Here is a 230,196-nt window from a genome sequence, read left to right on the forward strand (position 1 = left end):
CACTGGTGGACAAGGCTGCTCCCGGCGGATCGGCCCGGACGGCCAGTCTACATCCGAGGCCGCCACGAACCCACAAGGGTACAGGGTGGGCAAAGCGTCCGCCGTCGCTCGAAGAGCGAGGGCGGAGGCGTGCCCACCAAATTCGCTTACGGAGACAGATCGTGGGCACGGCGCAAGGGCGCCTTTGCCCACCCTACGAGACTTTAAACGCCGGCTCCGCGATCCCTATTGGGAGCAGGCGGGCCGCAAAATCTGACAGTCCGTAGCCCGGATGAGCGAAGCGATATCCGGGACAGCGAGAGTTAAGGCCCCGGATGTCGCTTCGCTCATCCGGGCTACGTTGCCGTCTTAGCAGAGATAGATTTCGATCCTATATAGGCGGGATCATCGACCTCCGGATCATCCCATGACCCCCGTCTCCATCCTGCTCAACATCCTCTGGATCCTCATCGGCGGCGCCTGGATGGCGTTCGGCTGGCTGGTGGCCGCGGTCATCATGGCCGTCACCATCATCGGCCTGCCCTGGGCGCGGGCGGCGTTCAACATCGCCGTCTACACGCTGCTGCCGTTCGGCTCGCGAGCGGTCAGCCGCTACGAGGTTACCGGTGTCGAGGATATCGGCACCGGGCCGCTCGGGGTGATCGGCAACATCATCTGGTTCGTGCTGGCCGGCTGGTGGCTGGCGCTCGGCCACCTCGTGACTGCGCTGGTGCTCGCGATCACCATCATCGGCATTCCCTTTGCCTGGGCCCATCTGAAGCTCGCAGGCATCGCGCTCTGGCCGATCGGGAAGGTGATCGTGCCGGCTTGAGGCGTGTCCCCATCAACGTCGGCAGTTTGCAGGATGGGTTGAGCCCTTGCGAAACCCATCAATCCGTCCGCCGGTGACGAAGCATGATGGGTTTCGCAAAAGCTCTAGCCATCCTACGCGCTGGCCTTTAGGGACGTTCAGTGGCACTCGGCACGTCGTCAGCTTATGACCGAGGCAGACCTCACACGATTTTTGCGCTTGCGTTGTTCAAAGGCGCGGCGGATGCGGCGTTCCTCGCAGCGTAAAATTGGTCTTCCCGATTCACCAATGGGTCGTCGGTCAGCACTGCTGACGATATCGCAGCGCTTGCGGATCGACGGCTGACGTCCGCTACGCTTCATGTTACGGTACGGTTCGCTTTGGATCGCGCGGTCATGCATTCAGTGTTGACCGTTTATCAGCTTTGGCTGAGCCGGTTCTACCAAGAAGTTCATGAACCAACGATAGAAGCGACAATCTCTGCATACTTCGTCGGTTTGAGACGAAGCGTTGTTCAGGCGTGTCACGTTGGCGTTCAGCGCCGACGCACAACTCGACTTTAGCAAGGAAAAGCATGCGCAGGTGCAAAGCAGGTCATTTCCACTTGGCGGCAGCTCACGGCAGAGCCTTAAAGCCGCCCTTTGATTCCAAGGAGGGCCCCATGAAGTCTATTTACCTGAGCATAATCGATACACGCTCTGCAGTTCGGAGGCTTGCCAAAACAACGGCATTCGTAGCAGTGCTCGTGGCCATTGCCCCCGCGGCTGTTCAGAGCGAGCCGATTGAGAAGAAGGGTACGACCCCCTATGTGACGCATTTCATTTTCAGGCCGTTAATAGCGATTGATACCGCCGAACTTGGCAAAGCCACCATGCTGGAGGCGGTCGGAACAACGCAAAACATGAAGGGAGAGAAGATGCTGGACAAGATGTCCGCGCGTTGCGTAGCGCTCAACGTCTCATCCGGTGAAAAGAAGTACATTGACGGAGCCTGCGTGCTGGCCGACAGCGACGGCGACAAGATTTTCTCGACCTTCGATACTCGGGACCTCGACAAGTCCCAGCCAAAGATGGACTGTGGAACCCATATCATCACCGGAGGTACCGGCAAGTATAAGGGGATCACCGGGAGCGAGCCATTCGCGTGCATCACTATGCCTGCGCTGGCTGGCTCCGGGGATTATTTTGCGATGGACATCCCGCACAACACGTCGTGGGAGGTCAAATGATCCTGACCGAGTCGTCCCACTAAGCGCCGGTTATCGACAGCGGACGTCAATCACTAAACGAGAGCCCGGCCAACAGCCGGGTTCTTTCTTGCAGATGCTCATCAGCAGAGAGCAAGAGTTGTAAATGCAATAGGCCGCTGACACGCTTGAGTGACATCTTTCGCGTTGTCGACGTCGATTTCCCTGCAAACAGTTGGAAGCATCAATGTCGGGTGTTGGCCCAAAGACAAACAGAGAGGCGGCACCCGGGGCGTCGGCTGTCCGTGGTGGAGCGGACATCGGTCTGTCCTCGGCACGACAGTGCCGAGCCGCTGTTGGGCGCCCAATTCCTCGCGTTACCGTCGGGCAAAACACCCCACATGAAGGTCAAGAGATCCGGTGCGAATTATTCTGATTGACCGAAATCCATGTTTCGGGTAAACCGCAACGCATCCCGGCCCGTCAAAGGGACGTTTCGCGATCGTCACGATACGTAGGCCGGGATGCGATGGACGCGGCAGCGCCGGCGCGAGATGGTATGGCAGGGCGGGCTGAGGCCCGTGAGCCATCGCGATCCGCGGTACGACACGGCGCAGTCACAGCGTTTCTTTTCGGCATTGGGGGCGAGCACGCGCGAGCTTCCGACTGTCCGGGGAGGGACGTCCGCGGACGGCAAAAGCGTGTGGTCCTGACGCCCGGGGTCTGTGCGTCAAGGCTTGCGATGGTGAAGCGGCCCGACCGGGTGCGCGCATCAGTGATCCGCAAGGCGACGGGGGCAATAGTGCATCGCTCCCCGGGGAGAGCGCGCCATAAGCCGTAAAACCATTGCGCAGGGAAGGCCGGGATGCCCGGCATCACCTGTGGTCACCCCCGCGTGCGTTTCTCGCGTGCGGACCCTGGGTGCCAGCCGGCGCCCGGCCTTCCCAGCGCCCTCTCTTCTCGATGAGGGCGAAACGGACAGCAAAGCTCGGGCACCTGCGCCGCGAGACCGAGAACGTGTGTGCGTATCGCTCTGCGAGACCCTCCTGCCACGGCCAGCCATGTTACCGCGCCGCCACCAAGTTCATCTTGCACTGCGGCAGAAAAATATCGCACACTCGGCTGGACCGGGCCGCCAAGAGCGCGAGAAGGGGAGCGAGCCGATGTCCCTCCAGACCGTACCATCCGACGCCACTGAACATCGCCCAAACCGCCCCGAGGACGTTCAGGCCACGGAAGCGGAAGCGCGGCTGCGGGACGACATCCGCCTGCTCGGGCGCATCCTGGGCGATACCGTGCGTGACCAGGAGGGGGCCGACGTGTTCGACCTGGTCGAGCGCATCAGGCAGACCTCGATCCGGTTCCACCGCGACGAGGACCGGCTTGCCCGCCGCGAGCTCGAGCAGATCCTCGACAGCATGTCGACCTCCGAGACGGTTCGGATCGTCCGCGCCTTCAGCTATTTCTCGCACCTTGCCAACATTGCCGAGGACCAGAACAACATCCGCCAGATGCGCGCTCGCGCGGCGGCCAAGAATGGCGGCTCCGGCGTGCTGGCGGAGACACTGGCGCATGCCAGGGACGCGGGCATCGGCCCCGACCAGCTCCGCAACTTCTTCAAGACCGCGCTGGTTAGCCCGGTCCTGACCGCGCATCCGACCGAGGTCCGCCGCAAGAGCACCATGGACCGCGAGATGGAGATCGCTGGCCTGCTCGATCGCCGCGAGCGCGTCGCGCTGACCGCGGACGAGGCCGCTGCCAGCGACGAGCAGCTCCGCCGCGAGGTGCTGACGCTGTGGCAGACCAACCTCCTGCGCCGGACCAAGCTCACCGTGCTCGATGAGGTCGGCAACGGCCTGTCGTTCTATGACTACACCTTCCTGCGCGAGGTGCCGCGGCTGGTCAACGCGCTGGAAGACCGGCTGGATGAGGGCGAGCAGACGGCGGGCGAGCTCGCCTCGTTCCTGCGCATGGGCAGCTGGATCGGCGGCGACCGCGACGGCAATCCCTTCGTCACCGCCGACGTCATGCGCGGCACGCTGCGGCTGCAGTCGAGCCGGGTGATGCAGTTCTATCTGAACGAGTTGCACGTGCTCGGCTCGGAGCTGTCGATCGCAGCCCATCTCGCCGACGTCTCCGAGGAGCTGCGCAATTTGGCGGAGCGTTCGCCGGACACCTCGCCACACCGGAGCGGCGAGCCCTATCGTCTGGCGGTATCAGGCATCTATGCGCGCCTGACCGCGACGGCCGAAGCGCTCGAGGTCGAGATCACGCGCCGGCCGGTCGGCAAGGGCAGGCCTTACGAGAGTGTCAGGGAGTTGCAGGCCGATCTCGACGTGCTGCACCGTTCGCTGATCTCCAACAATGCCCGCGTCATCGCCCGCGGCCGGCTGCGGCTCTTGCGCCGTGCGGTGGACTGCTTCGGCTTCCACCTGGCGCGGCTCGACATCCGCCAGAACTCGGCGGTGCACGAGCGCACCATTGCCGAGCTGATGGACGCCGCCAACCCCGGCATGTCCTATCTCGCGCTCGGCGAGGATGCCCGCATCTCGCTGCTCACCAACGAGCTGCGCTCGACCCGCTCGCTGGTCTCGCAATTCGTCAAGTATAGCGACGAGACCATGGGCGAGCTCAACGTCTTCCATGCCGCCGCAGAAGCGCATGCGAGGTTCGGCTCGGACGCCATTCCCCAATGCATCATCTCGATGTGCAAGGGCATGTCGGACATGCTCGAGGTCGCGGTACTCTTGAAGGAGGTCGGCCTGGTCCATCCCTCCGGGCGCAGCGCCATCAACATCGTGCCGCTGTTCGAGACCATCGAGGATCTGCAGGCCTCAAGCGGCATCATGGACCGCATGCTGTCGCTGCACGATTACCGCCGCCTCGTCGACAGCCGCGGCAGCGTGCAGGAGGTCATGCTCGGCTACTCCGATTCGAACAAGGACGGCGGCTTCGTCACCTCGGGGTGGGAGCTGTACAAGGCCGAGATCGGCCTCGTCGAGGTGTTCGAGCGTCACCACGTGCGGCTGCGCCTGTTCCACGGCCGCGGCGGTTCGGTCGGCCGCGGCGGCGGGCCGAGCTATGATGCCATCATTGCGCAGCCCGGCGGCGCGGTGAACGGCCAGATCCGCATCACCGAGCAGGGCGAGATCATCTCGTCGAAATATTCCAACGCCGAGGTCGGCCGCAACAATCTGGAGATACTGGCGGCTGCGACGCTGGAGGCGAGCCTGCTGCATCCGCGCCAGAGTGCGCCGCGCCGCGAGTATCTGGTCGCGATGGACGAGCTTTCGAATCTCGCCTTCAAGGCCTATCGCGGTCTCGTCTACGAGACCGAAGGCTTCGTCGATTACTTCTGGGCGTCCACCGTCATCAACGAGATCGCGACCTTGAACATCGGCAGCCGCCCGGCCTCGCGCAAGAAGACCCGCGCGATCGAGGACCTTCGCGCCATCCCCTGGGTGTTCTCCTGGGCGCAATGCCGCCTGATGCTGCCGGGCTGGTACGGCTTCGGCAGTGCGGTCGAGCAGTGGATCGCGGAGCACCCCGACAAGGGCATGCCGTTCCTGAAGGAGCTCTACAAGGAATGGCCGTTCTTCCGCATGCTGCTGTCGAACATGGACATGGTGCTCGCCAAGAGCTCGATCGCGATCGCCTCGCGCTACGCCGAGCTCGTGCCGGATGAGGCGCTGCGGGAAAAGATTTTCGGCCGCATTCGCCGCGAATGGCATTCCTGCATCGAGACGCTGCTCGACATCATGGGCCAGGACCGGCTGCTGCAGGGCAATCCGCTGCTGGAGCGCTCGGTGCGTCACCGCTTCCCTTATCTCGATCCGCTCAACCACGTGCAGGTCGAGCTCTTGAAAGAGCATCGCGCGCAGAACCCGGACGAGCAGGTGCTGCGCGGGATTCAGCTGACGATCAACGGCATCTCGGCGGGGCTGAGGAATACGGGGTAGCAGCGAATGGCGAATAGAGAGTAGCGAATGGAGTCTACTCGCCATTCGCCACTCACTACTCGCCTCACTCAACAGAAATGCGCGCCTTGCGTCTCCACATAGACCGCATAGAGCGACTGGCTCGCGGTCATGAACAGGCGGTTGCGCTTCCTGCCGCCGAAGCAGACATTGGCGCAGGTCTCCGGCAGCAGGATCTGCCCGATACGCGCGCCGTCGTTGGGCGCGAATACCTGCACGCCGTCATAGCCGGGGCCGACCCAGCCCGCGCCGACCCAGATGTTGCCTTCGGTGTCGACGCGCAATCCATCGGGGAAGCCCGACTTGCCCTCGAGCTTCATGTCGATCAGCTTCTTCGGGTTCGATAGCTTCGCCCCGTCGATGTCGTAGGACCACACCACGTTCTCGGCCTGCGGATAATGCGTGGTACCGGTGTCGCAGACATAGAGCTTCTTGTAGTCGTGGGAGAAGGCAATGCCGTTCGGCTTGAACGGCTCGTCGGCGACCTTCGCGACCTGCCCGGTCTGGGTGTCCAGGCGATAGACCGCTTCCTTCTGGTGAGGCTGCAGCGAGCCGGTATTGGCGAGCTTGCCTTCGTAGATGCTGATCGCGCCGTAGCCGGGATCGGTGAACCAGATCGCCTTGTCGTTGGGGTGCACCACCATGTCGTTGGGGCCGTTGAGCGGCTTGCCGCCAGCCTGCTCGGCCAGCGTGGTCACCGCACCGTCATGCTCATAGCGGACGAGGCGCGTGCGCTCGGCGCTGATCTGGCGGCCCTCGGTGTCGAATGAATTGCCGTTGGCCTCATTGGACGGCTTGTGGAACTGCTCGGAGATGTGGCCGTCATCGTCGAGATAGCGCAGCTGGCGGTTGGCGGGGATGTCGCTCCAGACGAGATATTGTCCTTGCGCATTCCACGCCGGCCCTTCCGCCCACAGGCAGCCGGTATAGAGCCGCTTGATCGCGGTGTTGCCGACCTTGGCCTTGAAGCGCTTGGGGTCGATGACGACGATGTCGGGGTCGGGATAGCGCTGCGGCTCCGCATTGGCGCCGAAGTCGCGGGCATCAGCATTGGAGGCGAGCAGGGTTGATGCAGCGAGTGTCGCTGCGCCCTGGAGCAGGGCGCGGCGGCCGAGACTGCCGCTTGCAGTCGTGTGGTCGGAGTTGGTCAGTATTCTTGTCATGGTTTCCTCCCAAAATTTTGTTGGGAGGACACCATTCGCCTGCATTCAGGCGTAAACCGGGGCGATCTCCGATCGAGACGATCGGAGATCGCAGGGCAGGGATGCCGGAAATGCGGCTAGACGGGATCCTTACACGGGATCCCACGTGAAGATGTCGGCGGAGCGGTCGAGCTTGTAGAACGAGCCCTTCAGCGCCGGCATGCCGTGTTCCGCGATCGATTGCGGCGTCCAGCCTTCGCTCCGCTGCACCGAGCGGATCGGACGATTCTGGCTGAACAGGAAGATCTCGTTCATGCGCACGCCAAAGATCTGGCCGGTGACGTCCTTGGCGGAATCGCCGAGCAGGTAGCCGCACAGCGGCGCGATCTTCTCCGGTCCCATCTGCTTGATCTTCTCGACGCGCGCCTTCTCGGCTTCGGTCTCGGTCGGGATGGTGCCGATCATGCGGGTCCAGGCGAACGGCGAGACGCAGTTGGACCGCACGTTGAAGCGCCCCATGTCGAGCGCGATCGACTTCGACAGCCCGACGATGCCGAGCTTGGCCGCGGCGTAATTGGCTTGCCCGAAATTGCCGATCAGGCCCGAGGTGGAGGTGAAGTGCACGAAGGAGCCGCTCTCCTGCTCGCGGAAGATGCGCGCCGCGGCGTGGCTGACGTAGAACGAGCCCATCAGATGCACCTTGATGACGGCCTCGAAGGCTTCCACGCTCATCTTGTGGAAGATCATGTCGCGCAGGATGCCGGCATTGTTGACGACACCGTCGAGCCGGCCGAAATGATCGGTCGCGGTCTTCACGATCTTGCTGGCGGGGATCGCTTCCGCCACCGACTCGAAATTGGCAACCGCAGTGCCGCCGCGCTTCTTGATCTCCTCGACCACTTCTTCGGCTGGAGCTGCGTTCGAGCCGGCGCCGTCGGCGGCCCCGCCGGGATCATTGACGACGACCTTGGCGCCTTCGCCCGCGCACAACAGCGCGATCTCGCGCCCGATGCCACGGCCCGCGCCGGTGACGATGATGACCTTGTCTTGCAGTGATTTTGTCATGAGGGTTCTCCGCTAGCCGTTCCAATTTCCGCGTCATTCCGGGGCGGAGCGGAGCGACGAGCCCGGAATCCATCGCGCCACCGTCGTTGCGGGCCGATGGATTCCGGGTTCGCGCTGCGCGCGCCCCGGAATGACAGTCAATTACCTCTCGTTCGTAAACACGATCGTACCTGACGCCGCGAACATGCCGCCGACGCCGTGGCACACTGAAATCTTCGCGTTCGGCACCTGCGCCGGTGCGACGCCGCGCATCTGCCGCACGCTCTCCTGGAGCGCGTACATGCCGTACATGCCGGAATGCATGTAGCTCAATCCCCCGCCATTGGTGTTGAGCGGCAGTTTCCCGCCAGGCCGCGTGTTGCCGTCGGCGATGAACTGGCCGGTCTCCTCATAGGGCATGAAGCCGAGGTCGCCGAGACCGAACAGCGGCAGATGCGCAAACGCATCGTAAATCATGAGATGATCGACGTCCTTGTGGGCGATGCCTGCCTCCCTGAACGCCAGCGGCCCTGCGACCTTGAAGGCGCGCGAGGAGTTGAAGGTCTCCATCTGGCTGACCATCGGCGTCTCCACGCTCTCGCCGGTGCCCATGATGTAGACGGGCTTGCGCGGAAAATCCCTGGCGCGATCGGCCGAGGTCAGGATCAGCGCGCCGCCGCCGTCGGTGACGAGGCAGCACTGCAGAAGCCGGAACGGATAGGCGATCATGCGCGAGTTGAGGACGTCAGTGACCGTGATCGGGTCCTTCATCATCGCGCGCGGATTCTTCGCCGCCCATTCCCGCTGCACCACCGCGACCGAAGCCAGCTGCTCATGCGTGATGCCGTAGGTCTTCATGAAGCGCAGCACGGGAATCGGGAACATGCTGGGCGGGCCGTAGACACCGTAGGGCGCCTCGAACTGGCCGTTGAGGCTGTCCGCCGGAGTCGAGCGCGGCAGCTTGCCGATCATCGACTTGCCGCTCTCGGCATGGGTGATCAGCACCGTCTTGCACAGGCCGGCCTCGATCGCCGCCGCCGCGTGGCGGACATGCAGCATGAACGAGCAGCCGCCGACCGAGGTGCCGTCCACCCAGGTCGGCTTGATGCCGAGATAGTGGCAGACCTGCTGCGGCGTTTCGACCGCGGTGGCAAAGCCGTCGATGTCGGACAGCTTCAGCCCGGCGTCGGCAATGGCATTGAGCGCCGCATCCGCATGGAGCTGGAGCTGCGAGGCGTTGGGGATGACACCGAGCTCGGTGGTCTCGGCCGCGCCGACGACGGCAACCTGGTTCCTGCGCATGCTCTACCCCTTCGCCGGACGAAACACGGGGAGGGTGATCTTGTCATCGAGTGCCTCGAAGGCGACCTCGAGCTTCATGTCGAGCTCCAGCGCTTCCGGCGTCTGCGGGCAGTCGATGATGTTGCTCATCATCCGCGGCCCCTCGTCGAGCTCGACCACCGCGATCGCGTAAGGCGGCGTGAAGCCGGGTGCGGCAGGGCGATAGTTGATCACGTAGCTGTAGAGAAAACCCCTGCCGCTCGCCTTGAAGATGCTGACCTTGCGCGAGGCGCAGGACGGGCAGAACGGGCGCGGCGGAAAATAGACATGCGCGCAGGCATCGCAGCGCTGCAGGCGCAATTCGCCGGCTTTGGTGCCGTCCCAGAAATGCTGGGTTTCCGGCGTCGGTTTCGGTCGCGCCCGCTGCGGTTCGGCCATGTCGGAAACCTCCCAGAGCTTCTTCTGATAAGGAACGGGCTTTCCGCCCGCCTGTTTCGATTGTGATGCGACAATTGACCATGGCGCGTCAACGGTCCACCAATGCGCATGCATGCCATCATGCGCACAATGCTTGTGTCGAGCTGAGCCAGCGCTATAGATTGCGCGCGCCAATATTCCGTGAGACAGACATGCCCGATTTTCCGACACTGGCGAAGCTCGCCGACGACCTTGAAAGCGGCCGCACCACCTCCCGCAAGCTGGTCGAAGCGTGCATCGCCAGGATCGCCGACCCTGCCGGCGAGGGGCAGCGCACCTTCATCCATGTCGACAAGGATGCCGCGCTGACGACCGCCGACGCCATGGATGCCCTGCGCAAGGTCAAGGCGGCGCCGTCGCGCTATGCCGGTATCCCCATCTCGATCAAGGACCTCTTCGACATCCAGGGGCAGACGACGCGCGCCGGCTCCCGTGCGCTCGACGATTCCGATCCGGCCGAGCACGATGCGGCGGCGGTCGCGCGGCTGCGCAAGGCCGGCTTCGTGCTGATCGGGCGCACCAACATGACCGAGTTCGCCTATTCCGGCATCGGCATCAATCCGCATTACGGCACGCCGAAAGGCGCCTGGAACCGGGCCGAGGGCCATGTGCCCGGCGGCTCCTCCTCGGGCGCCGCGGTCTCCGTGCTCGACGGCATGGCGCATGGTGCGCTCGGCACCGACACCGGCGGCTCCTGCCGCATTCCGGCGGCCTATAACGGCATCGTCGGCTACAAGCCGACGCAGCACCGCGTGCCGCTGGACGGCTCGGTGCCGCTGTCCTTCTCGCTCGACAGCATCGGGCCGCTGGCGCGATCGGTCAGCTGCTGTGCCATACTCGATGCCGTACTCGCGGGCGAGCCCATCGTCGCGCTCAAGCCGCGGCCCGTGAAGGGCATGCGGCTCGCGGTGCCAACCACGATCGCGCTCGACGATCTCGACACGGCGGTCTCGGAAACCTTCGAACGCGCGCTGAAGACGCTGTCCGACCACGGCGCCGTCATCGAGCGCATCGAGATGTCCGAATTCCTCGACATCGGCCCGATGAACGCCAAGGGCGGCTTTGCGGCCTCCGAAAGCTACGCCTGGCACCGCTATCTCATCGAGGCCAAGGGCGACGTCTACGATCCCCGCGTGTCGGTGCGCATCATGCGCGGCGAGGCGCAGAGCGCGGCCGACTACATCGATCTCCTCAACGAGCGCCGCTCGCTGATCGCCCGCGTCAACGCGCGCATCGCGCCCTATGACGCTCTGGTGCTGCCGACCACCGCCAACACCCCGCCGAAGATCGCCGACCTTGCCGACGACAAGGCGTTCACCACCCAGAACCTGCGCGCGCTGCGCAATTGCACCCTCATCAACATGATCGACGGCTGCGCCATCTCGCTGCCCGCACATCGCGCGGGCGACGTTCCCGTCGGCCTGATGCTGGCGGGTAGCGGTGGCTCCGACCGTCGTATTTTTGAACTTGCTGCCGGCATGGAGGCCGTAATTCGTGTTTGACTTGACTTTCACCGTCGACGCCCAGGACACCACCACGCCGCTGACGCTGGCGATCGACCAGGCGGTCATCGCCGGCTGGACCGGCCGCGATCCCGTCGCGCGCGACAAGCACATCGCCGAGCTGCACGAGATGGGCATCGCCCCGCCGGCCTCGACCCCGATCTATTACCGCGCCTCGGCGCGGCGGCTGACCCAGGAAGACCGCATCGAATGCTGCGGCGGGGATTCCAGTGGCGAGGTCGAGTTCGTGCTGATCGGCTGGCAGGGCCGCATCTTCGTCGGCTGCGGCTCCGATCACACCGACCGCAAGGTCGAGGCCTACAATGTCACGGTGTCCAAGCAGATGTGCGACAAGCCGATTGCTTCGACGCTGTGGGAGCTCGAGGACGTCATCGGTCATTGGGACAGGATGATCCTGCGCTCCTACGCCACCATCAACGGCGAGCGCGTGCTCTACCAGGAGGGCACGCTGGATGCGATGCTGCCCGTCGCCGACCTGATCGCGCGCGGCTTTGAGGGTGGGAAGTTCCCCGACGGCTGCGCCATGTTCGGCGGCACGTTTGCAGCCAAAGGCGGCATCCGCCCGGCAGAGCGCTTCGACTTCGAGCTGGAAGACCCCGTGCTGAAACGCACGATCAGGCATGGCTATGACGTGACGACGTTGCCGGTGCGGGGCTGAGGCGCCTCCAGCGTCATTGAGAGCGCAGCGAAGCAATCCAGGCCGGTTCCGCGGAGGGATTCTGGATTGCTTCGTCGCAAGGGCTCCTCGCAATGACGGGATCGGAAATCGGGTGGCTGTCGCGGCCGCGATCTGCGACACACATTCCGTCATTCCGGGGCGCGCCCGCTTAGGCGCGAGCCCGGAATCCATCGTACGGCACGGTCGCTGGATGAATGGATTCCGGGCTCGCGACTGCGTCGCGCCCCGGAATGACGGATGTGGATAGGATATCGCTATGACAATTGCGAAACGTATTCCCGCTGTCGATGAGGCCCCCGACCTCGCCGCCCACGTCGACGCCCTCGACTGGCCTCACATCACGGCCGAGCTCGACTCCCAGGGCTGCGCCGTCCTGAAGGGCCTGCTCACGTCCGATCAATGCCGCGCCATCGCCGCGCTCTATCCCGACGATGCGCACTTCCGCAGCCGCATCGTCATGGACCGTCACGGCTTCGGCCGCGGCGAATACAAATACTTCTCCTATCCTCTGCCCGATCTGATCGCACAGCTCCGCCCGGCGCTCTATGCGCATCTGCAAGCCGTCGCCAATCGCTGGAACGAGGCGATGGGGATCGACATCCGCTATCCCACAGTGCATCCGGCATTCCTGAAGCGCTGTCACGAGGCCGGGCAGGCGCGGCCGACGCCGCTGCTGCTGCAATATGAGGCTGGCGACTACAATTGCCTGCACCAGGACCTCTATGGCGAGCACGTGTTCCCGCTCCAGGTCGCGATCCTGCTCTCAGAGCCCGGACGCGATTTCACCGGCGGCGAGTTTGTGCTGACCGAGCAGCGCCCGCGCATGCAGTCCCGCGCGGAGGTCGTGCCGCTCGCGCAGGGCGACGCCGTCGCCTTCGCTGTGCATCACCGCCCGGTGCAGGGGACACGCGGCACTTATCGCGTTAATCTCCGCCATGGCGTCAGCCGCATCAGGTCTGGCCAGCGCCACACGCTAGGCGTGATCTTTCATGATGCCAAATGAGTGCAACGATTGACGGCTGATTTGTTCGACAGCGTCGCCGAGGCGCAGCCGTCGCGCGAGGAGATCGCCGACGGTGCCGTGCTGCTGCGCGGCTTCGTCAAGCCGATCGAGAGCGAGCTGATTGAAGCGGTGCGCGCGATCGTGGCGCAGTCGCCGTTCCGGCGGATGACCACGCCCGGCGGCTACCAGATGTCGGTGGCCATGACCAATTGCGGCGAGCGCGGCTGGATCACCGATCACACCGGCTATCGCTACGATCCCATCGATCCGCGAACCGGCGTGCCTTGGCCGGCGATGCCACCGGTGTTTCGGGATCTCGCACGCCGCGCGGCGGAGCAGGGCGGTTTTGCCGGCTTTTCGCCCGATGCCTGCCTCGTCAATCGCTACGAGCCGGGCACGCGGCTGTCGCTGCACCAGGACAAGGACGAGCTGGATTTCGCGGCGCCGATCGTGTCGGTCTCGCTCGGCCTGCCCGCGATCTTCCTGTTCGGCGGTCTCGCGCGCAGCGACAAGCCGCGCCGCTTCCGGCTCGTCCATGGTGATGTCGTGGTCTGGGGCGGGGCTAGCAGGCTCGCCTATCACGGCGTCGCGCCGCTGGCCGAGGGCGAGCATCCGCTGCTGGGAAGGAAGCGGATCAATCTGACGTTTCGCAGGACGCGGTGACCTTCCTTCTCCCCTTGTGGGAGAAGGTGGATCGCTGACGCGAAGCGGCAGCGAGACGGATGAGGGGGGTGTCTCCGCGGATAGAGACCCCTCATCCGGCGCTTCGCGCCACCTTCTCCCACAAGGGGAGAAGGGAAGAAGTCCCGGAACGACGAAGCTTCGTCTACGGCTTCGGCGGGTGAATGAACGCCCACGGGCTCACTTCCGAATCCCGGGTCACCTCGACCGAGATCAGATACGGCCCGCCGTGGCTAAGCGCCTTCTCCATCGCCGCCTTGAACTGATCCGGCGCGGTGACGCGCGCTGCGGCAACGCCAAAGGACTCCGCGAGCTTGACGAAATCCGGATTGACGAGGTCCGACGCGACCACACGGCCGTCGAAGCGTTCGCGCTGGTCGCGGCGGACATTGCCATAGGCGTTGTTGTTGAACACCAGCGTCACCACGCCGATGTTGAACTGCACGGCGGTGGCGAGCTCCTGCACGCCGAACATGAAGCCGCCGTCGCCGGTGATCGCCACCACAGGCTTGTCCGGATTGGCAACCTTGGCGCCAAGCGCGGTCGGGAAACCCGAGCCGAGCGTGCCCTGATAGCCCGAGGTGATGAAGGTGCGCGGCTGGTAGATCGGAAAGCCGTACCAGGAGGCGAAGCCGACCTGTGACAATTCATCGGTGACGATCGCATTCGCCGGCAGCACCTCGCGCAGGATGCTCAGATACGCCATCTGCGGCTGGATGCGCTGGATCTCGGCCTGCGCGGTCGCGGTCGCTTCGCGGATCGCGCCGCGGCGGCCCGCGGTCTTGCCGTAACCGGCCTTGCGCACGGCAGCGGCGAGATCGGCGGTCGCGGCCTTGGCGTCGGCGACGATCGCGGTGTCGGAAGCGAACCGCCGCATCTCGACCGGATCAATGTCGATGCGGATGCTCTTCAGGCCGGCGGGCTGATACGGCCAGCGTGACATGGTCGGCAGCTCCAGCCGCGTGCCGATGCCGATCATGAGATCGGTGTTCGGCCACAGCTTGTAGGCGGCGGCCATGGTGAGACCGAGCTCGTGCGCATTGGAGACGATGCCGCGGCCGCTGCGGAAGGCGACCACGGGTGCATCGATCATCTCGGCGAGCTCGAGGATCTCCTCGCCTGCCTCGATCGCGCCGCTGCCGACGAAGATCATCGGCGCCTTGCTCGCCTTGATCAGTGCGGCCGCCTGCTTGATCATATCAGGATCGGGCAGCGGCGCAGGCAGCGGCTCCAGCACCCGCGCGGCGGCGGTATCCGCGCGCTGGGTGAAAATATCCCAGGGCATCTCGACCGAGGCCGGGCCGGGCCGGCCGGATGTCATCTCCTGGAAGGCGCGCGCCACCGTGGTCGGCGCATTGCCGGGCGTCTCGATCCGGTCGGCCCACTTTACATAGGTGCGCAAGGTCGCAAGCTGGTCCGGCATCTCGTGCAGATGGCCGCGGCCCTTGCCGAGGAATTGCGTCGGCACCTGGCCGGTGACGCACAGCACCGGCTCGTTGCAGCCATAGGCGGTGAGCAGCGCCGCGCTGGCGTTGAGCACGCCGGGGCCGGGCACCACGCTGAACACGCCGGGCCGGCCGCTGGCGCGCGCATAGCCGAAGGCCATATAGCCGCAGGCCTGCTCGTGCCGCGCGCCGATCACCTTGAGCCGGGCCTGATGAAACGCGTCGAACAGGCCGTAGATTTGCGCGCCCGGCAGGCCGAACACGGTGTCGACGCCGTGGGCGACAAGCCCGCTTACGATCGCTTCGCCGCCGGTGAGGGTGGTCATTGCACTATTCCACTTCGGTTGTTGGTCAGGCTTCGTCGACGACGCCGTTGCGCAAGGAGCCGATGCCTTCCGCTGCGACCTCGATGACATCGCCCGGCTTGAGATAGCGCGGCGGATCGAACCGCGCACCGGCGCCGGTCGGCGTGCCCGTCACGATGATGTCACCGGGGACGAGCGTCGCGAAAGTCGAGATATAGCTGATGAGATAGCGGAACGGAAACATCAGCCGGCTGGTCCGGTCGTCCTGCCTGAGCTCGCCGTTGACATGCGTGGTGAGCCTGATGTCGGCGATCTGCGATTCCTGCGTATAGGGCACGAGCCACGGCCCCAGGCTCCCGCTGGAATCAAAGTTCTTGCCCTGGGTGACGTTGAACTTGGCGTGGCGCAGCCAGTCGCGCACCGAACCTTCGTTGCACAGCGTGAGCGCGGCAATGTGATCGAGCGCGTCGCTCTCGGCGATGTGCCGGCCTTGCTTGCCGATCACCAGCACGATCTCGCCCTCATAGTCGAGCTGCGCGGACGCGCGCGGGCGCACCAGGGGCGTGTCGTGACCGACGAAGGAGCGGGGCGAGCGCATGAACATGCTCGGATATTTCGGCGCCTCCTGACCGTCCTTGTACTCGGCGTTACGATCAGGATAGTTGACGCCGATGCAGATGATCTTCTCCGGCGCGGGCACCGGCGGCAGCCAGGTGATCTCGCTGAGTGCGTGAACCGGCGTGCGGCCGGCGGCTTCCTCCGCAAGGCTCACGAGCTTTCCGGCCGCGATCACCTCGCGCAGCGTCGGATAGTCTCTTGCATGGCGCGGCGAGAGATCGACGATGCCGCCCTCGAGGACGGCGCCGTAGCGGATATCACCCTTGACGGAATAGGTGGCGAGGCGAGGGAGTTTCATCAATCCGCCACCAGCACATCAGCCACGAATTTAGGCTCGCGCACGGTCTGGCCCGTGAACGGCGAGCCCTGCTCGAACCAGGAGCGCGGCGCGGGCGCGCCCCACAGCGTCTGGCGGCGCGGATCGCGCAGCGACCAGCGCAGCGGCTCGTGGTCATGATCCCCGGTGAAATAGTCGCTGGTGTAGAGCTCGAGGCGGTGGCCATCAGGGTCGCGGACATAGAGGAAGAACGCGTTCGAGATGCCGTGACGCCCCGGGCCGCGCTCGATGTTCTTCACAAAACCTTGCGAGGCCATGACGTCGCAGAGATGGATGATGTTCATCGCCGTCGGCGTCCAGTAGGCGAAATGGTGCAGCCGCGGGCCCTTGCCGTTGGTGATGGCGAAATCATGCACGTTGCCCTTGCGATGCATCCAGGCGGCGGCGATGCGCCCGTTCGGCCCGTCCTCCTCGGCGTACTCAGTGAGGCGGAAGCCGAGCCGCGCATAGAAATCGACGGTGTCCTGCACCTCGGCGGCGAAGACGTTGAAATGGTCGAGCCGCTGCGGATGGCAGCCCCGGTAGAGGTCGTAGCGGCGGAGCAGATGCGGCCGCCGGTCCATCGACGCATAGAGCTCGATCTGGAAGCCGAAGGGATCGGTGAACTGAAGGGTGCGGCCCTGGAAGGCCTGGTCGACGAAGGCGTAGGCGAGGCCGTTCTCGGAGAGGAACGCGGCGGCCTTGTCGAGGTCTTTGTCGTTGCCGACCTTGAAGCCGAGACGGGCGCAGGCCGGCACGGCGGCCTTGCGCAGCACCAGCGAGTGATGCTGGTGCTCCTCGGCGGCGCGCAGGTAAACGATCTTGTCGTCGGCATCCTCGACATGCAGGCCGACGGTGGTCTCGTAGAACTCGCGGCTCAGCTTCAGATCGGTGACGTCGAGCACGACGTGGCTGGAGCGGATGATGTTGAACGGCGGCTCGAAGACGTGTTGCGGTACCGGCATGTGCGTTTTCCCTTTTCTCGGCTTCGTCATTCCGGGGCGTGCGAAGCACGAACCCGGAATCCATTCATCCACCAACTCTGCTGCTCGATGGATTCCGGGTTCGGCTCTTCGAGCCGCCCCGGAATGACACTGCCGTTAAATTCCCAGCTTCTGAATCTTGTGCGTGCCCCGCGCCAGCGAGACGTGCTTGGTTTCCATGTAGAAGTCGAACGAATAGTCGCCGCCATCGCGGCCGATGCCCGAGGCCTTCATGCCGCCGAACGGCGTCGGTAGATGGCGGACGTTCTCCGAGTTCAGCCAGATCATGCCGGCCTCCAGCGCGTCTGCAACGCGCAGGGCGCGGCCGACGTCGTTGGTCCAGACATATCCGGTGAGGCCATAGCGGATGTCGTTGGCGATCTCGATCGCGTCCTTCTCGTCCTTGAAGGGCAGTACGGTCAGGAACGGCCCGAACACCTCCTCCTGCGCCACGCGCATCTTGCCGTGAGCGCCAGTCACCAGCGTCGGCTCGACATAATGTCCGCCGCCCGGGCCGTCATAGGCCTTGCCGCCGACCGCGATGGTCGCGCCGTCCTGGCGCGCGACGTCGAAATAGGAGCAGACCTTTGCGAGGTGACGTTCGTGGATCAGCGGCCCGATCTCGGTGGCGGGATCGAGGGGATGGCCGACTTTTAGCGCCTTCACGCGCGCGGTCAGCTTCTCGACGAATTTTTCCGCGATGCTCTGCTGGATCAGCAGGCGGCTCGAGGAGGTGCAGCGCTCGCCGTTGAGCGAGTAGATCATGAACACGACGGCATCGAGCGCGCGGTCGAGATCGGCATCGTCGAACACGATCACCGGGTTCTTGCCGCCGAGCTCGAAATGCACGCGCTTCAAGGTCGGCGCACCCTGAACCATGATCGCCGATCCCGTTGCGCTCTCGCCGACGAAGCCGATCGCCTTGATGGCGGGATGCTCGGTCAACGCCTTGCCGGCCTCTTCGCCGAAGCCGTGTACGGTGTTGAGCACGCCGTCGGGCACGCCGGCTTCCTTGACGAGCCTTCCCAGAATAGAGGCCGTCACCGGCGACCACTCGGCCGGCTTGTGCACGACGGTGCAGCCGGCGGCGAGCGCCGGGGCGATCTTCCAGGTCGAGAGCATGAACGGCGTGTTCCACGGTGTAATCACGCCGACCGGGCCGATCGGCACGCGCGTCGAGATGTTCCAGTGCTCGTCGCTCGGCGTGTTGAGGCCGTCGCGCGCTTCGGCGCATTTGTCGGCGAAGAAGCGGAAATTCTCGGCGGCGCGGATCGCGGCCTTGGCCATGAAGCGATAGGCTTGTCCCGTGTCGATGCATTCGAGCACGGCGATGTCGTCGGCATTGTCCTCGATCGCATCAGCCACCCGATGCAGCAGCTTGCGCCGCATCGCGGGGCCCATGTCGCGCCAGGACTTGAACGCGAGCGAAGCGGCCGTTGCCGCCCGATCGATATCCTCGGCATTGCCGCGCGCGACACTGGCGAGCACGGCGCCATCGACCGGCGACTTGGTCTCGAAGGTCTCGCCGGAGATCGAGGCGACGGTCTTGCCGTCGATCATGTGGCCGATGCCGTCTGCGCGCAGCGTCTTCAGCAGCGGCGCAACGCGGTCGCGGTTGGCCTGGAAGATATCGGCTTTCGGGGTGGGCTCATCCATGGGCGGCCTCCACCTTCAGGGCGTCGTGGATGTTGTTGCGCTTCCAGCTGGTGTCCTTGTCGTTGATCTGCATGTCGAACGACAAGGCGAACTTGCTGGCGGCGAAGACGGGATCGAGATGTTTTGACAGCGCCTGAAAGACATGCTCGCCGGCCTTCTTGCGCGTGGGAAGATCGCGGCCTTCGCCGATGCGCAGCACCATGTCGAGGAAGCCGTAATCCTGCCGCGCGTCCGCGATCGCATAATGCTCGCACCTGACGGCGCGGACGCGGATGCCGCCGAGCGGGAAGATGCCGGTCTCCACTGCTGCCTTGCGCACGACTTCGCACACCGCGGCGATGTCGAGGCGGCCATCGAGATTGGCCGAATATTCGATCGTGAAATGCGGCATCGCGGTTTCACTCCCTGTGTAGTCTTGTCGCTTAAGCGAAGTAGCAGCTCACCGAGCCGTAGGCGCCATAATCAGCCTGGATTGTGTCGCCCTTGCGGGTCTCGATCGGACGGATGAAGGAGCCGGCGAGCACGGCCTGGCCCGGCTCCAGAGCAAGGCCCAGCGGCGCAATCTTGTTCGCAAGCCACGCAACGGCGGACGCAGGATGATTGAGCACGCCGGCGGCAAGGCCTGTCTCTTCGAGCTGACCATTCTTGAAACACAGCGCGCCGATCCAGCGCAAGTCCGCATCCAGCGGTCGGATCGGCCGTCCCCCGAGCACGATGCCGGCATTCGCCGCATTGTCGGCGATGGTGTCGAAAATCTTGCGCGTGGCCTTCGTTCTGGGATCGACGCGTTCGATCCGCGTGTCCAAAATCTCCAGCGCCGGCACCACGAAGTCGGTGGCATTGAGCACGTCGAACATCGTGCAGTCGGGGCCGGCGAGCCGCTTGCTCATGACGAAGGCGAGCTCGGCCTCGACGCGCGTCGCGATGAAGCGCTCGGTCGGAATGATCCCGCCATCGGCGAAGAACATGTCGTCGAGCAGTACGCCCGAATCCGGCTCGTCGATATTGAGCGCGCTCTGCATCGCCTTCGAGGTCAGGCCGATCTTGTGGCCCTTGACGATGCGCCCCTCTGCGATCTTGACGTCGACCCAGGCCTTCTGAATCGCGTAGGCATCGGCAATGGTGATGTCAGGGAATTCCTGCGAGAGCTGCCGGATCTGTGTGCGGGTCTTCTCCGCCTGGTGCAGACGCTTCGCGCAAGCCTGGATATCGTCGTTGGAAAGCGCCATGCGTCATCTTACAAATCGTGGTGCCCGGAGATACTTAACATGTTAAGTGAATGCGTCAAACAGAATCTGAGCTTGCTGCACTGCAAACGTCTTGTGGTTTGAAAGGGCGCCATGACCAAGAGACCGGCTGATCCCACGAATGGAAGCGCGCCAGCCGCGCGCCAGGTGCCGATGCGCGACTTCTCGCGCTCGCTGCCGATGTCGCTGCTGCGGGCGCGCGAGGCGGTGATGCGGCAGTTCCGCCCCTCGCTGCGCGAGCACGGCCTCACCGAGCAGCAATGGCGCATCCTGCGCGCGCTGGCGTCCATCGAGGCCGCCGAGGTCACGGAACTCGCGCGCACCGCGTTCCTGCTCGGGCCGAGCCTGTCGCGCATCCTGCGCGATCTCGAGGCGCGCAATCTGATCGAGCGCAAGACGGCGAAAGCGGACCAGCGCCGCAGCATGGTCTCGATCTCGAAGGAGGGCGTGAAGCTGATGGCCTCCGTGGCGCCGACGTCGGAGGCGATCTACGCCGAGATCACCAGCCGCTTCGGTGCCCGCAAGCTCGCCGAATTGCAGGAGATGCTCGGCGAGCTCGAACAGAGTCTCGCTGGCCTCGGCGCCGGCAATGAGGCAAGTGCCGAGGAGTGACAGCAGATATGCGCTCCCGCGCGGCAACTGTCATGGACATGACCGCGTTTTTTCGCTCAAAGTGCCGCTCAAGCCGATCGCTCGAAAGTCGGCGCCGGGACGGATGACCCCCTTGCCGGATGACATCTTGCGTCATTGCGAGCGTAGCGCGGCGATCGGCTTCGCGGTAATAACGGCATCGCCTTGTCGCGGCGCTCGTCATGGTGACGACGGTCCAAACAACAAAGAAGGAAGGCAACGTGGCGAATAAAGTCAAAGAGATCTGGAAGTCGGGCAAGGCCGTGGTCAACGCGTGGCTGGCAATTCCCTCCGGCTTCTCGGCCGAGATGGTCGCGCAATGCGGCTTCGACAGCGTCACGGTCGACATGCAGCACGGCGTGCAGGACTATCTCTCGATGGTGCAGTGCTTTCAGGCGATGGACAAGCATCCGGTGACCCCGATGGTCCGCGTGCCCTGGAACGAGCCCGGCATCATCGGCAAGGTGCTCGATGGCGGGGCCTATGGCGTGATCTGCCCGATGGTCAACACGCCGCAGGAAGCCCGGAACCTCGTCTCCTATTCCAAATATCCGCCGAAGGGCGTGCGCTCCAACGGCCCGATCCGCGCCGGCATGTACGGCACCGCCGGCTCCTACCAGAAGACGGCGAACGATGAGATCGTGCTGCTGCCGATGATGGAAACCCGGACTGCGGTCGAGAACATGGAAGCGATCCTCGACGTCGAAGGTATCGACGGCGTCTATATCGGGCCGTCCGATCTCGGCTTCTCCTACGGTCTCGAGCCCAAGCTCGACCGCAGCGAGCCCGAGATCCTCGCGATCTACGAGAAGATCATCAAGGAGTGCGGCAAGCGCGGCCTCAACCCCGGCATCCATTGCAGCGGCGCGGAAGGTGCCGCGCGCGCCATCAACATGGGCTTCAAGCTGGTGACGCTCTCGAACGAGGTCGGCCTGATGACGACCTACGCCAAGATGCAGGTCAACGCGACCCGCAAGGAATCGGGCGGGAAGGCCTAAGCTCTCTCCTTTCCCTCTCCCCGCTCTTGCGGGGAGAGGGTTAGGGTGAGGGGCCTCTCTCAACACGAACTGACCTAACATGTGGACGATGCTTCGCATCGCCGGGAGCGATCCGACCTCTCCCCGCAAGAACGGGGAGAGGTGAAGCAAGAGACCCAAGGAGATACCTATGACCATCAGCCCCGTCATCCGCCTGCATCCCGATGATGGCGTGGTGATCGCGCGCGCGAGCCTGCCGCCGGGAACATTGGTGGCCGACGGCGTGACCACGGTCGACCGCATCCCCTCCGGCCACAAGGTCGCGATCAGGCCGATCGCCGTCGGTGAGCCGGTGATCCGCTACGGCCAGATCATCGGCTTTGCGACCATTCCGATCGCGCCGGGCCAGCACGTGCACGTGCAGAACTGCGGCATGGGTGATTTCTCGAAGGATTATGCCTATTGCGTCGACGTCAAGCCGACGCCGAACTTCGACCTGCCCGCGACCTTCGAAGGCATCCGCCGCCCGGACGGACGCGTCGCCACGCGCAACTATATCGGCATCCTCACCTCGGTGAATTGCAGCGCGCATGTCGCAAGCCTCGTCGCCGACGTCTTCAAGAAGAATCCCTTCACCGGCGACAATCCGCTGGCCGATTTCCCCAACGTCGACGGCGTGGTCGCGCTGACCCACAAGACCGGCTGCGGCATGACGCAGAACGAGCCGCTGGCCTTGCTCCGCCGCACGCTCGGCGGCTATGCGCGCCACGCCAATTTCGCCCACGTCATCGTGCTCGGCCTCGGCTGCGAGGTGAACCAGATCGGCGGCCTGATGGAAGAGCAGAAGCTCGCCGGCCGCCTGCGCGCGATGGACATCCAGGAGGTCGGCGGCACCCGCAAGACCGTGGAAGCAGGCATCGCCTTCGTGCGCGAGGCGCTCGCTGATGCCAACAAGGTCAAGCGCGAGTCGGTGCCGGCGAGCGAGCTGACCGTCGCTCTGCAATGCGGGGGCTCGGACGGCTATTCCGGCGTCTCGGCCAATCCGGCGCTGGGCGCGGCCAGCGATCTCGTCGTCCGTCACGGCGGCACCGTGATCCTGTCGGAGACGCCGGAGACTTACGGCGCAGAGCATCTGCTGACGCGCCGCGCCGTCAGCCGCGAGGTCGGCGAGAAGCTGGTCGACCTCATGCGCTGGTGGGACGAATACACCGAGCGGGAAGGCGCCGAGATGAACGCCAATCCGAGCCCCGGCAACAAGGCCGGCGGCCTCACCACGATCCTGGAGAAGTCGCTCGGCGCGATGGCCAAGGCCGGCACCACCAACCTCGTCGAGGTGCTGCGCTACGCCGAGCCGGTGACCAAGCGCGGCTTCGTGTTCATGGACACGCCCGGCTACGATCCCGTGGCCGCCACCGGGCAGGTCGCCGGCGGCGCCAACCTCGTCTGCTTCACGACGGGCCGCGGCAGCGTGTTCGGCTGCAAGCCGGCGCCCTCGATCAAGCTCGCCACCAACACGCCCATGTACAAGCGCATGGAAGAGGACATGGACGTCAATTGCGGCACCATCCTCGAGGGCGAGGAGAGCGTCGAGCAATGCGGCCAGCGCATCTTCGATCTCATCCTCAAGACCGCATCGGGCCAGCCGACCAAGAGCGAGAGCTTCGATTTCGGCGGCGCCGAGTTCGCGCCCTGGGTGCTGGGCGCGACGATGTAGTCGCGTGCGTGCGTCGATCGCACAACGCAGTCAAAAGCAACCGGCAGCTGTCGCCCGCGACCAAACTGCGGCAGCCGCGTGTGGCTTGCACGAAATGCAACAATGGTTCGCTACGTAGTGATACGGAGGCGGGCATCTCTCGCAAGAGTTCCGCGGCTTACACCTGATTAACAATGTTGCCGTAGACAGAGCCGGATATGGCTCCGCACCGTCGCGTGGCCGGCTTTGAAGGGTCGAACCGATGCAAGCGATACGTCCCACTGGGGTGGAGAATCTCCTCGGCGACGAGGAGCTGATCGTATCGAAGACCGATCTCAAAGGCCGCATCACCTACGCCAACGACGTCTTTCTCCGGATGGCGAAGTACTCGTGGAAGGAGCTGATGGGTGCCCCCCACAGCCTGATCCGCCATCCCGACATGCCGCGCGCCGTCTTCAAGCTGCTGTGGGACACGCTGCAGTCCAAGCAGGAGATCTTCGCCTACGTCGTCAACCTGGCGAAGGACGGCAGTCATTACTGGGTGTTCGCCCACGTCACGCCGACCTTCGACGAGCGCGGCAATATCGTCGGCTATCACTCCAACCGTCGCAAGCCGGATCCCGCGCAGATCGAGCGCATCAAGCCGATCTACAAGACGCTGTGCGCGGAAGAGGCGCGGCATGCCAATGCCAAGGACGGCATGCATGCGAGCTTCGAGGCCATGGTCGGGCTGCTCAAGCAACAGGGTGTCGGTTACGATGAATTTGTGCTCTCTCTCTAAGGCGCAGGGAGCGACCGCGCTCGCGTGTGTTCTTGCCGTCGTTGCCTGCGTTCTCTCTCTTCTCGGCCTGACCGGGGTCACCGGTGCCGCTTTGCTTGGCGCGACGGTCGCGCTGCTCGGCTACGTCGTCTGGTGCCAGCACCGCACGGCGGTGGCCGTCGATGAGGTGGCCGACGTATGCCGCAAGGCGGCGCGCGGTGATCTCGAGGCCCGCATCCTCAGTGAGCGGCAGGCCGGGCGGATCGGAGCCATCCAGAAATCCGTCAACGACATGCTCGACATCACCGATGCCTTCCAGCGCGAAGCGTCGGCGTCGATGGAGTATGCCAGCCGCGGCAAGTATTTCCGCAAGATCCTGGCGCGCGGGCTGCCCGGCTCGTTCCGGCGATCGGCCGCCGTCATCAATTCCGGCACCGATAGCCTCGGCCGCCGTGTGGTCGAGGTCGCGGATATCGCCAAGCAGTTTGGCACGCATCTCGATCAGGTCGCGGGCACGCTGATGGGCGCTGCGACCGATCTCGAAACCGACGCAGGCCAGATGGCAGCGGCGGCCGAGAAGACCAGCCGGCAGACCTCCGGCGTGCTCAGTGCGTCCGACCAGGCGTCCCGCAACGTCGCTACCGTCGCCAGCGCGGCGGAGCAGCTCGCGTCCTCGATCGCCGAGATCAGCCGCCAGGTGGCCGGCTCGACGGCGAGCACGGGACGAGCGGTGAACGAGGCCAATCGCGCCGGCAGCGAGATCCGTACCCTTGCGGATGCCGCGATGCAGATCGGCGACGTCGTCAAGCTGATCAGCGAGATCGCCTCGCAGACCAACCTGCTCGCGCTCAACGCCACCATCGAGGCGGCCCGCGCAGGGGAGGCCGGCCGCGGCTTCGCGGTGGTGGCCTCCGAGGTCAAGAGCCTCGCCAACCAGACCGCGAAGGCGACCGAGGAGATCAGCGCCAAGGTCGGCGAGATGCAGCAATCGACCACCAATTCGGTCGCGGCCGTCGAGGCCATCGCGCAGACCATCGCCGAGATCAACGGCATCACCGCCAGCATTGCGGCCTCGATCGAGCAGCAGGGGGCCGCGACGCGCGAGATCGCCCGCAACGTTCACGAAGCCTCCGCCGGCACCTCTCAGGTCTCCTCCAACGTGACAGGCATCAGCGATGCCGCCGCCGACACCGGCCGCGTCGCCAGCCGCGTCAACAGCGCCGCCGAACGCGTCCACGGCGAAGTGGAGACGCTCCGCCGCGAAGTGACCCAGTTCCTGCAGCGGCTGACGTCGGCAGCGTAACGCTGCGCCACCCACCGCCGTCGTCCCGGACAAGCGCGCCCCGAGGCGCGCGCTGATCCGGGACCCATAAGCCACCGGCAGTGGTTGGGTGCGAGCTGACAATTGCCAACCTTCGTCAAACGACTTCCTGTGGTTATGGGTCTCGGATCAGCGCTCCGCTCCTGGCAACGCTGCGCGTTGCCACGAGCTCTGCTTGTCCGGGACGACGTGTGTGGGAAGAGCGCGGCGTAGCCACAATCTCCGTCATCGTCCCGACGAAGCCGGGACGACCGGGATACTTCCTAGGCACCCTCTGCCCGTTGTTAGTGCTTGATCGCATTGACGTCAGGTGTTCTGCTTAAAAAAGCTGCTGGAGCACCGCACCCCGTGTCGATCTACGTCGCATTACACCACGTCACGCATTACAAATACGACCGCCCGATCGATCTCGGCCCGCAGACCATCCGCCTGCGGCCGGCGCCGCACACGCGCACGCCGATCCTGAGCTATTCGCTCAAGGTCACGCCGGCGAACCACTTCGTGAACTGGCAGCAGGACCCGCAAGGCAACTGGCTCGCCCGCTACGTCTTCCCGGAGAAGACGACCGAGCTGAAATTCGAGGTCGACTTCACGGCGCAGATGACCGTGGTCAACCCGTTCGACTTCTTCGTCGAGCCCTACGCCGACAGCTTTCCGTTCGAATACCCCAAGGACCTCAAGACCGAGCTTGCGCCTTATCTCGAGACGATCAAGCCCGATCGCCTGTTCGCGAAATATCTCGATTCGATCCCGCACGAAGCGCCGAACACCGTCAACTTCCTGGTCGACCTGAACAGGGAGTTGCGGGATCGGGTCAGCTACATCATCCGCATGGAGCCCGGCGTGCAGACGCCGGAGGAGACGCTCTCCTCCGGCGCAGGATCGTGCCGCGATTCCGCGTGGCTTCTCATCCAGACGCTGCGGCATCTCGGCCTCGCGGCGCGTTTCGTCTCCGGCTATCTGATCCAGATTCGTCCGGACATCGATCCGATCGAGGGCCCGCCCGAAGTCGAGAACGATTTCACCGATCTGCATGCCTGGGCCGAGGTCTACCTGCCGGGCGCGGGCTGGATCGGGTTTGACGCCACCTCCGGCATGCTCGCCGGCGAGGGCCACATCCCGGTGGCCGCCACGCCGCATTATCGCTCGGCCGCGCCCATCTCCGGCGGTGCCGGTTTTGCCGAGGTCGAGTTCGCCTTCGACATGAGCGTGAAGCGCATCCGCGAGGCGCCCCGCATCACAAAACCGTTCTCCGACGAATCCTGGGCGCGGCTCAACGATCTCGGCGAGCAGGTCGACGGCGATCTCGCCGCGCAGGACGTGCGGCTCACCATGGGCGGCGAGCCGACCTTCGTCTCCGTCGACGATCTGGAGGCGGCGGAATGGAACACCGAGGCGGTCGGTCCGACCAAGCGCGCGCTCGCCGATGATCTGATCCGCCGCCTGCGCACGCGGTTCGGGCCGGGCGGCCTTTTGCATTACGGCCAGGGCAAATGGTATCCCGGCGAGAGCTTGCCGCGCTGGGCCTTCGGTCTGTACTGGCGCAAGGACGGCGTGCCGATCTGGAAGAATGCCGATCTCATCGCCAAGATCGAAAACCCCCGTCGCGCCGAGGCGAAGGACGCCGAGGCCTTCATGGAGGGCACGGCGGCGCGGCTCGGGCTCGATCCCGGCTACATCATGCCGGCCTATGAGGACACCGCCTATTGGCTCCAGAAGGAAGCCGAACTCCCCGTCAACGTCGATCCCTCCGACTCCAAATTGTCCGATCCGGAGGCGCGCGCGCGGATGGCGCGGGTGTTCGAGCAGGGCCTCAACGTCCCGCGCGGCTTCGTGCTGCCGGTGCAGCGCTGGAACGCACCGCCGCGCTGGCGCAGCGAGCGCTGGCAACTGCGGCGCAATCATCTGTTCCTGACGCCGGGCGATTCACCGCTCGGCCTGCGCCTGCCGATCGGTTCGCTCGGTTACGTCCCACCCAATCAATATCCTTACATCATCGAGCGGGACCCGATGGAGGCGCGGGGCAAGCTGCCGGTGTTCAGCCTCGCGGCGCGCCCGGAAGCTCCGCCGCGGGTCGCGCCCGAGCATCTCAACACGTCCATCCCGATCCGCACCGCGATGTCGGTCGAAGTGCGCGACGGCGTGCTCTGTGCCTTCATGCCGCCGGTCGAGCGCATCGAGGATTATCTCGAACTGGTCGCAGCCCTCGAAGCGACCGCCGAGGAGATGCAGTTCCAGGTCCATGTCGAGGGCTATCCGCCGCCGTTCGATCCGCGCATCGAGGTGATCAAGGTGACGCCCGACCCCGGCGTCATCGAGATCAACATCCAGCCGGCGAAGAGCTGGCGCGATGCGGTCGACATCACCTCCGGCCTCTATGAGGACGCCGGCAAGGTGCGGCTCGGCGCCAACCGTTTCCTGGTCGACGGCCGCCACACCGGCACCGGCGGCGGCAATCACGTCGTGATCGGCGGCTCGAGCCCACAGGACTCGCCGTTCCTGCGCCGGCCTGATCTGCTCAAGAGTCTGGTCTTGTACTGGCAGCGGCATCCGTCGCTGTCCTATTTCTTCTCCGGCCTGTTCATCGGCCCGACCAGCCAGGCGCCGCGCATCGACGAAGCCCGCCACGACAGCATCTACGAGCTCGAGATCGCGCTCTCGCACGTGCCGCCGCCGGGCTACCAGACGCCGCTGTGGCTGGTGGACCGGCTGTTCCGGCATCTGCTCGTCGACATCACCGGCAACACCCACCGCGCCGAGATCTGCATCGACAAGCTCTATTCGCCCGATGGCCCCACCGGCCGGCTCGGCCTCGTCGAATTCCGCGCGCTCGAGATGCCGCCCGATCCGCGCATGTCGCTGGCGCAGCAGCTCCTGATCCGCGCGCTGATCGCAAAGTTCTGGCGCGAGCCGCAATCCGGCAAGTTCGTGCGCTGGGGCACCGCGCTGCACGACCGTTACATGCTGCCGCATTTCATCTGGGAGGATTTTCTGGACGTGCTCTCCGAGCTCAAGGAGTTCGGTTATCCGTTCGAGCCGGAATGGTATCTGGCCCAGCTCGAATTCCGCTTCCCCGCTTTCGGCCGCGTTCATCATGGCGGGGTGACGCTGGAACTCCGGCAGGCGCTGGAGCCCTGGCATGTGCTCGGCGAGGAGGGCTCGGCCGGCGGCACCGTGCGCTATGTCGACTCCTCGGTCGAGCGGCTCCAGGTCAAGGCCGAGGGTTTTGTGGAGGGCCGCCACATCGTCACCTGCAACGGCCGCCGCCTGCCGATGACCTCGACCGGCCGCTCGGCGGAGGCCGTGGCCGGCGTCCGCTTCAAGGCCTGGCAGCCGGCCTCCGGCCTGCACCCGACCATTCCCGTCCACGCGCCGCTGACCTTCGATCTCATTGACACCTGGAACGGCCGCTCGCTCGGCGGCTGCGTCTATCACGTCGCCCATCCCGGCGGGCGCAACTACGACACCAAGCCGGTCAACACTTATGAGGCCGAGGCGCGGCGACTGGCGCGCTTCCAGGACCACGGCCACACCCCGGGTCCGATGCAACCGCCGCCCGAGGAACGCACAAATGAGTTTCCGCTGACCCTCGACTTGCGGACCCCGCTCCTGCAATGAGTATGATGGTGGGGCAGGGAGAGGCGCATGGGCGAGGGCGCAGCCGAAGACAACGACCAGGCGGGCAGGGCACAAGCCCAGCAGCGGATTGCGCAATGGGTCCGCGACTATAGCCGCCTACCCGGCATCCCCGACGAATTCCTGGGGCCCGACGGTGCGCCGCGCGCGGTCTGGAGCCGCTTCTTCGATGCCTTCGGCGCGCTCGCGCCCGACGAGATCGAGCGGCGCTTCGGCATGGCCGACCGCCATTTGCGCGAGGCCGGCGTCACCTACCGCGCCCCCGGCGACAGCGCCGACCGGCCCTGGTCGCTCAGCCATCTGCCGCTGCTGATCGACGAGGCCGACTGGCAGCAGCTCTGCGCCGGCATCACCCAGCGCGCCGAGCTGCTCGAGCTCGTGCTGCGCGACATCTACGGCGAGGGACGCCTCGTCGCCGAAGGCGCGCTGCCCGCGGCTGCGATCGCCGGCAGCCCCGAATATCTCCGTCCCGTCTGCGGCGTGCCGCCGCCGGGCGGGCGCTATCTCTCGCTCTATGCCGCCGATGTCGGCCGCGGTCCCGACGGCCGTTGGTGGGTGCTCGGCGACCGCACCCAGGCCCCGTCTGGCGCGGGCTACGCGCTCGAAAATCGCCTGGTGCTCTCGCGCGCCTTCTCCGATCTCTACAAGTCGATGAACGTGCCGCGCGTCGCGCCGTTTTTCGAGGCGTTCCGCGACTCGCTTCGCGCGCGCGCCGATCGCGACGAGCCGCGGATCGGCGTGCTGACACCCGGCAGCTTCAGCGAGACCTATTTCGAGCATGCGACGCTGGCGCGCTATCTCGGCTTCCTCTTGGTCGAGGGCGACGATCTCGCCGTCAGCGACAATCGCATCCACATCCGCACCGTCGCTGGCCTGAAGCGGCTCGATGTGCTCTTGCGCCGCGTCGATTCCAACTCGCTCGATCCGCTCGAGCTCGATGCCTCCTCGCGGCTGGGGGTGCCCGGCCTGATCGATGTGCTGCGCAAGGACGGCGTCGTCGTCGCCAACATGCCTGGCTCGGGCGTGCTGGAGGCGCGGGCGCTGCTCGGCTTCCTGCCGGCGCTCAGCCGCCGCCTGCTCGGCGAAGAGCTGAAGATGCCGCATATCGCGACCTGGTGGTGCGGCCAGCGCAACGCGCGCGACGAAGTGCTGTCGCGGCTCGACGAGGTCGCGATCGAGGGCGCCTACCGGCGCGGCGTGCCCGGCTTCGACTCTAGCGGCCCTGTGCTCGCAAGCGAGCTCGATGCATCCGGACGTCAGCGCCTGATCGATGCCATCAGTGCGCGCGGCATGGACTATGTCGGGCAGGAGGTGGTGCGGCTCTCGACCATGCCGGTGTGGGAGCAGGGCCAGATCACGCCGCGTCCTTTCGTGCTGCGCGTGTTTGCGGCTGCGACGCCCGACGGTTGGGCCATCATGCCCGGCGGCTTCTGCCGGATCGCAGAGCAGGCTGATGCGCGCGCGGTGTCGATGGGCGACGGCGCCCGTGCCGCCGACGTCTGGGTTGTCTCCGACAAGCAGGTCTCGACCGCGACGCTCTTGCCGGCGACCGACAAGGTCCGCATCCGCCGCATCGCCGGCGTGCTGCCGAGCCGCGCCGCCGACAATTTGTTCTGGCTCGGCCGCTATCTCGAGCGCGCCGAGGCGACGCTGCGGCTGGTGCGCGCGCTGGGCTCGCCGAGCGGGCCCAACAAGGGCACCGCGGCCTCGCTGCAATCGTCCGAACGCATCCAGCGCATGCTGGTGGCCTGGGGCGCGATCTCGCAGACCTCGCGCGCGGCGCCCGGACGCATCACCGCCGAGGCGCTGCAGAGCGCGGAGCGCTTTGGCTCGGCGTTGTCGCTGGTCCGCTCGGCCCAGCGCACCGCGACGTCCTTGCGCGAGCGGCTGTCGCCCGATGCCTGGCAGGTCATCACCGAGATGGCCGAGCGCCTCGCTGACGAGGTCGAGGACGACGACAGCGTGCTGAGCGCCGCCGAGCTGACCTTGCAGGAGCTGGCGAGCTTCGCCGGCCTGGCGCAGGAGAACATGAACCGCGCCGCCGGCTGGCGCTTCCTCGATATCGGCCGCCGCACCGAGCGCGCCATCAACACCACGCGCTTTGCACGTCAATTTGCATATGACGAGGCCGGCGACGAGGATCTCGATATCCTGCTGACGCTGGTGGATTCGCAGATCACCTACCGCTCGCGCTACCTGCTGGCACCGATCCTGGCGCCGGTGCGCGACCTCGCGGTGCTCGACAGCTACAATCCGCGTTCGGTGGCGTTCCAGGTCGCGACCTTGAACGAGCACATCGCGGCGCTGCCGAGCCTGAAGGAGCACGGCCTGATCGAGCAGCCGCAGCGGCTTGCGGTGGCGGTGCAGGCGATGCTGGCGACGGCCGAGGCCGAGAAGCTCGAGGTCAAGACGCTGTTCGCGCTGGAGCAGGATCTGCTCAGCCTCGCCGAGGCGATCGGGCTGCACTACTTCCCGCACGGCCCCAATGCCAGCCGGCCGGAAAAGCTGACGGGGCTGGCGTGATCTACGACATCCGTCACGTCACGACCTACGAATACGAAAGTCCAGTCAGCTTCGCCCGCTGCACGCTGCGGCTGGAGCCCAGAAGCGGCAACGGTCAGGAACTGATCTCGCACCAGGTCGAGATCCGTCCGCGCCCCTCCGAGCGCAACGTCCGCCGCGATTTCTTCGGCACGCTGACCGAGAGCGTGGTGATCGAGGCCGCGCATCGCAATTTGCGCATCGACTCGCGCTCGCGGGTTTCTATCTCGCGCCAGCCGCCGGCGCGCGATGCGGTCAGTCCGTCCTGGGAGAGCATTCGCGACATCGCCTTCGAAGCGACCAGCCTCGGGCCGTCTTCGCCGGTCGGCTATGTCTTTGCGAGCCCGCTGGTGCCGGTGCTGCGCCCGGTCAGCGCCTATGCGGCGGAAAGCTTTCCGCCCGGCGAGGGCATCCTCAAAGGCGCGGTCGATCTCATGCATCGCATTCGCAACCAGTTTCGCTACGATCCCAAGGCCACCGTGATCTCGACGCCGCTCAACGAGGTCTTCGACCAGCGCCACGGCGTCTGCCAGGACTTTGCCCATGTAATGATCGCAGGGCTGCGCGGGCTCGGTCTTCCGGCCGCCTATGTCAGCGGCTACTTGCGTACCATTCCGCCGCCGGGCCAGCCGCGCCTGCAGGGCGCCGACGCCACCCATGCCTGGGTCTCGCTGTGGTGCGGGGCGGAGCTGGGCTGGGTCGATCTCGACCCGACCAACGATCTTCTGGTCGCGAACGACCATATCGTGCTCGCGGTGGCTCGCGACTTCTCCGACGTCTCGCCGGTCGACGGCATCATCGTCGGCTCGCCCAAGCAGAAGCTCGGCGTCGCCGTCGACGTGCTGCTGGTGGAGTGACGGCGGCCTCCCGTCCCGGCGGCGAAGACGATGCAGGCGCATGCGCCAGGCTGCGGTCCATTGCGCCGGCCTTGCGCCGACGTCCGATAAAGCGAATTTGATTTCCGCGCCTGGCCGGAGCCCCCGACGGGTCGGCCCGGCTGCATCCGCGCCGCGACCGCAACCGCGATCTCGCAGGGCACAAGAGCAACATAATTTACGGATTTGGGGCGCGGGATTTGGTCACCCGGCCCAAGATGGGCTATGCTGGCCTCGCGTCGAGGACAATAAAGTCGGGAGCTGGCGTGGGACACCACCGACAAGCGGGGCTGCATCCATGATGACGTTGCCGAGACTGGCGGCTGAATCCCTGGAGAAGTTGCTGGGTACGTTCATGCGTCGGCGGTACGACGAGGACTCTGCAAGGATTGTAGAGGGGGCGACGCGTACGGCACTTGAGTGCATCGGCAACAGTGACGCGCTCTACCACAACATCGAGCATACCATGCTGGTGACGCTGGCGGGCCAGGCGATCCTCCAGGGCCGCCATCTGCATGCGCACCTCTCGGCAGAGGATTACACCCACATTCTGGTCGCCTGCCTCGCCCATGACATCGGCTATGTCCGTGGCCTGTTCGAGGAGGATGACGAGGACGGCTTCGTGATCGATGCGGCCGGGACCAAGGTCTCGTTGCCGCGCGGTGCATCGGATGCCAGTCTCATGATGTATCACGTTGATCGGTCGAAGCTTTACGTAGAGCAGCGGCTCCAGCCGGTCGCCGGTCTCGACAGCAAGCGCATTGCCCGCGCCATCGAGGGGACGCGTTTTCCGGCACGCGAGGGCCATGATTACGACGAGGACGCCTCGATCCTGCGCGCCGCCGATTTCATCGGTCAGCTCGGCGATCCCAACTATCTGCGCAAGGCCAACGCGCTCTACTACGAGTTCGAGGAAGTGGGCATGAATCGGCAGCTTGGCTACGACTCGCCCGCCGACATCGTGAACCGCTATCCCCAATTCTACTGGAACAGCGTCGCCCCGCACATCCAGACCGAGATCAGCTATCTCAACAAGACCGAGATCGGCCGGCAGTGGATCGCCAATCTCTATAGCAACGTGTTCCGCGCCGAACGCGACATCTCGCTTTCAGGACCGCAGAAGTAGCGGCACTCTTGTAGCCCGGATGAGCGAAGCGATATCCGGGATTCGAAGGTGCAGGCGTCCCCGGATGTCGCTTCGCTCATCCGGGCTACAAAGTTCCACCCCGTGAGAACACCATGCAACAAAAAACCATCACCACGGATGTCCTTGATATCGCCTATCTCGAATACGGCGCCCCCGACGGCTGGCCCTGCATCCTGGGTCACGGCTTCCCCTATGACGTGAACGCCTATGCCGAGACCGCGCCGATCATCGCGCGGGCGGGAGCACGCGTGCTGGTGCCCTGGCTGCGCGGTTACGGGCCGACGCGGTTTCGCTTCCCTGCAACGATGCGCTCCGGCGAGCAAGCCGCGCTCGGCGCGGATCTGCTCGCCTTCATGGATGCGCTTCACATCGCGCGCGCGGTCGTCGGCGGCTATGATTGGGGCGGACGCGCTGCCTGCGTGGTCTCTGCGTTGTATCCCGAGCGCGTCGTCGGACTGGTCTCCGGCAATTCCTACAACATCCAGAACATCGCCCGTTCCATGGAGCCGGCCTCACCGCCGGAGGAGGCGGCGTTCTGGTATATATATCTCTTCCACAACGAGCGCGGCCGCCGCGCGCTGGAGCGCAACCGGCGCGGCTTCGCCCGCCAGCTCTGGTCGATGTGGTCGCCGACATGGGCGTTTGATGATACGACGTTCGAGAACAGCGCAGTGTCCTTCGACAATCCTGATTTCGTCGATGTCGTGATCCACTCCTATCGTCATCGCTATGCGCTGGTCGAAGGCGATCCCGCTTATGCGGGAATCGAGGCAAAGCTCGCCGCGCAACCGCCGATCCGCATTCCGACCATCGCGATCGACGGCGACCGCGACGGCGTCAATCCCGGCACCGTGCACCATGCGCGCAAGTTCGAAGGCTTCTTCGAGCGGCGCGTGTTCGCGGGCGCCGGCCATAATCTGCCGCAGGAGCGGCCGGCCGAATGGGCGCAGGCCGTGCTCGACGTGCGCGCAGCCGGGTCCTGATTTTCGCGGTCGCAGGAACTTTTCACGCGTCCCGCCGTCCATTCCTGAGTTGCGCGTCAAGCTGTCAGGAGGTGACCATGAGCGAGGACAAGACGCCGAGCGGGCCGGATCTGACCAAGGGCGTATCGCTCGCCGACTTCAAGGACGGCAAGCTGCTCGGCCATGTCGGGAGCGAAGACGTCCTGCTGGTGCAGGCCGGCGGCGAGATTTTTGCAATCGAGCCCGCCTGCAGCCACTACCACGGCCCGCTTGCCGAGGGCCTCGTGGTCGGCGACACCATCCGCTGCCCCTGGCACCACGCCTGCTTCTCCCTGCGGTCGGGCGAGGCCACCCGTCCGCCGGCATTGAATGCGCTGGCGGTGTGGGAGATCACGCAGGACCAGGACAGGATTCGGGTTCAGCGCAAGCGTGAGGCGCCGAAGCCCTCGGCACGCAGTGTGCCGACACCCGAAAGATTCGTCATCGTCGGCGGCGGCGCCGCCGGCTTCGCCGCGGCCGAGACGCTCCGGCGCGAAGGCTTTGCCGGCGCCATCACCATGCTCAGCAATGACGGCGCGATGCCGGTCGACCGTCCTAATCTCTCCAAGGACTACCTCGCCGGCAACGCGCCGGAGGATTGGCTGCCGCTGCGGGGCGAGGACTACTATCAGAGCGCCGGCATCGATCTCAGGCTCAGCACGAACGTTGCGGCGATCGATCCAAAGACCCGCAGCGTGACCCTCGGCAATGGCGACAGCCTGCGGTTCGACCGGCTGCTGCTCGCGACCGGCGCCGAGCCGGTGAAGCTGCAGATCCCGGGTGCGGAGCAGCCGCACGTCCACACCTTGCGGTCCGTCGCCGACAGCCGCGCCATCATCAAGGCCGCCGGTAGCGCGAAGCGCGCGCTGGTGATCGGCGCCAGCTTCATCGGCCTGGAAGTTGCGGCGTCCTTGCGGACGCGCAAGCTCGACGTGCACGTGGTTGCGCCGGAGGAGCGACCGATGCAGAAGGTGCTCGGGTCCGAGATGGGCGACTTCATTCGCACGCTGCATGAAGAGAACGGCGTCAACTTCCACCTCGAGGACACGGTGGAGAGGCTCGACGGCACCCGCGCCACGCTGAAGAGCGGCGCCGTCATCGAGGCAGACCTGGTCGTGGTCGGCATCGGCGTCAGACCGCGCATTGCGCTGGCCGAGCAGGCGGGCCTTGCCGCCGATCGCGGCGTCAGCGTGACTGAATATCTCGAAACCAGCATCGCCGGCATCTTCGCCGCCGGCGACATCGCGCGCTGGCCTGATCCGCATTCGCGGCATACCATCCGCGTCGAGCATTGGGTGGTGGCGGAGCGCCAGGGCCAGACCGCGGCGCGCAACATGCTCGGCAGGCGCGAACGCTTCGACGCCGTGCCGTTCTTCTGGTCCCAGCATTACGACGTCCCGATCAACTATGTCGGTCACGCCGAGAGCTTCGACGCCGTCGCCATCGACGGCAGCATTTCCGGCAAGGACTGCCTGCTGAAGTACAGCAAGGGCGGACACGTGCTTGCGGTCGCTTCAATTTATCGCGATCTCGACAATCTCAAGGCCGAATTCGAGATGGAGCGCTCGCGCGGCTGATGCGCGGCATTCGACCTTGATTTGCGTCAATGTTGTTGCCGGGAACGGTGCTCTCCTGACTGTCGTCCCGGCACGGTGCGTGCTATTCTGGCGTGTGCCCCCGGGCTTCGCATGCAGGAGTGGCCGCCATGACCAGTGCTTCTGACACGTCTCATCACCCAAGTCTCGGCTCCGGCATCGCGGCGCTGCATGCCAAATGGGGCTGGATCGTCGCGCTCGGCGTCGTCTATCTCATCGCGGGCTTTGTCGCGCTCAGCAGCATGGTGATGGCGACGGTGGCGAGCGTGATTGTGGTCGGCGCGATGATGATCGTCGCCGGTGTGACGGAGATCATCGGTGCATTCCAGCTCAAAAGCTGGGGCAAGTTCCTGATCTGGGCCTTGCTCGGCGTGCTCTACGTTGTCGCGGGATTCCTGACCTTCGAGAATCCGCTGTTCGCGGCCGTCCTGCTGACGCTGTTTCTCGGCGCCTCGCTGATCGCCTCGGGCGCCGTCAGGCTGTTTCTCGCCTTCAGCATGAAGCGGGAGAGCCCCTGGGTGTGGGTGGCGCTGTCGGCCGTCATCACGCTGCTGCTCGGGCTCCTGATCGTGGCACGCTGGCCGGTGAACAGCGTCTACATCCTCGGCCTGTTCCTCGGCATCGACCTGATCATGGCCGGTGCCGGCTGGATCAGCCTCGGCTTCAGCCTCAAGCGGCGCGGCTGAAACCTCCGGCGTAGTGCGCGGCACTGAAGCGCGACCAGATTTGGATGAATCGTCATCGCGCTTCAGGTGATGTTTGCGCATGGCCTTGCCGGATGATGCTTTGGCAGATCAATCCAGCGGCATCTCGTCGAGCGGCCAGATCGGGCGGCGGACCCTGCGATAGGTGAGGGTCGTGTAGTCATTCGTGGCAAGGCCGCCGCTGTCGGCCAGGATCACCTCCTTGGCCATCGGCCCGAAAGCGGCGCGGAAGTGGTGGGCGGACTTGACTGCGACCACCCGAAACTGCGCCGGCTCCGCACCGAGAATTCGGAACATTTCCTGATCATAGGTTTGCAGCGTGTTGGTCGACAGGGCGATCGAGATGCCGTTCACCTCGAGCAGGGCGGAGGGGCCGAGCGTCATGGGCTGACCGGCATTCATCGGTCCCTCGCAGACGAAGGCACCATCCGACAGCGCGGCGACGCGTCCGGCCAGCGTGAGTGGCGGCCCGTAGCTTGCGGGATCGCGCTTGGCGCCGACAACGACGTCGAGGCTGGCCCCGAGACCCGCGGCATGACAGCGGGCGGCGGCTTCGGGATCGCCGAGGACGCCGAGGAGCACGCCTTTGACGCTGGCCTCCAGCAGCGCCTCCAACAGGCGGACGCCGTCGCCATAGGCGCCTGAACCCGGGTTGTCGCTGTAGTCGGAAATGACAAAAGGACGGGTATCGGCGACATCGGCTGCGGCCTCCGCGGCAAGCCTGGTCGCGGTCGGCAGGTCATACACCGCGACGGTGACCTCGGCGCGGCGACGGTAGATCTCGTCGTAGAGCGTGGCCGCAGCCTGCCGCGCCGCCGTCTCGGCGGCGTTGTGCGAGGCATCGTAGGTCACCTGCACGCTGGGGCCGACCTCGGCAATGTCCGAGCGGCTGAAGCCCGCGCAGACGTCGACCGACAACAGGCCGGGCGTTTGTGCCTCCATGTCCGCAGCGCGCGCCAAGAGATCGCTCATCACGCCGCCCTGGGTTCGTCCGTGATTGCATCCGTCGAGCAGCGGTCCTTGCAGGTGGACGACCTTCGGTCGGATCTTGCCGTCCATCGCCGATTGCAACAAATCGGCCGCGCGGAGTGCCGTCTCGTATTGGTCGATATGCGGATAGGTCCGGTAGGGCAGCATGATGTCGGCCAGCCGGCCCATGCGTTCGGTGACGTTGGCATGCAGGTCGAGCGTCACCGCGATCGGGATCGCCTCGCCGAGCCGCTTGCGCAATCCTTCCAGCAGCGCACCCTCGGCATCCTCGTCGGTCTCGGTCACCATCGCGCCGTGCAATGCGAGGATGACGCCGTCGAGCGGTCCCGTCTCGCAGGCCTCGTAGACCAGGCGTTGCAGTTCGGCCCAGCAGTCGGCCGTCACCTTGCCGGACGGCGTGGCCGAGGCTGCAATCGGCTGCACCAGGGTCCAGCCGTAGCGTTTGGCTGCAGCCAGATGTCCGGCGATCTCCATCTTGGTGGCGCCGAGCGCGGGGGCGATCTCGGCTCCCAGGAGAAACAGCCGCTTGCGATAATCATCGAGCGTGGTCGGAACGATCGAGAAAGTGTTGGTCTCGTGGGCGATCTGCGCGGAGAGCACACGTCGCGTCTGGCTCATGGAGGCTCCTTGTTGTTCATGGAAGCCGCGGGCCTGATCTCGCGTCCTCACAAGGCACTTCGCTAGCATCAAATCGGGCTGCGCCACCAGCAACTCGACGCAAGACCATCTTGCGGAACTCCGCTGATCTGGCGCGCTGACAAAAGCAGCGCGCAGCATGGCCGCTTCGCCGCGCGGCGATAATCATCGGGGAGACACCATGAGAGCCGCTTTGGCCCTGGCCGCAGCTTTGGCTGCCGCCTGCCTGTCCACGCCTGCACCTGCGCAAAAATCCTACGGTCCCGGCGTCAGCGACACCGAGATCAAGATCGGCAACACCATGCCGTATAGCGGGCCGGCCTCGCCGCTCAGCATCACCGGCCGGGTGATCTCCGCCTATTTCGACGAGGTCAATGACAAGGGCGGGATTGGTGGCCGCAAGCTCAATCTGATCTCGCTGGATGACGCCTTCTCGCCGCCTAAGACCATGGAGGCCGCGCGGCGCCTCGTCGAGGGCGACGGCGTCGCCTTCATCTTCGCCACCATGGGCACCGCGCCGAGCTCGGCGATCGCAAAGTATCTCAACAGCAACAAGGTGCCGCAGCTCTTTTTGATCAGCTCGGCGTCGAAGTGGAACGATCCCGCCAACATGCCCTGGTCGATGGCGCTGCCCTGGGCGCCGAACTACACCAGCGAGGCCGCGATCGACGTCGCCTATGCCCGCGCCAAGAATCCGAATGCGCGCTTTGCGGTGCTCTACCAGAACGACGATGCCGGCAAGGAATATCTTCGCGGTGTCAAGGAAGCGCTGGGTGCCGATGCGGACAAGGCGATCGCGATGGCCTCGAGCTTCGAGGTCGCCGATCCCACAGTCGATTCCCAGGTGCTGACCCTCGCCAACACCAAGGCCGACGTCTTCATGATCTACTCGGTGACGCCGCGCGCCTGCGCGCAGGCGATCCGCAAGGCGCACGAGGTCGGCTGGCAGCCGACGCGCTTCCTCGCCAGCGGCTGTGCCAACAAGGCGACCGTGATGGCGCCGGCCGGCCTTGAGGCCGGCAAGGGCGTGCTGTCGCTCGGCGCGCTCAAGCCGTTCGTCGAGGTGCCGAAGGACGATCCGGCGATGACGGCCTATATCGACTTCATGAAGAAGCGCCTGCCCAACGCCGACATCAACAACGTCGCCGGCCTCTACGGCTACACCGTTGCCGAGGCGCTAGTGGTGCTGCTGAGGCAGTGCAAGGACAATCTGACGCGCGAGAACATCATGGCGCAGGCGGCGAACCTGAAGAACGTGCCGCTGTCGCTGTTGATGCCCGGCATCACGCTGAACACCACGCCGCAGGATTTCCGCCCGATCAAGGACGGCTACATGCTCCAGTTCGACGGCAACGACTGGGTCGTGGCGAGCGAATTGCTGCGCGGGACGTGACGGGCAGGGCTCTCTCCGCGAACTCGGAATCGTAGGGTGGGCAAAGGCGCACTTGCGCCGTGCCCACCACCTGCTCACTATGGAAACAGGAGCGTGGGCACGCTTCGCTTTGCCCACCCTACGAGACTGACGCGAAGGTCGGCGAGCGGGAGGATTAAAATGGATTTTCAACACTCCGCGCGTTCGCTGGAGCTGCAGGGGCGCGTGCGCCAGTTCATGCGCACGCATGTCGAGCCGGTCGAGGAGCTCTATTACGAGCAGGTGAAGCCGGAGGCCACGCGTTACAGGACGCCTGCCGTCTTGCAGGACCTGAAGCGGCTCGCGCGCGAGCAGGGGCTCTGGAACCTGTTTCTCTCCGGTGGGCACGGCCAAGACCTTAGTAACACCGGCCTGACGAACCTCGAATACGCGCCCGTGAAGGAGATCATGGGCCGCATCCTCTGGGCACCCGAAATCTTCAACTGCTCGGCGCCCGATGTCGGCAACATGGAGGTGCTCGCGAACTACGGCACGAAGGCGCAGCAGGAGCGCTGGCTGACGCCGCTGCTGGAAGGGCGCATCCGCTCCGGCTTCTCGATGACGGAGCCGCAGGTCGCCTCCAGCGACGCCACCAACATCCAGTGCGAGATCAAGCGCGACGGCAGCGATTACGTCATCAACGGGCGAAAGTGGTTCACGTCAGGCGCGATGAACGAGGATTGCGAGATCCTGATCGTGATGGGCAAGACCGCGCCCGATCATCCCGACCGCCATCGCCAGCAATCCATGATCCTGGTGCCCAAGAATACGCCCGGCGTGCGCATCGTCCGCGACATGCTCACCTATGGTTACGATGATGCCCCGGTCGGCCATCCCGAGATCGTCTACGACAACGTCCGTGTGCCCGCAGAGAACATCCTGCTCGGCGAAGGCCGCGGCTTCGAGATCGCGCAGGGGAGGCTAGGGCCCGGCCGCATCCACCATTGCATGCGCCTGATCGGCTGCGCCCAGCGCGCGCTGGAATTGATGTGCCGGCGATCGGTCTCGCGCGTCGCCTTCGGCAAGCCGCTCGCCGAGCAGGGCTCGGTGCGTGAGGACATCGCAAACTCCTTCTGCGAGATCGCGCAGGCACGGCTCCTCACCCTGCAAGCGGCCGATAAGATGGACCGTGAAGGCAACAAGGACGCGCGCGACCTGATCGCGGCCGCCAAGATCGTGGTCCCCAGCATGGCCGCCCGCGTGATCGACCGCGCCATCCAGATCCACGGCGCCGCCGGCGTCTCGCAGGACACGTTCCTCGCGCGCGCCTATGTCTATGCCCGCTTCATCCGCATCGGCGACGGACCGGACCAGGTGCACCTGGCGGCCTTGGGCAAGGAGCTGATCCGGCGCGACGGAGTGATGGCTGGCTGAAAGTGGTAGCCGGCTGCCGCTGGTTCACCGCCTCGGCGGCGCGCACCCCGTCGCCGGGGTCTTGGCGAGCACTTCATCGCGGCGGCTGTTCCGAGTGTTTTGGCGACTTGCCACTTTTTGGAGGGCTTGCCGCGCCGGTTCCGTTCGGCAACACTGCCTGTATTTCAAGTAATTGTTTTAAAGGGGGCCTTATGCCCGAGACATTGGAAAGCGTGTTGTGGTGCGCCGCGCTGGCGACGTGGCTGATGCTTCTCTTCGGGATCATGGGCGAGCGCTTGAAGCCTCTCTCGAAACGCCTCGGCCATCTGCTCGAGGCTGCTTTCAGGCTGAGGGCGAAGTGATGCGGTAACGTCCTTCCTTCAAGGCTACATCGTGTTGCCTGACGCACTCGCAGCTCTGCGAGTGGCGAAGACATTTGCGCTGCGACTCCAGCAAGTTCAGGAAGAGCAAGTTCAGGGCGAGATTGAAACGAAAAACGCTGCTAGCGTGCCAGTCTCCGATCGAGGGAGAACCGGCCCGCTCCGGTGACGAAGATCAACAGAGCGCCGCCCATGATCGTGATGTTCTTCAGGAAATGATTGTACTGCCCGATCTGTTGCGCTCCGGCGGGATATTCCCAGTAGCGATGTCCGATTGCAGTCGCCGAGAGTACGAACAGGAACATCACGATTGCGCAGTAGCGCGTGCCAATGCCGAGGATCAGACAAGCCGACATCACTATTTCCAGCGCGACGGTGAAGGTTGTGAACAGCACGGGCGCGGGAACGTTCAGCGACCGGAAATAGCCGACTGAGCCGCTGAAGTTGGTAAGCGCGCCGTACGCGCTGCCGACGAAGACCCAGGCAAGCAGGATGCGTCCGACCAGGATCAGCAGGTCGGCATTTTTCGTGGCGAACTTGTCGATCCCGGATGCGGACCAGGGGAAGCGGAATGACATGGTTACTGCCTTATCGCCTTGTTGCCTGACGACGGCATTTCAATATTAGCGATCGTATCATGATCGGCGAGTCTGCCAATCCCGAGTTTACCCGCGGCGGACTCCACGAACTGAGTGTGCATCGTGCTGTTGAGCCGATGTGACCTCGGTGCTATCCTTTAACGTCATCATTCCCGTTAGGTCTGATGAGGCGGGTGATCAGCTTGAGAACTGCCGCCTGCCATTTGGAAATTGCAATATTTGAATACCTTGAGCCCGCCGTCGAACGCATTTCAGCGTGGCCGGGCAATGTTCATGGACGTCATTCCCCTCCGTGCTTTCCATCGACCTGGAGGCGGGCTTCTTTGCCAAGTGCTATCGAAAAAGCGATTTCGCCATGTCTATTCGGACAAGCCGAGCCAATTGCAGGGCAGGCAACGATCATTTGAATGCAAGACGATTGAGCCGCGGCCTCATGGTTTCCTTGTCATGTGCAGCTTGCCTCGTTCCATTTGCAAGCACCGCGTCGGCCCAATGTGCGCTCCGCAACGTTCTGCAGAACCAGCTGACGTTCAAGATACATTCTGCGCAAGCGTCCCGACAGCCCATCAAGTCGGCCAGCGATGTTGCGACATGGAAGACGATTGCAATCGGCGGCTTCGCTGACCCGATCAGGCTGCGCAACGAGCTGCATGGAATGGGCTGCAATGTCGGTGGGCAGGCCGCTGAAATCCTCGCTCGACCGGCATTCACCGTCAGCTCTCAAAAGACCGACGTGGAGCTTGTGGTCGTATCGCCGGCCCAGCTTGGGTTTACGTCCGACGCGACGACCTTGGCCGACGTTTACGCGCGCGCTCGGGAGTTCGGCTTTGAACTCGTTGCGGCAGAGGTCGGGCCGCAATTGCGCATCCAATATCTTGACCAGCCGGTGGGTGAGTTTCTCATCATCGCAATGGAGCCGATCAAGACGTGGAGTGGCGAGCCGATTATTCTGAATGTGGCAAATGGCGGAGCCGGATTGATCCTGATCGGGCAGGACGGCAGAGCCGAAGCGGAAATCCCGACGACATCCCGCTTCGTCTTCGCGCGGTCCCGTCGATCCCTGTCCAGTACCGAAATCGTCGAGCAGGCAGCAGCCCGGCTGCCGCCGTGAACGGGACCGGCGGGAAGTTCCGGCGATGCGTTGGCGGCGGCGTGTGACGCGGCCGTCATCCCGCCCTGGCGATACGACCGTCCGCCGCCCCCGAACGCAGGTTCTGGAAGAACGTCTCCACCTCCCGCGACAGCGTCTCCGCCGTCTTGGTCAGGCTGCTCGCCGCCGTCAGCACGGACGAAGCCGCCGTGTCGGTCTCGCCGATGGCGTCGCGCAGCGAGGTGATGTTGGCGACCAGGGTCTCGTTCCCCTGCGCGGCTGATTGCGCGTTGGACGAGATCTCGCGCGTGGCCTGGTCCTGTTGGCCGACGGCACCGGCAATGGCAGACGTGACCTCGTTGATCTCGCGCACCGCGCCGCCGATCTCGCGCACGGCATCGACCGCGTTGCGGGTGGAGGCCTGGATCATCGCGACATTCTCGCTGATGTCGGCGGTCGCTTTCGCGGTCTGCCCCGCCAGCGCCTTCACTTCATGCGCGACGACGGCAAAGCCGCGGCCGGCATCGCCGGCCCGCGCGGCCTCGATGGTGGCGTTGAGCGCGAGCAGGTTGGTCTGCTCGGCGATCGCCTGGATCAGGCTGAGCACGCCGTCGATGCGCTGGGTGGCGGCCGCAAGGCTCTCGATCTCCGCGATCGATTTCTCGGTGCGCTGGCCGGTCTGCTCGACCGCGCCGGCGCTCTGCCGCACCTGGCGGCCGATCTCCTCGACCGAGGCCGACAGCTCCTCGGCCGCGCCCGCGACCGCCGTGACGTTGTGCGAGGCCTGCTCGGTGGCGTTCGCCGCCGTGCCGGCGCGGCTGCTCGCATCCGCGGTGACGCGGGTGATGGTCTGCGCGGTCTCGCGCATGACGGCGGCGTTGTCGCTGAGGCCGCGCATGATCGCGCCGATCGCCTCGCGGAATGCCTCGACGGATTGCTCGATATGGCGGGCGCGCGCCTCGCGCGCGGCGGAGTCCTGCGAGACCTGCGAGGCGAGGTTGCGGTTGCGCCCCATCGCGTCCTGGAACACCTGGATCGCGCGGGCGAGCGCGCCGATCTCGTCGGCACGGTTGGAGTGCGGCACCACGACGTCGTCGGCGCCGTCGGCGACTTGCTTGATGGTCGCGGTGATCGCGACGAGCGGCCGGGCGATCGAGCGGGCGATGATGACGATGCCGATCACGACCAGCGCCAGCGCCACGCCGCCGAGGCAGGTCAGGACGAAGGACAGGGTGCGGTTGGTCTCGGTTTGCTGGGCGATCTGCCTGGCGCGCTCGGCATAGACCTTGGACAGCGCCTCGAGATCCTTGTTCAGCGCCGAGCGCACTGCGCGGTTGGCGTCGTTGTCGCCCCATTCGCGGCCCGCAGCCGCGTTGATCTCGACGCCGCGGCGCACCAGCTCCTTGCGGAACTCGACGAACTGCTCGATGCGCTTCTTGAAGGTCGCGAACTGCTCGGCATCGTCGGCCTTGACGATGGTCTCCCAGCGCTTCACGACGTCGAGGATCTGGGCGTTGAACTTGAGCAGGCCCTCGCCGTATTTCTTCACCACGGCCGGCTCAGTCGACATGTAGACGCCGCGCGATTCCATCACCACCGCATAGACCAGCGAGTTGACGCGCTCGACGTTCAGCGCGGCCGCATTCGCCGTCTCGATCGCGATGGTCAGGTCGGCGCCGCGGCGACTGTTGTAGTCGGACAGCATCGCGATCGCCGCCGTCAGCAGCGCAAACAGCGCGAAGATCGCGTAGAGCTTGGTGGCAAGCGTAAAGCGGCCTGCCGGGGCGGCGGCATTCCCAGATCGGTCGGATGTCATGGTGGTCAGGGGCCCGGAATGGCCTGAAGCGGCCGGTGAGCGCGGTCGTGCGAAATTGATGCAAAACTATGCGGAACGAAGATGGACGCGGCGTTAACGCGGCTGTTGGCTCCCTTCGTCCCTGGTCGAAAGAAAGTAAGATATTTCAGCGTCTTGATCCCAAGGTAGAGTTTCAGGATAGTCCTGGAGTCGGCCGTTGGCCGACGAACCCCGGAGAGGCCCTTGGTCTACCGCCATAGCATCGACGCCACGACCTACACCTTCCCTGATCTGCGCGACCTGCTCGCCAAGGCGACCCCGCCGCGCTCCGGAGACCGGCTGGCCGGAATTGCCGCTGCCAGCTCCGAGCAGATGATCGCGGCGCGGATGGCGCTGGCCGATGTCCCGCTCGGGCAGTTCCTGCAGGAAGCCGTCATTGCCTATGAGACCGACGAGGTCACCCGCCTCGTCATCGACAGCCATGACGCAAGAGCCTTTGCGCCGGTGGCATCGCTGACCGTGGGGGCCTTCCGCGACTGGCTGCTGTCCGATGCTGCAACGCCCGACATCCTGCGCAAGCTGGCACCCGGCGTCACCCCGGAGATGGCGGCCGCCGTGTCAAAACTGATGCGCAACCAGGACCTGATCCTTGCGGCGCGGAAATGCGAGGTCACCACAGCCTTCCGCAACACCATCGGCCTGAGGGGGCGGATGAGCACGCGGCTGCAGCCGAACCATCCGTTCGACGATGCCAGGGGCATCACCGCCTCGATCCTCGACGGCATCCTGCTGGGGGCCGGCGATGCCTGCATCGGCATCAACCCGGCCAGCGACGATCCCGCCGTCATCGCCCAGTTGCTGCGGCTGCTCGACGAGATCATCGCGCGCCTGAAGATTCCGACGCAAGCTTGCGTGCTGACCCATGTCACGACGACGCTGTCGCTGATCGGGCAGGGCGTGCCGGTCGATCTCGTCTTCCAGTCGGTCGCCGGCACCGAGGCCGCCAACCGCAGTTTTGGCATCGACCTCGCTTTGCTGAAAGAAGGGCAGGAGGCCGGCCTGTCGCAGAAGCGCGGCACGGTCGGCCAGAATGTGATGTATTTCGAGACGGGCCAGGGCTCCGCGCTGTCGGCGGGCGCCCATCACGGCGTCGACCAGCAGACCTGCGAGGCCCGTGCCTACGCGGTCGCGCGCGCCTTTGCGCCGCTCCTGGTCAACAGCGTCGTCGGCTTCATCGGCCCGGAATATCTCTACGACGGCAAGGAGATCATCCGGGCGGGCCTGGAGGATCATTTTTGCGGCAAGCTGCTCGGCCTGCCGCTCGGGATCGACATCTGCTACACCAACCATGCCGAGGCGGACCAGGACGACATGGACAATCTGCTGACGCTGCTTGCGGCTGCCGGCGTCACCTTCATCATGGGCGTGCCCGGCGCCGACGACGTCATGCTGAACTACCAGTCGACGTCTTTTCACGACGCGCTCTATGTCCGCGACGTCTTCGCCTTGCGCCGCGCGCCGGAATTCGACGCCTGGCTGGTGCAGTCGGGCATTGCGGGCGCCGATTTCCGCCTGGTCGGCGATGCAGCGCTGCTGCCCGATTTCGCCTCGCGGCTGATCGCGTGACGCGGCCGGAGGTCCCCGCGGCCTCCAGGAAACCATTGGCCCCCCTCGGAATTATGCTCATGCCACAATATTGAGAAATTCCGCCGGCGGCATTACGCTATGTGTCTGGCTGGCAATTTCCGCAACCAGGTCGAGCGTGGCGGGGGAGCTTAGATGCGAGCTGAAAGCAACGGTACGTCCCGGCGGATTCTCTGCGTATTTCCGCGCTACACGTCCTCGTTCGGTACGTTCGAGCATTCCTACCCCCTGACCGACGGTGTCCGCGCCTTCATGCCGCCGCAGGGGCTCTTGCTGCTCGCGGCCTATCTGCCTGAGGAGTGGCAGGTCAAATTCGTCGACGAGAACCTCCGCCGCACGACCAGGGAAGAGTTCGAATGGGCGGAAGTTGTCTTCGTCAGCGGCATGCACATCCAGCGCCAGCAGATGAACGACATCTGCCGCCGCGCCCATGAGTTCGATCTGCCGGTCGCGCTCGGCGGTCCCTCCGTCAGCGCCTGTCCTGACTACTACCCGTCGTTCGACTATCTCCATGTCGGCGAGCTCGGCGATGCCACCAACCAGCTGATCGAGATTTTGTCGCGCGATACCTCGCGTCCTGACGAACAGGTGGTCCTCACCACCAAGGACCGCGTGCCGATGACGGAGTTTCCGATCCCGGCCTACGAGCTTGCCGACGTGAAGAAATACTTCCTCGGCAGCATCCAGTATTCCAGCGGCTGTCCCTATCAGTGCGAGTTCTGCGACATCCCCGGCCTCTACGGCCGCAACCCGCGCATCAAGACGCCGGAGCAGATCATTGCCGAGCTCGACCGCTTGCGCGAATGCGGCATGACCGACACGGTCTATTTCGTCGACGACAATTTCATCGGCAACCGCAAGGCGGCGATGGATCTGCTGCCGCACCTGATCGAATGGCAGAAGAAGACCGGCTACATGGTGCGGCTCGCCTGCGAAGCGACGCTCAACATCGCCAAGCGGCCCGAGATCCTCGAGAAGATGCGCGAGGCCTTTTTCATCACCATCTTCTGCGGCATCGAGACGCCGGATCCGGATGCATTGCATGCGATGCACAAGGACCACAACATGATGGTCCCGATCCTGGAGGGCGTGCGCACCATCAACTCCTACGGCATGGAGGTCGTGTCGGGGATCATCATGGGGCTCGACACCGACAAGCCGAACACCTCGGAGGCGCTGCTCGCTTTCGTCGAGGAATCCCGGATCCCGCTGCTCACCATCAACCTGCTTCAGGCGCTGCCGAAGACGCCGCTATGGGACCGTCTGGAGCGCGAGGGGCGCCTGGTCGAGGACGACGCGCGTGATTCCAACGTCGACTTCCTGCTGCCCTATGATGAGGTCATCGCATCCTGGAAGCACGCCATGGCGGTCGCTTACGAGCCCGAGAAGGTCTACGCGCGCTATCAGCATCAATGCGACCACGTCTATGTGCACCGTCTCGATGTGCCGGTGCCGGATGAGATGAAGACCTGGCCCAACATCAGGCGCGGCCTCATCATGCTGCGCAACATCTTCTGGAAGGTCGGTGTGCTCGGTGACTACAAGCGCGTGTTCTGGAAGTTTGCGCTGGGACGCATCAAGCGCGGCGATCTCGAAGGCCTGATCGGCTGCGCCACGATCGCGCATCACCTCATCACCTTTGCGCGCGCGGCCTCCAGCGGCAAGCAGAACGCCTCGAACTATTCAATCCGGCTGCGCGAGGCCGCCGTTCCCGCCGAATGAGTGACAGATCCGTTCCGGCTCGTCCGACCCTCGACCTCAGGTCGTTCACGCCCGCGCGCGTCGCGCTGGGTCGCTGCGGCGCAAGCCTGCCGACCACGGCACTGCTCGATTTCACGCTGGACCATGCCCGCGCCCGCGATGCCGTGCATGCGGCCTTCGATGCGCCGCGTCTCGTCGCCGATCTCGGCGCGCTTGGTCTTGCCGTCAGCGAGGCGCGGAGCCAGGCCGTCGACCGCAGGGACTATCTGCGGCGGCCCGATCTCGGGCGACAGCTCGATCCAGCTTCCGCCGAAGCTCTCGCGCGAGGAGTCACCGGGCCATGCCAGATCGCGCTCGTGATAGGCGACGGCCTCTCGGCGGCGGCGGTCCACGCCCATGCGGTGGCGCTGGTGGCGCGCCTGCTGCCGCTGCTCGCAGGTGACGATGCTGTCGCACTCGGCCATGTCGTCGTCGCCTCAGGCGCGCGTGTCGCGCTTGGCGACGAGATCGGCGCGATTCTCGGCGCGCGCATGGTCGTGATGCTGATCGGCGAACGGCCCGGCCTGTCCGCGCCCGACAGTCTCGGCGCCTATCTGACCTTCGCGCCGAAGCCGGGTCGCACCGATGCCGAGCGCAATTGCGTGTCGAACATCCACAAGGCCGGGTTGAGCCATGATGAGGCCGCCTTCAAGATCGCCTGGATCATCCGCGAGGGCCTGGCTAGGGAGGTCACCGGCGTGGCCCTGAAGGACGAGAGCGCGGACCGAGCGCCGCGCCGAATTGGCACAGCTCTGCCCGAATGACGGGCATTCCGGCAAAATCGCCGCATCTTGATCGATTCGGCCGCCCTCCGTGCGCTTGCGAAAAGGCCTTTTGACCTGCTAAACCGCTGCCGGCGATTTTCCGCGCATTTTCAAGGGGCAAGCCTCCCATTGGTATGGCGTTTTCAAGCCGTTCGCGGGGCGCAATAAGCTCACAAGACCGAGCCGATTTAGGAACTGGACAAGGCATGCTCGAAAAGCACAGCGAGAGTAAGGTTCATGTCGACAAGGTCGAGCAGGGACCTGCGTCCTCCATCGCCTTCGGGCTGGAGCGCATCGGGCTGATCGCCGTCCGGGCCCCGATCGTCTCCTGCATCGTCCTGCTCGCCCTGATCGTCGGCGCCGTGTTCGGCATCTACCGAATCAAGATCGACGATTCGCTGTCGCAGCTGTTCCGTTCCGAAACCCGCGAATTCAAGCAGTATGAAGAGGTGACGAAGAAGTTCCCGGCCGAGGAATTCGACGTCCTGGTCGTGGTCGAGGGCAAGACCCTGCTGGCGCGGAACAACCTCGAGAAGCTGCGCGACTTCGTCACCGACATGCAGCTGGTCGAAGGCACGCGCGGCCTCGTCTCGCTGTTCTCGGCGCGCCAGGCGCCGGCGCCGGGCAAGCTGCCGGCGGCGTTGTTCCCGGCCGAACTGCCCGAGGGCGCGGCCTATGACAAGTTCATCGAGACCGTCAAGAACAACGAGATCATTCGCGGCAAGCTGTTGTCGGAGGACGGCACGCTGGCGTTGATCGTGCTTTCGCTCGATCCCGAAGTGGTCGCCTCCAGCAAGCTGACCAAGACCGTCGGCGACATCCGCGCGCTGATGAAGGAGGATCTCAGCGACACCGGGCTCAACGTGCAGCTCTCCGGCGTGCCGGTGATGCAGCTCGAAATCCGCAACGCGGTCGAGCGCGACGGGCTCACCTACAACATCCTCGGCATCCTCGCCGGCTGTATCATCGCCATCATCTTCTTCCGCAAGATCTCCTTCATGATCGCGGCGGCGTTCCCGCCGATGATCGCGATCCTGCTGGCGCTCGGCGCGCTCGGCTGGGCCAATTTCAACCTCAACATGTTCCTGAACGTGATGACGCCGCTCATCATGGTCATCAGCTTCTCGGACTCGATGCAGCTGACCTTCGCCGCGCGCGACCGGCTGATCGCCGGCCAGGACAAGTTCACCGCCTTCAAGAACGCCGTGCTGGTGGTGGGACCGGCCTGCGTGCTGACGCACGGCACCGCCGGCATTTCCTTCATCGCGCTGCAGTTCTCCAACTCCGACCTGATCCGCAAGTTCGGCGAGGCGGGCCTTGCCGCCACCATCATCGCGCTGGTCGCGGTGCTGTCGCTGGTGCCCGTGTTCGGCGTGCTGTTCGTGCGCAACGAGAAGGTCTTCGCGGTCAAGTTCCAGGGCGCCGATGCCGGCGTCCAGGCGCTGCGCAATTTCTGCTACTGGATCGCGGTGCGCATGGTCGGCCGGCCCGGCCTGTTCAGCCTGATCGCGGTGCTGTTCGTCGGCGGCCTCGGCGTCATCTACGCCAATCTGGAGCCGCGCTACCGGCTCGCCGACCAGGTGCCGGACAAGCGCCAGGCGGTCGCCGCCAGCGATCGGCTCGACGCCAAGCTGACCGGCGCCAACCCCGTCAACGTGCTGATCGCGTTCCCCAAGGGTGAATCGCTCTATTCGCCGGAGACGCTCCAGACCATTGCCGACGTGCACGCGACCGTGGAAAAGGCGGCCGGCGTCGGCAACGTCTGGTCGCTCGAGACCCTGCGCCGCTGGCTCGCGGAAAAGGCCGGCAGCGCCGACGTCGCGACGCTGAAGGAATATGTCAGCGTCATTCCCGAGCATCTGGTGCGGCGTTTCATCGACGCCGAGCAGGATGCCGTCGTGGTCGCGGGTCGCGTGCCGGACAAGGATTCCAGCCAGCTCCTGCCGATCGTCGACAAGCTCGATTCCGAGCTCGACGTCGTCCGCAAGAAGCATCCCGGCTACGAGGTCGCGGTGACCGGTCTTGCCGCCATTGCCGCGCGCAACTCGGCCAGCATGATCGAGAAGCTGAACCGCGGTCTCACCGTCGAATTCGCGCTGGTCGCGATCTTCATCGGCCTTGCCTTCCGCTCCTGGGTCGTGATGTTCGCCTGCATCCTGCCGGGCATCTTCCCGGTGGTGATGTCAGGAACGGTGCTGTGGGCGATGGGCGAGGGGCTGCAATTCGCCAGCGTCGTCGCGCTCACCGTCTCGTTCGGTCTGGGACTGAGCGCCACCATCCACTTCCTCAATCGCCTGAGGCTCGAGAGCAAGCCGGGCGTCGGCTCGGCGCTCGCGGTGGAGCGGGCGACCGTGCTGGTTGGACCGGCGCTGATCCTGACCACGGTGGTGCTGGCCTGCGGCCTCGTCGTCACCGTGTTCTCCGACCTGCCGTCGCTCAGGCTGTTCGGCTGGCTCAGCGCCTTCTCGATGGTCATGGCGCTCGTCGCCGACCTCTTCATCCTGCGGCCGACCGCGATGTGGCTGATCAACCTGCACGGCAAGCTGCAGGGTCCGGACAAGCCGGCGATCTGAGCGGCTTCATCCACCGGACATGGAATCGGCGCAGTCTGAACGACTGCGCCGGAGTTCCGGGGCGAGGATGCAGCCAATGCGGCACGACAGCTCCATCGTGGCGTTTCAACAGAAGCGCGGCGGCGATTCAGCCGCCTTTTTTGTCCCATTTCTGACGTCGGACATGATCCTGCTCGACGCCGGTTGCGGACCCGGGACCATCACCGCGGCGCTCGCAGGCATTGTCGGAACGGCCGTCGGCGTCGATATCGAGCCCAAGGCAATCGCAGCAGCCAATCAGCTTGCCGCGAGGACTGGTCTCACCAACGTCACCTTTGTCGAAGCCGACCTGACCGCCCTTCCATTCGAGGATGAGACGTTCGATGCCGTGTTCTTTCACGCGGTGCTGTACCATCAGAGCGAGGCGATGCTGACGCGAACGCTGGCGGAGGCCCGACGCGTGCTGAAGCCGGGCGGCCTCGTCGCAACCCGCGATGCCGATGTCGGCGGCAATGTGCTCCACCCTGAGCTCGACGGCGTATGCCTCGCGCTCGATCTCTGGCAGCGCTGGTACGAGCATGACGATGCGGAGGCGTTGCGCTTCGGCCGTCGGCAGGGCGCCATTCTCCGCACCAACAACTTTACGCCAGTCTGGGCCGGTGCAAGCTACGTCAACCACAGCGCCGATGCCGCGAGCCGCAGCGATGCCGTTGCCGATGCGCGGCGGAGCCTGCTCGGCCTCGGACCGCAACTCGTGGGCAAGGGGCTCGCGACGGACGATGAGATTCGGACTGCGCTTGCGGGATGGGAGGCCTGGGGACGCGATCCGGACGCGGTCTATTTCCGATGCCGGTGCGAATGCGTCGCGCGCAAGGACTGATCCGGCGCGCTTCGCGACATGGACCTCCCGGCAAGCCGACGAGGTGATGGCCGACGACTGGCGGCGAAGAGCTCGATGGCTTCGAGCAGGTGTCTGCGTATCAGGTTCATGTCAGCAAAAAGCCCCCGGCTCGCGAGACCCGGGGGCGTGTTCCTCATCGGCCCAGAAGGGCAATCAGCCCTTCGTCATCGTGATGTTGACGCCGCGGATCTCGCCCTTGGAGGAGATCTGCACCGTCTGCTTGGTGCCGTTGGTGCGCAGCGACAGATTGGCGGCGAAGCCGTTGGCCTCGACGAACACTTCGATCTGGCCGCCGCCGGCGGTACCCTGGAGATTGCCGAAGATGTTGCGGCTCGCCTCGCTCCAATTGCCGGAGATGCGGTCGCCCTGGCTCGTCACGTCGCTGGTGAGGTCGAACTTGTAGCTGTCGGATGCGCAGTGCAGGGCCTGCTTGAGGTTGAGACCGCTGCCGGCGACCTTGTAGTCGGCCTTGCAGCGGATGCGCTCGGTGGAGCCATCGGACAGCGAGACCGTGCCGGTGCCGGTCCACGCGCCGTCGAAGCCGGCAAACGGTCCGGACGACTGTGCATGGCTCGCCGAAACCGAGAAGAGCAGCGCAGCGCCAACGCCGGCCGCAGTGATTGCCAGTCCAGATCGCCCAAAGAAATTCATCGCAAATATCCCGTTTTGGAACGACGTCCGTCGAGGATTAAGGACGTCTCGCCACATCGAAGGTTTAGTGTTCCGAGCCTGTGTCAGGTTCAACGCGCCAGGACCAGAGATGGTGGTTCACCGGGCGCCGGCGAGGGGCTGGACCCAAGCGATTGGCCGTGTTTCGGCGCGTTTCCGGCCGAAAGGGCGGGGCGGAGAGATGCAGCACTGCAACAGCCGTGCAGTAAAATGCGCCCTGCCTGAATTATGACGTAGTATCAACCCCTTACATCTGCCAATGAAGGCGCAGGGAAGCCCTGATTTGGTGGGTGTGGCGCCAATTTGGCCGCATTTACCAGTGCTTGTGCCTTCTCTGAGGCCGCTACCCCGCGGCGACTTGCCATCAGAACAATCCGTTCCGGTCGTCCGCCCAGTGCTGTCCGGGATCGGTGCGATTCTGCCGTCAGAATGAAGGAATACAATGCGTAAGCTTCTCGTCGCTCTCACCCTGCTGTCGGCATCCCTTTCGACGGCGGCATTCGCTCAGGCAGGGCGCGGCACGGACGCCGAGCAGAAGGCCTGCACGCGCGATGTGCAGAAGTTCTGCCGTCCGGTCATCGACCAGGGCGATTTCACTATCCTGGCCTGCCTGAAGGAGAACCGGGCCAAGATCTCCCAGGGCTGCGACCAGGTCCTGAAGAACCACAACCAGTAAGCTCGGCCATTGGCCCACCCAAGGCGGCCCCGGGGCCGCCTTTTCGGGCCAGATCCGCAAAGGGCGGCCATCGACAGACAGGATTGGTTTTGCGGCCGTATTCCCCTATATGGGGGCCGCGGCGGCATGAGCCCGTGCGAGCGAAAAAGCCCTTCCTGTCCAAACGATTGTTAACCAGCCCTCGATGACCTCAGCGAGCGAATTGCGATCCGGCAAGGGTGACCGCGACGAGAATTTTCCCGTCGCGTCCTGGATCATTCATCCGCGTCATCGCGCCCTGATCCTGGCCTATTACAATTTCGTCCGCACCGCCGACGACATCGCCGACCACGCCACGCTGCCGCCCGACCGGAAGCTCGCTTATCTCGACCTGCTCGAGGCGGAACTGCTCGGCAAGGGCGACACCCAGGCCGAGGCCGTCACGCTGCGCCGTGCGCTGGCCGAGCGCGGCATGGCGCCGCGCCACGCGCTCGACGTGCTCATCGCGTTCCGCATGGACGTGACCAAGCTGCGCTACGAGACCTGGGACGAGGTGATCCACTATTGCCGCTATTCGGCGATGCCGGTCGGACGCTTCATGCTCGACGTCCATGGCGAGAGTACCTCAACCTGGACCGCATCGGATGCGCTCTGCGCAGGGCTGCAGATCAACAATCACCTGCAGGATTGCGGCAAGGATTTCCGCGAGCTCAACCGCGTCTACCTGCCGCGCGATGCGCTGGCAGCACACGGTGCCTCGGTCGAGCAGCTCGGGCTCGCGCAGTCGCCGCCGGCGATGCTGGCCTGCCTGCAGTCGCTCGCCGCGCGCAACGAAGCGCTGCTCGACCAGGGCAGGTCGTTGAGCGCAGAGATCCGGGATTTCCGCCTCGGCGTCGACGTCTCCGTCATCCAGGCCTATGCCGACCGCATCGTGCGCCTGCTCAAGGTGCGCGATCCCTTGCGCGAGCGCGTGCACCTGAACAAGTTCGAGCTTCTCACCTTCAGCCTCGCCGGAATCATCGGCGAAGTCGGCCGCCGCGCGATCGGACGCAAGGCCATATCCAGACCGGGGACTGCCCATGACGCTTGAGGCGACCACGCCCGGCGCCAGTTATGGCTCGACCGCATCCGGCAGCTCGTTCTATGCCGCGATGCGCATCCTGCCGCACGACCAGCGCGAAGCGATGTTCCAGATCTACAGCTTCTGCCGTCAGGTCGACGACATCGCCGATTCCGACGGCCCGCGCGACGAGCGGCTTGCCGCCCTCCAGCAATGGCGCAACGACATCGACGCGCTCTACCAGGGCAATCCGCCGCCGCGGCTGAAGGACTACGTCGCCTCGGTGAAGACCTTCGGGCTCAAGCGCGAGGATTTCCTGGCCATCGTCGACGGCATGGAGATGGACGTGCCGCAGGACATCCGCGCGCCCGACATGGCGACGCTCGATCTCTATTGCGATCGCGTCGCCAGCGCCGTGGGGCGGCTGTCGGTGCGGGTGTTCGGCATGCCTGAGGAAGACGGCATCCTGCTCGCCCACCATCTTGGCCGCGCGCTTCAGCTCACCAACATCCTGCGCGACATCGACGAGGATGCCGGCCTCGGCCGGCTCTATCTGCCGCGCGAGGCGCTGCTGCATGCCGGCATCACCTCCAATGATCCGAACCGCGTGATCGCCGAGCGCGCGCTGCCGAAGGTCTGCCTGCCGCTGGCGCAGCGCGCCAAGGTGCATTTCGAGAAGTCGGACGAGATCATGAACCGCAACAAGCGCCGCGCCGTGCGCGCACCGCGGATCATGTCGAAATACTATCATTCCATTCTGGACCTCCTGATCGCGCGCGGTTTCAACGCGCCGCGCGAGCCGGTGCGTGTGTCGAAGATCACACGTATCCTGATCCTGCTCCGTTACGCTCTCATCTGATGCAAAACACAGCTCACATCATCGGCGCTGGAATTTCCGGCCTCTCCGCCGCCGTGCGGCTCGCCAATGCCGGCTTCAAGGTCGCCGTGCACGAGGCGACGCACCAGGCCGGCGGCCGCTGCCGGTCCTATTTCGACGGTGCCACCAACCTCACCATCGACAACGGCAATCATCTGCTGCTGTCGGGCAACAGCCACGCGCGCGCCTATGCGCGATCGATCGGTACAGAGGCGGGCCTCGTCGGCCCTGACAGCGCGCAATTTCCGTTCGTCGACATCAAGACCGGGCAGCGCTGGCAGATCGATCTCGGCGATGGCCGATGGCCGACCTGGGTGCTCGACGAAGGCCGCCGCGTGCCCGACACCGGCCTCACTGACTATCTCAAGCTGGCGCCGCTGATCTGGGCGTCGGAGGAGACGCTGGTCGGCAAGTCCATTCCGACCGAAGGCATCCTCTATCAGCGCCTGGTGCAGCCGCTGCTGCTGGCGGCGCTCAACGTCGATCCGCCCGAGGGCTCGGCCGGGCTCGCCGGCGCGATCGTGCGCGAGACGCTGCTTGCGGGCGGGCAGGCCTGCCGTCCACTGATCGCGCGCGACGGCCTCAGCGCGGTTCTCATCGAGCCGGCGGTGAAGTTCTTGCAGGAGCGTGGCCACACCGTTCAGCTCGGTCATGAGCTGCGTTCGTTCGCAAGCGCCGACGGCAAGGTGACCGCGCTGAATTTCGGCGGCGAGGACGTCATCCAGCTCGGTGCGGGTGACATGATCGTGATGGCGGTGCCGCCGCGCGCGGCAGCTAACCTGCTGCCGGGCCTGAAGACACCGACCGAATTCCGCGCCATCGTGAACGCGCATTTCCGCTTTGAGCCGCCGCCGGGCTCGGCGCCGATTCTCGGCGTGATCGGCGGCGTCGTGGAATGGCTGTTCGCGTTCCCGAACCGGCTCTCGGTGACCATCAGCAACGGCGACCGTCTCGTCGACATGCCGCGCGAAGAGCTCGCGCAGGCGATCTGGAATGATGTCTGCAAGGCGGGCGGTGTCTCCGGAGAGCTGCCTCCTCCATTGCCTCCTTGGCAGATCGTGCGCGAGCGCCGTGCCACATTTGCGGCGACGCCTGCGCAGAACGCCCTGCGCCCGGGGCCGGTCACCGCGCTGAAAAACCTGTTCCTCGCCGGCGACTGGACTGCTACGGGATTGCCTGCAACCATTGAGGGATCGGTCCGGTCGGGCGATCGCGCCGCCGATCTGGTTCTGGCCGCCAAGGGATCTTGAAACAAGGGATCCTGACAAGCGGCCCTGACGGGCAAATGTCCCGGTCAATTTCAATCGACTATCGGAGCAATCGAGCGACATGGATTCCGTGAACGCGACCAGCCGCGAGACCCTGGAATCGAAAGTGCTGGAATCGAGCATTGCATCGGCGACGCAAGGCGTGCTCGGCTTCCAGCAAGCCGACGGCCATTGGGTCTTCGAGCTCGAGGCCGACTGCACGATTCCGGCCGAGTACATCCTGCTGCGCCACTATCTCGCCGAGCCGGTCGACACCGTGCTCGAGGCCAAGATCGCCAATTATCTTCGCCGCGTCCAGGGCGCCCATGGCGGCTGGCCGTTGGTGCATGAAGGCGAGTTCGACATGAGCGCCAGCGTGAAGGCCTACTTCGCGCTGAAGATGATCGGCGATTCCACAGACAGCCCGCACATGGTGCGGGCGCGCGAGGCGATCCATGCGCGCGGCGGCGCGATCAACAGCAACGTCTTCACCCGCTTCCTGCTCGCAACCTTCGGCGTCGTGACCTGGCGCGCGGTGCCGGTGCTGCCGATCGAGATCGTGCTGCTGCCGTTCTGGTCGCCGTTCCATCTCAACAAGATCTCCTACTGGGCGCGCACCACCATGGTGCCACTGATGGTGATCGCCGCGCTGAAGCCGCGCGCGAGGAATCCGAAGGGCGTCGGCATCGACGAATTGTTCCTGCAGGATCCGCGTTCGATCGGCATGACCGCGAAGGCACCGCATCAGAGCATGGCCTGGTTCATGCTGTTTCGTTCGCTCGATGCGATCCTGCGCGTGATCGAGCCGCTGTTTCCGAAGAGCCTGCGCAAGCGCGCGATCGACGCCGCGCTCGCCTTCACCGAGGAGCGGCTCAACGGCGAGGACGGCATGGGCGCGATCTATCCGCCGATGGCCAACATCGTCATGATGTACGACGCGCTCGGCAAGGACGAGAATTATCCGCCGCGCGCGATCACGCGCCGGGGCATCGACAAGCTGCTCGTGATCGGCGACGACGAAGCCTATTGCCAGCCCTGCGTCTCGCCGGTGTGGGATACGACGCTGACCGCGCACGCGCTGCTGGAAGCCGGTGGCGACAAGGCGGTGCCGGCGGCGAAGCAGGGGCTCGACTGGCTGATCCCGAGGCAGGAGCTCGAGGTGAAGGGCGACTGGGCGGCGAAGCGCCCCGACGTGCGCCCGGGCGGCTGGGCCTTCCAGTACAACAACGCCCATTACCCCGATCTCGACGATACCGCTGTGGTGGTGATGTCGATGGACCGCATGCGCCGGGAGCACGGCGCGACCGGCTATGATGCCGCGATCGCCCGCGGCCGGGAGTGGATCGAGGGCATGCAGAGCGACGACGGCGGCTGGGCCGCCTTCGACGTCAACAACCTCGAATATTACCTCAACAACATCCCGTTCTCGGACCATGGCGCGCTGCTCGATCCGCCGACCGAGGACGTCACCGCGCGCTGCATCTCGATGCTGGCCCAGCTCGGCGAGACCGAGAAGAGCAGCAAGCACGTCGCCGACGGCGTCGCCTACCTCAGGAAGACCCAGCACCCGGAGGGGTCCTGGTACGGCCGCTGGGGCATGAACTTCATCTATGGAACCTGGTCGGTGCTCTGCGCCCTCAACATGGCCGGCGTCCGCCACGACGACCCCATGATCCGGAAGGCCGCCGCCTGGCTGGCCTCGATCCAGAACGAGGACGGCGGCTGGGGCGAGGACGCCGTCAGCTACCGTCTGGACTACCGGGGCTGGGAGGCCGCCCCCTCGACCGCCTCGCAAACGGCATGGGCCTTGCTTGCCCTGATGGCGGCAGGCGAGGTTGATCACCCGGCCGTCGCCCGCGGGGTGGAGTACCTGATTGCAACACAGAACGAAAAAGGACTGTGGGACGAGCGGCGGTACACCGCCACGGGCTTCCCCCGCGTGTTCTATCTACGGTATCATGGTTACCCGAAGTTCTTTCCGTTGTGGGCGTTGGCGCGGTATCGGAACTTGCGGAACACCAACAGCAGGGTGGTAGGGGTCGGAATGTGACTTTGGGGATGGGGGACTATGTTACCGCGGGTAATGCCATCGACCCGCGGCCGATACTGATCGTGACCGGACTGGTGCAGGAGGCCCGCATTGCGGCCGGACCTGGCATGGCGGTCATCTGTTCATCCAGCAGCCCGACGCAGTTGCGGGCGCTGCTGACGGTGGTGGACCCCGAGACGATTCGCGGCGTGATCTCGTTCGGCGTGGCCGGCGGGCTCGACCCGACGTTGCGCTCCGGCGACGTCGTGCTGGCGACCGAGGTGCTCTCCGGCGACACCCGCTGGGCCGCCGGCCTGTCACTCGGTGACGATCTGATCGAGCGCCTGACCTCGGGCCGCCGCCGCGTGGTGCGCGGCAGCCTCGCCGGCGCCGAGGAGGTGGTCACCAAGCGGTCCTGCAAGGCGGCGCTCCACTCCGAGACGGGCGCTGCCGCCGTCGACATGGAAAGCCACATCGCCGCCGCCTACGCCGCCGAGGCCGGGCTGCCCTTCGCCGCGGTCCGTGTCATCAGCGATCCCGCCCATCGCGCGCTGCCCGCGCTCGCCCGCGCCGCGATCAAGCCGAACGGCCAGATCGATCTCGCCGCCGTGCTGCGCGGCATCGTGCGCAATCCGGCAACGCTGCATGCGCTGGTCTCGACCGGCATCGACTTCAACCGCGCCCTGCGGTCTTTGCGCGGCTGCCGCGACTATCTGATCGGGACGGAGCTGATCGAGAGCGAGGCGCTGGTTTCGAAGGCGGCCTGAGCGGTTCTTCGAACCGAGAATACGGAAAAGGCCCGGTCGCGCGACCGGGCCTTTTTGTTTGGTGTCCGTAGTCCGGATGGACCGCGCTGTCGCGAAGCGTGCGCGTTGCGTTCCGCTCACAGCGCCGACATCGCCGCTTCGAGGATATCGAGGGCCTGGTCGAGTTCGGCGCGCGAGATCGTCAGTGGTGGGCATAGCGTGACCACGTTGCCGCCGCCGAGCTTGAAGCTGAGGCCTGCTTCCAGGCAGCGATACAACAGGCGCTCCGCGCGCGCGTTGGCTTCGGCCGCGTCGCGGCGGCCGATCTCGACGCCGAGATAGAGGCCTGCGCCGCGCACCTCGGAGATCACGGGGTATCGCTCTGCCATCGATCGCAGCCGTTCGAGCGCGTGCGCGCCGAGGAGACGCGCTGCGGCAAGCAGCCCTTCTTCCGCGATCACGTCGAGCGTAGCGAGGGCGGCAGCGCAGCCGACCGGGCTCTTCTCGTGTGTGTAGTGGCCGAGCGCTCCCTCGGGCACCACGTCGAGATCGGCCCGCGCCACGATGGTCGCCATCGGCATGATGCCGCCGCCCAGTCCCTTGCCGAGCACGAGAATGTCGGGTGCCGTTTCGACCTGCTCGCAGACAAACATGGTCCCGGTCCGGCCGAGACAACTCGGCACCTCGTCGAAGATCAGCAGCGCCCCGTGCCGGTCGCAGCTTGCGCGCACGCGGGGCCAGAAGCCGGGCGGCGGCAGCTCGACCGTGGTCCAGCGCATCGGCTCGGCGATCACGGCCGCGACGTCGCCCTGCACCTCGAGGACATAATCGATGTAATCGGCGAGGCGCTCATGCGCGCGGCCGTCCTGTCCAAAGAAGCGCGCGGCCAGTCCCGGCGGCGGCACGTGCTCTGTGCCCGGCAGCAGCGGACCAGCGCCGCGCCGGAACAGGGCTTCGCCGCCGACCGACACGGCGTCGAGATTGGCGCCGTGGAAAGCATCCCACATCGACAGGGTCTTGTGTCGCCCCGTCGCATAGCGGGCGAGCTTTAGGGCCATGCCGATGGCAGCAGACCCGCTGGGTGCCAGCAGCACCTTCTCAAGTGAGCCTGGCGCCAGTTCGGCGAGGCGCCGGGCGAGGTCGATGGCGGACTTGTTGGTATAGCGGCGCGGGCAGAAGGGCAGAGTGTCGAGTTGCGACTTGATGGCCGCCACGACGCGAGGATGACCGTAGCCGACCTGATGCACGCTGTTGCCGTGGAAATCGAGGATGCGCCGTCCCTCGAGATCGACGATGTGGCTGCCTTCGGCGGCGGTGGCCACGTTCAGGCACGGCGTCGACAGCGACTGTCGCAGGAACCAGCGCTCATCCTCGTCGAGCCATTGCTGAGTCTGCGCGTCGAGATGGCGTTCCTGAAACGCCCGCCGCTCCTCAGACAGATTGACGTCGCCCTCGGCGGCACTCACGGCCGCTCTCCGCGGGCCAGCCTGCCCTCGATCGCGGCGATCACCGGGATGATGTCGGCGACGCCGTCGATCACGTAATGGGCGCCGGCGCCAGTCAGCCGCTCGATCGCGGCCGCGCGCCGCTCGGCGAAGGCTTTCGGCGGCAACGCTGCCGTGTTGGCGAGCGACAACCCGAACACGTTGCCGGTGACGGCAACGCCGACGGTCCAGCAGCCGCCGTTGAGGCCTTCCTTGATCCCGACCTCGGTGTCGTCGACCTTGACGCAGCTCCAGGCCGGCCAGACGGCGAGATCCAGGAAAGTCTTGTAGAGCATGAACGGCGTGGGCCGGCCGTCGGGCGTGTCGCCGGTGCAAACGATGCTGTCGGGCGCATAGCCTTGCGCGGCCGCGACCGGAATGACTTCGGCCATGATCTCGCGCGTGTAACCGGTACTGGAGCCGATCTTCAGGCCGCGGCGCCGCAAGCCGGCGACAGCCTCAGCCACGCCCGGGATCACGTCGGCGTAGCGGGCGGCGACCTCGACATTCATCGGGACGAACACCGCGTAGAGCGCATCAATGTCCGCTTCGGTCGGCTCATGCCCATGCTTGTCGCGCCATGCGGCGGCGATCCGCGGCAGGCGCAGGAGGGCGGCGATGTGCGGTCGCTTGGCCATGCCCATGGGGCCGCGCGCCTCGTCGACGGTGATCGTCACGCCGAAGCGCGCGAACGCCTCGACGAACACGCCCATCGGCGCCAGCGAGCCGTGGTCTACCGTCGTGCCGGCCCAGTCGAACACCACGGCCTGGACGTGCTCGAATCTATCGCTCATGTCGCTCGGCTCCCGGACGTCAATTCGTCAATCACTTCCTCGGCGATCGCAAACGAGGTGCTGGCGCCGGTGCCGCTGGTGATCATGACGAGGCGCACAGCGTCCGATGGGCGATCGATCAGCATCAGCCGGTCGGACGCCGATGCGTAGGTGCCGATCCAGCGCTCGCGGATGAGGGGCGTTGGCCAGGCCAGGACCTGCCGGAATTCGTCCATGATCAACTCGTCCACCGTATCCGGACCGAACGGGTCCGGCGTCGTGTCGTAGTGATGGGAATCGCCGACGACGAGCGAGCCATCCGCGCTCTGCACGGCGATCAGATGCACGCCGTTGGCCAGATGCTGGCCCTGCTCGGATTCGAGCCGCTGCTTCAGCGCGGCGGCCTCCGGCAGTTCGGCGTAGCCGAGATAGCGCACGAGGCCGAGGTCCGACATCACGGCCGCGTTGAAGCGCGGCATCGCGCTCGCCGGCGCGACCCGCAGCATGTGCAGCTTGCAGCGGACGAGGCCATAGCTCGCCAGGCGCTCCGGATAGAGGCTCAGGAAATCGTCACCGGGGCAGACCACGCAGAGCCGGGCCCGGACCGGCCCGCGCGTGGTGTCGATGACCGGCGGTGCGACCTCCTTGGCCAGCGTCTGATACATGAAGGTGACGCCGTGCACCTCGGCCAGCCAGCGCGCCAGTGCCGGCACCGCGATGCGCGACTCCACCCGCAAATCGTGCGGGCTCGCCAGCACGGCTTGCAGATTGTCGGTCCGCAGCATCGGGAAACGGCGGCCCGCCTCAGTCGGGCTCAGAAGCTCGCAACCCTCGCCCATCTCGGTGGTGCGGAACGCCTCGAGCACGGCCACGGCCTCCGGCCGCCGCACCGCGACCGCCAGTCCGGCATGCTCGATCCTGATGCCCGCGGCCGAGGCCACTTCGGCCCAGACCTGTCGCGACCGCATCGCTCGCTGCCAGCACTGGCCGCGCTGTTGCCCGGTGACGGTGACAAAGCCGAAATTGCGGATCGAGGCGCCGTTCGCCCTTGCGTCGCGCTCAATGACCACGACCCGCAGACCCCGGCGCACGCCCGCAAGCGCATGGGCGAGACCGCAGATGCCGCCCCCGATAACCGCCAGATCGAATTCGTCCCCGGACACGCTCACCGTTTTCTCCACATCTGCGCACGCGCAAGATAGCCCTGCGTGAGTAACATATAGATGGCGCGTGTGACGGCTGCTGTGGCGAACACCACCATGGCCATGGCCGCAGCCGGGGCCACGTCGCCCGCGTCATCCATATTGAGCACGGCGATCGCCGCAAGCGTCGTGTGCGGCGCGTAGATGAAGACCACCGCAGACACTGTCGTCATCGCGTTCACGAACAGATACATGGCGATGTCCAGCACGGCCGGCAGGCAGACCGGCAAGGTCACCCGCATGAAGGTACGCCAGAACGGCACCCTGAGCGATGCCGAAACGGTCTCGAACTCCTGGTCGATCTGCTTGAGCGCCGTCACCGCGGTCAGGTGCGAGACGGAGTAGAAATGCGAGATGGTGCAGATCACGAGGATGGCCATCGTGCCATAGATGAAGCTCAGCGGATTGGCCGGGTTGTTGAAGAAGAAGATGTAGCCGAGGCCGAGCACCAGCCCGGGAACGGCCAATGGGAGCAGCGCGAGAAACTGCACGAAGCCGCGAATGGCGCGAAAGCGCGGGGTCTTCTCGACGAGATAGGCGCCAGTAAAGATCACCGCGGTCCCGAACAACGCGGTGAGGCCGGCCATGACCAGCGAGTTGAAATAGCTGCGCCAGCCGCCGCCGTCCATCATGTCGAAGTCGAAGTTCTTGAAGCTTGGCGCCAGATTGTAGGGCCAGAACGTCGCGATCGAGGCGAAGAAGGACACGCCGAGAACGACCAGGATCGCGAACGCAATCAGCGAGCAGATCGCCAGCATCGCGCGATCGATCGTGGCGTCGGGCCTGGGCGCGTACGGTACGGCGCGCGCGGAGAGGAGCGCCAGCTGGCGCCGCTGCATGAGCTGATCGACGACGAAGGCCAGCGCCGCGGGCAACAGCAGGATCAAGCCGACCACCGCGCCCATCTGGAAGTTCTGCTGCCCGACCACCTGCTTGTAGATGTCGGTCGCGAGCACGTTGAACTTGCCGCCGATGACCTTCGGCACGCCGAAATCGGTGATCACCAGGGTGAAGACGACGAAGACCGCACTGATCAGGCCGTAACGTGCGCCAGGAATGGTCACCGTCCAGAAGGTGCGGTGCGGACTTGCCCGTAGCGCTTCCGCCGCCTCGTACAGACGCGCGTCCGAAATCGCCAGCGCCGTGGTGATGATGATGAGCGCGTGCGGGAAGGTCCAGAACACCTCGCCCATGACGATTCCGATCGGACCGTAGATCGACGCACCGAACAGCATCCATTTGACGAGGCCCTGATTGCCGAACAGGTAGACGAGACTTATCGCGGGCAGCAACGAGGGGGCGAGAATCGGGATCTGCGCGATGATGCGGAACAGTCCCCGCCCTGGCATGCAGGTGCGGGTGAGTCCGTAGGCGTAGACGAAGGCGAGCAGAACACAGATGACCGTGCTCAGCAGCGAGACCCAGATCGAGTGCCAGATCGAATTGGCCAGCGCCGGGCTGGCGAAATAGGCCTGGAAATTTGCGAGGCCGACGAAGCTGCCATCAGCCGCCTGGAAGCTCTTGGACAGCAGCGCCCAGAGCGGCAGCAACACCGTGACGATCAGCCAGAGACCGAGCGCCACGACTGCGCCGCGCATGATCCAGTCGTCGCGCCCCAGCTTCTGCCTCAGCGGCGCGATCGCGGCGGCACGGTCCGGCAGAATAAGCGTCTCGGTCGCCATTACTGGTTTTCCGTGTCAGGCCGTCGCAGAGCGCTGTTGGGCAAATACGCGCAGTCGCTTCGGCGGCAACGCGACCTCAATGGTCGCGCCCGAGGAAATGCCGAGGTCGCGCACGGCGTTGATGGAAAAGTCCGCCGAAAAATTCAGGCTCGTGCCGCTCGCATGCAGGGTCGTCGCGAAATGATTGCCGATGAATTCCATGACGCCGACCTGCACTGACAGGCGATTGTCCGAATGCTCGCCGATGTCGCGCACCACCACGTCCTCCGGCCGGAGGCAGACCGTTACCGCCGCGCCTTCGCCGAGCGGCACTTCCTCGCCGAAGTCGAGCACCGCCCCCCTGACATTCGCGCGCTTGCTCGTGACGAGGTGCCCCTCCAGAAAGTTCATCTTGCCGACGAAGTCGGCGACGAAGGCCGTCGCGGGCCTGCCGTAGATCTCGTCGGGCGTGCCCACCTGCTCGATCCTGCCATTGCTCATCACCACGATCCGGTCGGACATGGTGAGCGCTTCCTCCTGGTCGTGGGTCACCATGATCGTCGTCAGCTCGAGACGTTGCTGCAGGTCGCGGATCTCGCCGCGCAGACGCGCCCGGACGCGCGCGTCGAGGGCGGACAGCGGTTCGTCCAGCAGCAGAAGGCCGGGCGACAGCGCCAGCGCGCGGGCGAGCGCGACGCGCTGCTGCTGTCCGCCCGAGAGCTGGGCCGGATATTTGTCGGCCTGCTCGGGCAGGCCGACGAGTTCGAGAAGCTCCTTGACCCGTTTGTCGATCTCGATGCGAGGCGTGCCGGCCGAGACCAGGCCGTAGGCGACATTGTCCCTGATCGTCAGGTTCGGGAACAGCGCATAGGACTGGAACACGATGCCGAAGTCGCGCCTGGCCACCGGCAGCGTCGAGATGTCCCGTCCGCCCTGATGGATCGAGCCGGTGGTCTGCACGTCGAGGCCAGCGATGGCGCGGAGCAGCGTGGTCTTGCCGCAGCCGGATGGCCCGAGAAACGAAACGAACTCCCCGGGCATGACGTCGAGGTCGATCGTGTCCAGCGCTGTGAACGCGCCGAACTTTTTCGAGAGATTGCGGATGCGGAGATAGGGCACCGCCGTCAGCGTGCTGTCCATTGTACTGTCCCGCATTGACCGGCGGCGCCCATGCATCGCCAGCTTCGTCGCTCCCGGAATCCCCGGCAGGATCCCCAGTTCAGGTTCTTCAGTTCAGTTTTTCAGTTCTTGGGCTCGGACTTGCCGTCGTAACGCTTGCTCCACTCCGCCAGGATCTTGTCGCGGTTCTCCGCGGCCCAGGCGAAGTCGTTCTTGATCAGCATCTTGTCGATGTCACCCTGGATGAACTCCATGGAGCTGGCGATGCCGGGCAACGCGACGATGGCGAAGTTCTCGGCGTAGAGCTTGTTGGCGTCCGGCGTCGCGGCCCAGTCGGCAAGCTTCTTCGCCGCCTCCACCTCTTTGGTGGTTTTCATGATTCCGATGGCCTCCATGTCCCAGCCGAGGCCTTCCTTGGGCAGGACGATGCTGATCGGCGCGCCACCCTTCTTGGTCTTGTTGGCGCGATACTCGAACGAGAGGCCGATCGTGTATTCGCCGGCGGCGGCCTGCCGGCACGGCTTGGAGCCGGAATGCGTGTAGGCCGCGATGTTCTTGTGGAGCTCGTCCATGTATTTCCAGCCCCCGTCCCAGCCGAACATCTGGAGCCAGGCGGAGACCATCAGAAACCCGGTCCCCGAAGAGGCCGGGTTCGGCATGGCGATTTGTCCCTGATAGACCGGCTTGGTCAGATCGGCCCAGGAGGCGGGCTCCGGCAGGTTCTTCTTGCCGGACTCCACGGTGTTGACGCAGAAGGCCGATGCCCAGACGTCCATGCCCACCCATTGCGGCGAGGCCGCGGGATCGCGCATCTTGGCATCGACCTTGTCGAGACCCGCCGGCGCGTAGGGCATCAGCATGCCTTCCTTCTGCAGCAGCATCAGCGAGGTCGCGGCAAGGCCCATGACCACATCGGCCTTGGGGTTTGCCTTCTCCGCAAGGAGTTTTGCGGTGATGATGCCGGTGGAGTCGCGCACCCAGAGGATGTTGACGCCCGGATTGGCCTTCTCGAACGCGGCCTTGTAGGGCTTGATCTGGTCTGCCTCCAGCGCCGTGTAGACGGTGAGGTCCGCGGCGCGCGTTGCAGTGCTGAGGCCGAACATAGCGGCGGCGATCGACACGAGCGCGCGTCGCAGACGGCTTGTCGTGCACAGGTTCATGTCGGGCTCCATCGCTGTTGGCCGCGGGCTGGCAATTCCGGGCAAGGGGAACCGATATTGTTAGATGACATTCCCGTGACGTACATGTCGGATTTTGTGCACGGCGCGCCTCGATCGCGGCGTCTCTGCACATCTTGAGTGCAGACTTGCCGATGCAGGCATCTGCCCCGAGCCTTCTTCAGCGCTTCCGCTTGGCGTGAGCCATGATGCGGGTTTGCCGCTGATTGTCTTGCGGTCGTCGTGGCTTAGCGATTTTGCTGATCTTTGACGAAGCAAGCATTGATTGCTTGCACATTCGATTTCGGGAGAGCAGGAAGCTCGCCCGTGGCGACTAGCCGGTGGCGATTTCCGAACGGAGCCACCATGCCATATTGCCACTGTTTTGCCCGACGCGTCAAATCGTGTTCGTAAAATACGAAATTCGTGCAAGCCTTGCGCGCCTGGCTGACGGCGTGCCCGGTCGCAAAAACGCCTCCGCACCGCAGATGCCGCGATCCCTGCCGGTTTGCTGCTGATTTGCTCGACGCGGCAATGGCTTGCCCCCGCAGGCCCTGCGCCGGCCGGTAGCCGCGGCTCTACTGTGCATGGGGTTGTTTTTCATTTTTTGCAGAAGGGCTCCGAGCCGGCCAAGCGTGGAGGGGGAGGGAGTGTAGCCTGCGGATCGACTCTGGTCCCCTCGGGGCGCTTGCGCCGAACAAGCAAAAGGCCCGGTCGCGATGGCGACCGGGCCTTTTCTGTTTCGATGTTCGCAGCCCGCGCTTACGCGGCGGTCGAAGCCTTCTGCGCGGCCTTGGCCTGCGCGGCGGCGGCTTCGTCCTTGCGGATCTCGGAGAGCTTCTTCTGGACCTGCTCGGAGAAGATGTACTGGGCCGGGCGCTGCTTGGACATGTCGATCTCCGGCGCCATTGGGCCGGTGGTCTTGATGCCGCGCAGCGACACCCACATCGCCTTCAGCGGGTTGTTGAGCGCTGCGGTCGCAGCCGTCGGCTCGTAGCCGCAATGGGCCATACAGTCGGCGCACTTTTCGTACTTGCCGGTGCCGTAGGTCTCCCAGTCGGTGGTGTCCATCAGCTCCTTGAAGGTCTTGGCGTAGCCTTCACCGAGCAGGTAGCAGGGCTTCTGCCAGCCGAAAATGTTGCGCGCGGGCATGCCCCACGGCGTGCACTCGTATTCCTGGTTGCCGGCGAGGAAGTCGAGGAACAGGCCGGAATGCATGAAATTCCACTTCTTGCCCTTGCCCATCGCAAAGACGTCGCGGAACAGCTTCTTGGTCTTGGTGCGGTTGAGGAAGTGCTCCTGGTCCGGCGCGCGCTCATAGGCGTAGCCGGGCGACATCGAGACGCCGACGCCGAGCTCGACGGTGAGGTCCAGGAACTTCGCGATCTCCTCGGCCGGATGGCCGTCGAAGATGGTGGCGTTGACGTTGACCGTGAAGCCGCGCGCCTTGGCCGCCTTGATCGCGGACACCGCGCGGTCGAACACGCCCTTCTGCGACACCGCCTTGTCGTGGTGGTCGCGCAGGCCGTCGAGATGCACCGAGAAGAACAGGTAGGGCGAGGGCTCGAACAGATCGAGCTTCTTCTCGAGCAGCAGCGCGTTGGTGCAGAGCGAGACGAACTTCTTGCGCGCGACGAGGCCGCGGACGATCTCGCCGATCTCCTTGTGGATCAGCGGCTCGCCGCCGGGAATGGCGACCATCGGCGCGCCGCACTCGTCGGCCGCGTCCCAGCACTCCTGCGCCGTCATGCGGCGGTTCAGGATCGCGTCGGGATAGTCGATCTTGCCGCAGCCGACGCAGGCGAGGTTGCAGCGGAACAGCGGCTCCAGCATCAGCACGAGCGGGTAGCGCTTGCGGCCAAGCAGTTTCTGCTTGAGCAAATAGCCGCCGATACGCATTTCCTTGAAGAAGGGGATTGCCATTACACGTTTCTTTCTGGGCTTGAAATTCGGGTGGGTCAGCTCGCAGCCAGTTGGGCCGGAAGCCGGAATTCGATGTTTTCCTCGCGGCCCGGCAGCACCTGGACCTTGACCGGTCCGATCCGCCGCATCGCTTCGATCACGTCATCCACGAGTACCTCAGGCGCCGAGGCGCCGGCCGTGACGCCGACGGTTCTGGCATCTTTCAACCACGCCGGATTGAGCTCGCTGCCGTCGGCAATCAGATAACTCGCGACGCCGGCTTCGGTGCCGATTTCGCGGAGCCGGTTCGAGTTCGAGCTGTTGGCAGCGCCCACCACCAAGATCACGTCGACCAGCTTGCTCAAGTCCCTTACCGCAGATTGGCGGTTCTGTGTCGCATAGCAGATATCCCGGATATCCGGGCCTTGAATATCTGTAAAGCGGGCCTGGAGGGCCGCAATGATGTCCCTGGTGTCGTCGACCGACAGGGTGGTCTGGGTGATGTAGGCCACTGGGCTATCCGCCGGCAGGGTCAGGGCCTTAACCTCTTCAACGCTTTGGACAAGTAGCACCGGCCCCGGGACCTGGCCCATCGTGCCCTCGACCTCGGGGTGGCCGGCATGGCCGATCAGGATCAGGGTGCGGCCCTTGGAGATGTACCGCTTCCCCTGATTGTGAACTTTCGTGACCAGCGGGCAGGTGGCATTGAGCACCGGAAGGTCGCGCGCGGCGGCCTCTTCCTCGACGCTGCGGGCAACGCCATGGGCGCTGAACACCGTGACCGATTTCGGCGGAACCTCGGACAGTTCCTCGACGAAAATGGCGCCTTTGTTCTTCAGGCTCTCGACCACATATTTGTTATGCACGATCTCGTGGCGCACGTAGACGGGCGGGCCGTATTTCTCCAGGGCCCGTTCCACGATCTCGATCGCACGCACCACGCCCGCACAGAAGCCGCGCGGCTGCGCCAGATAAACTTCCATAGGACGCCCATCACGCAAGTTGCACCAATCCGCTTCGTTGTCCCCAGCGGCACCTCGATCCTGACCAATGAGTAGCAATAAACGCACCATTGGCCTCGCGCACGCGGTAACCGATCACCCCAAACTGGGCTCCGGCGCATGGAGGCACAGCACTTTGTGTCAAAAAATCGGCAGAAAGGAAAGCTCAGATGAAACTATAGTTCCCTGCCGGCTGAATTTCACGGTACCATAGTATAGGAATTGCCGTGAGCAAAATGGCGACATTTGTGCTCACCCCTTCGTCACTTTCCCGCCTCAACTCCACGGCTATACCGACCGCCCCGCATGATTTTGCCACGGTCTCCCGCCGTTTACATCGAACCTTCTTGCGGCGAGAACCACCCAAAACAGCAATAGGTTTCGCCCGGGAACTCCGATAAACAGCGGGCGTTTCCGGCAAGCTGTTAACCGCAGAAAGAAAAGAAGTGCTGCAAAGCGTAGTCGTTGCCATCGTCAGGGCCTGCACCCGGTTTGCCTCCCTCGTCGTCGTTCTCGGGCTCCTGCTGTCGGTGGCCGCGGGCTATTACGCTGCGCGCCATTTCGCCATCAACACCGACATCAATTCGCTGATTGCCCAAAATCTCGACTGGCGCCAGCGCGACCAGCAGTTCGACCGTGCCTTCGACCGTGATGCGACGATTCTCGCCGTCGTCGAGGCCAGGACGCCGGAGATGGCGACCGCGGCGGCCGACGCGCTCTATGCCAGGCTGAGGGACGACAAGACCAACTTCCAGTCGGTGCAGCAGCTCGGCACCGGCGAGTTCTTCGAGAAGAACGGCCTGTTGTTCCTGCCGACCGAGGAGGTCGGCAAGGTCACCGGCGAGTTCGAATCCGCAGCACCCCTGATCGAGATCATGGCGGGCGACCCCTCGATCCGCGGCCTGACCGGCGCGCTGGAAACCGGGCTTGCCGGCGTCAAGCGCGGCCAGGTCAAGCTCGACAACACCGCGCGGCCGTTCAACCAGATCGCGCAGACCGTCGAGACCGTGCTCAACAAGGGCAATGCGAGCTTCTCCTGGCGCGAGCTCGTCAGCGACGAGCCGCTGTCGGATTCCGACAAGCGCGCCTTCATCGAGTTCAAGCCGATCCTCGACTACAACGCGCTGGAGCCCGGCAAGGGGGCCACTAACGCGATCCGGAAAGCGGCGGCGGATCTGGATTTCCCGACCAAATTCCAGGCGCGGGTGCGCCTCACCGGCCCGGTTCCGATCGCGAACGAGGAATATGCGACCGTTCAGGAAGGCGCCGTCATCAACGGCATCGGCACCGTCCTCGTCGTGCTGCTCATCCTGTGGCTGGCGCTGCATTCGTCGAAGATCATCTTCGCCGTGTTCGTCAATCTCTTCGTCGGCCTCGCGATCACGACGGCAGCCGGCCTGATGATGGTCGGATCATTCAATTTGCTGTCGATCGCCTTCGCGGTGCTGTTCGTCGGCCTCGGCGTCGATTTCGGCATCCAGTACAGCGTCCGCTATCGCTCGGAGCGCTACAAGCACAACGACCTCTCCGGTGCGCTGGTGCTGGCTGCGAAGCGCTCGGCGGTGCCGCTGTCGCTGGCGGCGATGGCCACCGCGGCGGGATTCCTTTGCTTCATGCCGACCGACTACAAGGGCATCGCAGAGCTAGGCCAGATCGCCGGCGTCGGCATGCTGGTGGCCTTCCTCTCCTCGATCACCGTTCTGCCGGCTTTGCTGAAGCTTCTGAACCCGCCCGGTGAGATGGAGCCGGTCGGCTACGCTTTCCTGGCGCCGCTCGACCGCTTTCTGGAGAAGCACCGCGTGCTGGTCGTCGGGGGCACGCTGCTGCTCGCGCTCGCCGGCCTGCCGCTGCTCTACTTCATGAAGTTCGACTTCAACCCGATGAATCTGCGCAATCCGCACGCCGAGTCGATCGCGACCTTCCTCGACCTGCGCAAGGATCCCAACACCGGCGCCAATGCCATCAACGTGATGACCACGTCGGAGGAGCAGGCAAGGCAGGTCCAGGCGAGGCTGGAGAAGGTGCCCGAGGTGCTTCGGGTGATGTCGCTCGACAGCTTCGTGCCGCAGGACCAGCAGCCGAAGCTGAAGCTGATCGCGCAGGGCGCCAAGGTGCTGAACCCCGCGCTCAACCCTGATCAGATCGATGCGGCGCCGACGGATCAGGAGAACGTGGAATCGCTGAAATCGTCGGTCGACAATCTGCGCCGGACCGCCGGTGACGCGAAGGGCCCGGGCGCGGTCGCCTCGCGCCGGCTCGCGGATGCGCTCGATAAGCTCGCCAATGGCGACGAGGCCACGCGCAACAAGGCGCAGGACGTGTTCGTCACGCCGATGAAGATCGTGTTCGACCAGCTCAGGAACGCGATGCAGGCAGGTCCGGTCACCCTCAGCTCACTGCCGCCCGATCTCGTCAGCGCCTGGAAGAGCAAGGACGGCATCATCCGCGTCGAGGCGCTACCCAAGGGCGATCCCAACGACAACGACACGCTGCGCAAATTTGCGGCGGCGGTGCTCGCTGCCGAGCCGACCGCGATCGGCGGGCCGGTCTCGATCCTGAAGTCCGGCGACACCGTGGTGAAGGCGTTCATCCACGCCGGCATCTATGCGCTGCTCGTGATTGGCCTGTTGCTCTGGATCACGCTGCGTCGGTTCGTGGACGTGCTGATGACGCTGGTGCCGCTTCTGGTTGCCGGCGCTGTGACGCTCGAAATCTGCGTGTTGATCGGCCTGCCGCTCAACTTCGCCAACATCGTCGCGTTCCCGCTGCTGCTCGGCGTCGGCGTCGCGTTCAAGATCTATTATGTCGTGGCGTGGCGCTCCGGCAGAACAAACCTGCTTCAGACCAGCCTCACGCGAGCAATCTTCTTCAGCGCGCTGACGACGGCGACCGCGTTCGGCAGCCTGTGGCTGTCGAGCCATCCCGGCACGTCCAGCATGGGCAAGCTGCTGGCGCTCTCGCTGGTGACGACGCTCGCCGCCGTGCTGCTGTTCCAGCCGGCCCTAATGGGCAAGCCCCGCAATCTCAGGGAGTAGGCAGATGTCGCCGACGGGGTCGGCGGCGCCCTTCTGACCGGGCTTGGCCGCGGCGGTCTTCGCGGCCGGTGCGGGGGCTGTGGCGCCCGTCGTGGCCTGGGCTGCTTGTTGGGCTCCCGGAGCCTTGGGCGCAGCGCCAGGGGACTTCGGCGCGCCCTTGGCCATGGCATTGGCGGGGCTCAAGGGGATCGGCGGCCCGACCCGAGTCCAGGTCTCGCCACCACAGAGGAAGCCCATCACGCAGCCCTTGATCTCGAGCTGGTCGGTGCCAGCAGGTGTGATGGTCGCGCTGTAGGTCTGGCCGTCTTGCGCGTTATAGACCTGTCCTTCCCACTGATCGGCACCGGGCTTCTTCTTCATGTCGATCAGGGTCGGCATGCCCAGCGTCGGCCTGTTCTTTTTCGAGACATCGGGATTGTTCTCGTCGCGGCCGCCGGGCTGCTTTTCCCAGGAAACCGCGCCCCACATGCTGCCATTGCACTGGGCGACACGGATGTTGGCGACGCCGTCGGCGACCCGCCAGTCGCCGGTGGGATCGGCGGCGAGGGCCGGGGTCAGGCCTGCGTAACCGCCAGCCAGTATAATTCCGGTGTAAAGGGCCAAACGCATGAGTGTTCCTTGGCAGTGCAACATGATCTAAAAGCTGTGCTTGCGAAGATGGTCCGAAAAAGGGCAAAAGGCCGCACAGACCGTTTTCACTAGCGGTCCGTTTTCAGTTGACGAGACGGCCCTCAACCGAAGTATGTAGCGGATGCACAGTCCAAATCCAGACATGTCTCAGCTGTTCGCGGACCGGCAGGCCCAGCGCAGCGCCCTGCATAATCGGTATCTGAACGAGCAGTTCGTTCGGGTCCTGAAGACCATCGGCTACGATGTCGGCTTCCAGAAGGGGCAGGGGCAGTACCTCTACGACCGCGAGGGCGCGCGCTACCTCGACCTGTTGTCCGGCTTTGGCGTGTTTGCGATCGGGCGCAATCATCCGGTCATGCGCGAGGCGCTCAAGAGCGTGCTCGATGCCGACCTGCCCAACCTCGTCCAGTTCGACGTCTCGACGCTCGCCGGCGTGCTGGCCGAGCGCCTGCTGAAATACGTCCCCTATCTCGACAAGGCGTTCTTTGCCAATTCCGGCGCGGAATGCGTCGAGGCCGCGATCAAGTTTGCGCGTGGCGCGACGGGGCGTCCCGGCATCGTCTATTGCGCCCACGGCTACCACGGCCTGACCTATGGCGCGCTGTCACTGACGGGTGATTCGAACTTCCGCACCGGCTTCGAGCCGCTGCTGCCGGGCTGCACCCCGGTCCCGTTCAACGACCTGGCCGCGCTCGAAAAGGCACTGGCCTCGCGCGAGGTCGCCGCCTTCGTTGTCGAGCCGATCCAGGGCAAGGGCGTCAACATGCCCACCGACGAGTTCCTGCCGGGAGCTGCCGCGCTCTGCAAGAAATACGGCACGCTGTTCGTCGCCGACGAGATCCAGACCGGCATGGGCCGCACCGGCCGCTTCCTCGCGGTCGAGCACTGGAACGTCGAGCCCGACATGGTGCTGCTGTCGAAGTCGCTCTCGGGTGGCCACGTGCCGGTCGGCGCGGTGCTGACGCGCAAGAGCATCTTCGACAAGATCTTCAACCAGATGGACCGCGCCGTCGTGCACGGCTCGACCTTCTCCAAGAACGACCTCGCCATGGCCGCGGGCATCGCCACGCTCGACGTCATGGAGTCCGAGAAGCTGATCGAGTCCGCGGCCAAGCGCGGCGCCGAGCTGCGCCTCGCGCTGACGCGCATGGTGCCCGGTTACGAGCTGTTGAAGGAAGTCCGCGGCAAGGGCCTGATGATCGGTATCGAGTTCGGTCCGCCGAAATCGCTGCGCCTGCGCGCCTCCTGGAACGTGCTGGAGACCGCCAACAAGGGCCTGTTCTGCCAGCTCATCACCGTGCCGCTGTTCAAGGACCACAAGATCCTCACGCAAGTCGCCGGCCACGGCAGCCACACCATCAAGCTGCTGCCGCCGCTCACCATCACCGAGGAAGACTGCAGCTGGATCGAGAAGGCGTTCGACGACGTCATCGCCGGCAGCCACAAGGTCCCCGGCGCGATCTGGTCGCTCGGCAAGACGCTGGTGGACAACGCGGTGCGGCGGTCGGCGTAAGGCCGATCGCTCAGGCCGCCTTAGGCTTGTTCACGGTCTCGATGCGATCGAGCTCCTTACCGAGATCGCGTCTGGCGATCTGGATGTCGTAATCGTTCTGGAGATTGAGCCAAAGCTCGGCGGTCGTGCCGAGCGCCTTGGCAAGCCGCAGTGCGGTGTCGGCGGTGATCCCGGTCTGCTCACTCGCAATCCGCTCGATACGCGTGCGCGGCAGGCCGCATGCCTTGGCAAGCGCGCCGGCGGAGATGGCCAGCGGGATCAGAAATTCCTCCCGCAGGACCTCACCAGGATGCATGGGCTTGAGCTTTTTCGCCATGCAGGAACTATAATTGCGGAGCCCGGAGGACCAAAGCGGAATCCAGGACGTCTTCTAGGTTGTTGTCGCAGGACGCATCGATGGGACCCACAATCAAGCTTGTCGGTTTTCTCCTTTTTCTGGCGGGCGCAGGATCGATCGTCTACTTGCAGCATTGCATTAGCGAGTACAGGTCTTCGGTTCCTAAGCCGCGCGTGGTTGGGCCGTTCACCGCTATACGCGCTTCCTTTCGGTGGGTGCACGATCCAAATGATCTGCTCGTCTCGGAAGAGTGCCTAGCGAACCTCAGGCGGACGAAGACCGCGGCCCTCGTCACCGCGGCAATCTGGGTTATCCTTGGGATTTTCATAATAGCGGCGCGAGCGTTGGACGTTTAGCGTTTTCTTATTTGATGCCACACGAAGTAGCTCTGCCTTGGCGGTCAAAGTCTGGATTGCTTCGCTTCGCTCGCAATGACGGCGAAGACTGCTACCCCTCCACATTCGCCTTCATCGCCGCCTCGAACTTGTCGACGAATTCGGCGAGCTCGTCGGCGCCGAGATCGCTGACGGCCCAGAAGTTCAGGCCACGGTTGCCCCAGCGGCGGCAGTTGAAGCCCTGCATGGTCTGGGTCTTCGGCTGCCGGTGCTCGGTGCTCGCGGTTTGCGACACGAACAGATTGATCACGTGTTGCCGGCGCCGGTAGACCACGGCGCCGATGGCGCGGGCGTCGATATAGTCGAGCCGGCCGCCGACCAGCGTAAAACCCTGCGCGGTGAGGTCGATCACGGGCGGGGCGACGTCGAGCTTGCCGTTGAACCAGGGCTTGACGGTGTGCTGGTCGGTCGAGACCACGTCGGTGAGGTGTCCGGCCTGGAGCGAGCGCAGATGTGCAGAGACGACCTCCGACAGGATGCGCTGCTGATCGTCCTGGCGCAGCACCACTGCGACGATGCCTGTTGCGGCAAGTGCGGAGACTGCCGAGCCCATGGCAAAGCCGCGCAGCACAGAGCGGCGCGTCGGCTGCTGGCGCTGCGGCTGCGGCAGCGACGCCTCGATCCGACTGCGCAGGCTTGCCGGCGCAGCGTAGCGCAGATCGGCATCTGCGAGCATGCGTTGCATCTCGCGCTGTGCCGCAAGCTCCGCCGCGCAGGCCGGGCAGCTCGCGATATGAGCCTCGACCTCGCGTGCGTGGCCGGCGTCGAGTTCGTTGTCGAGCAGCGCGTGAAGCAGGATCCTCGCTTCGTCGCAGGTCATTTCGCTTGCTCCTCTTCCGCCCTCCAGGCTGCGCGCAGCATGGCGCGGGCGCGGGCGAGGCGAGACATCACGGTGCCGACGGGGGCGCCGACGGCTTCGGCGATTTCACGATAGGACAGGTTGTTGATCTCACGCAGCACGAATGTTTCCTTGAACGGCTCGGCGAGTGCGTCGATCAGCTTGCGGATCGCGCCGGCATCGCGGCTGCGCAGCACTTCGGTCTCGGGGCTCGCCTCGGTCTCCTGCCAGAGCGGTGTCTGCTCGTCGGCTCCGGGCGTGTCCTCGATCGCACTGGGCCGATGCGCGCGCCGCGCATATTCGGCGTTGCAGACGTTGCGCAGGATGGCGAACAGCCAGGGCTTCATCGCCGGACCGCGGTAGCTGTCAAAATGCTTCAGCGCGCGCAGATAGCACTCCTGCACCGCGTCCTCGGCGTCGGAGGCATCGCGCAGCAGGTAGCGTGCGAGCGTGTAGACGTCGTCGAGATAGGGCAGCGCCGCCTCGCGGAAGCGTTGCGCCTTCTGCCCATCGTCGGTGGCGGGCATCGCTCCTCGCTTTGCCTCTTGTTCTGCCTGCGGCTTCGTTTCGTCCCTGTTCGTCTTGCCCGGGTGCGTGACCCCGGGCACACGAGCCCGGCCGGAGTGGGACCACCGGCCGGGCAAGACGTTGATGCCTTGGTTGAAGACATTACTCAACCTTGATCATCCCCGTCATGTGCGGGTGCAGCGAACAAAAATATTTGTAGTCGCCCGCATTGGTGAAGGTGAAGGAGAACTTGTCGTCGGTGTCCAGGGTCTTGGACCTGAACTTGCCGGCCGACACGATGGTGTGCGGGATGTCGTCCCGGTTGGTCCAGGTCACGGTGGTGCCGACCTTGATCTTGAGCTCGGCTGGCTGGAACACGAAATTGTCGATGTGCACGTCCATGTCGTCGGCGCGGGCTTTTGTTACGGGCAACAGCACGGCCGCGGCCAGAGCGAGACCGAGGTCGACACCGAAGTCGCGGCGGTTGAGAGTTTTCATTGTCAGCTTCCGTTCAGCCTTAGCCCTGCAGCGGCGTGTCGATGATCGCGAGCCGCTGCTCGTTCTGCTTGAAGTTGATGCTGGCGACCCCAAGCATGGAGCGTAGCCTTGCGTCCTCGACCTTCATCGGACCGGGTGAGGGAGCGGCTCCCGGCGCCGGCTGCGGGAAGGCGGTCGAGCGCGCGGTGTGGAAGGTGACGTTGCCCTCGACCTTCTGCATCACTTGGTGGATGTGGCCGTTCAGCACGGTGACCGAGCCAAAGCCCTTGACGTGTTCCAGCGCGCGGCCGCCGTCCTCGGTGCCCCAGCCCCATTCGGGATAGACGGTCCAGAGCGGGATGTGGGCGAACAGCACGATCGGCGTCGATTTCGACTTGCCGCGCAGATCGTCCTCGAGCCAGGCGAGCTGCTCGGCGCCGAGATTGCCGAGCCCGCCGGCCTTGAGATCGACGACGTTGACGAGGCCGACGAAGTGCACGCCGCCGGCGTCGAACGAATACCAGCCGTGTCCCTTGGTGCCGCGGCCGTAGCGCTCGCGATAGAGTTTTACATCCTCGTCGATGAAGTCATGCTCGCCTGGAACGTAATGCACGTCGAGCTTGGTCTGCGAGATGATGCGCTCGGCGTCGTCGAACTCGACGGCCTTCGACAGGTGCGTGATGTCGCCGGTGTGGATCATGAAGGAGGGCTTTGCCGGCATTGCGTTGATCTTGTTCACGGCCTCCTCCAGCGTGCCGAGCGCGTTGGGGTTGGCCGGCTTGTCGAAGCCGACATGGCTGTCGCTGATCTGGAGGAAGCTCATGCCGGGCGTCGCCGCAGTTGCAGCTTGCGCGGAATCGATGATGCCGAGCGAGCGCGGCACGCCACCCGTGACGGTCCAGAGCACCCCGGTCCCGGCCCAGGTCATGCATTCCAGCACCTTGCGGCGGCTGACGCCGTCATCCCCGTGATCTTGTCCGCTCATCGCGCCTCTCCACGTCGCCCGGAATTGGGCTTCGCGGAGGTGATCGGGGGAGGGAGGGACTTATTCCCGGATGGGATGACGATTTCGTGAGGTGGTGGGGCACGAGACCTATTTCGCGAACTCCCGGATCGCTTCCACCACGGCTGCCGGCACTTCCTGCGCCACACAGTGCCCGGCACCCTCGAAGACCGCCGTACTGACGTGCGGAATCAGCGACACGGCGCGTCGTGCCATCTCCTTGTAGATCGGCCCGGACTTCACAGCAGTCATGACGCGGACAGGGCAGTCGATCTCGGCGAGCCCTCCAAACGGATTGCCGCGGGCATCGCCAGCGTAAACCTGCTCGATCGCCTCACAGATCGGACGCAGCATCGCCGACTCGGTCTCCGGCGTGCAGCGAAGCCGGACCCGGCCTTCGTCGAGCGGCACGAAGCCGTGTTGCACATAGGCCCGGAGCGCGGTCTCGGTCCAATCCGCAAACGTCGGCGCAGAGCGGTAGCGCTCGAACACGGCATCGGCACTGTCGAACTCGGCCCGGCGGCGCAGCGTGCCCTCCACGAGGGCCAGGGATTCCTCGCTCAATGTCCCGGAGCGCGCCGCGCGCGGGTCCATCACGGTCGGCTCCATCACGAACAGGCGTATGAAGCGTCCGGGCAAGCGTTTCGCCGCGACCAGAAGATCGGTCGCGCCCGCGCTGTGGCCGACGCCGTAGATCTCGTTCAGGTCGAGCGCGTCAACCACCCAGCAAAGGTCATCGGCAAAATCCAGGAAATGGTAGGACTCGGCTTTGTGGCTGGCGCCATGACCACGGCGGTCGAGCGCATAAACGGTGTAGGTCGACGCAAGCTCGCGCGCGACCTCGTCCCAGACATCGGCAATGAAGCCGGTGCCGTGCACGAGGAGCGCGGGCGGTTTTCCGCTCTCGCCCCATTGCAACATGGAGATCTGCGCGTCGGCGGGACCGATTGAAAAGCGGTGACTGATCATGGCGATGCGATGCTACTTCGCATCCTCCAGGATCATCGTCGCCCCCTTCTCCGCAATCATCGCTGTCGGCGTGTTGGTGTTGCCCGAGGTGATGGTCGGCATGATCGAGGCATCGACCACGCGCAATCCGCTGAGACTGTAGAAGCGCAGGCGTTCGTCGACCACGGCCATCGGGTCGTTCGCCGCACCCATCTTCGCCGTGCCGACGGGATGGAAAATGGTCGTGCCGATATCGCCGGCGGCCTTCGCGAGCGAGGCGTCGTCGTCGCCGACGGAGGGGCCGGGCAGATATTCGCTGGGGTGATATTTTGCCAGTGCCTTCTGCTGCATCAGGCGCCGCGTGGTGCGGATGGCGTCGGCGGCGACCTGGCGGTCGTCGTCGGTCGACAGGTAGTTCGGCGCGATGATCGGCTTCTCATCAGGCGTTGTCGCGCGCAGCCGCACGGTGCCGCGCGAGGTTGGCTGCAGATTGCAGGCGCTCACCGTGATCGCGGGGAAGCGGTGCAGGGGATCGCCGAACTTGTCGAGCGACAGCGGCTGCACGTGGAACTGGATGTTGGCGCGCGCACGCGTCGAATCGGAGCGCGTGAAGATGCCGAGCTGCGACGGCGCCATGGTCAGGGGCCCACGGCGGCGGAAAGCGTAGTCGAGCCCCATCAGGCCGCGGCGGAACAGATTGTAATAGGTTTCGTTCAGCGTGCGCACGCCCTCGACCTTGTAGATCGCCCGCTGCTGCAGATGATCCTGCAGATTGCGGCCGACGCCCGGCTTGTCCATGACGATGTCGATGCCGAGCGGCGACAGCCAGTCGGCAGGCCCGATACCGGAGCGATGCAGCACCTGCACCGAGCCGATCGCGCCGGCCGAGAGGACAACCTCGCGCTTTGCACGCGCTTCAATGATCTCGCCGTTCTGGATGAAGCGCACGCCGACGGCGCGGCCCTGCTCGATGATGAGACGGTCGACCAGCACGTGCTTCTCGAGTCGCAAATTGGGGCGGTTCAGCGCGGGCTTGAGGAAGCCGCGCGCCGAGGACCAGCGCCGTCCGCGCTTCTGATTGACGTGGAAATAGCTGGTGCCTTCGTTGTCGCCGGTGTTGAAATCCGGGATGCGCTTGATGCCCATTTCTTCCGCGGCATCGCCCACGGCATCAAGAACGTCCCAGGACAGCCGCGGTGCCTCGATGCGCCAGCCGCCGCCGGCGCCGTGATGTTCGCTTGCACCGAGGAAGTGGTCCTCCAGTCGTTTGAACAGCGGCAGCACGTCATCATAGCCCCAGCCGGCCATGCCGAGCTGACGCCAGTGATCGTAATCGGCGGCCTGTCCGCGCATCGAGATCATGGCGTTGATCGCCGAGCAGCCGCCGATCACCTTGCCGCGGGGATAGGCCAGCGCCCGGCCGTTCAGGCCTGGCTCGGCCTCGGTCTTGAACATCCAGTCCGAGCGCGGATTGCCGATCGCGAAGAGATAGCCGACGGGAATGTGGAACCAGATCCAGTTGTCGTCGCCGCCCGCTTCGAGAATGAGCACCCGATTGCGGGAATCTGCCGAGAGCCGGTTGGCGATGATGCAGCCCGCCGTGCCGGCGCCGACGACAATGTAGTCAAATTCACCTTCGAGCCGTCTCGGCATTCTGCTTCCACCCGGATGGTTACTTAACGTTCCGTCCTAATAGGCAGACCCGCCCGGCCGGGACAAGCCCGGCCATGCCCGTTCGTCAGGGCCAGGCCCCGATCCCGGGGAGTTGGGTGGACTGACGCTTGCATGGTAGACAGTCCTGTATTCCCAACAAAGCTCGAGACCCTCCATGCCCATCGTGAACCGTGTCGCCGACCTCCAACCCGATATTCAGGCCTGGCGCCGGGACATCCATGAGCATCCCGAACTGCTGTACGACGTCCATCGCACCGCAGCATTTGTCGCCGACCGGCTGCGCGAGTTCGGCTGCGATGAGGTCGTGACCGGCCTTGGCCAGACCGGCGTGGTCGGCGTGATCAAGGGCAGCAAGCCGGCCGGCGAGGGGCTCAAGGTGATCGGCCTGCGCGCCGACATGGACGCGCTCCCGGTCGAGGAGCAGACCAACCTGCCTTACGCCTCCAAGAACCCGGGCAAGATGCACGCCTGTGGCCATGATGGCCACACAGCGATGCTGCTTGGCGCTGCCCGCTATCTGGCCGAGACCCGCAACTTCGCCGGCGATGCGATCGTGATCTTCCAGCCCGCCGAGGAGGGCGGCGCCGGCGGCGCGGCCATGGTCAAGGACGGCCTGATGGAACGCTTCGGCATCGAGCAGGTCTACGGCATGCACAATGGCCCGGGCATTCCGGTCGGCTCGTTCGCGATCCGGCCGGGCCCGATCATGGCGGCGACCGACGAGGTCGACATCATGATCGAGGGCCTCGGCGGCCATGCCGCGCGTCCGCACAAATGCATCGATTCCGTGCTGGTCGGTGCACAGGTGATCACGGCGCTGCAGTCGATCGTCGCGCGCAGCGTCGATCCGCTGGAATCGGCCGTGATCTCGATCTGCGAATTCCACGCCGGCAATGCCCGCAACGTCATTCCGCAGACCGCGACGCTGAGGGGCACTATCCGCACGCTGTCGCCGGAGGTGCGCAAGCTGGTCGAGAAGCGCGTGCACGAGGTGGTGGCGGGCGTGGCGCAGATCACTGGCGCCAAGATCGACCTGCGCTACAAGCGCAATTATCCCGTCGTGAACAACCACGCCGCCGAGACCGAGGTGGCGCGGCGTATTGCGAAGCAGGTCGCAGGGGAAGCCAACGTGCACGAGATGCCGCCGCTGATGGGCGGCGAGGATTTCGCCTACATGCTGGAAGCGCGCCCCGGCGCCTTCATCTTCTGCGGCAACGGCGACAGCGCCGGCCTGCATCACCCCGCCTACAATTTCAACGACGAGGCGATCGTGTTCGGCACATCCTACTGGGTCAAGCTGGTCGAGGAATCGCTGGCGGCGTCTTAAGGCCGGCTCTTCACTTACCTCGCCCCGCTTGCGGGGAGAGGTCGGAATGCGCGCGTAGCGCGGATTCCGGGTGAGGGGGACTCTCCGCGAGTCCGTCTCTTACCGTGATCGCGGAAGCAGCCCTCACCCCAATCCTCTCCCCGTAAGAACGGGGAGAGGGAGAGCAGAGGTGCTCAGAAGATCCGCGAGAAGATCACGTAGAGCGTGGCCGACAGCATGATCGCGCAGGGCAGCGTCAGCACCCAGGCCATCAGCAGGTTGCGGATGGTGGACCATTGCAAGCCCGAACCGTTCGCCGCCATGGTGCCGGCGACGCCCGACGACAGCACATGCGTGGTCGAGACCGGCAGGCCGAACACGTCGGCGGCACCGATCGTGGCCGCGGCCACGAGCTCGGCGGAGGCGCCCTGCGCATAGGTGAGATGGGACTTGCCGATCTTCTCACCGACCGTGATCACGATGCGCTTCCAGCCGATCATGGTGCCGAGGCCGAGCGCGATGGCGACCGCGATCTTCACCCAGTTCGGGATGAACTTTGTGGCGGCATCGAGCGAGCCCTTGTAGGCGTTGAGGGTCGCGATCTCCTCCTTGTTGAGATCGTTCTCCTTGTCCTTCATCAGGAAGCGGATCGCTTCCGAGGTCAGGTACATGTCGTTGCGGGTGTTGCCGACGGCTTCCGCCGGCACCTTGTTCAGCGTGCCGTATTTGGCAACCTGGTCGCCGACGTCCTTCACCAGCACAGCGAGCGAGGGATAGGTGCCTTCATTGATGTGATGCAGTGCGATGTACTGGGTCACCGCCGGACGGGGATCGCCGGTGATGCTGTGGCCGGCGCCCTTGGCCGAGATCACCCTGGCGGCGGCGTCCGAGGTCTTCTGGAACTGGGCGACCTGGGATTCCGGTAGCGCGCGGTTGAGCGCGTAGGCGGTCGGCACGGTGCCGATCAGGATCAGCATGATCAGGCCCATGCCCTTCTGGCCGTCATTGGAGCCGTGCGCGAAGCTGACGCCGGTGCAGGTCAGGATCAAGAGGCCGCGGATCCAGAGCGGCGGCGCCTTGTTGCCTTCGGGCGCAGCATAGAGGGCCGGGTTGCGCACGATGAACTTGAGCACGAGCAGCAGCACGGCGGCGCAGGCGAAGCCGACCAGCGGCGACAGCAGCAGCGCGTAGCCGATCTCGGTGGCCTTGCTCCAGTCCACGCCCGAGGTGCCGTCGCGGCCGCGCATGACGGCGTTGGCGATGCCGACGCCGATGATCGAGCCGATCAGCGTGTGCGAGGAGGAGGCGGGCAGGCCGAAGAACCAGGTGCCGAGATTCCACAGGATCGCGGCGATCAGCAGCGCGAACACCATGGCGAAGCCGGCGCTGGAGCCGACCTGGAGGATCAGCTCGACCGGCAGCAGCGAGACGATGCCGAAGGCGACCGCGCCGGAGGACAGGAGCACGCCGAGGAAGTTGAAGAAGCCCGACCACATCACGGCGACTTCAGCCGGCAGCGAATGGGTGTAGATCACGGTCGCGACCGCATTGGCGGTGTCGTGAAAGCCGTTGACGAACTCGAAGCCGAGCGCGATCAGCAGCGCGACGAACAACAGGATGTAGGGCAGGAAGGTCGTGACCTTGGTGCCGGTGGCATTGACGTCGACATAGATGCTGTAGGCGACGAACAGCAGGCCCGCGGCGAGGATGCCGAAGAACAGGATCATCGTCAGCGGGTTGAAGCCCTTGTCGAGATTGGGCCGTGAGGCCGGCTGGATCGGCGCGGGATCGGCTACCGCGCGGTCGAATGCTACATCGGTCATGTGGACGCCCCTTAACTTTCAGGTAAGGGTATTGTCCGCGATGGATTTGAAGGCTGGATGACAAGCGCTGGTTGAAAAGCGTTTTCTCGCCAGTATTTAGGCGGCGCGCGCGGATTTCCTCTGCAGGCCGGCGGCGATCTTCAGGTCTTCGACAAAGCGCTGATATTCCAGCACCTTGGCCTCCGGGTCCGGCAGCCGCAGCAGATAGGACGGGTGCACCGTCACCAGCGCCTTGCGGCCGTCGGGGAGGTCGATCAGCCGGCCGCGGTTCTTGCCGATTGGGGTGATCTTGCCGAACACGCTCTGCGCTGCAGTTGCGCCCATCGCGACAATGAGATCGGGCTGGATTGCCGAAACTTCCCGCTCATACCATTGTCGGCACGCCCTGATCTCCGGCGTGTTCGGCTTCTGGTGCAGGCGGACCTTTCCGCGCGGCACAAATTTGAAGTGCTTCACCGCGTTGGTGACATAGACCTTCTTGCGGTCGACGCCGGCCTCCTCCAGCGCGCGGTCGAGCATCTGGCCGGCCGGGCCGACGAAGGGGTGGCCGGCGAGGTCTTCCTTGTCGCCGGGCTGCTCGCCGACCAGCATGATGTTGGCGTTCTTCGGACCCTCGCCGAACACGGTCTGGGTCGCGTCCTTGTAGAGATGGCAGGCGCGGCAATGGGCGGCTTCCTCGCGGAGCGCTTCGAGATCGTCGGCAGCAGTCTTGCGTGTCATCGGAGCCTCCGGCCGCTGGACGATGCGTCCGCCGGTCCAGCGTTCGGCGTCAGCGAGCAGAGGTCCAAGTATCGATGCGTCCTCGAGGTTCCTCTGGCGTTTCACCGGCGCTTCGGTCGTCGTCAGCCGGTCGGGTTGGAAATGGCGCCGCCAGGTTTCTTCCAGGCGGCCGGGGGGCGGCCGCTCCGTTCGGCTGATCCCCGGCGTGAATGAGATCGCGTGGCCGTCCCAATGGGCACAAACGTCAGGCGTGAGGATGGACCAGGGCATGTCGGCAAAACGACGCGCAAAGAACGGCGCGGCGAACGCGACGATATGATGCTCCGGCTCAAACCAGGCGGCGTAATGCGCCTTCTGCTCGCGCCCGATCTCGCGGAAGCGGACGAGATCGCGCATTCGCTGCGCATCGCGCTGCACCGCGCCTGCCATCGTGGTTGCCTGCGCTACGTCGGGATCACTCATCGTTGCGAGCAGGTCGTGATCGGCCTTCAATCGCCAGAGCAGGCGATAGAGCAGAGCAAAACGCTCGTCGTCGCGATGCAGGATCGCGATGCGGGCAAGCTCGATGAAATTGGCCGGCACGGTGAACGTGCTCTCGGTTTCGATCGGCGGAAGGCTCGGCGCTTCGGACAGGCCGGGTCCCGGGTCTTTCGTTTGGCCTTGCACGTGCCACACCACGTCCGCCGGGGCGACGTGGTGCAGCGCGAATGCGCGTGCGGCTTTGCGCCAGCCGTCGAAATCGGTCTCACTGTCCAGGGTGATGAGGTACATGGCACACGAATCCTATTGATTCCGCTCATGAATCCGACAGAGCGCCAATTCGATTGACTCTCTGGCCGTCGTTAGCTTTATATTAGAACATATCATGAACAAATGAGCCAGCCGCAGGTTCTTATTTTTGAGAACCTCGGCAATCATCTCTGAAGGAGCGGCGTATATGAGCGGCGCACGCATCAGCGCGCTTGCGACCTTGCGCGGCCAGATCGAGCGCATCGAGACCGCGGAGGTCGTGCATCAGCACGAGCGCATTGCGCTCGGCCATGGCGAGATCGACAGCGTCTTGAAGGGCGGGCTCGCGCGCGCGTCGGTCCACGAGATATTTTGCGAAGGGCGCCAGGGCGCGACCGCGACGGGGTTTGTCATGGGCCTTGCGGGACGCGTGAGCGCGCGTCGGCCGCTGCTGTGGGTGCGGCAGGATTTTTCGGAAATTGAAACCGGTGCACTGTCGATGAGCGGGCTCGCCGAGTTCGGCCTCGATCCGCGCCGCGTGGTGATGGTGCGCGCGGCTGATGTCGAGAGCGCGCTGCGCACCTCGGCCGATGCGCTCGCCTGCGATGCGCTCGGTGCCGTCGTGCTCGAGCTCTGGGGCGAGATCAGGCAGTTCGATCTCGTGGCGAGCCGCAAGCTGACGCTGGCCGCGCAAGGTTCGGGCGTCACCGGTCTGATGCTGCGCATGGCCGCGCAGCCGCTGCCTTCGACCGCGGAGACGCGATGGATGCTGCGCGCGGCGCATTCGCCGCCGGGCCCGTTGTGGAGTGCCTGGGGCGCGCCGCGCATCGATGCCGAGCTCTTGCGCAATCGTCATGGCCCGTGCGGCCGGTGGATCATGGAATGGAATTGTGATGAGTGCCAGTTCAGTGAACCCTCGACGTATTCTCAGCCTGTGGCTGCCGCGCCTGCCCATCGACCGGATCCAGCGGTTCCTTGGCAGCGCCGGACTGCATAAGGCCAAAGCGTTTTCAAGCGAAGTGGGTACCGGTTCGCGTGAAGAAAACGCGTCAAAACAAAAAGACGCGCCAAGCGTCGTCGTCATCAAGGACAACAACGCGCTGGTGATCCATGCGCTGGACGATGCGGCGTCTCGTTTGGGTTTGCATATCGGCCAGCCGCTCGCCAATGCACGGGCGATGTGTCCGGACTTGCGGGTGTTCGACGCCGATGTTGTGGCCGATGCCAAGACGCTCAGCGACATCGCCGATTGGTGCGACCGCTTCACGCCGCTGGTGGCGCTCGATCCGCCGCATGGGCTGTTCCTCGACATCACCGGTTGCGCGCATCTGTTCGGCGGCGAAGCGGCATTGTTGCAGACTCTGGTTCGTGCCCTCGCCCGTCAGGGCTTTGCCGTCAGCGCGGCAATCGCCGGCACGTCGGTCTGCGCGCGTACGCTGACGCGGCAGGCGACAGGCACCATTGTGGCCGATGGCGGGGAGGCGGAGGCGATCAGTTCATTTCCAGTCTCCGCGCTCGGTGCGGGCGAGGCCATCACCACCGGCCTGCGCCGCGCCGGCCTGAAGACCATCGGCGATGTCGCCTCGCGCTCGCCGAGCGAGATCACGGCGCGGTTCGGTGCGCGGTTCTCGACCCTGCTCGCGCACGCGCTGGGGCAGGGCGATACGCCGATCAATCCGCGCAAGCCATTGCCCGATTACATCGTCGAGAAGCGTTTTGCCGAACCGATCGCGACCGACACGATGATTGCGATGACGCTGTCGCGGCTGGCCGACACGTTGATTGCGTCCATGGAGAAGCAGGGCAAAGGCGCGCGGCGGCTGGAGGCTGCCTTCTTCCGCACCGACGGCGTGGTGCGCGCCATCATGGTCGAGACCGGTCGTCCGGTGACGCGCAGTGCGGTCGTCGATCGCCTGTTCCGGGAGCGTCTCGATGCGCTCGCCGATCCGCTCGATCCCGGTTTCGGCTTCGACATGGTGCGGCTGTCGGCGAGCCGCACCGAGATCGTGGTGCAGGAGCAGCGCGACCTCGACGCCCATGTCCACGACAATGACGAGCTTGCCGCGCTGATCGACCGTATCGCCGCGCGCATCGGCGGAAAACGTGTCGTCGTACATCTGCCTGAGGATACCCATATTCCCGAAAGCGCGGTGCTGGCCGCGCCTGCGCAGCATCATCTCACGTCTGCCATGCAGGCCGAATGGCCTGTTCGCACCGAGAGCGAGCCGCCGCTGCGCCCGTTGCGGTTGTTCGACAAGCCGGAGCCGATCAAGGTGCCGTTCGCGACCGTGCCTGATGGCCCGCCGCACCAATTCACCTGGCGCCGCGCGTTGCATGCGGTGGTGCGGGTGGAAGGGCCCGAGCGCATCGCCATGGAATGGTGGCGGCAGGACGGCAAGCAGCTGACGCGGGACTATTTCCGCATCGAGGATGCCGAGGGCCTGCGCTTCTGGATCTTTCGCGACGGTCTTTATGAAGGCGAGGTGTTCGACGGCGACGGCAAGCCTGCGTCTCCCGGCTGGTATGTACACGGTCTCTTCGCATGAATACGCCCGCCTATGCCGAGATCGGCATCACCACCAATTTCTCCTTCCTGCGCGGCGGCTCGGATCCGCGCGCCTATGTGCATCAGGCCAGCGCTTTGGGGATTCCGGTGATCGGCATCGCCGACCACAACACGCTCGCCGGTGTGGTGCGGGCCTACAAGGAGCTCGACAATGACAAGGTGCTGCACAAGCCGAAATTGCTGATCGGCGCCCGCATCGTCTTCATCGACGGCACGCCTGACATTCTGGTCTATCCGCGCGATCGCGCGGCCTATGGCCGGCTGTGCCAGCTTCTCACAAGGGGCAAGCGCGGCGACGACATCACGCGGATCGAGAAGGGCGAGTGTCATCTCACCTTTGCCGATCTCCTGGAGTTTTCAGAAGACCAGCTCCTGGTGTTGACGCTGCCGCATCGCTTCGAGCCGGCGCAGGCGCTGGATGTCCTCGCCAAGCTCAAAGCCAGCCGCGCCGAGGGTGTGTGGCTGGCGGCGAGCCTGCTCTATCGCGGCGACGACCGTCGTCGTCTGGCGCGGCTCGATGATCTCGCCGCAAAGGCAAAAGTGCCGCTGCTCGCAACCAACGAGGTGCTCTATCACGATCCCGGCCGCCGACCGCTTCAGGATGTGCTGACCTGCATCCGGGAGAAGACCACGATCGAGGCGGTGGGGCGGAAGCTCGAGGCCAATGCCGAGCGATTCCTGAAAACGCCACGCGAGATGTCGCGGCTGTTCCGCGATTTTCCTGACGCGATCGCGGAGACCATGCGTTTTGCGGACAGGGTCGACTTCTCGCTCGATCAGCTCAAATACCAGTATCCGGACGAGCCGGTGCCGCCGGGCAAGACCGCGCAGGGGCATCTGGAGGATCTGACCTGGGCGGGCGTCGACAAATACTTTGGTGGTGTCGACAACATCGACGACAAGCTGCGCGCCACCCTGAAGAAAGAGCTCGCGCTGATTGCCGAGCTGAAATACGCGCACTATTTCCTCACCGTGCACGACATCGTCCACTACGCGCGCAGCCAGAACATCCTGTGCCAGGGGCGCGGATCGGCGGCGAATTCGGCCGTGTGCTACGTGCTCGGCATCACCTCGGTCGACCCGACCAAGGTCGATCTCCTGTTCGAGCGCTTCATCTCCAAGGAGCGGCTGGAGCCGCCCGACATCGACGTCGATTTCGAGCATTCGCGGCGCGAGGAGGTGATGCAATATGTCTACCGCCGCTATGGCCGCCACCGCGCCGCGATCATCGCCACCGTCATCCATTACCGCCCGCGCAGCGCCATCCGCGACGTCGGCAAGGCGCTGGGCCTGACCGAGGACGTCACCGCCGCGCTCGCCGACACCGTCTGGGGCAGCTGGGGCAAGGGCCTCAACGACATGCAGGTCAGACAGGCCGGGCTCGATCCGCAAAATCCCATGATCAACCTCGCGGTCGAGCTTGCCACCGAGCTGATCGAATTCCCGCGGCATCTCTCCCAGCATGTCGGCGGTTATGTGCTGACCCAGGACCGGCTCGACACCTATGTGCCGATCGGCAATGCCGCGATGGACGACCGCACTTTCATCGAATGGGACAAGGACGACGTCGACGCACTTCATATGATGAAGGTCGATGTGCTCGCACTGGGCATGCTGACCTGCATCAGGAAATGTTTCGATCTGATCGCGGACCACAAGGGTGAGCGTTTTGTGCTGGCGAGCGTTCCGCAGGATGATCCCAGGGTTTACGACATGCTGTGCCGCGGGGAGTCGCTCGGCGTGTTCCAGGTCGAGAGCCGCGCCCAGATGAACATGCTGCCGCGCCTGAAGCCGCGGACCTTCTACGATCTCGTCATCGAGGTCGCGATCGTGCGCCCCGGGCCGATCCAGGGCGACATGGTGCATCCCTACTTAAGGCGGCGGAACGGGCTTGAGAAGGTGAGCTATCCCTCGCCGTCGCCGGAGCACGGCGACAAGGACGAACTCTACAAGGTGCTGCACAAGACCTTGGGCGTGCCGCTGTTCCAGGAGCAGGCGATGCGGATCGCGATCGAGGCCGCGCACTTCACCTCCGAGGAGGCCAACGGCCTGCGCCGCTCGATGGCGACCTTCCGCAATGTCGGCACCATCGGCCAATACGAGGAGAAGCTGATCGGCAACATGGTGGCGCGGGGCTACGATCCCAACTTCGCCAGAAGCTGCTTTGACCAGATCAAGGGTTTTGGCTCCTACGGTTTTCCGGAGAGCCATGCCGCGAGCTTTGCGCAGCTTGTCTACATTTCTTCGTGGCTGAAGCATTACCATCCCGACGCCTTTTGTTGCGGCCTCCTGAATTCGCAGCCGATGGGCTTTTATGCCCCGGCGCAGATCGTCGGCGATGCCCGCAAGAACGGTGTCGAGGTCCGCGACATCGACGTGTCCTACAGCTTTGCGCAGAACACGCTGGAAAATACAGATGGCAAGTATTGCGCCGTGCGCCTCGGCTTCCGTCAGATCGATGGCTTCCATTGGCTGGATGAGGATGAGGAGCGCCTGAAGCGCTCCCAGCTGTCATTCCGGGGCGCGCCGAAAGGCGCGAACCCGGAATCCATCGAGCCGCATACGCCTGGAGAAATGGATTCCGGGTTCATCGCTGACGCGACGCCCGGGAATGACAAGAAAGAAGACTGGGCCGACCGCATCATCGCGGCGCGCAACCGCCGTCCCTTCACCTCGCTGGAGGATTTTGCCCGCGACACTGGCCTGCCCAAGCGTGCGCTGATCCTGCTGGCCGATGCCGATGCGTTCCGCTCGCTGGGGCTCGACCGCCGCGAGGCGCTGTGGCAGGTGCGACGGCTGCCCGACGACGTGCCGCTGCCGCTGTTCGAGGCGGCGACCGCGCGCGAGCAGCCTGACGAGCACGCACAACCGCTGCCGGTGATGCCGCGCTCCGAGCAGGTGGTCGCGGACTACCAGACCATCCGGCTGTCGCTGAAGGGCCATCCGATGGAATTCTTGCGCGAGATGTTTACGCGCGAGCGGGTCGTCGCCTGCAAGGAGGTCAGCCATGAGAACGAGCGGCGCCGCGTCCGCTGCGCCGGCGTGGTTCTGGTCCGGCAACGGCCGGGCAGCGCCAGCGGCGTCGTGTTCATGACGCTGGAGGACGAAACTGGCATCGCCAATGTCGTGGTCTGGCCCAAGATCATGGAGCAGTACCGGAAAGAAGTGATGGGCGCGCGCCTCATCCTGGTTGAAGGCTATATCCAGAGCAGCCCCGAAAAGGTGACGCATCTCATTGCCCAGCGCATGATCGACCGCTCGCACGATCTGGTGGGGCTCGCCAACGATGCGCTAGGCGGCAAGCATCCGGTGCCGGCAGGAGCCACCGTGGTCGAGCCGCTTAACGACGATCCTCGCGCCCTCGCGGACATGCCCGCGCAAAAAATCCGCCATCCCCGCAACGTCCGCATCCTGCCGCCGTCGCGGGATTTCCATTGAGGTTTGTTTGGCGTGCAAATCTCTCACCATCACCCTGAGGTGGCCGCTTCTTCAGCGGCCCTCGAAGGGCGACGGCCCGGCTGCATCAGGGCCGTGCATCCTTCGAGGCTCGCTCTGCAATGCATTGCATCGCAGAGCTCGCGCCTCAGGATGACGGAACTGCAGGGGCGGTGCCCTCCTCAAAAATTCACCCGGTTCGAGATCGCCCCGTCCACGACGAGGTTCGATCCCGTGGTGAACCCCGACACCGGGCTTGCCAGAAACACCGCCGCGCTCGCGATCTCCTGCGGCGTCGCCATGCGGCCGGTCGGATTGCGCTTCATCGCGTCGTTGTAACGCTCGGGCATGTTCTGCTCGATCATCTCCCAGACGCCGCCCTTGAAATAGACGGTGCCGGGAGACACCACGTTGACCCGGATCTTCTTCTTCGCGTATTGCCGCGCCAGTCCCTTGGCCATGTGGATCAGCGCGGCCTTGATCGGGCCGTAGGAGCTGGCCGTGTCCGCTTGCGCCGCGGCGATCGACGAGATGATCACGAAGGCCGCATCGCCGCTGCTCGCGCCGCTCGCCTCGAGGAACGGCCGTGCAGCATCGAACGCATGCACGGCGCCGAGCACGTCGAGCCGGAAGTTCTGCTCCCAGGACGCGGGATCGCCGCCCTGCGCCATCGCGCCGGCATTGGAGAACAGCAGGTCGATGCCGCCGAGTTCCTTTGCTGCGCTCTCGATCCAGGCCTTCAACGCCGCACCGTCGGTGACGTCGACCGGGCTGCCGGTGGCACGGATTCCGCTGGCCTTCAACTCCGCGACAGTTGCTGCAACTTGATCCGCGTTGCGCGCGCAGACCGCGACATTGCTGCCTTCACCGGCCAGCGTCGCCGCAATCGCCCGCCCGATGCCGCGTGTGCCGCCGAGGACGATAGCGTTCTTGCCTTTGAGACCGAGATCCATTGTTGGGCTCCTTTTTGTTGGTGCAGGGACTGTAGCTGTTTCGAGAGACGCCCAGAAGCCTCCACGTCGTCATTGCGAGGAGCTCTTGCGACGAAGCAATCCAGACTGCCGCTGCGGAGCGATTCTGGATTGCTTCGCTGCGCTCGCAATGACGGTGTGGCGACGGCAGTGGCCTCACTCCGGCGCGGCCCCCACCGGCGGGCCGCCGGGCGGGCGGTGCAGGAAGGTCAGTGATGCATAGGCGCCGACCCAGGAGCCGATCGCGGCGAAGGCAACGTAGAAGGCGTTCTCGGTGTAGCTGATCACGGCATAGGAGGAGAGCAGGTACCAGATCGCGCTCCAGGTTGCCGCCGGCATGCGCCTGCGCGCGACCACGGCGGAGGTGAACATCACATAGACCGCGTCGGTGGCCGCCGTGGCGATGAACACGGCACCCGCGGTGAGGGGATCGATGGCGGCCATTGCATTCCTTCTTGTGCTGATGAATGGTCGAAAAAAGTAGAGCATGATCCGGAAAAGCGTGCAGCGGTTTTCCATCGCGACAAACGCGGACCGAGTTTGCGCGGAGATCATGCTCATGAAGGGAGAGAAGCGGCCATGCAAAGCCCCGCCGATATTCTCAAGGACATCTGGACCACCGCGGGCGGCGATGCGGCCGCGCTTGATCGCGTGCGGCTGACCGGCGAGGAGCCGCAGATCCCGTCCTCGTTTCGCGTCGCGGTTGCCGGACAGGCCACGATTGCCGCGGCCGGCCTCGCCGCTGCCGAGATCTGGCGGCTGCGCAGCGGGCAGGTGCAGGACGTCTCCGTCGACATGCGCCACGCCGTGGCCGAATGCCGTTCCGAGCGCTATCTGCGCCTCGACGACAAGCCGCCGCCACCGGCCTGGGATGCCATCGCCGGCGTCTACAGGACGGGCGATGGCCGCTTCGTTCGATGCCACACCAATTTCCCGCATCACCGCGATGCCGTGTGCAAGGTGCTTGCTTGCGAGCCTGAGCGCGAGAAGGTGCAAGCAGCGCTGATGCAGTGGAAGGGCGAGGATTTCGAAACTGCGGCTTATGCCGCGGGCGGCGTTGTCGCCCTGATGCGCTCTTACGACGAATGGTCGGCGTTGCCGCAGGCGCGTGCGCTCGCGCAATTGCCGCTGCTCTCGATCGAGAGGATCGGCGAGGCTCCGCCCAGGCCGTGGCCAAAAGGCGATCGTCCACTTTCGGGCCTGCGCGTGCTCGATCTCTCCCGCGTCATCGCAGGGCCCGTCGCCGGCCGCACGCTCGCGGCGCACGGTGCCGATGTGCTGCTGGTATCGGGGCCCGAGCTGCCCGCCATTCCCTGGCTCACCATCGATACCGGACGCGGCAAGCTCACCACCTTCATCGCGCTCAAGAGCGAGGCGGGCAGGGCGCAATTGCGCGAGCTGCTCAAGGACGCCGACATCTTCTCGCAGGGCTATCGCCCACGCGCGCTCGCCGCCCTCGGCTTTGCGCCCGAAGAGGTCGCCACGATCAGCCCCGGCATCGTCTATGTCACGCTGTCGGCCTACGGCCATGCCGGCCCCTGGGCCGAGCGGCGCGGTTTCGACTCGCTGGTGCAGACCACGACCGGCTTCAACCATGCCGAGGGAGAGGCCGCCGGCATCGACGGTCCCAAGGAATTGCCGGCACAGATCCTCGACCACGCCACCGGCTATCTGATGGCGTTCGGCGCGATGATGGCCAGAGCACGCCAGGCGTGCGAAGGCGGCAGCTGGCACGTGCGCGTGTCGCTGGCGCAGACTGGACGCTGGCTGTGGAATCTCGGCCGGCTCGACGGCGGACTGAACACCCCGGATATTACGGGGGAAGCTGTACATGCTGCGTTCATCGAGCGCATGCCATCTGGCTTTGGCACGTTGACGGCGGTGCAGCATTCGGCACTGCTGTCGAAGACGCCGGCGCAATGGAGCCGTCCGGCGATGCCGCTCGACAGCCATCCGGCACAGTGGCCATCTCGAAGCTGACGCGGAGCTGACGCATCGCAAAATTTTAACGCAGATCGAAAGACGCGAAGCGTTTTTTAGGTTGTTTGAACTCTCAATTCGGCACTATTAGCGCGACCGATGCGGCTATCGTTTGCCGACATCGTCGCAGACAAGACCGGGCCCTATGGTGGTTGAAAATACCAAGCGATTGCAGGTGCTTACAAAACGGCGGGTGATTACATCCGTAGTTTTACTAGCCCTTGCCGGCGGCGGGGCCTACGGCTTTCTCCATGCGGGCGCCAAGGAGAAGAGCCACTCCGAGATTTCCAGCCAGTCGCGCAGGAATGCGCAGAATTTCACGCCGACGCCGTCCGAGTGGGCGACGCTGACGATCGAGCCGGTCAAGGCCAAGACCTTCCGGGCCGAATATGTCACCGAGGGCAAGGTTGCGGTCGACGAGGATCGCTCGACGCCGGTGTTCTCGCCTTATGCGGGCAGGGTCACCAAGCTGCTCGCCAAGCCCGGCGAGACTCTGACGCAAGGTCAACCGCTGTTCACAATCGAGGCCGCCGACACCGTGCAGGCCCAGAATGATTTCATCGCGGCGATGACCGCACAGAACAAGGCGAAGTCGGCGATCGATCTCGCCGACATCCAGTTCAAGCGCGCCAAGGATCTCTATGAGGGCCACGCTATTCCGCTGAAGGATTATCAGCAGGCGGAAGCGACCCAGGTCCAGGCGCAGAACGACATGCGCTCCTCGGTGACGGCGCTGGAGGCCGCGCGCAACAAGCTGCGCATCCTCGGCTTCACCGACGAGACCATCAAGGCGTTCCAGGACAAGGGCACGATCAATCGCGAGATCACGATCTACTCGCCGATCTCCGGCACGGTCGTGCAGCGCAAGATCGGCCCGGGCCAGTACGTCAATTCCGGCGCCAGCGATCCGGTCTTCGTGATCGGCGATCTCTCGACGGTCTGGCTCACCGCCTTCGTGCGCGAGAGCGATGCGGCCGCGGTGTGCATCGGCCAGGACATCACCGTCAACGTGATGGCGCTGCCGGGCCGCCCGCTCAGCGCGAAGATCAACTACGTGGCCGCGGCGATCGATCCGAGCACCCGCCGCCTCTTGGTCCGCGCCACCATCGACAACAGGGACGGCCTGCTCAAGCCGGAGATGTTCGCCAACGTCACGATCTATTCGGCCGGCGATCGTGCGGCGCCGGCGGTGCCCAAGCAGGCCCTGATCTACGAAGCCGAAAAGGTCCGTCTCTGGGTCGCGCGCGAGGACAAGTCGGTCGAGCTGCGTGAGATCAAGATCGGCCTCATCAACGGCAATCTCGTCGAAGTCACGAGCAACCTGAAACCCGGCGAGCAGATCGTCACCAAGGGCAGCCTGTTCATCGACCGCGCGGCGTCCGGCAGCTGATCGACGACCCAAAAAACTGAAGACAAGCTGAAGACCTGAATGGATCGCCTCGTCGCCCTTGCCGTCAACCGGCGCTTCCTGATGGTCGGCATGTTCGTGGCCGTGCTGATCGGCGGCCTGATCGCGTTCAACCAGCTCAACATCGAGGCCTATCCCGATCCGACCCCGCCCATGGTCGACATCGTGACGCAGAGCCCGGGCCTGTCGGCCGAGGAAATCGAGCGTTACATCACGATCCCGATCGAGACCCAGGTCGCGGGCCTGAAGAACCTCACGACCATCCGCACCATCTCGCTTTACGGCCTCTCCGACATCAAGCTCCAGTTCTCCTTCGCCTACACCTATGACGAGGCGTTGCAGCAGGTCTTGAACCGCCTGGCGCAGCTTGCGCCGCTGCCGGGCAACGTGCAGCCGCAGATCTCGCCGCTCAGCCCGATCGGCGAAATCTTCCGCTATCGCCTGGTCGGCCCGCCGAACTACAGCGTGCTCGATCTCAAGACCATCCAGGACTGGATTCTGCAGCGCCGCTTCCGCGCCGTGCCCGGCGTGATCGACGTCACCGGATGGGGCGGCAAGAGCAAGACCTACGAGCTCCAGGTCGACTTCAACAAGCTGGTCGCCAACGGCCTGACGCTGCCGCAACTGCTCCAGGCGGTCGGCAATTCCAACGTCAATGTCGGCGGCAACACCGTCAATATCGGCCAGCAGTCGGCCGTGGTGCGGGGCGTCGGCCTGATCCGCTCGATCGACGATCTCGCCAACACCATGGTCTCGCAGACCAACGGCAACCCGGTGCTGGTCAAGGACGTCGCCACCGTCACCGTGGGGCAACGGCCCCGTCTCGGCATCGCAGGTCTCGATGATTCCGACGACATCGTGCAGGGCATCGTCCTGATGCGCCGCGGCGAGCAGAGCTCGCCGACCATCAAGCGCGTCCATCAGCTCGTTCAGACCATCAACAACTCCAGCATCCTGCCGCCCGGCGTGCGCATCGAGCGCATCTACGACCGCGGCGACCTGATCGAGCTCACCACCCATACCGTGCTGCACAACATGGTGGTCGGCATCCTGCTGATCGTGCTGTTGCAGTGGATCTTCCTCGGCGATCTCCGCAGCGCGCTGATCGTCGGCGCCACCATTCCGTTCGCGCTGTTCTTCGCCGTCATCATCCTGGTGCTGCGCGGGGAATCGGCGAACCTGTTGTCGGTCGGCGCGATCGACTTCGGCCTGATCGTCGATGCCACCGTCATCATGGTGGAGGCGATCTTCCGCCGCCTGACCCAGACGACGCCGGTGTCGGAAACCGAGCATATGTCGAACGAGACGCTGTTCGGCATGAAGAGCCATGCCATCCTCAGCGCCGCGGCCGACGTCTCGCGCTCGATCTTCTTTGCCGCCGCGATCATCATCGCGGCCTTCCTGCCGCTGTTCACGCTCTCCGGCGTCGAGGGCAACATCTTCGGGCCGATGGCGCGCACCTATGCCTATGCGCTGGCCGGCGGCCTGCTTGCCACCTTTACCGTCACGCCGGCGCTCTCCGCCATCATCCTGCCCGCGCATCTTGAGGAGACCGAGACCAAGGTGATGCTGATCCTGCACCGGCTCTACATGCCGGTGCTGAACTGGGCCGTGGCCAACCGCAACATCGTGCTCGGCGGCGCGATCGGCCTCGTGGTGATGACGGTGGCGCTGGGCCGGCTGCTCGGCCTCGAATTCCTGCCGAAGCTGGAAGAGGGCAATCTCTGGATCCGCGCCACGCTGCCGCCGACCATCTCGCTCCAGGAAGGCAACAGCTACGTCAACGAGATGCGCAAGGTGATCCGGGCCCGGCCCGAGGTGGAATCCGTGGTGTCGCAGCACGGCCGCCCCGACGACGGCACCGACGCCGCCGGCTTCTTCAACGCCGAATTCTTCGCGCCGCTCAAGCCCGCCAGCCAATGGCCCGGCACGCGCGACAAGGAAGAGCTGACCGCGGAACTGCTCAAGCAGCTCGACGACCGCTTCCCCGGCGTCGAGTTCAACTTCTCGCAATATCTGCAGGACAACGTCTCCGAAGCCGTCTCCGGCGTGAAGGGCGAGAACTCGATCAAGCTGTTCGGCAGCGATCTGCAGGCGCTCACCGACACCGCCAACAAGATCAAGCAGGTGCTGTCGACAGTGCAGGGCGTCACCGACCTTGCGGTGTTCACCTCGCTCGGCCAGCCGACCGTCCAGATCGACATCGACCGCGCCAAGGCCGCGCGCTACGGGCTCGCTCCCGGCGACATCAACGCCACCATCAAGGTCGCGATCGGCGGTGACACCGCGGGCGATCTGTACGAGCCGGGAAGCGACCGCCACTTCCCGATCATCGTTCGCCTTGCGCCGGAATTCCGCAGGAGTGCCGAAGCGATCCAGAATTTGCGCATCGGCGCCCCCGGGCCGAACGGTACCGTCACGCAGATCCCGCTCAGCGAGGTCGCCACCATCAGCCTCGTCTCGGGTGCGGCCTACATCTATCGCGAGCAGCAGGAACGCTATCTGCCGATCAAGTTCTCGGTGCGCGAGCGCGACCTCGGCAGCGCGATCCGCGAGGCGCAGCAAAAGATCGCCGCGCAGGTGCAATTGCCGCCGGGCTCGCACATGGAATGGGTCGGCGAGTTCGGCAACCTGCAGGACGCGATCCGGCGGCTGTCGATCGTGGTGCCGATCTCGCTGGCGCTGATCGGTGTCCTGCTCTGGTTCAATTTCGGCTCGATGACCGACACGCTGCTCGCGATGAGCGTCATCCCCATGGCGATCTTCGGCGGCGTGCTGGGGCTGCTAATCTCCGGCACTGCGTTCAGCGTGTCCGCGGCGATCGGATTCATCGCGCTGTTCGGCATCGCGGTGATGGACGGCATCATCATCCTGTCGCAGTTCAACCAGCTGATCGAAGAGGGCATGGACCGCATGAGCGCGGTGATCCGTACCGGCGAGCTGCAGCTTCGCCCGGTGCTGATGACCTGCGTGGTCGCAGGCGTCGGCCTCCTCCCGGCGGCGCTGTCCGAAGGCATCGGCTCGCAGGTGCAGAAGCCGCTCGCGGTCGTCGTCGTCACCGGCATGATGCTGGCGCCGGTCGTGATCCTGGTGACGCTGCCGGTGCTGATCTCCTTCTTCTCGCGCCGCGCGCGCTAACCGTCAGAACCCGTAGAGCCGCGCCGGATTGTCGACCAGGATCTTCTTGCGCACATCGGCGTCCGGCGCCCAAACTGGCAACTGATTGAGCAGGCGCCCGTCATCGATCTGGTAGAGCGGGGCGATGTCGGTGGCTTTTCGTCCCTCGACCCGGCTCGAATCCGGATGTGGCCAGTCGGTGCCCCAGACGATGCGATCCGGATTCGCCGCGATCAGGGCGCGCGCGAACGGCACCATGTCCTGATAATCCGGTGCGAGCTTCGACGAGCGATAGGCGCCGGAGACCTTCACATAGGCCTTGCCGGAGTTCACCAGCGCGACGAGATCGGAGAAGCCCGGCTGCTCCAGGCCCAGCGAGGCCTCCAAGCCGCCGAAATGGTCGAACACGACCGGTACCGGCGCCGTCTCGACGAGGTCCTTGATCGCCGAGATCATGGCGAGCGTGGTGTAGAGCTGCACATGCCAGCCGCGCGCCTTCATGCGCTCGACGGCGGCGGTGAAGCGTGACCTGCCGACGTTGGGGTCGTTGACGTCGCCGGTTGCGAGATTGAGGCGCATGCCGCGGAAACCGTCTGTCTGCATCGCATCGAGCTGCGCCTCGGTCGTCTTGTCGTCGATCACGGCGACGCCGCGCGCATTGGCGCCGCGTGCCTTCATGCCGAACAAGGTCGACGAATTGTCGGTGCCGTAGACGCTGGGGGTCACGATCACCACGCGTTCCATATGCAGCGCCTTGTGCAGCGCGGCCATTTCTTCGGGGCTTGCCGGCTCGGGTGTGTAGACGCGTCCCGCGAAGAACGGAAACTTCTCGACATCGCCATGAATGTGAGTGTGGCAGTCGCAGGCGTGCAGCGGGACGTCGAAATTGACCGGCGTCGCGGGCTGCGCCGCGCGGGCGTGGGCTCTGTTGGTCATGGCTACTCCGGCGGCAAGGGAGGCAAGCAGGACGCTGCGTCGGTTGAGCGCGGTTTCTCTCCCTGTTCTTGTTATTTGGCAGTGGCGCCTGACAATATCACATCAGCCGGACAGCCGCTGCGCTTCGTTGCATAACTGCTCGACAAGCTCCGCAAGCGGACGTGAGCCGTCAACGCGCACGACCGGACAGGGCAGGCCGGAGAGCCAGGCCTCATCTTTTGCGAGACTGCGGCCCTCGCGATCGCCGGCTTCGTAGCGCGAGGCCCATTCGACGAACGACTCCGTCTCCTCATGACGCCAGCCGCCTTGTGCGACGGCATCAGCGCCGAAATGCGCAGCCTCGCGGCCACGCAGGCGCTGCAAGCGAAGCTCGCACGGCGTCGTCACAAAGACGACAAGATCGAAGAACGGGACGAGCTCGTTGCCCCAGCCGGTGACGGTTCCGCTCAGCACCCAGTCGCGACGCGGCAAGAACATCTCGCGCATCAGGCGCAGCCGCTCGGCGGCGGGGCGCGTCGTCTGGTAGGGCGGCACGGTCGGCAGCCAGAAATAATCGTCGGTGTCGTGATGCGGCAGCGCAAGCTGGCCCGCGAGCGCGCGACCGAGCGTCGTCGCGCCGGAGCCCGAAGCTCCCATCAGATGGATGCGGCGGCTTTTCATGTTCACATCCTGAGACGGCCTGAATCGGTTGGGCGACCGTCACATCGATCGTGAGGCTTTTGGGCGACGTACGGCGCTCTCTCAGGCGGCGCGGCGGCGCTTTGACGTCCGTCCGCTGGTCGCGGGTTGGGCGGACAACGTCAGCCCCAACGCTCCGACAATGCGCATGACGGTGCCGAACTCGGGATTTCCGGTCTCTCCGAGCGCCTTGTACAGACTTTCGCGGTTCAAGCCGGCTTTCTTCGCGATCGCACTCATGCCGCGCGCACGCGCCACAAGCCCAAGCGCGTCACGCACGAAATCGGCGTCGCCAGTCTCCAGCGCGGCCGCGATATAGGCCGCCTGACGCTCCTCGGTATTGAGATAGCCGGCGGCGTCGAAGCGTGTCGTCCTGGATGCCGTTCTCATCGTCGTTTTTGCTGCCTTTGGCATCACAATGTCTCCGCTAGTTGCTGGGCTAGCTTGATGTCTTGTCGTTGCGTGCGCTTGTCGCCGCCGCACAGCAGGATCACGATCTGCGACCCGCGCTGCACATAGTAAATCCGGTAGCCCGGGCCGTAGTCGATGCGCATTTCCCGGACGTTGCGGCCGACGCTTTTGCTGTCGCCGGGATTGCCCATCTCCATGCGGCGAATGCGGACGGTGATCCGGGCAACCGCATCGACGTCCTTGAGGCGATTCAGCCACTCCGAAAACTGCTCGGTTTGCCTCACCTCGATCATGACGTGTGACTGTAGTCCATGGGCTACAGAATGTCAAAGCGATCGCAGTCGCGCGTCGGGATGGCGGGCGCTGGATGGAGCTTCAAGGCGGTGCGACGCGGGTGTTACTGCCCCGACGGCGTGCGCAGGCCGTGCCAGGCGTCGCGGACCTGCTGATAATGCACTTCGGGCAGGTAGTCCGGCGTGTTCAGGCTCAAGGTCTTGACGTCGAGATGGCCGACGGCGCTGAGCAGCGTGTACGAGGCGATCACGCGGTCGCGCAGCGCGCCGATCAGGCGGGCCTTGGCCTGGATCAGATCGGCCTGCGAGTTCAGCACGTCCACCGTGGTGCGCTGTCCGCCGGCAGCCTCGCGCTGCACGCCCTGGAGCGCGACGGTTGCCGCCTTCACCTCGGACTCCGAGGCCGAGACCGCGATCTTGGCGCCTTCATTGGCGACCCAGGCGCTGACCGCAGCCGTGCGCGCCTGGTTGCGCACCTGGTCGAGCACGAGCCGGCTCTGTGCCGTGACCTCCTTGGCCTGCCGGGTCTGTGCGGCGGCCTGGCCGCCGTCATAGATCGGCACGGTGACATTGGCGACGATCGAGGCCTGGTCCTCGGCGAAGGTTCCGAGCGTCGGGTCGTTGTTGCGGCTCTTGCTGGCGCTGCCCTGGACGCTGGCGCTCGGCAGCAGCGCGCCCTCGGCGACCCTGATGTTGGTAGAGGCGACGTCGACGTCGAAGCCTGCCGCCATCACCGCCGGGTGCTGACGGATCGCCATCGAGAGCGCATCCTCGCGGCTCTTCGGCAGATAGCGGTCGACCACCTCGGCGGGCTTGAGCTGCGACGGCGCGTTGCCGATCACTTGCGCGTATGTCGCCTGGCTCACCGCAAGCGCAACCTCGGCGGCGTTGAGATCGGAGAGACCGCGGTTGAGCCGCGCCTCGGCCTGGGCGCTGTCGGTCGGCGTGACGTCGCCGGCATTGAGGCGGCGCTGGGTGACCGCGAGGGTCTCGCGCAGGAAGGCCACGTTGGAGCGCTGCGCCTCGACCAGCGACTGGTTGGCCAGCACGTTGGTGTAGGCCGTGACCGCGTCGAGCAGCACGCCCTGGCCGACATTGCGCAGCGCCTCGCGGCCCGACTGCACCTGGAGCTCGGCGGCCCGCACATTGTTGGCGGTGCGGAAGCCGTTGAACAGGGTCTGCGTCACCGTGACGCCGATGATCCATGGCTTCAGATCGGCGGTCTGGATGGTGTTGTTGGGCAAAAGGTTGCGCACCGATTGCAGGCCGGCGCTGAGGCTCGCCACGAGTTGCGGCCGGTAGCCGGCGAGCGCCTGCGGCACGTTCTCGTCGGTCGCGCGCTGGCGCGCGCGCTCGGCATTGAGCTGCGGATTGGTCTGATAGGCTTTTGCCAATGCCTCCGGCAAAGCTTCAGCCCATGCAGCCGAGGGCAGGGCGCACGAGAGCGCCAGCGTGGTCCATGTCGCAAGCACAGGACCCACGCCCGATCGACGTCGCGTCATCACGCGACCAGCTCTGGCGGCACGCCCAATCATGTAATCCCGCTAAACCCCGGCTGTCCGCCCCCGCCGACGGTGGCCTCTTAACTGTTTAACCAGCCGGGGTCGCGCAGGCAAACTGCCGCGGGGAAAACTCCCATGTATTCCGTGCTTGTTGCAGGTGCGTCACAGCATTTTGCGGAGGGAGGCCGGTGCCTTACACCAGCCTGACCGCTGGCTCGCCTTACCGGTTCTTGTTCACCGGCTTGCGCTTCTCGATGAATGCCGCCATGCCTTCGGAGCGGTCTTCCAGCGCGAAGGTCGAGTGGAACAGGTTGCGCTCGACGCTCATGCCCTCGGCGAGCGTCGTCTCGAAGGCGCGGTTCACCGCCTCCTTGGCCATCGCGGCGGCCGGGCGCGACATCGAGGCGATCTTCTCGGCGGCGGCCATGACTTCCTCCATCAGCTTGTCGGCGGGCACGATGCGGCTGACGAGGCCCGCGCGCTCGGCTTCGGCTGCGTCCATCATCCGCCCGGTGAGGCAGAGGTCCATCGCCTTGGACTTGCCGATGGCACGGGTCAGGCGCTGGGTGCCGCCGATGCCGGGAATGGTCCCGAGCGTGATCTCGGGCTGGCCGAACTTGGCGGTGTCGGCGGCGATGATGAAGTCGCACATCATGGCGAGCTCGCAGCCGCCGCCGAGCGCGTAACCCGCGACCGCGGCGATGGTCGGCTTGCGGCAGCGCGCGACGCGGTCGCCACCGATCGCGGCAAAGTCTTCGGAGAACATGTCGATGAAGCCCTTCGGCTGCATTTCCTTGATGTCGGCGCCGGCGGCAAAGGCCTTCTCGCTGCCGGTCACGACGATGCAGCCGATGGCGTCATCGGCCTCGAGATCGTCGACCGCCGCGGCGATCTCGCGGAAGACGCCGAAGGAGAGCGCGTTGAGCATCTTCGGCCGGTTCAGCTTGACGATGCCGACTGCGCCTTTGCTCTCGACGATGATGTGTTCGAACGTGCTCATGGTCCACCCACGCTTTTGATTGGGTGGGCAATGTGCCCGCTGGCGCGGTGGGCTTCAAGAGCCCAGGAAGCCTTCGGAATGAGCCGGTCCGGAACACGCGGCAAGTCGCGCGTTCCGGACGGGATTTCTTCAAATCAGGCCATAAACATGCGCGCGGCGGACGCCAGCGTCAGCAGCGTGCCGACGCCGATGAAGATCTTGCCGATCAGGGAGCTCTGGTCCCAGGCCGAGCTCTGCTGGCTGCTGGCCATCACCGGCGCGGGACGCGGCTGCGCCTCGGTTGCGGCAACCACCGCCTTCTGGGCAGGCGGATTGTCCTGTTGCGCGGCGCGGTCGAGGTCGTTGGGCTGGTCGGGGGTCTGGCTCTCGGCGTTCGGGGCCGCGGTATTATCGGCCGCCGCCTGGACGTTGTCGTTGGCGCGGCCGGTCATGGCGGAGGCTGCAGCCGCGGGCGGCGTATCGGAGGCGGCAAGCTGCGCATTGGCGTTGGCGACCTCCGGCGGCATCTGGCTCGATGCGGGCGGGGCGCTATCGGCAGTGTTGTCGCCAGTCTTGGCCTCGTCGGCCTTTGCCGCGGTGTCCTTGCTGTCGGCCTTGTCGCCGGAGGACTTTTGCGCCGTCTTGCTGCCGGTGCGGCGAGAAGACTGGTGCCGGTGCTTGCTGGGTTTGACCGCATCGGCCTGTTTGCCCGCGCTGTCCGATTGGCTGCTCGCAGCCGAGGCTGGCGCCGCCTGCGCAGCGCCTCCGAACAGCAGGAAAAGCCCGGCAAGAAGAATCAGGGCAGCGCGCCCGCTGGCTTTCATCATGTTGACGATCTCCCCAATTCACCCATCCCGGGACCGAACAGAGACGCCGTGACGTGACGACAGCGGGGCAGAAAATGGGAATCTTCGGGCCACACCGGGCAAAAGCGGGGCAAGCCATCCGTGGGGGCCGGCCGCCGGGTGCGGACGGGAACGATCGGTGTTATGAGCCGTCGCGGGTCTTTGCGGCCGCACCGGAGCACCGGCACCCAGCGTTGATCACGAATTCGTGATCTCACTGGACCGGCGTAACAAATTGAAAGAGCGGCCGAATTGCATGGTGAGGGGCGCGCGTGCGCGGACGTGAGGACGAATGGACCGGCCTGATGCGGTCGGCCATGGCCGGCGATGATGCGGCGTATCATCGCCTGTTGAAGGCGGTCACGCCGGTGCTGCGCGCTGCCGCGAGGCGCGGCCTGGCGCGGGCCGGGCAGCCTCCCGACCAGGCTGAGGATATCGTGCAGGAGATTTTGTTGGCGGTGCACCTGAAGCGGCACACCTGGGACAGCGAAGCGCCCTTCGCGCCCTGGCTGTTCGCGATCGCCCGCAACAAGCTGATCGATGCGCTGAGGCGGCGCGGCAGGCGCGTCTTCGTCAACATCGACGATTTCGCCGAGACGCTGCCGGGCGAAGCGCCGCAGGAGACGGCTTCAGCGGGCGAGGTTGCGGCGCAACTGGGCACGCTGCCGCAGCGCCAGCGCGACGTGCTGCAGTCGATCGCGGTCGAGGCCGCCTCGATCAAGGACACGGCGGCAAAGTTCTCGATGAGCGAAGGTGCGGTGCGGGTCGCACTGCACCGCGGACTTGCCGCACTGACTGCCAAACTGCGGGACCACTAGTCATGGATACCGATCAACTCATTCGCTCGCTCGCGGCCGACAACGCCCACCGCGCGCCCCGCGTCGGCGCCGTGCTGACCATGGCGCTGCTGGTGGCCGCGCCGCTGTCGATCCTGATCTTCGCGACGTTCCTCGGCATGCGCGCCGACGTGATGAGCGCAATGCGCAATCCCTTCTTCGACATGAAGTTCGCGGTCACGCTGTCGCTCGCGATTCCCGCGATCATCATCAGCCTGCATCTGTCGCGGCCGGAAGCCCTGCTGCGCGGCTGGGGCTGGCTGCTGCTGCTCCCCGTAGGGCTGCTCGCGGTTGCGATCGGCAGCGAGGCGATGATGGCCCCGGCCATGCCGATGACGATGCGGCTGATGGGCAAGAACTCCAGGACCTGCCTGCTGGCGATCCCCGCGATGTCGCTGCCGCTGCTCGCGGGCGCGCTGTTCGGCCTGCGCCACGGCGCGCCGTCGCGCCCCGCGCTTGCCGGAGCGCTCGCCGGCCTGGTTTCGGCCGGGCTTGCCGCGACGCTGTATGCCTCGCACTGCACGGATGATTCACCGCTGTTCGTCGCGACCTGGTACACGATCGCGACCGCGCTGGTGACCGTGATCGGCGCGGCGGTTGGATCGAGGGTGCTGAGGTACTAGAGCGTTTTCGAGCGAAGTGGATACCGGTTCGCGTAAAGAAAACGCGTCAAAACAAGAACCGACCCGGCGACGTCACGCCGCCGGCGTCGCGTTCTGCATGCGGTGGAAGCGCAGCACCTGCTGCGCCGTCGATGAGCGCAGGGCCTCGTAGGTGTCGCGCAGCGCCAGTATGTCGGCCGTCGCGCCGCCTGACAGTTTTTCGCGCATGGCGATGATCGCGCGCACGCTGGACCATTGCATGCCCGCGACCTTGGCGAGGATCATCACGCCTTCGGTGCGGCTTTCGATCATCATGGTCTCGGCGGTCTCGACCGCAACGCCCGCGAGTGCGGCGAGCCCCGCATTGGTTTCGTCGAACTTGCCCTGTTCGGCGAAGGTGGTGACCTGGAATTCGTTGAGCCGGCCGTCCTCGTGCAGCGACTTCACCAGTGCGCGCGCCATCTCGGTCTGCCTGGTTATGGCGGCGGCGCGGACCCGCTGGGCCGCCTCCTGCACCACGCTCGACACCTCGTCCGCAAGCTCGGGATGCGCGGCCTCGAGCTTCCTGCGTACGCTCAAGGACGCCTTCGCGACCAGCTTCAGGTAGTGATGGCGCGGCAGGCTGGGCCGCAGGCCGATGCAGGTGGCGAGGCCGTCGTCGCGTTCGGCGCGCGTGACGAGGTCGGTGAGACTTTCCTCGGAGAGCCGCGCGCCCGGATTGCTGACGGTCGATTGCACCACGTCCTCGTTGCCGCGCGTCACCAGCACGTCGGTCAGGGCTTCCGACAGAACCCGCCGCAGCGAGATCGCCTTCAGATGGGCCTGGCCCCGCGTGCGCGCGATCTTGATCAGGGTGGCCTCGTCCAGCCGTTCCGATTTCGTCAGCACGGGTCCTGCGACCTCGATGACCTCGTCGAGCGCAAGCGTGCGGACGATCTTCGGCGGTGCGGCCGCGATCGGTGCGAGGCGGTCGGCGAGCAGGGCCCTCGCCGACGTCTCGATCTGCTCGATCAGGCACTCGAACACGTCGTCGAACACGCGGATGTGGTCGTCGGAATAGTCCACCGCGTTGCCCACGAAGAGATCGGTGACGCGGCGCAGTGTCTCGACCCGGCGCGCAACGGTGCCGTGCGAGAGTGCAGCCTGCAATTCGTCGAGCAGATTCTCGGATGATTTCTCGGATTTGGATCTCATTGCCCTGTCCTGGAGCGTTCGGTCCGGCGGAGCCTCTGGCGCACCGGAAGAAGAAAATGGATTGGTCAGTTCGTTGCGATGCGGTTGCGCCCTTGCGCCTTGGCGGAATAAAGCGCGCTGTCGGCGCGCGCGAGAAACGTGTCGGCAGTATCATTGTCGCGAAGCGTCACGACGCCCGCTGAAATCGTCACGGGCATGCCCGGAGAGAATGCGCTCCAGTCGAGGTCGGCGACGACGCGGCGCAGGCGCTCGAGCATGCGCGAGGCGGCGTCGCCCTCGGTGTCCGGCAGCAGCAGCAGGAACTCCTCGCCGCCATAGCGGCCGAAGCTGTCGGCCGGGCGGATGTTGGCGAAAATCGTGATCGCGAAGGTGCGCAACACCTCGTCGCCGACGGGATGGCCGTGGGCGTCGTTGATGCGCTTGAACCAGTCGAGGTCGATCAGCGCAATCGCGCAAGGCCTCGATGTCCGCCACGACTTTTCGATCTCGGCGTCGAGCAGACGCATGATGCAGCGGCGGTTGTAGGAGCCGGTCAGCTCGTCGAGCTCGGCCAGTTCCTCGATGCGCTGATAGGCGGCCTTCAGCTCGATGCTGCGCTGGTACAGGATCTTGCGCAGGGTGGCGCCGAACAGGCCGAGGAAGGCGCACTGGCCGATCACCAGCACGAAGCACAGCATCGAGGCGGTCCGCTGCAGCCTGGTCGCGACGGGCATGCCGACCGGCAGGTCGGAGGCGAGGAACACGGCGGCGAGGCCGGCGGTCGCAAGCGCCCAGGTCAGCATCGCCTGGGTCGAGGTCATGCGCAGCGTGCCGAAGGCGAAGATCAGGAACAGCACGCTGATGAAGGCGATGCCGATGGTCGGGGCCGACAGCAGGAACACGAATTGCAGCGCCATATGCGCCGAGATCTCGAAGACGGTGAGATAATGGTCGGTGAACTTGTCGCCGACGCCGGCCTCCGACAGCACGGTGAACGTGCCGATGATCAGGAGGCCGCCGACCCAGAACAGCGAGGCAATGTCGATGGAGATCACGCCGTCATAGGCGTAGACTAGGAGGACGGAGGCGCCGAGCGAGTAGCTCGCCATTTGGCCGATATACATCTGGCGGCGCTGCCAGGCCCGGCGCGCCCGGACCTCCGGCGCCGCCGCCTCGGGCATGAGGACGACATCCGCGACCTCAGCGGCATTCCTCTCGGGAAGCGACGTCGCGGCCGTGTTCATGGTCCCGCCAGTGGTGGATGTCAGCCCAAAAATCTACGTGGCAAGCCTTTAGGTTTGGTATCCTTTGAAGCCGAATCCGAACCGTGCAGCGCAGAACAGGATGACATTGGCCGGAAGGGGAATTTGCCGGCGATTAGGCATCGTTTGCGATGCGGTCGAGCCAAAGCAGGGGTTCGTGAGACATACGTCGTGCAGGACTGCTATGGAACCGGACTTGATCGGCCCGCCCGTGCCGGGCAGGCAATCCGCAGGAAAGTGTTTCAGTATTATGTTACCGATCTGGATTGAGGCGGGCGCCCGCTACGGGCGGGGCAGGAAAAGCGCATGTATGTGGGGCAGATCACACGGGTCCCCCTACGACTGCGGTAGGTTGAACAATTTTGCACCTCCCGTCGAACCCTCCGCCACATCGACCCGACCAACCTTGCGAGACGAGCTTTGAGCGTGACACAGGCGGCTTCGGACGAGGTCCTGATCGCCAGGATCGCTCAAGGCGACCGGCTCGCCATGCAGGTGCTGTACGGGCGGCACCATGTCAGGGTCTACAGGTTCGGGCTGAGGCTCGTGCGGGACGAGCAGGCGGCGGAAGACCTCATCAGCGAGGTGTTTCTGGACGTCTGGCGTCAAGCCGGCAAGTTCGAGGGCCGATCCGCCGTTTCCACCTGGCTGCTGGCAATCACCCGATTCAAGGCCCTCTCGGCGCTCCGGCGCAGGAAGGATTTTGAACTGGACGAAGACGCCGCGAACGCGATCGAGGACCAGTCCGACGATCCGGAAACGGTGGTGCAGAAGAAGGATACCAGTGCAGCGTTACGGGAGTGTCTGACGGGCCTCTCGCCAGAACATCGGGAAATCGTCGATCTCGTCTACTACCACGAGAAGTCCGTGGAAGAAGTCGCCGAAATCGTCGGGATCCCGGAGAACACTGTGAAGACGCGCTTGTTCTATGCGCGCAAGAAACTGGCCGAACTGCTGAAAGCAGCCGGCGTTGAGCGAGGCTGGCCATGATGGCTTTGAGCAAGAAGATGCTGGAGCAAGAGCCCAGTGAAATTGAACTGCTGCTGCCCTGGCACGCCGCCGGCACGCTGAACGCGCGCGATGCCCGCCGCGTCGAGGACGCGCTGGCGCGCGATCCGGAGCTTGCCAAGCAATATGCCGCGATCCGCGGCGAGTACGAAGAGACCATCCATCTGAACGAGAGCCTGGGCGCCCCGTCGGCGCGCGCGATGCAGAAGCTGTTCGCCGCGATCGATGCCGAGCCGGCGCGTGCCGTCGGTTCGCTGCCGCTGTCGGCGCGCATCGCGACCTTCTTCGCGAACCTGTCGCCGCGGACGCTGGCCTGGTCGGCGAGCTTAGGTGCTATCGCGCTGCTGCTGCAGGCCGGCATCATCGGCGCGGTGCTGATGAAGACCCAGACCGCGACCTTCCAGACCGCCTCGCTCTCGACCGGCGCGCCGATCACGCGCGAATTCGGTGTATCGGCAGCACCGGCTCGCGCCCTGGTGCGCTTCACGCCCGAGGCGCGTGTTGCCGACATCACCGCATTGCTCGACAGCTACCAGGCGTCGATCATCGGCGATGCCAAGGGCGGCATGTTCCGCCTCCAGTTCGACAAGGCGATGAGCCAGGACGAGCTCGCCGCGCTGCTCGCCAGGATGCAGCGCGAGAAGTTCATCAACCTCGCTGTTGCGGCGCCGTAGGGCGCCTCTGATCCGATGACGCGCAAGTCCGAGAGTAAGTTGCGAGCCGCGGCCTACGCCTCGTCGGTCGGGGCCGCGCTGCTGCTCGCCGCCTGCCTCGGCGTCGAGGTCGCGCAGGCGCAGGCGATCATGCGCACGCCTACCATCAGCGTCCCCTCGCGCACGCCGACGATCTCTCCCAGCATCGCCGCGCGGGCGGTGAGCATCGACCGCGGCCCGCGCCCGATCACGACGACCGCCCGGATCCCTTCGACGCGGATCGGGTCGCCGGTGCTGCCTTATGCGCGCTATTCGCCCAACCTCTACCCGAGCTGCACGGCGCCCTATCGCGACGCCGACGGCGAATGCCTGGCGCAGCCGAACGCAGGCGGCGAGGGCAGCGGAAAATCAGGCAAAAAGAGCGCCGGCAAGGGGCGCGGCAACAACACGCCGGTTGCGGTGAACCAGCGCATCTTCGCGAACGAATTCGTCGCCGAGATCGACGGCGCCCTGTCGGTGACGGAAGCCGACCAGCTTGCGCGCCGCCATGGCCTTGCGCGCGTCGCATCCGAGAATTTTCCGCTGATCGGGGCGACGTTCGGCTTGTTCCGCATCACCGATGGCCGGACCTTCGAGACCGCGCGGCGTGAATTTGCCGCAGACGGCAGCGTGCGCTCGGTCCAGCCGAACTTCCGCTACGCGCTTCAGGACCAGAAATCCGCCGTGCCGGTCGAGGGCGACCCTGCGCAATACGCGCTGGCAAAGCTTCGCCTGCCGCAGGCGCACACGCTGGCGCATGGCGCCAATGTGACGGTTGCGGTGATCGACTCCGGCATCGACGCCAAACACCCCGAACTCGCCAATTCCATCGCCGACAGTTTCGATGCGCTCGGCAGCACCGAAGGTCCGCATGTTCATGGCACCGGCATTGCCGGCGCCATCGTGGCGCATGCCAGGCTGATGGGCAGCGCGCCCGAGGCGCGCATCATCGCCATCCGCGCCTTCGGCGGTACCACGGGTGGTGCCGAGAGCTCGTCCTATATCATCCTGCGCTCGCTGAACTACGCCGCCGAGCACGGCGCGCAGATCGTCAATATGAGCTTTGCAGGTCCCAAGGACGCCGTGATCGAGCGCGCCATTGCGGCGACCGCCGCGCGCGGCCTCGTGCTGATCGCCGCGGCCGGCAATGCCGGTGCGAAATCGCCGCCGCTCTATCCCGCGGCCAATCCCAACGTGATCGCGGTCAGCGCGACCGACCAGCAGGACAAGCTGTTCTCGGCGTCCAACCGCGGCAATTACATCGCGTTGGCAGCGCCAGGCGTCGACATCTTCCTGCCGGCGCCCGACGGCAAATACCAGATGACCTCGGGAACCTCGTTCTCGGCCGCCTATGTCTCCGGTGTCGCGGCGCTGCTGCTCGAGCGTAATTACGCATTGAAGCCGGAAGCGCTGCGCATGACGCTGGCGAAGACCGCGCGCGATCTCGGATCACCCGGGCGCGATGATCTCTTCGGCGACGGCGAGGCTGACGCGTTTGCCGCGGTGATGGCTGTTCCCGCCGACAGCGCGACACCGGTTGCGGCTGCGTCCGGTACAACAAAACGTGAAGACGCCGACAAGCGTCGCGACGAGCCGGGCCTCCGCGCGATCGAACAACCCTCGCTGTCGAGCACGGACGATAAAGCCGCGATTTCTCAGGCGGATAGGCCGGCGACGCGATAGCAGCTTGCGACAAGATTGCGCGCACGCCGAAGGCCAAAAAATCAAACCCCGCATTGAACGTTCAGCCGGCTAGCACGACCAAATTATGTGGGAGCGGTCATCCCTCCCCATCAGTCATATCAGGCGCGAGCGCCCATCCACCCCAAGCGCCCATATGGCTCGACCCGTCCGGTTGTCCCCCCGGACGGGTCTTTTCTTTTTGGGCATCCGATTCCTTGAAGCGATATTCGAGATCAGCCTCCGGTTGAGCGATCGCGGCGGCGCTGAGCGCCCGCGTCCGTCAAGTGCAGCGCACGTCCGTCATGCTTGCGCGAAGCTTGACTCGAAATCACAGCAATTCTCCGCGGGACTACGGTGTTTCATGACGGACGGCGTGTCGTTGCTGGACAAGTCAAAACTTTTCCACAAAATATTCATGTCGCGTCTAAATTGATTCGTGTGCGTTGCGTCCCCCGCGTCCGTGTTTTCTCCCAACGGGCTGGTTCATGACACATCGCCAAGAGTCTGGTCGCGCGCCTTTCCGCGCGGAGGGTTGCAGCCGCGAGGTCGCGGCACGCTGGTGCACTCTCGCCGAACAGCGGCTGGAGCATCTGTCCGAAATGTTCGAGACCGGGCGCTGGCGCCGCTATCACTCCGAGCTCGCCTTTCTCGAAAACATCCAGGAAGCCAAACGCGCCGTCCAGACCTGGCGCGCCATCGCCACCGGCGGGGACGTCGCGGCAGCGGCCGCGAGCGTCACCTCCGCATTCGGCTGGTCGCCGGCGACGATGCCGCGCGTGTTTCCGCGCGAGCAGCAGGTGCAGACCGTGCAGCCCAACACCTTGCAGCCAAAGACCTTGCAGCCAAAGGCCGTCCACATCGCTCCCGAGACCGCCGTGCCGGTCAGGCTCGAGCCCAAGCCGGATGTTCTCGCGGAAGTCGCCGAAGCCCCGCTCGCGCCGCTGGCTGCGCCCGTTGCGATGGCGTCGTTCACTGCGCCCGCCGAGATGCCGACGCTCAGGGCTCCCGCTGCGAGGGCGCCGTCAACCGCAACCGTGGTGAGGCCGCCGGTGGCTCCGCCCGCCGCAATGGCCCCGCGCACCGCGCCTGTTGTGAGGCCGCCGGTCGCCGTGCCTGCCGCAATGGCGCCACCTACAGCGCCCGCTGCGAAGCCGCCGGTCGCCACGCCTGCTGCGATGGCAACGCTGCTGCAGCAATTCTCGCCCCCCGCGGACGAAATCGTCGCAGCCCCCGAGCGCGTCGTCGAATTCACCCTCAGCCTCGACGGCATCGAAGCGAAATACCCGCTGCTGCGGAACGCGTTCTAGCGCGAAGACCCAAGAGGACCACCGCGTCCCCCTCAACTCCGTCATCCTGAGGCGCTCCCGCGCGCCGTCGCGCGAGCTGACTCACCGACTTCCAATCCGATCGAATGAGCGCTTCCTTCTTGGCGCGGCTCCATCCCTTGAGCTGCCGCTCAGCCGCAATGCCATCAGTGATCCGATCGAAATACTCCGACCACACCAGGACGACCGGGCGCCTCGAATAGGTATATCCTGGATAGGCGCTGGCATTATGCTCATCGACCCGCTTCGACGTGTCCTCACCGGTCGCGCTTCCAATATACAAGGAGCCGTCGGCACAGCGCAGCATGTAGACATAGATGCCCACTACATCATCCTTCGAGGCTCTCCGCGCGGTGCTCTGCACCGCACGGCTCGCACCTCAGGATGACGGTGGTGTCGTGGTTGTCAAGTTTTGATGCAACAACCTATGGCTAGTCCGTCATCCTGCGAGTTTCGCGGTGCAGAGCACCGCGGAGCGAGCCTCGAAGGATGCACGGCCCGGCTGCCGCCGTGTACCTACCGCCGCACCGCATTCCCGCCGATCACCACCTGCGCAAAGCGCTGCGCGCCGTCGGCCGACAGGTCCGCCGTCACCGCGCGGGCGTGATCGAGGCCGACCACGGCGCCGCGCGGGGTTTCCGAGATCATGTTGTTGTTGACGAGCGCCGTGCCGGCGCCGGGCACCACGGAGACGCCGACGCCGGCCAGTGCCTTGCGGATTACATTGCCCGTGATCGCGACGTCGCGCAGATATTTGCCCCAGCCGGCGACGATGCCATAGGACGGCGCATTCTCGATCACGTTGCCGGTCACCGATGTGTCCGCCTCGATGTAGATGCCGACGCCGGCATCGTCGTCCGGCGCGGTGCCTATGGGGCGCTTCGGGATCAGGTTGCGGATGATGTTGCCCTGGACCACCGCGATGCGGCCGCCCTCGTTGAAATTGCAGACGGAGACGCCGACGGCGGCGCCGTCGACCGTGTTGTTGGCGATCACGGCGGCCTCGAACGCGAACTCGGAATAAAGCGCGACCTCGCGCACGTCGCTGACGCTGTTGCCAGATATGTGGATGTTCGACGCCGAATTGCCGCGCACCGCGGAATAGTCGCAGTTCTTGATGCGGTTGCCGCGCACGATCACGTTGCCGGCGCGGAAGGCGTTGATGGCGTTGCCGTACTGGCCGGAGCCGCCGGGACCGGCCTTGATGTTCTCGATGCGGTTGTCGGCCACCAGCGTGCCGTCGTCGCCGATTGCCGTGCGCAGGATCTCGATGCCGTTGTCATTGGTGCCGAGAATCGTGTTGCGGGAGACGCTGAGACCTCTGGCGTCGAACGAGACCACGGCCGTCGCCGCGATGCCGGTGAAGATGTTGCCGGAGATATCGCCGGCGACCTGCTCGAGCCAGATGCCGCTGCCGCCCGAGCTCGTAATCTCGCAATCGGTGATGCGTGCATCGCGCCCGCCGAGGACGTGGATCAGCCCGCGCCGTGTCGGCAGCGGAATGCCTGCGCCGTCGAATGTGATGCCGGTGAGGCCGATCGAGTCCGAGCCGTCGCTCTGGATCGCCGATGCCCCGCCGGCGAAGACGAGTTTGGTCGCGCCGCGCACGCCGATCATTTGTGCGCCGTTCGGCAGCCGCAGCAATCCGCTGCGGTAGATGCCAGGCGGCAGGGCGAGCGGCATTTGCGCCCGCGCGGCCTCGTCGATCGCGCGCTGCAGTGCGCGGGTCTGGTCCTCGCTGCTGCCGGGCCGCACGCCATATTGTGTGGCATCGCGGCCGAGCAGCGAGGTCAACGGCGCCGCACGCGCGTCGTCGGCCGGCATGGCGAGTGCGCCGGCAATGCCTGCGGTCGAAGCCCCGATGAGATGACGGCGATTGAGGTCCATGGTGCGTCCTCCGGCGGACGCGGGAGTCCGCAGCGGTTAGGTAGCGCAGCGCGGCCGGAGCCGTGAGGATTGTTCGCGGTAGGGTTAAATGTTTACGCAAAGCGAAGTGCCGTAGGGTGGGTCAGCCTTGCGGCTGCGCGAAGCGCAGTCCGTCAGGCGTAACCCACCACGGTCTCTATCCGCGGGGACAGAAGAGGTGGATTCCGCTTCGCTAATCCACCCTATGAAGTGCGTCGCTTCCTCGCCAATTGCGCCACCTCCATCAACATCGCTTCCCCCGCATCCACCAGCTCCTCCAGCGTGATGCGCGGCGCCCCCTTGCGCCGCACCGCGCCGCTGCGTGCCAGCAGGGGAATATGGATGAACGCGGCGAGCCTTGGCCCGCCGGCCCTGACGTTCTCGATCGCACGCCAGCTCAAATAGTTGCAGAGATAGGCGCCGGCGTCGCGCGAGGGGCGCGCGTCGATGCCGGTTAGGCGCGCGGCGCGCAGCAGCCTTGCGGTGTGCGGGCCGAACATCATCGCGTCCGCATGGCCGGCGATGCCGCGCTTGCTCGAGCGGGTATTGGCGGCATCCGGCCAGAGCATGGTGACCGCGTTGCGCGCCCGGGTCTCGATGCGCAGGTAAGGCGTGCGTGCGGCGAGACCGAACATCAACAGCGCGTCGGGCCTTTGCGCAGCGAGCACGTCAGGCAATTGCCGGTCGACCGCGGCATAGGTCACCGGGAAAATGTGGCTCACCAGCTCGACATCGTCGAGTGCGGGCCGGCGCAGCTGCGTCAGCCGCGCCACCAGCAGCTGTGTCGGATTATAGGGCGCGCCGGGAAACGGACCAAACCCGGTGAGGAGAATGCGGAGCTTGTCGCTCATTGCAGCAACTCCAGAATCTGCTCGGCGCCGAGCGCCGGCGTGAGATGGCCTCCGGCGACTTCAGCCTCGATCTTGCGAACCTTGGTCCGCACCGAGGCCTCGCTGCGCAGCCGCGCCAGCATGCGCTGCTCCAGCATCGACCACATCCACTTCACCTGCTGCTCGCGCCGCCGCGCCGCGAAGTCGCCGGAGGCATTCATCGCCTTGCGGTGATCCAGAACCTTCTGCCAGATCTTTGCGATGCCGTCGCCGGTCAGTGCCGAATAGGTCTCGACCGGCGGATGCCAATGCTCGGATCGCGGCGCCAAGATATGCAGCGCGCCGCGATAGTCGGCAGCGGTGATCTTGGCGCGCTTGAGATTGTCGCCATCGGCCTTGTTGATCGCGATCATGTCGGCGAGCTCGACCAGGCCCTTTTTGATGCCCTGCAGTTCGTCGCCGCCGCCCGGCAGCATCAAGGCAAGGAAGAAATCGGTCATGTCGCAGACCGCAGTCTCGGACTGGCCGATGCCGACGGTCTCGACCAGCACGACGCCGAAGCCGGCGGCCTCGCACAGCAGCATCGCCTCGCGCGTCTTGGCGGCGACGCCGCCGAGCGTGCCCGAGGACGGCGAGGGGCGGATGAAGGCATCGTCGGAGGCCGCGAGCTGCGCCATCCGGGTCTTGTCGCCGAGGATCGAGCCGCCGCTGCGCGCCGAGGACGGATCGACCGCGAGCACCGCGACCTTGTGGCCCTGTTCGATCAGATAGGTCCCGAGCGCATCGATGGTGGTGGACTTGCCGACGCCGGGCGAACCGGTGATGCCGACGCGAAATGCCTTGCCGGTGTCGGGCAGCAGCATCTGCACCAGCTCCCGCGCCAGCGCCTGATGGTCCGCGCGACGGCTCTCCACGAGCGTGATGGCCCGCGCGAGCGCCGCGCGACTGCCGGCGCGGAGGTCGCGGGCGAGGGTCTTGATGTCGAGCGAGGCCTTAGTCATGCCCTGCTTTACAACGCCGAGGGGAGACAGGCGAGGGCCGCCCGCCCGATATCACCGGGTCGTTGCCGCGACCGCCTGCGCCGGTTTCACCTTGCGCCAGATCCACACCATCACCGGCCAGAGCAGGGCGCCGATCGCCATGGCGGCGAGGATCGCCGCGACCGGGCGCTCGAAGAACGGCAGGATACTGCCGTCGGACTTGATCAGCGAAGTGACAAAAGCCTGCTCCACCATGGTGCCCATGACGATGCCGAGCACCATCGCGGCGACGGGATAGCCGTTCGCCTCCATGACGTAGCCGATCACGCCAAAGGCGGCGACGGTGACGACGCCGAACATGTTGTTGCCGATCGCGAACGAGCCGACCGCGCAGCACAGCATGATGATCGGCATCACGGTCGAGCGCGGCGCCAGCAGGATGTAGGCGGCGACCCGGATCATGGCGATGCCGAGCGGGATCATCAAAATGTTCGCGATGATGAACATCAGGTAGATCGCGTACATGCTCGACGCCTTCTCGGTGAACAGCGTCGGGCCGGGATTGAGGCCCTTCATGTAGAGCACGCCGATCGCGATCGCGGCGATGGTGTCGCCGGGGATGCCGAACAGCAGCGAGGGCACCCAGCCCGAGGCGATGCTGGCATTGTTGCTGGCGCCGGCCTCGACCAGGCCTTCGACATGACCGGTGCCGAACTTTTCCGGCTCCTTGGAGAAGCGCTTCGACATCGCGTAGGAGACCCACGCGGCCATGTCGGCGCCGGCACCGGGCAGCACGCCGATGATGATGCCGACGATATTCCCGCGCGTCATCTGCCAGTGATACAGCTTCGTCAGCCTCCATTGGCCGGCCATGATGCTTCCGAATTTTCGTCGCGGCAGGGGGGGTGGTTCCGGCGTCAGCATCGCGCGCATCACCTGCGCCACCGCGAACACGCCGACCAGCGCCGGGATCGGCTCGATGCCGCCGAACAGATCGGTGATCCCGAAGGTGAAGCGCGGCACGCCGCCGGGATTCTCGATGCCGATGCAGGAGACGAGCAGGCCGATGAACATGCCGGCGATCGCCTTCACCGGCGAGGAGCGTGCCACCAGGGTGGCGCACATCAGGCCGAGCAGCGCCAGCCAGAAATATTCGAAGGTCGAGAACGACAGCGCGATCTCGGCGAGCGGCGGCGCCAGGATCATCAACGACAGCACGCCGGCGATGCCGCCGACCGCGGAGAACCAGACGCCGGCACCGAGCGCAAGCTCGGCCTGGCCCTTGCGTGTCATCGCATAGGCTTCGTCCGCATAGGCGGCGGAAGCGGGCGTGCCGGGAATGCGCAGCAGCGCGCCGGGAATATCGCCGGAGAAGATCGCCATCGAGGACGCCGCCACGATGGTCGCGATCGCGGCGATCGGCGACAGGTAGAAGGTGACGGGAACGAGCAGGGCGGTCGCCATCGTCGCCGACAGCCCCGGCAGCGAGCCGATGACGAGGCCGTACACGGAGGCTGCGAACATCGCGATGATGACCTCCCAGGTGGAGATCAGCGCAAAGGCGTCGAGCAGGGTTTTCAGCATGGGATTACCAGGGCGTCGGCAGCAGGCCGGCGGGGAGCGGCACGCGCAAGAGCTTGCCGAAGATGAGGTGGATGGCGAACGGCGACAGCGCCGCGAGCGGCAGTGCCAGCTTCCACTTGGCGCCGAGCGCCGTCGAAGTCACGTAGACTATGATCGCGGCCGTGATGATGAAGCCGAGCCGGTCGGCGGCAAGGACGTAGAACAGCAGCAGCGCCGGCGGCAGCAAGGCGCGCAGGCCGTAGAGCTTACCCTGTGGCGGCGGGGCAGCCGCCTGGCCGTCCTCGAGCGGGACCAGCTCTTCCTCCTCCTCGAAGGAATGCCCGATGCCGAACACGATCGCGAGCCCGCACAGTGCGAGGCCCATGCCGATCACCAGTGGAAACACGTTGGGGCCGACCGGCTGCCCCGGCACCGGCGGCAGGATGTAGCCGCCATAGGCGGCAGCCGCGCCGAGCACGACGAGAAACGATCCCGTGACGGAGTCGGGAAGACGCATAGGAGGGGTCCTGTGGGGGTTTCTTCTCCCTCTCCCCGTTCTTACGGGGAGAGGGTCGGGTGAGGGGACTTTCCGCGCGGACGGTGAGAGTTGGACTCGCGGAGATTCCCCCTCACCCGAATTCGGGCGGAGCTCGAATTCGACCTCTCCCCGCATGCGGGGAGAGGTGAAACGTCACGCCTTGCTCAGGCCTGCGGCCTTCATCGCTTCGCCCATCTGGGCGTCGCCCTTGTCCATGAAGCTGGCAAACTGGCCGGCATCGCCCCACACGGTGCCGAAGCCGCGATTGCTCATGAAGTCCTTGAACTCGGCGGAGTCGTAGACCTTCTTCAGCGCGGCGGTGAGCTTGGTGGCGATCTCCGGCGGCAGGTTCTTGGGCGCGGCGATGCCGCGCCAGGCGCCGGTCGCATAGTCGATGCCCATCGCCTCCTTGAGCGTCGGCACGTCCTTGAAGACCGGGTTGCGCGCGGGTGCCATGATGGCAAGGCTCCTCGCCTTGCCGGCCTCGATGATGGCGCGCGCTTCCGGCACCGAGCAGGTGGTGAGGTCGAGGCCGCCGGCGGCAAGATCCTGCATCGCCGGAGCGGCGCCGTTCGACGGCACCCAGGCGACCTGATTGGCGGGCAGGCCCATCGCCTGCATCCAGCCGACCAGTGCGAGGTGCCAGATGCCGCCCTGGCCGGTGCCGGAGGCCTTGAACTTGCCGGGAGGGGCCGCCTTGATCGCCTCGGCGAGCTCCTTCACCGTCTTGTAGGGCGAGGAGGAGGAGACCTGAATGCCCGGCGGGTCCTCGTTCATCAGCGCAAGCGGCGTGTAGCTCTTCGGCGTCAGCTCGGTGAGGCCCTGCCAGTGCATCATCGAAATCTCGACCGTGAGCATGCCGATGGTGTAGCCGTCGGGCTGTGCGGTCGCGATCGCGCTGTGGCCGACCACGCCGGAGCCGCCGGTGCGGTTGACCACGTTGAAGGGCTGGCCGAGATCCTTTTCCAGCAGCGCCGCGACGATGCGCGCCGTCGCATCGGTGCCGCCGCCGGCGCCCCAGGGCACGATCACGGTGATCGGACGCGCCGGATAGGCCTGCGCCAGTGCCGGCTTGAAGCCGAATGCGGCGGATGCTGCAACGGCAGCGGTCGAGGCCGCAAAGGTGCGGCGCGAAATCTTGGACATTGAATGCCTCCCAGCGGCGCCCGTGACGTCGGGCGCTCTTGTCAATGGCGACATTCTAATCGGCTTTGCAGCGGGGCTGCAAGGTAGCGCTACCACAGCGTTGTGAGCAACGCGGTGCTGCTCAAAACATGATCACTGCGGCACGTCCGCATCACCCTTCGGGCGTGCGCCGCCGAAGACGCGCACGCCTTCCGCGGTGAGGTGCGGCTTCAGCGTTTCCCAGGGCACGAATGCGACATATTCGCCCTCGGCGTAGGGGCCGACCGCGTAAGGCGGATAGTGGAAGGTGAGCCCGGAGCTCTTGCCCGCTTCGGTCGACGGGGCGAGCGTCACCGCGCCGATCTTGAGCAGGCTCGGCTCCACGCCCTTGAACCATTCGTCGGTGGCGGTCTCGCTGGTGTCGCGCTTCTTCTTCTCCGCCTTGAGCGAGGCGATCACGGCCTTGACCATCGCCTTCATGGTGGGGCCGCCATCGGCGGTCTCGGTGAAGAACGGGCGGATCGCGATGCGCTTGTTCGCCGTCCTGTCCCACAGGATCGTATTCACGTCCGAGTTGGGGTGGGCGCCGTGGGTGTCCATGTAGTCGTTGCGCAGGACGCTGACATAGCGGTCGGCCACAACGGAGCGGATGCTGTATTTGCGCTCAAAATCCCAGCCGCCATCTCTGAAGAATTGCGGGTCCTGCTTGCGTGAGGCGGCGGCTTCAGTCGCGTTCTTGTCGAGCCACTTTTTGCCTTCCGTGAGACAGTCCGCGGCCAGCGCCGCATCCGCCTTGATCCCGTCATCGAGGAAGATTCGCGCCTCGATGCTCTTGTTCTTGACGACGGCGTCGGGTTTGGGATCGGCGGCGAGGGCGGAAAACACGCATGTTGCGCTCAGCGCCAAGGCGACGCTCAAACCGGTCATGAACTTCAAGGATTGTGCTCCTGCGTGAGCGTCAGAATATTTCGATGATGTCGTCTGCGCTGTGCGGCGCAAAGCGGGGGGACATCGAGCGGCGAACGGTTGCCTGCGTCTGCAGGCCGGTCGCCTCCTCGATGATGTGTTCGACATCGATCAGGTTAAGTAGCGAGAAAGTGGTGTCCGGTTCGACCTCGACCAGGATGTCGATATCGCTGTCGGCGCGGTAGTCTTCGCCGGCCCGCGAGCCGAGGATGGCGAGCTTCGACACGCCCTTGCCTTTGATGGCGTCGGCGTTCTTGCGTATCGCCGCGATGATTTCGTCGCGCGTCATGGACACAGACTGGCCGGTTGCACGGCCACTCTATCATCTACTCCGCCGCCTCGCTATGGCCGAGCCGGGCATTCAGCTTGCGGATCAGCTCCTCGGCCGCATCCGCGATCACGGTGCCGGGCGGGAAGATGGCCTCGGCGCCGGCCGCGTAGAGCGCATCGTAATCCTGCGGCGGCACCACGCCGCCCACGATGATCATGATGTCGTCGCGGCCCTGCTTTTTCAGCGCGGCCTTCAATTCGGGGACCGCGGTGAGGTGGGCGGCGGCGAGCGAAGAGACGCCGAGGATGTGCACGTCGTTCTCGACCGCCTGCCGCGCGGCTTCATCGGCGGTCGCGAACAACGGTCCGATGTCGACGTCGAAGCCGATATCGGCAAACGCCGACGCAATCACCTTCTGGCCGCGGTCGTGGCCGTCCTGGCCGATCTTGGCGACCAGGATGCGCGGACGGCGGCCTTCCGCCTCCTCGAAGGCGTCGATCAGCGCCTGAACCTTCTCGACCTGGTTGCCCATGCTGGACGCCTCCCGCTTGTAGACGCCGGTGATGGATTTTATTTCGGCGCGGTGGCGGCCGAACACTTTCTCCATTGCGTCAGAGATTTCGCCGACGGTCGCCTTCGCGCGTGCCGCGTCGATGGCGAGCGCGAGCAGATTGCCGTTGCCTTCGCCGGCCGACCGCGTCAGCGCGGCGAGCGCGGCCTCGACGTCCTTCTGGTTGCGCTCGGACTTCAGCCGCGTCAGCTTGTCGATCTGCAAGCGCCGGACATTGGTGTTGTCGACCTTCAAAATCTCGATTCTGTCTTCGTCGGTCGGCTTGTATTTGTTGACGCCGATCACCGCCTGCTTGCCGGCGTCGATCCGCGCCTGCGTCTTGGCGGAAGCCTCCTCGATGCGCAGCTTCGGCAGGCCGGCCTCGATGGCCTTCGCCATGCCGCCGAGCTCCTCGACCTCCTGGATGTGGCCCCAGGCCTTGGCCGCGAGGTCGCGCGTCAGGCGCTCGACGTAATACGAGCCGCCCCAGGGATCGATGATCCGGGTGGTGCCGCTCTCCTGCTGGAGGAACAGCTGGGTGTTGCGGGCGATGCGCGCCGAAAAATCGGTCGGCAGCGCTAAGGCCTCGTCGAGCGCGTTGGTGTGAAGCGACTGGGTGTGGCCTTGCGTGGCCGCCATCGCCTCCACGGTCGTGCGCATCACGTTGTTGAAGACGTCCTGCGCGGTCAGCGACCAGCCCGAGGTCTGGCTGTGCGTGCGCAGCGACAGCGAGCGCGGGTCTTTCGGATTGAACGGCTTGAGTAGCTTTGCCCAGAGCAGGCGCGCCGCGCGCATCTTGGCGACTTCCATGAAGAAGTTCATGCCGATCGCCCAGAAGAACGACAGCCGCGGCGCGAAGCGGTCGACATCCAAGCCCGCGGCAAGGCCGGCGCGCAGATATTCGACGCCGTCGGCGAGCGTATAGGCGAGCTCGAGGTCCTGCGTCGCGCCGGCCTCCTGCATGTGGTAGCCGGAGATGGAAATAGAATTGTACTTCGGCATCTTTTGCGAGGTGTAGGCGAAGATGTCCGAGATGATCCGCATTGAGGGCGCCGGCGGATAGATATAGGTGTTGCGCACCATGAACTCTTTCAGAATGTCGTTCTGAATGGTGCCCGAGAGTTTTTCGGGCGGTACGCCCTGTTCCTCGGCGGCCGCAACATAGAGCGCGAGGATCGGCAGCACCGCGCCGTTCATGGTCATGGATACGCTCATCTGGTCGAGCGGAATCCCTGCGAACAGCGTACGCATGTCGTAGATGGAATCGATGGCGACGCCGGCCATGCCGACGTCGCCGCCGACGCGCGGATGGTCTGAGTCATAGCCGCGATGGGTGGCGAGGTCGAAGGCGACCGAGAGGCCCTTCTGCCCCGCAGCCAGGTTGCGGCGGTAGAACGCGTTGGAATCCTCCGCCGTGGAGAAGCCGGCATATTGCCGGACGGTCCAGGGCTGGTTGACATACATGGTCGGGTAGGGGCCGCGCAGATAGGGCGCGATGCCCGGATAGGTCTCGAGGAAATCGAGCCCGGCAAGGTCCGCCTCGCCATAGGCAGATTTCACCAAAATGCCTTCCGGCGTCAGCCAGGGCTCGGCGCTGCCAGTTGGCGCCGTGGTTGCGGTCCGCTCGAAGGCGACGTCGGCGAAATTGGGAATGCGGGTCATGGTTTCAACCATATTATCAATCATGATCCGGATGCTGATGGCTGACGATGGTCGCCATCTTCTCCGGTCCGTAATTCTGCTGCGTGGTCTGGCTCGGCAGGTTGGCGATGCCGACCACCCAGCCGAGCCGGGATTCGGTGCCATATTGCCGTGTCGGCACCACGTGGTCCGGCCGGTCGAAGGCACCGGTCATGATCTCGATGCGAGGACCGTCGATGCGGCGGAAGCTCAGGGGCGTGCCGCAGGCGGCGCAGAAATCGCGCATCGCGATCGACGAGGATTGGAACGCTGATGGCGTACCCTTGGTCCAAGCAAAGTCCGTCTTCTCGATGTCGGCGAAGGAGGCGAACGGTGCGCCGGTTGCCTTTTGGCACATCCGGCAATGACAGATGCTGACTTTGCTGGGCGCCGTCGAGACCGCAAAGCGCACCGCCCCGCATTGGCAGCCGCCGGTGAGAACGGGTTTGCTGGCGTCTGTCATGCCTGTTCCATCCGTCGATAGGCATCTTGCAACGTGGCAAGCGCATCGCCTCCGGCGAAGACAAAACCCGTGACGCCGGCGGCCCGCAGCGCCGCCTCGGCATCAGTCGGGCGGCCTGCCAGATAGATATGTCGCCCGCCGGTCGATTGCAGGGCCTTCGCCGCGGCTTCGGCGTGTTCCGCATAGACCTTGTCGCTGGAACAAAGGCAGGCAAGCGCGGCGCCGGAGGCCTTGAAGGCGGCCGCCAGATTGGCCGGATCGGCAAAACCCTCGCTCTCGACAGCCTGGATGCCGCCGGCCTCGAAGAAGCTCTTCGCAAAGGTCGCGCGCGCCGTGAAATCGGCGGGCGTGCCGAGATTGGCCAGAAAGACTTTTGGCCGCGTCCCCCGCGCCTTCAGTGCCGCATCGGATTTGTCGCGCAGCGCCTCGAACGGCTCTGCCAGCCGGATCGGCGGCAGCGCCTCGAACTTGTATGTCTGTTCCCCGTAAGGCGCGAGCGTAACAGGCGTTGCCTTCAGCACCGCCGTCTCGCTCTCCTGCAGGTTCGGAAACTCGCTGGCGCCGGTCAGAATGTCGCGGCGCTTCGCGATGTTGGCATCGCGCGCCTTGCGCGTCGCTGCGACCTTGCTCTGGAACAGGCCCTGCTGGAGCGCGGCGAAGGCGCCGCCGGCGCTCTCGCTCTCCTGGAACAGCGCCCATGCCGCCTCGCAGAGTTGCGCCGTCAGCGTCTCGATGCCGCCGGCGCCGGCCGCGGGATCGCTGACCTTGGCGAGGTTGCTCTCCTCCAGCAGCAGGAGCTGGGTATTGCGCGCCACCCGGCGCGCGAACGGATCCGGCAGGCCAAGCGCCAGCGTGTGCGGCAGCACGGTGATGGCATTGGCGCCGGCCAGCCCCGCCGCGAATGTCGCCATGGTCGCGCGCAGCATGTTCACGTAAGGATCGCGCTGCGTCAGCATCCGCCAGGCCGTATCGGCGGCAATGAACAGCGGCTTCGGCGTGAGCCCGCACGCCGTCTCGATGCGCGCCCACAACAGCCGCAGCGCGCGGAATTTTGCCATGGTGAGGAACTGGTCGGCGTCGGCGGCAAGCCGCGCGTAGACCATGCCTTGCGCCTGCTCGAGGGGGACGCCGGCGCCTTCGATCGCGCGAAGATAAGCAACCCCGCAGGCGAGCACGAAGGCGAGCTCCTGCACTTCCGATCCGCCGGCATCGTGGATCACGCGTCCGTCGGCGGAGGCGAACGGCCCCTTGAAGCCGAGCGCGGCGAGACCCTTGACGGCGCCGGTGACGGCGGGCGCGATTTCCTCCCAGCTATAGGGGCTGTGGCCCCACACCGCGCCGGCCGCGAGCGGATCGAGCCCGAAGCGGATGTTGCAGGCCGCGGGATCGAGACCAGCGCTCTTCACATATTCCGCGACATGGATCGCGGCCATCCGCGATTGCGGACCGATCTCGAGCTCGATGCCGATGCCGGCATCGAGATGAATGTCCTTCAAGACCTTTGCGACCGCCTCGGCCGAAGGTTCCAGGCCGAAACCGTGAGCGCCATTGGCTCCGGCGAACACCAGCGCAAGCCCTGTCGCGCCGTTCTCCAGGTCCTGCAAGGCCTGCGCATTCGCGAGCGCCGCGTCGGGATGGTCGATCCGCTGCACGATCTGCCACGCCGCCGCCGCCGGCCGGCCCACCACGGGCGCAACGCCCTTGGCGCGCGGATAGAGCGGATCGATCTTGATTCCGTCATAGGTCTTGCCGACCAGCTTCTCGAACGGCGCGCCCTTCAGCACGCCGTCGACCAGCTTGCGCCAGTCTTCGACTGTGGCCTTGGGAAAATCCGCCGCCAGCGGCAGGTCGTCAGTCACGGAGGTCATGCGGCGAGGGGCTCCCGAAAATCTTGTTATTCGCAGGGGAAATTGCCACGGCGGACCGTCCCTGCAAACGGTTGTTTTTGGTTAACCGGTATCCGGAAGCCGCTCAATGCCTTGTGTCGAGACGCTGGCAAGCCCGTCACGCACACGAATGCCCGAGATCACGCGGTCGGGCGCGATTTCGGCCAGCGGCACCAGCACGAAGGCACGCTCGAACAGGCGCGGATGCGGTAGCGTCAGGTCGGGCTTTTGCAAGCTGACATCGTCGTAGGCGATCATGTCGAGATCGAGCGTGCGCGGGCCCCAGCGCCGCTCCTTGTCCCGCGTGCGGCCGAATTTCTGTTCGACCTTCTGAAGCACGAACAACAGCGCGTGCGGATCGAGGCTGGTCTCGATCTCGACGCAGGCATTGATGAAGGGGGCCTGGTCCTCGTCGCCCCAGGGCGGCGTCGCATAGTCCGAGGAGCGCGCGATCAGTGCGGCTTGCGCCATGCCGCAGATGTGCGAGATCGCCTTTTTGAATGTCGCGCGGACATCGCCGACATTGCCGCCGAGTGCGATCAGCACGTTTCCCATTTCACGGATGCCGCGAGCGCGTCAGCATGATGCCGACGTCGTCGAAGATCGCGGCGATCGGCGCGTGCGGCTTGTGCACGGTGATCTTCACCGCACGGATGCGCGGGAAGTGCGATAGGATGGCATCCGCAACCGCACCGGCCGCGCCTTCCAGCAGCTTGTAATTGGTGTTCTTGAATGCCGCCGTCGTGGTCGCCACGACTTCGGCGTAGGACACCGTGTCGGCGAGCCGGTCGGTGCGCGCAGGCTCCGACAGGTCGGTGTAGAGTTCGAGGTCGATGACGAAACGCTGGCCGACTTCGGTTTCGTGATCCATCACGCCATGGCGCGCATGGATCGACAGGCCGGTCACGAAGATCGTATCGGTCATTGCTTGCTCTCGATTGCGTGTGCCACCCGCAGGGCCTGCAAGGTCTCGGCGACATCGTGGGTCCGGATGATCCTGGCGCCGCGCTGTGCGGCGATCAGGTGCGCGGCGATCGAGCCGGCGAGCCGCTCCGATGGCTCCGACGGCGCCACCGAGGCGATGAAGCGTTTCCGCGAGGCACCAACGAGGATCGGCAGGCCGAATATGTCGAGTTCGCGTAAGCGCGCCAGCGCGATCATGCTCTGCTCGGCGGTCTTGCCGAAGCCGATGCCGGGATCGAGCACGATGCTCTCGCGCGCGATGCCGGCATTTGCGGCGATATCCAGCGAGCGCAGGAAGAATGCTTTCATGTCCGCGACGATGTCGATGGCGGGATCGACGCTGTCGCGGTTGTGCATGACGATGACGGGGACGCCCCTCGCGGCGATCAGCGGCGCCATGTCGGCGTCGCGTTGCAGGCCCCAGACGTCGTTGGCGATCACCGCGCCCTGGTCGAGCGCGAATTGCACCACCTCGGCCTTCATGCTGTCGATCGACACGGGAACGCCGAGCGCGACGACGGCTGATAGTACCGGCCTCAGCCGGGCAAGCTCGTCCTCGGCCGTGACGGCCTTGGCGCCGGTGTAGGGCCGGGTGGATTCGGCGCCGATGTCGATGATGTCGACGCCATCGGCGATCATCGCCCGCGCCCGCACCAGTGCCCGCTCGGGCGCGATGAACCTGCCGCCGTCGGAGAAGGAATCCGGAGTGATATTGAGCACGCCCATCACCGCCGGGATCGGCCGGCCCATCAGCGTGCGCAGCACATCCTGCCCGGCCGAGCCGGCCGGCGGGACGGAAGGGGAGGGCGAGGCATTCATGCGGCCCGCTTTGCGCGGTCGGGGAGGGGGAGTCAAGACCAATGCCCCTGCTGTCATTGCCCGCGAAAGCGGGCAATCCAGTATTCCGAGGCAGTGCGGTGATACGGAGGAGCCGCGGCGTACTGGATACCCCGCCTTCGCAGGGTATGACGGCGGAGTTGGGGGGCAGTGGCACTCTCTCACCGTCACCCTGAGGTGGCCGCTTCTTCAGCGGCCCTCGAAGGGCGACGGCTTGGTTCTCTCCATCTGGCGGCAGCGTGGCCGCTCATCCTTCGAGGCTCCCCGCGCGACGCTACGCGCCGCACGTCTCGCACCTCAGGATGACGGGGATGGAGCGTAGCCGATCAATACGTAATCTTCGGCGGCAGTTTCTTGGCCTTGGCGATGATGTCGCCGACCGACTTCTCCGACGGCAGGATGCGGACCAGCTTCTTCTTCTCGTTGGCCTCGCGCATGCTTTGCGCCAGCCGCGCCGGATTTCGATAGGCGAGCTCGCGCACGGTGGTGACGCCGGCGGCGCGGACCAGGCCGACCTTGGCCCGGCCCATGCCGGGGATGCGCATGTAGTCGGAGACGTTGGCCCATTCCAGCAGCAGCTGCTCGCTGATGCCGGTCTTGGCGGACAGCGCCTTGCGGCCCTTCACGGTCGAGGCGGCCTCGAGCAGCGCGTCGGTGGTGCGGATGCCCTGCGCCTTCAGCTTGTTGGCGGCAAAGGAGGGCAGGCCCTCAATCTCGGAGATCGGATATGTCATGATACTCGATATGAAAAGCGTCGCTCAGGCGAACTGGCTGAGGCCCGGCGTCCCCGCGATGATCTTGCCCATCTGATCCGCTCCGATTTTGTCTCGGCCGTAGCGGAAAAGTTCACGGGCAATGGTCTGAATCTCGGACATGCCGAGTCCCAGCCCCATCAGGCGCGTGCCGACGGCCATCAGTCCGCCGCCCATCAGCCGCGACAGTCCGCCGCCGCTCTTGGACGCCTCGATCGCCGCTTCCGCTCCGGGAATCTGATTGATCAGGGCTTCGACGTTGTCGGAAGGGCCTTCACTGCGGAGAAAGCCCAGGATAATGCCGACGGTCTTTTCGGCGACAGCACTATCTATGCTGGCGTTCGCCGCCAGCCGTCCGATCAGCTCGTCCATATGGCCTGCCCCTCAGCCGGTTCACATGCCGGAGTATTGTTTTCGAAAATGATCTTGAGCCGGTGCGATGTGAAATACAAGCGATGAACGCGACCAACGATCCGATTCACTCCCGAACGCGTGAGAAGTGTTGCAGCGATGCACGAGCGGAGATGGAATCTGCAAGAAATTACCGCGGTGCGAACCCCTCGTTCCAACTTTCGGCCGATGTCGTCCGCTTGTTTCCGGCAATGTCGCATGTTTGGGGCACGTTGAACGGTTTTAATCGGCGCGCGACATGCGTTAAACTGCGGAACTGGCGCCTTTGGGTTTCAATACGCGAAACACGGCAGAGAGATCAGAGAGAATAATGACGGCACAGGATAGCAGGCTCGGCGACACTGACGACAAGATCTTCGTCGGCAAGGGAGACGAGCAGGCATGGCTGACACTGGCGCTGGCCAATCGCCATGGCCTCGTCACCGGCGCGACCGGAACCGGCAAGACGGTGTCGCTGCAAGTCATGGCGGAAGGATTTGCGCGCGCCGGTGTCCCGGTCTTCGCCGCCGACATCAAGGGCGACCTCTCCGGCATCTCCGAGGTCGGCGAGGCCAAGGACTTCATCGTCAAGCGCGCCTCCGAGATGGGGTTGAAATTCCAGCCCGACCAGTTCTCGACGGTGTTCTGGGACGTGTTCGGCGGGCAGGGCCACCCGGTGCGGGCGACCGTCACCGAGATGGGGCCGCTCCTGCTCGCGCGCATGCTCGACCTCAACGATGTGCAGGAAGGTGTGCTCAACGTCGCCTTCCGCGTCGCCGACGACAACGGGCTCACCCTCATCGACATGAAGGATCTGCGCGCGCTGCTCGATGCCATCGTGCCGGAGGCCGGCAAGAAGGGGGCGGATGCCGAGGACAGCCCGCTTGGCGACATCAAGAAGGAGGCGCAGGGCTTCGGCAACGTGACCAGGGCCACGGTGGGCACCATCCAGCGCCAGCTCCTGGTGCTGGAGAATCAGGGCGCCGACAAGTTCTTCGGCGAGCCGGCGCTGGCGCTGAAGGATTTCATGAAGACCGATCGCGACGGCCGCGGCATGGTCAACATTCTGGTCGCCGACAAGCTGCTGCAGAGCCCGCGGCTTTACGCGACATTCCTGTTGTGGATGCTGTCGGAGCTGTTCGAGGAGCTGCCCGAGGCCGGCGACTTGCCGAAGCCGAAGCTGGTGTTCTTCTTCGACGAGGCGCATCTGTTGTTCAACGACGCGCCCAAGGCCCTGATGGACAAGATCGAGCAGGTGGTGCGCCTGATCCGCTCCAAGGGGGTGGGCGTCTACTTCGTGACGCAGAACCCCATCGACGTGCCGGACCGCGTGCTCGGCCAGCTGGGTAACCGCGTGCAGCATGCGCTGCGCGCCTTCACCCCGCGTGACCAGAAGGCGGTTGCGGCGGCGGCCCAGACCTTCCGCCCCAACCCGAAGCTCGACACCGCCAAGGTGATCACGGAGCTCGGCAAGGGCGAGGCGCTGGTGTCCTTCCTCGAGGGCAACGGCACGCCGACGATGGTCGAGCGTGTCATGATCCGGCCGCCATCGGCCCGGATCGGGCCGATCACGCCGGAAGAGCGCAAGGCGATCATGGATGCAAGCCCGGTCAAGGGCAAATATGACACCGCCGTCGATGCCGAATCCGCCTACGAGATGCTTCAGAAGCGCATCGCCGGCACCGCGGCCACGGCCGACGGCTCGACGGGTGGAAGCGGTGGCGGCATCCTCGGCCAGATCGGCTCGATCGTCGGCACCATTTTCGGCACCAACGTCAAGCGCGGCCGCCTCTCGACCGGCCAGGTCATCGCGCGCGACGTGACGCGATCGGTCACCAACCAGGTGATCGGCGGGCTGGCCGCCAATGTCGGCAAGTCGATCGGCGGCCAGCTCGGCGGCTCGGTCGGCCGCACCCTGGTCCGCGGTGCGCTCGGCGGGTTGCTGCGGAGATAGGCAGCAAGCCTTTGTTCGAAGCAATTCGTCGGTAAACGCGCCGCTTGCGCCGGGTACAAATTCGGGTGAAGAGGACACCAACCATCCGTCTGTCTGCTAGGTGCTATGGCCCCTAACTGGACCCCATCGTGACCTCAGCTGAACCTTTCGCCAAACCCGGCGCGCTCCGATCCCTGTCGCTGCGGTCGCCACTCGACCTGCTTTTCCTGCTCTGCTGCTTGATCCTGGCCGCCGACGTCCTCGGGCCGGAGCTTTTCGGCCGTGGCAAGACCAAGGACTATGCGCTGTGGTATTGGGCCGGCCAGCAGGTGCTGCATGGTGGACCGCTCTATCCCACCGAAATCGATCACCAGTTCGAATTCATCTATCCGCCGCTGCCCGCGATCCTGCTCGCGATTCCGAGCTGGTTCGGCAAGATTCCGCTCTACATCGTCCTGTCGGTCCTGAATGCGGCGGCGTGGTGGTACACCGGGATAATCTCCAATGCCATGACCGGCTCGGGCCGCCAGCCCGGGCCCTGGCTTGAGGCTCTGCCGGCTTTCGTCACCGTGACGTTCGTGTTCGACATGTTCGACCTCGGCCAGCCCAATCTCGTTCTGCTGGCGATGATGCTCTACGGATTCTGGAGCCTGCAACATCAACGATCGTGGCTCGCAGGATTCATGTTTGCACTCGCCACCGCCATCAAGGTGTTTCCGATCGCGGTGCTGCCTTATCTGGTGTGGCGGCGGAGATGGGCTGCCGCCGCCGCGACGGTCGCCTTCACCGGCATCCTGCTCTACGTCGTGCCGGCGCCGATCCGCGGCTTCGAGCGCAATGCGGCCGAACTTGCGACCTGGTATCAGGGCATGGTCGGGTCGAGCTCTGAAAAGGGTTTTGGCCAGCGCGACGAGCAGAACTGGTCGTGGGTCAACCAGTCCATCATCGCGGTCACGCATCGCCTGGTGCGGCCGATCAACTACAATCAGGAAGATCCCAACAAGCCGCCGCGCACGATGAATGTCATCGATGTCGACTACAAGACGGCGAACTGGATCGTGCTGGCGGTATCAGTGCTGCTCGGGCTCGGCTTCGTCGCGGTGATGCCAGCGCAAGCGCGACGGACGCCGCGCTCGGATGCCGAGGAGCTCGGCATCCTGTTCTGCCTGATGACCGTGGCATCGCCGCTGGCGCGGCAATACTACTTCATGTGGCTGTTCTTCCCGATGACGGTGCTGATGCATCGCGCGGCCTTCGACGAGCGCGTGAGTGTGCGCCTCGGAACCTGGCTTGCGCTCGGCGCTGCCGGCATCCTCATGCTGCTGGCGCTGCCGTGGTTTCCCAATGTCCTGCAGGCCTGGGGCAATAACCTGCTCGCGACTGCCATCCTGGCCGGTGCGCTCGCATGGCACATCCGCCATCCACCGGTTGCGGCTGGCCCCGAGCCTGCGACAGCGCTAAAAGCCAAGACCTCCTAAGACGTCTTGAGATCAACAATCGGGAATACGACCATGGCCAATGCGCAGCTTCAATCCGTGCTCGACCACATCGACAAGGATTTTGACAACAGCCTGGAGCGTCTGTTCTCGCTGTTGCGGATCAAGTCGATTTCCGCGGATCCGGCCTTTGCCGCCGATTGCAAGGCGGCGGCCGAGCATCTCGCCAAGGACATCGCGAGCCTCGGTGTCGCCACCGAAGTGCGCCCGACCGCCGGTCATCCCGCGATCGTCGGCAAGACCGGGGCAGGCGGACGGCCGCATGTGATCTTCTACGGCCACTACGACGTGCAGCCGGTCGATCCGCTCGATCTCTGGCACCGTCCGCCGTTCGAGCCCGTGGTCACCGACCATGCCGACGGCCGCAAGATCATCGTCGCGCGCGGCGCCGAGGACGACAAGGGCCAGGTCATGACCTTCGTCGAGGCCTGCCGCGCCTGGAAGAAGGTGACGGGTTCGCTGCCGATCGACGTCACCTTCCTGATCGAAGGCGAGGAGGAGGTCGGCTCGAAGAACTTCGTGCCGTTCATCGAGGCCAACAAGGACGAGTTTAGGGCCGATTACGTGCTGGTCTGCGACACCGGCATGTGGGACCGCAACACGCCCGCGATCACGACCTCGCTGCGCGGCCTGCTCTATGAAGAATTGAAGATCACCGCCGCCAATCGCGATCTGCATTCCGGTGTGTTCGGCGGCAGCGCGATGAATCCGATCCGGGTGCTCACCAAAATTCTCGGCGGCCTGTTCGACGACGACAACCGCATCACCATTCCCGGCTTCTATGACGGGGTGAAGGATCTGCCGCCCGATATCCTGGAGCAGTGGAAGAAGCTCAACCTGACGCCGGAGATGTTCCTGAATCCGATCGGTCTGTCGATTCCGGCGGGCGAGAAGGGCCGGCTGCTGATCGAGCAGGCCTCCTCGCGTCCGACCTGCGACGTCAACGGCATCTGGGGTGGCTATATCGGCGAGGGCTCCAAGACGGTGATCCCCTCGCATGCCTCGGCCAAGGTTTCGTTCCGCCTTGTCGAGGGGCAGGACCCCGCAAAGATCCGCAAGGCTTTTCGCGATTACGTGACGGCGCGGCTTCCGGGCGACTGCAAGGTCGAGTTCGGCGACCATTCCGCCGCGCCCGCGGTCGCGCTCGACTGGAACATGAAGCCGCTCGCTGCCGCCAGCAAGGCGCTGGCGGAGGAATGGGGCAAGGAGACCGTGCTGATGGGCTCCGGCGCCTCGATCCCGATCGTTGCCGATTTCAAGCGCACGCTGGGGCTCGACTCGCTGCTGGTCGGCTTTGGCCTCGACGACGACAACATCCACTCGCCGAACGAGAAGTACGATCTCCGCAGCTACCAGAAAGGCATCCGCTCCTGGGCCCGGATTCTCGCAGCGCTGGCCGAGGTGAAATAAGCACGGTGCGGTAGGGGTGGGCAAAGGCGCAAAGCGCCGTGCCCACGACCTCTATCCGATCGCGATAGAAGACGTGGGCACGGCGCGCGAAGAGCGCGCCTTTGCCCACCCTATGAGACCTTCATTCGGCGAAGGCTCTCTCCCCGTCATTGCGAGCGTAGCGAAGCAATCCAGGAAGCCTTCCGGGGAAACGGTCTTGATTGCTTCGTCGCAAGGGCGCCCCGCAATGACGGGCGTGGAGTCCGCTGGGCCAAAATAAAAACGCCGCCCGGAATTGGGCGGCGTTTCATTCCAAAAGGCGTAGAGGTTCGTTGGGTGATACCCTACATCAAATCCGGAAAATCTCAAGAGCGGTAGCCGGGATTGACGCGGTCGAGCTTGCGCAGCAGCGGCGGCCACACGAGGTTGTTCGCGCGCAGCTCGGCGCGGTCGCGGTTGGCGAGCAGCTCGGTGTTCTTCTCGATCGCGATCTCCTCGACCGGATAGACCGGCGTGCCCAGGGCGCGGGTGCGCACCTGCATCGAGCAGGCGCGCTCGAGGTGATACATGCGCTCGAAGGCGGAGGCGACCGAGCGACCGACGGTCAGCGTGCCGTGGTTGCGCAGGAGCATGTGGTTGTGGTTGCCGAGATCCTTCTGCAGCCGCGGCCGTTCGTCGTGGTCGAGCGCGATGCCTTCATAGTCGTGATAGGCGAGGTCGTGGGTGACGAGCTGGGCGGTCTGGTTCAGCGGCAGCAGTCCTTCGGCGCTGCTCGACACCGCGGTGCCGTCGAGCGTGTGGAGATGCAGCACGCAGATCGCGTCCTCGCGCACCTCGTGGATCGCCGAATGGATGGTGAAGCCGGCCGGGTTGATGCTGTACTCGCTCTCGGAGAGCTGGTTGCCGTGCAGGTCGACCTTGACGAGGCTCGAGGCCGTGATCTCCTCGAACATCAGCCCGTAGGGGTTGATGAGGAAGTGATGGTCGGGACCGGGCACGCGCGCGGAGATGTGGGTGTCGACCAGATCGTCCCAGCCGTACAGCGCGACGAGGCGATAGCAGGCGGCGAGGTTGACCCGTTGCTGCCACTCGGCCTCCGTCATGTTGGAGGGCACTTCCCTCAGGCGGGCTTCTGCTGGCGACATGACAATTCTCTCCGAACCTCGTTGTTGCGGAGCGAGAGCCTAGTCTCGGTCGGGGCTGGCAGCAAGGCGCGTCAAGCGCGGCAGTTCAGCGTCGCCCGCATGGAGTGCGCGCTGGAGGTTCCGGATTCCAGAACCGCCGATCGCGGCCAACGCGACGTTTCGTCTCCGCGGCCGTCCGATCGGACAATGATCTTACGGCGCCGGGATCGAGAGCAGGCCGGAAATGCTGCGGCCGCGGATGTCGTAGACGCGGGCGAACACCACGTCGTCGCGCTTGATCTCGACCATCACGGGCGCGGTGAGGCCCTTGCAGTAGAACTCGCCGAGCGTCATGGCGAAATCGGCCGCATTGGAATCCCAGCCGATGGTGAAGTCGGGTCCGAGCGCGACCTGCGCCGGACGCTGCGGACCGCACACCGCGACCTTCCATTTGCGATTGACCGGCGGTACTTCCTGGCGCTCGACCAGTTGCTCGCGCAGCTCGTCGGAGGCCTGCTTTAGCGCGAGGCCCCAATAATCCAGCATGAAGCGGTCGTCGGCGCCGCGCACGGTGCCGGCGATGTGGTTGAAGTGCGTGTACTGGTAGGGGTGCAGCCGGATCATCTCGGCGAGCGAGAGCGCCAGGCCAAAGCAGAAGGTCGCGAGCACCACCGGCTGCCAGGTGCGGTGGTTGGCGCGCAGGCGCTCCATCGCCCAGGCGAAGGCGACGCCGCCCAGCACCGCCATCGGCGGGATCACGAAGACGAAATGGCGGATGCCGTTATAGAGCGCGGGACGCTTCACCATCGCGATCGCGAGCGGCAGGGTCGCGGCCAGCGTCAGCATCAGGAGAATGGTCTTGCGGCGAGCCGGAACGTCGCCGCGTGGCAGCAGCGCGAAGGTGCTGACCACGGCGCCGCCCATCAGCACCAGCATCACCTCGGGCAGCTGCAGCGCGAACAGCGTCGGCAGATAGGACCAGGGCATGTCGGGCACGGACACGATCGCGCCGTCGAACATCTCCTTCCAGGGCTTCTCGAAGAAGTGCGAGAAGTAGGTCAGCGCCTCGAAGGGATTGCCGGGCTCCATGATCGACCACGGCCAGATCAGGCCCATCACGAGATAGCCGAGCACGAGGCCGGGTAGCAGCACATAGACGACATGGGCGAAGCGGCGGGCCGACTCGCGCAAACCCTCGGTGCGCAGTTCCTCCAGGAACAGCGGCACGAAGCCGAGCATGGCGTAGACCAGCGCGAGCCCGCCGAGAACGCGGCAGCCAAGCGAAAGACCGGCCCCCAAGCCGACGATGAGGATCGTGCGCGGCGACGGCTGCGGATATTCCTCGGCGAGCCGGACGAGGCCCAGCATCAGGATGATCATGGCCACCGCGAAGGGCGCATCCTTCGGGTTCATGAACATGTGGCCATAGAAGATCGGGCACAGCGCGAGCAGCAGGAGCGCGGCAAGACCCGCAAGGGGGCCGCCGACGCGGCGGCCGAGCCGCCAGGTCACGGCAAGTCCGATCACCCCGACGACCGCTCCGACCAGACGGCGCGTCTCGAACAGCTCGAGCGGAAGCACCTTGTGCAAGAGGGCCGCGACCATGTCGAAGCCGCCGCCATACATGTAGAGATTGGCGAAGGAGAGCGCCGCGGTGTCCTTGAAGCCGGAACCGAACATGCGCAGCAACAGGTCGGCATATTCAGCGTGGGTGTAATCGTCCCAGCCGAGTCCGTAGTCGCGGAACGTCAAGCCTGCAATCACGGCGACCGCGGCCAGCACCAGCATGGCGAGATCGTCGCAAGTCCGTTCGACCGAGCGCCGCAGAGGCGTGTCGATCGCCGAAGTCGTGATGGATGTCATGGCTATTGGTGACCCGGAATCCCCTCTTGGCCCTGCTGGTGCGCGCGGGCCACTTCCCCGGAATCCCTATAGCGCAGTTCCATTACCAAGTAATTGGGCATTATGGCTAAATTCCTGATGCGACGCAGCAAATCCTTGCAAACGGAAGCAGACCAGCAGTAGCGAGCCGTAGCTGAAGGGAATGTGAATAAGTCCCTGATTTCCTTCTCTTTAGGAACGCTGACCACAATTCGCCGTTGGCGTGGAACGCCGTAAGACGGTATCGTGGCGCGAGTGTCGCGTGTGGATGCGCGGCCGGGGGTGAGTTCGATGACCTTGGCAATGTTGATCGTGGGGATTGTCGCCGTCGTGGCGGGCCTCCTTGCGATCCTGTTTGGCTTCACCGTCAGGGAATTCAGTCTCGGCAGTACTCTCATAATCTCGGGCACGATCGGCGTCTGCTCCGGGATGTTACTGGCCGGCTTGCATCTGGTGCTGCTGGAGCTGAAGGGCATCGCCCGCCGGCTCGCCGGCGCACCGTCCGAGGTTCGGGTCAGGCCCGTGCTGCCGGGCCTCGCAGTGCCTGGTGCGCCATCGCCCGAGCCGGTGCCTGCTCCGGCCATGCGGGCCGAGCCGATGCCATCGCCGGCGGCGCCGCCATGGCTCGGCGAAGCACCCGCGCGCGAGCGTCCGCGCGTCGAGCCACCGCCGGAGCCGGCTGTCCCGACGCCTCCCGCAACTCCGGAACCGCCGCGCCGTCGCAATCTGATGTTCGCCTCGACCTCGCGCAAGGAGCGCGAACGCGCGGAGGCCAAGGCCGCCGAGGGCGCGCCGCCGCCTGCGGAGCCCGCAGCACCAGCCGCGCCGGACACCCCGCCTGCGAGCTTCGATGATGCCTGGCCGAAGCCGGATCGCATGCGCCCGCCGGAACCGCCGGCCGCCGCACGCCGTCCGTCCCCGCCGCCGCGCTCGCCCTCGACCTTTGCCGAGGCTCCCCCGCCGCCGCCTGCACCCGAGCCGGAGCCGGCGGCCGAGCAGCCGCCCGTGACGGTGCTCAAGTCCGGCATCGTCGACGGCATGGCCTATTCGCTCTATTCCGACGGCTCGATCGAGGCGCAGATGCCGGAGGGCATGATGCGCTTTGCCTCGATCGACGAGTTGCGCGCGCATCTCGATCAGCGGTCCTGAGACCTGGGCTACGCAAGTAAAACGCGACCGTTCTTGTCACGTCGTCAGTCGTCAGCTCATATTCGCCAGTTGTCGTATTTTGGTCGAGGTATTGTTGACACGGAATACTTTGGCGTCGTCAATCCCAGTCGGCGCAACAGGGAGGGGGCAATGTCGGATGCCGGGGCTAAGAACTTCATTGAGCTGACGGCGAGCATCGTGTCGGCCTATCTCGGCAACAATCCGACGCCGGCTGCCGAGATTCCGAACCTGATTAGCCAGGTTCATGGCGCCCTGGTGCGGGTTTCGACAGGGCGCACCGAGGCGGCGCCGCTCGAGCCGGCAAAACCGGCGGTCTCGCTGAAGAAGTCGATCGCGCCTGACTATCTCGTCTGTCTCGAGGACGGCAAGCGCTTCAAGTCGCTGAAGCGCCATCTGCGCACCCAGTACAACATGACGCCGGAGCAATATCGCGAGAAATGGGGCCTGCCGGCCGACTATCCCATGGTCGCGCCGAACTACGCGGTGGCGCGCTCGCAGCTGGCCAAGCAGATGGGATTAGGGCAGCAACAGCGGAAGAAGGGGAAGTAGTTCAGGCCGAGATCCCGTAGGGTGGGCAAAGGCGCGAAGCGCCGTGCCCACGAATTCTCACCAATCACGCGCAAATGGTGGGCACGCTCCGCTTTGCCCTACGGCAGTTTGCAGTGTGGTTCGGTACGTGCGCTCCTCATTTGAGGGGGCGTTCTTTACGACGCTTCCGCCAGCGCCTCTTTCGCGTCGGTCTTGATGCGCTCGACCATCGAGCGCAGGCCGTTGGAGCGCTGCGGCGTCAGATGATCGCGGAAGCCGAACTCGTTGAACACGGCGATCGCATCGGTTGCGAGGATTTCCTGCGGCGTCCGGCCCGAGTAGAGCGAGAGCACGATTGCGACCAGCCCGCGCACGATATGGGCGTCGCTGTCGCCGCGATATTTCAGGACCGGCGCGCCATTGCTGCGGTCGATCAGCTTCTGCAGCCAGACCTGGCTGACGCAGCCCTGCACCTTGTTCTCGGCAGAGTGCTCGGCCTCCGGCATCGGTTCCAGGGTACGGCCGAGCTCGATGACGTACCGGTAGCGGTCGTCCCACTCGTCCAGAAGCTCGAAATTGTCCCTGATTTCGTCGATCGTCGTCATATTGGCCCACAGTTCCCGCTTACCGCCAATATAGGGACGCGAAGCCGTGAAATCGATAGGGTTTGGGCCCTAATTCGCTGCCTGAGGGCCGCGCCATTCCAGCGCGAGGTCGTCCTGGGTCAGGGTGTCGCGCGGCGCCTCGCTCGCGGCAGCGTCGCCTTCGCCGGCCATCGCGATCGAGCCGGTGTGGTCGGGCGACTTCTTGTGGTCGTTCTTGTTGCCGTCGTTCTTGTCGTTGGTGATCTGCTCTTCCTTGTCGTTGATGATCTGGTACAGCTTCTTCGCGCCGTCCTGGGCGCGCTGGCCGATGATGGTCGCGGCCTGGCCGCCGACCTCGCAGGCTGCCGGCTGTCGCTTGCAGAACTGGGTCATGTCGGAGACGGCCGCGGTCGCAGCCTGCACCGCGTCGGCGGCGCCGATTTGCGGCACCTTCTCCGATTCGGGCGTCTTGTCCCTGGGCAGGAGCACCAGCACCAGCCCGAGCCAGAATGTGATGCGGAGCAGAAAGCGCATCTTGTCGACCTGTACGTTAGATCCCGCCGCGGCGATCCCCGCGAGCGCCCGGACCTAGCAACCCTCGATAAATCGCAAGTGATTGCCTTGAGCTTAATTCGCGGAAAATTGGCGCAAAAAACTTTGCAAGGCCCTGGTCTCGTAAATTTTCCATTGCTGCCGGGGCCCGTGGCCTTCCGGATCCCGCGCATCCACCAATTCGAAACCATGCGGAGGACGGTGAAACCCTGTGTTCACCATCCTCACCGAAGACGTCGTCAAATCGTCTAAAAAGCTCCGCGACGACACGGTGTCCGGCCGCGTGCCGCGCCGCCTTAGCACTCGTTTAAGGTCGCTCTGACACGGTGGCTCAACGACAAGGAGGCGTTCCGGCGCGTCTTCTCAAGACGATTGAGCCGAAGCGCGAGACCCGTGACAGTTTTGAGTATCATCCGCGATTGTCTCGATGCGCTGCTGCATCCCTCCGCGCGTTACGATGCGCTGACGCGTGCGCGCCATCGTGCCTTCATGGCGCCGCGGCTGCTGGGCAGCCTGGCGGCGTTTGCCGCATTCCCTGTCTATCTCGCCATGCGTGGCGCGCCGAGCGCGGTCGAGGTCGCGGCCTTTGCCTGGCTGATCGCGCCCATCATGCTGTCCTGGTTCCTTTCGCGGACCGGCCGCTACGAGGGCGCGCATGTGCTGTCGTCGCTGGCGCTCTCCGGCCTGATCATGGCGGTCGCAATTACGACCGGCGGTATCGAATCATTCGCCGCGGTCTGGCTGGTGGTGGTTCCCCTCGAAGCTGCGCTGTCCGCCTCGCGCCGCGTCGCGGCCTTTGCCTCGCTGCTCGCGCTGTCCTGCGCCGGAATGCTGATCCTCATCAGCCAGCTCGGCTGGCTGCCGGTGGAGGAGCCGAGCGCCGCGCAGCGGGGCGTGCTGATGGCCTTCGGCGTTGCCTCGGCTACTCTCTATGCTGCGGGCCTTGCCTTCGGCGCGGAATCGCTTGCGCGCACCAGCGTCGCGCTGCTGTCGCGTGAGGAGGAGCGTTATCGCCTGCTCGCGCGCAACATGAGCGACGTCATCTCCCGGCATCAGCGCAACGGCGCGGTGCAGTTCATCTCGCCGGCCGCCGAGGCCATGCTCGGCCTATCAGTCGCGCAACTGCACGGCCACGGCCTGTTCGACCGCGTCCATGTCGCCGACCGTCCGGCCTATCTCACCGCGTTGTCGGATGCGGCGCGCGGCGACGTGCGCAGCGTCGAGTTCCGGTTGCGGCGCGAGCCTGCCAGCTCGGAGCGCGGCCAGGTCGATTTCATCTGGGTCGAGATGCGCTGCCGGCCGCTCGACCAGGATCGGGGCCGCGATCCCACGCGTGAGGCCGAGGTCGTCGCCGTGATGCGCGACGTCACCGATCGCAAGCATTCCGAGCAGGCGCTCGATCAGGCCCGCAGCGCGGCGGAAGCCGCCGATGCCGCCAAGACGCGCTTCCTCGCCACCATGAGCCACGAGCTGCGCACGCCGCTCAATGCCATCATCGGCTTCTCCGAGATGATTGCGCAGGAGCAGACCCTGATGCTGGGCGCGGCCCAGCGCAAGGAATATGCCCAGCTCATCAACGATTCCGGCCAGCATCTGTTGTCGGTCGTCAACGGCATCCTCGACATGTCCAAGATGGAATCGGGCAATTTCGAGATCGCATCGGAGCCGTTCGCGCCGCGTGCCTCGCTATTGCATTGCTGCAATCTGCTGGCGCTGAAGGCGCGGGAGAACGGCATCGACCTCGTCACCGACGCGCCGCAGGACCTGCCGGTGATGACCGGCGATCCGCGCGCGTTCAAGCAGATCGTGCTCAACCTCGTCGCCAACGCCATCAAGTTCACCGAGCGCGGCGGGCAAGTCTCCGTATCGGCCGCGGTGACCGGATCGCAGCTCACGCTGCGCATCAGCGACACCGGCGTCGGCATCGCGCCTGACGATCTCAAGCGCATCGGTGCGCCGTTCTTCCAGGCCGGCAAGACCTATCAGCGCCGCCACGAAGGCACCGGCCTTGGGCTTTCGATCGTGAAGAGCCTGGTGGCGTTGCATCTCGGCGAATTGACGGTACAAAGCAGGCTCGGCGAGGGCACCGCCGTCACCGTCAAGCTGCCGCTCGTCTACACGCCGCCGCAAACCAAACCTGCCGAGAACAAGATCGCGACCTTGACGCCGGTGCTGCGTCAGGAAACTCCGGAACAACTTCACGACCAACCCGCTCTGGTGAAGAAAAGTGCCTAAGAAGTCTGCCAACGACGACACCGCTCCGCGCCGCCGTGGCGCCAAGGGTGGAGCCAAGGCCGCGGTCATCGACATCGAGACCGAGCGCAATCTCGTGATGCGCGTGCTGTTGCACAGCCCCAAGGACACGATGGCCGGCCTCGTGGCCGTTGCCGCGATCGGTGCAATCGTCACCAATGCGCTGTTCCTGCAGACCGGCCGGCATCCGGCGCCGATGTTCGGCACCGTGATCAATCTTCCCGCGCCGTCCTCGGTGCCGCTGTCGAATCCCATGCCGCGTCCGCGTCCGGTCGGCGCCGATACCTCGCCGCTCGAGCCGAAGGCGACGGAGTTTCGCGTCGAGCCCAAGCCGGCCGAGCGAGCCGCAGAGAAGCCGGTGGAGAAGCCGGTCGAGGCGACCGCATCGACGCCGCGCGCGGGCAACGATCCCATGACCAATCTGGTCAAGGCGACGACCTCGACGCCGCCGTCCGCGATCCGTCCGCCGGCGCCGATCCCGCAGCAGAGCCCGGGCGCGCGCCGCATCGCCGGCGTGCAGCGTGCGCTGTCCGAATACGGCTATGGCAATCTGAAGATCACGGGCACGATGGGCGGCGAAACCCAGTCCGCGATCCAGAAATTCGAGCGCGAGCACAAGATGCCCGTCACCGGCCAGGTCTCCGACCGCCTGCTGCGCGAGCTCGCCGCCGCGATCGGCCATCCCGTCGAATGATTGTCACGCTCGTGCGCGAGGCTGGTGCTGATGGCGGCACTGGCCTATCGTGCTTCCCATGCGTTTGAAATCCAACATATGGGTCGCGGCTTACCTGCGCCGCTGCCAGACCGAGGGCGTGTTCGGCGCGGTGCGCCGTCGCGGCGCCGAGGAGGCGGGTGCGGTGTTCGTCAAGGTGTCGCTGCTCGACGGCAATGCGATGCTCTACGTGCCGGCGCCGCAAACCGTCTATGACGACGGCCGTCCCGTCGATCGCTTCTTCGTGCCGGTGGCGCCTCAGCCGCTGCCGGAGCACACGATCGAGGAGCGCCTGACCAAGGAGCTTCGCTTCGATTCCGATGCGTGGATCGTCGAGACCGAGGACCGCGCCGGGCGGCATTTCCTGGAATTGGCGAAGGCCTGACTGGCCCAATGGCCAATTACCTTTCGGCGAGCTCCGTCAGCTTTGCGCCGGCGATGCGAAAGAACCGCTTTTCCGGCAGCGCCTGTCCTCCGAGCATTTCGTAGAACTGCTGCAGTCGCAGATCAGCCGCATCGACAGTCCAGTCGATGCGGTCGTGCCCCTCTTGCCGGGCTATTGCCGCAAGGCGCGCCATGAGCTTCTGCCCCAGTCCGCTGCTGCGTCGATCGCGACGCACGTAGAGCTCCTTCAGGAAGAAACCCGACGTCAAACCGGGGCCGGGATAGATCGCACTGAAGCACGCAAAGCCAGCGATCCCGCCGTTCTCGCAAGCCAGCAGAATTCGCGATCCTGTCGGCCTCGACCTCAGCCCGTCGATGATTAAGTCCCGCGCGGGACAGCGGGCGCGATAGTGGGCCTGCATCTCGATCATCGCATCCGCGACGTCATCGAAATCGGCTTCGGTGATCTCCCTGAAAGCCGTCGGCGCAATGTAGCCCATGGTCTATTGATCCGTCTGGTCGGTCGACATCCGGCCGCGTTTGTGGACGACGACGCTCCGCCTTTTGGACCAGCTTGCGGTACGTGTCGAGCCAGATCGAGGCGGCGCTGCGAAATCTAGCGATCCGACGATCCGCCGGTGCCCGTCCGCACCGCAGGCGCGGAGCCGGGCTGTGCGCCCGGCCGCGTCTGGCTGGCGCCTGCGCGGGCGCGCTGGCGTTCACTGTCGTGCAGCGAAGGTTGGTACTTCGCTCGCGTGACCGCGAGCGTCGAGCCGCGCCAGGCCGCCAGCATCACCAGCGCCGAGCGGTCGTCGAGGCGGTCGTAGAGCCGCGACAGCCGGTACACCTCGTTCACGGAATTGCCGATCTCCGGCTTGAAGAACAAGAGGATGCGCTGGAAGTTCGGGCTCGGCATGTCGAGCGCGCGCGCGGCGACCGCGAGCGCTTCGCCGCCGGGATCGTCGACGATCTGGGCTGCGACGCGCGAGGGCAGGATCAGGCTGTCGCCGAGCTCGAGAGTGAAGTTGTCGACATCGCCGGCGATCGCCGCCATCTCCAGGATCTGGATGGCGCGCTTGGCGCGCACGGTCGGAATGCGCGGCGCCGCCTTCAGCGGCGTCTGCGCCAGATTGTGCAGGATCAGCGCACGCTCGGGCGCGCCGGCGCGGAAGAACATGTCGTGGATCTCGGCGGCGTCCTTCGGCTGCATCGCCATGTTCGCGGCCATGCGCTGCTCGGCCTCGGTCGGCGCGCGGGAAGGCGAGGGGGGCGGCGCGGGCGCGGGGATTTCGCGCGCGAGCGGAATCCTGCGGCCTTCCTGGGCGGCGACCAGCCCGAGCTTCTGCAGCACCGGGACTGGCGTCTGCGGATAGATCGCGAGCTTCGCCTTGATGGCCGCGCGCGTCGCATCGTCGACCTGGTCGATCAGCCGCGTCGCAAGCTCGATGAACTGGCGCTGCTCGTCATCGCTGTGGACGCGCGTCTGGACATAGAGGTCGGTCAGCACGCGCAGCAGCGTCGGCCGAACATCGACGCCTTCGCGACGGGAGAGGCTAATCAGCCCGTCGAATCCGGGAAACAGCGACTTGGTCATGGAGGCGTACGCAACTCGAAAGAAGATACTTGGCGCGAGCCTAGCGCAGGTTCCTTTAAAGCCTCGTTAAGGAAAACGAGGCGTGAAGCCGGTCCTTAAATTTGAGATCTTATCGTGCCGCAGCGGGACAGCGCGGCCGGGTCCGTGCGGTTACGGTCCGAACGGCATGTTTACACCCCGTTAACCATGAACTGATCTTAATGATCGCCATGTTGCAGGGGCGTATTTGATCGCGCGGCAATTGAGAGAGCTGACATGGGGACCATCATCGAATTTCCGGCCGGTCGCCGGGTAGGCTCGTCGGGGGACGTCACACCGCATGCGGAGATGGGGATGATTCTGATCCTCCCGGTGATCCGCATCGAGCGCCAGAGTGACGAAACCAGCGGCGATCGCGGGCCGGAGCAGGGCACAGCGCCGGGGCGCCGTCGACGCCGTCGCTGAGGTCTGGCTCTTTGCAATGCCGGATCCCATCCGCCATATCCGGCCTTTCATATCGGCCGCTTTTCTCGCGCTGCTCGGCGCAATGCTGGGCGCCTGCAGCGGCGGCGATTTCGGCCGCACCCGCGCTGACATGCGCAGCGACGATATGCATCGCTGGTTAGGGGCCGAAGCGACCGGCAGCGTCGGCCTGGGGCCTTCGCAATTCCAGCTCACCGACGAGGAGCGCCAGCTGCGCGACCTCGCCTATCCCATGATCGAGCCGCCGCTGTCGCGCCCGGCCTGGAAGAGCGTGTTCGGCGACTACAAGCCGCTGCCCTCGCCCTGGCGGCAGAAGATCGTGTTCGACCGCACCATGTACGGCCGCACGCTGATCGACGAGCCGCACCGCTCGCATTCCTCGCGCTATGCGCAGCTGATCGAGGACGTCCGCAACGACATCACCCGCTTCGAACCGTTCTTCGCCTCCGCGATCCGCGTCATCGATCTCGACAGGAAGCGCGACGCCAGCATGGCGCGCGTCTCCGCGCTCTCGCCGAGGGAGAGGGACGATGCGGTCGCGCGCATGCAGGAGAACTCGCTGATCGTGCAGTGGGTGCAGCAGTGCCTCGAGCAGCGCGTCTCCTCCTACCGCTGGGCGCTGGAGCGCCTGGTGATCCAGGCGCCCGACGGCATGGCCGCCGATGCCGACCGCCTGATCGGAGAGCTCGCCGCCCAGACCGCCAACCCTCCGGTCATGAGCCAGCCGCCGTACGGCCGTGCGGTCGTGGTGAAGGGTTAGGCGCTTTGCGCGCAACGTGCCGGCCTGGAGGCCGATCGACTTTTCGCTGCTTCTGAAGCTTCCCAACAAAATCCTCCAACGCATCGGCCAGCGGCACGGACGCGCGATAGGCGAGGCCGACCTCGCGCCTGACCTTGACCTCGATCTCGCGCACCGCGACGTCAGGATTGCCCTTCGCCACGCCTTCCGGGACGATGGCGATGCCGACACCGGCAGCCACGAGCGCCATCGCCCAGTCTTCCGATTGCGCGATCGCCGCGGTCTGGCGCCGCTGCGCATTGCGGCCGAAGAATGCGCTCTGTTCGCAATGGCAGCGGTCGATCAGGGGCACGTCGGCGAGGTCGGCAGCGCGGAGCTTCTCCTTCAGCGTCAGCGGATGCGACGGCGGCAGCGCCGCGACATAGCGCTCGCTCCACAGCGCCACGAAATGCTCGTCGGCGCGCAGCATGGTCTTCGCGATGATCCGCGCATCGGCGCGCTCGTCGCTGCCGACGAGGCGGAGGAGCATGCGCTGCTTCACCGTCCGCGCGATCGCCGCCGGTGATCTGCGCAGCGCCTGGAATTGTGGTGTGTCAGGGCCGTGCATGATGCGCGGGCGCGTGGTTCCAAACGAAGCGTAAAATTCTTTGTGAGCACCCGCTGGGATGGGTGCGTTGACAGCTCGGCCACCCGGTCTTCTACTCGGCCTGTCGGGGATGTGCGATCTCCCCGTGAGGCGACATGCCCAAGAATCGCGTCCTGATCTTGACCAAGGACGCCGCATGTCATCAGCCACCCCGATATCATCCAACGCATCATTTCGGCTCATCGGTCCGGCGCGGCGCGCCGGTCTTGTCGATGCGTAGCCTTGCGAAACGGACTTTCACCTGGGGCGGGGACACAGGAGAACGACCATGCGCACACGGACAATCCTTCACGCTTTCCTCATTCTGGCGTTGATTGGCGGCGCGTCTGCCGCACGCGCGCTGACTGAGGAGGAGCTCGTCGCCAGGATCAAGGCGGCTGGCTACACGGAGGTCAGCGACATCAAGTCGACCGCGGAGGGGACGACCGCCAAGGCGATCAAGAACGGCAAACCGGTGCGGCTCGTTGTCGACAGCAGCGGCCAGATCAAGGAGCGGAACTGAGACCGCTCCGGAACCCGAATTCAAGCTCAAGGGAGCAGATCAATGCGCAAGACAATCTCGGCGCTGATGGCCATCGGCGCCTGCTTCATCGCAACCGCCCGCGCGCAGGATGTCGACTGGCAGAAGGTCGATGACGCGCTCGGCCGCAAGCCGACTGTCACCGGCGACGTGCATCGCTACGGCTTTCCGCGCACCGATCTCACGGTGACGCTTGACGGCGTGACCATCAAGCCGGCGCTGGCGCTCGGCGGCTGGGTCGCGTTCAAGCCGGCCCATGGCGGCGCCATGACGATGGGCGATCTGGTGCTTCTCGAGCCCGAGATCAACCCGGTCATGCTGAAGATGATCGCGAGCGGGCTGGAGATCACGGCCGTGCACAATCATCTGCTCGGTGCGAACCCGGCGACGTTCTACATGCACGTCGCCGGTCACGGCGATCCCGTCAGGATCGCAACGGCCCTCAAGGAGGCGCTCGCCGAAAGCAAGACACCGATGTCGGTGCCGGCTGCGGCGGCCCCGCCGCCCGCCGTCGATCTCGACACCGCGCAGCTCGACCAGATCATCGGCGTCAAGGGACAGGCCAATGGCGGCGTCTACCAGTTCAACGTTCCGCGCCGTGATCCCGTCACCGAGCAGGGAATGCAGCTGAGCCCCGTCGGGCCGCTGGGGGTTGCGACCGCCATCAACTTCCAGCCGACCGGCGCGGGCAAGGCGGCCATCACCGGCGACTTCGTGCTGACCGGCGACGAGGTGAACCCCGTCATCAAGGCGCTGCGGTCGCACGGCATCGCCGTGACGGCGCTGCACAGCCACATGCTGGACGAACAGCCGCGCCTGTTCTTCATGCACTTCTGGGCCAACGACGACGCGATCAAACTCGCCAATGGCTTGCGGGCCGCGCTCGACAAGACGGCGAGCACGAAGAGCTGAAACGGTGTCCGATCTGGATCGGTCTCCGATCGGGCCGTCGGCGCGAAATGCGTTCTTGCGTTCGCCCTTCGCCGTCACGGATCGGACGGTTGGGCGCGGCTCAAACCTGCCTAGCAGGTTTCATGTCGCGATGCCCGCTTCGGCCGCAACCAGCCTGTCGCCGGAGACCGGTTCGCGGGCGCTCCATCTGCCCAGCATCGCTGCCAAGGCGACGCAGACCAGCCACAACAACCCGCCGCCGGCCAGGTCGATCACGTAGTGGCCGCCGATCGGGAGCGTCGATATCAGCACGAGAGCGTTCCAGGACGCAACGATCCAGAAAAGCCATCCCGTGCCGATCACGGCGAAAATCGTCATCAGCGCGAGGCAGCAGTGGAACGAGGGGAAGGTCACCACACCTTGAAGACTGGCAAAGGACAGCACCGGTGCGGCCGCGTTCCTGTAATACTCGAATTTCGCGAGATGGTACGTCCCCGCGTTCAGTGGAAGTTTTCCCAGGATGTCGTTCGAATAGTCGAAATAGGCGAAAGCGCCTGTCGCGGGCCAGAAGATCGAAATCGTGGTGGAGGTGACAATGGCAAGACTGCAGACGAAGACCAGCTCCCAGAGCTTGTCTGTGCGACGGAGCAAGGGAAGAAGAACGACCAGTCCCAGCAATTGAAGAAAGGAACTTTGGTAGGCGACATCGAGAAGTTTCGACAGAGCCGGGTGATCGGCAAACCAGGAGATGATCGCGGGCAGGTCAATTCCCAGCGAACGGTCGCTCTCCGCGAGCGCGTCATCGATCACGGGGTAATGGTACCGCAACCCGGCAAGGCTGATAATTCCGGCCATTCCAATCGAGAGGAAAAGAGCTGCGACCGCACCGCCTATATTCGACAGGACCGGCGCCGGCCGCCATGTCCCATAGATGAGATAGATGGCAACCAGGAACGACATCAGCAGGAGCGAGAGGGCGAGGCTGCGGATCTCCACCGTGACGCCAACCGCCGAGATCAGGAATATCGCGAGGCCGCTCGCCAGCGTGCCTGTCAGCCAGCAGGACCGTTCGATCAACGCGTGAGGCCTGGAAGCCCTGCGTCGCCGGACCGGGGCCGCAACCGTCGGACACCTCAGTATTTCAGCGCCATTCGCCGATCCGATCCATCGCGCGAGACTCGATATACTGGGCATTCCGGCATTCCATTCGCCACACGAGGGTGTGGCGACAATTCATTTCACCTTCTGGTTTAGCACAGGCATCGAAAGGTTGCATTGCCCGGACAGTACAAGTGTGTCTCGTGGTGAATACTTTATTGCCATTGATTGCTACGGCACGACCGGCGGTCGCCGCCATGTCGCGGAACGACCGGCTCAGGATTTCCCTGATGCTTCGCCTGCATCGTCCTCGTCATCCCCGAGGATCGTCTCCGATAGCAATGCAGCGGCTTTCTGCAGTGGAGCTATGAATCGATCCAGTTCAGTGAAGCTCACGCGTGCCACGGGAACGGACACACCCAGGCACGCGATCAGCTCGCGATCCGGAGATAGGATCGGAACGGCGCAGCCGACGACGCCTCTCACATACTCTTCGTTGGTCTTGGCCCAGCCGCGCTTGCGGGTCTCATCGAGCACCTTCATCAGGCGCTCGACATCCACGATCGTCGTGTCGGTATATCGCGTCAGAGCGAGCGCGCGGCACAGCTTCTCGCGCGCGCGCTCCGGCAGGCGGCTCATGTAGATCTTGCCGGTCGACGTGCAGTGGAGCGGGGCCGCTTCGCCGGGATTGAACTGGAGGCCTTGAGGTTGCGACACGCGAACGCTGTCGACATAGGCAACGACATTGTCCCGCACGACCCCGATCTCGCATTGCTCGCCGATCTCAGTGGCGACGGCGCGGAGCACCGCGTGCCGGCGCGCGGTGCGGAAAGCTGCGCCGATCACGCGCGCCGACAGCGTGACCAGTTGATTTCCGACCACGTAGCGCTTCGTTCCCACGGCTTTCTGCAGCAGCCCGCGCTGCTCCAGATTTCCGATGAGCCGATGCGCAGTCGGCAGCGGCAGGGACAGCGCAGCGGCGATTTCCGCGACCGAGGCCGCCCTGGTCTGGCTGGCAACATAGCCAATGACCGCGAAGGCGCGGTCCAGTGGCCCGTCGGTACTCGGCTGCAGCATTTTGCAAGTCTCCACCCTGAGCTAGGAAATTATCATTTTTCGGAATAAAAACTACTGGAATATGAAAATTCGTGTAGGCGCTTTTGCGCCTTGCCCATATCGTTGGCGTTGCGCGGCGGTGAACAGGATTTGTGCAAGTGCGAGCCGCCGCGGACGTGCTCAGGAGATCGGGATGTCAGAACACTACGACGTCGAAGCCGTGCGGAAGGAGTTCCCGGCTGCCGAGCGGATCACCTATCTCGATTCCGGCTTCCAGACCCCGCTTGCGCGTCCCGTCAAGGCGGCGATCGACCGTTTCCTGAGCGAGGGTCTCGAGACCGCCGGCCCGAAGAGCGTCTGGCTCGATCGCGTCGAGCAGACCCGCAAGAAGCTGGCGCGGTTCTTGGGCGCATCGGCGGATGAGATCGCCTTCACCAAGAACACCTCGGAGAGCATGAACATCGCTGCGAATGCGCTGTCGCTGCGCGCCGGTGACAAGGTCCTGATGATCCACGGCGACCATCCGAACAACGCCTACGCGTTCCTCAATCTGCGGCGCAAGGGCGTGACCGTCGAGTTCGTGCCGATGACGGAGATCGTGAACGCCGACAGCCTTCGTCCCTACATCGATGCGAACACGCGGGCGATCTCGATGTCGCAGGTGACCTTCCATGCCGGTCATCGTTTCGACGTCGAAAGCATTGGGGCCCTCTGTGCGGAGAAGGGGCTGTATTTCGTCGTCGATGTGATGCAGGCGATCGGCGTTGTGCCGATCGATGCGAAAGCGATGCGCGCGACCTTCATCGGTTCGGGCAGCCACAAGGGCTTGCTCGTGCCGCAAGGGCTGGGCCTGCTCTATTGGGACACGTCGAGGGCTGAGCTCGAGCCTGCCTACCTCGCAGCCGCGAGCCTTGCGGAAGTCCCGGCCGATCTCATCGCCCGTCCTGACAGGCTCGAGCTTGCCGCGAGCGCGCGCCGCTTCGAGCTCGGCAATTTCAATCTTCCGGCGATCCATGCGCTCAGTGCCTCGCTCGACATGATCGAAGCGCTAGGCGTTGAGAACATCAAGAACCACTGCTTCGATCTCGGCGACCATCTCATCGCCCGGCTCGACGCGCTGGATGTTCGCCTGGTCGGCCCTCGCGCGCGGCAGCATCGCGCGCCGCACATTTACGTCATCGCGCTGCCCGCCGCCGAATGGTTCGGCCATTTCGAGGAGAACGGGGTCCGCGTGTCGCCGGAACGGGACGGCATTCGCGTGTCGTTCGGGATGTTCAACACGATTGCCGACGTCGACCGCCTGATCGAGATCATGCGGCGGCGCGGCGTGAAGCCATCATCGAGGGCCGCCTAAAGCATGATCCGGAAAAGTGCGAAGCGGTTTTCCGGAAAGATCATGCGTAAACAACAACCTGAAGCGCGATGACGATTCATCGCAATCTCAGCGCGCTTTAGGCTGTCCATCAAGGAGACGTCCATGACGAAGTTTGCGCGTGTCTTGAGCATTCTGTCCGGCCTCGCGGTCCTCGGCGCCGTCAGTGGACCCGCGGCTGCCGCCGACAGTCCCACGCTCGCCAGGATCAAATCGAACGGCGCCATCACCATTGGCCACCGCGAGGCCTCGATCCCGTTCTCCTATCTCGGTCCCGACCAGAAGCCGATCGGCTTTTCGCTCGATCTCTGCGCCGCGATCGTCGAGCGCATCAAGGCGGAGACCGGCCTGCCCAATCTCAAGGTGAATTACGTTCCGGTGAACTCGTCCAACCGCATCCCGTTGATCCAGAGCGGCACCGTCGATATCGAGTGCGGCGGCACCGCGAATGACAGGAAGCGGCAGGAGCAGGTCTCGTTTTCCGTCGCCACCTTCGTGAGCCAGCCGCGCTGGCTGGTCAAGGCGGACAGCGGCCTGAAGACGGCCGGCGATCTCAAGGGCAAGACCATCGTGGTGACCCAGGGCTCCAATGCCGTCGGCTTCGCGCAAGGCGTGAATGCGAAGGAGCAGCTCAGCTTCAACATCGTCCAGGCGAAGGACCACGCCGAATCCTTCCTGATGCTGAACACCGGCCGCGCGGCCGCCTTCATGGAAGACGATATTCTTCTTGCAGGCCTCAAGGCCGCGGCTCCGAATCCCGATGCGCTGATATTTCTCCCCGAGGGTTACGCCAAGATCTATTATGGCCTGATGTTCACGAAGGGCGATACCGGCTTCAAGGCGCTCGTCGACGACGTGCTGTCCAAGCAGATGGCGTCGGGCCAGTTCGAGAAGACCTATGCGAAGTGGTTCACGAGGCCCATTCCGCCCAAGAATGAGAACCTGGCGTTCCCGCTGACGGTCGAGCTCACGGAGCGGATCGCGCATCCCAGCGACGCGGTCGACTAATCGCGAAGGCGTGTCCCGCAAACGGAGCCCTGAGGTTCGCCATGTTTGCAGTGCTTCTTGAACAGACCGCGGATGGCCAGCGTTATATCGACTGGCTTGTGTCGGGCCTCGGCTGGACCCTGGCACTGGCGTTCTTCGGCTGGTGGATTGCCTTCGCGGTCGGGGTGGTCGTCGGCATCGGCCGCACCGTGCAGAACCGGGCCGTCGCGGCGCTTGCCCGCCTGTATGTGGAGATCTTCCGCAACATCCCCGTGCTGGTGCAGATGTTTCTCTGGTACTTCGTCCTGCCGGAGCTTCTTCCGACTGCGCTCGGAAACGCCATCAAGCAAATTCCCCCGCCCTGGGGATCGTTCTTTCCGGCGCTGGTGTGCCTGGGTCTCTACACCGCCGCTCGGATCGCAGAACAGGTGCGTGCCGGGATCGAGGCCCTGCCGAAAGGACAGGTCGAGGCGGCAAGCGCACTCGGGCTCAGCGGATATCTGACCTATCGCCACGTCATCGTGCCGCAGGCGCTGCGCCTGATCATCCCGAGCCTGACCAGCGAGGTGATGGGCATCTACAAGAACACCTCGGTCGCGCTCACGATCGGGCTGATGGAGCTGACGGCGCAGGCACGCCAGATCAGCGAAGCGACGTTCCAGACTTTCACCGCGTTCGGCGCCGCGACGCTCGTCTATCTCGCGCTGGCGCTCATCGCCTACCAGGGGATGGCGCTGATCGACAGGGCCGTGCGCATTCCGGGCACCGGACGGGCGGAGAACGCGGTCGAACCGACCGCGACGCGCGTCGCCCAACAGGTCGGGTCTCTGCCTGACGCAATGGAGGTCGTGAAATGAACAGCCTCGACTTCTCCATCGTCGTTCAGGCGTGGCCTTACCTCTGGTCGGGCTTGCTGTTTTCGCTGGCGCTGACCGCTGTTGCGTTCGTGGTCGGCCTGGTCCTCGGCACCTGCTTGGCGCTGGTGCAGCACTTCGAGCTGCCCGTGATCGGCAGGCTCGTGCGTGGCTACGTTGCCCTGATGCGCTCGATCCCGTTGATCCTGGTTCTGTTCTGGTTCTTCTTCCTGGTGCCGATCGTGCTTGGCCATCTCAGCGGCAACGGACGGCCGGTTCCGATCGGCGCCACCTGGACGGCGTTCATCACCTTCGGCCTGTTCGAGGCCGCCTACTATTCGGAAATCATCCGCGTCGGATTGCGGGCCGTGAACCGCGGGCAGTTCGAGGCGTGCCAGGCGCTCGCATTGTCCACCTTCGACACCTATCGCTCCGTGATCCTGCCGCAGGTACTCCGCGTCGCCAGCCCGATCATCCTGAGCCAGACCATCATCCTGTTCCAGGACACGTCGCTGGTCTACGTGCTGTCGCTCACCGATCTGCTTGGCGCAGCCTCGAAGCTCGCGCAGCTCAACGGCCGTCTGGTCGAGATGTACCTGGTCATTGCGGTGGTCTACCTCGCGATCAGCTCGGCGGCATCGCAATGCGTGGCGTCCCTACGCAAGCGGTATGCGATTGCGGGCCGCTAGCGCATCATCTGTTTTTTGGAGAGGAAAAATGCTTCAGCTCGCTGCGGGCAACAAGATGGGGCCGTCTGCCTCCATCGTCACCGTGGAAAACCTGGAGAAGCGGTTCGGCCACTTCACGGCCCTCAGCGACGTCAACCTGACTGTCGCGGCCGGCGAGAAGATCGTGCTGTGCGGTCCCTCGGGCTCCGGCAAGTCGACCTTGATTCGCTGCATCAACCACATCGAGAAGCACGATGCGGGGCGGATCGTCGTCGATGGCGTCGAGCTGACGGGCCGGATGGAGGATATCAACGGCGTCCGTCGCGAGGTCGGCATGGTGTTCCAGAGCTTCAACCTGTTCCCGCATCTCTCGGTCGTCGAGAATTGCATGCTGGCGCCGATGAAGGTGCGGGGCTTGTCGCGCGCCGAGGCGCACGAGCGTGCGATCGGTTTGTTGCGCAAGGTGCGCATCCACGACCAGGCCAACAAATATCCGGGACAGCTCTCCGGCGGCCAGCAGCAGCGCGTCGCCATCGCGCGGGCGCTGTGCATGCAGCCGAAAATCATGCTGTTCGACGAGCCGACCTCCGCGCTCGACCCGGAGATGGTCAAGGAGGTGCTCGACACCATGGTGGAGCTCGCGAAAGACGGCATGACCATGGTCTGCGTCACGCACGAGATGGGCTTTGCCCGCGAGATCGCTGATAGGGTGGTGTTCATGGATCGTGGCTGCATCGTCGAGGAAGCCGATCCAGAGACTTTCTTCCGCGCACCGAGGACTGAGCGGGCGAGGGATTTCCTCGGCCAGATCATCCACTAAAGCACTCACGATCATTTCGGATGGAGGCCGTCGATGACGACCGGCATGGCCGCTACTCCGCGGCGCGGTCGTGAACGAGGGCCCGAGGCGCATCGCTGCGCCTGGTCGGCCTGTGCGGAACGGCAAAGCGTGCATAGAGCGCCGGCAGCACGACGAGCGTGAGCAGCGTGGCCGTGAGGAGGCCGCCGATCACCACGGTTGCGAGCGGCTTCTGCACCTCGGCGCCCGTGCCGGTCGCAAGTGCCATCGGCACGAAACCGAGCGAGGCGACGAGCGCGGTCATCGCGACGGGGCGGAAGCGCGTCAGCGCGCCTTCGCCGATGGCGCGCTTCGGCTCCATGCCTTCGGCGATCAGCTTGCGGATCTGCGTCAGCATCACGAGCCCGTTCAGCACCGCGACGCCCGAGAGCGCGATGAAGCCGACGGCCGCCGAGATCGAGAACGGCATGCCGCGCAGCCACAGCGCGGCGATCCCGCCGGTGAGCGCGAGTGGCACGGCGCTGAAGACGAGCAGCGCGTCGCGGGCCGAGCCGAGCGCCCCGAGCAGCAGCAAATAGATCAGGGCGAAAACCGCGGGCACCACGAACACCAGCCGCTGCCGGGCGACGGCAAAATTCTCGAACTGGCCGCCCCAGGCCAGATAGCTGCCGGGCGCCAGCTTCACCTGCTCGGTGACCTTCGTCTGCGCTTCGGCCACCAGCGAGCCGATGTCGCGGCCGCGGACTTCGGCGGTGGCGACGACGCGACGCTTGCCGTTCTCGCGGCTGATCTGGTTGTAGCCGGTGGTCTGTTCGAACGAAGCGATCGTCCGCAAGGGGATCGAGGCGGCCGGCGCGTCGGGATTGGCGCGCGGAAGCGGAACGGGCAACTCCTCCAGCGTCGGAATGTCGTTTCGCTGTGCATCGGCAAGGCGCACCACGATCTTGAAGCGGCGGTCCCCCTCGAAGACGAGGCCGGCATCGGTGCCGCCGATGGCGGTCTGCATCAGATCCTGCACGGCTGCGAGGCTGAGGCCGCGCCGTGCGATCTCGGCCTTGTCGATCCTGATCTCGAGGAAGGGCAGGCCGGAGGTCTCCTCGACCTTCACGTTCCCGGCACCATCGATCTTGCGGATCACGTCGGCGATCCGGCCCGCGGTCCGCTGCATCTGGGCGAAGTCGTCGCCGAACACCTTGACCGCCAGATCCTCGCGGACGCCGGCAATGAGCTCGTTGAATCGCATTTCGATCGGCTGCGAAAACCCAAGCTTGTTGCCCGGCAGCTTCCCGGACTCCGCCTCGATCTTCTTGATGAGGTCCTCCTTCGTCATGGAAGGATCAGGCCATTCGTCCTGGGGCTTGACGATGATGTAGGTGTCCGAGGCGTTTGGCGGCATCGGATCGGCGGCGAGATCGGGCGTGCCGGTGCGCGAGAATACGAAGGCCACCTCGGGAAGCCCGCTGATCTGCCGCTCGATGAGAAGCTGCATGGCCTGCGACTGCGCCAGCGCCGTGCTCGGCACGCGCTTCACCTCCATCACGATGTTCTTCTCGTCCAGCGTCGGCGTGAATTCCTGACCGAGACGCATGAATACGAAGACCGCCCCGACGAAAAGCAGCGTGGCGGCAGCGACGACCGGCAGAGGCCTGACGATGGCGCCCGAGAGAAGAGGGGCGTACCAGCGCTTCATCGTCCGGACCAGTATGTTTTCACGCTCGTTGACCAGGCCGCCGATCGAGATTGCCACGGCGGCTGGCACGAATGTCAGCGAGATCACGAAGGCCACCGCCAGCGCGATCATCACCGTCAGCGCCATCGGCTCGAAGGTCTTGCCTTCGATCCCGGTGAAGGTGAGCAGCGGCGTATAGACCAGGATGATGATGATCTGGCCATAGACCGACGGGCGGATCATCTCTGAGGTCGAGAGCTTCACGGTGTCGAGACGCTCGTCCAGCGACAGTACGCGGCCGAGCTCGCGCTGGCGTTCGGCGAGATGGCGCAGGCTGTTCTCGGCAATGATGACGGCCCCGTCGACGATCAGGCCGAAGTCGAGCGCGCCGAGGCTCATCAGATTGGCGCTGAGGTGCCCCTGCAGCATTCCCGTCGCGGTGATGAGCATGGTGATGGGGATGACGCAGGCGGTGACGAGGGCGGCGCGGAAGTTGCCGAGCAGCAGGAAGAGCACGGCGACGACGAGCAAGGCGCCCTCGGCGAGATTCTTGGCGACGGTGTGGATCGTGGCATCGACGAGCTGTGTCCGGTTCAGGACGGTGCGGGCATAGATGCCCGGCGGCAGGGTCTTGCTGATGTCCTTGATCTTGGCGTCGGCGGCGGCGGCGACAGTGCGGCTGTTGCCGCCGATCAGCATCAGGGCCGTGCCGAGCACGACCTCGCGGCCGTCGACGCTCGCGCTGCCGGTGCGCAGTTCCTTTCCGATCGAGACATCCGCCAGGTCCATGATGCGAACGGGAACTCCGCCGCGCGTCGTCACGACGATCTGCTCGATGTCCTCCAGGGTCTCGACGCGGCCGGCGGCCCGAACCACAAGGCCTTCGCCGTTCTGCTCGATGTAGTTCGCCCCGCGGGTGGTGTTGTTGGCCTCGATCGCGCCCACGACCTGCTTGAAGGAGAGTCCATAAGCGACCAGTCTTGCCGGGTCCGGCTGCACCTGGAACTGCTTGACGAAACCGCCGATGGCATCGGCCCCGGCGACGCCGGGAACGGTCTTCATCTGAGGCCGAACGATCCAGTCCTGCACGGTGCGCAAATAGACGGTGCGCTGGAAATCGTCTGTCAGCCGCTCGCCTTCGGGTGTGAGATAGCTGCCATCGCTCTGCCAGCCCGGCTGTCCGTCCCGAACCGGCGCGGATGCGCCCGGTTTTTCGTACTCGACGGCCCACCAGTAGATCTCGCCGAGGCCAGTCGAGACCGGCCCCATCCGGACATCGACACCGGGAGGCAGGCTGCCCTTGGCTTCGTTCAGACGTTCTGTGACGAGTTGCCGCGCAAAATAGATGTTGGTTCGGTCGGCAAAGACTGCTGTGATCTGCGCAAAGCCGTTGCGCGAGAAGGACCGTGTCGACTCCAGGCCTGGCATGCCCGCGAGCGCCGTTTCGAGCGCGACGGTGACCTGCTTCTCGATTTCGACGGGCGTGAGAGCCGGCGCGGTCGCGTTGATCTGGACCTGGACGTTGGTGACGTCAGGCACCGCGTCGATGGGAAGACGCGTCAGCGACCAGAATCCGGTCGCTGCCAGGACGAGAGTCACCAGCAGAACCAGCCACCGCCGCCGGACGGAGAATTCGACGATCCGTTCGATCATCGCTCAGTCCTCGTCGCCGGGCTTGGAGAGCTCGGCCTTGAGTGAAAAGGTATTCGAGCTGGCGACTGTCTCGCCGGGGGAGACGCCCGAGACGATCTCGACGATGGTGCCGTCGCGTCGTCCCAGCACGACGTCGCGCTTTTCGAAGCCCTCCTTGGTTCGCACGAAGACGGCCTTGCGGCCATCCACCGTCTGGACGGCGGAGAACGGAACGGCGACGGTCACGTCGCGGCGTTCGACTGCGATACCCGCAGTCACGAACGAGCCCGGCCGCCAGCGGCCATCGGCGTTTCCGAGCGAGGCCACCACGCGGGCCGCGCGCGTCTCCTTGTCGAGGAGGGGGCTGACGAAGACGATCTTGCCGGAGCCGGTTTCCGTCATGCCGCGCAGCGCGATCTCGACCGGCTGGCCTTCCTTCACCAGCGGCAAATCGGTCGAGGAAACTGCCAACTCGACCCAGACGCGGCTCAGGTCGACGATGACGAACAGCTCCGTTTCAAGACTGTCCCGGCCCACTGCGGTGCCGGCTTCGACCTTGCGTTCGGCGATACGCCCGGAGATCGGCGCCCGGATGTTCTGACTGCGCAGCGTGCCGTCGGGTGCCTGCGGCAAGCCTGCGATCTCCGTGTCGGTCACGCCAAGCGCCATCAGCTTCTGGCGCGCGATGCCGAACCGCATCTCGGATTGCGCCGCCGCGTTGCGCGATTTGATGTATTGCTGCTCGGGGACTGCGCGACCTTCCCACAGCGACTTGTCGCGCGCCGTCAGTTCCTGCTGCAACTCGTTGGAAAGTTTTGCCGAGAGATATTCACTCTTGGCGTCGGCGACCTCGCGGCTCTCCAGAACAGCCAAGACTTCGTCCTTGGCGACGTCGTCGCCGATGTTCTTGCGCAGTTCGGCGACGGTGCCGGAGAGCTTGACCGAGACATGGGCGACCCGCCCCGCATCGGGAACGATGGTGCCGGGCACCATCAGCCGCCGCGCGATCGCAGCGGAACCTGCCTCGCGCAGCTCGATTTCGGCGAGCTTGATGCGTGCGTCGTCCATGACGATCACGGCCGGCTTTCCGCCGTCCGGCTTGGCGGGCGCGGATTGCGCGAACGCCTGCGAGTCGAAGCCGATGACGGCGAGCAAGACCGACAGTATCGCCGCGGCCGAGCGGTTGGCCGAAAACATCGAAAACTCCGCGTTACAGATATCGCGAGATCGCCTTGAACTCGGCGAGCACGTTCTTGGGCGATTTGCCGGAACCGCCATTGGCGGCTGCATCGAGGCAGTGGTCGACGTGATCGTGGATCAGGGCTTTCTTGGCCTCGGAGATCGCCTTCTCGACGGCGTGGAGTTGCTGCGCAAGATCCAGGCATGAGCGGCCGTCGTCGAACATGCCGATGACCCTGCGCAGATGTCCCTCGGCGCGTTTGAGGCGCTTGATGACGTCCGGGTGACTTTCGTGGACGTGTTTCGTCATGATGATCCTATCCCCCGGGAGGGGATAGCCCATAAGGGCCGTGACGCCAAGTCTCGTGCGGGTCAAGATTGTCGCAGCGCGGCAAGGCGGCGTCGCTCTGTCGGTTGGGAGCCTGGCCGCCGGAGCTCGCCCTCTCGGACCGCAGGGCGGCATCGTGCCTTGTCCCGAGCAGGCATGGCTTGACAGTCCTGGCATCAAGGTTTCTATTCGCTGCGACGGGGGCAATGCGATCTCCCCGTGAGGCGACATGCCCAAGAATCGCGTCCTGATCACCAAGGGCGCAGCATGTCATCGTATCCGATCTCATCCAACGAATTGTCTCAGTTGTCGTGCACGGCGGCCACGCCGACGCGCGTCAATACGCAAGCCGATCTCGTCGCTGGTCGGCGTCAGCGCCTGCTTGATTGCGAAATGGTCGGAAAATGAAACATTCCGCTGTCATCGCATGCATCATCCTCTTGGTTGCGCCCGGGTTGGCTGCACATGCCAACGAGCAGTTCACACAGCTCGACGGCAAGCAGATCCGGGCGCGAATTGTCGGCAAGGATATTACCGACGGGCCGCACTGGTCGATGTACCTGCGCCCGGACGGCGCGCTTGTCAGCTCCGAAGCGGGAAGTTCCTGGACCGGCAGCTGGACAATACGCAATGACAAGCTGTGTATGTCGAGTCCGGGAAGTGCGTCGCTCGAATGCAACGAGGTCTGGATGTCCGGTGCGAACGTCCGGATGCGTGCGAACAAGGATCAGAAGGCGCTGGAAGCGATTGTCGCGGTGCATCGCAGCAACTGAGCGTGCACGTTCGGGGAGCAGAAGCAATTAGGTCTGGGCGGTTTCGCGCTCGCCATCGGTGCTCTGGAGGCCAGCAACGATCTAATGCCGATGCAATGGATAAACGGAGGAAAAAGTGAACGCCATGAGAAGCTCAGCAATTGGACTGCTGGTGTTGGCCGGTTTGCTCGCGAGCGGACAAGCGGCCGAAGCACAGACCTGCAAGCTCTGCACCGAGCAGCGCGCGGCGTGTATGAAGAACTATGCGGGACCAGCTTGCAAGACCGAGTATCAGATGTGTCGCAAGTCCTGCAAGAAGTGAGGGCAATGGCGTCCGGAAGCCTGCGACCGACGTGCTTCGTCGCGGCTCTCGCGGTCGGCGTGGGCGGCCTGATTCCCTTCCATGCAGGTTCTGCCGCAGCTATGAGCCGGACGGCACGTTGCGAAGCTACGCGATGGGAGTGAAGAAGATCGGAACATGGCGCGTGGACAATGACGAGCTATGCCTCGATCTTGGGGAGACGGATGATGGCTGCTATCGGGTCACGCCGAGCGATGAACGGATCGAATTGACGCCAATGGGTCTCGGAGGCGCGCTCGATGGCGTCTTGCAGCCGGCATATCGCGCTATGGGAGGTAGCTGGAAGATGCACCGTAAGGTGTTTCCATTGATTGAATGTCTGACGTTGGGACAGCCGACGATGTGCGCCGCTTTGGCCTTTCCGTCGCGGCCGTCTGCACGGGCCAGTCTCGTCCTGGCGCCTATGCTGGCTTTGTTAATGGGAGGGAACGCCATGGCCGCGACCCTGAATTTTGACAACGCTCCTGCTGGAACAGCGCCGGCAGGGTGGACTCTCACGATGACCGGCAAGGGCGAACCGAAATGGACCGTCGAGGCGGAGCCCACAGCGCCGAGCAAGCCGAACGTCCTCAAGCAATCCGGACGCGCGACTTTTCCCGTCGCCATCAAAAGCGATACCAGCATCAAGGACGGCTTCGTTGAGGTGAAATTCAAGGCGGTCGCCGGATCGCAGGATCGTGCCGCAGGACTCATCTGGCGCGCGAAAGACGCGGGCAATTACTACGTCGTCCGGGCCAACGCCCTGGAGGACAATGTCGTGCTCTACAAGACGATCAACGGCATTCGGACGCCGCTGGACATCGTGGGGCGCAGAGGTGGCTATGGTGTCAGCACGCCGGTGCCGTCCGGACGATGGCACGTGCTGCGTTGCGACTTCACGGGAAGTCGGTTCAAGGTGACGTATGATGGGCAGCCGTTGTTTGAGGTGGAGGACACGACGATTGCGCAGGCGGGAATGATTGGCCTGTGGACCAAGGCAGACAGTGTGACCATGTTCGATGATCTGACATATGGTGAGACCAAATAGAAGTTTGGTCCACCTCTGTCGGAGATGACCATGAGCTTTCGACGTCTGTCGGTCGCGACGATTGTGCTGGTTGCGTTTGTCGGTCCAATGCGGGCGGAAGAATCCCTCATCGCCTACAAGTCGCTTAGTCCGGAACTGGCGCTTGATCTGGCGCGCGCAGCATTGGCTAGCTGTCGCAGCCATGGGTACCAGGTCGCAGTTGCCGTTATCGATCGCTTCGGCGCGTAGCCAGATCATCCATCAAGTCGAAGCACGTCCGGTCTCGGCCTCCGGCCTCGTGGGCGCTTCGCAGACCATGCTCCCATATGAAAACACCCGCGACGGACGGCTCCGCGCGGGTGTGACGAACTCTCGATGATGCCAGTATGCCGGTGTTTTGCCCGACGAGTCAAACGTGCTCTTAGGTTGCCAATAGAGCGGCATGCATGATGGTTCGCGGATCGGTGAACGGTGACGTTCAAACGTCCAACGTTTGCCCGGGACAAGCCCGAGCGTACGTTGAGACTGCAATTCGCAGAACTACTGTCGTGCCGCGCCGCTGGCTCCGGGGATTTGTCCCCCGAACTTTGACGGGCCGGTGCCGCTGACGCTCGTCGGCCCGCCGGCCGTCCCATTCGGGTCGGTCCTGGCCGCGGTCCGGCCGGGGCCGTGCATCATGTTCATTGAATTGAACCAGCCGTGATGGTGATGGCGTTTGGCGCTGTGGGCCGAGGCATAGCCGGTCGAGCAGGCCAGTAAGATCGCTAAAGCAAGCGTTGCCGTTTTCATCTTGGTTTCCTCTCCAGTTGAGGAAACGGCATGGGCAAGCGACTTGTTCCAAGGCTGGAGCCGCGCCGCTTTCGCCAAAAGAATCTGCACCATCCCTTATCCACACCCACGACACGAGATCGACTGCAACAGGTGCAAGACGCGCGCGAGCCTGCCGCTCGATGCGATCCGCCGGCCGCGGGATACGCCGATCTGGAAACTGGAAGCGTCTCTCAAGTGCCGGTCATGCCGAAAGGGACGTTCCGCGCCGCCTGCCCACATGATCAAGCTGACGACCGCGCAAAGCATCACGCCCTACAAACGGGTGCACCCGACCGAAGAGAGATAGCCCAATGATTCCAATGCCCCGGCTACTGTGCATGGGGTTGTTTTCGAACTTCTTGTTTGAGCTGGTCGAAACGGCCGTACTCACCGCCGTCCGCGCGGCGCCTCGGCCTTGGCCGGCTGCTCGGTCTGAGGCCCGCAGCTCGCAGCGGCGAGCGTCGCCTGCGCTTGCGGCATCAGGCCGGGCTCGGCGGCGAGTGCCTTCATCACGATCAGGCCGGTGGTGCTCGGGGAATCGATGATCAGGCGGTCGGCGGCGGTGACCTCTTCGTCCTCCGGCAGCTCGTCGTGCTGGGCTTCCGTCATCAGATCGAGCTCGATCACCTTCTTGCCGGCCGAGCGGTCGTTGATGGCGTAATAGGCGATCTCGTTGCGGGTGTAGAACGACACCGAGGTGTAGGCCTGGCTCACCGGCACGGTCAGCTTGATCGGGCCGCCCGAGAGGTCGTAGCGGCAGATCGCGAGCGCAAAGGCCGGATCCATGAACGGCATCGGTGAGGTCTGCGGATCGGCGAGGGGCAGCTGCGTCACGCCGTTGAGCTTGGTCATCGGCGTCAGCCGCGAATAGGCGTCCTGCGTCGCGATCCGCGGCAGCGCCAGCACGCTGACGAGATGGACCACGAGGCCCAGCACCACGCCGGCAACGATGGTGAAGGCGAGGCGGATCATGAGCAGCCCACCGTCGAGATGGTGGGCATCGGCGCGTCGCGCTGCGTGCGCGTGGCAACGCCGACAGGGGTGTCGTAGAGGCGCAGCATCAGCGCGTAGCGCTCGATACCGCCGGTCGGCAGCCAGTTGCCGGCGCGCGAGCGCGAGGCGATGCGGATCTCGAACGTGCCGTCGGAGGACCGCACGATCTCCTGGCTGGTGAAGCCGTAGCGTTGCAGCGAGTTGGCGACGAGGTGGCCCTTGCGGTCGTAAAGCGTCAGCGTCCAGAACCGCGCCGGCGGCGTCACGCCGGAGACGACGACGTCGCAGCGGCCGTCGAGCGCCTTCTTCTTGTCGTCGGCGGTCGCGGTGAAGGCGACGCCGTCGCCGGTGCCGATCGGCAGCTCGCCGTTGCGCACGATGGTGGCGCGCGAATAGGGATCGACGTCGGCGGTGCCGGTGCGCGGGCGCGCGGTCCAGGCGCCGATGGTCAGCGCGCCGATTTCGGTGCCGCGCGTCGTCGTCATCCAGGTGGCGCCGACGCCGACCACGGTCGCGAGCAGAAGGGCAGTCAATGTGATCAGGATCAGCCGCACGGGTTTCGATCAGTTCTTGCGCGGGGCGGATGCATTCGCATTCTCTTCCGCATAGTTCTGCGGGAAGGCGAGCGCGCTCGTCGACGACGACGGCTTGGCCGCCTTGGTGTCGTTGCTGGTTGATTTGGTCGCGGTCTTGGCCGCGTCATCGAGCAGCTTCTCGACCCGCACCAGGATGTCGGCGCCGCGCTTGGTCAGCACCGGCGGCGGACCGGGCTTGGTCTCCAGCACTTTTGGCGCCGCGCTGGCCTGCGCGTTCGCGTCCTTCGGCTGCGGCGGCAGCTTCTGGCCCATGCCGATGCCGGGGATCTCCCGGACCTCGACGCCCTGATGCGCGGCGACCATGATGTCGTGCCAGGTCTGCGCCGGCAGCGAGCCGCCGGTCATGCGGTTGGTCGGCGAGTAGTCGTCATTGCCGTACCAGACCGCGCAGGTGAAATTGCCGGTGTATCCGACGAACCAGGCGTCGCGATACGCATTGGTCGTGCCGGTCTTGCCCGCGGTCGGAATGCCGTCGAGCGCGGCGCGGCGCGCGGTGCCTTCGCTGACGACGTGGCTCATCATGCCCGCCATGTCGGCGGCGATGTTCGCAGGAATCGCCTGCTTCGGCTTCGGCCCGTCGCGGTCCCAGCGCCAGACCAGATCGCCGGCGCCGGTGCGCACCTCCAGCACCGAATGCGGCGTCACCGACTTGCCGCGGTTGGGGAAGGTCGCATAGGCGACGGCGTGCTCGAGCACGGTGACTTCGTCCGAGCCGATCGGCAGCGACGGGGTGTCGGGCAGCGGCGCCTTGAGGCCGAAGCGGCGCGCGACCTCGACGATCTTGGCGCGGCCGATCTTGGCCGGGTTCGGCGCCTTCGGTTGCTCCTTCTGGCCGATCGCGATCGAGAGCTTCACCGGCACGACGTTGATCGAGCGCGTGATCGCCTGCGTCAGCGTCACCGAGCCGGAATAGGAATGGCCATAGTTCTGTGGACACCAATTGCCGATGCAGACCGGGCCGTCGACCACGATCGAGTTGGGCGTGAAGCCGTTCAGCAGCGCGGTGGTGTAGACGTAGGGTTTGAACGAGGAGCCGGGCTGGCGATAGGCGTCGGTGGCGCGGTTGAACTGGCTTGCACCATAGTCGCGCCCGCCGACCATGGCGCGGATGCCGCCGTCGAGATCGGCGACGACGGTCGCCGCCTGCGTCGCGTGATAGTCGCGGCCGAACTGGCGCAGCTGGTTCTCGATCGCGTCTTCGGCGGCCTTCTGCACGTTGGTGTCGATCGCGAGGCGAACGACGAACACGCGCTCGGTGTAGGACTTCGGGAAGGTGTCGACCAGCTTGCGCATCTCGTCGAAGGCGTAGTCGAGATAATAGTTCGGCGATGCCTCGTCGCGGCGGTCGACCGCGAAGGCCGGGTTGCGGCGGGCGCCGAACACCTGGCCCTCGGTCATGAAGCCGGCATCGACGAGATTGTCGAGCACGACGTTGGCGCGCGCGCGGGCGGCGGGCAGGTTGATGTGCGGGGCGTATTTGGTCGGTGCCTTGAACAGGCCGGCGAGCATGGCCGCTTCCGAAAGCGTCACGTCGCGCGCGGATTTGTTGAAGTAAAAGTGTGCTGCGCCGTCGACGCCAAAAGTGCCGCCGCCCATATAGGCGCGGTCGAGATAGAGCTTGAGGATCTCGTTCTTGGTCAGGCGCCATTCCAGCCAGATCGCGAGGAAGGCCTCGTTGACCTTGCGCTCGATGGTGCGCTCGTTGCTCAGGAACAGGTTTTTCGCGAGCTGCTGGGTGATCGAGGAGCCGCCCTGGCGGACGCCGCCGGCTTGCGCGTTGGTGACGAGCGCGCGCGCGGTGCCGGCGATGTCGATGCCGAAATGCTCGTAGAAGCGGCGGTCTTCCGTCGCCAGCGTCGCCTTGATCAGGACGTCAGGGAAATCTTCCAGCGGAATGGAGTCGTTGTGCTTGATGCCGCGGCTGCCGATCGGGTTGCCGTAGCGGTCGAGGAAGCTCACCGCGAGGTCGGACTTCTTCAGCCAGTCCTCGTCCGCGGTCTCGCGGAAGGCGGGGATGGCGAGCGTCAGCATCAGCACCAGGCCGCCGAGGCCGAGGGTCGCGGCCTCCGACAGCGGCTCGATGAACACCCAGCGCTTCCACCGCCCGACATAGAAGCGGTCCATGAAGGTCGAGTAGCGCTCGTAGAGCTCGCGGATGCCCTTGGCCGAGGAGAACAGCGAGGAGTCGATGCGCGCATCGAGGTCCAGGAAGAAATTCCGGACCTTCTGCTTCCAATGCGGTGGTATGATCTGGTGCACCTAGAACCCTTGCGGCTTGGTTCGAAAGCGTTCAAGCACCCGGCCGGGGGCGGCATCGAGACGTCTTGAGGGAATGTTGCGGCAAACCCAAGGCGACCGGTTCGCGTCCTTTGGGGACTTGCTGTTCCTTCTAACCGAGCAGGGCCCATAAACCAATGGTCAGGCTCGCGATTTTGAACAACAGGCCTAATTGACCCCGGTTCATTACGGGCCCCAAAGGGCGTCTGCTTGCACCCTCACGTCCGCCCGCCCTAGATGGCGTTACCGTAGCTCTTTCGAACTCTTGTTGAGGCGCATGACCGCAGCTCCCAAACGACCTTCAGACCAGGAAGGATTCTTCTGGAAAACCAAGACGTTGGAACAGATGTCGGGGCCGGAATGGGAAAGCCTGTGCGACGGCTGCGGCCGCTGCTGCCTGAACAAGCTCGAGGACGAGGACACCGGCCAGATCTATTTCACCCATATCGGCTGCAAGCTGCTCGACGGGACGAGTTGCGCCTGCAAGGACTACCCGAATCGCTCCGACAAGGTTCCGGACTGCGTCCGCCTGACCCCGGCCAATGTCCGCACCCTGAACTGGCTGCCGCCGAGCTGCGGCTACAAGCTCGTCGCCGAAGGCCGCGACCTCTATTGGTGGCACCCGCTGGTCTCCGGTGATCCCAACACCGTGCACGAGGCCGGCGTCTCCGTACGCGGCCGGGTCGAGGGCAGCGAGGAGGACGTCCCCGACGAGGAGCTCGAGGACCACATCGTGCAATGGCCGGCGCTGCTGCCGAAACGGGCCCGCCTGAAGCGACGTCCGAAAGACTGAGCCGTCGTTTGGCTCTCGCGGCTATCACGTCTTCGGGATGACCCCGGGGCGGGATGCACCCATGCGCCGCGGTGCCTGCCTCGGAAGAACTTTGCTGTCTACATTGGGCTGCATAGAACGAATCCTTCGCGGCGTTGCGCCGCCCCATGCGTCCGATCGAGATGAACAAGTTCGACCGGCAGAGCAGTTCTGCCGACATCCAGGCATTGCCCGACGACATTGCCGAAGAGCTGTCCCGCCTTCCGAGCGAGGTCATCAGCGTCGATGACGCACCGTCCATCGCGCCGCCGGCTCCGCTGACCTCCGACGAGGTCCGCACCATCGTCGTCAGCCTGATGCTGACGATGTTCCTGGCAGCCCTCGACCAGACCATCGTGGCGACCGCGCTGCCGACCATCGGGCGCCAGTTCCAGGACGTCTCGAACCTGTCCTGGGTGATCACGGCCTATCTGCTCGCCTCGACCGCGGTCGCGCCGGTGTTCGGCACGCTGAGCGATATCTATGGCCGCAAGGCCATGATCATCACCTCGCTGAGCCTGTTCGTAGCCGGCTCGGTCCTGTGCGCGATCGCACCGAACATGCCGATGTTGATCCTCGCGCGCGGCCTCCAGGGGCTTGGCGGCGGCGGCATCATGCCTGTCGTGCAGACGGTGATCTCCGACGTCGTGAGCCCGCGCGAGCGCGGGCAGTACCAGGCCTATTTCTCCAGCGTCTGGATGATCGGCGGTATTTTGGGCCCGGTCATCGGCGGTGTGTTCGCCGAGCATCTGCACTGGTCGATGATCTTCTGGATCAACCTTCCGCTCACGGCCGCGGCACTCGCGTTGCTGCTGCCGAAGATGAAGAAGATCCCGGTGTTCCACCGCAAGCGCAAGGTCGACTGGCTCGGCGGCGTGCTGCTGATGGCCTCCGCCGTGGTCTTCATGCTGGTGCTGACCTGGGGCGGCACGCGCTATCCCTGGCTGTCGCCGACCGTGCTTGCGATGGTGGGCGGCGCCGTCGCGCTCGCCGTCACCTTCGTCTGGCATGCACGCCGTGCGGACGAGCCGTTTCTGCCGCTGCCGATGCTCGGCGGATCGGTCGCGCCGTTCGGCCTGACCGCCGGCGGCTGTGCGCTCGGCGCGATCACGGGCCTCACCGTGCAGCTCCCGCTCTATTACGAGTCGGTCTACCATCTCAGTGCCAGCGAGGCGGGGCTTGCGCTGATTCCGCTCGCGGCGGTCTCGACCTGCGGCGCGGCGATCGCCGGCCGCACCATGGCGCGCGCCAAGCACTACAAGCGCGTCGCCATCGTCGGCACGTCCTGGGCCGCGCTGTGCGGCCTCGGTCTCACGTTCACGACCTTGCCGCTGTGGGGGCTGCTGACGCTGATGGCCGCGTTTGCGCTCGGCCTCGGCACGACCTTCCCGGTCTGCGTAGTCTCGCTGCAGAATTCGGTCCCGCGTCCGCAAGTCGGCACCATCACCGGCGCGCTGAACTTCTTCCGCTCGCTGATGTCTTCGTTCACGGTCGCGGCCTTCGCCGCGATCCTGCTGATCGCGCTCGGCGCCGACGTGCCGCTTGCCGGCGAGCATCACGTCGCAGGCGGCATCCCTGCGATCCCGACTGAGGACATGCGCCACGCCTTCCGCTACGTCTTCGGCGCCGCCACCGCGCTGATGACTGGCGCTGCGCTCTGCCTGATCATGATGGAGGAGCGGCCGCTGGCCGGTCCTTCCGTCACCAAGCACGTCGAGATGGCGGAGTAGGGGTCAGCCGCCGCGGTCGGGATCGTCGTCGGCATTGCCTGCGCCCGTCTTGCGCGCTTTCGCCGCGAGCTGTTCCTTGAGCCGCGCCAGCGCTTCAGCGGACCAATCACCGACATCGGTGACCGCGACCCAGGCATCGACGTAATGCTCGGGCGCGTAGACGTGGCCAAAGCCCATCGGAGTATTGGTCGCGACTGCCATGTCGAGGGCGAGCTGCAGCATCGTCACGACGGGATACCATCGCAGCTCCGGTGAGACATCAGGTCCGCGCGGTCCACTCATCCAGGCCGGAGCCTGATAGGCGTCGCGATAGGCGAAGAACGTGATCGCGTCGCTGGCATATTGCAGGTAGACGACGCGCATCGGGCCCCAGGGCGTATCTGGCGGCACCGTCGGCCCGTTCTGGTTCATGAAGCGTACGAAGCGGCTGTCGCGGAATTCCGGCAGCCATGCCGGCGAGCCAGGGTTGCGGTTCGCGGTGACCGAGCGCCAGATGCGGCTCTCGAACGGTGCCCCGCTCCATAGCGCGCCGGCAATGGGGTCGCCGATTGTCTCGAACAGCTCCGCGGATTTTTCCGAGTTCATGGCGCCGAGACTGAGCCCGTGCAGATACAGCTTCGGCCGTCGGTCCTTCGGCAAGCTCGTCCAGTAGCCGTAGATTTCCGCGAACAGGGCGCGCGCGGCCTCTGCGCCGTATTCAGGCTGAAACAGCAGCGACAGCGGGCTGTTGAGATAGGAATATTGCATCGCGACGCTGGCGACGTCGCCATGGTGGAGGTATTCGACCGTATCCATCGCTGACGGATCGATCCAGCCGGTCCCGGTCGGCGTGATCACGATCAGGATCTTGCGTTCAAAGCCGTGCTGGCGCTTGAGCTCCTCGAGCGCGAGCTTCGCGCGCGCCTGCGCCGTGTCTTGCGCAGCGAGGCCGACATAGACGCGCACGGGGGCCTGCGCGGACCGTCCGGTGACGGCGCTGATCTCGGTTGCGGTCGGGCCCGAGGCGATGAACCGGCGTCCCATGCGCCCCAGCTCTTGCCACCTCACCAGTGATGCCATGCTTCCGGTCCGCTCGGGATCAGTCGGCTGCGGCCGCTCGGGCTCGAACAGGACGTCGAGCTCGCGGAAGGACGAATCGAGCGCGCGAAATGCCGTGCTGATCAGGACATTGCTGGCAATCGACCAGAACAGCAGGCCAGCAACCACCACGCCAATGACGTTCGCGACCTTGCGTGGAATGATGCGCTTGGCGTGCCCGGAGAGGAATCGCGACACAAGCGCAAACAGCCGCCCCAGCAGCAGCAATACGGCGAATGTGACGAGGGCGATGGCGCAGACCTTGAAGGGATGCGCGGTTTCGACCGGCGGCATCTTCATCACAGTGCGGATCGAGTTCTGCCACTCGGCGGCGCGCCACAGATAGATGACGACGACGATCAGGCAGCCGGCCGCGACCAGCGCATTGGCATACGAGCGCAGGCGCGTCGATGGCTCGGGCAGCTCGAGATAGTGCCACAGCCAGCGCCAAAGGTTGCCGGCGAGGTAACCGATCGCGAAGCAGGCGCCGGCGAGGGCGCCCTGGGTGAGATAGCTCCGCGGCACCAGCGTCGGCGTCAGCGCGGCGGCGAAGAACAGCGCGCCCGGCATGAGGCCGACGCCGGACAGCGAGAGCAATTGTCGCCGAATGAGCCGCGCCAGATTCATGAAAGCACCTTCCGGGCGAAGCTACCGTCCGTCCTTGTCCGGGAAGCCGCTCTTCCGCGGCAGCAGGATCGTGAATTCGGTAAACTCGCCCGGCTCGGTCGCGACATCGATCGTGCCGCCGTGCTGCTTGACCACGATGTCATGGCTCATCGACAGCCCAAGGCCGGTGCCTTCGCCGGCCGGCTTGGTGGTGAAGAACGGATTGAACATCTTCTCCTTCACCTCGTCCGGAATGCCGGTGCCGTTGTCGCGGATCCGGATCTCGATGCTGTCGCCACGATCGCGCGTCGTGGCGGTCACGATCGGCTCGTAGTCACCGGCGCTGCCCTCCACCTTGCGCCTGGTCACCGCGTAAAATCCGTTCGAGATCAGGTTCAGCAGCACACGCGTGATCTCCTGCGGAAACACTTCGGCTTGCCCGGCCGCAGGATCGAGCTCGCACTTCAGGGTGACGTCGAACTGCGGTGCTTCGGCGCGGGCGCCGTGGTAGGCGAGATTGAGGCTCTCCTCGACCAGCGCGTTGATGTCGCTCAGACGATGCTCGCCGCCGCCCTCGCGCGAATGCAGCAGCATGTTCTTGACGATGGAATCGGCGCGCCGCCCGTGTTGCACGACCTTGTCCAGATTGTCCTTCAGGAGCCCGGTCAGCTCGTCGACCTCGCTGCGGACATCGCCCGCAAGCGGGACGGGCGCCAGCACCTCGTTCAACTCGCTCGTCAGCTCGGCGGAGAGCGAGGCAAAGTTGTTGACGAAGTTGAGCGGGTTCTTGATCTCGTGCGCGATGCCGGCGGTGAGCTGGCCGAGCGAGGCCAGCTTCTCGGTCTGGATCAGCCGGTCCTGCGCAGCGCGTAAGTCGTCGAGCGATCTGGCGAGCTCCCTTGTGCGATCCTGCACCTCGTTGAACAGGCGCGAGTTCTCGACAGCGATCACGGCCTGGTCGGCAAAGGTCTTGAGCAGGTTGATCGCCTTGTCCGGGAACTGACCGGCTTCCCGCCGCGTCACCGCGATGGTGCCGATCGCAACGCCGTCGCGCAGCATAGGCACCACGAGAATGCTGCGATAGCCGCGGGTGCGCGCCAGCTCCTTCATGGCGTCGGTGAGGTCAGGCTCGTTCTGCATGTCGCTGCGGAAAGCATACTGCCCGCTCGTCGCCACCCGGCTGTGAATGCCCGATGAGGACAGCGGCGCCGGGAAGGAGCTGAGCAGGTCCGCATTGCCGGCTTCATTGTCAGTGGTGAAGGCGGCCAGATGCAGCATGCCGTCGATGACGCGGGTGACGGTGGAGGAATGCCCGCCGATCAGCGCCTTGGCACTGTCGGAGATCGCCTGGAACACCGGGGTGACATCGGCCGGCGAAGCCGCGATCACCTTCAGGATATCGGCGGTCGCCGTCTGACGCTCCAGCGCCTCTCTGGTCGTGTTGAACAGGCTGACATTGCTCAGCGCGATCACCGCCTGGTCGGCGAAGGTCTGGAGCAGGCGCACATGGTGTTCGCCGAAGGCGCCGGTCGTCCGGCGGGTGGCGATGATGACGCCGATCGCCGCGCCCTCGCTCATCAAGGGGGCGAACAGCATGCTGCGATAGCCGCGGGCGTGCGCGATGTCGCGCGCCGCCGGCTCGAGCTCGGTGTCGGGCAATTGCGCCGCCGCACCATTGGCTATGAGCTGGTAGGCCGGGAACTGCGCGAACGGCACCGGGAATGAAGCCTGCAGCACGCGGTCGCCGGCCGGATCGGTCGGCGTGAAGGCTGCAAGATGCGCGGCGCCGTCGATGTAGCGCAGCACCGCGGTGGAGAACCCGCCGATCAGCCGGTTGGCATTGGCGGCGATGGCGTCGAACACCGGTTGCACGTCGGCCGGCGAGGCCGCCATCACCTTCAGGATCTCGGCCGTCGCGGCCTGCCGCTCGAGGGCTTCCCGTCTTTCATCGGCGAGGCGCGCGTTCTCGGCCGCGCTCGATGTCAGCTGCTGCTCGAGCTCGTCGATCCTGCGCCTCAGGGCGTCGGCCATATCCTCGGTAAGCGCGGTCATTGAACGTCCGGTGCGGCCGGGAGCAAGTCCCTTAGCCGCGCCCTTTAGCGCCAAACGCCCGGCCGGCCAAGACTCAAGTAGACAAGACTCAAGGCAACGAGGCTCAAGTCAACCTCACGTGCCCGGCCGCGACACCTCGGTCTCCTTGCTGGTGATGAACTCCAAAAGCACCGGCACGCCTTCCCTCGTCTTCTGAATGCCGCGCCTGATCGCGGGCACGATGTCCTCCGGCCTCATGATCCGCTCGCCATAGCCGCCGAAGGCGCGCGCCATCGCGGCATAGTCGCCGGAGATGTCGGTCGAGCGATATTTTTCGGTCGAGACCGGCATCACCTTCAGCTCGATCGCCATCGAGAAATTGTTGAGCAGGATCGACATGATCGGAATGCGCTCGCGCACCGCGGTCTCGAAATCCATGCCGGTGAAGCCGATGGCGGCGTCGCCCCAGACATTGATGCAGAGCTTGTCGGGTCTTGCCAGTTTTGCGCCCATCGCGAGCCCGAGGCCGTAGCCGAGCTGCGTCGTCTTGCCCCAGCCGAGATAGGTGAGGGGCTCGACCGCCTTCCAGAACGGCGAGAGCTGGTCGCGCGGGCTGCCGGCATCGTGCGTGATGATGGTGTTCTTGATGTCGACGGTGTGCTGGAGATCCCAGAGCACGCGGTAGGGATTGAGCGGCGCGTCATTGCTGGTGAGCTTCGGCATCCATTTTGCCAGCCACTCCTTGTGCGAGGCCGCGATCTCGGCAGCGACGGCAGATGCATCGCGATCCGTAGTGACGGTCTTGCCGATCTCCTCGAGCAGCGCGTCGAGCACGAGGCCGGCATCGCCGACGAGGCCGACCTTCGCTTCGACATCCTTGTTGAGATGGTTCGGATCGAGCGTGGAATGGATGATGGTCTTGCCCTTGGGCATCGCGATGCCGAAATTGGTCTCGGTAAACGAGCAGCCGATGCCGAAGATGACGTCGGCTTCCGCAAGGAATTTCGGGACGGCGCGCGGTACCGCGAGGCCGCCGGAGCCGAGCGAGAGCGGGTGCGTCTCCGGAAACGAAGATTTTCCGCCGAGGCTGGTGGTGATGGGTATAGCGAGACGTTCGGCGAGCCGTTTCAATTGCGGCCAGGCCTGAGCGTAATGCACACCCTGGCCGGCATAGATCACCGGCCGCTTTGCGTTGACGAGCAGGGCGGCGGCTTCCCTCACATGGACAGGATCAGCCCCGTAGCGCGTGCGCAGCACGGGCGTGTAGTTCAGCGGCTCCGGCACCTCCTCGTTCCACATGTCGGAGGGGATCTCGACGATCACGGGCCCGCCGCGGCCGTTCTTCAGCCTGGTGAAGGCGCGGCGGAAGATGTTGGCGACCTCCGCAGCCAGAATGATCGGCTCGGATGATTTTGCGAACGGCTTCATCGCCTCGCTGGAATTGAAGTTCGGCTCGACATGCGCAAGCCTGCGCTGATAGCCCATCGGCAGCACCAGCACGGGAACGGACTCGCCAAAGCACTGCGCGACGCCGCCCATCGCATTCTCCGCTCCGGGCCCATGCTGCATGCAGAACGCGCCGATCGTCCGTCCCGACGTCACCCGCGAGATCGCATCCGCCATGTGGATGCCGACGCGCTCCTGCCGCACCATCACCGGGCGGATCTCGGCCTTGGCCGCATGCTCGATCAGGTGATTGACCGGATAGCCGCAGAGGATCTCGATCCCCTCGCGCCTCATGATTTCCGCGATGGCTGTGCCGAGCTTCATGGCGTCTCTCTCCTCAGGCAGAGGCCGGTTGATCCGGCTGGTTGGGGAGAGAGGATCAGGAAATCGGAGAGGCGTAAAGCGCAGTTGATCGCGCCCGCAGGTAGGTCAGCCATGCAGGAGGCGCGATCGCTACTCTGAGGTTCGCGGGGGCGTCTCGATATTGATCAAAGCGTCGCGCGATGAGAAGGCGCGCTTCATGCGACGCGCTGCTGTCGCAACAGGCAACACAGCTTGTGCAGCTTGGCTCCAACTCAGACCAGCGACCTTTGTCGTGCGAATTCGAAACTGAGCGCCGGTGCTGCAAGGTTTGAGTTTGACAGTCTTGAAACGTCAGGGGCACGCTAGCCTCAACATTGCGAAGGGACACATCGATATGATCGAGCTCACCGTCAATGGGACCAAGCACGGGATTGACGTCGTTCCCGAGATGCCTCTGCTCTGGGTGCTGCGTGATGAGCTCGGCATCACCAGTGCCAAATATGGCTGCGGTGTCGCGCAATGCGGCGCCTGCACCGTTCACATCGACGGCAAAGCGGTTCGCTCCTGTCAGGCGCATATCGGCGAGGTCGCCGGCAAATCGGTCGTCACGCTCGAAGGGCTGGACAACAAGGACCAGCATCCGGTCCTGCAGGCCTGGATCGAGCATCAGGTCCCGCAATGCGGCTACTGCCAGACCGGACAGATCATGCAGGCCATCTCGCTTCTTGCACGGATCTCCAAGCCAACCGACGAGCAGATCAATCAGGTGATGTCCGGCAATCTCTGCCGTTGCGGCACCTATCCGCGCATCCGCGCGGCGATCCATGCGGCTGCGGCGAAGAAGATGGCGGAGAAGTGAGATGGGCCACATGCAAAGCCTTTCGCGTCGCGCCTTCGTTTTCGGCTCCGCGGCCGTTGCCGGCGGCATCGCCTTCGGCGCCTATGGCAATGCCGAAGCCGCGGCGCCGAGCGCGAGCGACAATCCGTTGGCTGCGGGCCTCGGGCCGGACTCCGTGACCTTCAATCCCTGGGTGGAGATCAGTCCGGACAAGATCACGCTCATCGCACAGCACGCCGACATCGGGCAGGGCGTCGGATCGGTGCAGCCGATCATGATCGCCGAAGAGATGGACCTTGATCCCGGTCAGTTCGAAATCCGTTTCGCTAGTCCGAGCCCCGCCTACTTCAATACCGGTTTTGCCGACGAGTTCGCGCCCTTCGCACGCTCGAATGGTTGCGCAAGTCCGGGCTGCAGATGACCGGCGGATCAAGCTCGATGCCGGACACCTATGAAAAGCTGCGCGTTGCCGGCGCCGTGGCGCGCGAGACGCTGAAGGCGGCTGCCGCCAAGCGTTCGGGTGTCGCCGTGGCCGACCTGCGCACCGAGTCCGGTCACGTGATCCTGCCCAACGGCTCCAGGATTGCCTATGTCGCGCTGGCGGCCGAAGCCGCAAAAATTCCGCCGGTGCTCGATGCCAAGCCGCGCGACCCCTCGAAATGGCGCATGCTGGGAAAGCCGATGCAGCGCCTCGACATTCGTGCGAAGGTCATGGGCGAGCTGAAGTTCGGCATCGACATGAAGATGGACGGCATGCTCTACGCCTCCGTCAAGCTGAACCCCGGCAAGGGACAGCCGCTGAAATCCTACGACGCCAGCAAGGCGCGCGCGATGCCGGGAGTGAAGAAAATCCTGGAGATCAAGAACGGTGTTGCGGTGATCGCCACCAACAGCTGGTACGCGATGGAGGCGGTCGACGCCATCGCATGCGAATGGGCGCCGTCGGCGTATCCTGCCGAGCAGGCCGACCATTGGAAGGTTCTGGAATCTTCGTTCAAGCCGGAATTCCTGGGCAAGGAATGGCGCAAGATCGGCGATATCGAAACCGGCCTGAAGACGGGCACGCGCGTCGAGGCCGAATATCGCGCGCCCTATGTGGCACATCAGCCGCTGGAGCCGCTCAACGGGATCGGCCTCGTCACCGATACGGGGATGGAGATCTGGGTCGGCCATCAAAGCCCGCGCTTCGTGCAATGGGTCGCGGCGACCGCGATCGGCCTCAAGCCCGAACAGGTCACCTTTCACAATCAGTGGACTGGTGGAAGCTTTGGCCACCGTCTCGAATACGAGAACGTCCGCGTTCTCGCCGAGATCGCCAATCAGATGAAGGGCACGCCGATCAAGCTGGTGTTCTCCCGCGAGGAGGATTTCCTTCAGGACATTCCGCGGCAGATTGCGATCGCCCGACACCGCGGCAGCGTCGACAAGAGCAAGATCGTCGCGGCCGACCTCCAGCTGGCTTCGACGGCTCCGCTCAAGGGATTGCTCGAGCGTTCGGGCACACCCTCGAAGGATCCTGACGGGCAATTGGCCGCCGGCTTGTGGAATGTCTACTACGACATTCCGAATTTCCGGGCCACCAGCTACGAGGCTCAAGGGTTGTCGCCCAGTACGACATGGCGTTCGGTCGGGGCATCGACATCAGGCTTCTTCACCGAAAGCTTCATCGATGAACTGATCCATGCCGCTGGCCTCGATCCCATGAAGGCGCGCATCGCGATGTGCACCGTGCCGCATTACCGCAAGGTGCTGGAGACCGTCGCGGAGATGTCGGACTGGAAGGGACCGCTCGGCAACGGAAGGGGCCGGGGGGTCGCGTTCGTGGAGTCGTTCGGGACGCCGACCGCGGAGGTCGTCGAGGTGACGGCGACGGATCGCGGCATCAGGATCGACAAGGTCTGGGTCGCGGCCGACGTCGGCAAGGTGATCGATCCCGTCAACTTCGAGGGCCAGGTGCAGGGCGGCGTCGTCTGGGGACTCGGCCACGCCATCAACTGCGAGCTCACTTATTCAAAAGGCGCGGCGCAGCAGACCAACTACAATCACCACGAAGCGATGCGGATCCATCAATGTCCGGTCATTGAAGTGCGCGGGCTCGAGAACGATCCGAAGGTGAGGGGGGTCGGCGAGCCGCCGGTTCCGCCGGCCGCGCCTGCGCTTGCTAACGCGATCTTCGCAGCGACCGGAAAGCGCATCCGCGAGATGCCTTTCAACAAGTTCATCGATTTCGTGTGAGGCGGATGATGAAGGGATTTCTGATCGCGGTGGTCCTCGCCGCTTCGTCGATTGCAGCCCTCACGGGAATTGTCGCGGCGAAGGATGAAGCCGCCAAGGACGTGCTGCCGCCGGGCAGCGTCAGCCGCGCCGAGGGGCTGGATGCCTGGAAGCGGATCGAGGCCGTGGTGACGCATCCGCGTTGCGCCAATTGCCACGTCGATGCCAAGGCCATTCCGATATGGACGCCCGCAGGCGAAACCAGGCCCCGCGTGCATGGCATGAACATCCACGGCGGCGAGAGCCGCATCGGCGCGGAGGCGATCCCGTGCTCGACCTGTCACATGACCTCGACCCAGGCGAACGAGCCGGCACCGGCGCCGCCGCGCGCCGGCATCGACTGGCAGCTCGCGCCGGTGGCTTTCATCTGGTTCGGCAAGTCCGGCGCCGAGATCTGCGCGCAGCTGAAGGATCCCAAGCGCAATGGCGGCCGCGACGCCGCCGGGCTCGTCGAGCATTTGCGCCACGATGCATCGTTGAACGGCTTCATCCCGAGAGGCTGGGCCCCCGGCGAAGGCCGCTCGACGCCGCCAGGCAGCTTCGAGGATCACGTCAAGGATATGGCGCTGTGGGGCGCGGCCGGACAGCCCTGTCCGAACTGACGCGTTGGCTGGCCGACAAATCTCCTATTTGCAGTTCTGGCAGATCATCAGCTTTCGCTTCAACGCCCCATCTTCCTGATCGAGGCCATCTGCATTCGGATTGGACTTGGTGTCCTTTGCGGCGCGCGACCTCACAGGCGGCGTCACCTGGTTCGAGCTGTCATTGTCATCGACGGTGCCGACGCTGAAGCCGTCGTAGTCGGCGGCCGGATTCGGCATCGGCGGAGTTCTATCCGTCGTCACCCCGGCGGGCTCGCCCCTTGGCTTGGAGTTCCTGGCACTCGGGCGCGGTGGAGATGCATCGGGCGGAGCGAGCGAAACCGGCGGCGCGACCGAAGTCTGGCCTCTCGCGCTGTCGTGCGACCATGCGCTGACAAGCATGAGGCTGAGAGCCAGGAGCGTCACGCTTCTCATCCGCATCCTCCCGGCAGCTTTGATTCAACGATTGATCGCATGGCGCGCCGAGCCACGACGGCGTGCAGAGTATCAGGACTCACAAGGCCGTCAAAGCTCCATCCGGACTACGATCGGTTGCATCGCCCGGCGAGCAAAACACGCCATCACCGGGCGAAGCAGGGGTCGGCTCAGACCAGCGTGCCCGCGTGGAAGCTCGCTTGGGCGAGCAACGACTGGATCACGATGTTGTCGCCGGGCCCGCCGTCCAGCACGTCGGTTCCCCCGCCGCCGATCAACACATCGTCGCCGAGCCCGCCGAGCAGCGTGTCATTGCCCGCGCTGCCGATGAGCACGTCGTCGCCCGCGCCGCCGTCGAAAACGAGGTGCGGCCCGCCGGGACCGACGCCCGACGCCTCGATGACGTCGTCACCGCCCAGGCCATTGATGGTGATTGTGTCATTGAAGTCGAAATTCTCGATCACGACCTGGCTTGCCAGACCGTCGATTACCAGCGCGCCGTTGCTGTTGAGTGAAAGCGTGATGACATCATCGCCACCGGTGCCGTTGATCACGATGTTGTCGGCCGCGCCGTCGCCGCCAGCGGTGCCGGGAACGCCGCCGAGGTCGATCTTGACCTCGGTCACGTCCGTGCCGCTCATGTCGCCGACATTGATCGTATCGGCGCCGCCGCGGGCATTGAACGCGATCGTCTCGATGCCGTGCGTATCCATCGTGATCGCGGCAACGTCCCGCGTCAGCTCGGCGCGCTCGCCGTTCGCGAAGATGTTGATGGTTTCGGCGATGTTGGCGCCGTTGAACAGCAGGGTGTCGGCGCCGCCCTGGCCCTCGACCGTGTCGTTGTCGTCACCCGGATTCCAGACGAACGTGTCGTTGCCCGCGCCCATCAGCGCGACGTCGTTGCCGTCGCCGCCGTTGATCACGTCGTCGCCCTGGCTGCCGCGGATGGTGTCGTTGCCAAGGCCGCCATTGATCGTCAGCTGCAGCACGCCGGCAGCGAGCCCGCTGGCGTCGATGACGTCGTCGCCGCCGAGGCCGTTGAGCGTCAGCTGGTCGGTGGCGTCCATGAAGCTCAGGTTGGTGGCTGCGTGCAGGCCGAACACCGTCACGCCGCCGGCATCGCCGGAGACACCGAATATGTCGGCTCCCTGAGTGGCATCGACCGAAACTGTGTCCACGGCGCCGTCAGGCGTTCCGGCCGAGCCGCCGAGGTCGATGTTGACCTGCGTCACGTCGGTTCCGGTCAGATCCCCCACCGCGATATGGTCAGCACCGCCCAGCGCGTGGACATCGACATGCTCGATCCCGTGCAGGTCCATCGTGATGTTTGCAACGTCGCGCGCGAGCCGGGCGTGATCGCCGTTCGCCGCAAGGACCATATTCTCGGCAATGTTGGCGCCGAAGAACCGCAGCGTGTCGACGCCGGCGCCGCCCTCGATGGTGTCGCTGCCGTCGCCCGGATTCCACTGGAAGACGTCACCGCCGGCGCCGAGCTGCACGAGGTCGTCGCCGCGGCCGCCGACGACGAAATCGTTGCCGTCGCCGCCGATCAGCGTGTCGTTGCCGGCGCTGCCGACGATCGTATCGTTGCCGGCGCCGCCATCGATCGTCAGGCGCACGACCCCCGCGGCAAGCAGGGCGGCCGAGATCGTGTCGTTGCCGCCGAGGCCTTCGATGACGAGCGCATCGCTCGCGCCTTCCGCGTTGGTGATGGCGAGGGCGGCGGGCAATCCCGTGACCGAAACCGAAGTGCCCGAGCCGGACACCTGGATCGCATCGGCGCCTGACGTGCCCTCGAGCGTCACCGTGTCGGCCGCACCGTCGCCGGTCCCGGCCGATCCGAGATCGATATTGACCTGCTCGACATCGGTTCCAGCCAGGTTGTTGACGACGATGTTGTCGCTGCCGCCGCGCGCGTTGATCGTGATGGTCTCGATGCCGTCGAGGTCCATCGTGATGTTGCCGACATCGCGGCTCAGCAGCACGCGTCCGCCATTGGCCGCGGAAACGGTGATGTGCTCTGCGATGTTCGAGCCGTTGAACAGCAGGGTGTCGGCTCCGGCCTGACCGTCCACCTTGTCGCTGCCGTCGCCCGGATCCCACTGGAAGGTATCGTTGCCGGCGCCGAGCAGGGCGGTGTCGTTGCCCTGGTTGCCGTCGATGAAATCGTTGCCGTCGCCGCCCAGCAGAAGGTCCGCGCCATTGCCGCCGAGGATTGTGTCATTGCCGGCCCCGCCGTCGAGCGTCAGCGTGATGAGCGCGGCGAGATTGCCGGTGGCGGTGATGAGGTCGTCGCCGCCATTGGCATGGACCACGAGGTTCTCGGTGGTGCCGATGTCCAGCGAGAACGGTGCCGGCTCGAGGCGGTCGAAGCGGACGCGCGTGCCGTTGGCCGTGATGGCGAAAGTCTCGCTGCCGTTGCCGCCGTTCACCTCGGCGGTGTCGGTGCCTGCGCCGCCTTCCATCAGGTCGCTGTCGTCACCGGGGTTCCAGATCATGCGGTCGTTGCCGGCTTCACCGAACATCTGGTCGTTGCCGTCGCCGCCGACCAGCACGTCATTGCTGGAGCCGCCGAACAGCAGGTCGTTGCCGCCCTTGCCGAGCAGCGTGTCGTTGCCGGACTGGCCGAACAGCAAGTCGCCGCCGGAGCCGCCGGTCAGCGTATCGTTGCCGGCGCCGCCGAACAGGTTCGCCGCGGGCATCGCGCCGTTGCTCTCGTCGATGGTGATGATGTCGTTGCCGTCCTGGCCGAAGGCCTGGATCAGTTTGGTGTTGGCGACCGTCGCGGGGCCGCCCTTGATCGCGACTGCGCCGCCGTTGACGACGATCGTTCCGGCCGCATTGCGGCCGAGTGCGATCGTGTTGTTCAGTCCATTGCCAAGGACGGTGAGAATTCCTGCGGAAAAGTTTGCTGTGACAGCCATGTGTGCTTCTCGCTTGCGTGATCGCCGAAACCGACCGCGGCGGTATCGCGACGCCTTTTCGCGATGCCCGGAGGTGAACGGCAAATGACCTCGTCTGTAGGCCGAGATTGAAGTTCCGGCTTGGCGGAAGTCTTCGGGCCGGCTCCTGTTTTTCTTGAGGGCAGCTTGATTTTCGCGAGGGCGGCCGCATCGTGGCTCCGGATGGAGCGGAGCGCATCCGGATAACTGCACACCCGAGGGCCTTCCGGATTTCGGTCAGCTCCATTCCAGCTCCCTTTTTCGGTCCGGTGAGGAGGCAGGATTTCGGAAGGAGACCGTGCGCAGCTTGCGATAGAGGACGGCGATATGGTATTTTAGATGTAGTTCAGGATTGGGACGAAACGTGCCGTTTGATTTCGGCGGAAAGCTGCTCGACTTGGCGCTAAGCGGCTTAAGTGGTCTTGCCACTATCGCCATTCCCTCCCATTGGAGAAAAAGAGTCGCAGCGCGGTTTTCTGACCGCAATCCGCTGAACGTCATTTTGTCCAACCAGGATCTGAGACGTGCAATCCGGATTGCATGGATCGAGGCGGCGCTCGAAATTCTCGACACAATAAAGGGTGTTGCAAGTTCGTCGGAATGGTCGAGCGCTCGCCAGTCAATTCTTGACTTCGAAGGGGTGGCACGCCGCGAGCTGATCGCTGTTCGCGATGCGGCTTTTGATCGACGGACGGACGCTGGCGCCACCGCGATTGATGGCCATTCGCTCACGATTATCTTAAATACCTCAGAGTCGACCGGCTTTTCCGGCGAAGTGGATCAGGCCTCGTCAGTAACCGTTGGCTTTACGCAGACACTCGGTGCAATCACAAAATGGCCACTGGCCGAAGTGCCGGCGCTTTTCCAGCAGATCGCGGACGAGGGCTTGCCTACCCATGGCGGCGGTCCTCGGCGCGTGTTCGGTGAGCTGGTATTTGCCGCCTTTGCCGAACTGATCAAGGACGGGGACAAATACCCAGAGGCGCGCGAAGCATTTCATATCGCCATGGACGACATGGCCCGCCAGCTTGGCGAGACCATTCTCAAGGAGGTGCGTGGCATCGACGCCAGCATCGATGCTGTGATCGACCGCCTTGATCCTCTCCGTATCCTCCGCACGGGAGCCGCGCGATATCTGGAAGTCCTGCCGCAGATTGCGATTGATGTCGTCGAGATCAGGAACACGCAAGCATCTCAAGATGCGAAGCTCGACGAACTGTTGGCTTTGGCTCGCCAGAGCGGAGCATTCAATCGAGCCGCTGAGCAAGGAATTCCTGAAGCCGCGGTGCGAGCGATTGTCGAACGCCTCGGCGGAGAAGGGATCACGCGCGATGATCTTCTCCCATGGCTCGATAATTGGACCGAGGCAGCCCGCCGTGAACTAGGTCGACGGACCAACGAAGGGGAGGCGTTTGAAGCGGCTCGCCACGAGGCCGAGAAGCGATTTCGGGAAGGTCGTCTTGCCGATGCATCATCCGCCTTGATGGACGAATTCGAGCGAGAGGCAAGAGTTGAGGAGGAGCGACAGGAGGAGCGCAAGCGCCAACGTGTGCGCCTGCTACAAGAGGCGATTCGGTTCGATGAACTGGCGCTGGACGGCAAGGCTGCTGTGAGGAGGCTCCTTGCCATGGCAGAGGTTGAGGGCATAGTGGGGACTGATGCCATCGGGCAATGGCTCTATGAAAAGGTCAAGGAGTTCAGTCGGCGTGGTGATGAAAAAGGCGAAAATGCGCCGCTGCTCTTAGCGATTGAGATCGGTCGCGAAGTTCTCAAGAGAAGAATCCGCAACAGTGCCCCGCTCGAGTGGGCCGCGGCTCAGAATAGTCTTGGCCGCGACCTATGGAAGCTTGGAGAGCGCGAAGCCGGTACGGCCCGGCTTGAGGAAGCCGTCAGTGCCTTTCGCGAGGCCCTGAAGGAATATACCCAGGACTGTGCCTCTCTCGATTGGGCTATGGTCCAGAACAACCTCGGCGCGGCGTTATCGACGCTCGGCGCGCGTGAAGCCGGTACCGAGCGGCTTGAGGAAGCTGTCATCGCCTATCGTGGTGCTCTCAGGGAGAGAACGCGAGTACGCGCCCCACTCGATTGGGCCGCGACTCAAACCAACCTTGGCGCTGCACTACGGATGCTGGGAGAGCGTGAGGCTAGTACAGCCAGACTGAAGGAAGCCATTAGTGCTTATCAGGACGCTCTCAAAGAAAACACCCGCGACCGCGTTCCGCTCGACTGGGCTGCAACGCAAAGCAATCTCGGAAATGCGCTATTGGCTCTCGGGGAGCGCGAAGTCGGTACCGCGCGGCTTGAGGAAGCCGTTAGCGCCTATCGTGAAGCTCTTAAAGAACTTACTCGCGATAGCGTTCCGCTCGCTTGGGCGATGAGCCAAGGCAATCTCGGGAATGCGCTACGGAGGCTCGGGGAGCGTGAGGCCGGCACAGTACGGCTGAGGGAGGCCATCGATGTCTATCGTGAAGCCCTCAAGGAATGTACGCGCGACCGCGTCCCGCTCCTCTGGGCGGCGACCCAGAACAATCTCGGCAATTCGCTCCGAGCGCTCAGCGAACGTAACGGTGATACGGCGCTGTTGGAAGAAGCTGTCATTGCCTATCGTGAAGCCCTCAAAGAGAGAACGCGCGATCGGGTCCCTCTCGATTGGGCCATGACTCAGAACAATCTTGGCAATGCGTTGTCGATGCTCGGTGAGCGTGTGGCTGGCACCGCGTGGCTAGAGGAGGCTGCGAGTGCCTATCGTGAAGCCCTTAGGGAGAGAACGCGCAATCGCGTCCCGCTCGATTGGGCTATGAGTCAGAACAACCTCGGCACAGTGCTATCGACGCTGGGAGAACGTGAGGGCGATACCACACGGCTAGAGGAAGCGGTCAGTGCCCACCGTGAGGCGCTCAAGGAATATACTCGTGACTGTGTCCCGCTGGATTGGGCTATGGCCCTGAATAATCTTGGAGCGGCGCTGGCAAAGCTAGGGAGATGTGAGGGCGGCACAGCACGGCTAGAGGAAGCTGTTAGTGTCTATCGTGAAGCCCTTGAAGAGAGAACCCGCGACCGCGTGCCGTTGAAGTGGGCTATGACCCAGAACAATCTCGGGTCCACACTGGCGATGCTAGGCGAGCGCGAGGAAGGTACCGCACGACTAGAGGAAGCTGTTAGGGCCTATCAGGAAGCCCTCAAGGAATTCACTCGAGAGGGAGTTCCCTGGCAATGGGCTAACATTCAAGATGCACTCGACCGAATCGCGACTTTGATGGCAAGTCGGAGGTCTGAGTTGATGGGCAACTAATTGCCGTGCCTGCATCTGCAGGCCGGTGCCGATTTCATTCCTCCCCATCCGAGCAACAATCCGTTGTGTTGCCCGTCGGGCAAAACACCCCAGCGCTGGGTCCATAGCCGTTCGCCAAAATATTCGTATTTACAGAAATTCGATTTTACCGTACAAGCCGGAACATCCCGGCCCGCCACGAGGGGCGTTTCGCGACCGTCACGAGACGCGGGCCGGGATGCGGTGGCCGCGACGGCGTCGGCGCGTAGGGCGGGTTGCAGGGCGGAAATCCCGTGAGCAGCCGACTGCGCGATACGACACGGCGCTGACAGCGTCCCCGCCCGGCTTCGACGGCGAGCGCACGCCAGCGGTCGATGATGTGGGCGAGGATGTGCGCGGACGGAGAAGTCGTGTGGTCCTGGCCGCAAGGTCTTTTTCCGCGATACAAAGAACGGATAAAATTCAATGAAACCAATGGTTTGAATGATATGGCCCGATCAAGAAAAAGGCCTGCCCAAAGCAGGCAGGCCCCAATAGGCCCTGTCTCAGCGCGAGCGGCTGCTCGTGCGCATCCTTATGCCATCAGCTTCCACGACCAATAGACGCCCATCACCATCTGGACGGCGAAAGCGGTGAAGCGGAGGCTCACCGCTATTGGACTTGTCGAAACGAGGTGGATAATCGACTGCGCAATCCGCGCGCCAAGAAACCAAAGCGCCAACGGGTCCGTAATTGCGGTCCTTGAGGTCATGATCGCAATCGCCAGCAAGCCTCCGAAGATCGGCAGTCCCTCGACACAGTTGGCGTGCGCGCGAGCGAGGCGCTGCATGAAGGGCGATAGTCCGGAATTATCTGGCGTGAAGCCGTTGGCCGCGACCTTTCGGGTCACGACGAGATAGGCTCGGATGGTTTCCATTGCGACGAGCAGAAAGAGCGCCCACGCGACGAAGCCTGTCAGTGCGTACCCCGAGATGGTCATGGTCCCCTCCGAAGTCCGGTTCTCAGGCTTGTTTGTAGCCGATCAGATTGGACCCGGCGAGACGCGACGCCCGCGCCCCTTGCCCCGGCGACGGTTCGGAACATATGCGTCAACCTCGCGCTGCCAGCGCGCGATCTCGGACGCAATCCAAAGCCGTCGGTTGGCGCTGACGAAAGTCCCCCGAGGAAATTTGCCCTCCCGCATCATCCTGTACAACGTTGCCCGCCCGATCGGGATAAGCCTCAGAAGCTCCGTTTCATTCAGCATGCGTTGAGGCTCGGATTTATCTGGCGCATCGGCGGTTTCGATTTCTTCTCGTTGCGCGGCTGCGGTCATCACGCAAACTCCCATCACTCATCTCGGCTTCTCGGTTTTCTCCATTGCGGCGAGGATCGTGCGCACCTTCGCGACCTTCGCCCGCAGGACGCCAATATTGTCGGCGTCATCTGCTTTCACAATCTCGCGCAGTGTGCGCATCAATTCGTCTGTAAGATCAGCGACGATGATCCTCGACGCGTATCGGGCAAGGGCGACCTCCATATCCCTGATCAACTCCCCCAACTTGGCTTGCTGATCCAGATTGGGGATGCGGCTCAGGTGGTTGATGATGACCCTGCTTTGCGGTCGGCCCTGGTCTTTGGCCTCCCCCTCGACCCACGCCGAAATATCCTCCGGCAATATCACCTTGAAAGCGCGCCCGCGCTTGAACGCCGGGATGGTCGCTTTCTTCTTTCGTCGGGGTGCCATCGGCTCAAGCTTCCCTTTGTGAGACCGGACCACATGGGATGAATAGAGACCGACGCTAGTACCCTTGTAGTCGGTTGGCAATGTCCTATTAATAGGATAGAGATGACCAACCCGGATTTCATTTCGGATGATGTGAGGAGGTCTCAAATGAGAGCCGAAGTCATCAGCCGCGCGATCCGCGACAAGTTTTTCTACACGGTGGAAGCTGCCGGATCGCGCATCGGTCTTTCCCGCGCGCAGTCTTATCGCGCCGCAGAACTCGGCCAGATGCCAGCCGAACGACACGGGAAATTTCTGTTGGTGCCGCGGAAGCGGTGGGATGCCGAGGTCAAGCGCCTACTGCGAGGACCGCAATCGAAGCCGCGTCGCCGACGTAAGTCCGCAGCGACGGAGCCCACCGCGACCGCCGGCAGATAGAGAACGCCGCCCTGCTTGGGGGCAAGCAGGAGCGGCGTCAAACGTGATTTCCGACCGGTGTGGTCGGGACCTTCAGCGGCCCCCCTCATACTCCGGTCAACCTCAACCTCGCAAGTGGGGAGCCGGGCTATGAACGATCTCAATCATTCCAATTCCCCCGCCGAGCCTGTGGACGTTGAGCCGGCTAAAAAGCCGAGCAACCACCCTCAATCTTTACAAATTGTGGCAAACCCCAAGCGGACCGCTCGCGGCAAGTCCATGGCCGAGCCGAAACTAACCCGTGTCGCCTTCAAAGTCTCGCGGCTGATGGAGTTCTGCAGCGAGCGTGAGCTCCAGAACCAGACCGGACACTCGCTCTATGATTGGCTGCTCGTGGTGGGCAAAGAACTCGTCGACAACGCTCTCGACGCCTGCGAGGAGGCGGAGGTTGCGCCCGACATCACGGTCATCGTCGAACTAGGAACGATCATCATCCAAGACAACGCGGCCGGGATCGACACCGAGACCATCAAGTCGATCCTCGATTATACGATCCGGGTCTCCAGCCGTGAGGCATATGTCTCTCCGACCCGCGGCGCGCAAGGCAATGCGCTAAAGACCATTCTGGCTATGGGCTATGTGCTCGATCGCAAGATTGGCAGCAATGCCAACGCGGCAGGGATCACGATCATCGAGACCCGCGGCGTCAAGCACCAGATCGAGTTCCGTGTCGATCATATCAACAACCAGCCAAAGATCATCCACACCACGGCGAAATCTCAGGTCAAGGTCGGGACCAAGCTCACGATCAAGTGGCCGCCGAACGATGGTTTGTTGGAATATGCGGAGGACCAATTCAAACGCCTCATTGAGGCTTACGCTTGGTTCAATCCGCACCTGACTTTGCGCGGTGTCTGGTTCGGGAGCGAATTTATCAACGTGAAGGCGACCGATCCCGACTGGGAGAAGTGGCGGCCGCGCAATCCGACCAGCCCCCATTGGTATGATGAAGCAAGGCTGCAGCGTTATCTTGCCGCGCATGTGGCCAGAGATCGCGACCTCGGGCGGTGCCGCACGGTGCGCGAGTTCATTGCCGAGTTTCGCGGGCTCTCCGGGACTGCCGTTCAGCGCAAGATACTGGCGGAGGTAGGCTGTTCGCACCAATCGCTGGCGCAGTTCTTCGGCGTCGAGCAAGTCAACCGCGTGGGCATCGCCAAGTTGCTCGGCGCGATGCGGAAGTACAGCAAGCCGGTTGCGCCCAAGCATCTTGGCGTCATCGGCATTGGGCATCTCAAGCAGAGGTTCCTGGCAGCCGGCGGCAACCCTGAGACCTTCAAGTATCAATGCCGCAAAGGCATGACCAGCGACGGCATTCCCTACATCGTCGAGTTTGCCTTCGGGCTGCATCAATCAGGGCTGTCCCGAGACGGTGTCGCTATATCTCGCAAATTCGTCACCGGCGCCAACTGGAGCGTCGGGATCAACAATCCTTTCCGCCGCTTCGGATCGACTGGCGAGGGGCTGGAAAACACGCTCGCCAAGGTGCGGGCCAATGCGAGCCAACCGGTGATTTGCGCCCTGCATCTGGCCTCCGCCTACATCCAATACGCCGATCGCGGCAAAAGCTCGATCATCCTCACCGACGACGTGGAGCAGCCCGATGACTGAGAAACAGAAATCGGCTCGGCCCCGCAGCATCGCCCATGACATCGTCGATGCGGTAGAGACAGCAACCGGCAAATGGACGCGACAGAAGAAATCGGAGGAGCGGCATCCCGGCAACATTCGCTATCGAACCTCGCGCATGACCAGAGAGCCGCGCACGACGCAGAAAGAGGCCGCGTGGGCGATACTCGAACAAGCCTACATGGCCGCGAGCGGCCACGGCACCTTGCCCGCTTCGGCGCGGCAAATCTTCTATCAAGCGCGTCCCAAGATCATGGCGATGACGGAAGATAAGGAACTTGCATACAACTACTTCTCGCAAACGCTTTTGCCCAATTACATCGAGGAGCACGGCGTCGGTTGGAATGTCGTCTATGATGCGCGTGGTCATTTCGAGGAGCCGCACACCAACCGGCGCATCGGTTGCGGGACGATTGAGGTCGGCAATTATCTACGCAGAGTGAAGGAGCCGGAGATCGTGTCGGCAGATTTTGCCGACGCGGGCATCGACATCATCGGTCCATCTGGGAACCTTAGCGCAGTACTCTTCTGCGAAAAGGAAGGCTTCAACCCGCTGTTCAAGACGGTGAACCTCGCCAATCGTTACGACCTGATGATCATCTCCACAAAGGGCGTATCCGTCACTGCGGCGAGGCAGTTGGTCGACAACGTCTGTGGCGATCACGGCGTTCCGTTATTCGTGCTGCACGACTTCGACGTTGCCGGCCTCCTGATCCTCGGAACGCTCCAGCGCGATACCCGGCGCTATCAGTTCTTAAGCGCCTTCGAGGTGATCGATCTCGGGCTGCGGCTTAGCGACATCGCGGGCCTTGAGCGAGAGCCTGCCGCAGCCACCAAGACAAAGCCGCACGTGCTGTGCGCTCAACTCGCGAAGAATGGTGCCACGGAGGCGGAGATCGCCATCCTGCTTCATGAACGCGCCGAGCTGAACGCCATGACGAGCGACGCCCTGATCGCAATGATCGAACGCAAGCTTAATGAGTATGGCCTCGGAAAGGTTATCCCCGACGATGATCTGCTTGCGCGTACCTATCACGCATTCCATCGCAGCCAGCAATTGCGGGAGAGGTTCGAGGAGCTAGAGGAGCAGTTCGAGGACGAGGACAGCGAAATTGAAGTTCCAGGAGACTTAGCGGAACAGGTTCGCGCAGTCCTCGATACGCACGGCGATCTCCGCTGGGACGATGCAATCCAGATCGTGCTCGATCGGACGCAACTCGCTCGTGTGCGGGCAGAGAAACAAAAGGCCAAAAAGAAATCCGGTGACTTCACGGATGCCGATGAGGATGAGGAGGACGATGACCCGGAGGCCGCGCCATGAGCGGCGTTGGCGGGCGTGCGCACGACGTCGCGCTTGCGCTCGGCACGGTGGGTCGCGAGGGCCGCGGCTGGGCTTGTCAGATGCGGGGCGGCCGATCGTGACCAACCGCCGCGCTTATCATAACGGCCGTCGCGGCAAGGACCGCTACGTCCGGCTGCCCGAATACATGCTCGCATCCGCCGCTTGGCAATCGCTCGACGGCAACTGCCGCGCTCTCTACGTCGAGATCGCGCGCCGATATCGCGGGCCCTCGTCGAACAACGGGAAAATCCCCTATAGCGTTCGCGAAGCGGCTAAGGCACTGCACGTCGGCCATTCAACCGCTCAACGATGTTTCGAGAAACTGCAAGACCGAGGCTTCATCAGGATCAGCAGACGATCCGGCTTTTCCGTCAAAGGGCGCGTCGCCGCCGAATGGCTGCTGACAGAATTCCCGGATGACACCACCGCGATCTTGGCGCCGCCGACCAAGGATTTCATGCGCTGGACCGGGCGCGACATAAGGGCGACAGCAAAAGGAACCGCTCCATGAAAAATCAAACAACAGTCCCACCACAGAAACGCGCTGTCCCGCCACAAGCGCACATGCGTTCCTGTAATGGGACCGTGATGCAAGAAAGTCACGTTTGCGTTCCTGTAGCGGGACTGCCGCGGCCATTTTTGGGCTTTCACTGTCCCACCACAGTAACACTACTCAGTATACCAGTAGGGTGTACGTCTAACCGGTGCCTGCCGCTGGCAAATGGGGATGTGCCGCCATGACCGTGCCGCTGCGCCTCGACCCTGCGTCGCTGAAAGCCCTCCGCGATGGTTCGCTCGATGCAGCCGACGCGGCGCGGTTGGCGGATATGCTTCGGTTGAAGCCTGGCGCGCGCTCCTGGGCGACACGAGCCGCCCTCGCCGAGCGGGACGATCTGATCGGGGAGTACGCGATGCGCTATTATGCAGATCGTACTCGAAACGAGCAGTCGCAATGCATCGAACGCGATTTGGCCCGCTACGAGGCGGGCGCTTGGCGGCATGCGCGCGCCGCCCCTGAGTGTCCCCATCGCGATCCTCATCGACAACTACTGTGGCGAATTTTCAAGGCTTGGCCCGTATGTCTCAAGGCTCGAAGGATCAATCAAATCATTTCCGGCGTAACGGTTTGCAACAGGCTCCCCTGATTTCATTGCAAACGAAGCAAGGTCTGATTGCGTCATCGATCATCGAGTGAGGCTATCATGGCGCGATCTCAGAATTCCGGCTTTCCCGCTGCGGCTCCCGGTTCGCCGCTGCACGCGGGCATCGTTCCCGGCTTTACGTCCACGGTTCTTTTTTCAAACTTCGGCGATCCGATCGATACGTTGCCCGAGCCAGCAGCGGAGCGGCTGCACAGGCTGCGGCAAGAGCGCGAGGAGGCGGCCATCCTTGGGCGCGCCACATTCGAGCAGTGGCAATCGCTGCATGAGGAGGCGCAACGCCGCCGCAGCCGCATCGCCCAACTTCGCGCGCCGCGCGGCGTCGGGATCGGCCTCACCGAGCCCGGTTTCAACTTGGATGACGACGATCCGCGCGTCACGGTCGAGCGGGCAGCGCTGACCAAGCAGGAAGCAGAGCTTGCGCGGCTCAAGAAACTGCAAGACCAGCACGGCGCACGGCTCCGTATTCTTTCGACTTTGGTCAGCCAAGTGGAGAATTGGATCAAGGCGACGCCATCCGGCACGACGATCGGGATGCATCCGATCGACGTTCAATTGAAAAAGGGCGAGAACCCCGCTGATGCCGTCGCGCGGCTTCAACATCGCAGCCGCGAGTTGGAGGCTGATCGCCAACGGATCATCACAGCGCCGTGGCCTAGCCATCTCGCAAAAGAGCGGATGCGGCAGCAGATCGCCGTAATGGCGGAAAGCGGTCGGCCGCGCGCGGATCAACTTGTCGATTTCGGTGAGCCGGTCAGGTTCGCGACCCGCAGCATCCCGGCTCGGGTTCTGAACGTTGCGCCGGAGGCGATCGCGTTTTTCGAAATTCCGGACGCGCTCGGGTTGCTCGCATGGCTGCATCAGGACGAGTTGATCCGCAGGCTAGACGCCGAGATCGACGCGACGGCCGACGACGCCAACGCTCTGGACGCCGATCAGCGCCGCCAAGCGGAAGCGGAAATTCTCGCCGATCGTCTGATCATCGAGCGCGAGGAAGCCGAGCTATGTTGGCGTCAAGCGGCCGATGGCGGGCCGATCCTGCACCGGCCTGATCTCGATCCGCAGGCGTTGCTCGGGGTGAAACTGATCGCCGCGTCCAGCGCCGATGCAGGCTAGGCCAGCTTCCGGGATGCGCCGCCGGTCGCGTCGAGCACGGCAGGCGGCGCGTTCGGCGCGGCGGATAGGTGGTGCTCCTTCCTGTCCGCCGCGCATCTGTCGAGCGCGACCCCCGTCCGATCTCCCGCCGATAGCCGACCTCGCAATGGGCTCAACCCTGGTCGGGGAAGGGCCAACAGGCGACATTCTTGCTGGCATTTGACTCAGATCGACAAAGTGCCCCAGCAGCGCCCGCCCCCGCGGGGTAGACGGGTTTTGGTCAACTCAGTTTGACCAGCATCTTCCCAATGTTTTCGCCGCTAAACAATCCAAGGAAAGCATGCGGTGCCTGTTCGACACCATGGAAAACGGTCTGACGCCACTTGATCTTGCCTACTGCATGCCAAGCTGCCAAATCTTTTGCGAAGGCAGACTGCAAGTTCACGTAGTTCAAGATGACAAAGCCTTGCAGACGCAAACTTCTGGTAACAGCCATAAGCAAGTTGCGCACACCCATCGGCTGCGAAGCCGCATTGTAGTCTGAAATCATGCCGCACAGCGCAAACCGGCCAAATGTCTTTGCGTTAGCGAGCGCCGCGTCCAGGTGCTCACCGCCAACGTTATCAAAATAGACATCGATGCCATCAGGGGCGGCCATAGCGAGCGCGGCAGTCAGGTCTGGAACGGATTTGTAGTCAATTGTCTCGTCAACCCCGAGCTCATCTTTCGCAAACGCAGTCTTTTCTACTCCTCCAGCGGAGGCGATTACCCTATGGCCTTTCAGCTTCGCGATCTGGCAGGCCATTGAACCAACAGCACCTGCGGCACCGGAAACGAAGACGACGTCGCCTTCTCGGAGGTCTGCGATGTGCAGCAACCCAACGTACGCCGTGAAGCCAGGTATCCCGGCCACACCGAGGAAGGCTTCGGGCGGCAAGCCGTGAGTGTCCAACTTGCGGACCTTGTTGGCCGGAGCATTGAAGGCCTCCCGCCAACCGTTCATGCTTTGGACTAAATCGCCAGGCTTAAGTGATTGATCGTTGGATTGTACGACTTCACCAATAGCATCGCCCTGCATGGCGACGCCAAGAGCGAAGGGTGGCACGTAGTTGGGGGCATCATTCATCCGGCCCCGCATGTACGGATCAACGCTCATCCAAATATTGCGGACCTGAACTTGGCCTTCGACTGGTGTCGGTAGTTCAACGGTGGCTAACTCGAAATCATCGGCCGTTGGCATACCAACCGGGCGGTTCTTCAGTCGGATTTCACGTGATGTCACCATCAGCAAGCTCCCATCAATCGGGAAGAACCGCTTCAACGAGACTCGATGTTCTTGTTCATCATGCCACCTCGCGGCCCCTGATCCCAATGCACTCAACCAAAGCGTAATCGATTTTGCACGCCTGTCCACGCGGTTGAATGTCTCATAAGGGTCAAAATGCGAAGAACTCAGGCTGAGCACATCAAGTCCGCTATGGCCCACTGACCCGACTTCACTGATCAGAGGAGGTCGTCGAGACTTCTCGTACCTAATTGACCGCCACTTGCTCTTTGCCCCGGTAAACGCCCTGTCGGCCATTTACCGGAGTTTACCGGCAAGCCGGAGTAGCCTCCGCCGCTCGAACGCATAGGTGACGATTATAGCCCGAGCCGTTGGAGGTCCGTCTCGCTCAGCGCCACGTCCGCGAGCTGCGATCGCCTTCCGCCACGTTCGCCCCCGCGTCGCCGCACCGCTGCCGCGCGCTGCCGGGCACAGTCTTGACGGAGCAGCGCGATGAACGCGGCCCGGTCCCGCCGCGAAAGCGACTGCCATTCCCTCCATGCCCGTTCCAGCCCGCTCATCGGTTCCATCCTGCTGATATCGTGAGACTACCTAGCGGAACAAAGTCGGAAGAGAGCGGCGGCAAATATACGAAGATCGGGCCGTCGCGCGTCCCCGCGCAAAAAGTTCCGCCCCGGAGGACCCGGCCAAAGCGCGGTGGAATCCTTGGCTCTCCTCGGTATTCCTCCGGAATGTATTGGCGAGCCCGACTTGGCTTATCACAGCACTGTTGATCACCGGCCTCTGTCGAGGGGCAGGGTCATTGCAAGTGGTCGGCAGGGGCCGCCTGATTATGAGCACGGGCGGCCCCACTTGCGATTGGATCGGTTCCAGCGTGTTCTTATTGATGGAACCGGAAGGCGGGAGCCGGTGCCGCTGCATACGGATTTTGGCACCTGCGCAAAGACAGGCGTCTAATTTTAGGAAGTGCGTCAAGTCGATCTCAACAGTCCTTGCACTATGTACCCCGAGGAAATCCTGCAAGAGGATGGAACTGAACTAAGAAGACGCATCGAAAATGATCAGCGTCCGTGAATACCAAGAGCAGCTTCTCGCGACATACAGGCATCATCTTGCTCGCGTCGAACGAGGCGAAGTCCCCTATGGCGCCGAGGAGCAGACGATCGAAATCCAGCGCCTCAAGCTCGCCATCGCTGTTCTCGAACAAGATTTGGAGAACGGTGTTTAGCTGCACTGTCTTACTTCAGGCCATCGCTCAATCTTGCATCTTTCGCGCGCTCCGACGTGATCACCCTTAAAGGACAATCTCGCTGCCGGATGAGGGTGCATGCGCCAAGGCCGACTTCCACCGCGCGTGGACCGGCATTGAGATACATCAATCGTCGCGGGGGCGGTTTGGATGCATGCTCTCAGCGCGATGATCGAGACCGATGCAGATAGATTTCGCGAACAAGCGCAGGAGTGCCGTCAACTGGCGGCCAAGGCTGTCCACGAGGTTGACAAACAGGCGTGGCTTCGGCTTGCCGCCGATTGGATCAAGCTCGCGCAAGAAGTCGAGGAAAGACGGAGCGGAGGGTCTTTCGCATGACGACCCTATACGTCTTCATCCTCTTCCGTCGCGGCTTGTGATCGCGGTTGAGCGCAGGCACCACGCCGATCCGCGCGAACATGGCAGGGCCCGCCGCGCTCGACCACGAGCATCAGCGCTTCGATCGCGGCCTGCCATTCCGGCGCGTCGTGCTCGCGCTTGGGCCGTGTCGTGATGAAGGTGGCGGCGTCGTGCAGGGTGATCAGCTTGCGGCTATCCGGGAGCGAGATCGGATCGTCAAAGGCGCGATGCCAACCCTCGTCGGTCATCACCGAGCACTTCGCACATTCCAAGGCAGATCGTATTTCTTGATCAGGCCCAATTCCAACCCAGCACTGCCATGTACCGGCAGGCCGTTGCACTCAAAATCGGGTGGCACCGCCGTATAGACGTCGATATGCGGGACGAGCCGCAACTCGCTCTTGAGCATTTCATTGAGCCGCTGGTTGGTGATCTGACCGAGGCCGGGCCTTTGTGTACAGGTATAGCCGCCGAGCGAGCCCCATTGTCGCCACGCCGACATAGAGCACGGCGTCCTCACGGGCGAAGGCGTAGACGCCGACCTCCTTGGAAACGGGCTGATCTAGGATCAATTGCGCGTTGCTGCCGACAGCGTCCATCGCGCGGACAATTTGAAGCCGCCCGCCGACCTCGATCGAACCCGAACTCTTGTGCCGCTGCGGGGCACAATGACGACTTCCGACCAGATACGCTCTCTTGCGCGTGAGGGCCTGACCACCGCCGAGATCGCTCGGCGCTTGGGCATTCGATATCAGCACGCTCATAGCGTCCTGAACAAGTCTGGCGGCGGTGCCGCAAAGCAGGCGCGCGCTCCAATTCGTCCGGCCGACAAGCCTTCTCTGAGCCCAGCGACTTTGCTGGAGTAGTGACCAACTATGACATGTGGATGAATGGCCCGGATATCCAGCCCGGGCAAGCCTCGCCTCAACGTTGCAGCGGGCGCGCGGCGAAACGGCGCGCCACGCCTCGAAATCGGCCTCGCTGCGCTTAGACAGGGAAAACCGCCGACCCACGCCGCCAGGAACGTAGCCCGGGGGCGCGCTCTCGAAGGTAACGGCGGTGAGATCAGCGAGCGCGGTGCGGCAGGGCGGATATCGGCGATGGTGGTCATGCCGCAAGACGATGGGGACACTGAGCCACGCTATCAGGTTTTCTGTGGGCAATTGCAGCGCGATCGATGCTTGCTGTTGGCTTCATCTTATATTTTCGTGGTCTCGACCGTGAAAAGGGGCTCGGAGAATGGAAAAATTTGGCCCTTGGGTGTGCCCCGGTGTCATCGACGTCGGCCAACTGATGGATGTGGTGGCTCGCGATGTCGCCAAAGCAAAAGCTAACTCTCGGGAGCACGTGCTCTGGCTGTTTGAAGGCATAAAGGCGGCGCATGCAGCATGGCTGAAAGGGCACAACCTTTCGGGCAAGGCACTGAGACGTGCGGGCACACCGTTTAGCGAAGCCTATGACGATGTTGAGCGATGGTTGGCGGAGACTGCACCGCCGAAACCCAAACGTCCGAAGCGCGGTTTTGTGTACGTGATCGGGATGGTGGAGGACGCGACAGCGGTGAAGATCGGTTTTGCGACCGACGTTGATGATCGACGTTCAACGCTTCAAACGTCCTCGCATCACACTTTGAAGGTTCTCGCTGTCATCAAGGGCACGCCAGCAATAGAGAAAGAGCTTCACCGCAAATTTGCCACCGACCATATTCGCGGCGAATGGTTCCGCAGGACGCAAGCGATCGAGGCGTTCATAGCCGAAGTTGGCAATCCGCTTTAGCTAGATGGGCCTGCGTTGGCAGCGTCGAGAGCCGCAACGAACCGCCGCGCCTCATTCTCATACTTCCGCCATGCGCTCTCGGTCGCCTCCCTGAGCACGTGTGCACTGCCTTCCCGCACGGTCTCCATTCGTCCGGTCGGCTCCTGCCTGTCCGGGTCCTTCCCATCCGCCATGCACATCGCCCGCGCGACACGCTCAATCCGATCATCGCTCATTCGTTCAGTCCACCCGTCCGCGATCTCGCTGCTGATCCCTGAACTTCTGCCAGCTAGCATCACTGGCTGGCTGTCCCCGCTCGATCTCGGCCATGACGATGGCGATGCTCAGCGCCATAGATGCGACGAATACCGCAACGGATACGAAGGAAATTCCCTCCTCGTATAGTCCTGTCAGGGCAATGAGCAGTGCGGCCCATGCCAACCAAATCAGGCGGCGGGTGGCCCACATTTGAGCGACTAGGCGCGGATCGTGATCATCTTTCATTAGCAGTGTCAGAGTTCATCCGGTATGTCGCCGCTCTCCGGCGTGGGCGACTGCACCGGCAGCATACGCGCACCGATTGCGTGCAGCACACGCCTGCCACTCGGATTTCCACAGTTACAGCGCGATCGACCCACGAAAAAAGCCCGACCCCGGCGACGCGGGATCGGGCCAACGATCAGGCGATCAGAGCGCGGCGGTCAGGCGACGAGCCGCAGTCCGGTGTCAGCTTGGGTCACCGGCTCGGCGATGATCCGCCGCAACTCGGCGGCGACGCCGTCCAGCACCGCGCGCTTCTCTTTCATCCGCTTGGAGTGGTTGTAGACCTTGCCGGTCACCGTCGGCACGATCACGTCGCCCTTTTTGCTCGCGGCGTGGTCGAGGCATTTGGCGATCCACGCATCGTCAAAGCCGAGATCGCCCGCCAGGGTCGCCGCCGTCCGGCGCAGGTCGTGCGGCGTGAACGGCTTCATGCCAAGCAGCGCGCAGATGCCGGGCGTCTTGGTGACCATCTTGCCATCCTTCCTCTGCTTGGTGCCGCGCAGCGCCGTTCCCATCGCCCTGCGGTTCAGCGGCGTGTTGTCGAGCGGGCTCGCGAAAACGAAATCCTTGTTGCTGCCCTTGAGGGCGTCCCGGACGATCTCGACCGCGAGGCTCGACAAAGGCTGCTGGATCACCCGGCGCTTTTTGACCCGCTTCAACGGCACGTCGAGGCGCGGATGCTCGCCGTCGAGGTCGAACAACTCGTTCCGGTGCGCGCCGAGCAGTTCATTCGAGCGCAGCATGGTGACCAACTCGAACTTGAGCGCCAATCGCGTCCTGCGATCCCATGGCATGTCGTCGCGGTCGAGGCCGTGCCAGAAAGTCTTGATCTCGTCCTCGGACAGAACGCGCGTGCGCGGATGCTCAGGGTCGAGCTTGCCGAGATTGATGCAGGGGCTGGCGGTGACATAGTCCTGCTCGGGCTCGGCCGCCCAATTGAACAGGCCCGACGCCGCGCGCCGCATGTGGCGGGCGTTGCTGACCGATGGCTTGCCGCCGTGTCTGCCCGCAACGATGTCCTTCGACAGCGCGGCAATGTCCTGCTTGGTGACCTCGCAGGCGAGTTTCTTACCTAGCCGGGGCCCGATGAAGCGCCGCAAATGGCTGGCGACGCTCTCCCAACTTTCGATCCGGGGCCGCATCTCGCCATCGGGCTTCTTGACCGGCGTTTTCATCCAGTCGATCCGCTCGTCAATGATCTCGCTGACGGTCTTGCCCTGCTTCGCCTTCTGCGCCTTCTGCTGCCGCAAGCTCTCGGCGATGTTCTCGCCGTTGCCGATCCGCATTCTCAGGGCATAAACCTCGGTGCGGGCCTGCTCGACCGGGAAGGTCGCAGGATTGTGGAGGCCGAGCCATTTGGAGCGCTGCTTGCCGGTGGCCCGGTCGGTGAACTTGAAGAAGAAGGTCGCGACCCCGGCCGGGATGACGCTGACGTAGAGGCCGGGGCATTTGCGGTCGTAAATCTTCACGCGCTTGGCGACGCGCTTCTCGCAGAGGCGGTCGGTCAGCACGACGCCGCCATTGCGACCGCGCTTGCCCGCAGGCTCGATTGTCGTGGTAGCATCCATGTTGGTTTCAGACTCCCAATGGGTTTGGACCAATAGGGCCGGGCCTTGGGCCTCTCGGCGTCCGTGGAAGGGATCGAGTGGCTTAGGGCCTGGCCCTAGATTTGACGAAACCCGCGAAGCGCCCCTGCAACAGGCTAATCGGAAAGTGCTTGTTTCAAAGGGTTTTTGTAGTCTTGGCCGGTCTCACCCAATGACAAAATATAGACGTGTGGTCCTGACGCCCGGGGTCTGTGCGTCAAGTCTCGTGGTGATGCCTGTGGTCCGACCGGGCCCGCGCATCAGTCATCTGCAAGGCGACGGGGGCAATAGTGCATCGCTCCCCGGGGAGAGCACGAAGGACACCGTTAAAACCACCGCGCAGGGAAGGCCGGGCGACCGGCATCACCTGTGGTCCAACCCGTGCGCGTTCTTATTGCACACGGGACTTCGGGTGCCAGCCGGCGCCCGGCCTTCCCTGCGCCCTTTCTTTGAAGAGGGCAAGAGCAGAGAGCAAAGCTCGGGCGAAACAAGCCGCGAGGATGCGAAGGCGTGTCCGCAGATGAAAATGAGCATCCCTCTACTCGTTCAACGCCCTCCGCAGCCTGCGGATGATGACGCCGCGGGTGCGGTCGTCGGCGGCGGCTGCGACCTTGTCGCTGATGTCGAGCATCAGCTCGGACATCTCGTTGTGCCAGTCGAGATGCGTGACGGCGTCGGGGGCGAGGCGGCGACGATGGTCGACGTCGAGGACGCGCGGCTCGGCCGCTGCGAGCTCGTAGATGTCGTCCAGCACCGGCTGATAGATCTTTGCGGCCGGGACGATGCGCTCGGCCAGCCGCTCGGCAAGCCCGGCGATCGCGTCCTGCTCGCCATGGGTGAGGAACAGGCCGCGCGCGATCGGGCGGCGCGCCGCGATCCAGCCGGCAATGCCGGCGGCGTCGGCATGTCCGGAATATTCGTCGATCATCCGGATGCGAGCCCCGACCCGGATCTCCTCGCCCTGGATCCGCACCGCCTTGGCGCCGTCCTGGAGGAAGCGGCCGAGCGTGCCTTGCGCCTGGAATCCGGTGAGCAGAACGGTGGCGCGCTCGTTCCACAACCAGCGCTTGAGGTGATGGCGGATGCGGCCGGCGTCGCACATGCCGCTGGCGGCGATGATGATGTGGAAGCCGGTCAGGCGCATGATCGCCTTGCTCTCGGCGACCGTCTCGGTGAATTTCAGATGCGGCGAGTTGAGCAGGTGGTCGACGTCGACATCAGGATCGAGGCACGCGGCATGCTGGCGGAAGACTTCGGTCGCATGGATCGCGAGCGGGGAATCGAGAAAAATCGGCGCCGCCGGAATTTCGCCGCGCTCCATCAGGTGGACGATGTCGACGATCAGCTCCTGGGTCCGCTCCACCGCGAAGGCCGGGATCAGCAGCGCGCCCCTGGCGGCCGCCGCATCGCGGATCTCGCTGGCAAGGTGTTGCCGCCTTTGCTCGGGCGTGGTGACGGCGCGCACGCGGTCGCCATAGGTGGACTCGCAGATGACGTAGTCGAGGTCTACCGGGGCCTCGGGATCGGGCTGCAGCAGCTTGGCTTCCGGTCCGACATCGCCGGAAAGCAGCACGCGCAATGGCCGCTCACGGCCGGCCTGGTCGAATTCCAGCTCGACCGAGGCGGAGCCGAGCAGATGGCCGGCATTCCAGTAGCGTGCGCGAACGCCGGGGATCACGTCGGTCCAGCGTTCATAGTCGACCGCGCGGAACGATTGCATCGATGCGGTGGCGTCGGCCTGCGTGTAGATCGGCGCGACCTCATTCCATCGGCGCGCCGCGTTGCGGCGGTTCAGCTGCGCGACCTCGGACTCCTGGATGCTGCCGGCGTCCGGCAGCATCCAGGAGCAGAGGTCGATCGTGCCGCGTGTCGCCAGGATGGGGCCGTCGAAGCCCTCGCGCACGAGTTTCGGCAGCAATCCGCTGTGATCGATATGGGCGTGCGTGAGCAGCACCGCCCGGATGTCGGCAGGGCGGAAGGGAAAGGCACCGTAGTTGAGTGCCTTCAGCGTCTTCTGTCCCTGGAACAGGCCGCAATCGACCAGGAAGCGCCCGGTGGGAGTCTGGAACAGATAGCTCGAGCCGGTCACGGTGCGGGCGGCGCCGCAAAATCGAACGGTTACGCTCATGTCGTGGTCTCCGGCGGAAATGTCGGGTTGAGCTCGCGCGCGAGGGACGCAGCCAGGATGTCGTCGAGCGCGATTGCGTTGGTCGGATGCGGCACGCTGTCGCTGGAGCGAATGGAGCGGATGCCTGCGTCGGTGAATGCAGCGACCATCGCGGGCGGAAACAGCGCGTGCGTCACAACCGAATCGACGGCGGTCGCGCCCATCGCTTTCAACGTCTTCGCCGCGACCATCAGCGTCGTCCCGGAGGAGACGATGTCGTCGACCATCAGTGCCGGCCGTCCCGCGAGCAGGGTGGCATCGTCAAACATGATCTCCACGGAGCGGTCGCCGCGCCGGACCTTCCGCGCCACCGTGTGCTGCAAGCCCAGCCGTCCCGCGAGGTCTCTCACCCACGGCTCGGACTCGGCGTCGGGGCCGATCACGACGGTCGCGGGATCGATGCCGGCCTTCGCCAGCGCGTTGGCGATCGCCGGCATCGCAGACAGGTTCTCGGCCTCGATCCCGTGAAAGACGGCGCGGATGTCGCTGGTGCGATGCAGATGCGCGTCCACGGTGACGACACGGTCCACGATCGTCGCGAGCAGCGCACCCATGGCACGCTGGCTGATGGCCTCGCCGGCATGAAACGCAATGTCCTGCCGCATGTAGCAGAGATAGGGCGCGACCAGGACCAGCCGCTTGGCGCCGCCGCGTCGCAGCGCCTCGGCGGCGAACAGCAGGGCGATCAGCTTGTCGTTGGGCTCATCGAGTGCGGCATAGAGGATGGTGGTGTCGGCCGCGGGCGCGACGGTGACGCGCAGCTCGCCGTCCGGGAAGCGGTGCAGGGCGATCTCGTCGCAGGCAAGCCCAAGCCGCGCCGCAAGGCGCTTCGCCGCCTTGGTTCCGAAGGGCAGGGTCTGGAACGCGATCGTGCTCACGAGGTGGTCTTGCCTAGAGGCGCGTCGTGGCCATTGACGGCGTAGCCGTTCTCAGCAGCGGCGGCGGAGGCTGCCAGATCGTGCTCGGGCCGGTCGAAGGTGTAGACGCGATAGAGCGGCTCGCCCTGCTCGACGCGGTCGCCGATCTTCTTGAACAGGCGAATGCCCGCGCCCTTGTCGAGCGGCGCGCCCGCGGTGCGGGCGAGGCGATTGAGGCGCAGGCAGTCGATCGCGGATACCACGCCGTCACGTGCCGCCCTGACGTCGAAGCTGAGCGATCCGAGCTCGGTGCTGCATGTCGAGGGACCCTGGGCGTCGATGATCTTCTGCATCTGCTTCAGCGCCGCGCCGCTGTCGAGCAGCTCGCGCGCCCGTGCATAGCCGGCGCCGCCGCGCAGCTTCGGATCGTATTCCAGCAGATGGGCGGCAAGGCGAAGCGACTTCTCGCGCAGATCGCGCGGCGCATCCTTCTCATTGCCGAGCACCGCCATGACGTCATTGGCCTCGAGCACCGGCCCGATGCCGTTGCCGATCGGCTGGCGGCCGTCGGTCGTGATCACCTCGACCGTGCGCCCGAAGCGGTCGCCGACGAATTCGAACAGCTTTCGCAGCCGCATCGCCTCGACCGCGCTGGTGACCTTCGCGGTCGGCCCGACCGGAATGTCGATCAGGAGGTGCGTCGAGCCTGCGGCGATCTTCTTGGACATGATGGAGGCGACCATCTGCTCGCGGGTATCGAGGCTGAGCGGACGCTCGACCGAGATCAGCACGTCGTCGGCCGGCGACAGGTTCACGTGGCCGCCCCAGATCAGGCAGCCGTTGCAGGCCGAGACGATCGCCTTCATCTCCTCGACGCCGACATTCACCTGCGCCAGCACCTCCATCGTGTCGGCGGTGCCGGCGGGCGAGGTGATGGCGCGCGAGGAGGTCTTGGGGATCGGCAGGCCGTGTGCGGCGACGATCGGCACCACGACCATCGAGGTGCGGTTGCCGGGAATGCCGCCGATGCAGTGCTTGTCGACGACGACAGGATCGGGCCACACCAGTTGCGTGCCGGCCTTCGCCATCGCCCCGGTGAGAGCCAGCAGCTCATCGCTGGTGATGAAGCTCGCCGAGCCGATCAGGAAGGCCGCGATTTCCATGTCGGAGTAGCGATAATGCGCGAGGTCGTTGATGATCGCGCCGATCTCGGCCTGGCTCAACGTCCGCCCGTGGATCTTCGCGCGCACCGCTTCCAGGCTCTCCGGAGGCGAGGCCGGCGTCACCGTGACCGGCGTGCCGACCGGTTCGGCGAAGCGGTGGAATGCGGGCTCGGAGAGGCCGATCTCGTCCTGGGCCGCCAGCGTGTCGTCGTCCGTGATCAGTAGCGTCGCCAGCAGCACCTTGCCGTTGCGGCGGAGCTCGACGCGGCTGAAGCCCCGAAAGATCTCCGCACGCAGCGCCTTCGATCGCCTGGAGATGACGACGACGTTTTCGCGGCCGGTGTCGAGGTGGACGCGGCGGATCTTCAGTTGGGAGCGCAGGAAGTCAGGGGGCATGGACGGGCCGGCAGCAGAAAGCTCGGCTTCCATGCTTAGCCGTCGCCGCCGCTGTGCTGTTGACCCAGATCATGGTCTGCGGCGCCGGCAGGGCCGCGCGCCGCGACGATATCGCCGATCTCGGGAGGCTGCACCGGGCCGGGTATGCCGCCTACTTCGTGGCGGCGTCGATCGAATTGAACTTGTTGTTCAGCAGCGCGCTGCCCGTGTTGTTCACGACAGCGACGATCGCGAGCGCGATGCCGGCGGCGATCAGGCAGTACTCGATAGCAGTGGCTGCACTTTCATCGGCAAGAAAGGACCTGAGCAAAGCCATCGTCAACTCCTGTTCATCCGTCTAACGTAGGCTGGTGCCGTTTTCGGAATGGTAAATTGATTCACTAAGTTTTTCGCGGTGCGCGCACGCCAAAGCGCAAGGTCGGATGGTCTCGACCTCGGGCCTTATATACTGCCTTCCTTGATTTAAGGTTTCGTCACCCAATGCAGGTGCGTTCGACCGTGTCGCCGCAATATCAGGACTCGATCGCGCATCCGGACGCGGCCTTGCCGTGGCGCCTCAGTGCGGCTGCGAGGCGCCCGGCTGCATCGCGCGCAAACCTTGGCTTCAATCGACGGCGCGACCGTGGCGTACGCAAAGGCAATCGACGGTTAATTTTGTATTCCGTAGGACGACTTGGCGCCTCGCGGTGTTAAGATGCGACTTAACGGATTGTTGAGGCTATTTGCGGTGGGCGTCCGCGTTCAGCGCCCGCAGCATCGCGATGCGGGCGAACATCGTCCAGCCGCCGCCCGTCTCGGCCGCCTGGATCAGGGTTTCGATCGCGGTCTGCCAGTGGCTGGTGTGCTGCGCATCCTCCGGCAGCTGCATGATGTGATCGGCCGCCTCCTGCAGTGTCCGCAGCCTGCGCCCATTGCGGAGCGGGACCGGATCGTCGAACGCCGCCGACCAGGGCATGTCAGGCCGGCCGACCGGAGGGGAGGGACATCACAGCGCGATCGCGGGGCGGGTGCTGCTAGCTGGCCTTCTTCGCCCGCGCCGGCGCGCGCACCGGCTTGTCGGCCTTCTTCGAAGCTTCCTTGGTCGCTTCCTTGGGGGGCGCCTTGGCCGCGGCGTCCCTGCCGCCCTTGCCTGATATCGGCAGCAGCATCTCGCGCTGGCCCTCGACGCGCTTCTTCGGCTTCTTGCCCTTGACGGCCTCCTTGGCGACCTTCGCCACAGGCGCCGTTTCCTTCTCGGTCGCGAGGCTCTTCTTCAGCGCGTCCATCAGGTTGATGACGTTGCCGCCCGTCTTCGGCGCCGCCTTCGCGGTGATGGGCATGCCGCTGCGCTTCTTGTTGATGAGATCGATCAGAGCGGTCTCGTAGTGATCCTCGAACAGCTCGGGCTCGAACGCGCCGGACTTCTTCTCCACGATGTGCTTTGCAAGGTCGAGCATGTCCTTGGTTAGCTTGACGTCCTGGATGTCGTCGAAATATTCCTGCTCGCTGCGCACCTCGTAGGGGTAGCGCAGCAGCGTGCCCATCAGGCCGCTCTCGAGCGGCTCCAGCGCGATGATGTGCTCGCGGTTGGTCAGCACCACGCGGCCGATCGCGACCTTGTCCATGCTGCGGATGGTCTCGCGGATCACGGCATAGGCGTCGTGGCCGACCTTGCCGTCCGGCACGAGGTAGTAGGGGCGGATCAGATAGCGGTTGTCGATGTCGGCCTTCGGCACGAACTCGTCGATCTCGATCGTGTGCGTGGAGTCGAGCGCGATGTCGTCGAGCTCGTCCTTGGTGACCTCGATATAGGTGTCGGTGTCGACCTTGTAGCCCTTGACGATGTCCTCGGACGTGACCTCGTCACCGGTCTCGGCATCGACCTTGAGGTACTTGATCCGGTGGCCGGTCTTCCGGTTGATCTGGTTGAAGGAGACCTTCTCGGTATCCGAAGTGGCCGGATAGAGCGCGACCGGGCAGGTCACGAGCGACAAACGCAGAAAACCTTTCCAATTGGCGCGGGGGGCCATGGGCTACTCCAAACGCAACAGGGGACAGACCTATGAGAATACCATCGAGGAACACCGAATCATAGCAAGCGGCGGGGCGGAATCTTGCAACTGCGTTAACCGCCGGGCGGGGCCTGCGTGGCGCGCGGAGCCGCCGCGGCCCGGCGCCCGGAACATCGCGGATGATCACGCGTTGCCCCTGACTTGTCTGGCCGCGAGGAGCTCGCGGCATCGGAGGCGACAGCCAGAGATTGAGGTCACCATGGCAACCACGCGAGAGCAGCGTCAGATCGTCGAAACTTCGACCGAGGCGCGCCAGGGCGAACCTGGACCGTCGGTGGCGGCGCTGCTCGCCATCTCGACCGGGCTGGCGATCCTGATCCTCGCCGTCATCTGGTTCGTGTTCTTCCGGACCTGACGGCCCCGACCGGAACGCTCCGGGCCTTCCTAATCGCCGCGTAACGCGGCACATTGCGCCCGCCAGGCCGCCGGCTCGTCCGGCTTGCTTGGCGGGCGCAGTCGCGTTGGCGGACGACAGGTCGTATATGACCAAAAAATAACGTCGGCGGTTCCCCGCGTTCATATTCAGTTCACGCCGGAATTGCTCATCTCGGGGCGTGTTCATGCTGCCTATGTCTGGAGAGAAGCGTGCGCCTGCTCGTTGTTGAGGACGACCCCGATCTCAATCGCCAGCTCACCAAAGCGCTGACGGACGCCGGTTATGTCGTCGACCGCGCCTTCGACGGCGAGGAGGGACACTATCTCGGCGACAACGAGCCGTACGATGCCGTCGTGCTCGATATCGGCCTGCCGAAGAAGGACGGCATTTCGGTGCTGGAGGCCTGGCGCCGCAACGGCCGCACCATGCCGGTCCTGATCCTGACCGCGCGCGACCGCTGGAGCGACAAGGTGCAGGGCTTCGACGCCGGCGCCGACGACTATGTCGCAAAGCCGTTCCATCTGGAGGAGGTGCTGGCCCGCATCCGCGCGCTGCTGCGCCGCTCCACCGGCCATGCCCAGAGCGAGCTGAGCTGCGGCCCCGTCACGCTCGACACCAGGACCGGCCGGGTCAGCGTGTCAGGCAACCCCGTCAAGATGACGTCGCACGAATATCGGCTTCTGGCCTACCTGATGCATCATTCCGGGCGCGTCGTCTCCCGCACCGAGCTGGTCGAGCATCTCTACGACCAGGATTTCGACCGCGACTCCAACACCATCGAGGTCTTCGTCGGCCGCATCCGCAAGAAGCTCGACGTCGACATCATCCAGACCGTGCGCGGCCTCGGCTATCTCCTGACCCCGCCGCCCGCGCCGGGCGCCTGAGGCCTGCGCCTGAGGCCTGCGTCTGAGGCCTTCCTGGGCTTGACGGGAGGCCGAACAGGGCCCTTGGTCCGGTCATGATCTCCGACGCCCTGATATCCTGCGCCCGCCGGGACCCTGCCGATGGCTGCTAGCTCACTTGCCAATCGCCTGTTCCTGTCGGCGACGGCATGGCTCGTGGTGATCCTGGCCATCACCGGCGTGGTGCTGTCGTCGGTCTACAAGAACGCCACCGAGCGCGCCTTCGACCGCCGGCTCAATCTCTATCTGCGCACCCTCATCGCCGAAGTCGCGACCCCGGACGAGCCGCCGGACCGCCAGTTCCAGTCGCTCGGCGAGCCGCTGTTCGAGCTGCCGCTGTCCGGTTGGTACTGGCAGATCACGCGCACCGACACCGAGAAGCCGGAGGTGCGCTCCTCGCGCTCGCTCTGGGACAAGAAGCTGCCGAAGCTGGAGGAGCAGGGCGCCGAGCTCACCGCCGCCGGCATCCGGCTCGGCTATGTCGACGGGCCCGAAGGGCAGAATTTGCGGATGGTGGAGCGGCCGGTTGATCTCGGCGCCGACGGCAAATATCTGGTCAGCGTCGCCGGTGACGACACCGAGATCTTCGACGAGACGCGGAGCTTCGACTACTACCTCGGCGGCACCTTCACCGCGCTCGGCATCGTGCTGCTCCTGACCACCGTGTTCCAGGTCCGCTTTGGCCTCGCGCCGCTCAAGCGCATCTCGGAATCGATCGCCGACATCCGTTCGGGGCGGGCGGAGCGGCTCGAAGGCGAATTCCCGGTCGAGATCGCGCCGCTGGCGCGCGAGACCAATGCGCTGATCGACGCCAATCGCGAGATCGTCGAGCGCGCCCGCACCCATGTCGGCAATCTCGCCCATGCGATCAAGACGCCGCTCTCGGTGATCGTGAACGAGGCAGGCAGCCACGCCGCCGAGCCGTTCGCAGCCAAGGTGATGGAGCAGGCGGACGTGATGCGCGATCAGCTCGCCCATCATCTGGAGCGCGCGCGCATTGCGGCGCGCGTCTCGGTCGTCGCGACCGTGACGGAGGTTGCGCCTGCGATCGAGGCGCTGCGGCGGACCATGGAGAAGATCCACCGCGATCGCGGCATCGTCGTCGAGGCCAAGGCCGATCCGTCGGCAAAGTTTCGCGGCGAGCGGCAGGATCTGGAGGAGATGGTCGGCAATCTCGTCGACAATGCCTGCAAATGGGCGGCCTCAAAGGTCTTCATCGAGGTGCTGGTCGAGGCGCCGCATCAGGCGGGCGCGGGTCCGCGCCTGCGGATCATCGTCGACGACGACGGCCGCGGCCTGTCGGAGGTGGAGCGGGCCCAGGTGTCCCGGCGCGGCCAGCGGCTCGACGAGTCCAAGCCCGGCTCGGGGCTAGGCCTGTCCATCGTGACCGACCTTGCCGCCCTCTATGGCGGCAGCCTCTCGCTCAGCGGCGCGCCGATCGGGGGGCTGCGGGCCGAACTGGTGCTTCCCGGAATATAATCCTCTGCTCCCAAGGGGTTACTGGGCCTGCGGAGCGCCGATCCGGAGCAAAACGGGGGCATTCGAGCCAACGTCCTCAACGGCTTCTTAAGGCGAAGCCACCTATGATCGCGCCCGGACGCATCCCATGTCCGCCATTTTACCGTGCATTACCCGGGCGCATGAGCCAGACATCGATCGAGCGGCTGAGGGAATATCTCGCGCAGCTCCCGCCGCAGTCGCAGGCGCTGCTGATGCGGGAGTTCGAGCGCGCGCTCGAGCGCGGCCAGGACACGGCTGTGGCCACCCTTGTGCTCGAGCAGTTGCGCAAGATCGTCCGCAAGACCGAAGCCGACGAGGCCCCGCCACCGCGCACCGACGATCTGTCGCGCCTCTTGTTCCAGGTGCTGGAACCGTTCCTGGTCGAAGCGGGCGCTCCCATCCGGGTCGGCCAGATCCGTCGCTCCTCGTTGCATCCGATCTGGCAATGGCTCGGCCGCGACGGCGCCCCGGACAAGGTGAACGAATTCGAGGCGACGCTGGCGCGCATGCCGGCCTCCGACAATGCGGGGCAGGTTGAAGCGCTTGCCCAGAAGCTGCAGGCCGTCGCCGCGGACGCGATCTTCGCGCTGACGGGGCCGGGCGGCGGCGACAAGTCGCGCGCGCTCGCCCGGGTCGGCCCGCCCAACGTGATCGAGGATCTCTATTCGGTCGGCGCGGTGCTCCAGGTCCGGGAAGCCATCGCCACGCTGAACGAGAAGCTGCCGCGCACCGTGCGCGCCTTCGGCGATCCCCAGATCGCCTCGGTGACCTCGGCGCTCAACATTCCGGCGCTCCAGACGCCGCAGATGCTGCCCTTCGCGCTGTCGGTGGTCGTGCAGCGCATGACCGCGCCCTGGCAGATCATCCGCCTCGCCATTAAGATCGCCGCCTCCGACGACGAGATCCGTGTCGCGGCAACGCCCTATGGCGTCGCCGTCACGATCGCCCTGCACGATTTGTCCTGCGTGGCCGCGATCCTGCGCACGGATATCAAGCGCGGCCATTTCGACAATGTCGCCGACAACCTCAAGGCGCTGCACGATGGCGTGCGCGGCCTGCGCACGGAACTCGATCTGCGCAACGATTCCGTCTGGGGCAAGCAGTTGACCTCGATCCGGGCCGACATCTCCAATGCGCTGCAATCCGAGATCGACAGCGTTCCCGGCCGCGTGCGCCGCATCCTGCGCCAGCGGCCCGAGAAGGACATTCCGCCGGGGGCGCGGATCGACAGCACCGAGGTGGAGGAAACCGCGGCGCTGATCGATTTCGTCGCGACCTGCCGCAACTACGCGAGCGAGCTTGCGATCAACGAGGTGACGCTGCGCACCTATTCCGACCTGCAGCAATATGTCGAACGCTCGACCGAGCAGCTGGTGCAGTCGCTGCGCGCCGCCGATCACAAGGTCCGCACCTATCGCCAGCAGCAGGTGCAGGCCGCGATTCGCTTCTGCCAGGTGCTGTTCGGCGATGATTACGCGTCGCTGATGAGCCGCGCCGCGGAGAACGCAGCGACCGGCGAGCGCAAATCGTCGCGCGCAAGCTGATTCAAGCGCATATTTTCGTGATCACAATTTGTGGTTGACGCTGCCGGTGGCGGGCCCTACGGTCGCTGCGCAAGCTTTTGGAATTTCTACCTGTGGGCGCATGAAATCCATTATCAGCTCCATCGAGATCGAGAACCGCGTCATTGTTGCCAAGTATCAAAGGCTGATGGTGGGGGCGAAGGTCGTGCTGGTCGAGAAGGCCAGCGGCCGGCAACTGCCTGAGACAGTCACCAGGGTTGCTTCTCGGGTTCCGGTCGGGGCGGTGCGCATCAGGTTGCCGGATGCGATTCCGCCGGGAACGTACTTCCTGAAGGCCTTCAACGGTCACGGCGAGGATGCCGCCCGGAGTGCCGACTTCGAGATCGGCTAAGCCGTTGGGATCGTGACCGTTTCAGGACAGCGCGCGGTCGCGCCAAATTGACAATTGTCAATTGCCGCATTGTCCGGCCGTGGTGTAAAGCCACCTGTGGGCGCGGGTGGCGCGCTGCCGGAAGCTTGCCAGATGACGTTATGGTTTGTGTTCGCGCTGATGACGGTCGCGGCGATTTTCGCCGTGCTCTGGCCGCTCGGCCGTAGCGGACGCACGCAGGATCAGGGCAGCCAAAATCAGGGCAGTGAGGTCGCGGTCTACAAGGACCAGCTGGCGGAGATCGAGCGCGACCTTGCCGCGGGGTTGATCGCGGCGCCCGAAGCCGAGGCTGCGCGCGTCGAGATCAGCCGCAGGCTGCTCGCCGCGGCCGGAAGCGAGTCCTCGTTGGAGCTCAAGTCGGATCTCGCGCCGAGCCTCAAATGGCGCCGCGCGGCCGCGGTGCTGGCGCTGGTCGGCCTGCCGTTCGTCGCGATCGGCGTCTACATGCCGCTCGGCTCGCCCAGGCTTCAGGACTTTCCGCTGGCGCAGCGGGACCGCGGGGCCGGGTCCGGCATGGCGCGATCGCTCGAGAATCTCGTGGTGCAGGTCGAGCAACATCTGGAAAAGAATCCGACCGACGGGCGCGGCTGGAACGTGCTCGCGCCGGTGCTGCAGCGGCTCGGCCGCTTCGACGATGCGGTGCGGGCCTATCGCAACTCGCTCACCTACAATGGCGAGAGCCCGGAGCGCCGGTCCGATCTCGGCGAGGCGATCTCCGCCGCAGCCGGCGGCGTCGTGACAGCTGAAGCCAAGGCCGAGTTCGAGCGTGCGCATGCGCTCGACGCCGATGATCCCAAGGCGAACTACTTCCTCGGGCTCGCCGCCGAGCAGGATGGCCGCAAGGACGATGCCGCCAACATCTGGCGCGCGCTGCTGGCCAAGGCCCCGGCGGATGCGCCGTGGCGGCCCCTGGTGCAATCCTCGTTGGCGCGGGTCGGCGGCGGCACGATGCCGGCGCTGTCGGACGAGACCATCGCGGCTTCCAAGGACATGGCCGAAGGCGATCGCAACGCGATGGTGCGCGGCATGGTCGAACGTCTCGCAACCCGGTTGAAGCAGAACGGCAACGACGTCGAGGGCTGGCTGCGCCTGGTGCGGGCCTATCTGGTGATGGGCGATCGTGACAAGGCGATGGGCGCGTCAACCGACGCCCGTCAGGCGGTCGCCAAGGATGCCGAGCGGCTTCGCCAGCTCAACGAAGGCCTCAAGACTCTCGGGCTCGACGGATGATGATTTCCGAACGAGACGAGCGGAGAACGGATACGCCATGACGCGCAAGCAGCGACGTATGACCATCATCGGCGGCTCGCTCGCCGTGCTCGCGCTCGCGGCCGCGCTGGTGCTCAACGCATTGCGCGACTCCATCGTGTTCTTCTCGACGCCTACCATGGTCGCCGAGAAGCACGTCGCGCCGGGTAAGCGGTTTCGCCTCGGCGGCCTGGTGCAGCCCGGCTCGCTCCAGCGCGGCGACAATCTTGCGGTGACCTTCGAGGTCGCCGACGGCAGCGCCAAGCTTCCCGTCGCCTACAAGGGCATCCTGCCCGACCTGTTCCGCGAAGGGCAGGGCGTCGTCGCCGAAGGCGCGCTCGACGCCAATGGCGTGTTCAAGGCCGATACCGTGCTCGCCAAGCATGATGAAACCTACATGCCCAAGGACGTCGCCGATGCCCTGAAGAAGCAGGGGCACTGGAAGGACGATTACGGCGCGCAAGCATCTGGTGGCGCCAAGCCCGCGGCGACGACCGCGCAGGGCAGCCCGCAGGGAGCAGTGCGTTGATCGCCGAATCAGGACATTACGCGCTGGTGCTGGCGCTTGGGCTGGCGCTGATCCAGTCCATCGTGCCGCTCATCGGCGCGCGCTTGCGCGATGCCGCACTGATGAGCGTGGCGCGTTCCACCGCGCTGGCGCAGCTGTTGTTCGTCGGCGCGTCGTTCGTGGCGCTGGTGATGCTGCACGTGAATTCGGACTTCTCCGTCGCCAATGTCTACGAGAATTCGCACTCCATGAAGCCGCTGATCTACAAGATCACCGGCGTGTGGGGAAACCATGAAGGCTCGATGCTGCTGTGGGTGTCGATCCTGGCGCTGTTCGGCGGATTGGTCGCAGCGTTCGGCAATAACCTGCCGCTGTCGCTGCGCGCGCATGTGCTCGCCGTGCAGGCCTGGATCGCCAGCGCGTTCTACCTCTTCATCCTGGTGACCTCGAACCCGTTCCTGCGCATCGTCAATCCGCCCATCGAGGGACGCGATCTCAATCCGGTGCTCCAGGACATCGGCCTCGCCGTGCATCCGCCGATGCTCTATCTCGGCTATGTCGGCTTCTCGATCTCGTTCTCCTTCGCCATCGCGGCGCTGATGGAGGGACGCATCGACGCTGCCTGGGCGCGCTGGGTGCGGCCCTGGACGCTGGTCGCCTGGATCTTCCTCACGCTCGGCATCGCCATGGGCTCCTACTGGGCCTATTACGAGCTCGGCTGGGGCGGCTGGTGGTTCTGGGATCCGGTCGAGAATGCCTCGCTGATGCCGTGGCTTGCCGGCACCGCGCTGTTGCATTCGGCGCTGGTGATGGAGAAGCGCAACGCGCTGAAGGTCTGGACCATCCTGCTCTCGATCCTGACCTTCTCGCTGTCGCTGCTCGGCACCTTTCTGGTGCGCTCCGGCGTCATCACTTCCGTGCACGCCTTCGCCACGGATCCGACCCGCGGCGTGTTCATTCTGCTGATCCTCTGCCTGTTCATCGGCGGCAGCCTGTCGCTGTTCGCGGGCCGCGCCACGTCGCTGAAGCAGGGCGGCCTGTTCGCGCCGATCTCGCGCGAGGGCGCGCTGGTGCTGAACAATCTGCTGCTTACGGTCGCTTGCGCGGTGGTGCTGTTCGGCACGCTCTATCCGCTGGCGATGGAGATGCTCGCCGACTTCAAGATGTCGGTCGGTGCGCCCTTCTACAACCTCACCTTCGCGCCGCTGTTTGCGCTGTTGCTGCTCGCCGTGCCGTTCGGCCCGATGCTGGCGTGGAAGCGCGGCGATCTGCTCGGCGTGACGCAGCGCCTGCTCGCGGCCGGCGTTGCCTCGCTTGTCACAGTCGCCATCGTCTGGGGCTGGGTGCGCGGCGGCAGCGCGCTGGCGCCGCTCGCGATCGGACTTGGCGTCTTCGTCATCGCTGGCGCCGTCACCGACCTCGTCGAACGGACCGGCCTGGTTCGGCTGCCGTTCGCAACGGTGTTGCACCGGGCGCGCGGCCTGCCGCGTTCGGCCTGGGGCACCGCGTTCGCGCATGCCGGCCTCGGTGTCGCGCTGATCGGCATCGTCTGCGAGACGACCTGGAACAGCGAATATATCGCGACCATGAAGCAGAACGAGGTCGCCCATATCGCCGGCTACGACGTGAAGTTGGACGGACTGTTCCAGCGCCAGGGCCCGAACTACCGCGAGATGATCGCCGAGTTCAATGTCAGCCGCGACGGCGCGATGCTGAGCGTCATGACGCCGTCCAAGCGCAGCTTCACCACGCGCGGCTCGTCGACCACCGAGGCCGCATTGCTGACGCGCGGCGCGAGCCAGCTCTACATCTCGCTCGGCGATGCCACCGCCGAGGGCGCCATTGCCGTGCGCATCTATCACAAGCCGCTGGTGCTCCTGATCTGGTGGGGGCCGGTGCTGATGGCGTTCGGCGGCGTGCTGTCGCTGTCCGACCGCCGCCTGCGGGTCGGCGCGCCGAAGCCGGCGCGGGCCAAGCCGCGCCTGCAGCCGGCGGAGTGATCCGATGCGCCGGATGATGGCCGCGTTCGTCGCGCTGATGCTGCTGGCTTCGCCTGCGGCGTACGCCGTGCAGCCCGACGAGATCATGTCGGATCCCGTGAAGGAGGGGCGCGCGCGCGAATTGTCGCGCGAGCTGCGCTGCATGGTCTGCCAGAACCAGTCGATCGACGATTCCGATGCGCCACTGGCGCGCGACCTGCGCCTCCTGGTGCGCGAGCGCATCGCGGCGGGCGACAGCAATTCGCAGGTGCTCGATTTCCTGGTCGCGCGCTACGGCGAGTTCGTGCTGCTGAAGCCGCGCTTCGAGCGGCAGACCCTGCTGCTGTGGCTGCTCGCGCCGGTGCTGCTGATCGGCGGCGGCCTGGCGCTGTGGCTGCAGATCCGCCGTCGCTCGCGCAGTGGTGCGGACGTACCGGCCCCGCCGCTCACGCCCGACGAGGAGGCAAGGCTCGCGGCCTTGATGTCGGACGACGCCAAATCGTCCTAGCGGCTTCACGTCGTCCCGGCTACGTAATGATACGCAGGCCGCCGGCCGCCGCCTGCGCGCTTCATCCTATATTGACCTTTGTCTGGAAGCTTGTCGCGAGATTTGATTCCAGACTTTGAGTCCTCGAGATGTTCGCGAACAGCAATCTGACGATCCGCTTCCTGGTTGGCGCCGTCGTCGCTGCATTATTGTTCTTGCTGGGCATCGGCGGCGGCACCGGCTTCGTCGCGGTGCTCTATCTCAACAACGAGATCACCAGCCTGTCGTCGGACTTTGCCGCGCTGAGCGGCCCTGTGCGCGATCATGCCATGCAGATCTACCAGCAGGCGCAGACCGCGTTCTCATATTTCCTGATCGCCTGCGGCGTGATCGCGGTTGTCGCCATCGCGATCTGCCTCACCACCTGGTTCGCCGTGCGCAACGGCATCCTCAATCCCCTGGCGGCGATCGTGCATGCCATGCGCGAGGTCGCCGACCAGAAGTTCGACACACCGGTTCCGGGGCTCGGCGGCACCAACGAGATCGGACTGCTTGCCGGCGCGCTCGAGGTCTTCAAGACCAATGGACTCGAGCGGCGCCGCCTCACCGAGCAGCAGCTGCATGAGGCGCAGCACCAGGCCGAGCGGTCGAAATTCCTGGACGCGCGGATCAAGCGCTTCAACGATCTCGTCGCCAGCGTGGTCGACAGCGTGGCCTCGTCGGCCGTGCATCTGAAGCGCAACGCCGAGACGTTGTCGCGGACCGCCAACGACACCAGCACTAAGGCCAATGCGGTTGCGAGCGGCGCGAGCCAGGCCAGCGCCAGCGTGCAGACGGTTGCGGGCTCGGCCGAGGAGATGACGAATTCGATCGGCACGATCAGCCGCCGCGTCACCGATGCCACCCAGCGCGCCGAGGGCGCCGCAACCCAGGCCGAGAAGAGCCGCGACACCATCCACACGCTGTCGGACGCTGCCGACAAGATCGGCGAGGTCGTGCAGCTCGTGCAGGCGATCGCCTCGCAGACCAATCTGCTGGCGCTCAACGCCACCATCGAGGCGGCGCGGGCCGGCGAGGCCGGCAAGGGCTTTGCCGTGGTGGCCTCCGAGGTGAAGAATCTGGCGCACCAGACCAGCAAGGCGACGGAGGAGATCACCTCCCATGTCGCCAGCATCCAGGGCATCACCGCGGAGACGCGCGGGGCGATCGACGGCATCTCGAAGACGCTGGCGGAGATCTCGTCGATCATGTCCGGCATAGAGGTCGACACCGCCCAGCAGCGCACCGCCACGCAGGACATCACCCGCAGCGCGCAGGATGCCGCACAGGGAACCCTGGACGTCTCCAATCACATCGCCCAGATCACCTCGACCTCGGCGGAGACCGGGCGCATGGCGGCCGAGGCGCGGGATTCCGCCGTCGACCTGTCGCAACAGGCCGAGACGTTGAAGCGTGAAGTCGACGAGTTCATCGTCAGCGTCCGCGCCAGTTAAGGCCGGCCAAGACCTCGCTCGAGGTTGGTCACGGGAACCCGCCTAAGTTCCTGTGTCGGCACGATTTTCCGCCTGCGTTAAACTGCCGCATCCGCGCTGTGTCATCATTACAAAACTTTAACCCCGCCGCCAGCGCACGGTAAGGCGGGAGCCCCCATCTTCAGGTTCGCAAGGTGCTGACATCCGGCACCAAAAGGAATTCAAGGCCCTGGAGATCTCTGCATGAACGACCGTATCGACCTCTCGAACCTCCCGTCCTACCGGCAGCCGCGCCGGTCGGTTTTCTCTGCGCGCAAGCTCGCGCTGATGGCCTCGGTCGTCGCCGGCCTCGGCGCCGCCGTCTACGGCTTCAGCCCGTCGGTGTCGCCGGCTGACCTGTTCTCCAGCCCGGCGCATGCGCAGGTCAATAACGAGGTCCGCAAGGTCGAACGTCCGGTCGGTTTCGCCGACATCGTCGAGCGCGTGAAGCCGTCGGTGATCTCGGTCAAGGTCAACATCAAGGAGAAGACCGCGAGCAACGATGACGGCGATGATTCGTCCTCGCCGTTCCAGCCGGGCTCGCCGATGGAGCGTTTCTTCCGTCGCTTCGGCGGTCCGGATGGCATCCCCGGCCTGAAGGGCGGTGGTCGTGGCCGCGTCCTGCAGGGGCAGGGCTCCGGCTTCTTCATCTCGGCTGATGGTTTTGCCGTGACCAACAACCACGTGGTCGACGGCGCCGACAAGGTCGAGGTCACCACCGACGACGGCAAGACCTACACCGCCAAGGTGATCGGCACCGACCAGCGCACCGACCTCGCCCTGATCAAGGTCGAGGGTGGCTCGAACTTCCCGTTCGCCAAGCTCGCCGACGCCAAGCCGCGGATCGGTGACTGGGTGCTCGCGGTCGGCAATCCCTTCGGTCTCGGCGGCACCGTGACCGCCGGCATCGTCTCGGCCAGCGGCCGCGATATCGGCAACGGCCCGTATGACGACTTCATCCAGATCGACGCGCCCGTGAACAAGGGCAATTCCGGCGGTCCGGCCTTCGACACCAACGGCGAGGTGATGGGCGTCAACACTGCGATCTACTCGCCCTCCGGCGGCAGCGTCGGCATCGCGTTCTCGATTCCGGCCAACACTGTCAAGAGCGTTGTGGCCCAGCTCAAGGACAAGGGCTCGGTCAGCCGCGGCTGGATCGGCGTGCAGATCCAGCCCGTCACGTCCGATATCGCCGACAGCCTCGGCATGAAGAAGGCCGAAGGCGCGCTGGTGGCGGAACCGCAGGCGAACGGTCCGGCTGCGAAGGCCGGCATCGAATCCGGCGACGTGATCACCGCGGTCAACGGTGAATCCGTCAAGGACGCCCGCGAGCTCGCCCGCACCATCGGCGGCATGGCGCCCGGCGCGACCGTGAAGCTCAACGTGCTGCACAAGGGCCAGGACAAGGTCGTGAACATGACACTCGGCCAACTGCCGAACACGGTCGAGGCCAAGGCCGACATCGATCAGGACAGCGGCAAGGGTGCAACCAAAGGCACTGACGTGCCGAAGCTCGGCATGACCGTTGCCCCCGCCAACTCCGTGGCCGGCGCCGGCAAGGAAGGCGTCGTGGTCACCGAAGTCGATCCGAAGAGCGCCGCGGCCGAACGCGGCTTCAAGGAAGGCGACGTGATTCTCGAGGTCGGCGGCAAGAGCGTAGCCACCGCCGGCGAAGTCCGTGACGCCATCAACGCGGCTCGGACCGACAACAAGAACAGCGTCCTGATGCGCGTGAAGAGCGGCGGCCAGTCGCGCTTCGTCGCGATCCCCCTCGCCAAGGGGTAAGCATCAGGAATCCTACGAAATGAAGGGTGTCGTCGGCATCAGTCGCCCCCGCCGCCGGCGCCCTTCGGGGGGAGCAGCGTAGATTTCGCTTCCCCAGCCTACCTTCCGGTGGAAATACGCCCCCCTCCGTCGGAAGGCATAGGGCGGTGAGGTCCCCCCAGCTTCACCGCCCGCCTTTTTCTCGCTTCGACACTCTCCCGCTCGGCTTGCATGCGATTGCCGCTCGCGCCATGTTTAGAGAAGGTTGACCTCCTTGACCGCCGCCGAACGCACGATGCGCCTCCTCATCATTGAAGACGATCGCGAATCCGCCGACTACCTCGTGAAGGCGTTCCGCGAGGTCGGACACATTGCCGACCATGCCGCGGACGGCGAGGAAGGCCTCGCCATGGCCGAGAACGGCGATTACGACGTGCTGGTGGTCGACCGCATGCTTCCCAAGCGCGACGGCCTGTCGCTGATCGGCGCGCTGCGCGACAAGGGCGAATCGACGCCGGTGCTGATTCTCTCCGCGCTCGGACAGGTCGACGACCGTATCAAGGGCCTGCGCGCCGGCGGCGACGACTATCTGCCAAAGCCCTATTCCTTCGCCGAGTTGCTCGCCCGCGTCGAGGTGCTGTCGCGCCGCCGCGGGGGACCCGCCGAGGACACGCTCTATCGCGTCGGCGATCTCGAGCTCGACCGGCTGTCCCATCGCGTTGCCCGCGGCAAGGACGAGCTGACGCTGCAGCCGCGCGAATTCCGCCTGCTCGAATACCTCATGAAGCATGCCGGCCAGGTGGTGACGCGCACCATGCTGCTGGAGAACGTCTGGGACTATCATTTCGATCCGCAGACCAACGTGATCGACGTGCACATTTCGCGGCTGCGCTCCAAGATCGACAAGGGCTTCGATCGGCCGCTGCTGCACACGATCCGCGGCGCCGGGTACATGATCCGTGACGGCATTCGGTAAACTCGTCCGCACCACGGCGTTCCGGCTGACGCTGGTCTATCTGCTGCTGTTCGCGATGTTCGCGGCCTCGCTGCTCGGCTATTTCGCCTGGAATACGCGGCGGCTGATCACCGAGGAGATTACGCAGACCGTCAATTCCGAGACCTCGGAGATGAACGAGATCTACGGCCGTGGCGGCATGTTTCGCCTGGTGCGGACGATCGAGTATCGGGCGCTGCGCCCGGGCGCGAACCTCTATCTCGTGACCACGCCAACAGGGCAGGCGGTTGCCGGCAATGTCGGCTCGCTCGCACCCGGCGTGATGGCGACGCGCGGCTGGTCGGAAACCGCCTACCGGCGGATCGAGGACGCCGATGACCGCGATCATCGCGCACTGGTGCGCGTGACCGAACTCGAAAACGGCTTCCGGCTGCTGATCGGCCGCGACCTTGCTGAGCGGCGGCGCCTGTTCGGCATCGTCGCCAAGGCGGCGCAATGGTCGGTCCTGATTGTCGTGGTGCTCGGCCTCGGCGGCGGCATCTTCGTGGCGCGCAGGGTGCTGAGGCGCATCGACGCGATGACCGGCACCGCGCAGCGCATCATGACCGGCGATCTCAGCGGGCGCCTGCCCGTGGGGCGCAGCGGCGACGAACTCGACCGCCTCGCGGAAAACCTCAACGCCATGCTGGAGCGGATCGAGGCCTTGATGGCGGGGCTGAAGGAAGTCTCCGACAACATCGCCCACGATCTCAAGACGCCGCTGACGCGCCTCCGCAACCGCGCCGAGGAGGCGCTGGCGAAATCGGGCTGCGAGGCCGATTACCGTGCCGCGCTGGAGCGGACCATCGAGGAATCCGACGGGCTGATCCGCACCTTCAATGCATTGCTGATGATCGCGCGTGCCGAGTCCGGACAGGCGCGCGGCAACATGGATGATTTCGACGCCGCCGAGGTCGCGGGTGGCATCCACGAGCTCTACGAGCCGCTGGCCGAGGACGACGGCATGACCTTGAAGGTGAAGGCCGAGCCGACGCCGGTTCACGGCAACCGCGAGCTGATCAGCCAGGCGCTCGCCAATCTGGTCGAGAACGCGATCAAGTACGGCAAGCCGGCTGCGCAGGCCGGAACCGTGGTCAGCATGGACGCACGGCAGATCACCATCGAGGCACGGCGCGAGGGTGACCAGGTGCTGCTCAGCGTCACCGATCGCGGCCCCGGCATCCCCGAAGCCGACCGCAAACATGCCGTCGAACGATTCGTCCGGCTGGAAGCGAGCCGCACGCTGCCGGGCTCCGGCCTCGGCCTCAGCCTCGCCTCGGCTGTCGCGACGCTGCATGGCGGAGAATTGCGGCTGGGCGATGCCTATCCGGGCCTCGTCGCCACGCTGGCGCTGCCGGCGCGCACGGGCGCGGGCGACAGGGTTGCTCCGCCAATACCGGATGTGCCACAGAAGGTGGCATGAACCACTCCGCGCCGGGAAACGCGGACAAGCATGGTATGAGCCTCGCCGCACGCTTCGCGGAGGCTCCCCATATTGTCGCTTCCACAACCGACGAACGCCGTCTTGAAAGCTGGCTGGCCGAGCTCGAGCCGGCACAATCGGCCCGTCTTGGAGCGTTGCTGATTCATCCCTTCGCCCGGAATATCCTGGCCGGCATCGCGGAATTCTCGCCCTATCTGTTCGATCTGGTGCGCGCCGATGCGCTGCGCCTGATCCGGCTGCTCGAATGCGATCCGGATGTGCATCTCGCCGCACTGATCGCTGAGGCAAGGGGCGCGGTGTTCGCGGCGCCTGACGAGGCCGAGGTGATGCGACTGCTTCGCCGCATGAAGGCGGAGGCGGCGCTGCTGATCGCGCTGTGCGACATCGGCGGCGTCTGGCCGGTGATGCGGGTGACCGCGGCGCTCACCGACGTCGCGGTCTCCTCGGTGCAGGCGGCGCTGCAGTATCAGCTGCGGCAGGAGGCCGCACGTGGAAAGATCCTGCCGCCCAATCCGGAGGCACCGGAAGAAGGCAGCGGCCTGATCGTGCTTGCGATGGGCAAGATGGGGGCGGGCGAGCTGAACTATTCCAGCGACATCGATCTCATCGTGTTCTTCGATCCCGATGCAACGACGCTCGCGCCCGACATCGAGCCGCAGCCGTTCTTCGTCCGGGTGACGCAGGGCATGGCGCGCATCCTGCAGCAGCGCACCTATGACGGTTATGTCTTCCGCGTCGATTTGCGCCTGCGCCCCGATCCGTCCTCGACGCAGGTCGCGATCTCGCGGCATGCCGCGCTGAATTACTACGAGCGGGAAGGGCGCACCTGGGAGCGCGCCGCGATGATCAAGGCGCGCGCCTGTGCCGGCGATGCCAGGGCAGGCGAGGCGCTGCTCGCCGAGATCGCGCCGTTCGTGTGGCGCAAGCACCTCGACTTCGCCGCGCTTGCCGATGTCCACGACATGAAGCGGCAGATGCAGACCTATCGCGGTCAGAGCGAGGTCGCGGTCGAGGGGCACAACGTCAAGGTCGGCCGCGGCGGCATCCGCGAGATCGAGTTCTTCGCGCAGACCCAGCAGCTGATCGCCGGCGGCCGCCATCCGCAACTACGGGTGCGGCCGACGCTCAGGGCGCTCGACGTGCTCGCCACCAGCAACTGGATCACCTTTGCCGCGCGCGACGAGCTGACCACCGCGTACGAATTCCTGCGCCGGGTCGAGCACCGCCTCCAGATGATTGCGGACGAGCAGACCCATGCGCTGCCCGACGACAAGCAAGCCGTCGAGCGCTTTGCGCGCTTCTTCGGCTATCCCGATCGCGAAGCCTTTGCGCGCGACCTGCTGCGCCAGCTCGGGATCGTCCAGGGCCACTACGAAAAGCTGTTCGAAGGCGACGATCCGACCGGCACAGCAGGTCTGCCGGCTCTGGACTACAGTGCGGGCCCCGACGACCCGCGCCTGCTGCAGCACCTGACGACGCTCGGCTTCAAGAAGCCCGCCGCCGTCGCGCAGACCGCGCGCGACTGGATCACCGGCGACTATCGCGTGTTCCGCAATGAGGCGACGCGCAGCGCCTTCATCGAGTTCGTGCCGGCCCTGATCGACGGTCTTGCGCATGCCGAGGAGCCGGACCGCGCCGTCGTGGCGTTCGATCAATTCCTCGGGGCGCTCCAGCGTGGCGGCCGGTTGATCACGCTGCTCGGCCAGAACCGCGATCTCGTCGCGCTGGTGGCGCTGGTGCTGGGCGCAGCGCCCCGGCTCGGCGAGATGCTGGCGCGGCAGCCGCAGCTCATGGACGGCCTGATCGATCCGCGCTTCTTCGGGGCGATGCCGGACCGGCAGGAATTGTCGGGGCGGCTCGCGACGACCGTGCAGGACGCTGCTTCCTATGAGGAGTTCCTCGATCGCCTGCGCCTGTTCGGGCAGGAGAGCCTGTTCCTGATCGGCACGCGCATCCTGTCCGGCACCGTCTCTGCGCAGCAGGCGAGCACCGCCTTTGCCGATGTCGCCGAAGGCATCGTCCACACCGTGCATGGTCTCGTCGCCGACCGCTTTGCCGCCCAGCACGGCCGGATCAGGGGGCAGGAGACCGCGATCATCGCGATGGGCCGGCTCGGCAGCCGCGAGATGACGGCCTCCTCCGATCTTGACCTGATCCTGCTCTACGATTTCGACCGCGAGAGCCCGGACTCGGATGGGCCGAAACCGCTGCAGGGCGCGCACTATTTCGCCCGCTTCACCCAGCGCCTGATCAGCGCCTTCACGACGCGCACCAATTACGGGGTGCTCTACGAGATCGACATGCGGCTGCGCCCGTCAGGGCGCGCCGGGCCCGTGGCCTCCAGCCTTGCTTCCTTCGCGGACTACCAGGCCAGCGAGGCCTGGACCTGGGAGCATATGGCGCTGACGCGCGCGCGCGTGGTGTCGGCTTCGCCTGAATTCCGGGAACGCATCGAGCGCGTCATTCGCGATGTCCTGACCCGCCGCCGCGATCGCGCGACCATCGCTAACGACGTCGCCGACATGCGCCGCGCGATCGGCCAGGAGAAGGGCGAGACCGACTATTGGGATCTCAAATACGCCGCCGGCGGCATGATCGATATCGACTTCATGGCGCAATATCTGCAGCTCGTGCATGCCCACGACAAGCCCGAGATTCTCGACGTCAGCTCGCTGCAGGTGCTGGAAAATGCATGCCGGCTCGGCGTGCTCGCACAATCGGAGACCGAGATCCTGCGCGCCGCAGCGCGGCTCTATCACGATCTGACGCAGATCCTGCGCCTCTGCGTCAGCGACCGCTTCAAGCCGGAAACCGCCGGCACGGATCTGCAGCGCGTCATGGCGCGCGCCGGCGATGCGCCGGACTTCTCCTCGCTGGAGGCGCGTGTGAAGGAAACCCAGAGCGAGGTGCGGCGCGTGTTCAGGACGCTGCTGGAAGGGACGTCGCCTGCTTCAGCGCGGTGAGGGCTTCGCGCACGTTCGGCTCCAGGCCCACGCCGCCGGCATCGAGATGGGCGAAGATCGCCCGCTTCATCCGGGGATCCCAGAACTTCTTGATGTGCTCGGCAATCCCCGGCACGGCCTTGTCATGGCCCTGGCTCCTGAAGAACTTGCCGATCTGGTTGGCCCTATAGATCAGGCGGTCAGGCGACATCGGCAACCTCCGTGGCGTGGCGGGCGACGATCCGGCCACCATGCGAAAACACTTCAAATCCGTCCTGGCGGGCAATGGCGATCAGCGTGATGCCCGCAGCTTCCGCAGTGCGCACCGCGAGCGCGGTCGGCGCCGAGACCGCGACCATCACCGGCGCGCCGATCGCGGCGGTCTTCTGCACCATCTCGACCGAAACCCGGCTGGTCAGCAGCACCATGCCGCCACGCGCATCCGTGCGGCTGCGCGCCAGGGCGCCGGCAAGCTTGTCGAGCGCGTTGTGGCGGCCGACGTCCTCGCGCAGCGCGACGATGTTGCCGGTCGTAGACCAGAACGCAGCAGCATGAACGGCGCGGGTCTGCAGATTGATCGATTGCAGCGGCGCGATCGCCTGCATCGCCGCCATGATTTCTTCCGGCGTGAAGCTCTGCCCCTGCGGTACGACCGCCGCGGGTCGCACCGCCTCGGCAATGGACTCGATGCCGCAGATGCCGCAGCCGGTCGGACCTGCGACGTGACGCCGCCGCTCGCTGATGAGTGCCGCATCTTCCGGTGCAAGCCACATCCTGAGCTCGATGCCGTCGTCGAGGCGGACCACCTCGAGCGACTTGATGTCGTCGACCGACTTGATGATGCCTTCGTCGAGACTGAAGCCGACGGCGAAATCCTCGAGGTTCTGCGGCGTTCCCATCATGACGGCATAGGTGCCGCCATTATAGGTCAGCGCCAGCGGCGTCTCCTCGGGGATCAGTCGCGTCCCTTCGGACGCGACGCCGTCGCGCCAGATCTCGCGGTCGATGGCCTGGACGGGCACGTGCATGCGGTTACTCCGCGGCCTCGGCCGGTACGATGCGGCGGGATTGCCGCGCCTGCGCGTCATAGGCCTTCTGCCAGTCGGACGGGCCGTTCGAGGGCGAGACCTGCACCGCCGTGACCTTGTATTCGGGGCAGTTGGTCGCCCAGTCCGAATAGTCCGTGGTGATGACGTTGGCCTGCGTGTCCGGGTGGTGGAAGGTGGTGTAGACGACGCCGGGCGCGACGCGGTCGGTGATCTCCGCGCGCAGCGTGGTCTCGCCGGCGCGGCTCTTCAGCCGCACCCAGTCGCCGTCGCGCACGCCACGCTGCTCGGCATCGTGCGGATGGATCTCGAGGCGATCCTCGGCATGCCAGACCACGTTGTCGGTACGCCGCGTCTGCGCGCCGACATTGTACTGGCTGAGGATGCGGCCGGTGGTGAGCAGCAGCGGATAGCGCGGGCCGGTGCGCTCGTCGGTCGCGACATATTCGGTCACGACGAACTTGCCCTTGCCGCGGACGAAGCCGTCGATATGCATCACCGGCGTGCCCTCAGGCGCCTTCTCGTTGCAGGGCCACTGCACCGAGCCGAGCTCTTCCAGCTTGGCGTAGGAGACGCCGGCGAAAGTCGGCGTCAGTGCCGCGATCTCGTCCATGATCTCGGAGGGGTGGCTGTAGTTCATCTCGAAGCCCATCGCCTTGGCAAGGCCGATGGTGACCTCCCAGTCGGCCATGCCGTTCTTCGGCGTCATCACCTTGCGCACGCGCTGGATGCGGCGCTCGGCGTTGGTGAAGGTGCCGTCCTTCTCGAGGAAGCTCGAGCCGGGCAGGAAGACGTGGGCGTAGTTCGCGGTCTCGTTCAGGAAGAGGTCGTGGACGATGACGCATTCCATCGCCGAGAGCGCCGCCACCACGTGGCTGGTGTTGGGGTCGGACTGCAGGATGTCCTCGCCCTGCACGTAGATCCCCATGAACGTGCCTTCGACCGCGGCATCGAACATGTTGGGAATGCGCAGGCCCGGCTCGGGATTGAGCTTGACGTTCCAGAGCGCCTCGAACTGGTCGCGCACAGCGTCGCCGGAGATGTGGCGGTAGCCGGGCAGCTCGTGCGGGAACGAGCCCATGTCGCAGGAACCCTGCACGTTGTTCTGACCGCGCAGCGGGTTCACGCCGACGCCGGGACGGCCGATATTGCCTGTTACCATCGCAAGGTTCGCGATCGCGATCACGGTGGTCGAGCCCTGGCTGTGCTCGGTGACGCCGAGCCCGTAATAGATCGCGCCGTTGCCGCCGGTGGCGTAGATGCGGGCTGCTTCGCGCAGATCCTTCGGGTCGACGCCGGTGAGGATGGCGGTGGCTTCCGGACTGTTGTTCGGCTGGGCGACGAAGGCGGCCCATTCCTCGAACTCGCTCCAGTCGCAGCGTTCGCGCACGAAGGCCTCGTTGACGAGGCCTTCGGTCACGATGACATGCGCCAGCGCGGTCATCACCGCGACATTGGTGCCGGGCATCAGCGGCAGGTGCAGCGCCTTCACATGCGGCGATTCCACCATCTCGGTGCGGCGCGGATCGATCACGATGAGCTTGGCGCCCTGGCGCAGCCGCTTCTTCAGGCGCGAAGCGAACACCGGGTGGGCAGACGCCGGGTTGGCGCCGATCACGACGACGACGTCGGTGTCCTCGACCGAGTCGAAATCCTGCGTGCCGGCGGAGGTGCCGAAGGTGGTGGCGAGGCCATAGCCGGTCGGCGAGTGGCAGACGCGGGCGCAGGTATCGACATTGTTGTTGCCGAAGCCGGCGCGGATCAGCTTCTGCACCAGGTAGGTCTCTTCATTGGTGCAGCGTGAGGAGGTGATGCCGCCGATAGCGTCGCGGCCGTACTTCTTCTGAATGCCGCGCATCTTGGCGGCGGCAAAGGAGAACGCCTCGTCCCAGGACACTTCACGCCAGGGATCCTCGATCCGCTCGCGGATCATGGGCTTGAGGATGCGTTCCTTGTGGTTGGTATAGCCCCAGGCGAAGCGGCCCTTGACGCAGGAATGGCCGCGATTGGCTTTGCCGTCCTTGTAGGGCACCATGCGCACCACTTCCTCGCCGCGCATCTCGGCCTTGAAGGCGCAGCCGACACCGCAATAGGCGCAGGTGGTGACGACCGAATGCTCGGGCTGGCCGATCTCGATCACGGACTTTTCCGTCAGCGTCGCGGTCGGGCAGGCCTGCACGCAGGCGCCGCAGGAGACGCATTCGGAGCCCAGAAAACTCTCGCTCATGCCCGGCGAGACGCGGCTGTCGAAGCCGCGGCCGGAGATGGTCAGCGCGAAGGTGCCCTGCACCTCCTCGCAGGCGCGGACGCAGCGCGAGCAGACGATGCACTTGGAGGGATCGTAGGTGAAGTACGGGTTGGACTCGTCCTTCGGCATCCAGTGGTCGTTGTCGCAGCCGTCCGTCTTGGCGAAGACGTGGTTCTCGCCCTCATAGCCGTAGCGCACGTCGCGCAGGCCGACGGCGCCCGCCATGTCCTGCAATTCGCAGTCGCCGTTGGCGCCGCAGGTGAGGCAGTCGAGCGGATGGTCGGAGATGTAGAGCTCCATCACGCCCTTGCGCAGCTTCTTCAGCCGCTCGGTCTGGGTGTGCACGACGAGGCCGGGCATGACAGGCGTGGTGCAGGAGGCCGGCGTTCCGGCGCGGCCCTCGATCTCGACGAGGCAGAGCCGGCACGAGCCGAATGCGTCGACCATGTCGGTCGCGCAAAGCTTCGGAATCTGGTGGCCGGCGTCCATCGCCGCGCGCATGATCGAGGTGCCCTCGGGCACTGTGACCTGATTGCCGTCGATGGTCAGCGTCACCATCGTTTCCGATTTGGAGCGCGGCGTGCCGAAGTCGATTTCTTCGATCAGAGACATTGTCGTTCTCCTATTCCGCGGCCTGAAGCGTGGTCGGCGCCGGGACAAAATCCTCCCGGAAGTGCTTCAATGCACTGAGCACGGGATAGGGCGTGAAGCCGCCGAGTGCGCAGAGCGAGCCGAATTTCATGGTGTTGCAGAGGTCCTCGACCAGCGCGAGGTTTTCATGCACGCGCTCGCCGTTGATGATTTTCTCGATGGTCTCGACGCCGCGCGTCGAGCCGATCCGGCACGGCGTGCACTTGCCGCAGGATTCGACGGCGCAGAATTCCATCGCGAAACGCGCCTGCCTGCGCATGTCGACGCTGTCGTCGAACACGACGATGCCGCCATGGCCGATCAGGCCGTCGCGCGCGGCGAAGGCCTCGTAGTCGAACGGCGTGTCGAACAGCGCGCGCGGGAAGTAGGCGCCGAGCGGCCCGCCGACCTGCACCGCACGCACTGGGCGGCCGGTGAAGGTGCCGCCGCCGATGTCGTCGACGAGCTCGCCGAGCGTCACGCCGAAGGCGGTCTCGAACAGCCCGCCATAGCGGATATTGCCGGCGAGCTGGATCGGCATCGTGCCGCGCGAGCGGCCCATGCCGAAATCGGCATAGGCCTTCGCGCCTTCGCTGAGGATAAAGGGGATGGCGGCGAACGACAGCACGTTGTTGATGACGGTCGGCTTGCCGAACAGGCCGTGATGGGCCGGCAGCGGCGGCTTGGCGCGCACGATGCCGCGGCGGCCTTCAAGGCTCTCCAGCAGCGAGGTCTCCTCGCCGCAGACATAGGCGCCGGCGCCGACGCGCACTTCGAGATCGAAGCTGTAGGTCGATCCCCCGATCCTGTTGCCGAGATAGCCGCCGCGCCTGGCAGCCTGGATCGCGGCGTTCATGGTCTCGACCGCGTGCGGATATTCGCTGCGGATGTAGATGTAGCCCTTGGTCGCGCCGACGGTGATGCCGGCGGTGGTCATGCCCTCGATCACCAGGAAGGGATCGCCCTCCATGATCATGCGGTCGGCAAAGGTGCCGCTGTCGCCTTCGTCGGCGTTGCAGACGATGAATTTGCGATCGGCCTTGGCCTGCGCGACGGTCTTCCACTTGATCCCGGTCGGGAAGCCGGCGCCGCCACGGCCGCGCAGGCCGGACGCGGTGACCTCGTTCAGGATCGCATCAGGTCCGAGCGAGAGTGCGCGCTCAAAACCCTTGTAGCCGCCATGGGCGCGGTAGTCGTCGAGCGAGCGCGGATCGATCACGCCGCAGCGGGCGAAGGTGAGGCGAGTCTGGCGCTTGATCCAGGGGATTTCGTCGGTGGCGCCGAGCCGCAAGAGATGTGGCGTGTTGCTCGCGAGCGCGTCGAGCAGGGAGGGCACATCGGTCTCGGTCACAGGGCCGAAGGCGATCCGGCCCTGCGGTGCCGCGACCTCGACCAGCGGCTCCAGCCAGTATAGGCCGCGCGAGCCGGTTCTGACGATCTCGATGGCAATGCCGCGCCTGGCCGCAGCCTGCTCCAGCGCCAGCGCGACCTCATCCGCGCCAACGGCGACCGCGCCCGCATCGCGGGAGACGAAGAGACGCATGCTCATCGCTGTGCCTCCGCGACCAGTGCATCGAGGCGCTTCTGGTCGAGCCGGCCAATAAGGCGACCGTCGAGCATTGCAGACGGCGCGGTCGCGCACAGGCCGAGGCAGTAGATCGGCTCCAGCGTGACGCGATCGTCGGCTGTCGTGTTGCCGAGCGCGACGCTAAGCTTCGCTTCGGCGCGCGCAGCCAGCGCATCGCCGCCCGCAGCCTGGCAGGCTTCGGCGCGGCACAGCTTCAGCACATGACGGCCGGCCGGCTTGTGGCGGAAATCATGGTAGAAGGTGAAGACGCCGTGGACCTCGGCGCGCGACAAATTGAGCGCCTGCGCCACCATGGGAATCGCCGCCTCCGGCACGTAGCCGAACGCCTCCTGGAGCGCGTGCAGGATGACCAGCGTGGCGCCTTCCTGCCCGGCATGTTCGGCGATGATCTCGGCGCCGCGCGCTTCGTCCCAAGGCTCGTAACGAGGTTCGTAACGAGGTTCGTAAGGCGTTGTCATTGTTCGTTCTCAACTTGAGCGTTTCTCCAGCGCAAAGTATTTGGAATCATTCGAAGATCAATAAAGCTGTCTCATGCTGCGATTGCGAATTCGGATCGATTTGCAACCGCAATCGGTCGATACGAAATGGCAATGAAGATTGGATCGGCTGCCGG

195 protein-coding genes and 3 pseudogenes are annotated in these 230,196 nt (G+C 64.9%); 98 read left to right on the forward strand and 100 right to left on the reverse strand.

All coding sequences use genetic code 11. From position 1 onward, the window contains the following. Positions 1 to 406: 406 nt before the first annotated feature. The 3 genes from GGD63_RS08480 (at position 407) to ppc (ending at position 5,935) form a co-directional block, all read left to right on the forward strand. Entirely contained in the window at positions 407 to 811 is a 405-nt protein-coding gene (locus GGD63_RS08480) for a YccF domain-containing protein (protein ID WP_183240804.1), read from the forward strand. A 640-nt stretch (positions 812 to 1,451) separates the two neighbouring features. Next, complete coding sequence (locus tag GGD63_RS08485) at positions 1,452 to 2,018, forward strand: hypothetical protein (protein ID WP_183240805.1); 567 nt, start codon at positions 1,452 to 1,454, stop codon at positions 2,016 to 2,018. A 1,121-nt stretch (positions 2,019 to 3,139) separates the two neighbouring features. Beyond that, positions 3,140 to 5,935 (forward strand): phosphoenolpyruvate carboxylase, encoded by a 2,796-nt coding sequence (gene ppc / locus GGD63_RS08490; RefSeq protein ID WP_183240807.1) that lies wholly within the window; start codon positions 3,140 to 3,142, stop codon positions 5,933 to 5,935. A 68-nt stretch (positions 5,936 to 6,003) separates the two neighbouring features. On the opposite strand, the gene GGD63_RS08495 is transcribed toward ppc, so the two are convergent. The 4 genes from GGD63_RS08495 to GGD63_RS08510 all read right to left on the reverse strand — a co-directional run bounded on the left by GGD63_RS08495 (position 6,004) and on the right by GGD63_RS08510 (position 9,858). Next, positions 6,004 to 7,116, reverse strand: a complete 1,113-nt coding sequence (locus GGD63_RS08495; protein ID WP_183240809.1) for an SMP-30/gluconolactonase/LRE family protein — start codon at positions 7,114 to 7,116, stop codon at positions 6,004 to 6,006. A 129-nt stretch (positions 7,117 to 7,245) separates the two neighbouring features. Further along, positions 7,246 to 8,160 (reverse strand): SDR family NAD(P)-dependent oxidoreductase, encoded by a 915-nt coding sequence (locus tag GGD63_RS08500; protein WP_183240811.1) that lies wholly within the window; start codon positions 8,158 to 8,160, stop codon positions 7,246 to 7,248. A 141-nt stretch (positions 8,161 to 8,301) separates the two neighbouring features. After that, positions 8,302 to 9,441 carry a thiolase C-terminal domain-containing protein gene (locus GGD63_RS08505; RefSeq protein WP_183240812.1) on the reverse strand — a complete coding sequence of 380 codons (1,140 nt, stop codon included), beginning with the start codon at positions 9,439 to 9,441 and terminating at the stop codon, positions 8,302 to 8,304. A gap of 3 nt (positions 9,442 to 9,444) precedes the next feature. Beyond that, positions 9,445 to 9,858, reverse strand: a complete 414-nt coding sequence (locus GGD63_RS08510; RefSeq protein ID WP_183240814.1) for a Zn-ribbon domain-containing OB-fold protein — start codon at positions 9,856 to 9,858, stop codon at positions 9,445 to 9,447. 191 nt (positions 9,859 to 10,049) lie between these two features. Between GGD63_RS08510 and GGD63_RS08515 the strand changes: the two genes are divergently transcribed. From GGD63_RS08515 to alkB, 4 genes are all read left to right on the forward strand, one after another. Further along, positions 10,050 to 11,399 (forward strand): amidase, encoded by a 1,350-nt coding sequence (locus tag GGD63_RS08515; protein ID WP_183240816.1) that lies wholly within the window; start codon positions 10,050 to 10,052, stop codon positions 11,397 to 11,399. Further along, positions 11,392 to 12,078 (forward strand): DUF2848 domain-containing protein, encoded by a 687-nt coding sequence (locus GGD63_RS08520; RefSeq protein WP_183240818.1) that lies wholly within the window; start codon positions 11,392 to 11,394, stop codon positions 12,076 to 12,078. Before GGD63_RS08515 ends, GGD63_RS08520 begins: the two co-directional genes overlap by 8 nt. A gap of 277 nt (positions 12,079 to 12,355) precedes the next feature. Then, positions 12,356 to 13,102: a 2OG-Fe(II) oxygenase gene (locus tag GGD63_RS08525; protein ID WP_183240819.1), complete on the forward strand. Its 747-nt coding sequence runs from the start codon at positions 12,356 to 12,358 to the stop codon at positions 13,100 to 13,102. 9 nt (positions 13,103 to 13,111) lie between these two features. Beyond that, complete coding sequence (gene alkB / locus GGD63_RS08530; RefSeq protein WP_183240821.1) at positions 13,112 to 13,765, forward strand: DNA oxidative demethylase AlkB; 654 nt, start codon at positions 13,112 to 13,114, stop codon at positions 13,763 to 13,765. 163 nt (positions 13,766 to 13,928) lie between these two features. Here alkB and GGD63_RS08535 read toward each other — a convergent pair whose 3' ends face one another. The 6 genes from GGD63_RS08535 to hpaH form a co-directional block, all read right to left on the reverse strand. Next, complete coding sequence (locus GGD63_RS08535) at positions 13,929 to 15,554, reverse strand: thiamine pyrophosphate-dependent enzyme (RefSeq protein WP_183240823.1); 1,626 nt, start codon at positions 15,552 to 15,554, stop codon at positions 13,929 to 13,931. A 25-nt stretch (positions 15,555 to 15,579) separates the two neighbouring features. Then, entirely contained in the window at positions 15,580 to 16,449 is an 870-nt protein-coding gene (locus GGD63_RS08540; protein ID WP_183240825.1) for a fumarylacetoacetate hydrolase family protein, read from the reverse strand. Then, positions 16,449 to 17,432: a 3,4-dihydroxyphenylacetate 2,3-dioxygenase gene (hpaD, locus tag GGD63_RS08545; RefSeq protein WP_183240826.1), complete on the reverse strand. Its 984-nt coding sequence runs from the start codon at positions 17,430 to 17,432 to the stop codon at positions 16,449 to 16,451. The genes GGD63_RS08540 and hpaD overlap by 1 nt, the downstream gene beginning before the upstream one ends. 135 nt (positions 17,433 to 17,567) lie before the next feature. Continuing rightward, positions 17,568 to 19,106 carry a 5-carboxymethyl-2-hydroxymuconate semialdehyde dehydrogenase gene (gene hpaE, locus GGD63_RS08550; protein WP_183240828.1) on the reverse strand — a complete coding sequence of 513 codons (1,539 nt, stop codon included), beginning with the start codon at positions 19,104 to 19,106 and terminating at the stop codon, positions 17,568 to 17,570. Next, positions 19,099 to 19,497, reverse strand: a complete 399-nt coding sequence (locus GGD63_RS08555) for a 5-carboxymethyl-2-hydroxymuconate Delta-isomerase (protein ID WP_183240830.1) — start codon at positions 19,495 to 19,497, stop codon at positions 19,099 to 19,101. Before GGD63_RS08555 ends, hpaE begins: the two co-directional genes overlap by 8 nt. Before the next feature lie 31 nt (positions 19,498 to 19,528). Further along, entirely contained in the window at positions 19,529 to 20,335 is an 807-nt protein-coding gene (gene hpaH, locus GGD63_RS08560; RefSeq protein WP_183240831.1) for a 2-oxo-hept-4-ene-1,7-dioate hydratase, read from the reverse strand. A gap of 111 nt (positions 20,336 to 20,446) precedes the next feature. Between hpaH and hpaR the strand changes: the two genes are divergently transcribed. From hpaR to GGD63_RS08620, 12 genes are all read left to right on the forward strand, one after another. Continuing rightward, positions 20,447 to 20,965, forward strand: coding sequence for a homoprotocatechuate degradation operon regulator HpaR (hpaR, locus tag GGD63_RS08565; protein ID WP_183240833.1), 519 nt, complete (start codon positions 20,447 to 20,449; stop codon positions 20,963 to 20,965). A gap of 239 nt (positions 20,966 to 21,204) precedes the next feature. After that, positions 21,205 to 21,981, forward strand: a complete 777-nt coding sequence (locus GGD63_RS08570; RefSeq protein ID WP_312013107.1) for an aldolase/citrate lyase family protein — start codon at positions 21,205 to 21,207, stop codon at positions 21,979 to 21,981. A gap of 169 nt (positions 21,982 to 22,150) precedes the next feature. Then, a complete protein-coding gene (locus GGD63_RS08575) occupies positions 22,151 to 23,674 on the forward strand; it encodes a UxaA family hydrolase (RefSeq protein ID WP_183240836.1) in 1,524 nt (507 codons plus the stop codon). Positions 23,675 to 23,915: 241 nt separating this feature from the next. Continuing rightward, a complete protein-coding gene (locus GGD63_RS08580; protein ID WP_183240837.1) occupies positions 23,916 to 24,434 on the forward strand; it encodes a PAS domain-containing protein in 519 nt (172 codons plus the stop codon). Then, complete coding sequence (locus GGD63_RS08585; RefSeq protein WP_183240839.1) at positions 24,412 to 25,716, forward strand: methyl-accepting chemotaxis protein; 1,305 nt, start codon at positions 24,412 to 24,414, stop codon at positions 25,714 to 25,716. Before GGD63_RS08580 ends, GGD63_RS08585 begins: the two co-directional genes overlap by 23 nt. A 366-nt stretch (positions 25,717 to 26,082) precedes the next feature. Then, on the forward strand, positions 26,083 to 29,352 hold the full coding sequence (locus GGD63_RS08590) for a DUF2126 domain-containing protein (protein WP_183240840.1): 3,270 nt from the start codon (positions 26,083 to 26,085) through the stop codon (positions 29,350 to 29,352). A gap of 27 nt (positions 29,353 to 29,379) precedes the next feature. Further along, entirely contained in the window at positions 29,380 to 31,893 is a 2,514-nt protein-coding gene (locus GGD63_RS08595; protein WP_183240841.1) for a circularly permuted type 2 ATP-grasp protein, read from the forward strand. After that, positions 31,890 to 32,768: a transglutaminase family protein gene (locus GGD63_RS08600; protein ID WP_183240843.1), complete on the forward strand. Its 879-nt coding sequence runs from the start codon at positions 31,890 to 31,892 to the stop codon at positions 32,766 to 32,768. Before GGD63_RS08595 ends, GGD63_RS08600 begins: the two co-directional genes overlap by 4 nt. Positions 32,769 to 33,084: 316 nt before the next feature. After that, entirely contained in the window at positions 33,085 to 33,912 is an 828-nt protein-coding gene (locus GGD63_RS08605) for a metal-dependent phosphohydrolase (protein WP_183240844.1), read from the forward strand. Between the two features lie 113 nt (positions 33,913 to 34,025). Then, a complete protein-coding gene (locus GGD63_RS08610; RefSeq protein WP_183240846.1) occupies positions 34,026 to 34,916 on the forward strand; it encodes an alpha/beta fold hydrolase in 891 nt (296 codons plus the stop codon). Between the two features lie 77 nt (positions 34,917 to 34,993). Beyond that, complete coding sequence (locus tag GGD63_RS08615) at positions 34,994 to 36,511, forward strand: FAD-dependent oxidoreductase (protein WP_183240848.1); 1,518 nt, start codon at positions 34,994 to 34,996, stop codon at positions 36,509 to 36,511. 128 nt (positions 36,512 to 36,639) lie between these two features. Continuing rightward, positions 36,640 to 37,215 carry an HdeD family acid-resistance protein gene (locus tag GGD63_RS08620; RefSeq protein WP_183240850.1) on the forward strand — a complete coding sequence of 192 codons (576 nt, stop codon included), beginning with the start codon at positions 36,640 to 36,642 and terminating at the stop codon, positions 37,213 to 37,215. Positions 37,216 to 37,323: 108 nt separating this feature from the next. Here GGD63_RS08620 and GGD63_RS08625 read toward each other — a convergent pair whose 3' ends face one another. Further along, on the reverse strand, positions 37,324 to 38,841 hold the full coding sequence (locus GGD63_RS08625) for a M81 family metallopeptidase (protein ID WP_183240852.1): 1,518 nt from the start codon (positions 38,839 to 38,841) through the stop codon (positions 37,324 to 37,326). 199 nt (positions 38,842 to 39,040) lie between these two features. Between GGD63_RS08625 and GGD63_RS08630 the strand changes: the two genes are divergently transcribed. The 3 genes from GGD63_RS08630 to GGD63_RS08640 all read left to right on the forward strand — a co-directional run bounded on the left by GGD63_RS08630 (position 39,041) and on the right by GGD63_RS08640 (position 41,985). After that, a complete protein-coding gene (locus tag GGD63_RS08630; RefSeq protein WP_183240853.1) occupies positions 39,041 to 40,252 on the forward strand; it encodes an ABC transporter substrate-binding protein in 1,212 nt (403 codons plus the stop codon). Between the two features lie 159 nt (positions 40,253 to 40,411). Then, a complete protein-coding gene (locus GGD63_RS08635; RefSeq protein ID WP_183240855.1) occupies positions 40,412 to 41,644 on the forward strand; it encodes an acyl-CoA dehydrogenase family protein in 1,233 nt (410 codons plus the stop codon). A 191-nt stretch (positions 41,645 to 41,835) separates the two neighbouring features. Then, positions 41,836 to 41,985: a hypothetical protein gene (locus GGD63_RS08640; protein WP_183240857.1), complete on the forward strand. Its 150-nt coding sequence runs from the start codon at positions 41,836 to 41,838 to the stop codon at positions 41,983 to 41,985. Between the two features lie 140 nt (positions 41,986 to 42,125). Here the strand turns inward: GGD63_RS08640 and GGD63_RS08645 are convergent, their stop codons facing one another. After that, positions 42,126 to 42,581: a DoxX family protein gene (locus tag GGD63_RS08645; protein WP_183240859.1), complete on the reverse strand. Its 456-nt coding sequence runs from the start codon at positions 42,579 to 42,581 to the stop codon at positions 42,126 to 42,128. Between the two features lie 313 nt (positions 42,582 to 42,894). Between GGD63_RS08645 and GGD63_RS08650 the strand changes: the two genes are divergently transcribed. Next, the gene (locus tag GGD63_RS08650) at positions 42,895 to 43,713 is read left to right on the forward strand and encodes a hypothetical protein (protein WP_312013108.1); all 819 of its coding nucleotides are present in this window, start codon (positions 42,895 to 42,897) and stop codon (positions 43,711 to 43,713) included. Between the two features lie 55 nt (positions 43,714 to 43,768). On the opposite strand, the gene GGD63_RS08655 is transcribed toward GGD63_RS08650, so the two are convergent. Then, positions 43,769 to 45,508 carry a methyl-accepting chemotaxis protein gene (locus GGD63_RS08655; RefSeq protein ID WP_183240861.1) on the reverse strand — a complete coding sequence of 580 codons (1,740 nt, stop codon included), beginning with the start codon at positions 45,506 to 45,508 and terminating at the stop codon, positions 43,769 to 43,771. 222 nt (positions 45,509 to 45,730) lie between these two features. Here GGD63_RS08655 and GGD63_RS08660 point away from each other — a divergent pair, with 222 nt between their 5' ends. From GGD63_RS08660 to GGD63_RS08680, 5 genes are all read left to right on the forward strand, one after another. Beyond that, positions 45,731 to 47,113, forward strand: coding sequence for an ethanolamine ammonia-lyase subunit EutB (locus GGD63_RS08660; RefSeq protein ID WP_183240863.1), 1,383 nt, complete (start codon positions 45,731 to 45,733; stop codon positions 47,111 to 47,113). Positions 47,114 to 47,266: 153 nt separating this feature from the next. Further along, complete coding sequence (locus GGD63_RS08665) at positions 47,267 to 48,853, forward strand: B12-binding domain-containing radical SAM protein (RefSeq protein ID WP_183240865.1); 1,587 nt, start codon at positions 47,267 to 47,269, stop codon at positions 48,851 to 48,853. Next, complete coding sequence (eutC, locus tag GGD63_RS08670; RefSeq protein ID WP_183240866.1) at positions 48,850 to 49,635, forward strand: ethanolamine ammonia-lyase subunit EutC; 786 nt, start codon at positions 48,850 to 48,852, stop codon at positions 49,633 to 49,635. Before GGD63_RS08665 ends, eutC begins: the two co-directional genes overlap by 4 nt. 206 nt (positions 49,636 to 49,841) lie before the next feature. Beyond that, complete coding sequence (locus GGD63_RS08675; protein WP_183240868.1) at positions 49,842 to 52,208, forward strand: RND family transporter; 2,367 nt, start codon at positions 49,842 to 49,844, stop codon at positions 52,206 to 52,208. 76 nt (positions 52,209 to 52,284) lie between these two features. After that, positions 52,285 to 53,067, forward strand: coding sequence for a class I SAM-dependent methyltransferase (locus tag GGD63_RS08680; protein WP_183240870.1), 783 nt, complete (start codon positions 52,285 to 52,287; stop codon positions 53,065 to 53,067). Between the two features lie 174 nt (positions 53,068 to 53,241). Here the strand turns inward: GGD63_RS08680 and GGD63_RS08685 are convergent, their stop codons facing one another. Next, positions 53,242 to 53,739, reverse strand: coding sequence for a hypothetical protein (locus GGD63_RS08685; protein WP_183240871.1), 498 nt, complete (start codon positions 53,737 to 53,739; stop codon positions 53,242 to 53,244). Positions 53,740 to 54,199: 460 nt separating this feature from the next. On the opposite strand from GGD63_RS08685, the gene GGD63_RS08690 reads away from it, so the two are divergent. The 6 genes from GGD63_RS08690 to GGD63_RS08715 all read left to right on the forward strand — a co-directional run bounded on the left by GGD63_RS08690 (position 54,200) and on the right by GGD63_RS08715 (position 60,392). Continuing rightward, on the forward strand, positions 54,200 to 54,433 hold the full coding sequence (locus GGD63_RS08690) for a hypothetical protein (protein WP_183240873.1): 234 nt from the start codon (positions 54,200 to 54,202) through the stop codon (positions 54,431 to 54,433). Between the two features lie 184 nt (positions 54,434 to 54,617). After that, complete coding sequence (gene hpnC / locus GGD63_RS08695) at positions 54,618 to 55,502, forward strand: squalene synthase HpnC (protein WP_183240874.1); 885 nt, start codon at positions 54,618 to 54,620, stop codon at positions 55,500 to 55,502. Next, a complete protein-coding gene (hpnD, locus tag GGD63_RS08700; protein ID WP_183240876.1) occupies positions 55,492 to 56,331 on the forward strand; it encodes a presqualene diphosphate synthase HpnD in 840 nt (279 codons plus the stop codon). Before hpnC ends, hpnD begins: the two co-directional genes overlap by 11 nt. Further along, positions 56,331 to 57,599, forward strand: coding sequence for a hydroxysqualene dehydroxylase HpnE (gene hpnE / locus GGD63_RS08705; RefSeq protein ID WP_183240878.1), 1,269 nt, complete (start codon positions 56,331 to 56,333; stop codon positions 57,597 to 57,599). Before hpnD ends, hpnE begins: the two co-directional genes overlap by 1 nt. A gap of 79 nt (positions 57,600 to 57,678) precedes the next feature. Further along, the gene (gene shc / locus GGD63_RS08710; RefSeq protein ID WP_183240879.1) at positions 57,679 to 59,646 is read left to right on the forward strand and encodes a squalene--hopene cyclase; all 1,968 of its coding nucleotides are present in this window, start codon (positions 57,679 to 57,681) and stop codon (positions 59,644 to 59,646) included. Continuing rightward, the gene (locus GGD63_RS08715) at positions 59,643 to 60,392 is read left to right on the forward strand and encodes a phosphorylase (protein ID WP_183240881.1); all 750 of its coding nucleotides are present in this window, start codon (positions 59,643 to 59,645) and stop codon (positions 60,390 to 60,392) included. Before shc ends, GGD63_RS08715 begins: the two co-directional genes overlap by 4 nt. A 116-nt stretch (positions 60,393 to 60,508) precedes the next feature. On the opposite strand, the gene GGD63_RS08720 is transcribed toward GGD63_RS08715, so the two are convergent. The 8 genes from GGD63_RS08720 to ispH all read right to left on the reverse strand — a co-directional run bounded on the left by GGD63_RS08720 (position 60,509) and on the right by ispH (position 70,652). Beyond that, positions 60,509 to 61,837: an aspartate aminotransferase family protein gene (locus tag GGD63_RS08720; protein ID WP_183240882.1), complete on the reverse strand. Its 1,329-nt coding sequence runs from the start codon at positions 61,835 to 61,837 to the stop codon at positions 60,509 to 60,511. After that, a complete protein-coding gene (phnX, locus tag GGD63_RS08725) occupies positions 61,834 to 62,649 on the reverse strand; it encodes a phosphonoacetaldehyde hydrolase (protein ID WP_183240884.1) in 816 nt (271 codons plus the stop codon). The genes GGD63_RS08720 and phnX overlap by 4 nt, the downstream gene beginning before the upstream one ends. Next, complete coding sequence (locus tag GGD63_RS08730) at positions 62,646 to 63,797, reverse strand: TIGR03364 family FAD-dependent oxidoreductase (RefSeq protein WP_183240886.1); 1,152 nt, start codon at positions 63,795 to 63,797, stop codon at positions 62,646 to 62,648. The genes phnX and GGD63_RS08730 overlap by 4 nt, the downstream gene beginning before the upstream one ends. Beyond that, on the reverse strand, positions 63,794 to 65,512 hold the full coding sequence (locus GGD63_RS08735; RefSeq protein WP_183240888.1) for a putative 2-aminoethylphosphonate ABC transporter permease subunit: 1,719 nt from the start codon (positions 65,510 to 65,512) through the stop codon (positions 63,794 to 63,796). Before GGD63_RS08735 ends, GGD63_RS08730 begins: the two co-directional genes overlap by 4 nt. A gap of 15 nt (positions 65,513 to 65,527) precedes the next feature. Beyond that, entirely contained in the window at positions 65,528 to 66,631 is a 1,104-nt protein-coding gene (locus GGD63_RS08740) for a putative 2-aminoethylphosphonate ABC transporter ATP-binding protein (RefSeq protein WP_183240890.1), read from the reverse strand. A gap of 101 nt (positions 66,632 to 66,732) precedes the next feature. Next, positions 66,733 to 67,770, reverse strand: a complete 1,038-nt coding sequence (locus tag GGD63_RS08745; RefSeq protein WP_183240892.1) for a putative 2-aminoethylphosphonate ABC transporter substrate-binding protein — start codon at positions 67,768 to 67,770, stop codon at positions 66,733 to 66,735. A gap of 759 nt (positions 67,771 to 68,529) precedes the next feature. Further along, positions 68,530 to 69,690, reverse strand: coding sequence for an adenosyl-hopene transferase HpnH (gene hpnH / locus GGD63_RS08750; protein ID WP_130368154.1), 1,161 nt, complete (start codon positions 69,688 to 69,690; stop codon positions 68,530 to 68,532). A 35-nt stretch (positions 69,691 to 69,725) separates the two neighbouring features. Then, complete coding sequence (ispH, locus tag GGD63_RS08755; RefSeq protein WP_183240894.1) at positions 69,726 to 70,652, reverse strand: 4-hydroxy-3-methylbut-2-enyl diphosphate reductase; 927 nt, start codon at positions 70,650 to 70,652, stop codon at positions 69,726 to 69,728. Positions 70,653 to 71,116: 464 nt separating this feature from the next. On the opposite strand from ispH, the gene GGD63_RS08760 reads away from it, so the two are divergent. Next, positions 71,117 to 73,705 carry an MMPL family transporter gene (locus tag GGD63_RS08760; RefSeq protein WP_183240896.1) on the forward strand — a complete coding sequence of 863 codons (2,589 nt, stop codon included), beginning with the start codon at positions 71,117 to 71,119 and terminating at the stop codon, positions 73,703 to 73,705. Here the strand turns inward: GGD63_RS08760 and GGD63_RS08765 are convergent. Beyond that, entirely contained in the window at positions 73,673 to 74,314 is a 642-nt protein-coding gene (locus tag GGD63_RS08765) for a DUF2147 domain-containing protein (protein WP_183240897.1), read from the reverse strand. The two genes, GGD63_RS08760 and GGD63_RS08765, sit on opposite strands and share 33 nt — an antisense overlap. 142 nt (positions 74,315 to 74,456) lie before the next feature. Between GGD63_RS08765 and hpnO the strand changes: the two genes are divergently transcribed. Then, positions 74,457 to 75,848: an aminobacteriohopanetriol synthase HpnO gene (hpnO, locus tag GGD63_RS08770; protein ID WP_183240899.1), complete on the forward strand. Its 1,392-nt coding sequence runs from the start codon at positions 74,457 to 74,459 to the stop codon at positions 75,846 to 75,848. Between the two features lie 10 nt (positions 75,849 to 75,858). On the opposite strand, the gene GGD63_RS08775 is transcribed toward hpnO, so the two are convergent. From GGD63_RS08775 to GGD63_RS08805, 7 genes are all read right to left on the reverse strand, one after another. Beyond that, positions 75,859 to 76,164: a HigA family addiction module antitoxin gene (locus tag GGD63_RS08775; protein ID WP_183240901.1), complete on the reverse strand. Its 306-nt coding sequence runs from the start codon at positions 76,162 to 76,164 to the stop codon at positions 75,859 to 75,861. Positions 76,165 to 76,632: 468 nt separating this feature from the next. Further along, entirely contained in the window at positions 76,633 to 77,400 is a 768-nt protein-coding gene (locus tag GGD63_RS08780) for an anti-sigma factor (RefSeq protein WP_183240903.1), read from the reverse strand. Then, entirely contained in the window at positions 77,397 to 77,945 is a 549-nt protein-coding gene (locus GGD63_RS08785; RefSeq protein ID WP_183240904.1) for a sigma-70 family RNA polymerase sigma factor, read from the reverse strand. The genes GGD63_RS08780 and GGD63_RS08785 overlap by 4 nt, the downstream gene beginning before the upstream one ends. Positions 77,946 to 78,087: 142 nt before the next feature. After that, entirely contained in the window at positions 78,088 to 78,423 is a 336-nt protein-coding gene (locus tag GGD63_RS08790; protein WP_183240906.1) for a cupredoxin family copper-binding protein, read from the reverse strand. Positions 78,424 to 78,442: 19 nt separating this feature from the next. Continuing rightward, on the reverse strand, positions 78,443 to 79,387 hold the full coding sequence (locus tag GGD63_RS08795) for a metallophosphoesterase (RefSeq protein ID WP_183240908.1): 945 nt from the start codon (positions 79,385 to 79,387) through the stop codon (positions 78,443 to 78,445). A gap of 108 nt (positions 79,388 to 79,495) precedes the next feature. Then, positions 79,496 to 80,374, reverse strand: a complete 879-nt coding sequence (locus GGD63_RS08800; protein ID WP_183240910.1) for an alpha/beta fold hydrolase — start codon at positions 80,372 to 80,374, stop codon at positions 79,496 to 79,498. Between the two features lie 12 nt (positions 80,375 to 80,386). Further along, complete coding sequence (locus GGD63_RS08805) at positions 80,387 to 82,006, reverse strand: GMC family oxidoreductase (RefSeq protein WP_183240912.1); 1,620 nt, start codon at positions 82,004 to 82,006, stop codon at positions 80,387 to 80,389. A 175-nt stretch (positions 82,007 to 82,181) separates the two neighbouring features. Here GGD63_RS08805 and GGD63_RS08810 point away from each other — a divergent pair, with 175 nt between their 5' ends. Then, a complete protein-coding gene (locus GGD63_RS08810) occupies positions 82,182 to 83,354 on the forward strand; it encodes a M20 aminoacylase family protein (protein ID WP_183240914.1) in 1,173 nt (390 codons plus the stop codon). Between the two features lie 173 nt (positions 83,355 to 83,527). Here GGD63_RS08810 and GGD63_RS08815 read toward each other — a convergent pair whose 3' ends face one another. Both GGD63_RS08815 and GGD63_RS08820 read right to left on the reverse strand, forming a co-directional pair. Continuing rightward, complete coding sequence (locus GGD63_RS08815) at positions 83,528 to 85,156, reverse strand: inorganic phosphate transporter (protein ID WP_183240915.1); 1,629 nt, start codon at positions 85,154 to 85,156, stop codon at positions 83,528 to 83,530. Between the two features lie 96 nt (positions 85,157 to 85,252). After that, entirely contained in the window at positions 85,253 to 86,647 is a 1,395-nt protein-coding gene (locus GGD63_RS08820; RefSeq protein ID WP_183240917.1) for a UdgX family uracil-DNA binding protein, read from the reverse strand. 166 nt (positions 86,648 to 86,813) lie between these two features. Between GGD63_RS08820 and GGD63_RS08825 the strand changes: the two genes are divergently transcribed. Genes GGD63_RS08825 through GGD63_RS08835 form a run of 3 tightly spaced genes read left to right on the forward strand, consistent with a single transcriptional unit; the run spans position 86,814 to position 92,609 of the window. Then, positions 86,814 to 87,602 (forward strand): ImuA family protein, encoded by a 789-nt coding sequence (locus GGD63_RS08825; RefSeq protein WP_183240919.1) that lies wholly within the window; start codon positions 86,814 to 86,816, stop codon positions 87,600 to 87,602. Further along, positions 87,499 to 89,151 (forward strand): DNA polymerase Y family protein, encoded by a 1,653-nt coding sequence (locus GGD63_RS08830; RefSeq protein ID WP_183240920.1) that lies wholly within the window; start codon positions 87,499 to 87,501, stop codon positions 89,149 to 89,151. Before GGD63_RS08825 ends, GGD63_RS08830 begins: the two co-directional genes overlap by 104 nt. After that, entirely contained in the window at positions 89,148 to 92,609 is a 3,462-nt protein-coding gene (locus GGD63_RS08835; protein ID WP_183240922.1) for an error-prone DNA polymerase, read from the forward strand. Before GGD63_RS08830 ends, GGD63_RS08835 begins: the two co-directional genes overlap by 4 nt. A gap of 179 nt (positions 92,610 to 92,788) precedes the next feature. Here the strand turns inward: GGD63_RS08835 and GGD63_RS08840 are convergent, their stop codons facing one another. Beyond that, positions 92,789 to 93,559, reverse strand: coding sequence for an SDR family NAD(P)-dependent oxidoreductase (locus GGD63_RS08840; protein ID WP_183240924.1), 771 nt, complete (start codon positions 93,557 to 93,559; stop codon positions 92,789 to 92,791). A 174-nt stretch (positions 93,560 to 93,733) separates the two neighbouring features. Beyond that, complete coding sequence (locus tag GGD63_RS08845; RefSeq protein ID WP_183240926.1) at positions 93,734 to 94,021, reverse strand: hypothetical protein; 288 nt, start codon at positions 94,019 to 94,021, stop codon at positions 93,734 to 93,736. A gap of 135 nt (positions 94,022 to 94,156) precedes the next feature. Here GGD63_RS08845 and GGD63_RS08850 point away from each other — a divergent pair, with 135 nt between their 5' ends. From GGD63_RS08850 to GGD63_RS08860, 3 genes are all read left to right on the forward strand, one after another. Continuing rightward, entirely contained in the window at positions 94,157 to 95,557 is a 1,401-nt protein-coding gene (locus GGD63_RS08850) for a CoA transferase (RefSeq protein WP_183240928.1), read from the forward strand. Between the two features lie 145 nt (positions 95,558 to 95,702). After that, the gene (locus tag GGD63_RS08855; protein WP_183240929.1) at positions 95,703 to 96,947 is read left to right on the forward strand and encodes an efflux RND transporter periplasmic adaptor subunit; all 1,245 of its coding nucleotides are present in this window, start codon (positions 95,703 to 95,705) and stop codon (positions 96,945 to 96,947) included. 39 nt (positions 96,948 to 96,986) lie between these two features. Then, positions 96,987 to 100,103, forward strand: coding sequence for an efflux RND transporter permease subunit (locus GGD63_RS08860; RefSeq protein WP_183240931.1), 3,117 nt, complete (start codon positions 96,987 to 96,989; stop codon positions 100,101 to 100,103). A gap of 3 nt (positions 100,104 to 100,106) precedes the next feature. Here GGD63_RS08860 and GGD63_RS08865 read toward each other — a convergent pair whose 3' ends face one another. The 7 genes from GGD63_RS08865 to GGD63_RS08895 all read right to left on the reverse strand — a co-directional run bounded on the left by GGD63_RS08865 (position 100,107) and on the right by GGD63_RS08895 (position 105,708). Next, positions 100,107 to 101,018, reverse strand: coding sequence for an amidohydrolase family protein (locus GGD63_RS08865; RefSeq protein ID WP_183240933.1), 912 nt, complete (start codon positions 101,016 to 101,018; stop codon positions 100,107 to 100,109). A 102-nt stretch (positions 101,019 to 101,120) separates the two neighbouring features. Beyond that, a complete protein-coding gene (locus GGD63_RS08870; protein WP_183240935.1) occupies positions 101,121 to 101,678 on the reverse strand; it encodes a hypothetical protein in 558 nt (185 codons plus the stop codon). Positions 101,679 to 101,759: 81 nt separating this feature from the next. Beyond that, positions 101,760 to 102,110, reverse strand: coding sequence for an addiction module antidote protein (locus tag GGD63_RS08875; RefSeq protein WP_183240937.1), 351 nt, complete (start codon positions 102,108 to 102,110; stop codon positions 101,760 to 101,762). After that, the gene (locus GGD63_RS08880; protein ID WP_183240938.1) at positions 102,110 to 102,400 is read right to left on the reverse strand and encodes a type II toxin-antitoxin system RelE/ParE family toxin; all 291 of its coding nucleotides are present in this window, start codon (positions 102,398 to 102,400) and stop codon (positions 102,110 to 102,112) included. The genes GGD63_RS08875 and GGD63_RS08880 overlap by 1 nt, the downstream gene beginning before the upstream one ends. Before the next feature lie 104 nt (positions 102,401 to 102,504). Next, on the reverse strand, positions 102,505 to 103,935 hold the full coding sequence (locus tag GGD63_RS08885) for a TolC family outer membrane protein (RefSeq protein ID WP_183240940.1): 1,431 nt from the start codon (positions 103,933 to 103,935) through the stop codon (positions 102,505 to 102,507). Positions 103,936 to 104,122: 187 nt separating this feature from the next. Further along, a complete protein-coding gene (locus GGD63_RS08890) occupies positions 104,123 to 104,902 on the reverse strand; it encodes an enoyl-CoA hydratase (protein ID WP_183240942.1) in 780 nt (259 codons plus the stop codon). A gap of 134 nt (positions 104,903 to 105,036) precedes the next feature. Then, positions 105,037 to 105,708 carry a hypothetical protein gene (locus GGD63_RS08895; RefSeq protein WP_183240943.1) on the reverse strand — a complete coding sequence of 224 codons (672 nt, stop codon included), beginning with the start codon at positions 105,706 to 105,708 and terminating at the stop codon, positions 105,037 to 105,039. Positions 105,709 to 105,998: 290 nt separating this feature from the next. On the opposite strand from GGD63_RS08895, the gene GGD63_RS08900 reads away from it, so the two are divergent. Together GGD63_RS08900 and GGD63_RS08905 are read left to right on the forward strand one after the other, a co-directional pair. Continuing rightward, positions 105,999 to 106,544 carry a sigma-70 family RNA polymerase sigma factor gene (locus tag GGD63_RS08900; RefSeq protein WP_183240945.1) on the forward strand — a complete coding sequence of 182 codons (546 nt, stop codon included), beginning with the start codon at positions 105,999 to 106,001 and terminating at the stop codon, positions 106,542 to 106,544. A gap of 2 nt (positions 106,545 to 106,546) precedes the next feature. Continuing rightward, entirely contained in the window at positions 106,547 to 107,185 is a 639-nt protein-coding gene (locus tag GGD63_RS08905) for an NrsF family protein (RefSeq protein WP_183240946.1), read from the forward strand. A 72-nt stretch (positions 107,186 to 107,257) separates the two neighbouring features. Here the strand turns inward: GGD63_RS08905 and GGD63_RS08910 are convergent, their stop codons facing one another. Both GGD63_RS08910 and GGD63_RS08915 read right to left on the reverse strand, forming a co-directional pair. Further along, the gene (locus GGD63_RS08910; protein WP_183240948.1) at positions 107,258 to 108,358 is read right to left on the reverse strand and encodes a DUF2336 domain-containing protein; all 1,101 of its coding nucleotides are present in this window, start codon (positions 108,356 to 108,358) and stop codon (positions 107,258 to 107,260) included. A gap of 65 nt (positions 108,359 to 108,423) precedes the next feature. Continuing rightward, positions 108,424 to 109,581 (reverse strand): GGDEF domain-containing protein, encoded by a 1,158-nt coding sequence (locus GGD63_RS08915; protein ID WP_183240949.1) that lies wholly within the window; start codon positions 109,579 to 109,581, stop codon positions 108,424 to 108,426. Between the two features lie 438 nt (positions 109,582 to 110,019). Between GGD63_RS08915 and GGD63_RS08920 the strand changes: the two genes are divergently transcribed. The 4 genes from GGD63_RS08920 to GGD63_RS08935 all read left to right on the forward strand — a co-directional run bounded on the left by GGD63_RS08920 (position 110,020) and on the right by GGD63_RS08935 (position 114,289). Further along, positions 110,020 to 110,589, forward strand: a complete 570-nt coding sequence (locus GGD63_RS08920) for a sigma-70 family RNA polymerase sigma factor (protein ID WP_018647974.1) — start codon at positions 110,020 to 110,022, stop codon at positions 110,587 to 110,589. Continuing rightward, positions 110,586 to 111,281, forward strand: coding sequence for a hypothetical protein (locus GGD63_RS08925; protein ID WP_183240951.1), 696 nt, complete (start codon positions 110,586 to 110,588; stop codon positions 111,279 to 111,281). Before GGD63_RS08920 ends, GGD63_RS08925 begins: the two co-directional genes overlap by 4 nt. Positions 111,282 to 111,296: 15 nt before the next feature. Then, positions 111,297 to 112,982 (forward strand): S8 family serine peptidase, encoded by a 1,686-nt coding sequence (locus GGD63_RS08930; RefSeq protein ID WP_183240953.1) that lies wholly within the window; start codon positions 111,297 to 111,299, stop codon positions 112,980 to 112,982. A gap of 485 nt (positions 112,983 to 113,467) precedes the next feature. After that, positions 113,468 to 114,289 (forward strand): TIGR03809 family protein, encoded by an 822-nt coding sequence (locus GGD63_RS08935; RefSeq protein WP_183240955.1) that lies wholly within the window; start codon positions 113,468 to 113,470, stop codon positions 114,287 to 114,289. 49 nt (positions 114,290 to 114,338) lie between these two features. Here the strand turns inward: GGD63_RS08935 and GGD63_RS08940 are convergent. The 17 genes and pseudogenes from GGD63_RS08940 to GGD63_RS09020 form a co-directional block, all read right to left on the reverse strand. Further along, positions 114,339 to 114,632 (reverse strand): annotated as a pseudogene (locus tag GGD63_RS08940) (GIY-YIG nuclease family protein); the annotation flags it as partial. Positions 114,633 to 114,823: 191 nt separating this feature from the next. Then, the gene (locus tag GGD63_RS08945; RefSeq protein ID WP_183240957.1) at positions 114,824 to 116,194 is read right to left on the reverse strand and encodes a TIGR03808 family TAT-translocated repetitive protein; all 1,371 of its coding nucleotides are present in this window, start codon (positions 116,192 to 116,194) and stop codon (positions 114,824 to 114,826) included. 221 nt (positions 116,195 to 116,415) lie between these two features. Beyond that, complete coding sequence (locus GGD63_RS08950; protein ID WP_183240958.1) at positions 116,416 to 117,063, reverse strand: pyroglutamyl-peptidase I; 648 nt, start codon at positions 117,061 to 117,063, stop codon at positions 116,416 to 116,418. After that, entirely contained in the window at positions 117,060 to 118,043 is a 984-nt protein-coding gene (gene meaB, locus GGD63_RS08955) for a methylmalonyl Co-A mutase-associated GTPase MeaB (RefSeq protein WP_183240960.1), read from the reverse strand. The genes GGD63_RS08950 and meaB overlap by 4 nt, the downstream gene beginning before the upstream one ends. Positions 118,044 to 118,094: 51 nt before the next feature. Then, the gene (locus GGD63_RS08960) at positions 118,095 to 119,606 is read right to left on the reverse strand and encodes a tripartite tricarboxylate transporter permease (protein ID WP_183240962.1); all 1,512 of its coding nucleotides are present in this window, start codon (positions 119,604 to 119,606) and stop codon (positions 118,095 to 118,097) included. A gap of 4 nt (positions 119,607 to 119,610) precedes the next feature. Continuing rightward, positions 119,611 to 120,102 (reverse strand): tripartite tricarboxylate transporter TctB family protein, encoded by a 492-nt coding sequence (locus GGD63_RS08965; protein ID WP_183240964.1) that lies wholly within the window; start codon positions 120,100 to 120,102, stop codon positions 119,611 to 119,613. Between the two features lie 174 nt (positions 120,103 to 120,276). Beyond that, complete coding sequence (locus GGD63_RS08970; RefSeq protein ID WP_183240966.1) at positions 120,277 to 121,269, reverse strand: tripartite tricarboxylate transporter substrate binding protein; 993 nt, start codon at positions 121,267 to 121,269, stop codon at positions 120,277 to 120,279. A 132-nt stretch (positions 121,270 to 121,401) separates the two neighbouring features. Continuing rightward, entirely contained in the window at positions 121,402 to 122,175 is a 774-nt protein-coding gene (locus GGD63_RS08975; protein WP_183241604.1) for an RsiV family protein, read from the reverse strand. Between the two features lie 31 nt (positions 122,176 to 122,206). Next, positions 122,207 to 122,503 carry a nucleotidyltransferase family protein gene (locus GGD63_RS08980; protein WP_183240967.1) on the reverse strand — a complete coding sequence of 99 codons (297 nt, stop codon included), beginning with the start codon at positions 122,501 to 122,503 and terminating at the stop codon, positions 122,207 to 122,209. 37 nt (positions 122,504 to 122,540) lie between these two features. Continuing rightward, the gene (gene scpA, locus GGD63_RS08985; protein ID WP_183241606.1) at positions 122,541 to 124,697 is read right to left on the reverse strand and encodes a methylmalonyl-CoA mutase; all 2,157 of its coding nucleotides are present in this window, start codon (positions 124,695 to 124,697) and stop codon (positions 122,541 to 122,543) included. Positions 124,698 to 124,713: 16 nt separating this feature from the next. After that, positions 124,714 to 125,178, reverse strand: a complete 465-nt coding sequence (locus GGD63_RS08990) for a GFA family protein (RefSeq protein ID WP_183240969.1) — start codon at positions 125,176 to 125,178, stop codon at positions 124,714 to 124,716. Next, positions 125,175 to 127,046 (reverse strand): methylmalonyl-CoA mutase subunit beta, encoded by a 1,872-nt coding sequence (locus GGD63_RS08995; RefSeq protein WP_183240971.1) that lies wholly within the window; start codon positions 127,044 to 127,046, stop codon positions 125,175 to 125,177. Before GGD63_RS08995 ends, GGD63_RS08990 begins: the two co-directional genes overlap by 4 nt. Positions 127,047 to 127,127: 81 nt before the next feature. Next, positions 127,128 to 127,619, reverse strand: coding sequence for a 2-amino-4-hydroxy-6-hydroxymethyldihydropteridine diphosphokinase (gene folK / locus GGD63_RS09000; RefSeq protein ID WP_183240973.1), 492 nt, complete (start codon positions 127,617 to 127,619; stop codon positions 127,128 to 127,130). A gap of 1 nt (position 127,620) precedes the next feature. Continuing rightward, a complete protein-coding gene (gene folB / locus GGD63_RS09005) occupies positions 127,621 to 127,989 on the reverse strand; it encodes a dihydroneopterin aldolase (protein WP_008132622.1) in 369 nt (122 codons plus the stop codon). After that, a complete protein-coding gene (gene folP / locus GGD63_RS09010) occupies positions 127,986 to 128,846 on the reverse strand; it encodes a dihydropteroate synthase (protein ID WP_183240975.1) in 861 nt (286 codons plus the stop codon). Before folP ends, folB begins: the two co-directional genes overlap by 4 nt. A gap of 344 nt (positions 128,847 to 129,190) precedes the next feature. Continuing rightward, entirely contained in the window at positions 129,191 to 129,598 is a 408-nt protein-coding gene (locus tag GGD63_RS09015; protein ID WP_080136780.1) for a DUF4332 domain-containing protein, read from the reverse strand. A gap of 24 nt (positions 129,599 to 129,622) precedes the next feature. Then, positions 129,623 to 129,988, reverse strand: coding sequence for a DUF2267 domain-containing protein (locus GGD63_RS09020; RefSeq protein WP_183240977.1), 366 nt, complete (start codon positions 129,986 to 129,988; stop codon positions 129,623 to 129,625). A 349-nt stretch (positions 129,989 to 130,337) separates the two neighbouring features. Between GGD63_RS09020 and GGD63_RS09025 the strand changes: the two genes are divergently transcribed. From GGD63_RS09025 to GGD63_RS09035, 3 genes are all read left to right on the forward strand, one after another. Then, positions 130,338 to 131,960 carry a helicase HerA-like domain-containing protein gene (locus tag GGD63_RS09025; protein WP_183240979.1) on the forward strand — a complete coding sequence of 541 codons (1,623 nt, stop codon included), beginning with the start codon at positions 130,338 to 130,340 and terminating at the stop codon, positions 131,958 to 131,960. A gap of 128 nt (positions 131,961 to 132,088) precedes the next feature. Beyond that, positions 132,089 to 133,417 (forward strand): glycosyltransferase family 87 protein, encoded by a 1,329-nt coding sequence (locus GGD63_RS09030; RefSeq protein ID WP_183240981.1) that lies wholly within the window; start codon positions 132,089 to 132,091, stop codon positions 133,415 to 133,417. A 33-nt stretch (positions 133,418 to 133,450) separates the two neighbouring features. Next, a complete protein-coding gene (locus tag GGD63_RS09035) occupies positions 133,451 to 134,845 on the forward strand; it encodes a M20/M25/M40 family metallo-hydrolase (RefSeq protein WP_183240982.1) in 1,395 nt (464 codons plus the stop codon). Between the two features lie 344 nt (positions 134,846 to 135,189). Here GGD63_RS09035 and GGD63_RS09040 read toward each other — a convergent pair whose 3' ends face one another. Beyond that, positions 135,190 to 135,969, reverse strand: coding sequence for a class II aldolase/adducin family protein (locus GGD63_RS09040; RefSeq protein WP_183240984.1), 780 nt, complete (start codon positions 135,967 to 135,969; stop codon positions 135,190 to 135,192). A gap of 192 nt (positions 135,970 to 136,161) precedes the next feature. Next, positions 136,162 to 137,811: a glycosyltransferase family 39 protein gene (locus GGD63_RS09045; protein WP_183240986.1), complete on the reverse strand. Its 1,650-nt coding sequence runs from the start codon at positions 137,809 to 137,811 to the stop codon at positions 136,162 to 136,164. A gap of 309 nt (positions 137,812 to 138,120) precedes the next feature. Between GGD63_RS09045 and GGD63_RS09050 the strand changes: the two genes are divergently transcribed. Together GGD63_RS09050 and GGD63_RS09055 are read left to right on the forward strand one after the other, a co-directional pair. Continuing rightward, a complete protein-coding gene (locus GGD63_RS09050; protein WP_183240987.1) occupies positions 138,121 to 138,978 on the forward strand; it encodes a DUF308 domain-containing protein in 858 nt (285 codons plus the stop codon). Between the two features lie 150 nt (positions 138,979 to 139,128). Next, positions 139,129 to 139,548: a MucR family transcriptional regulator gene (locus tag GGD63_RS09055; protein WP_063690921.1), complete on the forward strand. Its 420-nt coding sequence runs from the start codon at positions 139,129 to 139,131 to the stop codon at positions 139,546 to 139,548. A 155-nt stretch (positions 139,549 to 139,703) separates the two neighbouring features. On the opposite strand, the gene GGD63_RS09060 is transcribed toward GGD63_RS09055, so the two are convergent. After that, positions 139,704 to 140,132: a SufE family protein gene (locus GGD63_RS09060; protein WP_183240989.1), complete on the reverse strand. Its 429-nt coding sequence runs from the start codon at positions 140,130 to 140,132 to the stop codon at positions 139,704 to 139,706. 69 nt (positions 140,133 to 140,201) lie between these two features. After that, a complete protein-coding gene (locus GGD63_RS09065; RefSeq protein ID WP_183240991.1) occupies positions 140,202 to 140,645 on the reverse strand; it encodes a DUF5330 domain-containing protein in 444 nt (147 codons plus the stop codon). 411 nt (positions 140,646 to 141,056) lie between these two features. On the opposite strand from GGD63_RS09065, the gene GGD63_RS09070 reads away from it, so the two are divergent. From GGD63_RS09070 to GGD63_RS09080, 3 genes are read left to right on the forward strand one after another with little or no spacing between them, the layout of a single operon-like run. After that, positions 141,057 to 142,898 (forward strand): ATP-binding protein, encoded by a 1,842-nt coding sequence (locus GGD63_RS09070; protein WP_183240992.1) that lies wholly within the window; start codon positions 141,057 to 141,059, stop codon positions 142,896 to 142,898. Continuing rightward, complete coding sequence (locus GGD63_RS09075) at positions 142,891 to 143,610, forward strand: peptidoglycan-binding protein (protein ID WP_183240994.1); 720 nt, start codon at positions 142,891 to 142,893, stop codon at positions 143,608 to 143,610. Before GGD63_RS09070 ends, GGD63_RS09075 begins: the two co-directional genes overlap by 8 nt. Positions 143,611 to 143,668: 58 nt before the next feature. Beyond that, the gene (locus tag GGD63_RS09080) at positions 143,669 to 144,013 is read left to right on the forward strand and encodes a DUF1491 family protein (protein ID WP_183240996.1); all 345 of its coding nucleotides are present in this window, start codon (positions 143,669 to 143,671) and stop codon (positions 144,011 to 144,013) included. A 16-nt stretch (positions 144,014 to 144,029) separates the two neighbouring features. On the opposite strand, the gene GGD63_RS09085 is transcribed toward GGD63_RS09080, so the two are convergent. Further along, positions 144,030 to 144,512 (reverse strand): GNAT family N-acetyltransferase, encoded by a 483-nt coding sequence (locus GGD63_RS09085; RefSeq protein ID WP_246785417.1) that lies wholly within the window; start codon positions 144,510 to 144,512, stop codon positions 144,030 to 144,032. A gap of 116 nt (positions 144,513 to 144,628) precedes the next feature. After that, positions 144,629 to 145,606 carry a DUF2336 domain-containing protein gene (locus tag GGD63_RS09090; protein WP_183240997.1) on the reverse strand — a complete coding sequence of 326 codons (978 nt, stop codon included), beginning with the start codon at positions 145,604 to 145,606 and terminating at the stop codon, positions 144,629 to 144,631. 255 nt (positions 145,607 to 145,861) lie between these two features. On the opposite strand from GGD63_RS09090, the gene GGD63_RS09095 reads away from it, so the two are divergent. After that, positions 145,862 to 146,050 carry a hypothetical protein gene (locus GGD63_RS09095; RefSeq protein WP_183240999.1) on the forward strand — a complete coding sequence of 63 codons (189 nt, stop codon included), beginning with the start codon at positions 145,862 to 145,864 and terminating at the stop codon, positions 146,048 to 146,050. 16 nt (positions 146,051 to 146,066) lie between these two features. Continuing rightward, the gene (locus GGD63_RS09100; RefSeq protein ID WP_183241001.1) at positions 146,067 to 146,828 is read left to right on the forward strand and encodes a hypothetical protein; all 762 of its coding nucleotides are present in this window, start codon (positions 146,067 to 146,069) and stop codon (positions 146,826 to 146,828) included. Here GGD63_RS09100 and GGD63_RS09105 read toward each other — a convergent pair. Next, the gene (locus tag GGD63_RS09105; RefSeq protein ID WP_409334047.1) at positions 146,782 to 147,414 is read right to left on the reverse strand and encodes a LysR family transcriptional regulator substrate-binding protein; all 633 of its coding nucleotides are present in this window, start codon (positions 147,412 to 147,414) and stop codon (positions 146,782 to 146,784) included. The two genes, GGD63_RS09100 and GGD63_RS09105, sit on opposite strands and share 47 nt — an antisense overlap. Before the next feature lie 307 nt (positions 147,415 to 147,721). Here GGD63_RS09105 and GGD63_RS09110 point away from each other — a divergent pair, with 307 nt between their 5' ends. Both GGD63_RS09110 and GGD63_RS09115 read left to right on the forward strand, forming a co-directional pair. Continuing rightward, positions 147,722 to 147,955, forward strand: a complete 234-nt coding sequence (locus GGD63_RS09110) for a hypothetical protein (protein ID WP_183241002.1) — start codon at positions 147,722 to 147,724, stop codon at positions 147,953 to 147,955. A 42-nt stretch (positions 147,956 to 147,997) separates the two neighbouring features. Beyond that, positions 147,998 to 148,885 carry a DUF1259 domain-containing protein gene (locus tag GGD63_RS09115; RefSeq protein ID WP_183241004.1) on the forward strand — a complete coding sequence of 296 codons (888 nt, stop codon included), beginning with the start codon at positions 147,998 to 148,000 and terminating at the stop codon, positions 148,883 to 148,885. A gap of 120 nt (positions 148,886 to 149,005) precedes the next feature. Here GGD63_RS09115 and GGD63_RS09120 read toward each other — a convergent pair whose 3' ends face one another. Together GGD63_RS09120 and GGD63_RS09125 are read right to left on the reverse strand one after the other, a co-directional pair. Then, positions 149,006 to 149,860 carry a phosphatase PAP2 family protein gene (locus tag GGD63_RS09120; RefSeq protein WP_183241006.1) on the reverse strand — a complete coding sequence of 285 codons (855 nt, stop codon included), beginning with the start codon at positions 149,858 to 149,860 and terminating at the stop codon, positions 149,006 to 149,008. Positions 149,861 to 150,238: 378 nt separating this feature from the next. Continuing rightward, positions 150,239 to 151,039, reverse strand: coding sequence for an IclR family transcriptional regulator (locus tag GGD63_RS09125; protein WP_183241008.1), 801 nt, complete (start codon positions 151,037 to 151,039; stop codon positions 150,239 to 150,241). A 172-nt stretch (positions 151,040 to 151,211) separates the two neighbouring features. On the opposite strand from GGD63_RS09125, the gene GGD63_RS09130 reads away from it, so the two are divergent. The 5 genes from GGD63_RS09130 (at position 151,212) to GGD63_RS09150 (ending at position 155,719) form a co-directional block, all read left to right on the forward strand. Beyond that, positions 151,212 to 152,372: an aminotransferase class V-fold PLP-dependent enzyme gene (locus tag GGD63_RS09130; protein WP_183241009.1), complete on the forward strand. Its 1,161-nt coding sequence runs from the start codon at positions 151,212 to 151,214 to the stop codon at positions 152,370 to 152,372. Between the two features lie 123 nt (positions 152,373 to 152,495). Next, positions 152,496 to 153,398, forward strand: coding sequence for an amino acid ABC transporter substrate-binding protein (locus GGD63_RS09135; RefSeq protein ID WP_183241011.1), 903 nt, complete (start codon positions 152,496 to 152,498; stop codon positions 153,396 to 153,398). Positions 153,399 to 153,439: 41 nt separating this feature from the next. Then, a complete protein-coding gene (locus tag GGD63_RS09140; protein WP_183241013.1) occupies positions 153,440 to 154,234 on the forward strand; it encodes an amino acid ABC transporter permease in 795 nt (264 codons plus the stop codon). Then, a complete protein-coding gene (locus GGD63_RS09145) occupies positions 154,231 to 154,920 on the forward strand; it encodes an amino acid ABC transporter permease (RefSeq protein ID WP_183241015.1) in 690 nt (229 codons plus the stop codon). The genes GGD63_RS09140 and GGD63_RS09145 overlap by 4 nt, the downstream gene beginning before the upstream one ends. 28 nt (positions 154,921 to 154,948) lie before the next feature. Beyond that, positions 154,949 to 155,719 (forward strand): amino acid ABC transporter ATP-binding protein, encoded by a 771-nt coding sequence (locus GGD63_RS09150; protein ID WP_246785418.1) that lies wholly within the window; start codon positions 154,949 to 154,951, stop codon positions 155,717 to 155,719. A 52-nt stretch (positions 155,720 to 155,771) separates the two neighbouring features. Here the strand turns inward: GGD63_RS09150 and GGD63_RS09155 are convergent, their stop codons facing one another. The 3 genes from GGD63_RS09155 to GGD63_RS09165 are packed head-to-tail and all read right to left on the reverse strand — an operon-like array spanning position 155,772 to position 160,488. Beyond that, entirely contained in the window at positions 155,772 to 159,020 is a 3,249-nt protein-coding gene (locus tag GGD63_RS09155; protein WP_183241016.1) for an efflux RND transporter permease subunit, read from the reverse strand. Positions 159,021 to 159,023: 3 nt separating this feature from the next. Beyond that, entirely contained in the window at positions 159,024 to 160,196 is a 1,173-nt protein-coding gene (locus tag GGD63_RS09160; protein WP_183241018.1) for an efflux RND transporter periplasmic adaptor subunit, read from the reverse strand. A 13-nt stretch (positions 160,197 to 160,209) separates the two neighbouring features. Then, on the reverse strand, positions 160,210 to 160,488 hold the full coding sequence (locus tag GGD63_RS09165; protein ID WP_183241020.1) for a metal-sensing transcriptional repressor: 279 nt from the start codon (positions 160,486 to 160,488) through the stop codon (positions 160,210 to 160,212). Between the two features lie 422 nt (positions 160,489 to 160,910). On the opposite strand from GGD63_RS09165, the gene GGD63_RS09170 reads away from it, so the two are divergent. The 3 genes and pseudogenes from GGD63_RS09170 to GGD63_RS09180 form a co-directional block, all read left to right on the forward strand. Then, on the forward strand, positions 160,911 to 161,279 hold the full coding sequence (locus GGD63_RS09170) for a hypothetical protein (RefSeq protein WP_183241021.1): 369 nt from the start codon (positions 160,911 to 160,913) through the stop codon (positions 161,277 to 161,279). 434 nt (positions 161,280 to 161,713) lie between these two features. After that, positions 161,714 to 162,646 (forward strand): hypothetical protein, encoded by a 933-nt coding sequence (locus tag GGD63_RS09175; RefSeq protein ID WP_246785419.1) that lies wholly within the window; start codon positions 161,714 to 161,716, stop codon positions 162,644 to 162,646. Between the two features lie 30 nt (positions 162,647 to 162,676). Further along, positions 162,677 to 162,868: pseudogene (locus tag GGD63_RS09180) on the forward strand (heme-binding protein); the annotation flags it as partial. Positions 162,869 to 163,165: 297 nt separating this feature from the next. Here the strand turns inward: GGD63_RS09180 and GGD63_RS09185 are convergent. After that, positions 163,166 to 163,507: a hypothetical protein gene (locus GGD63_RS09185; protein ID WP_183241023.1), complete on the reverse strand. Its 342-nt coding sequence runs from the start codon at positions 163,505 to 163,507 to the stop codon at positions 163,166 to 163,168. A 22-nt stretch (positions 163,508 to 163,529) separates the two neighbouring features. Here GGD63_RS09185 and GGD63_RS40770 point away from each other — a divergent pair. After that, positions 163,530 to 163,742, forward strand: a pseudogene (locus tag GGD63_RS40770) (hypothetical protein); the annotation flags it as partial. Between the two features lie 80 nt (positions 163,743 to 163,822). Here the strand turns inward: GGD63_RS40770 and GGD63_RS09190 are convergent. Genes GGD63_RS09190 through GGD63_RS09200 form a run of 3 tightly spaced genes read right to left on the reverse strand, consistent with a single transcriptional unit; the run spans position 163,823 to position 167,283 of the window. Continuing rightward, positions 163,823 to 164,407, reverse strand: coding sequence for a DUF1254 domain-containing protein (locus GGD63_RS09190; protein WP_183241025.1), 585 nt, complete (start codon positions 164,405 to 164,407; stop codon positions 163,823 to 163,825). Further along, positions 164,404 to 164,982 carry a DUF1214 domain-containing protein gene (locus tag GGD63_RS09195; RefSeq protein WP_183241026.1) on the reverse strand — a complete coding sequence of 193 codons (579 nt, stop codon included), beginning with the start codon at positions 164,980 to 164,982 and terminating at the stop codon, positions 164,404 to 164,406. The genes GGD63_RS09190 and GGD63_RS09195 overlap by 4 nt, the downstream gene beginning before the upstream one ends. Positions 164,983 to 164,991: 9 nt before the next feature. Continuing rightward, entirely contained in the window at positions 164,992 to 167,283 is a 2,292-nt protein-coding gene (locus GGD63_RS09200) for a transglycosylase domain-containing protein (protein WP_183241028.1), read from the reverse strand. 295 nt (positions 167,284 to 167,578) lie between these two features. Here GGD63_RS09200 and GGD63_RS09205 point away from each other — a divergent pair, with 295 nt between their 5' ends. Together GGD63_RS09205 and GGD63_RS09210 are read left to right on the forward strand one after the other, a co-directional pair. Beyond that, on the forward strand, positions 167,579 to 168,094 hold the full coding sequence (locus GGD63_RS09205; RefSeq protein ID WP_183241030.1) for a YcgN family cysteine cluster protein: 516 nt from the start codon (positions 167,579 to 167,581) through the stop codon (positions 168,092 to 168,094). Positions 168,095 to 168,255: 161 nt separating this feature from the next. Continuing rightward, positions 168,256 to 169,842 (forward strand): MDR family MFS transporter, encoded by a 1,587-nt coding sequence (locus GGD63_RS09210; protein ID WP_183241614.1) that lies wholly within the window; start codon positions 168,256 to 168,258, stop codon positions 169,840 to 169,842. Positions 169,843 to 169,845: 3 nt separating this feature from the next. Here the strand turns inward: GGD63_RS09210 and GGD63_RS09215 are convergent, their stop codons facing one another. From GGD63_RS09215 to GGD63_RS09225, 3 genes are all read right to left on the reverse strand, one after another. Further along, positions 169,846 to 171,546: an alpha/beta-hydrolase family protein gene (locus tag GGD63_RS09215; RefSeq protein WP_183241032.1), complete on the reverse strand. Its 1,701-nt coding sequence runs from the start codon at positions 171,544 to 171,546 to the stop codon at positions 169,846 to 169,848. 21 nt (positions 171,547 to 171,567) lie between these two features. Then, positions 171,568 to 173,577 (reverse strand): GAF domain-containing protein, encoded by a 2,010-nt coding sequence (locus GGD63_RS09220; protein WP_246785420.1) that lies wholly within the window; start codon positions 173,575 to 173,577, stop codon positions 171,568 to 171,570. Between the two features lie 114 nt (positions 173,578 to 173,691). Further along, the gene (locus GGD63_RS09225; RefSeq protein WP_283811946.1) at positions 173,692 to 175,347 is read right to left on the reverse strand and encodes a thiamine pyrophosphate-requiring protein; all 1,656 of its coding nucleotides are present in this window, start codon (positions 175,345 to 175,347) and stop codon (positions 173,692 to 173,694) included. Positions 175,348 to 175,699: 352 nt separating this feature from the next. Between GGD63_RS09225 and GGD63_RS09230 the strand changes: the two genes are divergently transcribed. The 4 genes from GGD63_RS09230 to GGD63_RS09240 are packed head-to-tail and all read left to right on the forward strand — an operon-like array spanning position 175,700 to position 179,019. Beyond that, a complete protein-coding gene (locus tag GGD63_RS09230; RefSeq protein WP_183241035.1) occupies positions 175,700 to 176,164 on the forward strand; it encodes a (2Fe-2S)-binding protein in 465 nt (154 codons plus the stop codon). A gap of 10 nt (positions 176,165 to 176,174) precedes the next feature. Further along, positions 176,175 to 176,564 (forward strand): hypothetical protein, encoded by a 390-nt coding sequence (locus tag GGD63_RS40100; protein ID WP_246785421.1) that lies wholly within the window; start codon positions 176,175 to 176,177, stop codon positions 176,562 to 176,564. A 17-nt stretch (positions 176,565 to 176,581) separates the two neighbouring features. Continuing rightward, complete coding sequence (locus GGD63_RS09235; RefSeq protein WP_246785422.1) at positions 176,582 to 178,378, forward strand: xanthine dehydrogenase family protein molybdopterin-binding subunit; 1,797 nt, start codon at positions 176,582 to 176,584, stop codon at positions 178,376 to 178,378. A gap of 5 nt (positions 178,379 to 178,383) precedes the next feature. Continuing rightward, positions 178,384 to 179,019: a hypothetical protein gene (locus GGD63_RS09240; protein WP_246785423.1), complete on the forward strand. Its 636-nt coding sequence runs from the start codon at positions 178,384 to 178,386 to the stop codon at positions 179,017 to 179,019. Positions 179,020 to 179,043: 24 nt separating this feature from the next. Here GGD63_RS09240 and GGD63_RS40775 read toward each other — a convergent pair whose 3' ends face one another. Together GGD63_RS40775 and GGD63_RS09250 are read right to left on the reverse strand one after the other, a co-directional pair. Further along, positions 179,044 to 179,238: a hypothetical protein gene (locus tag GGD63_RS40775; RefSeq protein WP_312013116.1), complete on the reverse strand. Its 195-nt coding sequence runs from the start codon at positions 179,236 to 179,238 to the stop codon at positions 179,044 to 179,046. A gap of 365 nt (positions 179,239 to 179,603) precedes the next feature. Further along, positions 179,604 to 182,357, reverse strand: a complete 2,754-nt coding sequence (locus GGD63_RS09250; protein WP_183241039.1) for a calcium-binding protein — start codon at positions 182,355 to 182,357, stop codon at positions 179,604 to 179,606. Positions 182,358 to 182,739: 382 nt separating this feature from the next. On the opposite strand from GGD63_RS09250, the gene GGD63_RS09255 reads away from it, so the two are divergent. After that, positions 182,740 to 185,667 carry a tetratricopeptide repeat protein gene (locus GGD63_RS09255; protein WP_312013118.1) on the forward strand — a complete coding sequence of 976 codons (2,928 nt, stop codon included), beginning with the start codon at positions 182,740 to 182,742 and terminating at the stop codon, positions 185,665 to 185,667. Between the two features lie 553 nt (positions 185,668 to 186,220). Here GGD63_RS09255 and GGD63_RS09260 read toward each other — a convergent pair. From GGD63_RS09260 to GGD63_RS09270, 3 genes are read right to left on the reverse strand one after another with little or no spacing between them, the layout of a single operon-like run. Then, complete coding sequence (locus GGD63_RS09260) at positions 186,221 to 186,625, reverse strand: MAPEG family protein (protein WP_183241040.1); 405 nt, start codon at positions 186,623 to 186,625, stop codon at positions 186,221 to 186,223. A gap of 42 nt (positions 186,626 to 186,667) precedes the next feature. Further along, positions 186,668 to 186,961 carry an AlpA family transcriptional regulator gene (locus GGD63_RS09265; protein ID WP_183241042.1) on the reverse strand — a complete coding sequence of 98 codons (294 nt, stop codon included), beginning with the start codon at positions 186,959 to 186,961 and terminating at the stop codon, positions 186,668 to 186,670. An 18-nt stretch (positions 186,962 to 186,979) separates the two neighbouring features. Continuing rightward, entirely contained in the window at positions 186,980 to 187,657 is a 678-nt protein-coding gene (locus tag GGD63_RS09270; RefSeq protein WP_183241044.1) for a hypothetical protein, read from the reverse strand. Between the two features lie 261 nt (positions 187,658 to 187,918). Here GGD63_RS09270 and GGD63_RS09275 point away from each other — a divergent pair, with 261 nt between their 5' ends. From GGD63_RS09275 to GGD63_RS09295, 5 genes are all read left to right on the forward strand, one after another. Beyond that, entirely contained in the window at positions 187,919 to 189,436 is a 1,518-nt protein-coding gene (locus GGD63_RS09275; protein ID WP_183241045.1) for a hypothetical protein, read from the forward strand. Next, positions 189,429 to 190,775 (forward strand): hypothetical protein, encoded by a 1,347-nt coding sequence (locus tag GGD63_RS09280; RefSeq protein ID WP_183241047.1) that lies wholly within the window; start codon positions 189,429 to 189,431, stop codon positions 190,773 to 190,775. Before GGD63_RS09275 ends, GGD63_RS09280 begins: the two co-directional genes overlap by 8 nt. Positions 190,776 to 190,872: 97 nt before the next feature. Next, entirely contained in the window at positions 190,873 to 191,307 is a 435-nt protein-coding gene (locus GGD63_RS09285; RefSeq protein ID WP_183241049.1) for a hypothetical protein, read from the forward strand. Positions 191,308 to 191,533: 226 nt separating this feature from the next. Beyond that, entirely contained in the window at positions 191,534 to 191,941 is a 408-nt protein-coding gene (locus tag GGD63_RS09290) for a hypothetical protein (RefSeq protein ID WP_183241051.1), read from the forward strand. A 57-nt stretch (positions 191,942 to 191,998) separates the two neighbouring features. Continuing rightward, the gene (locus tag GGD63_RS09295) at positions 191,999 to 193,072 is read left to right on the forward strand and encodes a hypothetical protein (protein WP_183241053.1); all 1,074 of its coding nucleotides are present in this window, start codon (positions 191,999 to 192,001) and stop codon (positions 193,070 to 193,072) included. 259 nt (positions 193,073 to 193,331) lie between these two features. Here GGD63_RS09295 and GGD63_RS09300 read toward each other — a convergent pair whose 3' ends face one another. Further along, the gene (locus GGD63_RS09300) at positions 193,332 to 194,336 is read right to left on the reverse strand and encodes an NADP-dependent oxidoreductase (RefSeq protein ID WP_183241054.1); all 1,005 of its coding nucleotides are present in this window, start codon (positions 194,334 to 194,336) and stop codon (positions 193,332 to 193,334) included. A 1,057-nt stretch (positions 194,337 to 195,393) separates the two neighbouring features. Between GGD63_RS09300 and GGD63_RS09305 the strand changes: the two genes are divergently transcribed. Beyond that, complete coding sequence (locus tag GGD63_RS09305) at positions 195,394 to 195,564, forward strand: hypothetical protein (protein ID WP_183241057.1); 171 nt, start codon at positions 195,394 to 195,396, stop codon at positions 195,562 to 195,564. A gap of 365 nt (positions 195,565 to 195,929) precedes the next feature. Here GGD63_RS09305 and GGD63_RS09310 read toward each other — a convergent pair whose 3' ends face one another. Together GGD63_RS09310 and GGD63_RS09315 are read right to left on the reverse strand one after the other, a co-directional pair. Continuing rightward, positions 195,930 to 196,193, reverse strand: coding sequence for a hypothetical protein (locus tag GGD63_RS09310; RefSeq protein WP_312013121.1), 264 nt, complete (start codon positions 196,191 to 196,193; stop codon positions 195,930 to 195,932). Beyond that, complete coding sequence (locus GGD63_RS09315; RefSeq protein WP_183241058.1) at positions 196,193 to 196,447, reverse strand: hypothetical protein; 255 nt, start codon at positions 196,445 to 196,447, stop codon at positions 196,193 to 196,195. The genes GGD63_RS09310 and GGD63_RS09315 overlap by 1 nt, the downstream gene beginning before the upstream one ends. A gap of 737 nt (positions 196,448 to 197,184) precedes the next feature. Here GGD63_RS09315 and GGD63_RS09320 point away from each other — a divergent pair. Continuing rightward, positions 197,185 to 197,721, forward strand: a complete 537-nt coding sequence (locus GGD63_RS09320) for a GIY-YIG nuclease family protein (RefSeq protein ID WP_183241062.1) — start codon at positions 197,185 to 197,187, stop codon at positions 197,719 to 197,721. 219 nt (positions 197,722 to 197,940) lie between these two features. Here GGD63_RS09320 and GGD63_RS09325 read toward each other — a convergent pair whose 3' ends face one another. The 8 genes from GGD63_RS09325 to GGD63_RS09360 all read right to left on the reverse strand — a co-directional run bounded on the left by GGD63_RS09325 (position 197,941) and on the right by GGD63_RS09360 (position 206,421). Next, positions 197,941 to 198,204: a hypothetical protein gene (locus tag GGD63_RS09325; RefSeq protein WP_183241064.1), complete on the reverse strand. Its 264-nt coding sequence runs from the start codon at positions 198,202 to 198,204 to the stop codon at positions 197,941 to 197,943. Between the two features lie 197 nt (positions 198,205 to 198,401). Next, complete coding sequence (locus GGD63_RS09330) at positions 198,402 to 199,811, reverse strand: site-specific integrase (RefSeq protein ID WP_183241065.1); 1,410 nt, start codon at positions 199,809 to 199,811, stop codon at positions 198,402 to 198,404. A gap of 556 nt (positions 199,812 to 200,367) precedes the next feature. Then, positions 200,368 to 201,957: an MBL fold metallo-hydrolase gene (locus GGD63_RS09335; RefSeq protein WP_183241067.1), complete on the reverse strand. Its 1,590-nt coding sequence runs from the start codon at positions 201,955 to 201,957 to the stop codon at positions 200,368 to 200,370. After that, positions 201,954 to 202,874 carry a ribose-phosphate pyrophosphokinase gene (locus tag GGD63_RS09340; RefSeq protein ID WP_183241069.1) on the reverse strand — a complete coding sequence of 307 codons (921 nt, stop codon included), beginning with the start codon at positions 202,872 to 202,874 and terminating at the stop codon, positions 201,954 to 201,956. Before GGD63_RS09340 ends, GGD63_RS09335 begins: the two co-directional genes overlap by 4 nt. After that, positions 202,871 to 204,412, reverse strand: a complete 1,542-nt coding sequence (locus tag GGD63_RS09345; RefSeq protein WP_183241620.1) for a thymidine phosphorylase family protein — start codon at positions 204,410 to 204,412, stop codon at positions 202,871 to 202,873. The genes GGD63_RS09340 and GGD63_RS09345 overlap by 4 nt, the downstream gene beginning before the upstream one ends. A gap of 151 nt (positions 204,413 to 204,563) precedes the next feature. Further along, positions 204,564 to 204,728, reverse strand: coding sequence for a Flp family type IVb pilin (locus GGD63_RS09350; protein WP_018647793.1), 165 nt, complete (start codon positions 204,726 to 204,728; stop codon positions 204,564 to 204,566). A gap of 402 nt (positions 204,729 to 205,130) precedes the next feature. Beyond that, a complete protein-coding gene (locus GGD63_RS09355; RefSeq protein ID WP_183241071.1) occupies positions 205,131 to 205,367 on the reverse strand; it encodes a hypothetical protein in 237 nt (78 codons plus the stop codon). A gap of 58 nt (positions 205,368 to 205,425) precedes the next feature. Beyond that, positions 205,426 to 206,421, reverse strand: coding sequence for a Ku protein (locus tag GGD63_RS09360; protein ID WP_183241073.1), 996 nt, complete (start codon positions 206,419 to 206,421; stop codon positions 205,426 to 205,428). Positions 206,422 to 206,662: 241 nt separating this feature from the next. Between GGD63_RS09360 and GGD63_RS09365 the strand changes: the two genes are divergently transcribed. The 14 genes from GGD63_RS09365 (at position 206,663) to GGD63_RS09430 (ending at position 224,092) form a co-directional block, all read left to right on the forward strand. After that, positions 206,663 to 206,818 (forward strand): hypothetical protein, encoded by a 156-nt coding sequence (locus GGD63_RS09365; RefSeq protein WP_183241076.1) that lies wholly within the window; start codon positions 206,663 to 206,665, stop codon positions 206,816 to 206,818. A 230-nt stretch (positions 206,819 to 207,048) separates the two neighbouring features. Further along, a complete protein-coding gene (locus tag GGD63_RS09370; protein WP_011085905.1) occupies positions 207,049 to 207,723 on the forward strand; it encodes a response regulator transcription factor in 675 nt (224 codons plus the stop codon). A 120-nt stretch (positions 207,724 to 207,843) separates the two neighbouring features. Further along, complete coding sequence (locus GGD63_RS09375; RefSeq protein ID WP_183241078.1) at positions 207,844 to 209,220, forward strand: sensor histidine kinase; 1,377 nt, start codon at positions 207,844 to 207,846, stop codon at positions 209,218 to 209,220. A gap of 161 nt (positions 209,221 to 209,381) precedes the next feature. After that, positions 209,382 to 210,785, forward strand: a complete 1,404-nt coding sequence (locus GGD63_RS09380; RefSeq protein WP_183241080.1) for a hypothetical protein — start codon at positions 209,382 to 209,384, stop codon at positions 210,783 to 210,785. Between the two features lie 100 nt (positions 210,786 to 210,885). After that, the gene (locus GGD63_RS09385; protein WP_183241622.1) at positions 210,886 to 211,155 is read left to right on the forward strand and encodes a hypothetical protein; all 270 of its coding nucleotides are present in this window, start codon (positions 210,886 to 210,888) and stop codon (positions 211,153 to 211,155) included. 132 nt (positions 211,156 to 211,287) lie between these two features. Then, positions 211,288 to 212,424, forward strand: a complete 1,137-nt coding sequence (gene ccmI, locus GGD63_RS09390; protein ID WP_183241083.1) for a c-type cytochrome biogenesis protein CcmI — start codon at positions 211,288 to 211,290, stop codon at positions 212,422 to 212,424. A 37-nt stretch (positions 212,425 to 212,461) separates the two neighbouring features. Further along, positions 212,462 to 212,971 (forward strand): cytochrome c maturation protein CcmE, encoded by a 510-nt coding sequence (gene ccmE, locus GGD63_RS09395; protein ID WP_183241085.1) that lies wholly within the window; start codon positions 212,462 to 212,464, stop codon positions 212,969 to 212,971. After that, on the forward strand, positions 212,968 to 214,950 hold the full coding sequence (locus GGD63_RS09400) for a heme lyase CcmF/NrfE family subunit (RefSeq protein ID WP_183241087.1): 1,983 nt from the start codon (positions 212,968 to 212,970) through the stop codon (positions 214,948 to 214,950). Before ccmE ends, GGD63_RS09400 begins: the two co-directional genes overlap by 4 nt. A gap of 4 nt (positions 214,951 to 214,954) precedes the next feature. After that, positions 214,955 to 215,437, forward strand: coding sequence for a cytochrome c-type biogenesis protein (locus tag GGD63_RS09405; protein WP_183241090.1), 483 nt, complete (start codon positions 214,955 to 214,957; stop codon positions 215,435 to 215,437). 128 nt (positions 215,438 to 215,565) lie between these two features. Beyond that, positions 215,566 to 216,909, forward strand: a complete 1,344-nt coding sequence (locus tag GGD63_RS09410; RefSeq protein WP_183241093.1) for a methyl-accepting chemotaxis protein — start codon at positions 215,566 to 215,568, stop codon at positions 216,907 to 216,909. Positions 216,910 to 217,131: 222 nt separating this feature from the next. Further along, positions 217,132 to 218,712 carry a Do family serine endopeptidase gene (locus GGD63_RS09415; RefSeq protein ID WP_183241096.1) on the forward strand — a complete coding sequence of 527 codons (1,581 nt, stop codon included), beginning with the start codon at positions 217,132 to 217,134 and terminating at the stop codon, positions 218,710 to 218,712. Positions 218,713 to 218,986: 274 nt separating this feature from the next. Then, entirely contained in the window at positions 218,987 to 219,667 is a 681-nt protein-coding gene (locus tag GGD63_RS09420; protein ID WP_183241098.1) for a response regulator transcription factor, read from the forward strand. Then, positions 219,651 to 221,108, forward strand: coding sequence for an ATP-binding protein (locus GGD63_RS09425; RefSeq protein ID WP_183241099.1), 1,458 nt, complete (start codon positions 219,651 to 219,653; stop codon positions 221,106 to 221,108). Before GGD63_RS09420 ends, GGD63_RS09425 begins: the two co-directional genes overlap by 17 nt. After that, the gene (locus GGD63_RS09430) at positions 221,105 to 224,092 is read left to right on the forward strand and encodes a bifunctional [glutamine synthetase] adenylyltransferase/[glutamine synthetase]-adenylyl-L-tyrosine phosphorylase (protein ID WP_183241102.1); all 2,988 of its coding nucleotides are present in this window, start codon (positions 221,105 to 221,107) and stop codon (positions 224,090 to 224,092) included. Before GGD63_RS09425 ends, GGD63_RS09430 begins: the two co-directional genes overlap by 4 nt. Here GGD63_RS09430 and GGD63_RS09435 read toward each other — a convergent pair. Genes GGD63_RS09435 through GGD63_RS09455 form a run of 5 tightly spaced genes read right to left on the reverse strand, consistent with a single transcriptional unit; the run spans position 224,049 to position 230,041 of the window. Continuing rightward, positions 224,049 to 224,282, reverse strand: coding sequence for a formate dehydrogenase subunit delta (locus GGD63_RS09435; RefSeq protein ID WP_183241104.1), 234 nt, complete (start codon positions 224,280 to 224,282; stop codon positions 224,049 to 224,051). The genes GGD63_RS09430 and GGD63_RS09435 overlap by 44 nt on opposite strands. After that, on the reverse strand, positions 224,272 to 225,099 hold the full coding sequence (fdhD, locus tag GGD63_RS09440) for a formate dehydrogenase accessory sulfurtransferase FdhD (RefSeq protein WP_183241106.1): 828 nt from the start codon (positions 225,097 to 225,099) through the stop codon (positions 224,272 to 224,274). Before fdhD ends, GGD63_RS09435 begins: the two co-directional genes overlap by 11 nt. Positions 225,100 to 225,103: 4 nt before the next feature. Beyond that, on the reverse strand, positions 225,104 to 227,977 hold the full coding sequence (fdhF, locus tag GGD63_RS09445) for a formate dehydrogenase subunit alpha (protein ID WP_183241109.1): 2,874 nt from the start codon (positions 227,975 to 227,977) through the stop codon (positions 225,104 to 225,106). 10 nt (positions 227,978 to 227,987) lie between these two features. Beyond that, positions 227,988 to 229,544 (reverse strand): NADH-quinone oxidoreductase subunit NuoF, encoded by a 1,557-nt coding sequence (locus tag GGD63_RS09450; RefSeq protein WP_183241111.1) that lies wholly within the window; start codon positions 229,542 to 229,544, stop codon positions 227,988 to 227,990. Beyond that, positions 229,541 to 230,041 (reverse strand): formate dehydrogenase subunit gamma, encoded by a 501-nt coding sequence (locus tag GGD63_RS09455; RefSeq protein WP_183241113.1) that lies wholly within the window; start codon positions 230,039 to 230,041, stop codon positions 229,541 to 229,543. Before GGD63_RS09455 ends, GGD63_RS09450 begins: the two co-directional genes overlap by 4 nt. Positions 230,042 to 230,196: the final 155 nt, after the last annotated feature.

Source organism: Bradyrhizobium sp. cir1, from assembly GCF_014198245.1.
Lineage (GTDB): Bacteria > Pseudomonadota > Alphaproteobacteria > Rhizobiales > Xanthobacteraceae > Bradyrhizobium.

Excerpts from the sequence above, each read along its gene's own strand:
- GGD63_RS08480 (WP_183240804.1), top strand. The coding sequence starts at position 407 with ATGACCCCCGTCTCCATCCTGCTCAACATCCTCTGGATCCTCATCGGC.
- GGD63_RS08485 (WP_183240805.1), top strand. The coding sequence starts at position 1,452 with ATGAAGTCTATTTACCTGAGCATAATCGATACACGCTCTGCAGTTCGG.
- ppc (WP_183240807.1), top strand. The coding sequence starts at position 3,140 with ATGTCCCTCCAGACCGTACCATCCGACGCCACTGAACATCGCCCAAAC.
- GGD63_RS08495 (WP_183240809.1), bottom strand. The coding sequence starts at position 7,116 with ATGACAAGAATACTGACCAACTCCGACCACACGACTGCAAGCGGCAGT.
- GGD63_RS08500 (WP_183240811.1), bottom strand. The coding sequence starts at position 8,160 with ATGACAAAATCACTGCAAGACAAGGTCATCATCGTCACCGGCGCGGGC.
- GGD63_RS08505 (WP_183240812.1), bottom strand. The coding sequence starts at position 9,441 with ATGCGCAGGAACCAGGTTGCCGTCGTCGGCGCGGCCGAGACCACCGAG.
- GGD63_RS08510 (WP_183240814.1), bottom strand. The coding sequence starts at position 9,858 with ATGGCCGAACCGCAGCGGGCGCGACCGAAACCGACGCCGGAAACCCAG.
- GGD63_RS08515 (WP_183240816.1), top strand. The coding sequence starts at position 10,050 with ATGCCCGATTTTCCGACACTGGCGAAGCTCGCCGACGACCTTGAAAGC.
- GGD63_RS08525 (WP_183240819.1), top strand. The coding sequence starts at position 12,356 with ATGACAATTGCGAAACGTATTCCCGCTGTCGATGAGGCCCCCGACCTC.
- GGD63_RS08535 (WP_183240823.1), bottom strand. The coding sequence starts at position 15,554 with ATGACCACCCTCACCGGCGGCGAAGCGATCGTAAGCGGGCTTGTCGCC.
- GGD63_RS08540 (WP_183240825.1), bottom strand. The coding sequence starts at position 16,449 with ATGAAACTCCCTCGCCTCGCCACCTATTCCGTCAAGGGTGATATCCGC.
- hpaD (WP_183240826.1), bottom strand. The coding sequence starts at position 17,432 with ATGCCGGTACCGCAACACGTCTTCGAGCCGCCGTTCAACATCATCCGC.
- hpaE (WP_183240828.1), bottom strand. The coding sequence starts at position 19,106 with ATGGATGAGCCCACCCCGAAAGCCGATATCTTCCAGGCCAACCGCGAC.
- GGD63_RS08555 (WP_183240830.1), bottom strand. The coding sequence starts at position 19,497 with ATGCCGCATTTCACGATCGAATATTCGGCCAATCTCGATGGCCGCCTC.
- hpaH (WP_183240831.1), bottom strand. The coding sequence starts at position 20,335 with ATGGCGCTTTCCAACGACGATATCCAGGCTTGCGCGAAGCGTCTGCAC.
- hpaR (WP_183240833.1), top strand. The coding sequence starts at position 20,447 with ATGACCAAGAGACCGGCTGATCCCACGAATGGAAGCGCGCCAGCCGCG.
- GGD63_RS08575 (WP_183240836.1), top strand. The coding sequence starts at position 22,151 with ATGACCATCAGCCCCGTCATCCGCCTGCATCCCGATGATGGCGTGGTG.
- GGD63_RS08580 (WP_183240837.1), top strand. The coding sequence starts at position 23,916 with ATGCAAGCGATACGTCCCACTGGGGTGGAGAATCTCCTCGGCGACGAG.
- GGD63_RS08585 (WP_183240839.1), top strand. The coding sequence starts at position 24,412 with ATGAATTTGTGCTCTCTCTCTAAGGCGCAGGGAGCGACCGCGCTCGCG.
- GGD63_RS08595 (WP_183240841.1), top strand. The coding sequence starts at position 29,380 with ATGGGCGAGGGCGCAGCCGAAGACAACGACCAGGCGGGCAGGGCACAA.
- GGD63_RS08605 (WP_183240844.1), top strand. The coding sequence starts at position 33,085 with ATGATGACGTTGCCGAGACTGGCGGCTGAATCCCTGGAGAAGTTGCTG.
- GGD63_RS08610 (WP_183240846.1), top strand. The coding sequence starts at position 34,026 with ATGCAACAAAAAACCATCACCACGGATGTCCTTGATATCGCCTATCTC.
- GGD63_RS08615 (WP_183240848.1), top strand. The coding sequence starts at position 34,994 with ATGAGCGAGGACAAGACGCCGAGCGGGCCGGATCTGACCAAGGGCGTA.
- GGD63_RS08620 (WP_183240850.1), top strand. The coding sequence starts at position 36,640 with ATGACCAGTGCTTCTGACACGTCTCATCACCCAAGTCTCGGCTCCGGC.
- GGD63_RS08625 (WP_183240852.1), bottom strand. The coding sequence starts at position 38,841 with ATGAGCCAGACGCGACGTGTGCTCTCCGCGCAGATCGCCCACGAGACC.
- GGD63_RS08630 (WP_183240853.1), top strand. The coding sequence starts at position 39,041 with ATGAGAGCCGCTTTGGCCCTGGCCGCAGCTTTGGCTGCCGCCTGCCTG.
- GGD63_RS08635 (WP_183240855.1), top strand. The coding sequence starts at position 40,412 with ATGGATTTTCAACACTCCGCGCGTTCGCTGGAGCTGCAGGGGCGCGTG.
- GGD63_RS08640 (WP_183240857.1), top strand. The coding sequence starts at position 41,836 with ATGCCCGAGACATTGGAAAGCGTGTTGTGGTGCGCCGCGCTGGCGACG.
- GGD63_RS08645 (WP_183240859.1), bottom strand. The coding sequence starts at position 42,581 with ATGTCATTCCGCTTCCCCTGGTCCGCATCCGGGATCGACAAGTTCGCC.
- GGD63_RS08655 (WP_183240861.1), bottom strand. The coding sequence starts at position 45,508 with ATGACATCCGACCGATCTGGGAATGCCGCCGCCCCGGCAGGCCGCTTT.
- GGD63_RS08665 (WP_183240865.1), top strand. The coding sequence starts at position 47,267 with ATGCGAGCTGAAAGCAACGGTACGTCCCGGCGGATTCTCTGCGTATTT.
- eutC (WP_183240866.1), top strand. The coding sequence starts at position 48,850 with ATGAGTGACAGATCCGTTCCGGCTCGTCCGACCCTCGACCTCAGGTCG.
- GGD63_RS08675 (WP_183240868.1), top strand. The coding sequence starts at position 49,842 with ATGCTCGAAAAGCACAGCGAGAGTAAGGTTCATGTCGACAAGGTCGAG.
- GGD63_RS08680 (WP_183240870.1), top strand. The coding sequence starts at position 52,285 with ATGCGGCACGACAGCTCCATCGTGGCGTTTCAACAGAAGCGCGGCGGC.
- GGD63_RS08685 (WP_183240871.1), bottom strand. The coding sequence starts at position 53,739 with ATGAATTTCTTTGGGCGATCTGGACTGGCAATCACTGCGGCCGGCGTT.
- GGD63_RS08690 (WP_183240873.1), top strand. The coding sequence starts at position 54,200 with ATGCGTAAGCTTCTCGTCGCTCTCACCCTGCTGTCGGCATCCCTTTCG.
- hpnC (WP_183240874.1), top strand. The coding sequence starts at position 54,618 with ATGACCTCAGCGAGCGAATTGCGATCCGGCAAGGGTGACCGCGACGAG.
- hpnD (WP_183240876.1), top strand. The coding sequence starts at position 55,492 with ATGACGCTTGAGGCGACCACGCCCGGCGCCAGTTATGGCTCGACCGCA.
- hpnE (WP_183240878.1), top strand. The coding sequence starts at position 56,331 with ATGCAAAACACAGCTCACATCATCGGCGCTGGAATTTCCGGCCTCTCC.
- shc (WP_183240879.1), top strand. The coding sequence starts at position 57,679 with ATGGATTCCGTGAACGCGACCAGCCGCGAGACCCTGGAATCGAAAGTG.
- phnX (WP_183240884.1), bottom strand. The coding sequence starts at position 62,649 with ATGAGCGATAGATTCGAGCACGTCCAGGCCGTGGTGTTCGACTGGGCC.
- GGD63_RS08735 (WP_183240888.1), bottom strand. The coding sequence starts at position 65,512 with ATGGCGACCGAGACGCTTATTCTGCCGGACCGTGCCGCCGCGATCGCG.
- GGD63_RS08740 (WP_183240890.1), bottom strand. The coding sequence starts at position 66,631 with ATGGACAGCACGCTGACGGCGGTGCCCTATCTCCGCATCCGCAATCTC.
- GGD63_RS08745 (WP_183240892.1), bottom strand. The coding sequence starts at position 67,770 with ATGAACCTGTGCACGACAAGCCGTCTGCGACGCGCGCTCGTGTCGATC.
- hpnH (WP_130368154.1), bottom strand. The coding sequence starts at position 69,690 with ATGGCAATCCCCTTCTTCAAGGAAATGCGTATCGGCGGCTATTTGCTC.
- ispH (WP_183240894.1), bottom strand. The coding sequence starts at position 70,652 with ATGGAAGTTTATCTGGCGCAGCCGCGCGGCTTCTGTGCGGGCGTGGTG.
- GGD63_RS08765 (WP_183240897.1), bottom strand. The coding sequence starts at position 74,314 with ATGCGTTTGGCCCTTTACACCGGAATTATACTGGCTGGCGGTTACGCA.
- hpnO (WP_183240899.1), top strand. The coding sequence starts at position 74,457 with ATGCACAGTCCAAATCCAGACATGTCTCAGCTGTTCGCGGACCGGCAG.
- GGD63_RS08775 (WP_183240901.1), bottom strand. The coding sequence starts at position 76,164 with ATGGCGAAAAAGCTCAAGCCCATGCATCCTGGTGAGGTCCTGCGGGAG.
- GGD63_RS08780 (WP_183240903.1), bottom strand. The coding sequence starts at position 77,400 with ATGACCTGCGACGAAGCGAGGATCCTGCTTCACGCGCTGCTCGACAAC.
- GGD63_RS08785 (WP_183240904.1), bottom strand. The coding sequence starts at position 77,945 with ATGCCCGCCACCGACGATGGGCAGAAGGCGCAACGCTTCCGCGAGGCG.
- GGD63_RS08790 (WP_183240906.1), bottom strand. The coding sequence starts at position 78,423 with ATGAAAACTCTCAACCGCCGCGACTTCGGTGTCGACCTCGGTCTCGCT.
- GGD63_RS08795 (WP_183240908.1), bottom strand. The coding sequence starts at position 79,387 with ATGAGCGGACAAGATCACGGGGATGACGGCGTCAGCCGCCGCAAGGTG.
- GGD63_RS08800 (WP_183240910.1), bottom strand. The coding sequence starts at position 80,374 with ATGATCAGTCACCGCTTTTCAATCGGTCCCGCCGACGCGCAGATCTCC.
- GGD63_RS08805 (WP_183240912.1), bottom strand. The coding sequence starts at position 82,006 with ATGCCGAGACGGCTCGAAGGTGAATTTGACTACATTGTCGTCGGCGCC.
- GGD63_RS08810 (WP_183240914.1), top strand. The coding sequence starts at position 82,182 with ATGCCCATCGTGAACCGTGTCGCCGACCTCCAACCCGATATTCAGGCC.
- GGD63_RS08815 (WP_183240915.1), bottom strand. The coding sequence starts at position 85,156 with ATGACCGATGTAGCATTCGACCGCGCGGTAGCCGATCCCGCGCCGATC.
- GGD63_RS08820 (WP_183240917.1), bottom strand. The coding sequence starts at position 86,647 with ATGTACCTCATCACCCTGGACAGTGAGACCGATTTCGACGGCTGGCGC.
- GGD63_RS08825 (WP_183240919.1), top strand. The coding sequence starts at position 86,814 with ATGAGCGGCGCACGCATCAGCGCGCTTGCGACCTTGCGCGGCCAGATC.
- GGD63_RS08830 (WP_183240920.1), top strand. The coding sequence starts at position 87,499 with ATGAGTGCCAGTTCAGTGAACCCTCGACGTATTCTCAGCCTGTGGCTG.
- GGD63_RS08835 (WP_183240922.1), top strand. The coding sequence starts at position 89,148 with ATGAATACGCCCGCCTATGCCGAGATCGGCATCACCACCAATTTCTCC.
- GGD63_RS08840 (WP_183240924.1), bottom strand. The coding sequence starts at position 93,559 with ATGGATCTCGGTCTCAAAGGCAAGAACGCTATCGTCCTCGGCGGCACA.
- GGD63_RS08845 (WP_183240926.1), bottom strand. The coding sequence starts at position 94,021 with ATGGCCGCCATCGATCCCCTCACCGCGGGTGCCGTGTTCATCGCCACG.
- GGD63_RS08850 (WP_183240928.1), top strand. The coding sequence starts at position 94,157 with ATGCAAAGCCCCGCCGATATTCTCAAGGACATCTGGACCACCGCGGGC.
- GGD63_RS08855 (WP_183240929.1), top strand. The coding sequence starts at position 95,703 with ATGGTGGTTGAAAATACCAAGCGATTGCAGGTGCTTACAAAACGGCGG.
- GGD63_RS08860 (WP_183240931.1), top strand. The coding sequence starts at position 96,987 with ATGGATCGCCTCGTCGCCCTTGCCGTCAACCGGCGCTTCCTGATGGTC.
- GGD63_RS08865 (WP_183240933.1), bottom strand. The coding sequence starts at position 101,018 with ATGACCAACAGAGCCCACGCCCGCGCGGCGCAGCCCGCGACGCCGGTC.
- GGD63_RS08870 (WP_183240935.1), bottom strand. The coding sequence starts at position 101,678 with ATGAAAAGCCGCCGCATCCATCTGATGGGAGCTTCGGGCTCCGGCGCG.
- GGD63_RS08875 (WP_183240937.1), bottom strand. The coding sequence starts at position 102,110 with ATGCCAAAGGCAGCAAAAACGACGATGAGAACGGCATCCAGGACGACA.
- GGD63_RS08880 (WP_183240938.1), bottom strand. The coding sequence starts at position 102,400 with ATGATCGAGGTGAGGCAAACCGAGCAGTTTTCGGAGTGGCTGAATCGC.
- GGD63_RS08885 (WP_183240940.1), bottom strand. The coding sequence starts at position 103,935 with ATGATTGGGCGTGCCGCCAGAGCTGGTCGCGTGATGACGCGACGTCGA.
- GGD63_RS08890 (WP_183240942.1), bottom strand. The coding sequence starts at position 104,902 with ATGAGCACGTTCGAACACATCATCGTCGAGAGCAAAGGCGCAGTCGGC.
- GGD63_RS08895 (WP_183240943.1), bottom strand. The coding sequence starts at position 105,708 with ATGATGAAAGCCAGCGGGCGCGCTGCCCTGATTCTTCTTGCCGGGCTT.
- GGD63_RS08905 (WP_183240946.1), top strand. The coding sequence starts at position 106,547 with ATGGATACCGATCAACTCATTCGCTCGCTCGCGGCCGACAACGCCCAC.
- GGD63_RS08910 (WP_183240948.1), bottom strand. The coding sequence starts at position 108,358 with ATGAGATCCAAATCCGAGAAATCATCCGAGAATCTGCTCGACGAATTG.
- GGD63_RS08915 (WP_183240949.1), bottom strand. The coding sequence starts at position 109,581 with ATGAACACGGCCGCGACGTCGCTTCCCGAGAGGAATGCCGCTGAGGTC.
- GGD63_RS08925 (WP_183240951.1), top strand. The coding sequence starts at position 110,586 with ATGATGGCTTTGAGCAAGAAGATGCTGGAGCAAGAGCCCAGTGAAATT.
- GGD63_RS08930 (WP_183240953.1), top strand. The coding sequence starts at position 111,297 with ATGACGCGCAAGTCCGAGAGTAAGTTGCGAGCCGCGGCCTACGCCTCG.
- GGD63_RS08935 (WP_183240955.1), top strand. The coding sequence starts at position 113,468 with ATGACACATCGCCAAGAGTCTGGTCGCGCGCCTTTCCGCGCGGAGGGT.
- GGD63_RS08945 (WP_183240957.1), bottom strand. The coding sequence starts at position 116,194 with ATGGACCTCAATCGCCGTCATCTCATCGGGGCTTCGACCGCAGGCATT.
- GGD63_RS08950 (WP_183240958.1), bottom strand. The coding sequence starts at position 117,063 with ATGAGCGACAAGCTCCGCATTCTCCTCACCGGGTTTGGTCCGTTTCCC.
- meaB (WP_183240960.1), bottom strand. The coding sequence starts at position 118,043 with ATGACTAAGGCCTCGCTCGACATCAAGACCCTCGCCCGCGACCTCCGC.
- GGD63_RS08960 (WP_183240962.1), bottom strand. The coding sequence starts at position 119,606 with ATGCTGAAAACCCTGCTCGACGCCTTTGCGCTGATCTCCACCTGGGAG.
- GGD63_RS08965 (WP_183240964.1), bottom strand. The coding sequence starts at position 120,102 with ATGCGTCTTCCCGACTCCGTCACGGGATCGTTTCTCGTCGTGCTCGGC.
- GGD63_RS08970 (WP_183240966.1), bottom strand. The coding sequence starts at position 121,269 with ATGTCCAAGATTTCGCGCCGCACCTTTGCGGCCTCGACCGCTGCCGTT.
- GGD63_RS08975 (WP_183241604.1), bottom strand. The coding sequence starts at position 122,175 with ATGACCGGTTTGAGCGTCGCCTTGGCGCTGAGCGCAACATGCGTGTTT.
- GGD63_RS08980 (WP_183240967.1), bottom strand. The coding sequence starts at position 122,503 with ATGACGCGCGACGAAATCATCGCGGCGATACGCAAGAACGCCGACGCC.
- scpA (WP_183241606.1), bottom strand. The coding sequence starts at position 124,697 with ATGACCCGCATTCCCAATTTCGCCGACGTCGCCTTCGAGCGGACCGCA.
- GGD63_RS08990 (WP_183240969.1), bottom strand. The coding sequence starts at position 125,178 with ATGACAGACGCCAGCAAACCCGTTCTCACCGGCGGCTGCCAATGCGGG.
- GGD63_RS08995 (WP_183240971.1), bottom strand. The coding sequence starts at position 127,046 with ATGACCTCCGTGACTGACGACCTGCCGCTGGCGGCGGATTTTCCCAAG.
- folK (WP_183240973.1), bottom strand. The coding sequence starts at position 127,619 with ATGGGAAACGTGCTGATCGCACTCGGCGGCAATGTCGGCGATGTCCGC.
- folB (WP_008132622.1), bottom strand. The coding sequence starts at position 127,989 with ATGACCGATACGATCTTCGTGACCGGCCTGTCGATCCATGCGCGCCAT.
- folP (WP_183240975.1), bottom strand. The coding sequence starts at position 128,846 with ATGAATGCCTCGCCCTCCCCTTCCGTCCCGCCGGCCGGCTCGGCCGGG.
- GGD63_RS09015 (WP_080136780.1), bottom strand. The coding sequence starts at position 129,598 with ATGACATATCCGATCTCCGAGATTGAGGGCCTGCCCTCCTTTGCCGCC.
- GGD63_RS09020 (WP_183240977.1), bottom strand. The coding sequence starts at position 129,988 with ATGGACGAGCTGATCGGACGGCTGGCGGCGAACGCCAGCATAGATAGT.
- GGD63_RS09025 (WP_183240979.1), top strand. The coding sequence starts at position 130,338 with ATGACGGCACAGGATAGCAGGCTCGGCGACACTGACGACAAGATCTTC.
- GGD63_RS09035 (WP_183240982.1), top strand. The coding sequence starts at position 133,451 with ATGGCCAATGCGCAGCTTCAATCCGTGCTCGACCACATCGACAAGGAT.
- GGD63_RS09040 (WP_183240984.1), bottom strand. The coding sequence starts at position 135,969 with ATGTCGCCAGCAGAAGCCCGCCTGAGGGAAGTGCCCTCCAACATGACG.
- GGD63_RS09045 (WP_183240986.1), bottom strand. The coding sequence starts at position 137,811 with ATGACATCCATCACGACTTCGGCGATCGACACGCCTCTGCGGCGCTCG.
- GGD63_RS09050 (WP_183240987.1), top strand. The coding sequence starts at position 138,121 with ATGACCTTGGCAATGTTGATCGTGGGGATTGTCGCCGTCGTGGCGGGC.
- GGD63_RS09055 (WP_063690921.1), top strand. The coding sequence starts at position 139,129 with ATGTCGGATGCCGGGGCTAAGAACTTCATTGAGCTGACGGCGAGCATC.
- GGD63_RS09060 (WP_183240989.1), bottom strand. The coding sequence starts at position 140,132 with ATGACGACGATCGACGAAATCAGGGACAATTTCGAGCTTCTGGACGAG.
- GGD63_RS09065 (WP_183240991.1), bottom strand. The coding sequence starts at position 140,645 with ATGCGCTTTCTGCTCCGCATCACATTCTGGCTCGGGCTGGTGCTGGTG.
- GGD63_RS09080 (WP_183240996.1), top strand. The coding sequence starts at position 143,669 with ATGCGTTTGAAATCCAACATATGGGTCGCGGCTTACCTGCGCCGCTGC.
- GGD63_RS09085 (WP_246785417.1), bottom strand. The coding sequence starts at position 144,512 with ATGGGCTACATTGCGCCGACGGCTTTCAGGGAGATCACCGAAGCCGAT.
- GGD63_RS09090 (WP_183240997.1), bottom strand. The coding sequence starts at position 145,606 with ATGACCAAGTCGCTGTTTCCCGGATTCGACGGGCTGATTAGCCTCTCC.
- GGD63_RS09095 (WP_183240999.1), top strand. The coding sequence starts at position 145,862 with ATGGGGACCATCATCGAATTTCCGGCCGGTCGCCGGGTAGGCTCGTCG.
- GGD63_RS09100 (WP_183241001.1), top strand. The coding sequence starts at position 146,067 with ATGCCGGATCCCATCCGCCATATCCGGCCTTTCATATCGGCCGCTTTT.
- GGD63_RS09105 (WP_409334047.1), bottom strand. The coding sequence starts at position 147,414 with ATGCACGGCCCTGACACACCACAATTCCAGGCGCTGCGCAGATCACCG.
- GGD63_RS09110 (WP_183241002.1), top strand. The coding sequence starts at position 147,722 with ATGCGCACACGGACAATCCTTCACGCTTTCCTCATTCTGGCGTTGATT.
- GGD63_RS09115 (WP_183241004.1), top strand. The coding sequence starts at position 147,998 with ATGCGCAAGACAATCTCGGCGCTGATGGCCATCGGCGCCTGCTTCATC.
- GGD63_RS09125 (WP_183241008.1), bottom strand. The coding sequence starts at position 151,039 with ATGCTGCAGCCGAGTACCGACGGGCCACTGGACCGCGCCTTCGCGGTC.
- GGD63_RS09130 (WP_183241009.1), top strand. The coding sequence starts at position 151,212 with ATGTCAGAACACTACGACGTCGAAGCCGTGCGGAAGGAGTTCCCGGCT.
- GGD63_RS09135 (WP_183241011.1), top strand. The coding sequence starts at position 152,496 with ATGACGAAGTTTGCGCGTGTCTTGAGCATTCTGTCCGGCCTCGCGGTC.
- GGD63_RS09140 (WP_183241013.1), top strand. The coding sequence starts at position 153,440 with ATGTTTGCAGTGCTTCTTGAACAGACCGCGGATGGCCAGCGTTATATC.
- GGD63_RS09145 (WP_183241015.1), top strand. The coding sequence starts at position 154,231 with ATGAACAGCCTCGACTTCTCCATCGTCGTTCAGGCGTGGCCTTACCTC.
- GGD63_RS09150 (WP_246785418.1), top strand. The coding sequence starts at position 154,949 with ATGCTTCAGCTCGCTGCGGGCAACAAGATGGGGCCGTCTGCCTCCATC.
- GGD63_RS09155 (WP_183241016.1), bottom strand. The coding sequence starts at position 159,020 with ATGATCGAACGGATCGTCGAATTCTCCGTCCGGCGGCGGTGGCTGGTT.
- GGD63_RS09160 (WP_183241018.1), bottom strand. The coding sequence starts at position 160,196 with ATGTTTTCGGCCAACCGCTCGGCCGCGGCGATACTGTCGGTCTTGCTC.
- GGD63_RS09165 (WP_183241020.1), bottom strand. The coding sequence starts at position 160,488 with ATGACGAAACACGTCCACGAAAGTCACCCGGACGTCATCAAGCGCCTC.
- GGD63_RS09170 (WP_183241021.1), top strand. The coding sequence starts at position 160,911 with ATGAAACATTCCGCTGTCATCGCATGCATCATCCTCTTGGTTGCGCCC.
- GGD63_RS09175 (WP_246785419.1), top strand. The coding sequence starts at position 161,714 with ATGGGAGTGAAGAAGATCGGAACATGGCGCGTGGACAATGACGAGCTA.
- GGD63_RS09185 (WP_183241023.1), bottom strand. The coding sequence starts at position 163,507 with ATGGTGCAGATTCTTTTGGCGAAAGCGGCGCGGCTCCAGCCTTGGAAC.
- GGD63_RS09190 (WP_183241025.1), bottom strand. The coding sequence starts at position 164,407 with ATGATCCGCCTCGCCTTCACCATCGTTGCCGGCGTGGTGCTGGGCCTC.
- GGD63_RS09205 (WP_183241030.1), top strand. The coding sequence starts at position 167,579 with ATGACCGCAGCTCCCAAACGACCTTCAGACCAGGAAGGATTCTTCTGG.
- GGD63_RS09210 (WP_183241614.1), top strand. The coding sequence starts at position 168,256 with ATGAACAAGTTCGACCGGCAGAGCAGTTCTGCCGACATCCAGGCATTG.
- GGD63_RS09215 (WP_183241032.1), bottom strand. The coding sequence starts at position 171,546 with ATGAATCTGGCGCGGCTCATTCGGCGACAATTGCTCTCGCTGTCCGGC.
- GGD63_RS09220 (WP_246785420.1), bottom strand. The coding sequence starts at position 173,577 with ATGACCGCGCTTACCGAGGATATGGCCGACGCCCTGAGGCGCAGGATC.
- GGD63_RS09230 (WP_183241035.1), top strand. The coding sequence starts at position 175,700 with ATGATCGAGCTCACCGTCAATGGGACCAAGCACGGGATTGACGTCGTT.
- GGD63_RS40100 (WP_246785421.1), top strand. The coding sequence starts at position 176,175 with ATGCAAAGCCTTTCGCGTCGCGCCTTCGTTTTCGGCTCCGCGGCCGTT.
- GGD63_RS09235 (WP_246785422.1), top strand. The coding sequence starts at position 176,582 with ATGCCGGACACCTATGAAAAGCTGCGCGTTGCCGGCGCCGTGGCGCGC.
- GGD63_RS09240 (WP_246785423.1), top strand. The coding sequence starts at position 178,384 with ATGATGAAGGGATTTCTGATCGCGGTGGTCCTCGCCGCTTCGTCGATT.
- GGD63_RS40775 (WP_312013116.1), bottom strand. The coding sequence starts at position 179,238 with ATGCCGAATCCGGCCGCCGACTACGACGGCTTCAGCGTCGGCACCGTC.
- GGD63_RS09250 (WP_183241039.1), bottom strand. The coding sequence starts at position 182,357 with ATGGCTGTCACAGCAAACTTTTCCGCAGGAATTCTCACCGTCCTTGGC.
- GGD63_RS09260 (WP_183241040.1), bottom strand. The coding sequence starts at position 186,625 with ATGACCATCTCGGGGTACGCACTGACAGGCTTCGTCGCGTGGGCGCTC.
- GGD63_RS09265 (WP_183241042.1), bottom strand. The coding sequence starts at position 186,961 with ATGACCGCAGCCGCGCAACGAGAAGAAATCGAAACCGCCGATGCGCCA.
- GGD63_RS09275 (WP_183241045.1), top strand. The coding sequence starts at position 187,919 with ATGAACGATCTCAATCATTCCAATTCCCCCGCCGAGCCTGTGGACGTT.
- GGD63_RS09280 (WP_183241047.1), top strand. The coding sequence starts at position 189,429 with ATGACTGAGAAACAGAAATCGGCTCGGCCCCGCAGCATCGCCCATGAC.
- GGD63_RS09290 (WP_183241051.1), top strand. The coding sequence starts at position 191,534 with ATGACCGTGCCGCTGCGCCTCGACCCTGCGTCGCTGAAAGCCCTCCGC.
- GGD63_RS09295 (WP_183241053.1), top strand. The coding sequence starts at position 191,999 with ATGGCGCGATCTCAGAATTCCGGCTTTCCCGCTGCGGCTCCCGGTTCG.
- GGD63_RS09300 (WP_183241054.1), bottom strand. The coding sequence starts at position 194,336 with ATGGTGACATCACGTGAAATCCGACTGAAGAACCGCCCGGTTGGTATG.
- GGD63_RS09305 (WP_183241057.1), top strand. The coding sequence starts at position 195,394 with ATGATCAGCGTCCGTGAATACCAAGAGCAGCTTCTCGCGACATACAGG.
- GGD63_RS09310 (WP_312013121.1), bottom strand. The coding sequence starts at position 196,193 with ATGACCGACGAGGGTTGGCATCGCGCCTTTGACGATCCGATCTCGCTC.
- GGD63_RS09315 (WP_183241058.1), bottom strand. The coding sequence starts at position 196,447 with ATGTCGGCGTGGCGACAATGGGGCTCGCTCGGCGGCTATACCTGTACA.
- GGD63_RS09320 (WP_183241062.1), top strand. The coding sequence starts at position 197,185 with ATGGAAAAATTTGGCCCTTGGGTGTGCCCCGGTGTCATCGACGTCGGC.
- GGD63_RS09325 (WP_183241064.1), bottom strand. The coding sequence starts at position 198,204 with ATGAAAGATGATCACGATCCGCGCCTAGTCGCTCAAATGTGGGCCACC.
- GGD63_RS09330 (WP_183241065.1), bottom strand. The coding sequence starts at position 199,811 with ATGGATGCTACCACGACAATCGAGCCTGCGGGCAAGCGCGGTCGCAAT.
- GGD63_RS09335 (WP_183241067.1), bottom strand. The coding sequence starts at position 201,957 with ATGAGCGTAACCGTTCGATTTTGCGGCGCCGCCCGCACCGTGACCGGC.
- GGD63_RS09345 (WP_183241620.1), bottom strand. The coding sequence starts at position 204,412 with ATGCCCCCTGACTTCCTGCGCTCCCAACTGAAGATCCGCCGCGTCCAC.
- GGD63_RS09350 (WP_018647793.1), bottom strand. The coding sequence starts at position 204,728 with ATGGCTTTGCTCAGGTCCTTTCTTGCCGATGAAAGTGCAGCCACTGCT.
- GGD63_RS09355 (WP_183241071.1), bottom strand. The coding sequence starts at position 205,367 with ATGCCCTGGTCGGCGGCGTTCGACGATCCGGTCCCGCTCCGCAATGGG.
- GGD63_RS09360 (WP_183241073.1), bottom strand. The coding sequence starts at position 206,421 with ATGGCCCCCCGCGCCAATTGGAAAGGTTTTCTGCGTTTGTCGCTCGTG.
- GGD63_RS09365 (WP_183241076.1), top strand. The coding sequence starts at position 206,663 with ATGGCAACCACGCGAGAGCAGCGTCAGATCGTCGAAACTTCGACCGAG.
- GGD63_RS09375 (WP_183241078.1), top strand. The coding sequence starts at position 207,844 with ATGGCTGCTAGCTCACTTGCCAATCGCCTGTTCCTGTCGGCGACGGCA.
- GGD63_RS09380 (WP_183241080.1), top strand. The coding sequence starts at position 209,382 with ATGAGCCAGACATCGATCGAGCGGCTGAGGGAATATCTCGCGCAGCTC.
- GGD63_RS09385 (WP_183241622.1), top strand. The coding sequence starts at position 210,886 with ATGAAATCCATTATCAGCTCCATCGAGATCGAGAACCGCGTCATTGTT.
- ccmI (WP_183241083.1), top strand. The coding sequence starts at position 211,288 with ATGACGTTATGGTTTGTGTTCGCGCTGATGACGGTCGCGGCGATTTTC.
- ccmE (WP_183241085.1), top strand. The coding sequence starts at position 212,462 with ATGACGCGCAAGCAGCGACGTATGACCATCATCGGCGGCTCGCTCGCC.
- GGD63_RS09405 (WP_183241090.1), top strand. The coding sequence starts at position 214,955 with ATGCGCCGGATGATGGCCGCGTTCGTCGCGCTGATGCTGCTGGCTTCG.
- GGD63_RS09410 (WP_183241093.1), top strand. The coding sequence starts at position 215,566 with ATGTTCGCGAACAGCAATCTGACGATCCGCTTCCTGGTTGGCGCCGTC.
- GGD63_RS09415 (WP_183241096.1), top strand. The coding sequence starts at position 217,132 with ATGAACGACCGTATCGACCTCTCGAACCTCCCGTCCTACCGGCAGCCG.
- GGD63_RS09420 (WP_183241098.1), top strand. The coding sequence starts at position 218,987 with ATGCGCCTCCTCATCATTGAAGACGATCGCGAATCCGCCGACTACCTC.
- GGD63_RS09430 (WP_183241102.1), top strand. The coding sequence starts at position 221,105 with ATGAACCACTCCGCGCCGGGAAACGCGGACAAGCATGGTATGAGCCTC.
- GGD63_RS09435 (WP_183241104.1), bottom strand. The coding sequence starts at position 224,282 with ATGTCGCCTGACCGCCTGATCTATAGGGCCAACCAGATCGGCAAGTTC.
- fdhD (WP_183241106.1), bottom strand. The coding sequence starts at position 225,099 with ATGCACGTGCCCGTCCAGGCCATCGACCGCGAGATCTGGCGCGACGGC.
- fdhF (WP_183241109.1), bottom strand. The coding sequence starts at position 227,977 with ATGTCTCTGATCGAAGAAATCGACTTCGGCACGCCGCGCTCCAAATCG.
- GGD63_RS09450 (WP_183241111.1), bottom strand. The coding sequence starts at position 229,544 with ATGAGCATGCGTCTCTTCGTCTCCCGCGATGCGGGCGCGGTCGCCGTT.
- GGD63_RS09455 (WP_183241113.1), bottom strand. The coding sequence starts at position 230,041 with ATGACAACGCCTTACGAACCTCGTTACGAACCTCGTTACGAGCCTTGG.